At 66.4% G+C, this 225,036-nt stretch carries 213 protein-coding genes and 8 tRNA genes (2 of these 221 running past the window's edge); 113 read left to right on the top strand and 108 right to left on the bottom strand.

The annotated features are described in order from the left end of the window. From HNO88_RS01345 to HNO88_RS01315, 7 genes are all read right to left on the bottom strand, one after another. Positions 1-151, bottom strand: the beginning of a protein-coding gene (locus HNO88_RS01345) for a LytS family sensor histidine kinase (RefSeq protein WP_184241987.1). The gene continues 407 nt to the left of window position 1, outside the view; the window shows 151 of its 558 coding nt (coding positions 1-151); the start codon lies at positions 149-151; the stop codon falls past the left edge of the window. Positions 152-294: 143 nt separating this feature from the next. Then, positions 295-930 carry a YbhB/YbcL family Raf kinase inhibitor-like protein gene (locus HNO88_RS01340; RefSeq protein WP_184241985.1) on the bottom strand — a complete coding sequence of 212 codons (636 nt, stop codon included), beginning with the start codon at positions 928-930 and terminating at the stop codon, positions 295-297. A 23-nt stretch (positions 931-953) separates the two neighbouring features. Continuing rightward, positions 954-1,223, bottom strand: a complete 270-nt coding sequence (locus HNO88_RS01335; RefSeq protein ID WP_184241983.1) for a DUF2171 domain-containing protein — start codon at positions 1,221-1,223, stop codon at positions 954-956. Between the two features lie 108 nt (positions 1,224-1,331). Continuing rightward, on the bottom strand, positions 1,332-1,520 hold the full coding sequence (locus tag HNO88_RS01330) for a hypothetical protein (protein WP_184241981.1): 189 nt from the start codon (positions 1,518-1,520) through the stop codon (positions 1,332-1,334). A 102-nt stretch (positions 1,521-1,622) separates the two neighbouring features. Continuing rightward, positions 1,623-2,498, bottom strand: coding sequence for an NTP transferase domain-containing protein (locus tag HNO88_RS01325; RefSeq protein ID WP_184241979.1), 876 nt, complete (start codon positions 2,496-2,498; stop codon positions 1,623-1,625). Beyond that, positions 2,495-3,598, bottom strand: a complete 1,104-nt coding sequence (locus HNO88_RS01320) for a D-alanine--D-alanine ligase family protein (RefSeq protein ID WP_184241977.1) — start codon at positions 3,596-3,598, stop codon at positions 2,495-2,497. Before HNO88_RS01320 ends, HNO88_RS01325 begins: the two co-directional genes overlap by 4 nt. Before the next feature lie 9 nt (positions 3,599-3,607). Then, positions 3,608-4,810 (bottom strand): sugar-transfer associated ATP-grasp domain-containing protein, encoded by a 1,203-nt coding sequence (locus HNO88_RS01315; protein WP_184241975.1) that lies wholly within the window; start codon positions 4,808-4,810, stop codon positions 3,608-3,610. Between the two features lie 32 nt (positions 4,811-4,842). On the opposite strand from HNO88_RS01315, the gene HNO88_RS01310 reads away from it, so the two are divergent. Further along, positions 4,843-5,985, top strand: coding sequence for a glycosyltransferase (locus HNO88_RS01310; RefSeq protein ID WP_184241973.1), 1,143 nt, complete (start codon positions 4,843-4,845; stop codon positions 5,983-5,985). Here the strand turns inward: HNO88_RS01310 and HNO88_RS01305 are convergent. The 4 genes from HNO88_RS01305 to recJ form a co-directional block, all read right to left on the bottom strand. Beyond that, positions 5,909-7,213 (bottom strand): lipopolysaccharide biosynthesis protein, encoded by a 1,305-nt coding sequence (locus HNO88_RS01305; RefSeq protein ID WP_184241971.1) that lies wholly within the window; start codon positions 7,211-7,213, stop codon positions 5,909-5,911. The genes HNO88_RS01310 and HNO88_RS01305 overlap by 77 nt on opposite strands. Before the next feature lie 219 nt (positions 7,214-7,432). Further along, positions 7,433-7,507 (bottom strand) — tRNA-Glu (locus HNO88_RS01300). A 39-nt stretch (positions 7,508-7,546) separates the two neighbouring features. Beyond that, a tRNA-Glu gene (locus tag HNO88_RS01295) sits at positions 7,547-7,621 on the bottom strand. A 152-nt stretch (positions 7,622-7,773) separates the two neighbouring features. Further along, positions 7,774-9,555, bottom strand: a complete 1,782-nt coding sequence (recJ, locus tag HNO88_RS01290; RefSeq protein ID WP_184241968.1) for a single-stranded-DNA-specific exonuclease RecJ — start codon at positions 9,553-9,555, stop codon at positions 7,774-7,776. Between the two features lie 94 nt (positions 9,556-9,649). On the opposite strand from recJ, the gene HNO88_RS01285 reads away from it, so the two are divergent. Both HNO88_RS01285 and HNO88_RS01280 read left to right on the top strand, forming a co-directional pair. After that, a complete protein-coding gene (locus HNO88_RS01285) occupies positions 9,650-10,123 on the top strand; it encodes a flavodoxin family protein (RefSeq protein WP_246381114.1) in 474 nt (157 codons plus the stop codon). A gap of 56 nt (positions 10,124-10,179) precedes the next feature. Further along, on the top strand, positions 10,180-10,899 hold the full coding sequence (locus tag HNO88_RS01280) for a hypothetical protein (protein ID WP_184241966.1): 720 nt from the start codon (positions 10,180-10,182) through the stop codon (positions 10,897-10,899). A gap of 7 nt (positions 10,900-10,906) precedes the next feature. On the opposite strand, the gene purN is transcribed toward HNO88_RS01280, so the two are convergent. Further along, complete coding sequence (gene purN / locus HNO88_RS01275; protein WP_184241964.1) at positions 10,907-11,863, bottom strand: phosphoribosylglycinamide formyltransferase; 957 nt, start codon at positions 11,861-11,863, stop codon at positions 10,907-10,909. 137 nt (positions 11,864-12,000) lie between these two features. Between purN and HNO88_RS01270 the strand changes: the two genes are divergently transcribed. Beyond that, entirely contained in the window at positions 12,001-13,047 is a 1,047-nt protein-coding gene (locus HNO88_RS01270; protein WP_184241962.1) for an AI-2E family transporter, read from the top strand. Between the two features lie 3 nt (positions 13,048-13,050). Here the strand turns inward: HNO88_RS01270 and purM are convergent, their stop codons facing one another. Continuing rightward, positions 13,051-14,166, bottom strand: a complete 1,116-nt coding sequence (gene purM / locus HNO88_RS01265; protein WP_184241960.1) for a phosphoribosylformylglycinamidine cyclo-ligase — start codon at positions 14,164-14,166, stop codon at positions 13,051-13,053. Positions 14,167-14,237: 71 nt separating this feature from the next. On the opposite strand from purM, the gene HNO88_RS01260 reads away from it, so the two are divergent. From HNO88_RS01260 to HNO88_RS01245, 4 genes are read left to right on the top strand one after another with little or no spacing between them, the layout of a single operon-like run. Next, entirely contained in the window at positions 14,238-15,530 is a 1,293-nt protein-coding gene (locus HNO88_RS01260; protein WP_246381084.1) for a heavy-metal-associated domain-containing protein, read from the top strand. A 13-nt stretch (positions 15,531-15,543) separates the two neighbouring features. Then, complete coding sequence (locus HNO88_RS01255; RefSeq protein WP_184241958.1) at positions 15,544-16,155, top strand: P-loop NTPase family protein; 612 nt, start codon at positions 15,544-15,546, stop codon at positions 16,153-16,155. A 46-nt stretch (positions 16,156-16,201) separates the two neighbouring features. Continuing rightward, on the top strand, positions 16,202-16,903 hold the full coding sequence (gene epsC, locus HNO88_RS01250; RefSeq protein ID WP_184241957.1) for a serine O-acetyltransferase EpsC: 702 nt from the start codon (positions 16,202-16,204) through the stop codon (positions 16,901-16,903). A 7-nt stretch (positions 16,904-16,910) separates the two neighbouring features. Continuing rightward, complete coding sequence (locus tag HNO88_RS01245) at positions 16,911-17,276, top strand: DUF2794 domain-containing protein (protein ID WP_184241955.1); 366 nt, start codon at positions 16,911-16,913, stop codon at positions 17,274-17,276. Positions 17,277-17,280: 4 nt separating this feature from the next. On the opposite strand, the gene HNO88_RS01240 is transcribed toward HNO88_RS01245, so the two are convergent. Then, entirely contained in the window at positions 17,281-18,189 is a 909-nt protein-coding gene (locus tag HNO88_RS01240; RefSeq protein WP_184242387.1) for an SDR family NAD(P)-dependent oxidoreductase, read from the bottom strand. Positions 18,190-18,326: 137 nt separating this feature from the next. Between HNO88_RS01240 and purS the strand changes: the two genes are divergently transcribed. Both purS and purQ read left to right on the top strand, forming a co-directional pair. After that, a complete protein-coding gene (gene purS, locus HNO88_RS01235) occupies positions 18,327-18,563 on the top strand; it encodes a phosphoribosylformylglycinamidine synthase subunit PurS (RefSeq protein ID WP_184241953.1) in 237 nt (78 codons plus the stop codon). Continuing rightward, the gene (gene purQ / locus HNO88_RS01230; protein WP_184241951.1) at positions 18,560-19,240 is read left to right on the top strand and encodes a phosphoribosylformylglycinamidine synthase subunit PurQ; all 681 of its coding nucleotides are present in this window, start codon (positions 18,560-18,562) and stop codon (positions 19,238-19,240) included. Before purS ends, purQ begins: the two co-directional genes overlap by 4 nt. Positions 19,241-19,463: 223 nt before the next feature. Here purQ and glmS read toward each other — a convergent pair whose 3' ends face one another. The 5 genes from glmS to glmU are packed head-to-tail and all read right to left on the bottom strand — an operon-like array spanning position 19,464 to position 24,358. Continuing rightward, the gene (gene glmS / locus HNO88_RS01225; protein WP_184241949.1) at positions 19,464-21,287 is read right to left on the bottom strand and encodes a glutamine--fructose-6-phosphate transaminase (isomerizing); all 1,824 of its coding nucleotides are present in this window, start codon (positions 21,285-21,287) and stop codon (positions 19,464-19,466) included. A 15-nt stretch (positions 21,288-21,302) separates the two neighbouring features. Beyond that, entirely contained in the window at positions 21,303-21,683 is a 381-nt protein-coding gene (locus HNO88_RS01220) for a PIN domain-containing protein (protein ID WP_184241947.1), read from the bottom strand. Beyond that, a complete protein-coding gene (locus HNO88_RS01215; RefSeq protein WP_184241938.1) occupies positions 21,680-22,063 on the bottom strand; it encodes a CopG family transcriptional regulator in 384 nt (127 codons plus the stop codon). Before HNO88_RS01215 ends, HNO88_RS01220 begins: the two co-directional genes overlap by 4 nt. Before the next feature lie 40 nt (positions 22,064-22,103). Further along, on the bottom strand, positions 22,104-22,955 hold the full coding sequence (locus tag HNO88_RS01210) for a TIGR00266 family protein (protein WP_184241936.1): 852 nt from the start codon (positions 22,953-22,955) through the stop codon (positions 22,104-22,106). Positions 22,956-22,969: 14 nt separating this feature from the next. Next, complete coding sequence (gene glmU, locus HNO88_RS01205; RefSeq protein ID WP_184241934.1) at positions 22,970-24,358, bottom strand: bifunctional UDP-N-acetylglucosamine diphosphorylase/glucosamine-1-phosphate N-acetyltransferase GlmU; 1,389 nt, start codon at positions 24,356-24,358, stop codon at positions 22,970-22,972. Between the two features lie 60 nt (positions 24,359-24,418). Here glmU and HNO88_RS01200 point away from each other — a divergent pair, with 60 nt between their 5' ends. Next, positions 24,419-25,090, top strand: coding sequence for an HAD-IA family hydrolase (locus tag HNO88_RS01200; protein WP_184241932.1), 672 nt, complete (start codon positions 24,419-24,421; stop codon positions 25,088-25,090). Positions 25,091-25,173: 83 nt separating this feature from the next. Then, on the top strand, positions 25,174-26,058 hold the full coding sequence (locus HNO88_RS01195; protein ID WP_184241930.1) for an isocitrate lyase/PEP mutase family protein: 885 nt from the start codon (positions 25,174-25,176) through the stop codon (positions 26,056-26,058). Here the strand turns inward: HNO88_RS01195 and HNO88_RS01190 are convergent, their stop codons facing one another. From HNO88_RS01190 to HNO88_RS01145, 10 genes are all read right to left on the bottom strand, one after another. Beyond that, positions 26,059-28,905 (bottom strand): M16 family metallopeptidase, encoded by a 2,847-nt coding sequence (locus HNO88_RS01190; protein WP_184241928.1) that lies wholly within the window; start codon positions 28,903-28,905, stop codon positions 26,059-26,061. A 302-nt stretch (positions 28,906-29,207) separates the two neighbouring features. Continuing rightward, positions 29,208-30,008: a phosphoribosylaminoimidazolesuccinocarboxamide synthase gene (gene purC / locus HNO88_RS01185; protein ID WP_184241926.1), complete on the bottom strand. Its 801-nt coding sequence runs from the start codon at positions 30,006-30,008 to the stop codon at positions 29,208-29,210. Positions 30,009-30,149: 141 nt separating this feature from the next. Then, positions 30,150-32,066 carry a S9 family peptidase gene (locus HNO88_RS01180; protein WP_184241924.1) on the bottom strand — a complete coding sequence of 639 codons (1,917 nt, stop codon included), beginning with the start codon at positions 32,064-32,066 and terminating at the stop codon, positions 30,150-30,152. Positions 32,067-32,520: 454 nt separating this feature from the next. Further along, on the bottom strand, positions 32,521-34,359 hold the full coding sequence (locus tag HNO88_RS01175) for a response regulator (protein WP_184241912.1): 1,839 nt from the start codon (positions 34,357-34,359) through the stop codon (positions 32,521-32,523). Next, positions 34,349-35,215 (bottom strand): CheR family methyltransferase, encoded by an 867-nt coding sequence (locus tag HNO88_RS01170; protein ID WP_184241909.1) that lies wholly within the window; start codon positions 35,213-35,215, stop codon positions 34,349-34,351. Before HNO88_RS01170 ends, HNO88_RS01175 begins: the two co-directional genes overlap by 11 nt. Positions 35,216-35,233: 18 nt before the next feature. Then, positions 35,234-38,344, bottom strand: coding sequence for a response regulator (locus HNO88_RS01165; protein ID WP_184241908.1), 3,111 nt, complete (start codon positions 38,342-38,344; stop codon positions 35,234-35,236). Between the two features lie 115 nt (positions 38,345-38,459). After that, a tRNA-Pro gene (locus HNO88_RS01160) sits at positions 38,460-38,536 on the bottom strand. Between the two features lie 43 nt (positions 38,537-38,579). Next, positions 38,580-38,655, bottom strand: a tRNA-Ile gene (locus tag HNO88_RS01155). Positions 38,656-38,733: 78 nt separating this feature from the next. Continuing rightward, on the bottom strand, positions 38,734-39,738 hold the full coding sequence (locus HNO88_RS01150) for a polysaccharide deacetylase family protein (RefSeq protein WP_184242385.1): 1,005 nt from the start codon (positions 39,736-39,738) through the stop codon (positions 38,734-38,736). 64 nt (positions 39,739-39,802) lie between these two features. Continuing rightward, entirely contained in the window at positions 39,803-41,521 is a 1,719-nt protein-coding gene (locus HNO88_RS01145) for a histidine kinase (protein ID WP_312856970.1), read from the bottom strand. A gap of 183 nt (positions 41,522-41,704) precedes the next feature. Between HNO88_RS01145 and HNO88_RS01140 the strand changes: the two genes are divergently transcribed. Further along, complete coding sequence (locus HNO88_RS01140; protein ID WP_184242381.1) at positions 41,705-42,169, top strand: Lrp/AsnC family transcriptional regulator; 465 nt, start codon at positions 41,705-41,707, stop codon at positions 42,167-42,169. A gap of 69 nt (positions 42,170-42,238) precedes the next feature. Further along, positions 42,239-42,526, top strand: a complete 288-nt coding sequence (locus tag HNO88_RS01135) for a hypothetical protein (RefSeq protein WP_246381081.1) — start codon at positions 42,239-42,241, stop codon at positions 42,524-42,526. A 6-nt stretch (positions 42,527-42,532) separates the two neighbouring features. Here HNO88_RS01135 and aroQ read toward each other — a convergent pair whose 3' ends face one another. The 9 genes from aroQ to rlmN all read right to left on the bottom strand — a co-directional run bounded on the left by aroQ (position 42,533) and on the right by rlmN (position 50,321). Continuing rightward, positions 42,533-42,970, bottom strand: a complete 438-nt coding sequence (gene aroQ, locus HNO88_RS01130) for a type II 3-dehydroquinate dehydratase (RefSeq protein WP_184241906.1) — start codon at positions 42,968-42,970, stop codon at positions 42,533-42,535. 151 nt (positions 42,971-43,121) lie between these two features. Continuing rightward, the gene (locus tag HNO88_RS01125; protein WP_184241904.1) at positions 43,122-43,484 is read right to left on the bottom strand and encodes a 3TM-type holin; all 363 of its coding nucleotides are present in this window, start codon (positions 43,482-43,484) and stop codon (positions 43,122-43,124) included. 262 nt (positions 43,485-43,746) lie between these two features. Further along, positions 43,747-44,289 carry a septal ring lytic transglycosylase RlpA family protein gene (locus HNO88_RS22155; RefSeq protein ID WP_246381079.1) on the bottom strand — a complete coding sequence of 181 codons (543 nt, stop codon included), beginning with the start codon at positions 44,287-44,289 and terminating at the stop codon, positions 43,747-43,749. A 138-nt stretch (positions 44,290-44,427) separates the two neighbouring features. Then, positions 44,428-45,660 carry an argininosuccinate synthase gene (locus HNO88_RS01115; protein WP_184241902.1) on the bottom strand — a complete coding sequence of 411 codons (1,233 nt, stop codon included), beginning with the start codon at positions 45,658-45,660 and terminating at the stop codon, positions 44,428-44,430. A gap of 73 nt (positions 45,661-45,733) precedes the next feature. Further along, entirely contained in the window at positions 45,734-46,258 is a 525-nt protein-coding gene (locus HNO88_RS01110; protein ID WP_184241900.1) for a hypothetical protein, read from the bottom strand. Next, entirely contained in the window at positions 46,255-47,508 is a 1,254-nt protein-coding gene (locus tag HNO88_RS01105) for an SAM-dependent methyltransferase (RefSeq protein WP_184241898.1), read from the bottom strand. The genes HNO88_RS01110 and HNO88_RS01105 overlap by 4 nt, the downstream gene beginning before the upstream one ends. A 110-nt stretch (positions 47,509-47,618) precedes the next feature. Further along, the gene (locus tag HNO88_RS01100; protein WP_184241896.1) at positions 47,619-48,410 is read right to left on the bottom strand and encodes an SDR family oxidoreductase; all 792 of its coding nucleotides are present in this window, start codon (positions 48,408-48,410) and stop codon (positions 47,619-47,621) included. Between the two features lie 149 nt (positions 48,411-48,559). Beyond that, positions 48,560-48,889, bottom strand: a complete 330-nt coding sequence (locus HNO88_RS01095; RefSeq protein ID WP_184241894.1) for a glycine zipper 2TM domain-containing protein — start codon at positions 48,887-48,889, stop codon at positions 48,560-48,562. 145 nt (positions 48,890-49,034) lie between these two features. Beyond that, complete coding sequence (rlmN, locus tag HNO88_RS01090) at positions 49,035-50,321, bottom strand: 23S rRNA (adenine(2503)-C(2))-methyltransferase RlmN (protein ID WP_184241892.1); 1,287 nt, start codon at positions 50,319-50,321, stop codon at positions 49,035-49,037. Between the two features lie 241 nt (positions 50,322-50,562). Between rlmN and HNO88_RS01085 the strand changes: the two genes are divergently transcribed. Then, entirely contained in the window at positions 50,563-51,237 is a 675-nt protein-coding gene (locus HNO88_RS01085; protein WP_184241890.1) for an outer membrane protein, read from the top strand. A 90-nt stretch (positions 51,238-51,327) separates the two neighbouring features. Here HNO88_RS01085 and HNO88_RS01080 read toward each other — a convergent pair whose 3' ends face one another. The 5 genes from HNO88_RS01080 to HNO88_RS01060 form a co-directional block, all read right to left on the bottom strand. After that, entirely contained in the window at positions 51,328-51,840 is a 513-nt protein-coding gene (locus tag HNO88_RS01080; RefSeq protein ID WP_184241888.1) for a hypothetical protein, read from the bottom strand. Positions 51,841-51,900: 60 nt separating this feature from the next. Next, a complete protein-coding gene (locus HNO88_RS01075) occupies positions 51,901-52,884 on the bottom strand; it encodes a TauD/TfdA dioxygenase family protein (protein WP_184241886.1) in 984 nt (327 codons plus the stop codon). Positions 52,885-53,052: 168 nt separating this feature from the next. Further along, entirely contained in the window at positions 53,053-53,268 is a 216-nt protein-coding gene (locus HNO88_RS01070; protein WP_184241884.1) for a hypothetical protein, read from the bottom strand. 69 nt (positions 53,269-53,337) lie between these two features. Then, complete coding sequence (greB, locus tag HNO88_RS01065; protein WP_184241882.1) at positions 53,338-53,823, bottom strand: transcription elongation factor GreB; 486 nt, start codon at positions 53,821-53,823, stop codon at positions 53,338-53,340. 125 nt (positions 53,824-53,948) lie between these two features. Further along, positions 53,949-55,937: a lytic transglycosylase domain-containing protein gene (locus HNO88_RS01060; RefSeq protein WP_184241880.1), complete on the bottom strand. Its 1,989-nt coding sequence runs from the start codon at positions 55,935-55,937 to the stop codon at positions 53,949-53,951. Positions 55,938-56,049: 112 nt separating this feature from the next. On the opposite strand from HNO88_RS01060, the gene dapA reads away from it, so the two are divergent. The 7 genes from dapA to alaS all read left to right on the top strand — a co-directional run bounded on the left by dapA (position 56,050) and on the right by alaS (position 65,613). After that, positions 56,050-56,931: a 4-hydroxy-tetrahydrodipicolinate synthase gene (gene dapA / locus HNO88_RS01055; protein WP_184241878.1), complete on the top strand. Its 882-nt coding sequence runs from the start codon at positions 56,050-56,052 to the stop codon at positions 56,929-56,931. 222 nt (positions 56,932-57,153) lie between these two features. Beyond that, positions 57,154-57,636, top strand: coding sequence for an SsrA-binding protein SmpB (gene smpB, locus HNO88_RS01050; RefSeq protein ID WP_184241876.1), 483 nt, complete (start codon positions 57,154-57,156; stop codon positions 57,634-57,636). Beyond that, positions 57,633-58,223, top strand: a complete 591-nt coding sequence (locus HNO88_RS01045; protein ID WP_184241874.1) for a DUF2062 domain-containing protein — start codon at positions 57,633-57,635, stop codon at positions 58,221-58,223. The genes smpB and HNO88_RS01045 overlap by 4 nt, the downstream gene beginning before the upstream one ends. After that, positions 58,220-60,685 carry a hybrid sensor histidine kinase/response regulator gene (locus tag HNO88_RS01040; RefSeq protein ID WP_184241872.1) on the top strand — a complete coding sequence of 822 codons (2,466 nt, stop codon included), beginning with the start codon at positions 58,220-58,222 and terminating at the stop codon, positions 60,683-60,685. The genes HNO88_RS01045 and HNO88_RS01040 overlap by 4 nt, the downstream gene beginning before the upstream one ends. A gap of 8 nt (positions 60,686-60,693) precedes the next feature. Beyond that, positions 60,694-61,359, top strand: coding sequence for a transglycosylase domain-containing protein (locus HNO88_RS21980; protein ID WP_312856969.1), 666 nt, complete (start codon positions 60,694-60,696; stop codon positions 61,357-61,359). A gap of 109 nt (positions 61,360-61,468) precedes the next feature. After that, positions 61,469-62,542 carry a recombinase RecA gene (recA, locus tag HNO88_RS01030; protein WP_184241870.1) on the top strand — a complete coding sequence of 358 codons (1,074 nt, stop codon included), beginning with the start codon at positions 61,469-61,471 and terminating at the stop codon, positions 62,540-62,542. Between the two features lie 404 nt (positions 62,543-62,946). After that, positions 62,947-65,613: an alanine--tRNA ligase gene (alaS, locus tag HNO88_RS01025; protein ID WP_184241868.1), complete on the top strand. Its 2,667-nt coding sequence runs from the start codon at positions 62,947-62,949 to the stop codon at positions 65,611-65,613. 185 nt (positions 65,614-65,798) lie between these two features. Here the strand turns inward: alaS and HNO88_RS01020 are convergent, their stop codons facing one another. The 5 genes from HNO88_RS01020 to cpdR form a co-directional block, all read right to left on the bottom strand. Further along, on the bottom strand, positions 65,799-65,963 hold the full coding sequence (locus tag HNO88_RS01020) for a hypothetical protein (RefSeq protein WP_184241866.1): 165 nt from the start codon (positions 65,961-65,963) through the stop codon (positions 65,799-65,801). Between the two features lie 188 nt (positions 65,964-66,151). After that, positions 66,152-67,924 carry a cation:proton antiporter domain-containing protein gene (locus tag HNO88_RS01015; protein ID WP_184241864.1) on the bottom strand — a complete coding sequence of 591 codons (1,773 nt, stop codon included), beginning with the start codon at positions 67,922-67,924 and terminating at the stop codon, positions 66,152-66,154. 311 nt (positions 67,925-68,235) lie between these two features. Further along, positions 68,236-69,459 (bottom strand): NADP-dependent isocitrate dehydrogenase, encoded by a 1,224-nt coding sequence (locus HNO88_RS01010; RefSeq protein ID WP_184241862.1) that lies wholly within the window; start codon positions 69,457-69,459, stop codon positions 68,236-68,238. A gap of 373 nt (positions 69,460-69,832) precedes the next feature. Further along, positions 69,833-69,907 (bottom strand) — tRNA-Val (locus HNO88_RS01005). A 98-nt stretch (positions 69,908-70,005) separates the two neighbouring features. Continuing rightward, entirely contained in the window at positions 70,006-70,380 is a 375-nt protein-coding gene (cpdR, locus tag HNO88_RS01000; RefSeq protein ID WP_184241860.1) for a cell cycle two-component system response regulator CpdR, read from the bottom strand. A gap of 182 nt (positions 70,381-70,562) precedes the next feature. On the opposite strand from cpdR, the gene HNO88_RS00995 reads away from it, so the two are divergent. After that, positions 70,563-71,513: an N-formylglutamate amidohydrolase gene (locus tag HNO88_RS00995; RefSeq protein ID WP_184241858.1), complete on the top strand. Its 951-nt coding sequence runs from the start codon at positions 70,563-70,565 to the stop codon at positions 71,511-71,513. A 218-nt stretch (positions 71,514-71,731) separates the two neighbouring features. On the opposite strand, the gene HNO88_RS00990 is transcribed toward HNO88_RS00995, so the two are convergent. Beyond that, the gene (locus tag HNO88_RS00990) at positions 71,732-72,508 is read right to left on the bottom strand and encodes a SapC family protein (RefSeq protein ID WP_184241856.1); all 777 of its coding nucleotides are present in this window, start codon (positions 72,506-72,508) and stop codon (positions 71,732-71,734) included. Between the two features lie 152 nt (positions 72,509-72,660). After that, positions 72,661-74,082 (bottom strand): FAD-binding oxidoreductase, encoded by a 1,422-nt coding sequence (locus tag HNO88_RS00985; protein WP_184241854.1) that lies wholly within the window; start codon positions 74,080-74,082, stop codon positions 72,661-72,663. Positions 74,083-74,238: 156 nt separating this feature from the next. On the opposite strand from HNO88_RS00985, the gene HNO88_RS00980 reads away from it, so the two are divergent. The 3 genes from HNO88_RS00980 (at position 74,239) to HNO88_RS00970 (ending at position 77,591) form a co-directional block, all read left to right on the top strand. After that, positions 74,239-74,808 (top strand): hypothetical protein, encoded by a 570-nt coding sequence (locus HNO88_RS00980; RefSeq protein ID WP_184241852.1) that lies wholly within the window; start codon positions 74,239-74,241, stop codon positions 74,806-74,808. A gap of 158 nt (positions 74,809-74,966) precedes the next feature. After that, the gene (locus HNO88_RS00975) at positions 74,967-76,376 is read left to right on the top strand and encodes a DEAD/DEAH box helicase (RefSeq protein ID WP_184241850.1); all 1,410 of its coding nucleotides are present in this window, start codon (positions 74,967-74,969) and stop codon (positions 76,374-76,376) included. 216 nt (positions 76,377-76,592) lie between these two features. Continuing rightward, a complete protein-coding gene (locus tag HNO88_RS00970) occupies positions 76,593-77,591 on the top strand; it encodes an SDR family oxidoreductase (protein ID WP_184241848.1) in 999 nt (332 codons plus the stop codon). A gap of 182 nt (positions 77,592-77,773) precedes the next feature. On the opposite strand, the gene HNO88_RS00965 is transcribed toward HNO88_RS00970, so the two are convergent. Beyond that, positions 77,774-80,080 (bottom strand): ATP-dependent helicase, encoded by a 2,307-nt coding sequence (locus tag HNO88_RS00965; protein ID WP_312856968.1) that lies wholly within the window; start codon positions 80,078-80,080, stop codon positions 77,774-77,776. 113 nt (positions 80,081-80,193) lie between these two features. Between HNO88_RS00965 and HNO88_RS00960 the strand changes: the two genes are divergently transcribed. After that, entirely contained in the window at positions 80,194-80,922 is a 729-nt protein-coding gene (locus HNO88_RS00960; protein ID WP_184241844.1) for a hypothetical protein, read from the top strand. A 71-nt stretch (positions 80,923-80,993) separates the two neighbouring features. Here HNO88_RS00960 and rsmD read toward each other — a convergent pair whose 3' ends face one another. Together rsmD and HNO88_RS00950 are read right to left on the bottom strand one after the other, a co-directional pair. Next, on the bottom strand, positions 80,994-81,542 hold the full coding sequence (gene rsmD, locus HNO88_RS00955; protein WP_184241842.1) for a 16S rRNA (guanine(966)-N(2))-methyltransferase RsmD: 549 nt from the start codon (positions 81,540-81,542) through the stop codon (positions 80,994-80,996). A gap of 11 nt (positions 81,543-81,553) precedes the next feature. Further along, positions 81,554-82,489 carry a pseudouridine synthase gene (locus tag HNO88_RS00950; RefSeq protein ID WP_184241840.1) on the bottom strand — a complete coding sequence of 312 codons (936 nt, stop codon included), beginning with the start codon at positions 82,487-82,489 and terminating at the stop codon, positions 81,554-81,556. A gap of 111 nt (positions 82,490-82,600) precedes the next feature. Between HNO88_RS00950 and HNO88_RS00945 the strand changes: the two genes are divergently transcribed. Next, positions 82,601-83,920 carry an AmpG family muropeptide MFS transporter gene (locus HNO88_RS00945; protein WP_376768745.1) on the top strand — a complete coding sequence of 440 codons (1,320 nt, stop codon included), beginning with the start codon at positions 82,601-82,603 and terminating at the stop codon, positions 83,918-83,920. 27 nt (positions 83,921-83,947) lie between these two features. Here HNO88_RS00945 and HNO88_RS00940 read toward each other — a convergent pair whose 3' ends face one another. The 5 genes from HNO88_RS00940 to HNO88_RS00920 form a co-directional block, all read right to left on the bottom strand. Then, complete coding sequence (locus tag HNO88_RS00940) at positions 83,948-85,243, bottom strand: bifunctional folylpolyglutamate synthase/dihydrofolate synthase (protein WP_184241838.1); 1,296 nt, start codon at positions 85,241-85,243, stop codon at positions 83,948-83,950. Positions 85,244-85,250: 7 nt separating this feature from the next. After that, positions 85,251-86,036 carry a tryptophan synthase subunit alpha gene (gene trpA / locus HNO88_RS00935; protein WP_184241836.1) on the bottom strand — a complete coding sequence of 262 codons (786 nt, stop codon included), beginning with the start codon at positions 86,034-86,036 and terminating at the stop codon, positions 85,251-85,253. Then, positions 86,033-86,479 (bottom strand): endonuclease domain-containing protein, encoded by a 447-nt coding sequence (locus tag HNO88_RS00930; RefSeq protein WP_184241834.1) that lies wholly within the window; start codon positions 86,477-86,479, stop codon positions 86,033-86,035. The genes trpA and HNO88_RS00930 overlap by 4 nt, the downstream gene beginning before the upstream one ends. A 41-nt stretch (positions 86,480-86,520) precedes the next feature. Beyond that, complete coding sequence (gene trpB / locus HNO88_RS00925) at positions 86,521-87,765, bottom strand: tryptophan synthase subunit beta (protein WP_184241832.1); 1,245 nt, start codon at positions 87,763-87,765, stop codon at positions 86,521-86,523. Positions 87,766-87,834: 69 nt separating this feature from the next. Further along, positions 87,835-88,479 (bottom strand): phosphoribosylanthranilate isomerase, encoded by a 645-nt coding sequence (locus HNO88_RS00920; RefSeq protein ID WP_184241830.1) that lies wholly within the window; start codon positions 88,477-88,479, stop codon positions 87,835-87,837. 68 nt (positions 88,480-88,547) lie between these two features. On the opposite strand from HNO88_RS00920, the gene HNO88_RS00915 reads away from it, so the two are divergent. Beyond that, entirely contained in the window at positions 88,548-88,970 is a 423-nt protein-coding gene (locus tag HNO88_RS00915; protein WP_184241828.1) for a DUF4019 domain-containing protein, read from the top strand. 10 nt (positions 88,971-88,980) lie between these two features. On the opposite strand, the gene HNO88_RS00910 is transcribed toward HNO88_RS00915, so the two are convergent. From HNO88_RS00910 to purB, 4 genes are all read right to left on the bottom strand, one after another. Beyond that, entirely contained in the window at positions 88,981-89,739 is a 759-nt protein-coding gene (locus HNO88_RS00910; protein ID WP_184241826.1) for an SIMPL domain-containing protein, read from the bottom strand. Between the two features lie 326 nt (positions 89,740-90,065). After that, positions 90,066-90,746 carry an orotidine-5'-phosphate decarboxylase gene (pyrF, locus tag HNO88_RS00905; protein WP_184241824.1) on the bottom strand — a complete coding sequence of 227 codons (681 nt, stop codon included), beginning with the start codon at positions 90,744-90,746 and terminating at the stop codon, positions 90,066-90,068. An 18-nt stretch (positions 90,747-90,764) separates the two neighbouring features. Next, positions 90,765-91,124, bottom strand: a complete 360-nt coding sequence (locus tag HNO88_RS00900) for a lipopolysaccharide assembly protein LapA domain-containing protein (RefSeq protein ID WP_184241822.1) — start codon at positions 91,122-91,124, stop codon at positions 90,765-90,767. A gap of 99 nt (positions 91,125-91,223) precedes the next feature. After that, positions 91,224-92,540 (bottom strand): adenylosuccinate lyase, encoded by a 1,317-nt coding sequence (gene purB / locus HNO88_RS00895; RefSeq protein ID WP_184241820.1) that lies wholly within the window; start codon positions 92,538-92,540, stop codon positions 91,224-91,226. A 104-nt stretch (positions 92,541-92,644) separates the two neighbouring features. Between purB and HNO88_RS00890 the strand changes: the two genes are divergently transcribed. Then, the gene (locus tag HNO88_RS00890) at positions 92,645-93,667 is read left to right on the top strand and encodes an alpha/beta fold hydrolase (protein WP_184241818.1); all 1,023 of its coding nucleotides are present in this window, start codon (positions 92,645-92,647) and stop codon (positions 93,665-93,667) included. A 20-nt stretch (positions 93,668-93,687) separates the two neighbouring features. Here the strand turns inward: HNO88_RS00890 and HNO88_RS00885 are convergent, their stop codons facing one another. Further along, the gene (locus tag HNO88_RS00885; protein ID WP_184241816.1) at positions 93,688-94,413 is read right to left on the bottom strand and encodes an NRDE family protein; all 726 of its coding nucleotides are present in this window, start codon (positions 94,411-94,413) and stop codon (positions 93,688-93,690) included. Beyond that, positions 94,413-95,150 (bottom strand): RadC family protein, encoded by a 738-nt coding sequence (gene radC / locus HNO88_RS00880; protein ID WP_184241814.1) that lies wholly within the window; start codon positions 95,148-95,150, stop codon positions 94,413-94,415. Before radC ends, HNO88_RS00885 begins: the two co-directional genes overlap by 1 nt. A 53-nt stretch (positions 95,151-95,203) precedes the next feature. Between radC and HNO88_RS00875 the strand changes: the two genes are divergently transcribed. The 8 genes from HNO88_RS00875 to HNO88_RS00840 all read left to right on the top strand — a co-directional run bounded on the left by HNO88_RS00875 (position 95,204) and on the right by HNO88_RS00840 (position 101,895). After that, positions 95,204-98,395, top strand: a complete 3,192-nt coding sequence (locus HNO88_RS00875) for an intermembrane phospholipid transport protein YdbH family protein (protein ID WP_246381077.1) — start codon at positions 95,204-95,206, stop codon at positions 98,393-98,395. After that, positions 98,392-98,661: a YnbE family lipoprotein gene (locus HNO88_RS00870; RefSeq protein ID WP_184241812.1), complete on the top strand. Its 270-nt coding sequence runs from the start codon at positions 98,392-98,394 to the stop codon at positions 98,659-98,661. Before HNO88_RS00875 ends, HNO88_RS00870 begins: the two co-directional genes overlap by 4 nt. Then, the gene (locus tag HNO88_RS00865) at positions 98,661-99,062 is read left to right on the top strand and encodes a YdbL family probable chaperone protein (protein ID WP_184241810.1); all 402 of its coding nucleotides are present in this window, start codon (positions 98,661-98,663) and stop codon (positions 99,060-99,062) included. Before HNO88_RS00870 ends, HNO88_RS00865 begins: the two co-directional genes overlap by 1 nt. A 203-nt stretch (positions 99,063-99,265) precedes the next feature. Further along, complete coding sequence (locus HNO88_RS00860) at positions 99,266-99,589, top strand: AtpZ/AtpI family protein (RefSeq protein WP_184241808.1); 324 nt, start codon at positions 99,266-99,268, stop codon at positions 99,587-99,589. 74 nt (positions 99,590-99,663) lie between these two features. Continuing rightward, a complete protein-coding gene (locus tag HNO88_RS00855; protein WP_184241806.1) occupies positions 99,664-100,452 on the top strand; it encodes a F0F1 ATP synthase subunit A in 789 nt (262 codons plus the stop codon). 41 nt (positions 100,453-100,493) lie between these two features. Next, entirely contained in the window at positions 100,494-100,718 is a 225-nt protein-coding gene (locus HNO88_RS00850) for a F0F1 ATP synthase subunit C (RefSeq protein ID WP_058735464.1), read from the top strand. 99 nt (positions 100,719-100,817) lie between these two features. Then, the gene (locus HNO88_RS00845) at positions 100,818-101,312 is read left to right on the top strand and encodes a F0F1 ATP synthase subunit B family protein (RefSeq protein ID WP_184241804.1); all 495 of its coding nucleotides are present in this window, start codon (positions 100,818-100,820) and stop codon (positions 101,310-101,312) included. Continuing rightward, the gene (locus HNO88_RS00840; RefSeq protein WP_246381075.1) at positions 101,305-101,895 is read left to right on the top strand and encodes a F0F1 ATP synthase subunit B; all 591 of its coding nucleotides are present in this window, start codon (positions 101,305-101,307) and stop codon (positions 101,893-101,895) included. Before HNO88_RS00845 ends, HNO88_RS00840 begins: the two co-directional genes overlap by 8 nt. Before the next feature lie 917 nt (positions 101,896-102,812). Here the strand turns inward: HNO88_RS00840 and gloB are convergent. The 4 genes from gloB to aroA form a co-directional block, all read right to left on the bottom strand. Further along, positions 102,813-103,571, bottom strand: coding sequence for a hydroxyacylglutathione hydrolase (gene gloB, locus HNO88_RS00835; RefSeq protein WP_184241802.1), 759 nt, complete (start codon positions 103,569-103,571; stop codon positions 102,813-102,815). Positions 103,572-103,807: 236 nt separating this feature from the next. Next, positions 103,808-105,535, bottom strand: coding sequence for a 30S ribosomal protein S1 (gene rpsA, locus HNO88_RS00830; protein ID WP_184241800.1), 1,728 nt, complete (start codon positions 105,533-105,535; stop codon positions 103,808-103,810). Positions 105,536-105,876: 341 nt separating this feature from the next. Continuing rightward, positions 105,877-106,494: a (d)CMP kinase gene (locus HNO88_RS00825; RefSeq protein ID WP_184241798.1), complete on the bottom strand. Its 618-nt coding sequence runs from the start codon at positions 106,492-106,494 to the stop codon at positions 105,877-105,879. Further along, positions 106,491-107,825 carry a 3-phosphoshikimate 1-carboxyvinyltransferase gene (gene aroA, locus HNO88_RS00820; RefSeq protein ID WP_184242367.1) on the bottom strand — a complete coding sequence of 445 codons (1,335 nt, stop codon included), beginning with the start codon at positions 107,823-107,825 and terminating at the stop codon, positions 106,491-106,493. The genes HNO88_RS00825 and aroA overlap by 4 nt, the downstream gene beginning before the upstream one ends. A 221-nt stretch (positions 107,826-108,046) precedes the next feature. On the opposite strand from aroA, the gene HNO88_RS00815 reads away from it, so the two are divergent. The 12 genes from HNO88_RS00815 (at position 108,047) to HNO88_RS00760 (ending at position 116,001) form a co-directional block, all read left to right on the top strand. Continuing rightward, positions 108,047-108,367 (top strand): FYDLN acid domain-containing protein, encoded by a 321-nt coding sequence (locus HNO88_RS00815; protein WP_184241796.1) that lies wholly within the window; start codon positions 108,047-108,049, stop codon positions 108,365-108,367. Between the two features lie 142 nt (positions 108,368-108,509). Next, a tRNA-Ala gene (locus HNO88_RS00810) sits at positions 108,510-108,585 on the top strand. 266 nt (positions 108,586-108,851) lie between these two features. Next, positions 108,852-110,288 carry a signal recognition particle protein gene (gene ffh / locus HNO88_RS00805; protein ID WP_184241794.1) on the top strand — a complete coding sequence of 479 codons (1,437 nt, stop codon included), beginning with the start codon at positions 108,852-108,854 and terminating at the stop codon, positions 110,286-110,288. 30 nt (positions 110,289-110,318) lie between these two features. Then, complete coding sequence (gene rpsP, locus HNO88_RS00800) at positions 110,319-110,789, top strand: 30S ribosomal protein S16 (RefSeq protein ID WP_184241792.1); 471 nt, start codon at positions 110,319-110,321, stop codon at positions 110,787-110,789. A gap of 9 nt (positions 110,790-110,798) precedes the next feature. Beyond that, the gene (rimM, locus tag HNO88_RS00795) at positions 110,799-111,290 is read left to right on the top strand and encodes a ribosome maturation factor RimM (RefSeq protein ID WP_184242365.1); all 492 of its coding nucleotides are present in this window, start codon (positions 110,799-110,801) and stop codon (positions 111,288-111,290) included. Positions 111,291-111,320: 30 nt separating this feature from the next. Beyond that, the gene (locus HNO88_RS00790; RefSeq protein WP_184241790.1) at positions 111,321-111,590 is read left to right on the top strand and encodes a hypothetical protein; all 270 of its coding nucleotides are present in this window, start codon (positions 111,321-111,323) and stop codon (positions 111,588-111,590) included. Continuing rightward, positions 111,587-111,964, top strand: a complete 378-nt coding sequence (locus HNO88_RS00785; RefSeq protein ID WP_184241788.1) for a type II toxin-antitoxin system VapC family toxin — start codon at positions 111,587-111,589, stop codon at positions 111,962-111,964. Before HNO88_RS00790 ends, HNO88_RS00785 begins: the two co-directional genes overlap by 4 nt. Then, positions 111,961-112,707 carry a tRNA (guanosine(37)-N1)-methyltransferase TrmD gene (gene trmD, locus HNO88_RS00780; protein ID WP_184241786.1) on the top strand — a complete coding sequence of 249 codons (747 nt, stop codon included), beginning with the start codon at positions 111,961-111,963 and terminating at the stop codon, positions 112,705-112,707. Before HNO88_RS00785 ends, trmD begins: the two co-directional genes overlap by 4 nt. Beyond that, positions 112,704-113,075, top strand: coding sequence for a 50S ribosomal protein L19 (rplS, locus tag HNO88_RS00775; RefSeq protein ID WP_184241784.1), 372 nt, complete (start codon positions 112,704-112,706; stop codon positions 113,073-113,075). The genes trmD and rplS overlap by 4 nt, the downstream gene beginning before the upstream one ends. A gap of 336 nt (positions 113,076-113,411) precedes the next feature. Then, positions 113,412-113,684, top strand: coding sequence for an HU family DNA-binding protein (locus HNO88_RS00770; RefSeq protein ID WP_184241782.1), 273 nt, complete (start codon positions 113,412-113,414; stop codon positions 113,682-113,684). 299 nt (positions 113,685-113,983) lie between these two features. After that, on the top strand, positions 113,984-114,982 hold the full coding sequence (locus tag HNO88_RS00765; RefSeq protein WP_184241780.1) for a thiamine pyrophosphate-dependent dehydrogenase E1 component subunit alpha: 999 nt from the start codon (positions 113,984-113,986) through the stop codon (positions 114,980-114,982). Then, on the top strand, positions 114,979-116,001 hold the full coding sequence (locus HNO88_RS00760; protein WP_184241778.1) for an alpha-ketoacid dehydrogenase subunit beta: 1,023 nt from the start codon (positions 114,979-114,981) through the stop codon (positions 115,999-116,001). Before HNO88_RS00765 ends, HNO88_RS00760 begins: the two co-directional genes overlap by 4 nt. 268 nt (positions 116,002-116,269) lie before the next feature. Here HNO88_RS00760 and HNO88_RS00755 read toward each other — a convergent pair whose 3' ends face one another. Further along, a complete protein-coding gene (locus HNO88_RS00755; RefSeq protein WP_184241776.1) occupies positions 116,270-117,187 on the bottom strand; it encodes an acyl-CoA dehydrogenase family protein in 918 nt (305 codons plus the stop codon). Continuing rightward, the gene (locus tag HNO88_RS00750) at positions 117,187-118,332 is read right to left on the bottom strand and encodes an acyl-CoA dehydrogenase family protein (RefSeq protein WP_184241774.1); all 1,146 of its coding nucleotides are present in this window, start codon (positions 118,330-118,332) and stop codon (positions 117,187-117,189) included. The genes HNO88_RS00755 and HNO88_RS00750 overlap by 1 nt, the downstream gene beginning before the upstream one ends. Positions 118,333-118,550: 218 nt before the next feature. Here HNO88_RS00750 and HNO88_RS00745 point away from each other — a divergent pair, with 218 nt between their 5' ends. The 3 genes from HNO88_RS00745 (at position 118,551) to HNO88_RS00735 (ending at position 121,336) form a co-directional block, all read left to right on the top strand. Then, positions 118,551-118,865 carry a Rieske (2Fe-2S) protein gene (locus tag HNO88_RS00745; RefSeq protein ID WP_184241772.1) on the top strand — a complete coding sequence of 105 codons (315 nt, stop codon included), beginning with the start codon at positions 118,551-118,553 and terminating at the stop codon, positions 118,863-118,865. Between the two features lie 252 nt (positions 118,866-119,117). After that, positions 119,118-120,323 carry an acyl-CoA dehydrogenase family protein gene (locus tag HNO88_RS00740; protein WP_184241770.1) on the top strand — a complete coding sequence of 402 codons (1,206 nt, stop codon included), beginning with the start codon at positions 119,118-119,120 and terminating at the stop codon, positions 120,321-120,323. Continuing rightward, the gene (locus HNO88_RS00735; RefSeq protein ID WP_184241768.1) at positions 120,320-121,336 is read left to right on the top strand and encodes an acyl-CoA dehydrogenase family protein; all 1,017 of its coding nucleotides are present in this window, start codon (positions 120,320-120,322) and stop codon (positions 121,334-121,336) included. Before HNO88_RS00740 ends, HNO88_RS00735 begins: the two co-directional genes overlap by 4 nt. 74 nt (positions 121,337-121,410) lie before the next feature. On the opposite strand, the gene HNO88_RS00730 is transcribed toward HNO88_RS00735, so the two are convergent. Then, on the bottom strand, positions 121,411-122,199 hold the full coding sequence (locus HNO88_RS00730; RefSeq protein WP_184241766.1) for an SDR family NAD(P)-dependent oxidoreductase: 789 nt from the start codon (positions 122,197-122,199) through the stop codon (positions 121,411-121,413). A gap of 525 nt (positions 122,200-122,724) precedes the next feature. On the opposite strand from HNO88_RS00730, the gene HNO88_RS00725 reads away from it, so the two are divergent. From HNO88_RS00725 to HNO88_RS00715, 3 genes are all read left to right on the top strand, one after another. Beyond that, a complete protein-coding gene (locus tag HNO88_RS00725; protein WP_184241765.1) occupies positions 122,725-123,564 on the top strand; it encodes an SDR family NAD(P)-dependent oxidoreductase in 840 nt (279 codons plus the stop codon). Positions 123,565-123,720: 156 nt separating this feature from the next. Then, entirely contained in the window at positions 123,721-124,749 is a 1,029-nt protein-coding gene (locus HNO88_RS00720) for a glycosyltransferase family 2 protein (RefSeq protein ID WP_184241763.1), read from the top strand. 108 nt (positions 124,750-124,857) lie between these two features. Next, positions 124,858-125,661, top strand: coding sequence for a TauD/TfdA dioxygenase family protein (locus HNO88_RS00715; protein WP_184241761.1), 804 nt, complete (start codon positions 124,858-124,860; stop codon positions 125,659-125,661). A 228-nt stretch (positions 125,662-125,889) separates the two neighbouring features. Here HNO88_RS00715 and HNO88_RS00710 read toward each other — a convergent pair whose 3' ends face one another. From HNO88_RS00710 to HNO88_RS00695, 4 genes are all read right to left on the bottom strand, one after another. Continuing rightward, complete coding sequence (locus HNO88_RS00710; protein ID WP_184241759.1) at positions 125,890-126,939, bottom strand: ABC transporter substrate-binding protein; 1,050 nt, start codon at positions 126,937-126,939, stop codon at positions 125,890-125,892. A 105-nt stretch (positions 126,940-127,044) separates the two neighbouring features. Further along, entirely contained in the window at positions 127,045-127,569 is a 525-nt protein-coding gene (locus tag HNO88_RS00705; protein ID WP_184241757.1) for a nuclear transport factor 2 family protein, read from the bottom strand. A gap of 51 nt (positions 127,570-127,620) precedes the next feature. Further along, the gene (locus tag HNO88_RS00700) at positions 127,621-127,842 is read right to left on the bottom strand and encodes a hypothetical protein (RefSeq protein WP_184241755.1); all 222 of its coding nucleotides are present in this window, start codon (positions 127,840-127,842) and stop codon (positions 127,621-127,623) included. A gap of 82 nt (positions 127,843-127,924) precedes the next feature. Continuing rightward, positions 127,925-128,347, bottom strand: coding sequence for a hypothetical protein (locus HNO88_RS00695; RefSeq protein ID WP_246381073.1), 423 nt, complete (start codon positions 128,345-128,347; stop codon positions 127,925-127,927). A 110-nt stretch (positions 128,348-128,457) separates the two neighbouring features. Here HNO88_RS00695 and efp point away from each other — a divergent pair, with 110 nt between their 5' ends. The 9 genes from efp (at position 128,458) to HNO88_RS00650 (ending at position 137,802) form a co-directional block, all read left to right on the top strand. Next, on the top strand, positions 128,458-129,021 hold the full coding sequence (gene efp / locus HNO88_RS00690) for an elongation factor P (RefSeq protein ID WP_159866806.1): 564 nt from the start codon (positions 128,458-128,460) through the stop codon (positions 129,019-129,021). Next, entirely contained in the window at positions 129,021-129,449 is a 429-nt protein-coding gene (locus HNO88_RS00685; RefSeq protein WP_184241753.1) for a hypothetical protein, read from the top strand. The genes efp and HNO88_RS00685 overlap by 1 nt, the downstream gene beginning before the upstream one ends. Before the next feature lie 42 nt (positions 129,450-129,491). Continuing rightward, positions 129,492-130,310, top strand: coding sequence for an inositol monophosphatase family protein (locus tag HNO88_RS00680; RefSeq protein WP_184241752.1), 819 nt, complete (start codon positions 129,492-129,494; stop codon positions 130,308-130,310). A gap of 75 nt (positions 130,311-130,385) precedes the next feature. Further along, the gene (locus tag HNO88_RS00675) at positions 130,386-130,709 is read left to right on the top strand and encodes a hypothetical protein (protein WP_184241750.1); all 324 of its coding nucleotides are present in this window, start codon (positions 130,386-130,388) and stop codon (positions 130,707-130,709) included. A gap of 53 nt (positions 130,710-130,762) precedes the next feature. Next, positions 130,763-130,846: transfer RNA gene (locus tag HNO88_RS00670), tRNA-Leu, on the top strand. 294 nt (positions 130,847-131,140) lie between these two features. Next, complete coding sequence (locus HNO88_RS00665; RefSeq protein WP_184241748.1) at positions 131,141-132,526, top strand: TIGR03013 family XrtA/PEP-CTERM system glycosyltransferase; 1,386 nt, start codon at positions 131,141-131,143, stop codon at positions 132,524-132,526. After that, complete coding sequence (gene prsK / locus HNO88_RS00660) at positions 132,526-134,643, top strand: XrtA/PEP-CTERM system histidine kinase PrsK (protein WP_184241746.1); 2,118 nt, start codon at positions 132,526-132,528, stop codon at positions 134,641-134,643. The genes HNO88_RS00665 and prsK overlap by 1 nt, the downstream gene beginning before the upstream one ends. Then, positions 134,640-136,016: a PEP-CTERM-box response regulator transcription factor gene (prsR, locus tag HNO88_RS00655; protein WP_184241744.1), complete on the top strand. Its 1,377-nt coding sequence runs from the start codon at positions 134,640-134,642 to the stop codon at positions 136,014-136,016. The genes prsK and prsR overlap by 4 nt, the downstream gene beginning before the upstream one ends. Positions 136,017-136,083: 67 nt before the next feature. After that, the gene (locus tag HNO88_RS00650) at positions 136,084-137,802 is read left to right on the top strand and encodes a tetratricopeptide repeat protein (protein ID WP_184241742.1); all 1,719 of its coding nucleotides are present in this window, start codon (positions 136,084-136,086) and stop codon (positions 137,800-137,802) included. A gap of 12 nt (positions 137,803-137,814) precedes the next feature. On the opposite strand, the gene panB is transcribed toward HNO88_RS00650, so the two are convergent. Next, the gene (gene panB, locus HNO88_RS00645; RefSeq protein WP_184241740.1) at positions 137,815-138,684 is read right to left on the bottom strand and encodes a 3-methyl-2-oxobutanoate hydroxymethyltransferase; all 870 of its coding nucleotides are present in this window, start codon (positions 138,682-138,684) and stop codon (positions 137,815-137,817) included. Positions 138,685-138,812: 128 nt separating this feature from the next. Between panB and HNO88_RS00640 the strand changes: the two genes are divergently transcribed. The 14 genes from HNO88_RS00640 (at position 138,813) to HNO88_RS00575 (ending at position 155,713) form a co-directional block, all read left to right on the top strand. Further along, complete coding sequence (locus HNO88_RS00640) at positions 138,813-140,327, top strand: amino acid permease (RefSeq protein WP_184241738.1); 1,515 nt, start codon at positions 138,813-138,815, stop codon at positions 140,325-140,327. 338 nt (positions 140,328-140,665) lie between these two features. Further along, a complete protein-coding gene (locus HNO88_RS00635) occupies positions 140,666-141,406 on the top strand; it encodes a hypothetical protein (protein WP_246381071.1) in 741 nt (246 codons plus the stop codon). Between the two features lie 169 nt (positions 141,407-141,575). Next, positions 141,576-143,141 carry a DUF6504 family protein gene (locus tag HNO88_RS00630; RefSeq protein ID WP_184241736.1) on the top strand — a complete coding sequence of 522 codons (1,566 nt, stop codon included), beginning with the start codon at positions 141,576-141,578 and terminating at the stop codon, positions 143,139-143,141. A gap of 51 nt (positions 143,142-143,192) precedes the next feature. Further along, on the top strand, positions 143,193-144,563 hold the full coding sequence (gene radA / locus HNO88_RS00625) for a DNA repair protein RadA (protein ID WP_184241734.1): 1,371 nt from the start codon (positions 143,193-143,195) through the stop codon (positions 144,561-144,563). 9 nt (positions 144,564-144,572) lie between these two features. Further along, entirely contained in the window at positions 144,573-145,121 is a 549-nt protein-coding gene (locus HNO88_RS00620; protein WP_184241731.1) for a CvpA family protein, read from the top strand. A gap of 4 nt (positions 145,122-145,125) precedes the next feature. Next, positions 145,126-145,560 (top strand): iron-sulfur cluster assembly scaffold protein, encoded by a 435-nt coding sequence (locus HNO88_RS00615; RefSeq protein WP_184241729.1) that lies wholly within the window; start codon positions 145,126-145,128, stop codon positions 145,558-145,560. A gap of 39 nt (positions 145,561-145,599) precedes the next feature. Continuing rightward, complete coding sequence (locus HNO88_RS00610) at positions 145,600-147,249, top strand: MFS transporter (RefSeq protein ID WP_184242359.1); 1,650 nt, start codon at positions 145,600-145,602, stop codon at positions 147,247-147,249. After that, positions 147,242-148,294, top strand: a complete 1,053-nt coding sequence (gene alr, locus HNO88_RS00605; protein ID WP_184241726.1) for an alanine racemase — start codon at positions 147,242-147,244, stop codon at positions 148,292-148,294. Before HNO88_RS00610 ends, alr begins: the two co-directional genes overlap by 8 nt. A 97-nt stretch (positions 148,295-148,391) precedes the next feature. Next, the gene (phaR, locus tag HNO88_RS00600) at positions 148,392-148,949 is read left to right on the top strand and encodes a polyhydroxyalkanoate synthesis repressor PhaR (RefSeq protein ID WP_184241724.1); all 558 of its coding nucleotides are present in this window, start codon (positions 148,392-148,394) and stop codon (positions 148,947-148,949) included. Positions 148,950-148,979: 30 nt separating this feature from the next. After that, entirely contained in the window at positions 148,980-149,408 is a 429-nt protein-coding gene (locus HNO88_RS00595) for an NUDIX hydrolase (protein WP_184242357.1), read from the top strand. 43 nt (positions 149,409-149,451) lie between these two features. Beyond that, positions 149,452-150,111, top strand: a complete 660-nt coding sequence (locus HNO88_RS00590; protein WP_184241722.1) for a twin-arginine translocation pathway signal protein — start codon at positions 149,452-149,454, stop codon at positions 150,109-150,111. Positions 150,112-150,194: 83 nt separating this feature from the next. Then, positions 150,195-151,742 carry a proline--tRNA ligase gene (proS, locus tag HNO88_RS00585; RefSeq protein ID WP_184241720.1) on the top strand — a complete coding sequence of 516 codons (1,548 nt, stop codon included), beginning with the start codon at positions 150,195-150,197 and terminating at the stop codon, positions 151,740-151,742. A 214-nt stretch (positions 151,743-151,956) separates the two neighbouring features. Then, complete coding sequence (locus tag HNO88_RS00580) at positions 151,957-153,273, top strand: M20/M25/M40 family metallo-hydrolase (RefSeq protein WP_184241718.1); 1,317 nt, start codon at positions 151,957-151,959, stop codon at positions 153,271-153,273. Between the two features lie 46 nt (positions 153,274-153,319). After that, positions 153,320-155,713, top strand: coding sequence for a ribonuclease R family protein (locus HNO88_RS00575; RefSeq protein WP_184241716.1), 2,394 nt, complete (start codon positions 153,320-153,322; stop codon positions 155,711-155,713). A 44-nt stretch (positions 155,714-155,757) separates the two neighbouring features. On the opposite strand, the gene HNO88_RS00570 is transcribed toward HNO88_RS00575, so the two are convergent. After that, positions 155,758-156,210: a universal stress protein gene (locus HNO88_RS00570; protein ID WP_184241714.1), complete on the bottom strand. Its 453-nt coding sequence runs from the start codon at positions 156,208-156,210 to the stop codon at positions 155,758-155,760. Between the two features lie 162 nt (positions 156,211-156,372). Here HNO88_RS00570 and HNO88_RS00565 point away from each other — a divergent pair, with 162 nt between their 5' ends. The 3 genes from HNO88_RS00565 to lpdA are packed head-to-tail and all read left to right on the top strand — an operon-like array spanning position 156,373 to position 159,557. Then, entirely contained in the window at positions 156,373-157,743 is a 1,371-nt protein-coding gene (locus tag HNO88_RS00565; RefSeq protein WP_184241712.1) for a pyruvate dehydrogenase complex dihydrolipoamide acetyltransferase, read from the top strand. A gap of 2 nt (positions 157,744-157,745) precedes the next feature. After that, positions 157,746-158,135 carry an acyl-CoA thioesterase gene (locus HNO88_RS00560; RefSeq protein WP_184241710.1) on the top strand — a complete coding sequence of 130 codons (390 nt, stop codon included), beginning with the start codon at positions 157,746-157,748 and terminating at the stop codon, positions 158,133-158,135. A 6-nt stretch (positions 158,136-158,141) separates the two neighbouring features. Beyond that, on the top strand, positions 158,142-159,557 hold the full coding sequence (gene lpdA / locus HNO88_RS00555) for a dihydrolipoyl dehydrogenase (RefSeq protein ID WP_184241708.1): 1,416 nt from the start codon (positions 158,142-158,144) through the stop codon (positions 159,555-159,557). A gap of 118 nt (positions 159,558-159,675) precedes the next feature. Here the strand turns inward: lpdA and HNO88_RS00550 are convergent, their stop codons facing one another. Next, positions 159,676-159,993 (bottom strand): PilZ domain-containing protein, encoded by a 318-nt coding sequence (locus HNO88_RS00550; RefSeq protein ID WP_184241706.1) that lies wholly within the window; start codon positions 159,991-159,993, stop codon positions 159,676-159,678. Between the two features lie 210 nt (positions 159,994-160,203). Between HNO88_RS00550 and HNO88_RS00545 the strand changes: the two genes are divergently transcribed. From HNO88_RS00545 to HNO88_RS00525, 5 genes are all read left to right on the top strand, one after another. After that, complete coding sequence (locus HNO88_RS00545) at positions 160,204-160,398, top strand: hypothetical protein (RefSeq protein ID WP_184241705.1); 195 nt, start codon at positions 160,204-160,206, stop codon at positions 160,396-160,398. Positions 160,399-160,524: 126 nt separating this feature from the next. Beyond that, entirely contained in the window at positions 160,525-163,689 is a 3,165-nt protein-coding gene (locus tag HNO88_RS00540; protein ID WP_184241703.1) for a helicase-related protein, read from the top strand. A 25-nt stretch (positions 163,690-163,714) separates the two neighbouring features. After that, positions 163,715-164,728, top strand: coding sequence for a YihY/virulence factor BrkB family protein (locus HNO88_RS00535; protein WP_184241701.1), 1,014 nt, complete (start codon positions 163,715-163,717; stop codon positions 164,726-164,728). Between the two features lie 102 nt (positions 164,729-164,830). Then, positions 164,831-165,961: a glycoside hydrolase family 130 protein gene (locus HNO88_RS00530; protein WP_184241699.1), complete on the top strand. Its 1,131-nt coding sequence runs from the start codon at positions 164,831-164,833 to the stop codon at positions 165,959-165,961. 69 nt (positions 165,962-166,030) lie between these two features. Next, a complete protein-coding gene (locus HNO88_RS00525; protein ID WP_184242354.1) occupies positions 166,031-166,570 on the top strand; it encodes a PRC-barrel domain-containing protein in 540 nt (179 codons plus the stop codon). A gap of 48 nt (positions 166,571-166,618) precedes the next feature. On the opposite strand, the gene HNO88_RS00520 is transcribed toward HNO88_RS00525, so the two are convergent. Both HNO88_RS00520 and HNO88_RS00515 read right to left on the bottom strand, forming a co-directional pair. Beyond that, a complete protein-coding gene (locus HNO88_RS00520) occupies positions 166,619-166,948 on the bottom strand; it encodes an SWIB/MDM2 domain-containing protein (protein WP_159866679.1) in 330 nt (109 codons plus the stop codon). Between the two features lie 182 nt (positions 166,949-167,130). Then, positions 167,131-167,220: transfer RNA gene (locus HNO88_RS00515), tRNA-Ser, on the bottom strand. A gap of 140 nt (positions 167,221-167,360) precedes the next feature. Between HNO88_RS00515 and HNO88_RS00510 the strand changes: the two genes are divergently transcribed. From HNO88_RS00510 to mazG, 10 genes are all read left to right on the top strand, one after another. Further along, positions 167,361-168,428, top strand: a complete 1,068-nt coding sequence (locus HNO88_RS00510; RefSeq protein WP_184241697.1) for a lytic murein transglycosylase — start codon at positions 167,361-167,363, stop codon at positions 168,426-168,428. Next, the gene (locus tag HNO88_RS00505) at positions 168,412-169,410 is read left to right on the top strand and encodes an SPOR domain-containing protein (protein ID WP_184241695.1); all 999 of its coding nucleotides are present in this window, start codon (positions 168,412-168,414) and stop codon (positions 169,408-169,410) included. The genes HNO88_RS00510 and HNO88_RS00505 overlap by 17 nt, the downstream gene beginning before the upstream one ends. Positions 169,411-169,475: 65 nt before the next feature. Next, the gene (locus HNO88_RS00500; protein ID WP_221419762.1) at positions 169,476-170,621 is read left to right on the top strand and encodes a D-alanyl-D-alanine carboxypeptidase family protein; all 1,146 of its coding nucleotides are present in this window, start codon (positions 169,476-169,478) and stop codon (positions 170,619-170,621) included. Further along, entirely contained in the window at positions 170,618-171,256 is a 639-nt protein-coding gene (tmk, locus tag HNO88_RS00495) for a dTMP kinase (RefSeq protein ID WP_184241693.1), read from the top strand. The genes HNO88_RS00500 and tmk overlap by 4 nt, the downstream gene beginning before the upstream one ends. Next, positions 171,253-172,230, top strand: a complete 978-nt coding sequence (locus HNO88_RS00490) for a DNA polymerase III delta subunit-related protein (RefSeq protein WP_312856965.1) — start codon at positions 171,253-171,255, stop codon at positions 172,228-172,230. The genes tmk and HNO88_RS00490 overlap by 4 nt, the downstream gene beginning before the upstream one ends. A 26-nt stretch (positions 172,231-172,256) precedes the next feature. Next, a complete protein-coding gene (gene metG, locus HNO88_RS00485) occupies positions 172,257-173,825 on the top strand; it encodes a methionine--tRNA ligase (protein WP_184241691.1) in 1,569 nt (522 codons plus the stop codon). Beyond that, positions 173,825-174,601, top strand: a complete 777-nt coding sequence (locus tag HNO88_RS00480) for a TatD family hydrolase (RefSeq protein ID WP_184241689.1) — start codon at positions 173,825-173,827, stop codon at positions 174,599-174,601. The genes metG and HNO88_RS00480 overlap by 1 nt, the downstream gene beginning before the upstream one ends. Next, positions 174,598-175,377: an MBL fold metallo-hydrolase gene (locus tag HNO88_RS00475; RefSeq protein ID WP_184241687.1), complete on the top strand. Its 780-nt coding sequence runs from the start codon at positions 174,598-174,600 to the stop codon at positions 175,375-175,377. Before HNO88_RS00480 ends, HNO88_RS00475 begins: the two co-directional genes overlap by 4 nt. Then, complete coding sequence (locus HNO88_RS00470; RefSeq protein WP_184241685.1) at positions 175,374-175,556, top strand: hypothetical protein; 183 nt, start codon at positions 175,374-175,376, stop codon at positions 175,554-175,556. The genes HNO88_RS00475 and HNO88_RS00470 overlap by 4 nt, the downstream gene beginning before the upstream one ends. Before the next feature lie 76 nt (positions 175,557-175,632). After that, positions 175,633-176,409, top strand: coding sequence for a nucleoside triphosphate pyrophosphohydrolase (gene mazG, locus HNO88_RS00465; protein WP_184241683.1), 777 nt, complete (start codon positions 175,633-175,635; stop codon positions 176,407-176,409). Here mazG and hflX read toward each other — a convergent pair. The 7 genes from hflX to dusB form a co-directional block, all read right to left on the bottom strand. Beyond that, positions 176,386-177,708, bottom strand: a complete 1,323-nt coding sequence (hflX, locus tag HNO88_RS00460; RefSeq protein ID WP_221419761.1) for a GTPase HflX — start codon at positions 177,706-177,708, stop codon at positions 176,386-176,388. The two genes, mazG and hflX, sit on opposite strands and share 24 nt — an antisense overlap. 44 nt (positions 177,709-177,752) lie before the next feature. After that, entirely contained in the window at positions 177,753-178,307 is a 555-nt protein-coding gene (hfq, locus tag HNO88_RS00455) for an RNA chaperone Hfq (protein ID WP_184241681.1), read from the bottom strand. A gap of 128 nt (positions 178,308-178,435) precedes the next feature. Continuing rightward, positions 178,436-179,830, bottom strand: a complete 1,395-nt coding sequence (ntrX, locus tag HNO88_RS00450; protein WP_184241679.1) for a nitrogen assimilation response regulator NtrX — start codon at positions 179,828-179,830, stop codon at positions 178,436-178,438. Positions 179,831-179,852: 22 nt separating this feature from the next. Continuing rightward, the gene (locus tag HNO88_RS00445; protein WP_184241677.1) at positions 179,853-182,054 is read right to left on the bottom strand and encodes a sensor histidine kinase; all 2,202 of its coding nucleotides are present in this window, start codon (positions 182,052-182,054) and stop codon (positions 179,853-179,855) included. Positions 182,055-182,165: 111 nt separating this feature from the next. Then, positions 182,166-183,578 carry a sigma-54-dependent transcriptional regulator gene (locus HNO88_RS00440; RefSeq protein WP_184241675.1) on the bottom strand — a complete coding sequence of 471 codons (1,413 nt, stop codon included), beginning with the start codon at positions 183,576-183,578 and terminating at the stop codon, positions 182,166-182,168. Beyond that, positions 183,575-184,699 (bottom strand): two-component system sensor histidine kinase NtrB, encoded by a 1,125-nt coding sequence (locus HNO88_RS00435; RefSeq protein ID WP_184241673.1) that lies wholly within the window; start codon positions 184,697-184,699, stop codon positions 183,575-183,577. The genes HNO88_RS00440 and HNO88_RS00435 overlap by 4 nt, the downstream gene beginning before the upstream one ends. Positions 184,700-184,709: 10 nt before the next feature. Continuing rightward, positions 184,710-185,726, bottom strand: coding sequence for a tRNA dihydrouridine synthase DusB (dusB, locus tag HNO88_RS00430; RefSeq protein ID WP_184241671.1), 1,017 nt, complete (start codon positions 185,724-185,726; stop codon positions 184,710-184,712). A gap of 76 nt (positions 185,727-185,802) precedes the next feature. On the opposite strand from dusB, the gene HNO88_RS00425 reads away from it, so the two are divergent. From HNO88_RS00425 to HNO88_RS00415, 3 genes are read left to right on the top strand one after another with little or no spacing between them, the layout of a single operon-like run. Further along, positions 185,803-186,954 (top strand): bifunctional 2-C-methyl-D-erythritol 4-phosphate cytidylyltransferase/2-C-methyl-D-erythritol 2,4-cyclodiphosphate synthase, encoded by a 1,152-nt coding sequence (locus HNO88_RS00425; protein ID WP_184241669.1) that lies wholly within the window; start codon positions 185,803-185,805, stop codon positions 186,952-186,954. Between the two features lie 11 nt (positions 186,955-186,965). Continuing rightward, entirely contained in the window at positions 186,966-187,493 is a 528-nt protein-coding gene (locus HNO88_RS00420) for a hypothetical protein (protein ID WP_184241667.1), read from the top strand. Positions 187,494-187,496: 3 nt separating this feature from the next. Further along, the gene (locus tag HNO88_RS00415) at positions 187,497-188,000 is read left to right on the top strand and encodes a CinA family protein (protein ID WP_184241665.1); all 504 of its coding nucleotides are present in this window, start codon (positions 187,497-187,499) and stop codon (positions 187,998-188,000) included. Here HNO88_RS00415 and HNO88_RS00410 read toward each other — a convergent pair. Next, positions 187,961-188,419, bottom strand: coding sequence for a type II toxin-antitoxin system RatA family toxin (locus HNO88_RS00410; RefSeq protein WP_184241663.1), 459 nt, complete (start codon positions 188,417-188,419; stop codon positions 187,961-187,963). The two genes, HNO88_RS00415 and HNO88_RS00410, sit on opposite strands and share 40 nt — an antisense overlap. Next, a complete protein-coding gene (lipA, locus tag HNO88_RS00405; RefSeq protein ID WP_184241661.1) occupies positions 188,419-189,372 on the bottom strand; it encodes a lipoyl synthase in 954 nt (317 codons plus the stop codon). Before lipA ends, HNO88_RS00410 begins: the two co-directional genes overlap by 1 nt. A 65-nt stretch (positions 189,373-189,437) precedes the next feature. On the opposite strand from lipA, the gene HNO88_RS00400 reads away from it, so the two are divergent. Next, the gene (locus HNO88_RS00400) at positions 189,438-190,100 is read left to right on the top strand and encodes a carbonic anhydrase (protein WP_184241659.1); all 663 of its coding nucleotides are present in this window, start codon (positions 189,438-189,440) and stop codon (positions 190,098-190,100) included. 60 nt (positions 190,101-190,160) lie between these two features. Here the strand turns inward: HNO88_RS00400 and HNO88_RS00395 are convergent, their stop codons facing one another. Then, a complete protein-coding gene (locus HNO88_RS00395) occupies positions 190,161-191,540 on the bottom strand; it encodes a hypothetical protein (RefSeq protein ID WP_184241658.1) in 1,380 nt (459 codons plus the stop codon). A gap of 309 nt (positions 191,541-191,849) precedes the next feature. Between HNO88_RS00395 and gyrA the strand changes: the two genes are divergently transcribed. The 3 genes from gyrA (at position 191,850) to trmFO (ending at position 196,498) form a co-directional block, all read left to right on the top strand. After that, positions 191,850-194,660: a DNA gyrase subunit A gene (gene gyrA / locus HNO88_RS00390; protein WP_184241656.1), complete on the top strand. Its 2,811-nt coding sequence runs from the start codon at positions 191,850-191,852 to the stop codon at positions 194,658-194,660. Beyond that, positions 194,657-195,004, top strand: a complete 348-nt coding sequence (locus HNO88_RS00385) for a DUF952 domain-containing protein (protein WP_312856964.1) — start codon at positions 194,657-194,659, stop codon at positions 195,002-195,004. The genes gyrA and HNO88_RS00385 overlap by 4 nt, the downstream gene beginning before the upstream one ends. A gap of 171 nt (positions 195,005-195,175) precedes the next feature. After that, the gene (trmFO, locus tag HNO88_RS00380; RefSeq protein ID WP_184241654.1) at positions 195,176-196,498 is read left to right on the top strand and encodes a methylenetetrahydrofolate--tRNA-(uracil(54)-C(5))-methyltransferase (FADH(2)-oxidizing) TrmFO; all 1,323 of its coding nucleotides are present in this window, start codon (positions 195,176-195,178) and stop codon (positions 196,496-196,498) included. A 31-nt stretch (positions 196,499-196,529) separates the two neighbouring features. On the opposite strand, the gene HNO88_RS00375 is transcribed toward trmFO, so the two are convergent. The 5 genes from HNO88_RS00375 to HNO88_RS00355 form a co-directional block, all read right to left on the bottom strand. Continuing rightward, positions 196,530-196,991, bottom strand: a complete 462-nt coding sequence (locus HNO88_RS00375) for an EF-hand domain-containing protein (RefSeq protein WP_184241652.1) — start codon at positions 196,989-196,991, stop codon at positions 196,530-196,532. A 36-nt stretch (positions 196,992-197,027) separates the two neighbouring features. After that, positions 197,028-197,696, bottom strand: a complete 669-nt coding sequence (locus tag HNO88_RS00370) for a hypothetical protein (protein ID WP_184241650.1) — start codon at positions 197,694-197,696, stop codon at positions 197,028-197,030. Positions 197,697-197,745: 49 nt separating this feature from the next. After that, positions 197,746-199,212, bottom strand: a complete 1,467-nt coding sequence (locus HNO88_RS00365; protein ID WP_184241648.1) for a pyruvate dehydrogenase complex E1 component subunit beta — start codon at positions 199,210-199,212, stop codon at positions 197,746-197,748. Continuing rightward, positions 199,212-200,249 carry a pyruvate dehydrogenase (acetyl-transferring) E1 component subunit alpha gene (gene pdhA / locus HNO88_RS00360; RefSeq protein WP_184242344.1) on the bottom strand — a complete coding sequence of 346 codons (1,038 nt, stop codon included), beginning with the start codon at positions 200,247-200,249 and terminating at the stop codon, positions 199,212-199,214. Before pdhA ends, HNO88_RS00365 begins: the two co-directional genes overlap by 1 nt. Before the next feature lie 154 nt (positions 200,250-200,403). Beyond that, positions 200,404-200,679, bottom strand: coding sequence for an FtsB family cell division protein (locus HNO88_RS00355; RefSeq protein WP_312856963.1), 276 nt, complete (start codon positions 200,677-200,679; stop codon positions 200,404-200,406). 279 nt (positions 200,680-200,958) lie between these two features. Between HNO88_RS00355 and HNO88_RS00350 the strand changes: the two genes are divergently transcribed. Both HNO88_RS00350 and HNO88_RS00345 read left to right on the top strand, forming a co-directional pair. Then, positions 200,959-202,170, top strand: coding sequence for a toxic anion resistance protein (locus HNO88_RS00350; RefSeq protein ID WP_184241645.1), 1,212 nt, complete (start codon positions 200,959-200,961; stop codon positions 202,168-202,170). Positions 202,171-202,176: 6 nt separating this feature from the next. Then, positions 202,177-202,896, top strand: a complete 720-nt coding sequence (locus HNO88_RS00345; RefSeq protein WP_184241643.1) for a hypothetical protein — start codon at positions 202,177-202,179, stop codon at positions 202,894-202,896. 144 nt (positions 202,897-203,040) lie between these two features. Here the strand turns inward: HNO88_RS00345 and HNO88_RS00340 are convergent, their stop codons facing one another. The 9 genes from HNO88_RS00340 to dnaK form a co-directional block, all read right to left on the bottom strand. After that, on the bottom strand, positions 203,041-203,895 hold the full coding sequence (locus HNO88_RS00340; RefSeq protein ID WP_376768744.1) for a TorF family putative porin: 855 nt from the start codon (positions 203,893-203,895) through the stop codon (positions 203,041-203,043). 257 nt (positions 203,896-204,152) lie between these two features. Next, entirely contained in the window at positions 204,153-205,697 is a 1,545-nt protein-coding gene (locus HNO88_RS00335) for a SulP family inorganic anion transporter (RefSeq protein WP_184241641.1), read from the bottom strand. Beyond that, positions 205,694-206,383 (bottom strand): carbonic anhydrase, encoded by a 690-nt coding sequence (locus tag HNO88_RS00330; RefSeq protein WP_184241640.1) that lies wholly within the window; start codon positions 206,381-206,383, stop codon positions 205,694-205,696. The genes HNO88_RS00335 and HNO88_RS00330 overlap by 4 nt, the downstream gene beginning before the upstream one ends. 156 nt (positions 206,384-206,539) lie before the next feature. Next, positions 206,540-207,865, bottom strand: coding sequence for an ATP-binding protein (locus HNO88_RS00325; protein WP_184241639.1), 1,326 nt, complete (start codon positions 207,863-207,865; stop codon positions 206,540-206,542). Continuing rightward, a complete protein-coding gene (locus HNO88_RS00320; protein WP_184241638.1) occupies positions 207,865-208,599 on the bottom strand; it encodes a response regulator transcription factor in 735 nt (244 codons plus the stop codon). The genes HNO88_RS00325 and HNO88_RS00320 overlap by 1 nt, the downstream gene beginning before the upstream one ends. Before the next feature lie 196 nt (positions 208,600-208,795). Next, on the bottom strand, positions 208,796-209,536 hold the full coding sequence (locus HNO88_RS00315) for an extensin-like domain-containing protein (RefSeq protein WP_184241637.1): 741 nt from the start codon (positions 209,534-209,536) through the stop codon (positions 208,796-208,798). Positions 209,537-209,595: 59 nt separating this feature from the next. After that, on the bottom strand, positions 209,596-213,258 hold the full coding sequence (locus HNO88_RS00310) for an error-prone DNA polymerase (protein WP_184241635.1): 3,663 nt from the start codon (positions 213,256-213,258) through the stop codon (positions 209,596-209,598). A gap of 190 nt (positions 213,259-213,448) precedes the next feature. Further along, positions 213,449-214,576, bottom strand: a complete 1,128-nt coding sequence (dnaJ, locus tag HNO88_RS00305; protein WP_184241633.1) for a molecular chaperone DnaJ — start codon at positions 214,574-214,576, stop codon at positions 213,449-213,451. A gap of 221 nt (positions 214,577-214,797) precedes the next feature. Continuing rightward, the gene (dnaK, locus tag HNO88_RS00300; protein ID WP_184241631.1) at positions 214,798-216,720 is read right to left on the bottom strand and encodes a molecular chaperone DnaK; all 1,923 of its coding nucleotides are present in this window, start codon (positions 216,718-216,720) and stop codon (positions 214,798-214,800) included. Between the two features lie 199 nt (positions 216,721-216,919). On the opposite strand from dnaK, the gene HNO88_RS00295 reads away from it, so the two are divergent. The 3 genes from HNO88_RS00295 (at position 216,920) to HNO88_RS00285 (ending at position 218,698) form a co-directional block, all read left to right on the top strand. Beyond that, positions 216,920-217,447: a copper chaperone PCu(A)C gene (locus HNO88_RS00295; RefSeq protein WP_184241629.1), complete on the top strand. Its 528-nt coding sequence runs from the start codon at positions 216,920-216,922 to the stop codon at positions 217,445-217,447. Positions 217,448-217,530: 83 nt separating this feature from the next. Next, a complete protein-coding gene (locus HNO88_RS00290) occupies positions 217,531-217,941 on the top strand; it encodes a vgr related protein (protein ID WP_246381069.1) in 411 nt (136 codons plus the stop codon). A gap of 109 nt (positions 217,942-218,050) precedes the next feature. After that, positions 218,051-218,698, top strand: coding sequence for a hypothetical protein (locus HNO88_RS00285; protein ID WP_184241627.1), 648 nt, complete (start codon positions 218,051-218,053; stop codon positions 218,696-218,698). Between the two features lie 83 nt (positions 218,699-218,781). Here the strand turns inward: HNO88_RS00285 and HNO88_RS00280 are convergent, their stop codons facing one another. The 3 genes from HNO88_RS00280 to hrcA form a co-directional block, all read right to left on the bottom strand. Further along, positions 218,782-219,042, bottom strand: a complete 261-nt coding sequence (locus HNO88_RS00280) for a YMGG-like glycine zipper-containing protein (protein WP_184241625.1) — start codon at positions 219,040-219,042, stop codon at positions 218,782-218,784. A gap of 283 nt (positions 219,043-219,325) precedes the next feature. Further along, entirely contained in the window at positions 219,326-219,901 is a 576-nt protein-coding gene (grpE, locus tag HNO88_RS00275) for a nucleotide exchange factor GrpE (RefSeq protein ID WP_184241623.1), read from the bottom strand. A gap of 16 nt (positions 219,902-219,917) precedes the next feature. Further along, the gene (gene hrcA, locus HNO88_RS00270; RefSeq protein WP_184241621.1) at positions 219,918-220,973 is read right to left on the bottom strand and encodes a heat-inducible transcriptional repressor HrcA; all 1,056 of its coding nucleotides are present in this window, start codon (positions 220,971-220,973) and stop codon (positions 219,918-219,920) included. Between the two features lie 112 nt (positions 220,974-221,085). Here hrcA and rph point away from each other — a divergent pair, with 112 nt between their 5' ends. From rph to HNO88_RS00250, 4 genes are all read left to right on the top strand, one after another. Continuing rightward, positions 221,086-221,802, top strand: a complete 717-nt coding sequence (gene rph / locus HNO88_RS00265; RefSeq protein WP_184241619.1) for a ribonuclease PH — start codon at positions 221,086-221,088, stop codon at positions 221,800-221,802. A gap of 145 nt (positions 221,803-221,947) precedes the next feature. Continuing rightward, positions 221,948-222,574, top strand: coding sequence for an RdgB/HAM1 family non-canonical purine NTP pyrophosphatase (gene rdgB / locus HNO88_RS00260; protein WP_184241617.1), 627 nt, complete (start codon positions 221,948-221,950; stop codon positions 222,572-222,574). A 158-nt stretch (positions 222,575-222,732) separates the two neighbouring features. Continuing rightward, a complete protein-coding gene (hemW, locus tag HNO88_RS00255; protein WP_184241615.1) occupies positions 222,733-223,884 on the top strand; it encodes a radical SAM family heme chaperone HemW in 1,152 nt (383 codons plus the stop codon). Further along, positions 223,881-224,774 carry a tyrosine recombinase XerC gene (locus HNO88_RS00250; protein WP_184241613.1) on the top strand — a complete coding sequence of 298 codons (894 nt, stop codon included), beginning with the start codon at positions 223,881-223,883 and terminating at the stop codon, positions 224,772-224,774. The genes hemW and HNO88_RS00250 overlap by 4 nt, the downstream gene beginning before the upstream one ends. A gap of 3 nt (positions 224,775-224,777) precedes the next feature. Here the strand turns inward: HNO88_RS00250 and HNO88_RS00245 are convergent, their stop codons facing one another. Beyond that, positions 224,778-225,036, bottom strand: the end of a protein-coding gene (locus HNO88_RS00245) for a DedA family protein (RefSeq protein ID WP_184241611.1). Its footprint extends 347 nt past the window's final position; the window shows 259 of its 606 coding nt (coding positions 348-606); its start codon lies off the right edge, out of view — the gene reads right to left on this strand; the stop codon is at positions 224,778-224,780.

Here is a 225,036-nt window from a genome sequence, read left to right as displayed (position 1 = left end):
GCGAAGTGGCGGAGCTGGCAACCGAGATCGCGGCGAGAACCAGCAGGCGCAGGCTCCAGAAGCCCGCGATCGACCACAGGGTCGCACGACACTCACCGCGCTGCCTCGGAGCAGCGGCTTCGATCATGACCGGGAAGTACAGGCCTGCCATGGATCGTAAATCGACGCAGATCGCCGCAGTGTCGAATGCGCCGGTCGGTTCAGGCTTGGCGTTCGTCGATTTGGGCGGTGTTTACAGACGCACCGCTACGACCGGACGCGTCCGGTCAGGTCTTCCACGCCAGACGCTTCGAGTCAGGCGAGCGCCGGCCCGGTGCCGAACGCGTCCGTTCCGTCCTGCAACGGCGACGTTTCGCCACGCGAGTAGGTGCCCACCAGAAGCCCGGCGGCAAGTACGTTGCCTTGCAGTGCCTCGGCCACACGCGAACGGCCTGGGTTGCTGCCGAGGTCCGGTGTGGAGCGCAGCGCGAAGAGCTGGAATACGTAATCGTGGTTGCCATGCCCGGTCGGCGGATCGGGCGGCAACCAGCCCTCGGCAAGGTAGCTGTTGCGACCGACATCGCGGCCGTCCAGCTCACCGTCGCCATCCTGAGCGATCTCGCCTTCTTCGAGGCGGCGTTCGTCCGACGGCAGGTTCCACACCAGCGCATGAACGAGGGGATTGGGCGCGGGTGCGTCCGGATCCTCGACGAGCAAGGCCAGGCTGGTGGTGCCGGCCGGCACCTCGCCCCAGACCAGTGGGGGCGAGATGCCGATACCGTCTGCCGTGAAGCGCTCGGGCAGCCGAGCGCCATCGGCAAAGGCCGGGCTGGACAAGTCGATGCGCTCCACCCCGCTTGCCACCCCGTCCTGGACGATGGCGAGCTTGGCGTGTCCGGCGCGCACGTTGGTGAGCATAGCGCCGAGCCAGTGAGGTACGTGTTCGAGCATGATCGTCCGTCCGGCCTCGTCGCTTACTGGCCGTCCGCGGTCGAGCTGCCGCCTTCTTCCTCTTCGAAGGTGATCGCGACATCGGCATTGGCCGAGAGGCGGACCTTGTCGCCCTCGATGCCGGCGACCAGACCTTCGGAGATGTAGTGATGGTGGCCGCTGTGCGCGCCGGCGCCGCTGTCCGACTTCGTCAGCTTGATGCGGTTGCCGTCCACCTTGTCGACAGTGCCGACATGCACGCCGTCGGCGCCGATGACTTCCATGTGCTCGGTGATCTGAGAGAGGTCGGCCATTGCTATTCTCCTGCGTCTTGAGGGTCGTTCAGCCAAACGTGCGAACTTGATATAGGATGCCTGCCCTCGCGGTCATTCGGCGCTGCGGGCGGGCGGATCGGCGGCGGATCACTTCGATGTCGTGGCGTCTTGCGAGGGGCTCTGCTGCTCGGGGTCCAGGCCGGTGGCGGGGACATCGGTGTTGTCGCCGTCCTCCATGCCGAACCGGGTGGTGTCGGTGTCGCCGGGCTTGGCGGGGCGAGTGGTCTCGTCGGACTTGGCGCGCTCCTGGTCGGCGTCTGGGTGGGGGTCTGCCATGATCGTCTCCTGGTTATCGGAAGGAGAACGGCCGAAGCGGCCTTGAGTTGTCACGTGACGCGAAGAAGGGGGCGAACGACGGAAGCGGCGGGGCAGGAGGCCTTAGCGAGCGGCGACCAGGGCCAAAGCGGGTTTCGCCGTTGTCGCGGGCGGTTCAGCAGGGGCCATCGATCCGGTTTGCGCTCGTCTGCTCAGGATCTCTTCGGCCACGCCGAGCGTGCGGGCGTTGTCGACGTCGATCGCTACTGCGCCATCTTCGAGCAGCACGGCCTTGATCTCCTGGCGGAAACGCCGGGAAAAGCGGCGGAATGCGGCGTCGAGCGTGCCAATGCCGTAGTGGAAGCGCACGAGGTTGAGGAATCCGAACGCGGCCACGATGCGCAACGGGTGCTTGGCGAACTGGCCGCCGCTGCGGAAAACCTCGGCGATCTCCAGCGACGCAGCCGATTGCAGCCAATACGTGTTGCAGTTGGAATAGCTGTCGTCCGAGAACTTGTAGAATCGGCGCTGCCCTTCGGGATGCGCCGCCAGGACTGCGTCGCGGCGCGTGAAGGCGACCGCCACGTCGGCATCCGCAGCGCCGGCGATGAACTGGCTTGCGGCTTGCGGCGTGAGCAGCACGTTGTCCGCCGTCGTCACCAGCACGGGGAAGCGCGCTGTCTCGGCTGCTGCGAAGACGCTGTCGACCAGGTTGGTCTGCGCAGTGGCCAGCACCAGCTTGCCGCTCGCCTGCATCGCTGCGACCTCGGGTAAGCCATCGAGGACGCGCGCATCGTTGATGGACACGACGATGCGCGCCACTTGCGGTGACGCATCGAGCGCGGCGAGGACGTGCAGGATCATCGCGCGACCGGCGACGGGCACGATGCACTTGTCCTCGACGCCGGCCGCCGCTGCGAGGGCATCGATCTCGCCGTCGCGACGTCCAGCCAGGACCAGAGCGGTGACCGCCAGCGCGCTTTTAGTGCGGCTCGTCATAGCGCTGCCGCCAGCTCGCCGGCGCTTGGCCTGGAGGCGAAGCTGACATGTGTCATTGGTGCGCGGTGAAGCAGGTTATTACGCGCCAGACTCTCGCACAGGATCGTCTCGATCAGCTGCTCGTGGCTCCAGCCGGCAAGCCGGGCGGCCATGCCAATGGTCTTGCGCGACCACAGGTTGCAGTTGAGATTGACCTCGAGAAACTGGAAGCGCCCGGTCTCCAGATCGAGGCGGCACTCGAAGCGGCCATAGTCGAATGGCATGAACTCATCCATCAGGTTGAGCGCGGCGGCGGCGATCTCGGGAACGTGCCGGGCGTCCTCGAACGGGCGGATCGCGAACGACTTGGGACCGGTAACAAGATCGCGCTTCTCGCCATACGTGCGCAGGCCGGACGGGTCCTGCTGCTCCACGATCATGATCGGCAGGATTACGGGACGACCGTTCACCGTGACGATCGACACTTCGATGTCGTGGCCGGTAATGAACCGCTCGACGATCGCGTCGTGCCCTTCCTGGTGGATGGCCTCGACCGCATCGCGCACGCCGGCCCAGGTTTCGGCCGAGCGGACGCCCCAGCTGGCGGACGAGGCATTGGGCTTGATCACGTAACGCCCGGCGCGTGGGCAACGGGCCGGATCGGGCTCGACACCACGGCGGTAGATCGCCCAGTCGGCAGTGGCGATGCCACGTGCGCGGGCGAGCATCTTGGTCAGGTGCTTGTCGTCGGAGACGCCGCGGATGATGGGGCCGGCACCGAGGTAAGGCAGGCCCAGGCGATTGCACAACAGCGGAAGCATCATCTCGGAATTGAGAAAGCCGCCGCGGTTCAGCAGGGGGAAGACGAAGTCGACCTTGGGCCGGTCGAACAGCACGCGATAGTCGTCGGCCACCATGGGCTGGAATCCGATGTCGTGCAGCACCTCGCGGATCTCGGCGTGATACACCGCGTGCGTGCCGTCTTCGCCGTGCGCCCGCCCGTTCGAACAGGCATGCTTGGCGACATAGAGCAGCCGCAGCTGCTCCTTGGCCCATTCGGGCACCTCCAAAGGAGCGGGGATCGAGGGCGAGTGCGCCGCGGCGGCGAAGCTTGCATGCATGCCACTGGTTTACTCGCCGCCCGCGACTCTTTTGTTGCGAGACAAAGGCGCTTTTCTTGCAATCTGCTTTCTCGCCAGTTGCAGCTTCAGCAGTTCGCCGTAGCGCTGTCCGCCAAGCCCGGCGCGGCCTGCGCGCTGGGGCATCAGCACGCCGGGCTTGCCGTTGCCCTCGATCAGCACCGGACCGCCGGGTGCGAACCCCACGTCCCAGCCGACCAGGGCGTAGTCGCGGAACGCACGTGCATGAGCGCTGGCGACCAGCGCCTTGGCAGACGCCCAGTCGGGCACGATGCGACCGACGATCGCGGCGCCGGTCACCGGATGGGCCATGTAGTCGCCGCCACCGTATCCGGCGCAGGCGAGGCCCAGCGCTCCGCTCTCCAGGTCAATCGAGCCGAGCAGGCCGCCGGCCTTCATGTTGTCGACCTGGGCCGCCGGATCGGACGGCATCCGCAGCACGGCGTTCACGACCTCGGGGGCGCCGCGCTCGTTGAGGATCGTGGTCATGCGCGCTGTCGGCAGAGCGTTGAGCGCGAGATCGCGCAAAGCCTCGTGGGTGGCGATCCGCTCCTGCACCAGCCAGGCGCCGCGCCGGCCATCGAGTAGCTTGCGTGCCCAATGCGGGTCGCGAGGATCGGATGGGGTGACGAAGGCGACGCCACGCCCGCCTTCCCCGCGCGCCGGCTTGATCAGGAGCGGCTGGCCGGTCCAGTCATCGATGACGTGGACGCGCCCGTGTTCGAGCCTGGCCAGCACGCGTGGATGCGGGAGGCCGTGCTTGGCGCAGCGGGCATAGAAGCGGATCTTGTCCGCCAGCGCGCACTCCGCACGCCACGCTTGCGGGTTGACGATCTTGTTGAGCGCGGCGTCTTCGAACCGGCGGATATAGCTGTCGAGCGCGTCGCCGTGCTCGATCCGGAACAGCGCAAGGTCGTTGGGATCGGCGAAGTGGCGGCGGGCGATGGTAACGGCGCGTTGCCGCCACTCGTCGTCGAGCCCGAACTTGCGCTGAACGCTGCGCGCCCTGGCCGGTACCCAAGCGAGGAAGGCGGCGCCTACGACCGCGTCGAGCACGGCACGGGCGACGCCGCGGTCTCGCCGGCGCTGCGCATAGTGCTTCGCCAGGAACGCGCCCGAGCGGGGCGCCAGGACGCCCGGATACAGCGCATAGGCCTTCTTGGTCCGGTACCACAGTTCGGTCGGTGACATCATTGCGACATGCTGGCGGGCGAAGGGCCATGCCCATGAAGATTGCCATCTACGTGCAGGACATGCGCGCGAGCGGCGTGGTGCGCACGATGATCGCGCTCGCGCAACGCCTCGCGGCCACGGACGAGGTCGTGCTGCTGGCGGGCCACGCGAGCGGGCTGTTCGGTGCGGCCGATGTCGTCCCTGCGCGCTTCGTGGCCGCGCGTGCGGAGGCGCAAGGCAGACTGCCCCGCCTGACGGTGGTGCCGGACTTGCGCCTGGCCCTGCGCGAGTTGAACCCGGACGTGGTCCTTTCGGGAGGCAACTTCGGCCACTTCAGCATCTGGGCGGCCACCCTGGGGCTGCGTCTGCCGGTGGTCTACGTCTTCAGCAATGCGATGGAGCGACAGGGGCAACCCTGGCGCACCCGCTGGCGGCGCTTCTGGAGCAGCTTGCTGGTTCGCGGCGCGGGAGGAGCCATCCTGGTCGGAGCCAATCTTGTTCGCAGCAAGGTCTTCGCAAGTCATGTGGCGAGTGGGCGTGCGGCGTTCGTGCCCAACGGTATCGACCTGAGCGCCGTTCCGCAGCCGACGGGCGCAGCGCCCGAGCCGATGCGAGGGGCCGAGCCGGTGGTGCTCTCCATCGGTCGGTTGCAGCCGCAGAAAGGCTTCGAGAGCCTGATCGCAGCCATCGCCACGGTGCGGCGCCAGCGCCCCGTCCGCCTTGTGGTGCTGGGCACGGGCTCGACCAGCTATCGGGAAGCGCTCCTCGCGCATGCCGAGGCCTTGGGCGTGCGCGAGCATGTGCTGTTCGCGGGCACGACGGACGACGTCTACCCGTGGCTTAGGGCCGCGCACGTGTTCGCGCTTGCCTCGCGCTGGGAAGGATCGTCGATCGCGCTGCTCGAGGCCATGGCGGCGAATACGCCGGTGGTCGCCAGCGTGACGGCCGGCGATGCCGCCCAAGTCCTGGAGCACGGTCGCCATGGCGTCCTTGTCGATCCGGAGGATGCCGAGGCGTTCGCCGCGGCGCTGCTGCGCCAGATCGACGATCCCGTGCGTCCCGGTGCTCGCGTGCGTGACTATGACCTGCCGCTGATGGTGCGTGCCTATCATGACGTGCTCATACAGGCGCTTGCGAGGGCGAAGGGTGCGCGCGAGCCGACGCGCTCGGCTGCCGGAACACGCCCCAGCCGGTGAGCAGGAGCGCTGCGAGGCTCCCGCCGAAAGTTGCCCACGCGCCGCCGACGACACCGAAGCGCGGCAGCAGCAGCACGAGCAATGCGACCAGCGCTCCCGTCGAGACGAGGCGCAGCCAGAACGCGGCGCTGGTCTGCCCTCGCGCCGTCATCGCCGGTTCGAAGGCGAAGCCCACGAGGTCCAGCCCCGCTGCCCCGACGAGGATCACCACCGGCCAGTAAGCGCCCGAGAACTGGCGCGTGGCGATCAGATGCAGCAAGGGCTCACCCAACAGCGCCGCGATCCCGACCATCGCCGCTGCCGCGATGCCGGCGACCAGCGTCAGTTGCCGCAGCAGCGCGCGATCGGAGCCTGTGCTGCTGGCCTCGACCAGTTCCGAGTACGCCGCGCGCGAGAAGGTCTGGGTGGCTTTGGCCAGCGCCTGGGCCAACTGTGCCGCGACCCGGAAGAGGCCGGCTGCGGCAGGGCCGCTGAAGGCGCCGATCAGGATCAGCGTGAATTGCTTGGCCGTCATCGTCAGCGTCGAGGACAAGTTGGTCATCAGCACGAAGCGCCAGAAGCCCGGCTCCTCGCGCACGAACCGCTTGAGGTCCGCGGGGGCGAGGCTCAGCCGGCGATGCTTCATCGCGGTGCGCCAGGTGACCGCTGCCGTGACGAGCTCGGCCGCGGCCCAGGCCCACAGGAGGCCGGCAACACTCGGCAGCCACAAGGCAGCGGCCAGCGCGCCGAGCGTGCGCACCGCGGGCAGGGCAGCATCGGCCACGGCGGCGTCGCGGAAGCGCTGGTCGAGCCGCAGCACCCCCGTGGGAGTGGAGCGAACCGCGATCAGCATCGCCGCGCAAAAGCCGAAGGCGGGCAATCGCAAATCGTCTGGCAGTCCTACCCACCGCGTGGCCAGCACGATCACACCCAGCGCGATGAGGCAGCCCAGGGCCGCGGCGGCAAAGTCGAGCACGGCGGCGACACCGACCACTCGGGCCAGCGCGCGCTCGTCCTGCGCCGCCAGGGCCTGCGATCCATAGCGCACCACGAACTGCCAGGTCTGGAACCCGACCAGCGCCGAAATCGCCTGGCCGACGGCGACCACCAACGTGAACTTGCCGAAGTCGACCAGCCCAAGGGTGCGCGTGGCGATGGCGAGGTAGGCGATGCTGAGCACGGCCTGGAACCCGCGCCCGGCCATCAGCCACCCTGCGTTGACACCGACCCGGCGGAGAACCGGGCTCAAGCGCCGGTCCTGGATGTTTCGGTGCCCGGGTTCCGGGCGCTCAGCAGTGGCATCACCGTGATCACTCGAAGCGCTTGCGGTGGCGCTGCATGTGCCGGTCGATTGTTACGGTGATGTGGCGAACGCACGTCGTCGGTGATCGCGTGTCCTGCACGGCGGCCGAGCGGGTGTGCTGATGAGGAGAATAGCGTCGCATCAACAACCTTGTTGTCGATGCCATGGTGACCCCTACGAGAATCGAACTCGTGTTTCAGCCGTGAGAGGGCCGCGTCCTAACCGCTAGACGAAGGGGCCATGAAGCCATGTATCTGTTCCCGCAACCGGCGCACGAGATGGTGACCCCTACGGGAATCGAACCCGTGTTTCAGCCGTGAAAGGGCCGCGTCCTAACCGCTAGACGAAGGGGCCATTCCCGTGCTGCGCCGTTTGCAGGCCCGCGCCTTTAGGCAAGGCTCGCAGGGGGGTCAAGCAGGTTTCTCGAGGGTGCGGCGATTATGTGCCTGAGGGGCAATCTCGTGGCGACACCGCAACCCGCCAAGCGACGAGGCGAAGCGCCCGACCTAGTCCGCCCAGGCCGCATCATCCAGCAACAGCTCGGCTTGCGGCCTGGCGCCCCAATCGTCGATCTTGGCCCGACCGGCGAGCCACAACCGCCGCCCTTGCGAGGCGTGCAGCAAGGCTTGTCCCATGTCGCTCTCGGCCGCGCGGAAGGCGATCGCCTTGATCCGACCGCCATCCGGGCCGCTGGCGATGACACGCACGTGATCGTTGCCCACCACGTCCACCTTGACGAGCCGCACGGGGCCGACCGCGACCTTGGGGCCGGGCCAGCCCATGCCGAACGGTCCCGCATGATCGAGCGTCCCGACCAGCTCCGGCGTGAGCCCGCCCGGAGCGAGCGCGAGGTCGAGCAGGACGGAGCGATTCTCGCCCGCCGCGGCGACATCCCGGCCGAGCCGCGCGTCGAGCCAGTCGGCCAAGGCTGTGAGCTTGTCCGGGGCGATCGTCAGCCCCGCCGCCATGGCATGACCGCCGCCGGCGACCAGCAGGCCTTCCTCGCGCGCGGCGATGATCGCTGCGCCAAGGTCGACGCCGCTGATCGAGCGGCCCGAGCCCTTGCCGTATCCGGCATCCTCGTCGAGCGCGATGACGAGCGCGGGCTTGCCGGTCTTCTCCTTCACCCGCCCCGCGACGATGCCGATCACGCCCGGGTGCCAGCCATGTCCGGAGAGCACGAGCACGGCGCGGTTGTGCTGGCTGGCGATCTGCGCCTCGGCCTCTTCCTGCACCGCCTGTTCGATGGCGCGGCGCTCGTCGTTGAGGCGTGAGAGCTGCGCGGCAATGTCGCGCGCTTCGTCCGGATCCTGCGTGGTCAGCAGGCGTACGCCTAGCGTCGATTCGCCGACCCGCCCGCCTGCGTTGATGCGTGGGCCGAGGGCGAAGCCCAGGTCGCTGCAGGTCGGCGCGCGCGACAGCCGGCTGGCGTCGATCAACGCCGACATGCCGATGTTCTCGCGCTTGGCCATGACCTTGAGGCCTTGCGCCACCAGCGCGCGGTTGAGCCCGTGGAGCGCCGCGACATCCGCCACGGTGCCGAGCGCGACAAGGTCGAGCAGCGAGAACAGGTCCGGCTCGCGGCGAACCTCGAACCAGCCGCGGCGGCGCAGCGCCCGCACGGTGGCGACGGCCAGCAGGAAGGCGACGCCGACGGCCGCCAGGTGGCCATGCCCGGCGGCGATCACGCCTTCGTCGAGGCGGTTGGGGTTCACCAGCGCGGCGGCGCGGGGCAGTTCGGCCGAGCACTTGTGGTGGTCGACGACGATCACGTCCACGCCGGCATCATGCGCCATCGCCAGGGCCTCGTGCGCCATCGCCCCGCAGTCGACGGTGACGATCAGGCTGGAGCCTTCGCCGGCGATGCGCACCAGCGCCTCGCCCGAGGGGCCGTAGCCTTCGAGCAGCCGGTCGGGGATGTAGTAGCGCGCATCATGGCCGAGGCCGCGCAACAGCAGGATCAGCAGCGCCGCGCTGGTGGCGCCGTCGACGTCGTAGTCGCCGTAGACGGTCACCGTCTCGCCGGACATCACCGCCTGCGCCAGTCGCTCGGCGGCGGCATCCATGTCGCGGAACTCGGAAGGGTCGGGCAGGAAGGCGCGCAAGGAAGGCGTGCGGTGACGCGCCAGATCATCGCGCTCCACTCCGCGCGAAAGCAGCAGTTGCGTGACGATGTCGTCGAGCCCGGCATTGCCGGCGCTGAGGTCCATGTTGCCGCCGCGCCAGCGCCAGGTCTTGCCCGAAAGCGAGCGGTCGACGCCGAAAACAGGATGGGAGAGGGAGGTCATGTGTGCCGCCTGTCTTAGTGGCTCGGCAGCGGAAAGTCTTGCCCTGTGCCGTCTGCGCGAGGCACTTGTCCCACATGATCTCGCGCACGAAGCCATGCTGACGATCGTGTGGCACAGCCGCACCGGCGGTGCTGCGGCCATGGCGCAGGCGGTTGCCGAGGGTGGCGGCCGCGAAGCGCGGCTGATCGCCGCCGACGATGCGACGCCGGAACTCCTGCGCGGCGCGGGAGGCTACGTCTTCGTCGCGCCGGAGAACCTGGGATCGCTGTCGGGTGCGATGAAGGAGATGTTCGACCGCTGCTATTACCCGCTGCTCGGACGTGTCGAAGGTCGCGCCTATGCCACCGTGATCGCCGCGGGATCTGACGGGCACGGGGCGCAGGCGCAAATCGATCGGATCGTCACCGGTTGGCGCCTGCGCCGCGTGGCCGACCCGATCATCGTGAACTTCGCGGCGCAGACACCCGAGGCGATCCTCGCCCGCAAGGAGGTGCCGCAAGACGCCTTGACCGCCTGCCGCGAACTGGGCGAGGCGATGGCCGAGGGCTTGCGGCTCGGCATCTTCTAGGCTCGACGCGCGCGGGTTGTACGGGCATGCTGCGGCGCGTGGTGGATGGGGCGGACATGATCGACAAGGTACAGCATGCGGGCGCGGGGCTGTCGTTCCTGTTCGAGGCAGGGCAGCGGCCGGATGCTGCCGTGCTGCGCTCTGCACTGACCAGCTGCCAGGCGCAGGCGCAGATCACGCGGGAGGAACCCGGAGCGCTTGAGATCGTGGCGAATGGTCTGGCGTTCGAGTGCCAAGGCCTCGCGCCGTGCGAGGCAAACCCTGTCGGCTCGCCAAGTGCGACATATGGGTTCTCGCCCGAGCCATCGTTCGACGGTCTGGAAGCGGTGCAGCTTCATCCTGGCGCACATCTATCCGGCGGGCTGACGCTGGCTCCGGTGACTCGAGCCTTGCTGGCGCTCTCGGCCGAACTGGCGGTCGCCCTGCCGGTGCGCGCGGTCGTGTGGCATCCAGCGGACGCCGCGATCGAGCCGCAGCGCTTCTCGCGCTCCGTCCTCGCCTGGCTGGCTGGCGGCGCCTTTCCCGCGCTGGGGCTGACGGCGCTGACGCAACTGGGCGAGGGGATCGTCGTCAGCCGCGGGCTGCGCCACTTCGCCGGCCAGGAGGTGACCGTGCGAGCGGGTGCCGAGTCCCTCGCTGTCGCCGCCGGCGCGGTCGATCGCATCGTGCGCCAGGGGGCGCCGTCGTCGATTACGGAGTGGGTGCTGGACGGTCGGCCGTTCCGGGCCGAACCTTCGCGCCATGCAGGTCAGATCCTGGTGTGGCCGGCCGATTAGCGAGGGGCTAGAACTCGTCCGCCGCATCCAGCAAGGGCGTCAGCTTGCGCGGCGCGACCGAACGCCACGATCGGGCGAGCCACTCGCCGATCGAGTCCCAGTCGTTGTCACCCAGGTCGAGCCGAATACCCAGCCAGCCATCGCCGAAGTAGGCAGGGCGAAAGTATCGCTCCCCATCCTGGTCGATCAGCTGCGCCTGCTCGTCCACGCCGCTGATCTTGACCAGCAGGGCGGTGCGGCCATCGCCATGGTGGTCGACCGAGACGTAGGCGAACTTCTTGCCCTTGATCACGCCGAAGCAGGCCAGGCCATGGCTCACCGTCTCCTCGGCTTGCGGCAGGGCCATCGCCCCTTCGCGCACTTGAGACAGAAGCCACTCGGGCGAACTCTCGCGCGTGACGAGGTCGGCGAGGCAGCGGGCGTAGAGCTGGTGCTCGGCGATGAGGACGCGGCCGGCGAGCGTCTCTGGCGTGTCACCGGGCATGATCGCGACGGGCGTCTGGCCCAGGATCGGCCCGCAATCGAGCTCCGCCGTCACCAGGTGAACGGTGACCCCGCCATGGCTGTCGCCCGCTGCGATCGCCCGTTCGTGCGTGTGAAGCCCGGTGTACTTGGGCAGGAGCGAAGGGTGGATGTTGACCATCCGGCCTTCCCAGCCCGCCACGAAGCCCGGCGTCAGGATGCGCATGTAGCCCGCGAGCGCCACCCACCGCGCGCCGCTCGCTCGGATCGCCGCATCCATCGCGGCGTCGTGATCCTCGCGCGCCATGCCCCTGTGCGAGAGCGCGAATGTCGGCACGCCTTCCGCCTCGGCAAGGCGCAGGCCGCCCGCGTCGGGCTTGTTGCTGGCGACGAGCACGAGTTCGAAGGGGCAGTCTGCCGCGCGGCTGGCATAAAGCAGGGCGGCCATGTTGGTCCCGCTGCCCGAGATCAGCACCGCCACTTTTTCACGCGGCGCGCTCATCGATGCGCCACCTGGCGGAACAGCTTGGTAGTTCCGTACGTTTCGCGCGTCATGGCTGGCTCTCCCCGTTTCCTGGCGCACGTCCCGGCTGCATCGCGCTGCCCCTATGCTTTTGCCGCCAGCCGGGCAACCCGGTGATGCAGGCGCCCTTCAAACCGTCGCCTGAAGACCTGACCTACTTGCGCCGACTGGGGTGGACGGTGCTGATCGCCGCCATCCTGATGATGGCCTGGCGCGCGTCGGACCTGCTGCTGCTGGCATTCGGCTCTTTGCTGGGCGCAGTGATGTTCCGCAGCGCTGCGCGATTGATGCAGCGCATCGGCGTGCGTAACTGGAGCGTCGCGATGGGGCTTGGCACCCTGCTGGTGCTCGCGGCGTTCGGCGCCATCGGTTACCTGCTGACCGTGCAGTTCGGCACCGAGTTGGGCGCGATGCTGAGCAATCTGCCGGGCACGCTCGAGTCCATCGAGCGGGGCCTATCCACCACCAAGGTCGGACGCGCGGTCGTCCAGGCGGGAGAAGCCGCAGCCGGCGGCAGCAAGATTGCCGACAGCCTGAGCGACCTGGTCCGTGGCGCGGGCGAGATCCTGCTGAACTTCGTCATCGTCATGGTCGGCGCCATGTTCATCGCCGGCAACCCCAGGCCCTATCGCAATGCCGTCGTCTTGATGACGCCGCCACCCGCCCGTGCGACGATGCAGCGTGCGCTCGACGAGATGTCGCTGGCGCTGCGGCTGTGGCTGAAGGCCAAGCTGATCACGATGACGATCATGGCCGTGGTGATCGGCGGATCGCTGTGGATGGCCGGCCTCGAATCATGGGCGTCGCTGGGCCTGCTCGGCGGCTTGAGCGAGTTCGTACCCTATGTCGGTCCGGCGGTGGCGATGCTGCCCGCCATCGGCCTCGCTGCTTCGGAAGGCGGCGACGTCGTCTGGCACACGGTGGTGGCATTCCTCGCCGTGCGGGTTATCGAAGGCTGGCTGCTGACACCGTTCATCAACCGCTCCGTCGTCAGCATCCCGCCGGCGCTGACTCTCTTCACCATCCTGGGCGTGGGTGCGGTCTTCGGGGTCTATGGCGTGTTCTTCGCCGGTGCGCTGCTGGTCATCGCCTTCGTCGGCGTGCGCGAGTTCTACCTGCGGGACACGCTAGGCGAGGACATCGACGGAGTTCCACGGGATTGAACGTCAGGCGTCGTGCCCGGCGCTCCAGGGCTCGCGGGCGGACCAGGTTTCCGCGCTCCCACTGACCGTGCACCCGCGCTGACCGGCCCGGATCTCGCCGATCCTGAACACCGTCTCGCCGGCCTGCTCCAGATCGGCGGTCACACCGGAGACGTGTTCGGGCGCGACCGACAGAACCATGCCCACGCCGCAGTTGAAGGTGCGCGCCATCTCGGCGGGCTCGATATGACCTTGCGCTTGCAGGAACGCCATCAGCCGCGGCTGCTCCCAGGCATCGGCATCGACATGCGCGCGCAGCCCCTCGGGCAGCACGCGCGGAATGTTCTCCAGCAGGCCACCGCCGGTAATGTGCGCCAGCGCGTGGATCTTGCCGGAGCGGACCAGCGGCAGCAGGCTCTTCACATAGATGCGCGTGGGCGCGATCAGCGCCTCGATCAGCAGGACATCGCTATCGAACAGCGCCGGACGGTCCAGCTTCCAGCCCTTGTCCGCGGCGAGGCGCCGGACGAGCGAGTAGCCGTTCGAGTGCACGCCCGACGAGGCGAGACCCAGCAGCACATCGCCCTCGGCCACCTTGTCGCCGGTCAGCTGCTGCCCGCGCTCCACCGCGCCGACGCAGAAGCCGGCAAGGTCGTAGTCGCCTGCCGCGTACATGCCCGGCATCTCCGCCGTCTCGCCGCCGATGAGCGCGCACCCGGCGATGCGGCAGCCTTCGGCAATACCGGCGACCACGCGCTCGGCAATGCCGTTCTCCAGCTTGCCTGTGGCGAAATAGTCCAGGAAGAACAGCGGCTCGGCGCCCTGAACGATCAGGTCGTTGACGCACATGGCGACCAAGTCGATGCCGATCTGGTCATGCCGATCATGGTCGATCGCCAACTTGACTTTCGTGCCCACACCGTCGTTGGCGGCGACCAGCAGCGGATCGGAATAGCCGGCCGCACGCAAGTCGAAGAAGCCGCCGAAACCGCCAAGTTCGGCGTCCGCGCCGGGGCGGGCGGTCGCCTTGGCCAACGGCGCGATCGCTTTCACCAGCGCGTTGCCGGCGGCGATCGAAACGCCTGCCTGGGCGTAGCTGTAGCGGGTTTCGGGGCTGCTCTGCGCGGGTTCGTCGGACATGGGGAGCGCGCCTAACGCTTTACCGCTTGGATTTCCATCGGCGTTTGGGCAAAAGGCGCGCGGCTTCCACAATGACCACCGCACTTTCCCCCACAAACCTGCGTGCGCGCATTCTCCAGGCCGGGCCACGGGGCCGGGCAGGGCTGGCGATCGGTGCGGCGGCGCTGCTGGGCGTCGTGGCGTTCGGCGCCTCGCGACTGATCGCCCAGGTGGAGGGTGACCGCGGCATCCTGCCGGTGGCCAACTCGGTCGACATCCAGGTCAACGGCATCGTCGTCGACGTCACCGGCAAGACCGGAGCGGAAGCGCGGGTCGAGGGCTGGAAGCAGGCCGAGAAGAAGGCGTGGGAAAAGCTCAACGGCCCGGCCATGCCGATCGAGGCGATCGACGCGATGGTTTCCTCCGTGGTGATCGAACGCGAGCAGATCGGCCCGCATCGCTACGTGGCCCGGCTCGGCGTCATCTTCGATCGCACCAAAGCCGGCCAGTACGTCGGCGGCGGTGAGGGTGGCGGGGTCCACTCGGCACCCATGCTGGTAATCCCGGTGCTCTACTCCGGCGGTGTGCGCCAGGTCTTCGAGGTGCGCGGCGCCTGGCAGAAGGCCTGGGCCGAGTTCCAGGCCTCCGCCAGCCCGGTCGACTACGTGCGGCCTGCGGGCTCGGGCGGCGAATCGCTGATCCTCACCGCTGGGCAGCCTGGCCGACGCAGCCGCCTGTGGTGGCGCAACATCCTCGACCAGTTCAACGCGGCCGACGTGGTCGTGCCTGTTGCCAGGCTGGAGCGGCAGTGGCCCGGCGGACCCGTGCGCGGCACCTTCACCGCGCGCTATGGGCCCGACAGCAAGGTTTTGCAGACCTTCACCATGAGCGTCCGCAACGACGAGGCGGTGCCGCAGATGCTGGCAAAAGCGGTGGAGCGGATCGACGGCATCTACCGCGATGCGCTGATCCGAGGCGAGCTCATGCCCGATCCGACGCTTCTCAGCGGCCGCATCGCCTTCGACAATGCGCTGGCCGAGTTGCGGACGCGGTTGATGGAGCGCGATGTCGACAAGGCACCGCGCCCTGCGCCGACCGCGCCCTCGGCCGCTCCTACGATCACGCCGGAACCCGTCGCGCAGGCCGGAGTGCAGACGGTGACGGTGCAGTTCGCGTCTCCAGATGCCGCGGCGGTGGACGCAGCGCTCTCAGCCGTGCGCGGCGCGCCCGGTGTGCAGAATGCCGCGACCACTAGTCTGGCGATCGGCGGCATTTCGGTGATGCGCGTTGCAGTCTCCGGCGGGCAGGGTGCGCTGGTTTCGGCGCTGCAGGCGCGCGGCTGGAAGGTCGCGGCGAGCGGCAGCGTGCTCAGGATCAGCCGCTAAGGCGCGTCCGGCCATGCGCCAGATCGCTCTGCCATTGACGCTCACCGGAAGCGGCGCACCGCGCATCGTGGTCGGCAACGCCAACGCGTCAGTCGTGGAGGCCTTGCGCGATCCCTCGCGCTGGCCCTTCCGCACCGCCGTGCTCTCGGGCGAGCCACGCTCGGGCAAGTCGCTCCTTGCCCGATGGTTCGGCGAGAGCGGCGGCGGGGACGTACTCGACGATGCGGACCGTATGGCCGAGGCCGAGGTCTTCCACCGCTGGAACCGTGCGCAGGAAAGCGGCCGGCCGCTGCTGGTGGTCACCGCTGCGCCGCCGGGCGAATGGCGGATCGCCTTGCCCGACCTCGCCTCGCGTATGGGCGCTGCCCTGCCGCTGCGCATCGCCGCGCCGGACGAGGCGATGATGGCCGAGCTGCTCGCGATCCACGCCGAGATGCGCGGGCTGGTGCTCGATCCCGCGGCGATCGGCTACCTTGTACCCAGGGCCGAGCGTAGCCATCTGGGCGCCGAGCGGCTGGTCGAAGCGATCGACCGGCTCAGTCTGGAACGCAAGCACGCACCGACGTTATCGATCTGGCGCGATGCGGTGAACGAGACTACAGGGGCCGCCCGTAACGCAACCTGACCCGTGCAGGTTGCGCCGCAATGCGTTTGGTAGGAGAAACGGGGCGATGCTGAAGGATCTGATCCGCTACCTCGACTCCATCGTCGCGCGCGATCCCGCACCGCGTTCGCGTTGGGAGGTGCTGCTGTACCCTGGCGTCTGGGCGCTGTTCTGGCACAAGGTCGCGCACCGCCTGTTCAAGGCGCGGCTGTTCTTCCTGGCGCGCGCGATCAACCACATGTCGCGCATGTTCACCGCGATCGACATCCATCCAGGCGCCACTATCGGCCGCAACTTCTTCATCGACCACGGCTTTTCGGTCATCGGCGAAACCGCGGTGATCGGCGACAACGTGACGATCTACCAGGGCGTGACTCTGGGCGGCACCAATCCCACCAACGGCAAGGCCGGCAAGCGCCACCCAACCCTTGAGGACAACGTGATCCTCGGCTCGGGTGCGCAGATCCTCGGGCCGATCACCGTCGGTCGCCGTGCGCGGATCGGCGCCAGCGCCGTCGTGACGGAAGACGTGCCCGAAGGCGCGACGATGATCGGCGTGAAGGCACGCTCCACTCTGGTCGCCGCCGAAACCTGGGCCAAGGAATTTATGCCCTACGGCACCCCGTGCAAGGAGCCGTGCGAGCCCTCGGGCGTGCAGCGCGTCGAGCTGCTCGAGGCCGAGGTGGCACGCTTGCGTGAACAGGTGGGCTTGCTGCTGGAGCATGCCTCGGCGCAGGAGCAGGCTTCCACGAACATGACGGGTACCTGATCGCGCGATGGCTTCACCTGCAGCCGGACCACCGGGCGCCAACGTCATCGCCTTTCCAGGCAGCCGGGCCGAGCAGGTCGGCTTCGATCGCGCCGAGCTGCAGCGTATCCTCGACCTCTACGGCCGCATGGTCGCGGCAGGGCAGTGGCGCGACTACGCCATGGATTTTGGCCGCGATGCCGCCAACTTTTCTGCCTTTCGCCGCGCGGCCGAGCGTCCTCAGGCGCGCATCGAGAAGCGCCCGGCGTTGCGTGGCAAGCAGGGCATGTGGACGCTGTTCGGCGAGGCAGGCCAGGTCCTGAAGCGCGGTCATGAACTTGCCGGCGTACTGGTCCCCTTGGAGCGTCGTCTGCTCAAGGTGGTCGAGGATTGAGGCCCTAGCTCTCGCGCGCTCGACCCAGCAGCGCGAGCATGTGGTGGGCCTGCTCCAGCCCGTTGTGCACCGGTTGGCCGGGCCCCTGTGCGGCAATCCGCTCCCACGCTGCCGCGACGCCTTCGACCGAGCGCTCTTCCGGCCGCAGAAGCACGCCATCACCCATCGTCACCCAGCCGCCTTGCACCACGCCGGCGCCGGCGCTGACGATCTCGCCGTTGGGCGCGTCCTTGCTGACCAGGAACAACGCCGCCGGGACGACGTGCTCGACACTGAAAGCATCGAAGGCGCTATTGGGAAAGATGTCCTCGGTCATGCGCGTGCCCGCCGCGGGCGCGATGCTGTTGACCCGGATGCCGTACTTGGCGCCTTCCAGCCGCAGCGTGTTGGCAAGGCCCACCACGCCCAGCTTGGCCGCGCCATAGTTGGCCTGGCCGAAGTTGCCGCCCATGCCCGAGGCGGAGGTCGTCATCAGCACCCGGCCGTAGCGCTGCTCGCGCATCACGTTCCACACCGCCTTGGTGGCGAACGCGCTGCCGAGCAGATGGACGCGGATCACGGCTTCGAAGTCGTTCGGCTCCATCTTGGCGAAGGTGCGATCGCGCAGGATGCCGGCGTTGTTGATCAGGACGTGGATGCCGCCCCAGGCCTCCATGACGCGGGCGGCGAGCGCTTCCATCTGCGCGAAGTCGGAAACGTCGCTGCCATCCGCGAGAGCCTCGCCGCCAAGCTCACGAATTTCGTTCGCGACGGACTCGGCCGCATCGGATCGCCCGGTACCATCGCGCGCTGCACCCAGGTCGTTCACCATGACCCTGGCGCCGCGCCGTGCCAGTTCCAGCGCATAGGCACGGCCGAGGCCATTGCCTGCGCCCGTCACGATGGCGACCTGATCGTCGAAGCGAATGTCCATGTCCGCCCGGGATGGCATGCAAGGGTGTGCGGTTCAATTGCAAAGCGCGTGGGCGCAAAGCGGGCGCACGCCTTGCCCCGAATCGCAGCCGGGGGCATAGGCGGGCGCAATCTTGCGCCAATGCGAAAGGCCCGGCGATGAAAGTGCGTGTCCATGTCAGCCTGAAGCCCGGTGTGCTCGATCCGCAGGGGCGGGCGATCCACCACTCGCTGGAGGGACTCGGCTTCTCGGGCGTCAACGACGTGCGCGCCGGTCGTTTGATCGAGCTGGATGTGGACGAAGGCATGTCCGACGACGCGCTCGACGACATGTGCCGCAAGCTTCTCGCCAACATGGTGATCGAGAACTACCGTATCGAGAAGGTCGCCGCATGAGCAGCTTTCGCGGCGCGGTGATCACGTTTCCCGGCTCCAACTGCGACCGGGACATGGCCGATGCGTTGGAGAAAGTCTCGGGAGCCGCATCGCTGCGCGTCTGGCACGGCGATGCCGAATTGCCGGAGCACCTCGACTTCATCGGTGTGCCGGGCGGCTTCTCGTACGGTGATTATCTGCGCTGCGGTGCCATCGCCTCGCGATCGCCGGTGATGCGTGCGGTGATCGAGGCGGCGGATCGCGGCGTGCCGGTGCTGGGCGTGTGCAATGGCTTTCAGGTGTTGACCGAGAGCGGCTTGCTGCCGGGCGCGCTGCTGCGCAACTCCGGCATCCGCTTCGTCTGTCGCGAAGTGCCGCTGGTGGTCGAGAACACGCAGACGCTGTTTACCGCCGGGTACGAAGCCGGTCAGACGGTTCGCCTGCCCGTCGCGCATCACGATGGCAACTTCTACGCCGACGACGAGACGCTCGATCGCCTGGAAGGCGAGGGCCGCGTCGCGTTCCGCTATGCCGAGGACGTGAACGGCTCGGCTCGGTCTATCGCGGGCATCCTGAACCAGGCCGGCAATGTGCTGGGCATGATGCCGCATCCCGAACGCGCCATCGAATCGGCGCATGGCGGCAGCGATGGCCGCGCCTTGTTCGAAAGCGCGATCAAGGGTTTGGTCGGGGCCTGACGGGTTCCTTTTGTCGTCATTCCCGCGAAAGCGGGAATTCATCTCCAGACCCGTCCGCAAACGCTCGGCGAGTGCGTCGCGGTTTTCCCGCAAGTGCCTCCTGTCGACAAGTCATTGCTCGCACCGACGGCTCGGGAGATGGATTCCCGCTTTCGCGGGAATGACGTAGAAGATGGTGCGAAGCTAAGTCCTCAGCGTGGCCTGTGGGCACCAGGCGCCCGCCTCACTCCACCGTCACGCTCTTCGCCAGGTTCCTTGGCTGATCGACGTCCGTGCCCTTCACGCAGGCCACGTGGTACGCCAGCAGCTGCACCGGCACGGCATAGACCAGCGGCGCGATCAGCGGGTGGACCTTGGGCATCTCGATCGTCGCTATGCAGCCTTCCCCCGCTTCGGCGATGCCGTCCGCGTCCGAGATCAGCACCACCTTGCCGCCACGCGCGCGCACTTCCTGCATGTTGCTGACGGTCTTCTCGAACAGCGGCCCCGAAGGCGCCAGGACGATGACCGGAACCGCTTCGTCGATGAGGGCGATGGGGCCATGCTTCATCTCGCCCGATGCATAACCTTCGGCGTGGATGTAGCTGATTTCCTTCAACTTCAACGCGCCCTCGAGCGCGAGCGGATAATCCGGTCCCCGCCCGAGGTAGAGCACGTCGCGCGCCGGTGCGATGAGGTGCGCCATGGCCGCGATCTCTTCGTCATGGTTGAGCGCGGCGTTAAGGCAGGAGGGAACCTCGACCAGATGGCGGACCACCTCGATCTCCTCTGCGCGATCGATGCGCCCGCGCAGCACCGCGAGGTGCGCGGCAAGCGCGGCCAGCACGGCAAGCTGGCAGGTGAACGCCTTGGTGGAGGCCACACCGATCTCCGGCCCGGCATGCGTGGGCAGCAACAGGTCGGCCTCGCGAGCCATCGAGCTGGTCGGCACGTTGACGACCACGGCGATCGTCTGTCCCGCTGCCTTGCAGTGGCGCAGCGCCGCCAGCGTGTCGGCCGTCTCGCCGGACTGGGAGATGAACAGCGCCAGACCGCCCGGCTCCAGCACCGGGTCCCGGTAGCGGAACTCGGAGGCGACATCGATGTCGACCGGCAGCCGCGCGAACTGCTCGAACCAGTATTTGGCGACCATGCCGGCGTAGTAGCTGGTGCCGCACGCGACGATGGTCACGCGGTTGATCGTGGAGAGATCGTAGTCGATCTGCGGCAGCGCCACCGACTGGTCGGCCTGGCGGACGTAGCTGTTGAGCGTCTGCGCCACGACCGTGGGCTGTTCGAAGATCTCCTTCTGCATGAAGTGGCGGTAGTTGCCCTTCTCGATCGCCACGGCGGAAGCGCCCGACGACACGATCTCGCGCTCCACGGCATGGTTCGATGCATCGTAGACTTGCGCGCCATCTCGGGTGATTACCACCCAGTCGCCTTCCTCCAGGTAGCTGATGCGCTGGGTCAGCGGCGCCAGCGCCAGGGCGTCGGAGCCGAGGTAGGTTTCGCCGTCGCCGTAGCCCACGACCAGCGGCGAGCCGAGGCGGGCGCCGATCAGCATGTCAGGAAAGCGTCGGAAGGCGATCGCCAGGGCGAAGGCGCCGCGGAGTTCCGGCAAAGCCTCGCGCACGGCTTGTTGAGGCGAAAGCCCGCCTTCGACCAGTTCGGAGATGAGGTGGGCGACCACTTCGGTGTCGGTCTGGCTCTCGAACCGGCGACCGCGCGCTTCCAGGCTGTCTCGCAGCTGCTTGAAGTTCTCGATAATGCCGTTGTGCACCAGCGCCAGTTCGCCCGTGGCATGCGGGTGTGCATTGGCCGCAGTCGGGGCGCCGTGGGTGGCCCAGCGGGTATGCGCGATGCCGGTCGTCCCGGGGGCCGGGTCGACGACCAGCTCCTTGACGAGGTTGAGCAGCTTGCCCTGCGCGCGTCTGCGCACGAGATCGCCGTCATGCAGCGTGCAGACGCCGGCGCTGTCGTACCCGCGGTACTCCATGCGGCGCAGGCCATCGACCAACCGGTCCGCCACGTCCTCCTTGCCGACGATGCCGATGATTCCGCACATGGTGAGCTGCTTTCGCTAGAGAGTATAAGGTACGCGGATGCCTGGCATCTCTGCCGGGAAATCCTTGGTATTTCGTGTAACGAGGATGCGTCCACGCACTTGCGCGCTGGCGAGGATCACGGCGTCGGGCGTACGTAGGCGCGGCCGCTCGCGGCGCAAGGTGGCGGCGCGCGCGGCGATCTCGGCGTCGAGTTCGTCTATCTGGAAGTTGGCTAGATAGTCCTGCGCTGCATGGACGGCAGGGCCGTCTCCCTTCGACAAAACCTCGATCCAGGCCATGCGGCTAACCCAGGCTCGCGCGCCACCGGCGGTGGCACGCTCCAGCTCAACTATCGCCGGCTCGCGATCGAGAAGGGCATCGATGATGATGTTGGCGTCAAATGCAAAGGAAGTCACGATGGCTTGGGCCGGGGGACGCGCGGTCCGAAGGCTGCTTCGCCCATGACTTTGCGATAGTGCTCGTGCTCGCGGTCATCCTGCTCGTCGAACAAGTCCGGGTATTCGGCTCTTATTTCCTCGTAAGCGTAATCCCAAGGACGTGTGGTTGCTGCGCTTTCGCGTCTCTGCCACTCCACCGCATCGCCGATATCGGTCCGATGCTTCCAAGCGCCGGCACCTTTTCTGATCCAGTCGTTGTCATCGGAAGGCTCCGCCTGCGCCTTGTAGGTCGCCACCGCCTCACGCAGAACGGACGCGCGCGACTTGCCCTGCTCGGACGCGCGGGCATCGAGCCAGCGGATATCCTCGTCGGGCAAGTCGGCCAGAATGCGAGTCATGGGGCAGTGATATCATAACATGATATCACACACAATCGCCTCAGTCGTCGCCACCGATGATCGCGCCGATCCCGCCCAAAGCGCCGAGACCCAGCAGCGAGGTTTCGCCGCGGTTCTGCCCACCCATCGGCATGGCAGCGGCCATCATCCGGCCTGCCAGGCGCGAGAACGGGAGCGACTGGATCCACACCTTACCCGGTCCGCGCAGCCGCGCGAAGAACACGCCTTCGCCGCCGAAGAACATAGACTTGATCGAGCCGGCGCGGATCACGTCGAAGTCGACGTCGGCGGTGAAGGCCGCGACGCAACCGGTGTCGACGTGCAGTTCCTCGCCCGGCGCCAGCTCGCGCTCGATCACGGTGCCGCCCATCTGCACGAAGACCCAGCCGTCTCCGTCGAGGCGCTGCATGATGAAGCCTTCGCCGCCGAACAGGCCGGTCATGATCTTCTGCTGGAAGTGGATGCCGATCGAAACGCCGCGCGCGGCGCACAGGAACGCATCCTTCTGGCAGATCAGTCGGCCGCCGACGCTGTCGAGCCGCAGCGGGACGATCGAGCCGGGGATCGGAGAGGCGAACGCGACCCGGGCCTTGCCGCTGCCCTGGTGCGTGAAGACGGTGGTGAACAGGCTCTCACCCGTGACCAGTCGCTTGCCGGCGCCGAGCAGCTTGCCCATGAAGCCGCCGCCACCCTGATCGGCCGACCCGTCACCGAAGACGGTGGTCATGTCGATGCTGGAGTCCTTCCAGACCATCGCGCCGGCCTCTGCAACCGCGCTCTCGCCCGGATCGAGCTCGATCTCGACGAACTGCAGTTCCTGACCCTTGATCTCGAAGTCGACGTCGTCGCTGACGGCGCTGTTGCGGCTGTGCTGCCATGGGCTGTTCGGCATGGTCTTGCTCCTTGCTACTTACCGGACTTCTCGGCCTTTTTCTTCTTCATCGCGTCGTGGAAGCTGTCGGCCCAGCCGGGCTTCACCAGCTGCTCCGCGCGTACCAGGCGCAGCTCGCCATCGCCCACATCGCGGCTGACGGCGCTGCCGGCGCCGACGATCGCGTCCGCGCCGATCCTGACCGGAGCGATCAGCGCGCTGTTGGAGCCGATGAAGGCGCGTTCGCCGATCACGGTCTTGTGCTTGAAATAGCCGTCATAGTTGCAGGTGATCGTGCCCGCGCCGATGTTGGCGCCGGCACCCACTTCGGCATCGCCCAGGTAGGTGAGGTGGTTGGCCTTGGCGCCTTCGCCCAGCACCGCCTGCTTCATCTCGACGAAGTTGCCGACCCGCGAGCCCTTCTTGAGGACGGCGCCGGGGCGCAGCCGTGCATAGGGTCCGATCGAAACGCCGCTCTCCAGCGTCGCGCCTTCCAGGTGCGAGAATGCGTGGATGACAACATCGTCGGCCACGCGCACCCCCGGGCCGAACACCACGTTGGGTTCGACCGTGACGTCGCGACCGAGCTGCGTGTCCCATGAGAACCACACCGTCTCCGGCGCGATCAGCGTGGCGCCGTCCGCCATGGCTTGGGCGCGGCGCTTGTGCTGCCAGCGCGCCTCCGCCTGCGCGAGTTCGCCGCGCGAGTTGATGCCGGCGACTTCGTCGGAATCGTCGGTGACAGCCACGGCGCAGGTGCGGCCATCCTCGTTCGCGACGTTGACGATGTCGGTCAGGTAGTATTCGCCCTGCGCGTTGTCGTTGCCGACGCGATCGAGCAGCGCGAACAGATCCTGCGAGCGCACTGCCATCAGCCCGGAATTGCAGAGCCGGGTGGCGCGCTGCTCAGGTGTCGCGTCCTTGTGCTCGACCATGCGCTCGATGCGGTCGCCCTGCGCGATTATGCGTCCGTATTGCAGCGCGTCCTCCGGCTCGAAGCCGAGCACGACCACCGGCGGCTGGTCGCCGCCGTGAAGCCGATCGAGCATGGTCCGCATCGTCTGCGCGCGCACGAAGGGAACGTCGCCGTAGAGGATCAACACGTCGCCGGAGAACCCCTCCAGCGCAGTCTTGGCCTGCGCCACGGCGTGACCTGTGCCCAGTTGCGGCTCCTGCAGCGCGATCGTGGCGCGGCCGCCAAGTTCACGCTCCAGCTGCTCGCGCCCGTGGCCGGCGACCACCACCTGGCGTTCGGGCGCGAGCTGCGCGGCGTTCTCCAGCAAGTGCTCCAGCATCGGCCGTCCGGCGATCGGGTGGAGCACCTTGTGCAGGTCGCTCTTCATGCGCGTACCCTTGCCCGCGGCAAGGATGACGATGGCGAGCGGGGTCGGCATCGCGGGCGGGGAGGGTGCGGCTGAAGTCATGTGCCGCACTTGCCAGCAAATGCTTGCCGATTCCACCACAAGCAGCCACTTGCCGGATCGATGACAGACTTCCCTTTCGACATCGTCGGCTTCGACCTCGACGGCACTCTGCTCGACACCTTGGGTGACCTCGCCGCGGCAGTGAACCATGCTCTCGCGCTGGAGGGCCGGACCGACATTCCGGTTGAGCAGGTGCGCGGTCTGGTCGGTGGTGGATCGCGCAAGATGCTGGCCCGCGCGCTTGAGGAGACCGGCGGCGCGGTGGCCGAGGCTCGCTTCGAGGAACTCTCGGCCGCGCTGCTCGATTTCTATGCCGACAACATCGCGGTGCACACGCAGCTCTATCCCGGCGGGGCGGAGATGCTCGACGCACTGGCGTCCCGTGGAGTGAGGCTGGCCCTGGTGACCAACAAGCTCGTGCGGCTCGCGGTGAAACTGCTGGCGCAGCTTGGCCTCACCGACCGGTTCTATACCATCATCGGCGGCGACACCCTCGGTGATGGCCGCGCCAAGCCCCGGCCGGATCTGCTGCTCGAGATGGTGACGCGGGGCCAGGGTGGCCGCGCAGCCTACGTCGGCGACACGACATACGACACGCGGGCGGCTCAGGCGGCCGGGATTCCCTGCGTGGCCGTGCGCTTCGGCTTCAACGACCTGCCTGCCGACCAGCTGGGCGCGGCCGCCGTCATCGACCACTTCGATCAGCTGGTTCCCGCGCTTGAACGCCTCTGAGCACGGCAAGAAACGCCGAGGCGATTGCGCCTCGTGCCGCCTCGTGCGAGCGTCTGCCGGAACGATACTTGGGAGATGGGACGATGCCTGGACAAGGTGAGAAGCTGCGCGCGCTGATCGAGAAGGGCGAGCACTTCGTCGCGGGCGACACGTTCTCCGCGCTGACCGGCCGGATCGTCGAGCATGTCGGATTTCCCGCGGCTTACCTGGGTGGGCACGCCTGCAGCGCCTTCCACTACGCTGTGCCCGACAACGGCGTGTACAGCCAGGTCGAGCAGATCGAACAGGCGAGCCGCATCGCCAACACCATCAGCATCCCCCTTATCGCCGATGCCGACACGCTGGGCGAAACGGTTGCCGACGCCTATCACTACACCCGCCGCTATATCCAGCAGGGCATTGCCGGCTATCACGTCGAGGACGAGCGCAATCCCAAGCACGGTCGACTGGTCAACGGGCTGTGGTCGATCGAGGACCAGCAGGCGCGCATCGATGCGGGCGTGAGGGCTCGGCGCGACAGCGGCCAGGACCTGGTGATCATCGCCCGGTGCGACGAGCTCTATCCCAGCGAGGCCGGTGGCGGTGGGACCGGCAGCATGGAAGAGGCGATCCGCCGTGGGCACGCCTACGTCGAAGCTGGCGCGGACGTGCTGTTCTATCCCCCGAGCCCGGCGCCGGTGGCGGAGCTGGTCAAGGCCTTCGGCTCCACGGTTCCGATCGCGACCATGGGCTTCACAGTGCCAGGCACGGCCTTCAACATGGCGACGGGTGGCTGGGTCGTCGCGGCGGTCAACCACCTGAAGATGGCGCGCGAGCTGATGGAAACCGGCTCGGTCGCCAGCGCGGGAGAAGCCTTTGCCAACTTCTCGGAGAAGTACGAGTTGATCGACCAGCACTTCTACGATGACCTGATCGTCGACTGGGCCGAGAAGACCGGCCGCGAGACCCGCCCCAACCACGCGCGCTGATCAGGCAGGCGGTTCGGTCACTCCGTTGGGCAGGACCAGCACTTCCAGACCCACCGCCGGATCGAGGTAGCGAGCGGCCATGGCTTGCACGTCCTTGACGGTGATGCCCGAGAGCCGTTCCTTCGCGCGCGCATAGCGGTCGAGCCGGTCGGGCTGGCTCTGTGCGCGATCGACGAGGGAGAGCCAGCCATCGTTGGACTTGAGGCCGTTCTGGAACCCCTCCAGCAACGGCTGGCGCGCCCGCTGCAGGACATCGGCATCCACCGGTGTTTCCCGCAGCGCCACCAGCGTCTTGCGGATTGCCGCCCGGGTCGCGGCGATGTCACGCACGTCGATCGAGGCGGCGATGCCGAAGGTGCCATAGCCGCTCCAGGTGCGTGACAGCGAGCTGGCCGCGCTTGGCGAGTAGGCGCGGCCCAGCGCTTCGCGCAAGGTGTCGGTCAGTTCGATCCGCACCACACGCTCGAGCAGTTCGAGCTTCAACGCTTCCACCGGATCGGCATCGTCGCGCGTGGGCCAGGTCAGCCGCAGCAAGGCCTGGTCGGCGGGACCCGAGTGGCGGACGATACGCGGACGGCGATCGGCGGTGAAGGTGCGGGCGGGGCGGTCCCGTCCATCGTGGAAGGCCGGCTCGCGCACGGGCAGGGCGCCGAGCGTCGAGGCGACAAGCGCGATCGTCTGGTCTTCGTCGATGTCGCCGACCACCCCGACCTCGATCGCCCCGTGCGCCAGGCGCTCGCCGACGTCGCGCTTCAGCTTGGCGAAGGTCAGCGCGCGGTAGGCCTTCACGTCCTGCAAGGTGAAGCGCGGGTCGCTGTCGGAGAGAATGCCGCCGAGTTCCGCGCGCAGCGCCGAGTTGGGAGTCGCCCGCAACTGTTCGAAGTAGTTGTTCATGTTGTGGCGGTACTGGACCTCGCCTTCGCCGCGGTAGCCCGGATCGGTGAGGAAGGCGCTCCACAGCTGCAGCTGCAGTTCCAGATCGCGCGGCGTGGTCAGGGCATCGGCATCGAAGCTGTTTTCGCCCGTTCCGAACGAGTCCGCTACGCTGCGCCCGGCCAGGATCGTCTGGAGATCGTCGGCGCTGTGCTTGCCGAGGCCGCCCTCGTCGAGGAACGGCATCATCTCGGTCGCCAGCGGGTTCGCCTTGGTGTCGAGCCTGTCGCCGCCATCGACGGACAGGCTCGCGCGCACGCGGTCCTTCTCGATGGCGGTGCGCTTCAGGTTCAGCATGACGCCGTTCGCGAAACGCACTTCGCGGACGCCGAGCGTCGGTTCGCGAACATCGGACACCACCAGACCGGCCGGGCCGAAGTCGGTGTAGCCGAACCCGGCGAGGTCGGTCGAGCTCTCCTGCGCGACTTCGGCTTTCATCGCCTCTTCCCACGCGGCGCGGATCGCCTTTGCGCCGCCAGCGGGCTCGTAACGGCTGCGGAAGCGGATCAGCGGATCCTCGATCTCGACGGCCTCGCGCTGCATGGCCGCCAGGACCGCTTCGGGGGTGATCTGCGGCACCAGCGTGCGGAAGCGGGCGAGGGCGTCGGCAGGGAGCGAGGGCACCACGCGATCGGTCACCAGCGCGAGCGCGACGCCGGTCAGCGCGGCGTTGGTGCGCGTGTCGGACGAGGCGGCGGCATCCTCCAGCGCGGTGCGGATATTGGCCACTTGCTCGGCGACCTCGGCCTTGCTGAAGCCGTAGATGAGCGCGCGGCGATATTCGCGCGCGGCGGCGATCAGTCCGCGGCGCCACTTGCGATCGACGGTGTCGACGATCAGCCTTGTCGAACGGCCCGCCTCGAACACGTTGCCGGCGCCGAAACCGGCGCCCCGAAACGGCGGATCCTCCTGGCGCGAGAGCCGCAGGAAACGGCGATTGACGATGTCGTAGCCGATTTGCCGCAGCAAGCTCTCGCGGCGCTGCGCGACCGTGTCCGGCTCGTCCAGCCACGGACCGCTGCGCACCATCGTCACTCGCTCGGAGACGGCCGGGTCGATATAGATGGTGGTGCGACCATGGTCCTTGGTACGCACCGGGCCGGCCACCGGTTGCAGCTGCGCCTTGCCGGGCTGCCAATCCGCGAAGTGCGAGCGGATCGTGCGCTCGACCAGGGTGGGATCGAAGTCGCCGACGACGACGAGCGTCACCTTCTGCGGAATGTACTCGCGGCGGTAGAACGCGCGCAGCTGCTCTGCCGTCGCGGCATCCAGCGTCTTTGCGGTGCCGATCGGAAACCGTTCCGCAAAGCGCGAGCGGGGGTAGAGGAATTGCGTGCTCGCGATGGTATCGCGCAACTGCCAGGTGTTGCGATCGCGCATCTCGGCCAGGATCACGCCACGTTCGCGCGCCACGGCGTCCGGCGCGATCGTCAGCTCGCTCGCCGTCTCGCGCATGAGCATGAGCGCGGTGTCGAGCAGGGCGTCGTCGTTGGTGGGCAGGTCGAGCTTGTAGAGCGTACGGTCGAAGCTGGTCGAGGCGTTGGTGTCCGCACCGAATGCGAGACCATGGCGCTCGAGCAGGCGCACCATCTCTCCCTCGGCGACGTGCGTGCTGCCATTGAACGCCATGTGCTCGACGAAATGGGCGTAGCCGCGCTCCTTCTTGCTCTCGTCGAGCGAACCCACGGCCACATCCATACGCACCAGCGCCGTGCCCGCCGGATTGGCATTGCGGCGGATTACGAAGCGCAGGCCGTTGGGCAGCCGGCCGAAGCGGAAGGCGGGGTCCGGGCGGATGTCGCTGCGCTCGAACGCCCACTGCGTCTCGCGCGCAAGCTTGTCGGCGTCTTTCGCCAGAGCGGGGGGGGAGAGCAGGGCGGAAGTGGCGAGGAGGACGGCAAGGCAGGCACGCATCTGGCGTGACCTGCCCGAGTGAGTTCGGGAAAACAAGCACCTGTTAGGGATAAGCGAGTGGGAGAAGGTGGCTGTAGATGCCAGTCTTGGTCGTCCGGCAAGATTGCACGCCAGCCACGAACCAAGAGACAATCGAAGGAACTTCCGTCGCCCCCGCGAAGGCGGGGGCCCCGCTTTTATGCTATTCTACGCAGCACAGCAAAGGCATCCAAGCTAGCGGGGGCCCCGCTTTCGCGAGGACGACGGGGTGGCTGGCCTTGTCGAACTGCCACTGCACCTTGGGCCCGCGCGGACCCCGCCGCTTACTTCGAAGTCGACTTGCCCCCGCGCAGCTTGCCGCGGTGCGCCGTCAGGTCGAACACTTCGCTCGGGCCCGGATCGTCCTGCAGCACGCCCAAGCGCCGCGCGACTTCCTGGTAGGCCTCTTCCTCGCCGCCCAGATCCTGGCGGAAGCGATCCTTGTCGAGCTTCTCGCCGCTGATCATGTCCCACAGGCGGCAGCCATCGGGGCTGATCTCGTCGGCCAGGATCACGCGGCTGTAGTCGCCGTCCCAGATGCGGCCGAACTCGAGCTTGAAGTCGATCAGGCGAATGTTGATCGCCGCGAACATGCCGCAGAGGAAATCGTTGACCCGGATCGCCAGCGCCGAGATGTCCTGCATCTCCTCGTTGGTGGCCCAGCCGAAGCAGGCGATGTGCTCCTCCGCGATCATCGGATCGCCCAGCGCGTCGTCCTTGTAGTAGTATTCCAGCAGCGTGTGCGGCAGCGGCTCACCCTCGGGAATGCCAAGGCGCTTGGAAATCGAGCCGGCGGCGACGTTGCGCACCACGACCTCGATCGGGATGATCTCGACCTGGCGGACCAACTGCTCGCGCATGTTGAGGCGGCGGATGAAGTGGTTGGGCACGCCGATGTGGTTGAGGCGGGTGAACACATACTCGCTGATGCGGTTGTTGATCACGCCCTTGCCCTGGATGGTGCCCTTCTTCTGCGCGTTGAACGCAGTAGCATCGTCCTTAAAATACTGGATCAGGGTGCCGGGCTCTGGGCCTTCATACAGGATCTTGGCCTTGCCTTCGTAGATCTGGCGCCTGCGGGACATGGGCTAATCCTTGCAACCTGACTGCGTAAAATGCGGACCCCGGCGCGCGCAGCGCGCGGATGCGAACTGCTCGGCCGGGGCGACGCCGATGGCATATAGGTCAGCGAAGCTCAATTGGAAAGGCAGCGGGCCCCTGCGCTATCACTCCGCGAGCAGGTACTTCTTCCAGAACATCGTCTCGACCCAGGACTCGTAGTCCCGGTTCTCCTTCTTGCGAAAGCCATGGCCTTCGTTCTTGCCCACCAGGTGCCAGGCGGTGCCGCCGTTGCTGCGTACGGCCGCGACGATCTGGTTGGCCTCGCTTTCGGGCACGCGAGGATCGTTGGCGCCGGTGACGACCAGCAGCGGGATCTTCAGCCGGTTGACGCTGGTGAGCGGCGAGATCTCGGTCAGCTTGGCGCGCTGAGCCGGATCACGCTCGTCGCCATACTCGACGCGCCGCAAGTCGCGACGATAGCTCTGGGTATTTTCCAGGAACGTCACGAAGTTGCTGATGGCGACGATGCAGTCGGCCGCCTTGAAGCGGTCGCCATAGCGGATCGCCGAGGCATAGCACATGTACCCGCCATAAGAGCCGCCGGTCACCGCCATGCGGCTGCGATCGATGCGCGGATCCTTCTGCAGCGTGTCGAGGAAGGCGCCGATGTCCTTGACCGAGTCCTCGCGCTTGTTAGGGCCATTGTCGAGGCTGACGAAGCGTTTGCCGAAGCCGGTGGAGCCGCGCACATTGGGCGCGAACACGGCGACGCCCAGCTCGTTGGTCAGGTAGTTGCCGGCCCCGCGGTAGCCGGGCGTGTACTGGCCTTCCGGGCCACCGTGGATGTCGAAGATCAGCGGGCGCTTGCCGGGAAACTTCTTCGGATTCGGCCGGTAGAGGAAGCCCGACACCGTCTCGCCGTCGAAGCTCTTGACCTCGACCAGTTCGGCTTCGGGATTGAGTTTGGGATCGAGCCCGCCCGTCTCGCTCTCGGTCCAACGAGTCGCCTCCAGCGACACGGGGCCCAGCGTAAAGCTGTCGGCAGGGAACCTGGCCGACGTCATGGTAAAGGCAAGGCGCCCGTCCGGTGCGGCATGAAGGCCGCCGATCACGCCGAGCGGAAGGTTGCGCGCCTGGCGCACGGCGCCGGTCTTGGGATCGAGCAGGCGCAGCTTGGAGCTGCCCTTCTCGTTCACGACATAGGCCACATAGGACCCATCACGCGCGATCTCGAAGCTGTCGACGTCCCACTTGGGTTCGGGGCTCTTGGGCGTGAAGCGGCCGCTCCGCGGGTCGAGGGTGCCGAGGCGCTGGAAGTCCGAGCCTTCATCACTGGTGGCCCAGATCGTGCCGTCGGGTGCATAGGTTGCATTGCCATAGGCGATGCTCTGGCCGTGATCGCCAAGCGCAGTCATCTTGCCCGTGCGCACGTCGAGCAGCCACAGGTTCGACTTTTGGACGGAGACATACTGCTGCACCAGCGCCGTACGGTTGTCGGGCGAGAAGCCATTGATGGCCCAGCCTCCGCCCTTGACCTGCGCGACCATGCGATCGGTCTTGGGATCGAGCGGGTTCATCACGTAGAGGTCGCTGTCGGTGCCGTTGCGGCGGGTGGAGCTGTAACCCACCAGCTTGCCGTCCTGGCTCCAGGCGCCGAACTCGTTGCGGCTCTTGCCGTCCGTCAGCAGCTGCAGCCGGCCCTGGTCGAAGCGGTAGAGCTGGAAGAACTCGTTGCCGCCCACGTCCTTCTGAACGAGCAGTGTGTCGCCGGTCGGGGAGGGCAGGCCCTGCACCGGCTCCGCCTCGAAGGTGATCTGCCGGCGCGACATCAGCGGGCCGGAGACGGTGTGCAGCTGCGCCGTGTTGCCGAAGCGGGTCGAGACGATCAGCGCGCCGGTCTTGGCGTTCCAGCCTTGCGCCACCGCGCTGCGGCTTTCGCCATAAGCACGCATGCTGGCCGGGATGTCATCGGGGACGGGCGGAATGCCATCGGCCACGAGCGCGGCAGGCTTTGGCGCGTCGGCTAGCGCAGGCGCGAGCGGCGTGAGCGCTGCGGCTGCAAGCAGGACCTTCTTCAACATCTTGTGATCTCCCCTGTTAGCGAACGCCGGGTCTGCCGCCTGCACGCTGCGTCAGCCAGAACGCGGTTGGGGGACAACGGTGCCCGGGCGGGGGAACGAAACACGGATTTTGCGCGTCAACGGAGACACTGAATCGGCTTGGCTCGTCGGCAAGCAGCCACGCAGATGGACTAGCTAGTCCCTATGCATCAGCAGTGCTTCAGCGCCGACCGAACAAACGCTTCAGGAAGCTGGGCTCATCCATCGGCTGCACGGGGCCGTAGACGCGGTATCGCGCATGCGCGTCCATCTGAGGACGCGGAGTGGCCGTCGTGTAAGGTCGGCTTGAGCGATAGCGCGAAGAGATCATGTTCTGGTTACTCGATTTTCCCGTCCGGCGACCTGAAAGATCAATGCGGTGAAGCGAGCTTGGTTCCCGGATTAGTACGCAGAACATCGGTTTCGGAGGTGTTCGTCAGCCAATCACATGCAGGCGCTGGTCGGGGTTGACTTGCGCGGCGAGTTGCGCGGCGAGGTCGCAGATCTCCGCGGCGACGAATGGTTTGGTGATGACCGGTCGGTGCTGATGTCCGGCCGGCAGATGCTCTCGCCCATAGCCGCTGACGAATGCGAACGGGATGCCCCGAGCCGCGAGATCGTCGGCAACCGCGTCGATCCGCTCGCCATTGAGATTGCCGTCGAGCAAAGCCAGGTCGGGCGCTTCCTCTCGGATCATCTCCAGAGCCTGCGCGCACGAAGAGGCGGGGCCAAGCGGTAAAGCGCCCGCCTCCTCCAGCTCCGTCATCAGCTCCATCGCCAAAAGAGGCTCATCCTCCACCACCAGAATGGTGAGTCCGGGTGGGAGACAGGCGCCCGGCATGAGCGGAGCGGAGACTGCTGCTGGTGCAGGTTGCGGTGGCGTCTTCGCCGGCGCTCGCATGACGGGGTCGAGTGGCAGCGCCATGCGCCAGCGCACACCTTCCGGCGCGTAGTCGACCGCGATCTCGGCATCCTCGCCCGCCAGGCTGCTCATGACCAACGTGGTTCCGAAACCCTTGCGCGCGGGCTCCGTGACGGCGGGGCCGCCGTGCTCGCTCCAGGCGAAGCTGAGCAGGCCGTTGTCCATCGACCAGGTGATGGCGACGTGTCCGTTCTCGTTGGAAAGCGCGCCGTATTTGTGCGCGTTGGTCGTGAGCTCGTGCAGCACCAGCGCAAAGCGGAGCGACAGTTCGGGCGGCAGGTCGACCCGGGGGCCCTCCAGCCGCAGCCGGTCGATCGACACCGCGCCGATCGCCACCTGGTCGGCGATCAACCCACGCAGGCTGGCATGCTCCCAGGTGGTCGCGCTCAGCAGCGAGTGCGCGCGAGCGAGCGCCTGGATGCGGCCGGTGAAGGCGTCGCGGAACTCGTCGTGATTGCGCGCGTGGCGAAACCCTTGCGCGGCGATCGCCTGGACAGTGGCCAACGTGTTCTTCACGCGGTGGTTGAGCTCGCCGATAAGAAGCCGCTGCGTCTCCTCGGCGCGGTGACGGGCGGTGATGTCGAGGACCTGGATCATCGCGCTGCGCTGGCGAGCCGCGCTGCCGGCCAGGGACGAGCAGTACCATTCCGCCTCACGCAACGTGCCGTCGGCACGGATGAAGCGATGCTCCTGCATCTCGCGCCGATTCTCGCCTGCGAAGAGCGCGCGCATGGCGGTAAGAATGCCGTCGCGATCGTCGGTGGGCAGAAAAGGCGCATTCTCCAGCCGCTGGCCTAGCATCTGCGCCGCGCCGAAGCCGAACAGGCGCTCGGCCCCGGCAGCCCAGGTCACGATCCGCAGATCGGCGTCGAGCTCCACCACCGCGAGCGGAGAGTTGTCGTCGTGCGCGCGCAGTCGACCGAGCGCGGAGGCAAGCTCATCACGCTGGCGGGCAATCTCGCGACGCTGCCGCGCAAGCTCGACGAACACCGCGACCTTGGAATTGAGGATATGGATGTCGAGCGGCTTGAGCAGATAGTCTACCGCGCCCGCTTCGAACCCGCGGAACTTGCGACGCTCGTCGGTGGCGACCGCGGTGAGGAAGATGATCGGCACCGCCCGCGTTCGCTCGGTACCGCGCATGAGTTCGGCCAGCTCGAAGCCGTCCATCTCGGGCATCTGCACGTCGAGCAGGGCCAGCGCGAAATCGTCGCGCAGCAGCAGCTCGAGCGCCTCGAAACCGCTGCCGACGGTCACCAGCTGCACGCCAGGCTGGTCGAGAGCGGCCTCCAGCGCGACGAGGTTCTCCTTCACATCGTCGACTGCCAGGATCTTGATGGCGTCACTCGGCAAGAGCTGGCTCCCGCGAAGGGACGGCGTTGCGGCGGTAGATCTTTTCGCGGGCGGCAAAGTCTGAGAAAAGTTCGGCATGGCGCGAAAAGTGAATCGTTTCCTTCGAGCCCAGGCCGAGGAACCCGCCCTGGGTGAGTGACTGCGCGAACAGCCCCAGGGCGCGGTCCTGCAATGGGCGATCGAAGTAGATCAACACATTGCGGCTGGACACCAGCTGAACCTCGGAGAAAACCGCGTCGCTCGCCAGGTTGTGATCGGCGAAGACCGCCCGCTTGCGCAACGCCGGATCGAACCGCGCCGCTCCGAACGCGGCGGTGTAGTAGTCGGACAGCGAACCGCGTCCGCCCGCCTCACGATAGTTGCGGGAAAAGCCGGGCAGTCGGTCGATCTCGAATATGCCCGCTTCGGCCTTCTCGAGCGCGGCGGTGTTGATGTCGGTGCAGTAGAACAGTGTGCGGTCGCCGAGCCCCTCTTCGCGGAACAGGATGGCGAGCGAGTAGAACTCCTCGCCGTTCGCGCAGCCCGCGATCCAGACCTTGATCGAGGGCCAGGTGCGCAGATGCGGCACAACCTGCTCTCGGATCATGCGAAAATACTCGGGATCGCGGAACAGGTCGCTCACCTGGATGGTCAGGTAGCCGAGCAGGGCATTGAGGCTCGCCGGGTCCCGCAGCACGCGATGCTGGAGTTCGGAAAAGCTGGTGCAGCCAAATTCGCCCTGCGCCCGCTCCAGCCGGCGATGCAGCGATCCGCGCGAATAGTCGCGGAAGTCGTATTGATACCGGCGCCAGATCGCCTCGACCAGAAGATCGAGTTCGATGTCCTCTACCGCCTCCGGCACTCGCACCCCGCTCATGACCTCACGCTCATGACGTCACCGGGGCATCCACACGCGCACGAGGCTCAGCAGCTTGTCGACGTCCAGCGGCTTGGCCAGGTAATCGTTGGCGCCGGCTTCCAGACATTCCTGGTGATCGCGTTCCATGGCCTTGGCGGTGAGCGCGATGATCGGCAGCGCGGACCATTGCTGATCCTTGCGGATCTCGCGCATGCAGGTGAGGCCATCCATTTCCGGCATCATCACATCCATCAGCACGAGGTCGACCGGCCGACCGTCGCCATCGGCCGCGCGCGCCAGTTCCGACAGAGCCTCCAAGCCGTTGCGCGCGATCCGCACCTGCACTCCATGCGGCTCCAGCACGCTGGTGAGCGCGTAGACGTTGCGGATGTCGTCCTCGACCACCAGCACCTGCCGGCCTTCGAGCGCGGCATCGCGCCCGAGCGACTTGGCCAGCAGCTTCTGCTGCTCCGCCGGCAACTCGGACACGACCTGGTGCAGGAACAGCGTGACCTCGTCGAGCAGGCGTTCGGGGCTCTTCGCGCCCTTGACGATGATCGACTTGGAATAGCGGCGCAGGCGCATCTCCTCCTCGGAGGAGAGATCGCGACCGGTGTAGACGATGACCGGCGGGAAGCCGAGGCTCTCGTCACCGGACAGCCGCTCCAGCAGGTCGAGCCCCGGCATGTCGGGCAGGTTGAGGTCGAGCACCATGCAGTCGAAGGTTTCGCTGCTCAGCTTGCTCAGGCACTCGGCACCGGTATGCACCTCGACCGTCTCGACATCGCGCGAGGCAAGCAGGTGGTGGATGCTCTCGGCCTGCTTGGGATCGTCCTCGATCACCAGCACGCGGCGCAGGCGCTGGTCCATCCGCGTCTCGAGACCTTCGAGCATGTCCATCAGCGAGTCGCGGCTCACTGGCTTGAACAGGTAGCCGACCGCGCCGCTCTCGAGCGCGGCGCGATTGTCTTCGTCCGCCGAGACGACGTGTACGGGGATGTGCCGCGTACGGGTGTCACGCTTGATCCGATCGAGAACCGACAGGCCGGTGTGGTCGGGCAAGTGCATGTCGAGGATCACGGCATGCGGCACGTACTGGCGCGCAAGCAGCGCGCCCTCGTCGGCAGTGCCGGCGATCAGGCACTTGAAGCCGAGCTCGTGTGCGAGATCGTAGAGGATGCGCGCGAATGCGGGATCGTCCTCGACCACCAGGATCAGGCGTGAATCGCCCGTCAGCGTCTCACGATCGTCAGGCACCGCGGCCGCCGGACGCTGGCGCGCCGGTGCAGGCGAGGGGGTCGGCGAAGGTGCCGTGCGCCGGATCGCGGCTTCAAGGCCGCCGGGGGTGGCGGTGTGCCCTGGCTGAAACCTGAGCGGCAGTTCGACACTGAAGGCGCTGCCCTTGCCGGGCTCGCTGTCCAGACGGATTTCGCCGCCAAGAAGCTGCGCCAGTTCGCGCGCGATCGAGAGGCCAAGGCCGGTGCCACCGAACTTTCGCGCGATGCCTCCGTCCGCCTGGCGGAACGCCTCGAAAATCGCGCCGTGTTGCTCGGGGTCGATGCCTGGGCCACTGTCGCGCACCGTGAAGCGGATGCGGTCGCTAGCTGCAGAAGCTACCTCGACCGCAACTTCGCCGCGTTCGGTGAACTTGATCGCGTTCGAGAGGAAGTTGCGGAGCACCTGCTCCAGCCGCAGCGAGTCGGTCTCGAACTCGACGGGAACGTCGGCGGCCTTGGCGATGCGGAGGGTCAGGCCTTTCTTTTCCGCGAAAGGCGCGAAGTCCGCCTGCAACTTGCGCGTGATCGAATCGATCGTCACCGCCCGAGGTTCCAGTTCCAGGCGACCGGCTTCGATCTTGGAAATATCGAGCACGTCGTTGATCAGGGTCAGCAGATCGTTGCCGGAGGTCTCGATCGTCTCGGCGAACCGGATCTGCTCCTCGTTGAGCGTGCCAGGGCGATTGTCCGCGAGCAGGCGCGCCATGATCAGCAGCGAATTGAGCGGGGTGCGCAGCTCGTGGCTCATGTTCGCCAGGAACTCCGACTTGTAGCGGCTCGCCTGCTCCAGCTCGCTCGCTTGTGCCTTGAGCGAGGCCTGCGCCCGCGTCAGCTCGTCGCGCTGCGCCTCCAGCGAGATGGTCTGTTCCTCCAGCTGCGCGTTGTTCTGCTCTAGCTCGGCCTGCTGGTCTTCCAGCTGCGCCTGCGACGCCAGCAGGAGCTTGCTCTGCGCTTCCAGTTCGTCGTTGGTGGCCTGCAGTTCCTCGCTTTGTGTCTGCAGCTCCTCGGCCTGCTGCTGCGTCTCGGCAAGCAGTGCCTGAAGCCGCGCGCGGTACTTGGCCGAGCGCAAGGTCACCGCGAGAGCGGAGGACGTCAGCTTCAGGAACTCGACCGCCTCGTCGGCACGGGATTGCTTATGCAGGAAGCCCAGCTCGATCACCGAGTTGACCACCTCGTCGTTCGCCGTGGTTCCGATCACCAGCGTGCGAGGGGAAGCGCTGCCGAGCGCCGTGCCGAAAGCGAGGTAGCCTGTGGGAACATCCTCGACCACGCGGCCCTTGCCGGTGCGGATCGCTTCTCCGAGCAGCCCGTCGTTCTCGCTCAGCTCAGCGGGGATCGCAGCGCCCTCGGGCACGCCGTAGGTGGCCGCACGGCGGAAGATCCCGCTATCGCGCACATAGATCGCTCCGACCGAAGCTCCGAACCGCTCTGCCAGGCAGGCGAGCGTCGCCTGGCCCACCTGCGGCAGCGTAAGATCGCCTGCGGTGGCCTTGGCAAGAGCGACTTCGGCCTCGCGCAGCGAGGCCAGCCGGCGGTTGGCGATCCGATACGTGATGAAGACCATGCCGATGCCTGCGATCGTCAGGTTGGCGATCGCGGCGACGGCGCGGTTGAACATCGAGAGGGTGGGGTCGACGCCTGCAGGAGCATAAGTCAATCCGACGATCGACAGCACGATGCCCGCGAGTGCGACAGCGAGCGGGGTAATGCGGTGCACGGCCAGGAACGCCAGCACTGTCGGGATCAGATACGTGACCCAGATCGCCCGGCCCAACGGCGAATTGACATCGCCGATTAAGGACAGCGCCAGCAGCGCCGGGAGCAGGTAATACAGTATGTAGCGCTTATCGTAGCCTTGCTGGGCCGGCATCGAGCATCTCTTGGGGAAGGGCACGGAACAAAGGACCGCACCTCCCGTTCGCGCGACCCACCTCAACGCGACCGGAACTCAATTCTCGGAGTTTGGTTCCAGTGGTTGCAGAAAATGGTCGGGGAGACAGGATTCGAACCTGCGACATCCTGCTCCCAAAGCAGGCGCGCTACCAGACTGCGCCACTCCCCGACGCGGATGTAATCGTGCACCGACGCTGCGAACGAGCGTACGATGGTGGGCCCGGCAGGATTCGAACCCGCGACCTAGCCGTTATGAGCGGCCAGCTCTAACCGCTGAGCTACAGGCCCGGCCGCCGCCGACGATCCGACCGGATCCGGCGGGCCTTTCGACCTGCCGGACGAGGCCCGTTAGACTGCCCTGGGCGTCTAGGCAAGCTCCACGCGCGACATGATGTCGGCCACGCTGGTCGGCTTGATGGCGCGCTTGGCCAGATGGGCGAACACATCGCGCCACCAGGCGTAGAGTGACTCAAGATCGGCGGCGTTGCGGACGTAGGGCGTGTAGCCCGGGGCGAGCGAGGGGCTGTGGAACGAGAGCACCAGCACCGGCAGGCCATCGTCGACCGCCACGTCGATGCCGCGGATCGCCTCTTCGGAGGTGACACCTTCGGGCGTGAGGGGGATGCGCTCCAGCAGTCCGGCTTTCGACAGCATGCCCCGCGCGGATGGCGCGCGCCACATCTGCGGGTAGATCGTGCCGCCCAGCTGGCGCAGCGGCCCCCAGAAAACCGTCGTCAGCGGCAATTCCATCAATCGTGCGCTGCGATCGATCCAATAAGGACGCAGCGGATGGTCGCGATAGTTGGGGCCGCCGGTCCCACTGTAGTCAAACCGGGCGCGCACCGAGGTATCGATCGTCAGCCCGTTCTCGGCCAGGATCTCGGCGCTGCGTGGACCCAGGCCATAGCGGCCGGCCCGGTAGATCAGGGGTGCCTTGCCGAAGTTGCTTTCGATCGTGTCGCGCAGGATGCGGAACTTCTCGCGCTCCAGTTCGAACGGGAGGTTGCCGGCATAGCTGTTGAACTCGGTCACGTCCTCGTCGAGCGGAGGACTGACCCAGGGGTGGAGCTGCACCCCGACCTCGGCGCGTCCGGCGGCCACGGCCTCGCCGATCGCTTCCACCGCGAGCGGCGAGTTCGCAATGGGATAGTCGATCAGGTAGACGGGAACGACACCATGACTTTCGCAAAAGTCCTGGAATGTCCGCAAGGCCGGAATCGTGTCGAGCGTGTGGCGCTCACGCTGGATCGGCTGGTCCCAGTCGAACTCCTCCTCCGTGTCCACCGTGACGAGGAAGCGCTGTCCGAAATCATCGCCGAAACGGACGAAATCAGGGTGTACAGGTCGGTCGAGAATGTTCGGACCCGGCAACGGGTATCCCCCACGTGCGATCGCATCCAAGCCGCCGAGCCCCCCTGACCGGCGCGAGCGATCGTCAAGCGTGGGTATGGCGTGATGCAGCGGGGGTCAAGCAGGGAAGGGCGAGCTGCAAAGTGCGAGCAACACGTCGTAATGCACCGCCTGCCGCGGCCGCCTCGGCCGCAGCCAGCCGCAGGGTGAAGCCGATTCCGAACATGCCCGAGGACAGTGACCGATTGGCATCGAGAGGCTGCCCACTGGCGGCTGCCACGTCCATGCGCTCGACCATGGCTGGCGGCATGTGGACCGTCAGCACCGCTTGAGCACCAACATAGGTGAGATCGAGGCTGAGCGCTTCGCCAGGAGCGGTCAGGCCGACGAGCCCGGCGAGCAGTCGCCAGACCAGGCGCGCGACTTCCTCGCCATCGATCCCGACCGGCAGCGATGGCGCGCTCTCGGGCAGGACGAAGCCGCCGCCGCGTGGGCCGGTCCAGGCCTGCAGCCTGGCCACGGTCTCTTCGACGATCACGGCGAGGTCGCAGTTGCCGCTGGCGGGAACCTGGCTGCCGTTCTCCAGCTTCACCAGCCGGTCGAGTTCGTCGAAGCCTGCGAGGATCTGCGCAGTATCGCCGGCGATCGATGCCGCGAGCGCGCGATACTCGTGCGGCGCGGGACCATAGAGTTGCTGCTGGATGATCTCGGCCGCGATCTGGATGGCGTTCGCCGGTGTGCGCAGTTCGTGCAGCACCTGGCGCATGCTGTCGCCCTCGGTGTCCTGCGGCGTCGGCTGCGAGGGCGCTGGGAATCGGCGCAGGCGCCCCGCATAGCCGATGAACCGGCCGTCCGCCGGTGCGAACTGCGGCAAGGCATCGATGCGCCATTCACCGGCAAGATCGGGGGCCCCGGGCAGGGCGACGACAAACTTGCGCAAGGGCTGGCGCAGCCGCAGCGCCTGGCCTAGCGCGGCGGGGTCAGCGCCGAGGCCCGCCAGCAGGGTCCCGACGAGCGAAGACCCAAGGACGCCTTCCGCCCAGTCTATCCGTCCCGCCGGATCGGTTGCGAAGTCCACGGCTCGAACAGTCGCCCGAGCGAGGCCGAGGCCTTCGGACGACGTCTCATCGAAGTCGCTCGTAACCTCGGACCCGGCGCGCGCCTTGCGGAATTCCTCGATGCGGCGAACGATCGCGCCGATCCCTGCTCCTCCGGCTGCCTCTTGCACAGGCGCGCGCGCCAGCCCACCTCCGCCTTCCAGCACCACCAGTTCGGGGCGTCCGCTTCGCTCGGGCACGGCCGAGCCGCGCGCACCGGGCAAGCCGCGGTCGCCGATGCCCAACCTGTCGAGGAGTGCGGTGATTGCAGGGCTGAAGCCCTGCCGGTGCCGCAGGATGCCTCTCGCCTGCACCGGCAGCGCGGGGATGAGTTCCAACCAATCGGCATCGGATAAGTCGGCAGCAGCGATGGCGGCGATGGCGACGGCTGGTTTCGCTGATGCCAGGTGCTCGACGAGTTCCGGATTGGCGATACGCATCATCGGCTCGCGCAGGATCGCGACGCGCTCGTCTTCGGGGATCCGCCCGGAAAGCTGGTCGAGGCGCACGAACGCGGCGTCGAGCGCCTCGCTGTGCTCCATGCGCTGCTCGTCGCGCGCGAGCAGGTCGAGCAATTGGCGCCACTGGATGCGCGCCATCGCCGGCCCCTGAACGGGCATCTGCAGCACGGTAGCCAGGCGATCGTCGAAGTGCATCAAGTCCTTGCGGCGCTCACGGGATCCGATGCGCGCGCGGCGGCGCTTCACGGAAGAACCCGTAGGGGGCCTCTCACTAGCAAACCCCGGCTCGGCGGAAAGCGCCGCGGCTGGAGCGTTGCAAAGCGGGACAATTGCGCTAGGGAACAATAATATTTCGTCAGCGCTTGGCACGTCTTCGGATTGTTGCCTGCTGATCCTCTTCGTTGCTAACGAGGCACGCCAAGCATGCCCATGATCAATCTCGACGACATCGACCGCCGCCTCCTCGCCGAGCTCCAGGATGAGGGCCGGATCACCAATGTCGAGCTCGCACACCGCGTCGGTCTGACGGCGCCGCCGTGCTTGCGCCGCGTGCGCAGCCTTGAGGAGGCGGGCGTCATCCAAGGGTATCACGCCGACCTCGACGCCTCCAAGCTAGGGTTCACGATCACGGTCTTCGCGCTCGTCAGCTTGAAGAGCCAGGCCGAGGAAGCGTTGCGCGCGTTCGAAGACCATATGCGCGATTTGCCCGAAGTGCGCGAGTGCCACATGCTCAACGGCGAGATCGATTTCATCATCAAGATCGTCAGCCGCGACCTGCAGAGTTTCCAGGAATTCCTGACATCGAAGCTGACGCCGGCGCCTAACGTGGACAGCGTCAAGACTTCACTGACCATCCGCACGGCCAAGAGCCTGCCGGGCGTGCCATTGGAGTAGCGCGCGGCCTTGCAGGTCGGATGCGAACCGCGCACACTCGGCGTGTTCTCGAGTGACGGAGTACGTGACATGAATGTGATGAGCCGTGCAAGCGGGCCGGGGCTGCGGCGATGGGTGATGTGGTCTGCCATCGCGCTCCTCTTGATCCTGCCTGCTCTTGCCATGCGGTTCACGCGCGAGGTTAACTGGACTGCATCCGATTTCGCGGCTGCAGCGATCCTGCTGGGTGGCGCCGGGCTGATCTATGAGCTTGCGGCGAGCCGGATCGTGCATCGCACGCATCGCATCGGCGTGGCGATGGTGGTGGGCTTCATCGTGCTGCTCGTGTGGGCGCAGGGCGCGGTCGGTATATTCTAGAGGCGACTAGAGCCGCGCTGCCGCTTCCAGAGCGAGCAGGTAGCTATCGGCGCCGAAGCCGGCGATCGTGCCCTTGGCAGCCGGTGCGATCCACGAGGTGTGGCGAAAGGCCTCGCGTGCGTGCGGGTTGGACAAGTGCACTTCGATGACCGGCACGTCGATCGCGCGGATTGCGTCGAGCAGCGCCACCGAAGTGTGCGTATAGGCGCCGGCATTGAGGATCACCGCTTGGGCGCCCCGCGATTGCGCCTCGTGCAGCCAATCGACCAGGGCACCTTCGTGATTGGACTGGCGGCTTTCGACCGTGACGCCAAGTGCCTCGCCCCGCTCGGTCAGGGCCGCGCCGATGTCGTCCAGCGTCGCCGAGCCGTAGATCCCCGGCTCCCGTTGGCCGAGCAGATTGAGGTTGGGTCCGTTAAGGACCAGAACCAGCTTTTGCGACATGCAACGACCTCTCCGAACGATTGCGCCGTGCATAGCCGACAGGGGCGACTGTGCAAGGGAGGGCAAGGAGGGGACTCCGGGTCAGATGCCAGGCCTGCGCAGTGCGCCGGTCCTCAAGTTTCGCGCGCCGGTGGCACGGATCGACGCAGCGTCAGCGATCCAAGCCCTTGGTCTTGCCCCATTGTCGTAGCGTCGCATAGCCGAGGTATCCGGTCCCGAAGAGCGCGTAGAGCGGCTCCGGCAGAGCAGCGAGGTAGCGCGTCATGCCGTCCGCGATCTGACGGGCCGTGGCCGGGCTGATGCCGGCAACGATGCCGATGGGGATGGAGCAGAGGATCATGGCGTACATGACGTAGAGAAACGTCGGGCGGGCTCGTGCAGTGTAGATCGACGACGGGCGGCCAGATTCTTGCCATGGCGGTTGCCGCCGATCGTTGTCCGCAGAATCGGCGGGAGTGGACCCGGCGAGGCCTTGTGCCGGATCGCGGTGCAGCAGGTGTTGCATACAAGACATAAGCGGGTCCTTCGATCGGCTTGCTCTCGACCGACTAACCTAAGTGGTTCGTGTAGGAAAGTTTTTTGGGGCTCGCAATCGGCCAGAACAACGCGGAATCGCGCACTCATTCTACCGACAAGAATGCACCGTTTATCGCAGCTCTGGAACGGTCTTCACGCGGCCACGTTGGTGATGTGAAGGCCGGCGCGGTATCCCCCACCCCCACCCGCTGCGTCGGCCTTCCCTCAGGGCGGCCTTGGCGCGCTGCGGCTGACGCGAGTTAGTTGGCTACGGCAAGGTCCACCAAGCCACGGCCGGCGGCGCGTATACCGATCTGGCGAGCTGCGGCTTCCGACAAGTCGATCAGGCGATTGCCATGAAATGGGCCGCGATCGTTGATGCGCACGATCACCGAATCGCCGGTGCGAGAATTCGTAACGCGCACCTTGCTGCCAAGGGGCAGGGTGCGATGTGCGGCGGTCAGGTCCGCCGGGTTGAAACGCTCGCCGCTTGCGGTGCGATTTCCAGCAAGTTCGCGTCCGTAATAGCTGGCCATGCCAGAGGCGAGCTTCTGGTAGGTCGGCTCCGCGGCCGGTTGCGCCGCAGTAAGCGGAGGCTGATCCACCAAAGTTCCAGGCGCCGCGATTGCGGCGAAGGGCACAGCAGCCGGAGCGATCAGCCCGGCGGGTTGATCCGCTAGCGCCGGCGCGGCCGCCCCTGCGGCCAACATTATGCCGACGAATGGCAATGCCAGTGCGGCGTTGAGAGCCGCCTTGGGCGCAAGCTTCGCACGCGCCGAAAGCGGCTTCCTGTTGGCTGTCATTGGTCCTCCCACTCCATCCCGCAGATGCGAGACGGTGGGTACAGGCACAATCTTGAGAAGGGCACCCCCTCAGGGTCGGGTCACCCCGTACTGTGAACGGCTTGTCCCGCTTGGGTAAGTTCCTGTTAGCAACTCACCTCAGCCTCGGTCGCGCTGGGCAAGCAGACGCAGGCGCAGCGCGTTGAGCTTGATGAAGCCTGCCGCGTCCTTCTGGTCGTAGGCGCCGGCATCGTCCTCGAAGGTGACGTGACGCTCGGAATAGAGGCTGTCGGGCGACTTGCGGCCGACCACAGAAGCCATGCCCTTGTACAGCTTCAGCCGCACCGTGCCGTTCACCCGCGATTGCGAGTGGTCGATCGCCGCCTGCAGCATCTCGCGCTCGGGCGCGAACCAGAAGCCGTTGTAGATGAGCTCGGCATACTTGGGCATGAGCTCGTCCTTGAGGTGCGCGGCGCCGCGATCGAGCGTGATCTGTTCGATGCCGCGATGCGCGCGCGCATAGATCTCGCCGCCCGGCGTCTCGTACATGCCGCGGCTCTTCATGCCCACGAAGCGGTTCTCGACTAGGTCGAGGCGGCCGATGCCATGCTTGCGGCCGAGTTCGTTCAGCGCCGTGAGGAGTGACGCCGGGCTCATCGCCTCGCCGTTGAGCGCCACGCCGTCGCCGCGCTCGAAGTCGATGGTGATGTATTCGGGCGTATCCGGTGCCTGCTCGGGATCGACGGTGCGCGAGTAGACGTAGTCCGGCGTTTCCTCCCACGGATCCTCCAGCACCTTGCCCTCCGAGGAGGTGTGCAGCAGGTTCGCGTCGGTCGAGAACGGGCTTTCGCCACGCTTGTCCTTGGGAACGGGCACCTGGTGCTGTTCGGCCCAGGCGATCAGCGCCGTGCGGCTCGTCAGGTCCCATTCGCGCCAGGGTGCGATGACCTTGATGCTGGGATCGAGCGCGTAGGCCGACAGCTCGAACCGGACCTGGTCGTTGCCCTTGCCGGTGGCGCCATGGGCGATGGCATCGGCGCCGGTTTCGTGTGCGATCTCGATCAGGCGCTTGGAGATGAGCGGGCGCGCGATCGATGTGCCGAGCAGATAGTCGCCCTCGTAGCGGGCATTGGCGCGCATCATCGGGAAAACGAAATCTCGCACGAATTCCTCGCGCAGATCGTCGATGAAGACGTTCTCGTCCGGGATGCCGAGCAGCTTGGCCTTCGCGCGCGCCGGCTCCAGTTCCTCGCCCTGGCCGAGATCCGCGGTGAAGGTCACCACCTCGCAGCCATAAGTCACCTGCAGCCACTTGAGGATGACGCTGGTGTCGAGCCCCCCGGAATAGGCCAGCACGACCTTCTTGGGGACGACCTTCTGGATCTCGGACATCTTAGGGAACTGCTCCGCACAGGGAAATACGCGAGCGCCGGTATCAGCGCTCGTCCCCGCACGCAACGACGCACTACTTGGCGCTGCGATCGACCTGCGGGTTCAGCGTGGCGAGGTGATCGAGATAGGCGCGAGGCTTGCGCATGATCTTGGGCGGGAAGTCCGCCTGCAACCCGCTCATCTGCGCCACGACGCCGACGAACGTGACGCAATTGCGCTCGTCGATGTCCCACAGATGCCCGGGATCATGCCACCACAGCTGCACTTCCTGGACGATCCGATGGTAGGCGGCATCCGTGACCGGAACGCGGAAGTGATAATGGGCGCGGCGGATGTAGTCCGGCTTTTCGATCAGCATGGTCTGGGGGACCGGGCGGAAGAACCCGGCCGGGTTCCAGGTCAGGGCGGAGAAGCCATAGTTCTCGTCCACCGCTCGCCCGTCCGCATCGAGCGTGCCCTTGAGCGTCACGAAGGCATGGACGGAGCGCCCGGTCAGCACCGAGCCCGGCACGCTGTAGAATGAGACGATCACGCGGGCCTGCGCGCTGCCGGCGGCCAGTGCCGCGAAAGCCGCGAGCAGGGCGGCCAGCAGCCTCACTGGCGCGAGCCGAGCAGGCCGCGTTCCGCGTCTGCCAGGTAGTCCCTGGTCAAGGGTAAGGCGTGGCGCGAGCGGACATACTGGATCTGGTAGTTGCACATGCCGCCGCTCTCGAACGCCGCCGTCGCGCCCGCGAGATAGAAGATCCACATGCGATAGAACCGCTCGTCGTACATGGTGACGATCGCCTCGCGGTTCGCGACGCAGCGTGCGTACCACGCGCGCAAGGTGCGGGCGTAGTGCAGGCGCAGCGTCTCTATGTCGGTCGCGATCAGGCGCACCTTCTCGCTGGCCGCCACGGTCTCGCTGAGCGCCGGGATGTAGCCGCCAGGGAAGATGTACTTGCGCGTGAAGGCATCGGTGGAGCCGGGCGAGCCCATGCGCCCGATCGTGTGCAGCAGCATTACCCCATCGTCCGCGAGCATGTTGGCGCAGGCGCGGAAGTAGGTTTCAAACTGCGGCTGGCCGACATGCTCGAACATGCCGACCGAGACGATCCGATCGTAGCGCTCCCCACGCTTGGCGAGGTCGCGATAATCGACCAGCTCGAAGGTGATGCGCTCGGCGACTCCGGCCGCTTCCGCGCGCTCGCGGGCAAGCGCGAGTTGCTCCTCGCTCAGGGTGATGCCGTGGACGCGCACCTCGGCATGGCTGGCAAGATAGATCGCCATGCCGCCCCAGCCGCAGCCGATGTCGAGCACGCGCTGACCCGGTGCCAGTGCCAGCTTGGCGGCAATGTGCGCCAGCTTGGCTTCCTGCGCCTGCTCCAGCGTCATGTCCTCGCTCGGCCAATAGGCGCACGAGTACTGCATGTGATCGGTATCGAGGAACAGGCGGTACAGCGCGTTGCCGACATCGTAGTGGTGCGCGACATTGGCCTTGGACCGCCTCGCCTTGTTGAAGCTTTCCAAGTGGTGGGCCAGGCGGTTGCGGATTCGGCGCGCAAGTTTCGGCGGGCGCAGACTGCCGCCGCGATCCCAGGGCCCATTGCCGCGGATCAGCGCGAGAAGGTCCATGATGTCGCCGCGCTCGACCAGCAGCTGGCCGTCCATGAACGCCTCTGCCGCGCCAAGCCGCGGATCGAGCAGGATACGCCGTTCACCCGCCGCCTCGGTGAAGCGGATCGCGACATCGGGAAAGCCAGGCTGCGGCGTGCCAAAGCGAGTGGTCGATCCGTCAGGACGCAGCACTTCGAGCGTGCCCTTGCGCACCACGCGGCCGAGAAAGCGATCAAGCAACCGTTTGGCCAAGATCCTACTTCGCTCCAGCCATGCGGATCGTACGGCAGGGGGGACGGACTATATCGGGGGAGGAAGCCATGGAGCGCATACCTAGCTTCACCACCCGACGAGACAAGGGGCTATGCTGCACTCGCGCCGGAAGCGGCCTCTGCCTCGCGCGCCAGGAACAGCACGTCGCGGGGTTGGGCGAGCAGGTGCTGACCCGAATCGATGAAGAGCGTCTCGCCGCTGGCGAGCCAGCCTTCGGACAGGAATAACGCGGCTTGCGCGATCTCGTCGGCGCCGGTCTTGCGCTCAAGCAGGTTCATGCGGTGCGAGCGTTCGATCTCCGATTCGTGCTGGTCGTGACTGGCGAGGATGGCGCCGGGGGCCAGGCCGTAGATCCGATCGCGCGAGTCAGTGCGCGCCATCGACAGCATCGGGATCGTCGCGGCGAGCGCATGCTTGCTCATCGTGTAGGAGAAGAAGTCCGGATTGGGATTCTCGATCTTCTGGTCGGTGACCGCAATCACCCGTCGACCGGCACGCGCCCTGGCATCTCGGAGGAAGGCCTGTGCCAACAGGGCCGGCGTCGCCGCATTGACCTGCATGGCATGGCCGAACACCGTAGGCTGAAGCGCGTCGACATCGTCCAGTTCGAAGACGCTCGCGCAGTTCACCAGCACGCGCCAATCGGCGAGACGCGTGGCGAGGTGAGCGATCATGGACGTTGCCGCGGTGAGGTCGCGCAAGTCGGCGCCGACGATTTCAGCCGAGTCGAGGGTGGCGGCGAGCGCCTCCGCTTCTGCGCGGGAGGTGCCGTAGTGGATCACCACATGCCAGCCCGCCGCACCAAAGGCAGTTGCAATGGCCGCTCCGATGCGGCGCGCACCGCCGGTGATCAGGACAGCGGGACGTTCGACTATCGACATCGAATGCCTTGCATACGTTCACCTCTACCGCGCTGATCAGGGTTCGAGCACAGGGACGCACAGGAGGAAAGCGACGTTGCGAACCATCGCACATGCGAAAGGCGCGCCGTTCGAGAACGACGCGCCTTTGCAGGGGAACTCAGGTCGGCTTAGCGGCAGCGCGGACGCGAGTTGTTGCGGTCCACTTCGCGGCCGAGCAAGGCGCCGGCGCCAGCGCCGAGGACGGTGCCCAACGTCTTGTCGCGACCACCGTCGATGGTGCGGCCCAGGAGGGCGCCACCAACGCCGCCGATCAGCAGGCCGGTGGTGCCGTTCGACTTGCGGCAGCGGTAACGACCGTCATTGCCGCGCCAGTAGCGCACGCCGTTGTCGGTCTGATAGTAACGGCGGTCGTCACGGCGGCGTGCTTCGGCGGGTTCGCTGGTCATGACCGGAACGGTGACAGCCGCGAGAAGAGCGGTGAGAACGAGTTTACGCATGGTGGTTGCCCTCAGTAATTGCGCTTGGTGATGGGGTAACGCCATACTTCGTTCATTGATCCACAACGTCAGATGAACGACCCCGCACCCCGGCCCTTGCGCGTTCAAGCGAGCCTTTCACGCGGTGAGCTGAGATACCCGACGATCAATCCGCCAGCGCGGCCTGCTTTTCCTCATAGAGACGATCGAGTTCGGCTCGGCTCTTCTTCTCCGCCGCCGTCTTCAGCTGGCCGCAGGCCGCGTCGATGTCGCGACCGCGCGGCGTGCGCACGGGCGCCGAGATTCCCGCTTCGAACACGATGTCGGAAAAGCGGCGGATGCGCTCAGGCGTGGAGCATTCGTACGGAGCGCCGGGCCATGGATTGAACGGGATGAGATTGACCTTGGCCGGCAGCTTGTAGTGCTTGATCAGGCGGACCAGTTCGCGCGCGTCATCGTCGCTGTCATTCTTGTCCTTCAGCATCACGTATTCGAAAGTGATCCGCCGTGCATTGCTGGCGCCGGGGTAATCGGCGCAGGCCTGCAGCAGTTCCTCGATGCCGTACTTGCGGTTGATCGGCACGATCTCGTCGCGCACATCCTTGGTCACGGCATGAAGCGAAACCGCCAGGTTGACGCCGATTTCCTCGCCGCATTGCGCCATCTTCGGCACCACGCCCGAAGTCGAAAGCGTGATCCGGCGCTTGGACAAGGCAAGCCCGTCGCCGTCCATCACCAGCTTGAGCGCATCGCGAACGTTGTCGAAATTGTAGAGCGGCTCGCCCATGCCCATCATCACGATATTGGTGAGCAGCCGCCCGTCGGAGGTGTAAGAGCCTTCGTCCTCGTCGTCGTCGAGACCGGTCCTTGTGCCGAGCGCCGCCGCATCGCCACCCTTCGGCCACTCGCCCAGCGAGTCGCGCGCAAGCATGACCTGGCCGACGATCTCGCCCACCGTCAGATTGCGCACCAGCCGCATCGTGCCGGTATGACAGAAGCGGCAGTTCAGAGTGCAGCCGACCTGGCTCGAAACGCACAGCGTGCCGCGGTCCGCGTCGGGGATGAACACCATCTCGAAGTCGTGGCCATCGGGGGTGCGCAGCAACCATTTGCGGGTGCCGTCGGTCGAGTGCTGAGCCTCGACGATCTCCGGCCGGCCGATCACGAACCGCTCGGCCAGCCAGGGGCGCATGGTCTTGGCGATATCGGTCATCTCGGCAAAGTCGGTCACGCCGCGATGGTAGAGCCAATGGAAGACCTGCTTGGCACGCAGCTTCGCCTGCTTGGCATCCAGGCCAGCCGTGGCGAACAACTCGGCAATCCGCTTCTTGGGCAAGCCGATCAGGTCGGTACGCCCATCCGCGCGCGGCGTGACGCCCTCGACCAGATCGGGACGCGGCAGCGGGACCGGATCGATGTGACCCGGGATTGTCATGAGTTGAGTATCGGCCATGGTTGAGCGCCATATAGGGCATCGGGCCCCGAGTTGAAAGTCGCGCGCCGATGCGCGCCTGCGGAACCTGCGATGCGCGATCCGGTTGCCGCCCGCAATCGCAGCATCAACTCGCTTCGTCTATGGTGTGTTGCGCAAAAACATCAGCCTTTTCGTTGTCTTAGGTTCATGAAACTCCGCTGCAGCGCAGTGCATTCTCCAGGTCCGGCGGCAACAAACCGAACGGACTATGGAGTTGATTATGAAAAAAGTACTCGTCAGCCTGGCGACCGCCAGCGCATCGCTCGCCCTTGGCGTCTCCGCTCCTGCCATGGCGCAGAGCACGGACACCTCCTTCACCGGACCCTATGTCGAGGCGATTGCCGGCTATGACATCAACAAGGCCGGCAGCAGCATCGACGACCGGGTGAGCGCCACGGCGCGCGATAAGGCCGACGGTTTCCTGTACGGCGTGGGCGCGGGCTACGACTACGACTTCGGCAAGGTGGTGCTGGGCGCGCAGGGCGAGTTCACCGACAGCACGGCCAAGACCCGCTTCGACAACGGCGATCCGGAGAACTTCGGCCTCGGCAACGTGAACGCCAAGCGGGACCTCTACGTCGGTGCCCGCGCCGGCTTCAAGGCTGCGCCGAGCACGCTGCTTTATGTCAAGGGCGGCTACACCAATGCCCGCTTCGGTGTTCTTGGCACTGACGGCACCAACTCGTCGCGCATCAACCTCGACGCGGACGGCTGGCGCCTGGGTGCGGGCGTGGAGCAGAAGTTCGGAACCAACACCTTCGCCAAGCTCGAGTACCGCTATTCGAACTACTCGAAGGCCGAAGCCGATTTCCGCGACGACGTGCCGGACAGCGATCGCTTCAACGTCGACCTCGACCGACACCAGGTCGTGGCCGCCGTCGGCTACCGCTTCTGAGCTGACTCTGGCGAACAAGGGAGGGCGGGGCCGAGGCTCCGCCCTTTCTGTTGCAGAACCAGCGTGACCGAGTTCCGGTTCGACCGCGCCTCAATCCAGCCGAGCGCAGCCAATCGAGGCTGCATCCATGGCCGATGCCGCGCCCGCAAGCGCCCAGCTGTTCCCGAAGCTGCGTCCTTGAGCGTCGCGCGCACTTACCCGCATCGTCGATGCCGAGCGCATGGCAGCCACGATCGCGGCATTGTCGCCATTGTTCACCGCCCAGGCATCCCCGCCGCCGCCAATCAGTTGGAAGCGCCGGTCGCCTACCGTCAGCACGATCGGTCGACCCGGAGCGAGCCTGCGCGAAACGCGGAAGTGGACCTGGTTGCGCACACCGCGACGCGGCCAGGTGCCGATGGCGGCATAAGGCTGATAGTCGCGCCGCATGGCGCTGGGCTCTGCCATGGCGATCGCATAGCATCGCGGCGAGACGGGATCGCGGAAGGCACCCCAGCTTGCGTAGAGTCCCAGGCTGTCACGTGCAGCGAGGGGAGTCGCGCCGGCAGTCACGACCAGCAGCGTGACGATCAGGCGGGGCAGGGCGGTCGAACGGTGGGGCATGCGGTGCTCACTCGCAGAAGGCGATGATCGCCGGCAAGCCCCATCCTCGCTCCGCGGCGATCAGGCGACCTCGCGGTAGACTTCGCCGATCTTCTTGCCGTCCTCGAAGTAGCCCAGGCCATAGTCGCCCTTGATCGTGGTGCGCAGCGTCTGGCGCTCGTAGCGGGCGCTGCAGCCTTCCACCGCGTGGAGCATGCGATGGTTGTCCCAGATCACCATGTCGGTTGGCAACCAGTCGTGCCAGTAGGCGGTGGTGCCTTCGCCTAGGCGGTTCATCTCGTGCGCGACTTCGTTCAGCAGCGCGTCGCCTTCGGCATCTTCATGGTGCGCCAGTGCCACAGCCATCCACGGGCCGAAGTGGAGCACCTTCTCGCCGGTCTCACGCTCCCAGACCGCCGGGTGCATGGCGCGCGGGAAGATCGCGACTTCCTTGAGCAGGGCGATATTGCCGCTGTTTTCCGTCAGGGGCTTGAAGTTGACGCCGTACTTCATCTTCGAAAGGCGGGTGTCGAGCGTGTAGATCACGTTCTTGCCCTCCAGCTTGTCGCGCAGGGCCTGGGGGAACTGGCGGTAGAGCTCGACGCCGTCCATGAAGCCGGTGCGGCCGCCGGTCGGCGCGTTGATCGGCGCGCGAAGGACGCCGGCATAATTCAGCTCGTCGTTGTAGCAGTGGTCGAAGTGCCAGGGCGAGTACCGCGCCAGGACTTCGCCCTTGTACTCGACCAGACCTTCGCCCGCCTCCGGGTTCTCCGGATCGGGCCTGTAGTGCATGTCGATCACGCCTTGGGCTTCCTCGCCGGTCTCCTTGTCGCGCGGCGTGGTCTTGGTCGGGTGATCCTTGAGCGGGCCGAACACCTTGCTCACCGCCACCTGCATGCGGGCAGAGGGCTCCATGTCCTTGAACACGATCAAGCCCCGCTCGGCGAAAGTGTCGCGCAAGGACTGGCGCGTTGTCTCGTCCTCAATGTTGGACCAGTCCAGGCCCGTGACGAGGGCACCGAAGCTGAGGTCGTCACGCAAGTTGCGGATGGTGATGTCTGACATGAATGCGCTCTCCCGATGCCGGCGCATCCTCGGCCTGCGTGGCCGAAGTGCGGTTATGTTGGCGTGCCTCCGGAATATGCTTGAGCGCGGTTCGTCCGCCAAGTTGATTCTGAGCGGGCGATTAGCGCACGCTTTCGAGAACCGCTCCTGCAACGAGGAGCGGAAATCTCAGGCGGCGGTGTCCTTGTTCTCGGTTCGCTCGATCACCTTGCGCAGGCGCTGCGCGGTGGCCAGGGCCTTGGCCTGTTCATCGTCGGAGCAGTCGGCCTCGACGATTTCCTCCAGGCGTTCGGCAGCCTTGCCCAGCATGCTCTTGAGCGCTTCGGTTTCCGCCCGCGCGTTGCCGAGCGAATGGCGCAGATCCTGCTCTGTCTTGTCGGTCATGTATCTTTTCCCCGCGTACCCGACACGCATCATAGGCTTGGAAGAGGTCGGAGCCAAGTGCTCCTTGGTTCAGAGATCAGGATAATTGATCTTCAGCACTTCCCACTCCTTCTCTCCGGCGGGCAGGCGCACGGTTCGCAAGTCACCCACCTGAGCGCCCCGCAAAGCCCTTGCGAGCGGTGCGCTCCAGCCGATCAGGCCGGCGGCGGCATCCTGCTCGTCGTCGCCCACGATCGTCATGGTAAGGTGCACGTCGTCCTCGTCGGCGAGCACGACCGTGGCACCGAAGAAGACCTTGCCACGCTCGTCCTGGCGCGCCGGATCGACCACGCGCAAGGCCTTCATTCGCCGTGCGAGATAAGCGAGTTCCCGGTCGATCTCGCGCATGCGCTTGCGACCGTAGAGATAGTCGCCGTTCTCGGATCGATCGCCGTTGCCTGCCGCCCAGCTGACGATCTCGACGATCTCGGGTCGCTCCTTGCCAAGCAGGTGATCGTAGCGGGCGCGCAAGGCGGCCATGCCTGCGGGCGAAATGGGTGGGCCGTTATTCTGCATGATACCTGATCAGCGATGGTGCTCCGTTCGTGTCGAGCAAAGGCCGAGACGCGCTTGCCCCGGGCTCTCCGCGTATCGACTTCGCTCGGCACAATAGGAGAGGGGAGGTCCGTACCGGGCCGGGGCTAGCCCGGAGTTCGCTTGCCCAGCAGATTGCTCAGCGGCGTACTGCCGCGGTAATAGCCGCGCTCCGGGTGCATGCTCTGGTAGACCACGGCATTCTCCAGCACGCGCTGGATGTAGTTCTTGGTCTCGTAGATCGGAATGCGCTCGATCCAGTCGATCCAGTCGACGCTGCCGGTGCGCGGGTCGCCATTGGCACGCAGCCATTTGTTCACGTTTCCGGCTCCGGCGTTGTAGGCGCCCACCGCCAGCGGCGTCGCCCCGCCGAAATAGTCCATCATCCGTCCGAAATAGCCGTCGCCGAGTCGGACGTTGTAGGTTGGGTCGGAGATCAGCGACTCGACGCTGTAACCCAGTCCCATCTTGCCCGCCTGCTCGCGCGCGGTTCCCGGCATCAGCTGCATCAGCCCGCGAGCGCCCGCGTGGCTGACGGCGTTCTGCGCGAACTGGCTTTCCTGCCGGGTGAGGGCATGCGCCATGACCCAGTTGCCGCCGGGCGGAACCGGCATTTCGGGAAACGAAATCCGTCCGAAGCTGGTGTAGCCGTCCGCATGTGCCGATTGGCCGAGGATCACGCCCAGGTCGCGCCGGCCGATTTCGCGCGCGAGATCGGCGACGAGCACGTGGTCGGCCTCGGACTGCGCCTGGTCCGAGATTTCGCGGTAGAACTGCACGCCGGTGCGCCAGTCGCCATCGCGAGCGACGTCGCGGACCGCGCGGGTGATTGGCTTGGCCTGGAACGTCGCGCGTTCGGCGCTGGTCGGGCGGGCCTGCGGCATGACGTCGAGGTTGGGCATCGGACGGCCGAGCCGCTCGAGCGAAAGCTGCCCGTAAAACGCCTCCGGGTAGCGCGCCGCCATTTCGAAGTAGCGATTGGCTCCGGCCGTGTCGCCGCCTTGCGCCAGGGCGCGGCCCGCCCAATAGAAGCCCTTGGAACGCGTGCCCGGCGTTTGCGCGGCCGCACCATAGCGGTAGAACAGCGGCGCGGCGCGGCGGGGGTCGCGCAGCTCCCACAGTGCCTTGGTGCCGCCCAGCCAGACAAGCGTCGTGTAATCGTCACGCACCCGGAACGAGAGCTTGGAGATATCCGTGCCGGGCGCGAAGGCATCGTCGATCGACGACGCGATGCGCACCGCCGGATCGGCACCCGCGCCCTTGGCGGCGGTCAGCAGCTCACGCACCCACTTCTCGGGCTCAGGCACCGGTTGGGCAAGCGGCGCGCGAGTGGCCAGCAGGCTGATCGCGGCGGGCAGGTTGCCACTATTGCGGGCCTGTACCGACCGATTGTAGATATAGCCCGGATCGCGCAGCAGCTCGGCGCCGATCGGCATCCCGAGCGAGCCTGGGGCCGCGCCTTGCAGCAGCGAGAGGCGCTCCATGTAGGCACCGCGCCGCGCGGCCGAGACGAACGAGACCTGCCGCTCTGCCTGCGACGTCTCACTCTGCCAGAGCAGCGCATTCATGCGCGCGTCGTGGTCGTCGGTGGTGAAGCGATCGCGGTAGAACGAGAGCAGCGTCGCTTCGTCGTTCGCGTTCAGCGAGCCCGCACGCCAGGCGATCGACGCACGCTGGCTGGCATCCGCGCGGCGGGCGTACGTCAGCGCCGTCGCATAGCGACCGGCCGCCTGGCTGCTCAGCGGTGGAAAGCGGTCGAAGAACGCGATCAGCCGCGAAGAATCGGGCGATTCGTTGGCCAGCGCCTTTTCGGCATAACCCCGCAGCTTCTCCTCCTGCGGATAGCCGGGATAGGTCATCAGGAACGAGGAATAGGCGTCGAAACCCATCCGATCGCTGGAGGTCAGCAACTTCCAGCGATCGATCGATTGATGCGTCGCCATGTCGTGGACCTGCATCTGCGCGGCCCGCGCGCGGTCCCACTCGGCTCCTCCGGTTCCTGTGCCCATGCTCGTGTTCTGAGCCGAGACAGGGTTTGCGAAGCAGAAGGCCGATGTCAGCAGTAGACAGGCGGAGGCGCGCAGCATGCTGGACATTTTCGGGAAAGGCTCCTTATCAGGCCCTGAATGATCAAGTCTCATGGTGGCCGCCTGCTGTTGCTGGCAGGCGTGTGCGCCCCCCTGATGACCAACAGCAAAGGCGAAGTCCATGTTCTCGGGTTCGATTCCGGCACTCGTCACCCCATTTCGCGATGGCGCGTTCGATGAGGGTGCGTTCCGCAAGCTGGTCGAATGGCAGATCGAGAACGGATCGTCGGCGCTGGTGCCGTGCGGCACGACGGGCGAGAACTCCACGCTCTCCAACGCCGAGCACCACCGCGTGATCGAAGTTTGCGTGGAGCAGGCCGCCGGCCGGGTGCCGGTGATCGCGGGGTGCGGCAGCAACGATACCAGCAACGCACTTCTCCACATGAATTTCTCGAAGAAGTCCGGCGCCGCCGCCGCTCTGGTCGTCGCACCCTATTATAACCGGCCGAGCCAGGAGGGGCTGCTCGCTCACTTCTCCTACCTTGCAGAGCACAACGACCTGCCGATCGTGCTCTACAACGTGCCCGGCCGCACGGTGACCGACCTGCAGCCCGAGACGGTCTGCGAACTGGCGCGTCGATTCCCCAACACCTTCGTCGGCATCAAGGATGCCAGCGGCGACCTCAGCCGCGTGACCGACCATCGCATGGGCATCGGCAAGCAGTTCGCCCAGCTGTCGGGCGACGATGAGCTGGCCTTGCCATTCAATGCCGCGGGCGGGGTCGGATGCATCTCCGTCACTGCCAATGTCGCGCCCAGGCTCTGCGCCGATTTCCAGGCCGCCTGCGCCGCCAACGACCTGGAGCGCGCGCGCGACCTTAACGACAAGCTCTACCCGCTCCACTACGCCATGTTCGAGGACAGCTCGCCGGGCCCGTGCAAGTACGCGCTGGCGCAAGTGCACGACTGGATCGAGAACGAGCTGCGCCTGCCGCTGGTCCCGTGCAGCGACAAGGCCCGCGCCGCAGTCGATGCAGCGCTGGAGCATGCCGGGCTGCTGTAAGGTAACGTCGTCCCGGGCTCGACCCGGGACCGATTTCGCCGACGCTGCATCTGGCCGCCAAAGGCGCCGTGCCTCGCCAATCACCTGCGACAAGACGAAGCCGACCCTGGGTCATGCCTGGTCGGCTTGAGCCCGGCAGGCCACGCTTCACCCCGAAGTCTATTTTCGCGCCGCGACCGTTCATGATTTATTTTGCCGCGGCGTGCACCTACATGCCCCCTCATGGCCCGCCCTCAGCACAAAGAATTCGAAAAGACGAAGATCGTGGCGGAGAACCGCCGCGCCCGCTTCGAGTACTTCATCGACGACGTCTACGAGGCCGGCATCATGCTTACCGGCACCGAGGTCAAATCGCTGCGCTTCGGTGAGGGGTCGATCGCGGAGGCCTATGCCGAGGTCGCCAAGGGAGAGGTCTGGCTGGTGAACTCCAACGTGCCCGAGTTCAGCCACGGCAACCGCTTTAACCATGTTCCCAAGCGGCCCCGCAAGCTGCTGCTGAAGGAGCGCGAGATCGCAAAGCTGCACGGCGCGGTCGAGCGCAAGGGCATGACGCTTGTTCCATTGTCGATCTATTTCAACGGTAGAGGCCGCGCAAAGGTGGAACTCGCGCTTGCGCGCGGCAAGAATGCGGCCGACAAACGCAATACGATCAAGGAGCGCGACTGGAAGCGCGAGCAGAGCAGGATCATGCGAGACCACGGATGAGCACGCTGTTTTCCCGTCTCGCGAAGTGGTTTCACGGCCAGATGCCCACGCATGAGCAGCTGGCGGCCAACCGCTACACTGCTCACTTCGCGCGTCGGCAGGAACTGTTTCGCTTCACCCGCAGGTCGGTGCCGCGCGGAGTTGCTGCGGGGATCTTCGTCGGCATCTTCGCGATGATCCCGGGCCTCCAGATCATCGGCGCGGCACTGATGTGCGTGCCCGTGCGCGGCAACATTCCGCTCGCCGCAGCGATGACCTTCCTGTCGAACCCGGCGACGACGCCGTTCATCCTCGCCGCCTCGATCTGGATCGGCAACCACCTGGGATTTCACGCCGACCTGTCGACCTTCTACTCGCTTTACGAGAGCGGGGCGGGGATCAAGTCGTGGCTCTACTGGCTCTTGTCGGATGCGGCGCCTTCGCTCGTGATCGGATTGTTCGTGATCTCGGTCGTCGGCGCGGTGATCGGCTACGTCGCGTCGATCTGGTTCTGGCGCGCCTGGATCGGCCGCAAGCATCGTGCGCGGCAACTGCGGCCGAGCCGGACGGCAATAGCCGCGCCGGTCCGCACCGAGGCCGGGGTATGAGCGAAGCCGGGGCCCCGGCGCGCGGGCCTGGTGAACTCCTCATCGTCGCTCTCGCGCTGGTCGCCAGCGTCGGCATTGTCTGGTTTGCGACCGGGGACGCCATCGCGGTGGGTGTCTACGCCGCAGGCGTGCTTGCGCTAGGCGCTGTCGCCTTGGCGCTGGTCCGCCGTCGTCCGGCCGAAGTCGAGCAGGAGTTCGCCAGCCCCGACTGGTCGGTCACGGTCGCCGCGATCGAGCGCGCCGATGCCGCCATCGCCGTCACGGATCGTGCCGGCCGGCTGGTCTGCGCCAACTCGCGCTTCGAAGCCTGGTTCGGTGCGGGCAGCGCTCCGCCGGATCTGCCGCTCGACGATGCTTCGCGCGAAGCCCTCGCCGAAGCCGTCCGGCTCGCGTGGCGCGATGGCGAGGCGCAGCTCGCGCTTGCCAGCGAAGGGTTGAGCGGGGCGGCGATCGGTGCACGACGTTGGCAGGCGCAGGCCCATCGGGCGGGTCGCGGCGAAGACTTCATCGTCTGGCGATTCACGCCGCAAATCCAGGGCGACCCGGTTTCGGAACTGGTCGGCCATCTCGACGGCAAGTTCGGGCGCGCGCTTGCCGGGGCCGGCATCGTCGCGGCACTCGTCGATCCCGATGGACAGATCCGCGCTGTCAGCGCCGGCTTCGCCGAGCGTGCCACGGGTGACGCGACTGCCGAGGTCATCGGGCAGGACTTCGTTCTCCTGCTGCGCGAGGAGGAGGGGGCGCGCATCGCCTGGGCGCGCGACACGCAGCAGTCCAGCCCGATCACGCTCTACCACGTACCCGTCGTCGACCCCGACTTGCCTGGCCAGCCCGATCCTCTGACGACGCCCTCGCTGATGCTCGTCGTGGACGCCGGGCTGGGAATCGGTGCGAGCGAGGGCGGTGGCGCGGCCGTGCCGCACCTGGAGGCGCTGCTGGGACAGCTGCCGCTCGGCCTTGCCATGGCCGACCGCGATGGCCGGCTGCTCTTCGCCAACGCTGCCTTCATGCGCGCCGCCGGACGCGAGGCGCAGACGCCGCCGACCTACCCCACCGACATCGTCGTGAAGGAAGACAAGCGCGCGCTGTCCGAAGCCATCCGCCGCTTCGCGCAAGGGCCGGCCGCCGCCGGCGACATCGCCGTGCGCCTGACGACGCAGCCGGACGATCCGGTTTCGCTGAGCCTTGCCGGCGTGCGCGGGCTGGGCGACGCTGCAGTGCTGCTGGGCCTCACCGATTCCTCCGAAGAGACCCGCCTCAAGCGCCAGGTCGCGCAGGCCACCAAGATGCAGGCCGTGGGCCAGCTCGCGGGCGGTGTCGCGCACGATTTCAACAACGTGCTGACGGCGATCCTGGGCACCTGCGACCTCATGCTGATGCGCCATACGCCCGGCGATTCCGACTATGACGACATCCAGCAGATCCGCGCCAATTCCAACCGCGCCGCATCGCTTACCCGCCAGCTGCTCGCCTTCTCGCGCCAGCAGACGCTACGCCCCGAAGTGCTCCAGTTGCCCGATGTCGTCGCCGACATTTCGCAGATGCTGCGTCGGCTGATCGGCGAGAAGATCCAGTTCGTCGTCACTCACGATCGCGATCTGGGCCCGGTGCGCGCCGACCCGACACAGCTCGAGCAGGTGATCGTCAACTTGGCCGTCAATGCGCGCGACGCGATGCAATCGGCGTCCGGCAACCGCGATGGCTCGGGCCGCCTCACGCTCGCGACGCGACGCGTCACCGCCGCAGACGTGCGCGCGATGCGCAGCGAGATCATCCCCGTCGGCGAGTACACCGCGCTCGTCGTCGAGGACACCGGCAGCGGCATCCCGCCCGAGCACCTGGGCAAGATTTTCGAGCCGTTCTTCACTACGAAGGAGCAAGGCAAGGGCACCGGTCTTGGCCTTTCCACCGTCTACGGCATCGTCAAGCAGTCCGGTGGATTCATCTTCGCTGACAGTGAGGTGGGCCGTGGCACCCGCTTCACCGTTTACCTGCCGGTCGACCATGCGAGCCCCGGCAGTGCCCGCACGCTTCCCAAGCCGAGCGATGCGCCCAAGCAATGGGCAGGCGGCGGCCGCATTCTTCTGGTCGAGGACGAGGATCCCGTGCGCGTGGTCGCCGAACGCGCGCTCACCCGGCAGGGCTACGAAGTCACATCGGCGCGCGACGGCGAAGAGGGTCTGGAGCTGGTGCAACAAGGGGGGCGCTTCGATCTCGTCGTCAGCGATGTGGTGATGCCGACGATGGATGGCCCCGCGATGGCCCGTCACATCCGCGAGATTGCGCCCCAGTTGCCGGTCCTGTTCATGTCGGGCTATGCCGAGGAGCAGCTGCGCAAGGAGATCGGCATCGCCAATGCCTGGTTCATGCCCAAGCCGTTCTCGGTGCAGCAGCTTTCCGAGAAGGTCGGCGATGTGCTGGCGCAGACCGCGCGGCCGTCCGCGGCGCCCGCCACCGCGTGAAGTCAAACGTGCTCAGGAACACGGTCTTCGTGGCCGTGCTGGCGCTGATCGGCGTCTCCGCCGGCTTGCTTGCATACTATGGCCTGGGTCACGCCGACGCCATCGACGATTCGCCTCATCTGATCCGCCTGGCCGACAGGCTGATCGCGCGCGACCAGTCGGGCGATGGACTCGGTCCCGATCGTCAGGCCATGCTGCTTGGGGTGGTGGACCCGGGCTTCGCCGCGCATCAGGGTGCCGACATGGACACGCCAGGCGGTGGCATGACCTCGATCACGTACGCACTGGCCAAGCGCCTCGACTTCGATGGGTTCCATCCGGGAGTCGCATGGATCCGCCACCGCGCTTACGCTCGGGGCTTGGAAGAGCGCCTGTCGAAGCGGCAAATTCTCGCCCTCTGGCTCGAAACTGTGGAAATGGGCCGAGCACGCGATGGCTGGATGAAGGGCTTCTTCATGGCGAGCCGGGTGATCTACGATCGTCCACCAGCCAAGCTCACGGACAGGCAGTTTCTGCGCCTCGTCGCGGTCGTCATCGCGCCGACCAGGTTCACTCTCGATGCGCCCGATCCCGCGCTGGACGAGCGTGTCGCGCGGATCGAGCGCCTGCTCGCCGGGACATGCGCGCGCACGGCAGGCAGCGATGTCTGGCTGCAAGGCTGCGCCTCCACCTAAAAATTCCGCCGCATGTGTGTTCCCCTCTTGTTCACGTAGAACAAACCGCATACATTGCGGCGCGTGACGTTGACCTTTCCGGTCAGCCCGGTAGCGAAGGGAAAGAGACATGGCTGCTCAGCTCAAGCTGATCCAGGAAGGCAAGGAAAAGGACGCAATGGACCGTCAAAAGGCCCTCGAAGCCGCAATGGCGCAAATCGATCGCGCATTCGGCAAGGGCAGCGCGATGAAGCTCGGCTCGAAGGAGGCGATGCAGGTGGAGGCGATCTCCACCGGCTCGCTCGGGCTCGATATCGCGCTGGGCGTCGGCGGCTTGCCGCGCGGCCGCGTGATCGAGATCTACGGGCCGGAAAGCTCCGGCAAGACCACCTTGGCGCTGCACTGCATTGCCGAGGCGCAGAAGACCGGTGGCACTGCCGCCTTCATCGACGCCGAACACGCGCTCGATCCGGTCTATGCCAAGAAGCTGGGCGTCAACATCGACGAACTGATCGTCTCGCAGCCGGATACCGGTGAACAGGCGCTGGAGATCGTCGACACGCTGGTGCGCTCCAATGCCATCGACGTGCTGGTGATCGATTCGGTGGCCGCGCTGGTCCCGCGGGCCGAGATCGAGGGTGAGATGGGCGACAGCCACGTTGGCCTTCAGGCTCGCCTGATGAGCCAGTCGCTGCGCAAGCTGACGGGATCGATCAGCCGCTCGCGCTGCATGGTGATCTTCATCAACCAGCTGCGCATGAAGATCGGCGTCATGTACGGCAACCCGGAAACCACCACCGGCGGCAACGCGCTCAAGTTCTACGCTTCGGTCCGCCTGGACATCCGTCGCACCGGCGCGATCAAGGACCGTGACGAGGTGACCGGCAACGCCACCCGCGTGAAGGTGGTCAAGAACAAGGTCGCCCCGCCGTTCAAGCAGGTTGAATTCGACATCATGTACGGTGAGGGCATTTCAAAGATCGGCGAGATCCTCGACCTTGGCGTCAAGGCCGGCCTGGTCGAGAAGTCGGGTGCCTGGTTCAGCTATGATTCGATCCGCATCGGTCAGGGGCGTGAAAACTCGAAGAACTACCTTCGCTCCAATCCTGAGGTTTGCGACAAGCTGGAAAAGGCCATTCGCGATCATACCGCAGGTCTGTCCGAAGTGATGATGGCCGGCCCTTCGGAAGAGGACGACGTCTAAGGCTCCGTCGTCCCGGGCTTGACCCGGGAGCGGTTGCGTCATGAAGCGCCTCCTCGTTCTGTCAGGTTCGTGCGCGGACGCAATGAAGAACAAGGAACAGGATTCTTAGGCAGAGGCGCAGAGGCGCAGTGAGCAAATGAGGAGGCAACTCTTGCGGCGAAGCCGCCGTGTGCTCGTCGTTCGCCGCAAGCTGGATAGATGGGTGAGGAGGGCTTGGCGGCCAAGAGCAAGGTCCTCCCTTCTTTCTTTCCGCGCCTCCGCGGCTCCGCGCGAGAAAATTCTTCATGCTGTTCCAGCCTGCGATTTTACGCCCCTCCGCGTACCCCCCGGTCCACCTGCTAACGATCACTTTGATCGCGCCTTCCCGCTTGCCGCACCCCGAGGTGCAGTTTATCGGCGAACCCATGCGCTCCACGAACGAAATCCGCCGGTCTTTCCTCGAATACTTCGGCTCGCAAGGCCACGATGTGGTGCAGTCCGCGCCCCTGGTGCCGTACAACGACCCGACGCTGATGTTCGTCAACGCCGGGATGGTGCCGTTCAAGAACGTCTTCACCGGGCTTGAGAGCCGCGATACACCCCGCGCGACCTCCTCGCAGAAGTGCGTACGTGCGGGTGGCAAGCACAACGACCTCGACAACGTCGGCTACACCGCGCGCCACCACACGTTCTTCGAGATGCTGGGCAACTTCTCGTTCGGCGATTACTTCAAGGAGCAGGCGATCACCCATGCCTGGACCTTGCTGACCAAGGTGTGGGGACTACCGCCTGAGAAGCTCCTGGCCACCGTCTATCATACCGATGACGAGGCGTTCGAGCTGTGGAAGAAGATCGCCGGTCTGCCCGAGGACCGTATCATCCGCATCGCCACGAAGGACAACTTCTGGGCGATGGGCGACGATGGCCCATGCGGGCCATGCTCCGAGATCTTCTACGACCATGGCGCGCACATCCCCGGAGGGCCTCCCGGCTCACCCGACGAAGACGGCGATCGCTTCATCGAGATCTGGAACCTGGTGTTCATGCAGTTCGAGCAGGTCGGGGGCGAGATCGTCGGCAACCTGCCGCGTCCTTCGATCGACACCGGCATGGGCCTGGAGCGCGTGTCCGCCGTGCTCCAGGGCGTGCACGACAACTACGATACCGACACCTTCAAGGCGCTGATCGCCGCGTCGGAAAGCTTGACCAGCGTGCCGGCTGAAGGTGCGCAGCGCGCCAGCCATCGCGTGATCGCCGATCACTTGCGTTCCACCGGCTTCCTGCTGGCCGATGGCGTGCTGCCATCGAACGAGGGCCGCGGCTATGTGTTGCGGCGGATCATGCGGCGCGCCATGCGCCATGCGCACCTGCTCGGCGCCACGGACCCGCTGATGCATCGCCTCGTGCCGGCGCTCGTCGCCGAGATGGGCCAGGCCTATCCCGAGCTCGGCCGCGCGCAGCCGCTCATCGAGGAAACGTTGCAGCGCGAGGAGATCCAGTTCCGCCGCACGCTGTCGAACGGTCTGCGCCTGCTCGACGAAGCGACCGCTGAAATCGCCGATGGCGGCGAACTCCCCGGCGAGACCGCATTCCGCCTCTACGACACGTATGGGTTTCCTTACGACTTGACCGAAGATGCGCTGCGGTCCCGCGCTATTACCGTGGACCGCGCTGGCTTCGACGAAGCGATGGCGCGCCAGAAGGCCGCTGCGCGAGCGGCTTGGAAAGGCTCGGGCCAGGCGGCGGACAGCGACGTGTGGTTCGACTTCGCCGAGCGCGAAGGCGCGACGGAATTTACCGGCTACAATGCCGAAAGCGCCGAAGGGCGCGTCGTGGCGCTGGTGCGCGACGGCAAGGAGGTCCGCTTCGCCGAGGCTGGCGACGCAGTCATCGTCCTGACCAACCAGACGCCGTTCTATGGCGAAAGCGGCGGTCAGGTTGGGGACGCGGGGCTGATCACCGGCGCCCCCGGCAGTTCATCGGGCGAGCTGCGCATCGCTGTCGAAGACACCGCGAAGCCGCTCGGCCGCCTGCATGCCATGCACGGGCGCGTCGAGGCGGGAACGGTTACGGTCGGCGACACCGTTCTCCAGACGGTCGACGTCGAGCGGCGCGAAGCGATTCGGGCCAATCACTCCGCCACGCACTTGCTTCACGCCGCCTTGCGGGGGCGCCTTGGCGATCATGTGACGCAAAAGGGGTCGCTGGTAGCGCAGGATCGCCTGCGCTTCGACTTCTCGCATCCCAAGCCGCTCAGCGCTGAGGACATCGCGGCGATCGAGGCCGAGGTGAACGCGGAGATCCGTCACAACGAGCCGGTAACCACCCGCTTGATGAGCCCGGACGAGGCGATCGAGGCGGGCGCGATGGCACTCTTCGGCGAGAAGTATGGCGACGAGGTTCGCGTACTTTCGATGGGCCGCCTCAGCGGCAGCCGCAACTACTCGGTGGAGCTGTGTGGTGGCACCCACGTCGACGCCACGGGTGACATCGGCGTGTTCCGCATCGTGTCGGAGAGCGCCGTCTCATCCGGCGTGCGGCGCATCGAGGCGCTCACCGGAGAGGGCGCGCGACGCTGGCTGGTGGGTCGAGAGGACGCGCTGAAGAACGCGGCGGCCTTGCTGCGCACCACGCCCGAGGACGTCGAAGCTCGCGTCGCGGCGCTGTTGGAAGAGCGCCGCAAGTTGGAGCGCGAACTCGCCGAAGCCAAGCGGGCGATCGCGCTGGCCGGCAGCGGCCCTGCATCTTCGGCACCGGCCGACGAGGACTTGGGCGGCGTCAAGTTCTACGGACAAGTGCTGGAAGGCCTCGATCCAAAGGAGTTGCGGGGCTTGCTGGACCAGGCCAAGCAGCGCCTCGGCTCGGGCATCGCCGCGATCGTCGCCGTGAACGAAGGCAAGGCCAGTATCGCTGCGGCCGTCACCGACGACCTTGTAGAACGCATCAGCGCCGTCGCATTGGTTCGCGCCGGTGTCGAGGCACTTGGTGGAAAGGGTGGCGGGGGGCGTCCCGACATGGCGCAAGGTGGTGGACCGGACGGCAGCAAGGGCCAAGAGGCGCTCGCCGCCGTACGCAAGGTCATTGCGGGCTAGGTTCGATCGACCTTGAGGCCGACGGCCACAGCCTCACGGACCAGCGGCGCGCAGTGAGGCTCAGGCAAAGAGGGGCGACGGGACGCGGTCGCTTGCATCCCGGCGGGGCGCTGCTTGGCAGCGTCTTGATTGTAAGCCGTCAGCTATGTTGCGGGCTGACCCAGCAGAGGGTCGCGTCCTCGTCCCTACCGGCCTCGGCTTGTGCCCCGCGTCTCCGGTTCGGATCCTTGTGAGAGGTTGCGCTCGCGTCCATCGTTTCCGCTGTTCTTGTCGCCCTTGATCGCGCCTTCGTCCGGCTGATCATCCTGGGTCAGCGGGCTCTTGTCGGGTGTATTGCTGGGGTGACTCATCTGCATTCTCCTTCCTGGTATCAACGAGTTGACACCCAGGAACGTACCCCCACTCACCGCAGCGGCGCGTCGGTCGATCGGTTCGGCAGCGTGCTGCGGCTGTCGGGCTGCGGATACGCCGCTTGCATCGCGGATGCCGAGAGTCGCGCCGCCGAGCAGCTACTCGCGATCGCTGCAATGTTCCGATCTCAGGCGGGTCGTTCTCGTAGACTGGAGCTACGCAAGCTCGGCTTTTCGGTGAGGCCACCTTCTTCCATGAGCTTGATGCGCAGTTCGTCGCGCTTTTCGTGGATCGAGGCGATGACCGGTCCCATCGGCACGCCAAGGTCGACGAGCACGGCCTCGGACAACTGGAGCGAGCTTTCCAGCGTTTCGGGCACCGCCTGGCTGGCACCGGCGCGGTAGAGCTCCGCGGCATGGGTGGTGTCGCGCGCGCGGACGATGATCGGCAGGTCGGGGTACTCGCCGCGCAGCTTGCGTACGAGGCGTTGAGTGGAGACGGGCTCGTCCATGGTAAGGATCACCGCCGTTGCGTTGTTCGCGCCAAGCCGGTCCAGCGCGCTGCCGCGGGCGGCATCGCCGAACGTGACCACATAGCCCTGATGCTTGCCTTCGGTTACCAGATCGGTGTCGCTGTCGACCGCGACGTAGGGCTTGTCGTGCGCCTTGAGCATGTCGGCGACAAGGCGCCCGACACGGCCGAACCCGACGATGATTGCCCGTGGCTCCTGCTCGTCGGGAAGGCTGGTGGCGGGCAGGGCACCGTCGAGCTGCCGCCCCATCGATCGGCCGAACAGCGCCAGGAGCGGCGTGATCGTCAGGCCCAACGCCGTGACGATCTGCCAGAATTGCTCTGTCGCGGGGGTGATCAGCTGCGCCGCGGTGGCGGCCGTGAGCACGATCAGCGTGGTTTCCGATGGGCTCGACATCAGGATGCCGGTTTCCATGGCGGTTCCTCGCCGAGCGCCCATGACGCGCAGCAGCAGGCCGGTGACGAGCGCCTTCAGCGCGATTACGCCAACCGTGGCGACAAGGATGGCGACCAGGTTTTGGGCTACCACCGCGAAGTCGATGCTCATGCCCACGGTGATCAGGAACACGCCGAGCGCGAGACCCTTGAACGGTTCGGTAATGTGCTCGACCTCGACATGGTACTCGGTCTCGGCAATCAGCAGGCCGGCGATGAGGGCGCCCACGATTGGTGACAGGCCCGCCGCCGCAGTCGCGAGCGAGGCGAGGATCACCACCAGCAGCGAGGCGGCCAGGAACAGTTCCGGGCTCTTCGTGCGGGCGGCCTGCGCGAACAGCGGCGGCAGCATGAAGCGGCCGCCGATGAGCAGCGCGGCCACCACTGCAATGCCCAGGGCGATCGTGCCCGCGATCGCACCGAAGCCGGATTCGGCGTTCGGGCCGATGGCACCGAGCAGGAAGATGATCGGGACCAGGGCAATGTCCTCGAACAGGAGCATGGCCAAAGCCGCGCGCCCGACCGGGGTGGCCGTGCTGGTGATCTTGAGCACCAGCGCAGTGGAGGACAAAGTCAGCGCCAGGCCAAGCGCAAGGGCACCGCCCAGGCTGTGGCCAACGAGGGCGAGTACGGCGGTAATCGCAGCGCCGATCCCCAGCAGTTCGAGCGAGCCGAGGCCGAAGACCTGCCGGCGCATCTGCCACAAGCGGCCGAACGAGAGCTCGAGCCCGATCGAGAACAGCAGCAGGATGATCCCGAACTCGGCGAAAAGGTCGAGGCCCTCGGGGTCGGATATGGTGAAGTGATAGAGCCAGGGATGGCTCGGCACCAGGCGGCCGAGGCCGGTCGGTCCGACGAGCAGGCCAACGAGGATGAAGCCGATCACCGGCGTGATGCGGAACCGGGCAAAGATAGGGATGACGGCACCGGCGGCGCCGAGGATTACGAGGGCATCGGAGACGAGCGGGGAGTAGAGTTCACCATTGGCAGCCATCGGAGCACTATGGGCGGCATGACCGCCGATGTCACGGTTGCGCCCGAGCTTTTCTCTAGCCACGGCACTGGAAAGCAGCCGATCGCTCGATAGTGGATGGCAGGGGCACGGCGTGCAGGTCGCTGATGTGTGGTCCGACGCTTGGAACATGGGCCATGCTGTCGTTCAACATCGGCATGGTCGGTGCGATGGCGCGGCGCCGCATGCGGTGTGCGACGTCCTTGCGAGGCCGCAGCTTTTCTAACAAAGGTCAGGCCAGGCTCCGGCACGGCCGCACGCCATCGCGCGGCCGTGCCGGTTACATCAGGCGATCACGCCCAGGTGGACATCTCGGTTTCGAGGTTCTTCACGATCTCCTCGAAGAACTGCTCGGTCGTCATCCAGCTCTGATCGGGGCCGATCAGCAGCGCGAGGTCCTTGGTCATCTTGCCGCTCTCGACCGTCTCGATGCAGATGCGCTCGATCGTCTCGGCGAACTTGACCACCTGCGGAGTGTCGTCGAACTTGCCGCGATAGCTGAGGCCTTGCGTCCACGCGAAGATCGAAGCGATCGGGTTGGTGGAGGTCGCCTTGCCCTGCTGGTGCTGGCGGTAGTGGCGCGTCACGGTGCCGTGAGCCGCCTCAGCCTCGACCGTCTTGCCGTCGGGCGAGAGGAGGACCGAGGTCATCAGGCCCAGCGAGCCGAAGCCCTGCGCCACGGTGTCGGACTGCACGTCGCCGTCGTAGTTCTTGCAGGCCCACACGAACTTGCCCGACCACTTGAGCGCGGAGGCGACCATGTCGTCGATCAGGCGGTGCTCGTAGATGATGCCCTTGGCCTTGAACTGCTCGGCGAAGCCTTCGGCGTCGAACACTTCCTGGAACAGGTCCTTGAAGCGACCGTCGTAGGCCTTGAGGATCGTGTTCTTGGTGGACAGGTACACCGGCCAGCCCAGGTTGAGGCCGTAGTTGAACGAAGCACGCGCGAAGTCGCGGATCGAATCGTCCAGGTTGTACATCGCCATGGCGACGCCGGCGCCGGGGAACTTGAACACTTCCAGGTCGATGTTCTGGCCGTCGTCGCCTTCGAACACCAGGCGCAGCTTGCCCGGGCCGGGGATCAGGGTGTCGGTGGCGCGGTACTGGTCGCCGAAAGCGTGACGGCCGACGACAATCGGGTCAGTCCAGCCGGGCACCAGGCGGGGCACGTTGGAGATCACGATCGGCTCGCGGAAGACGACGCCGCCCAGGATGTTGCGGATCGTGCCGTTGGGCGACTTCCACATCTTCTTGAGGCTGAATTCCTCGACGCGCTGTTCGTCGGGGGTGATAGTCGCGCACTTGACGGCGACGCCATACTGCTTGGTGGCGTTGGCGCAATCGATCGTCACCTGGTCGTCGGTGGCGTCGCGGTTCTCGATCGACAGGTCATAGTACTTCAGGTCGATGTCGAGATAGGGAAGGATAAGGCGCTCGCGGATCCACTGCCAAATGATGCGCGTCATCTCGTCGCCGTCCATCTCGACGACTGGGTTCTTGACCTTGATCTTTTGCATTCGAAAACGCTCCTGGGGTGGCAATTTCGCGGTTTCTTAGGCAGCGTAAACCCGCATAGCAAGGCAAGTATCGGCGTGACCGGGCCGGTGCGCGTTTCATTGCGGCGCCGTAAGCGATCGCGAGGAAAGCCGGTGACGCACCGAGACGTCACGATCCACTTGGTCGGAGGGCATGCTTGAGCGGTCGGTCAATCGATCCCATGCGCGGGACGCGACAGGTCGATGGGCGCAAGGCTCAGCGGCAAGGGCGAAGAGAGGATTTACCTGCCTCGTCACCGCGACCCGCGTGAAGCAATCGAGACGCTCAGAAGCCCGTGCGCAGCGGCAAGCATGAAAAAGCCCGCTAAGCCAAGAGGCTAGCGGGCTCTTCAGATGGTGGGCGTAGCAAGGATTGAACTTGCGACCCCTACGATGTCAACATAGTGCTCTACCACTGAGCTATACGCCCGAACACCATCTGCGTTCCGGCGGCCCGGATCGCTCTGATCCCGCCGGAGGAGGGCCCTTTAACCGCGGGTCCGATGCGATGCAAGCCCCCTTGGTCGTTCAAATTCGCGCATGTTCGGCAAGGCCGAAGACGCGCTGCACCTCCAGCACCAGGTCGCGCAAGTGGAACGGCTTGGACAGGACGCGCGCTTGCGGAGCCTCGCGGCTGGCGCGCAGGGTGACGGCGGCGAAACCGGTGATGAACATGACCTTGGTCTGCGGCGAGACCTCGTTGCAGCGCTGCGCCAGCTCGATCCCGTCCATCTCGGGCATGACGATGTCGGAGAGGAGAAGGTCGAACACCTCGCTTTCGAGCAGGACCAGCGCCTCGGTGCCGCGGTCGACCGATACCACGTCGTATCCGGCATTCTGCAATGCGCGCGCCAGGTAGGTGCGCATGGCTTGATCGTCTTCGGCAAGCAGGATGCGGATCATCGCGGGGTCCCGGTAAAAACAAGCTGCAACCGCCATCGGCCGCGCCTTCGCATATAGGCGCGCAGGGGTTAAAATTCTTGTCAGACCAAATACGTGATCCGCTTTGCCACGACCGTTGCATTCAGCAGTTTACCCACGCAGCGCTTTGACACGCGAGGCCGAACAGGACAGCAATGACGGGCATGGGTGACGAAGCCGAGAACGAGTCGCAGCTGGCTATTGGCGGTCGGATCCCTGGAGCACCCGGCATCGCCGCGTTTCGGACCTGGGGCGATGAGCCTTCCTCGCTGCCGGTCGTCATTTCCGTTCCCCACGCCGGACGCGCCTACCCGCGCGCGCTGCTGCGCGACATGCGCCACCCTGAATCGTCCGCGCTCAAGCTGGAGGATCGGTATGTCGATCGTCTGGCGCGGGTCGTGGCGCAGGATACCGGCGCGGCGCTGCTGATCGCGCAGGCGCCGCGGGCTATGATCGACCTCAACCGCGCGCCCGAGGATGTCGATTGGGAAATGTTCGGCCGCGCGGCCCGTTCGGAACCTCGCCCTGATCCTGCGAATCGCCGAGCGCGGACCGGGCTCGGTCTGATCCCGCGGCGCCTGCCCGGTATCGGCGAGCTCTGGCGGCGGCGTCATGAGGAGGCCGAACTTGCCGAGCGTATCACGCAGATTCACGCACCCTACCATGCGCGGCTCTCGGCGATGCTGAAGACGCACCAGGAACGCTGGGGTGCGGTGCTGCTGCTGGACTTGCACTCCATGCCCCCGCTCGTGGCACGTGTGGGGCAGCCCGCAGCCGAGTTCGTGATCGGCGACCGGTTCGGCACGACGTGTCACGGTAGCCTTGTCGGCGCGGCCTTCTCGCATCTGGCGCAAGCCGATCGTCCGGCGGCGCATAACCGGCCCTATGCGGGCGGCTATGTGCTGGAGCGTCATGCCGACGTGCGATCGGGTATCCACGCGATGCAGGTAGAGGTCGACCGAAGCGCCTACCTCGATACGCGCATGGCCGAGCCGGGGGCCGGCTTCGATGACGTGGCGAAGGTTCTGACCGGTATGGTCCGGCGTCTGGCGCAGAGCGTTCTCGAACTGGCGGCAGCTTCGGGCGAGCAGAGCTGGCCGCTCGCCGCCGAATAGAAGCTTTCAGACGGCACATAAAAAACCACCCCGCGCAGATGCGCGAGGTGGCCAAGGTTCAGGGAGGAGGTGCACAAAGTGCACCAACTTCGCCAAGCCATGAGGGCAGCGTTGGCGAAGCACTTGCAACATAGTCCGCAGTGCCGCCGGTTGCAACCCCGTGCGCGCACTGATGCGGATCATGCTGATTCGATAAGGTTTTGCCTGACTTTCGCCGATCAGGCTGCCTGGGGCAGCGGCGGACCCTTGCCCTGCGCGACCTGGCGGCTGAAGATGTCACGAACCAGGTCGAGCGAGAACAGGTGCGCGTAGATCAGACCGAGCAGGCCGTTCTGGTTCCAGGTGCGCAGGATGTCGCCGCGCAACTCGCGCAGCTTGTTCTCATCCACCATGCGGAAGCCGCGATAGTTGAAGGGCTGGCCCCCGCCGACGTCGATGTTCAGCTCGCCGTCCATAAGGAGGTTGTGCTTCTCGAGCTCGGCCATGAAGCTGGCGGTCTTCTGTCCGGCGATCTCGAACTGCTCGCAGAACTGCAGCGTGTTCTTGCATGCTTCGCTGGGCTGGTTGCCGTCGAACAGCGGCTGGCCTTCCTCGCCCTCGAACTCACCGACCAGGTCGCTGGTCGGGTCGACGCAGAGCGAGAGTTCTTCCGAATCGGGCTGCACGCGCGCGAGCAGGAAGGGGTAGCGGCGCACGTAGGCGGGCATGTAGATCGGCGTGTTGACCGAGCCGTCCTCGTCCACGAAGGCGTTCACGCCCTCGTTCATGCCCATCAGGGCGATGGGGAACGAACCTTCGCCGGCCGAGAACACGATCGGGAAGTTGCGCTGTGCAAGGGGGAACTCCTCCACCGTGAGCGGCACGGTGTTCACGTCCTTGAGCCACGTCGCCTTGTCGGTCGCGCGGCTCTTCCAGCTGGCGTGCTCCTGCGAGCTGAGCAGGACGAGATCGTTGTAGAACAAGGGTAGGGCAACACTTTGCGGCGCGCTGGCCATGGTGGTTCTCCGCATGCGGCGTGCGTGGGCGGCGCGCCTTCGTATAAAGTGCCGGCTCCTTTACGGACTGCCCCGATGGCGCGCAAGCCAGGGGCAGCGCGCGTCCAGGCACGGCTTTGTGGATGCAGGCGATCTGCGCCGGAGTCGTGGCCCTAAAGCAACTTGCCGGGGTTCAGGATGCCGAGCGGGTCGAGTGCCTGCTTGACCCTGCGCATCATGTCCAGCGCGACGGGATCGCCCAGCCGCGCCAGGTCGTCGCGCTTGAGCTGGCCGATGCCGTGCTCGGCCGAGATCGACCCGCCCCATTCGCCGACGAGATCGTAGACCTGTCGGCTGATCGCCTTGCCGTCACCCTGTTGCCATGTCGCGCCGTCGCTGCCCTGCGGCGCGATGACGTGGAAGTGCACGTTTCCATCGCCCAGGTGTCCGAAGGCGATCGCCTCGGTGCCGGGCCACTGCGCTTCCAGGTGCGGCACGGCGGCGTCGATGAAGTCCGGCATCTTGTCGACCGGGACCGAGATGTCGTGCTGCACCGCCGGCCCCCGTGCGCGCTCGGCCGGAGCGATCGAATCGCGAATCAGCCAGAACGCCTCGGCCTGGCTCTCGTTCGCGGCGATCACCGCGTCGTCGAGAAGGTCCCGCTCGAAGGCCTGCTCCAGCATGTTCTCGCAAAGATCGCGCAGCCGCTCGGCCCCCGAGCGATCCGCGACGACTTCGATCAGCACGTGCCAAGGATGAGCACCAGCCAGGGGCGGACGGACCGAAGGCATATGGTCGATCACCGCCTCGAGCGAGGCCTGCGGCAAGATCTCGAAGCCCTCCAGCGCGTCGCCGGCAGCGTCCTCGCAATGAAGGAGCAAGGTGCGTGCGGCTTGCACGCTCGACACGCCGGCCCAGATCACCACCCGCTCGGCCACGGCCGCCACCAGCTTGAGCGTCGCGGCTGTGACGATCCCCAGCGTGCCTTCCGATCCGATCAGCAGCTGTTTCAGGTCGAAGCCGCGATTGTCCTTCTTGAGCGGAGTCAGCATGGAGAAGACCTGCCCGTCCGCCAGCACCGCTTCCAGCCCCATGACAAGCGCGCGCATGGAACCATGGCGCAACACCTGCGTGCCGCCCGCATTGGTCGAGATCAGGCCGCCGACCGTCGCCGAACCCTTGCCGCCCAACGTCAGCGGGAAGCGCAGGCCTTCCGCCTCCGCTGCTTCGTGCAAGGTCTGGAGGATGACCCCGGCGCCGCACGTCACTTTGCGCCCGTTCACATCGATCGCGCCGATCGTGTTCATGCGCCGCAGCGAGAGCAGCACGGCCTGCCCGCTTTCGTCCGGAGTGGCGCCGCCCGCCATGCCGCTGTTGCCGCCCTGTGGGACGATCGGAACCCGATGCTGCGCGCAAAGCCGCACCAGGTCCGCCAGTTCCCGCGTCGTCGCCGGGCTCGCCATGGCCAGCGCCTTGCCTTGGAAACGCCCGCGCCAGTCGGTCAGCCAAGGCTCGATCAGGTCGAGATCCTGCGTCAGGCCGCGAGCTCCGAGGCTGGATTGCGCCGCCTCCAGGAATGCTTGTTGTTCGCTCATGAGTCCATCTATGGCACACCTTGCGCCGCCATGCCTATTCGGCGCGTACGGGGCGGATCGGTCCAGCTTGCGAAATGCTCGAGTTAAGCACGGGTTCAAGCTCTTGCCCTCAAGCGATGGACCTGCTTTCAAGAGCTTAGGGGACCGACCGAACTGATGAATCCGACCGCCGCCTTGCTTGCGCCACTGCTGCTGCTGATCTCGGCCGTGAGTGGTGACGAGGAGCAGGGCGATGCCGCGTCGGATCAGACCGCCCATGTATTCCCTGAGCCGGAGTTGCCGCGGGCCGCGCCCGAGTGGCCGATCGGCGTCATCCGCTCGTTCGTCCCCGACAGCGCGTGGCAGGTCCATATCGAGCAGCGCATGACGATCCGCGTCTCCCCGCGCGCCAATCTGCCACAGCCACGCGACCCTGCCGCTGCCCTGCCCAGACGGGTTCAGCGCCAGCGCTTGTCCGAACGCAAGATCGGCAAGTGCCTGCCGATCGCCGGGATCGCAGGCGTAGAGCCCAATGGGCCCGACAGCGTGATCCTGTTCATGCGCGATCGGAGGCTGATCAACGCGCAGCTGGAACGCAGCTGCCTGTCGCGCGCGTTCTACTCCGGCTTCTACCTCTCGCGCAGCCCCGACGGGATGGTCTGCGTCGATCGGGACACGCTGCTGTCGCGCAGCGGCTCTGCCTGCAAGCTGTCGCGTATCCGCGAGCTCGTCGAGGATGACGATTGAGGCTGATTTCTGCGGGTTGACGCATGGGAAAACTTGACTTTTGCGCGGCATCGCGCATAGGGCGCGTCAAGCCTGCGCCCGATCTTGCATGGGGACGGTCACCATCGACCCCACTGGCTCGCGCGCACCCGATCTTTTTTCCGGACACCATTAAGCCTATGAACTTTGCCGATCTCGGCCTGTCAGACGAATTGCTGAAAGCGGTCGTGGACTCCGGCTACACCACGCCGACTCCGATCCAGGAGCAGGCGATCCCGCAGGTCCACATGATGCGCGATATCATCGCCATCGCCCAGACCGGCACCGGCAAGACCGCCAGCTTCGTGCTGCCGATGATCGACATTCTCGCCAACGGCCGGCGCCGCGCGCTGATGCCGCGCTCGCTGATCCTGGAACCGACCCGCGAACTCGCCGCGCAGGTGGCGGAGAACTTCGAGAAGTACGGCAAGAACCACAACCTGAAGATGGCGCTGCTGATCGGCGGCGTCCAGATGGGCGACCAGGTCAAGGCGCTGACCGAAGGCGTCGACGTGCTGATCGCCACGCCCGGCCGCCTGATGGACTTGTTCGAGCGCGGCAAGATCCTGCTGACCGGCTGCTCGATGCTGGTGATTGACGAGGCGGACCGCATGCTCGACATGGGGTTCATTCCCGATATCGAGAACATCTGCACCAAGCTGCCGACGGCGCGCCAGACGCTGCTGTTCTCGGCAACGATGCCGCCGCCGATCAAGAAGCTGGCCGACCGCTTCCTGACCAATCCCAAGTACATCGAAGTGGCACGGCCTGCCTCGGCCAACGTCAACATCGCGCAGTTCAAGGTCGCGGTGCCGGCGCGCAAGAAGCGCGACGTGCTGCGCCAGCTGCTCAAGTCCGAGGACGTGCAGACCGGCATCATCTTCTGCAACCGCAAGACGACGGTTCGCGAAATCAACAAGAGCCTGAACAGCTACGGCTTTTCCAGCGGCGAGATCCATGGCGACATGGACCAGTCCGCCCGCATCGCCGAACTGCAGCGCTTCAAGGACGGCAAGATCAACATCCTGGTCGCCTCCGATGTCGCCGCCCGCGGGCTCGACGTGAAGGGCGTGAGCCACGTGTTCAACTTCGACACGCCATGGCATCCCGATGACTACGTGCACCGCATCGGTCGCACCGGACGCGCGGGAGCGCTGGGGCGTGCCTTCACCTTCGTGGCGCCCGAGGATGCCGAGGCGATCCAGAACGTCGAGAAGCTGACCGGCGGCGAGATCCCCGTCTACGACGCGCAAGTGGGCGAGGATGTTGCCGTCGCCGAAGCCAAGCCGCCGCGCGAGAAGCGCGAGCGCGGCGGGCGTGCCGAACGTCCGTCCCGCGAAGAGCGCGTGGCCGAAGAGAAGCCCAAGGCCGAGTCAAAAAAGGTCGAGACCAGGCACGCCGAGCCTCGCGCCGAGCGAGCCCCTCGTCGCGAAGTCCGGGCCGAAGAGCCCCGCCGCGAGCGCAGTCAGCATCGCAGCGAGCAGGACGGCCCGGACGAGGGCTGGAACGGCCCGGTGCCAGGCTTCCTGAGCGTCTCGGCACTGGCCTGAGCGTATCTGCAACGATCCGCGTTGCCGCCATGGCGCGCGCAGTTGCCTGACTCTCCAATCACTTGAGGCGCTGGGTCGGCGGGGCATCGCTTCGTTTCGCCTCCTTTCGCGTCCGTCCTGGCGTGATCGCGGCCGCGCTTCACCATTGGGCAAGCGACCCAGCCGCGCCGTCTTCGTTGCCTTCACGCATGGTTTTGAAACAGGTGGAGCGACACGATGGCGGATGAAGGTACATCCCGGCGCATGGTTCTGGGCGGCGCAGGCGCAATGGGACTGGCGATGGTGGCGGCGCCCGTGGCGGGCCAGCAGCAAGGTGGCGCGGCTGGCCCGCCGGCGGGTTTGAAGGACCCGCGCACCAAGTACACGAAGCAGCCTTTCCCCGAGCAGCGCCAGCCTTGGCCGGCTCTGGCGAGCAAGATGACGCCCCGCCCGGATCACGGCGAGAGCAGCTATCGCGGCTCGGGCCGGCTGGCAGGCCGCAAGGCGTTGCTGACCGGCGCGGACAGCGGCATCGGCCGCGCCGCCGCGATCGCCTTTGCGCGCGAGGGTGCGGACGTGGCGATCAACTACTATCCGACCGAGGAGCCGGACGCCAAGGAAGTGGTCGACCTGATCCGCCAGGCCGGGCGCAAGGCGGTTGCGATCCCGGCCGACATCCGCACCGAAGCGGCGTGCAGGAAGCTCGTCGCGCAAGCCGCGGAAGGGCTGGGCGGTCTCGACATCCTCGTCAACAATGCGGCCTATCAGCAGAGCAAGGCGGATATCAGCGAGATCTCCGACGAGCAGATGGTCCGCACGTTCGAGACCAACATCTTCGCCATGTTCCGCATCAGCAAGGCGGCGATCCCGCTGATGCCGGCCGGATCGGTGATCATCAACACCGGTTCGGTGAACTCGTACGATCCGGGAGAGGAGCTGCTCGACTACGCCAGCACCAAGGGCGCGATCCTGATCTTCACGAAGGGGCTGGCCAAGCAGCTCGCCAAGAAGGGCATTCGCGTCAACATGGTGGCGCCCGGGCCGATCTGGACGCCGCTGCAGGTCGCCGGCGGTCAGTTGCCGGGCCAGATGGGTGAGTTCGGCCAGGACACGCCGCTGGGCCGGGCTGGGCAGCCCGCGGAACTCGCATCGCTCTATGTCATGCTGGCGTCCGACGACGCGAGCTTCAGCACGGGCACCTCGGTCGGCGCGCACGGTGGCAAGGGAAGTCCGTAAGCTGCGGGCAGGCCTTCATTTCCCTCCCCGGTCGGGGAGAGGTCGCGCAGCTTACCGCGAAGGCGGTTGGCGAAGCTGGGAGAGGGGGCGGCTCGCACAAACCCCTCTCCAACTTAGGCTAACCAGCAAGCTGGTAAGCCACCGTATCCTCTCCCCGTGCGGGGAGAGGGCATCAAATGCTCTCAAACACTCTCCGCCGGTTTGACGAAGCTGTCGATCACGCGCTTGCGGCCGGCTTGCTCGAAGTCGATCTCCAGCTTGTTGCCTTCCTGTGCCGCGATGGTGCCATAGCCGAACTTGTCATGGAACACGCGCGCGCCGATCGTCAGGTCGGTCCGCGGCTTGGCGGCGAAGCTGGCGGCCGAGCGGGTACTTTCGGCCACGCGGCGCGGCGTCGTCTCGAACTGCTGCTGCGCTGCACGCTGCCAGCCGGGACCGCGCGTCGCCGTGCGCGAGGGCTGCGTCTGCGCCACGTGCGCGAAGGGATCGGAATGCTCCGACCACTGCGCCCGCCACAGCGAAGCGCCGCCGCTCATGGTGGTTTCCTGCGACACGTGCTCGGCCGGAAGCTCGCCGATGAAGCGGGAGGGGATCGAGCTCGACCACTGGCCATAGATCCGCCGGTTGGCCGCATGCAGGATCGTGCAGCGCCGCCGCGCGCGGGTGATCGCGACATAGGCGAGGCGGCGTTCTTCCTCCAGGCTGGCCAGCCCACCTTCGTCGAGCGAGCGCTGCGACGGGAACACGCCCTCTTCCCAGCCGGGGAGGAACACGTGGTCGAACTCCAGCCCCTTGGCGCCGTGCATGGTCATGATGGTGACCTTCTCGTTCTCGTCGGCGGCCTCATTGTCCATGACGAGGCTGACGTGCTCGAGGAAGTCGCCGAGCGTGTCGTACTCCTCCATCGCGCGGGCGAGTTCGGCCAGGTTCTCCAGCCGTCCGGCGGCCTCGGCGGTCTTCTCGGCCTGGAGCGCGTCGGTGTAGCCGCTTTCGTCCATGACGGTACGCAGCAAGTCGGCGGGGTTGTCGCTGCCCGCCATGTCCCGCCAGCGGCCGAAATCGCGCATCAGCGCCACGAAGGTGTTGCGCGCGCGCGCGGGCAGTTCGTCGCTGTCGGCGATCTCGAGCGCCGCTGCCGCGAGCGGGATCCCGCGTCGGCGCGCCAGCACATGCAGCTTCTCCAGTGCCTTGGCACCGAGCCCGCGCTTTGGAGCGTTGTAGATACGCTCGAACGCCAGGTCGTCGGCCGGCTGGGCGATCACCCGCAGATAGGCGAGCGCGTCCCGGATCTCGGCGCGCTCGTAGAAACGAAAGCCACCGACGATGCGGTAGTTGAGGCCGATCTGGATGAAGCGGTCTTCGAACTCGCGGGTCTGGTACTGCGCGCGCACCAGGATCGCCACTTGCGCAAGGCTGAGCCCCTCACGCTCCAGTCGCTCGATCTCCTCGCCCACGCGGCGCGCTTCCTCGGGGCCGTCCCAGACGCCGATGACGCGCACCGGATCGCCGGGATGACGCTCGGTCCACAGCGTCTTGCCCAAGCGCTGGCTGTTCTCGTTGATGAGGCCAGACGCAGCGGCCAGGATCTGCGGTGTGGAGCGATAGTTCTGCTCCAGGCGGATCACCTTGGCGCCGGCGAAATCCTTCTCGAAGCGCAGGATGTTGGCCACTTCGGCGCCGCGCCATGAGTAGATCGACTGGTCGTCGTCACCCACCACGCAGATGTTCTGCCGCCCTTGCGCGATCAGGCGCAGCCACAGGTACTGGACCTGGTTGGTGTCCTGATACTCGTCCACCATGACGTACTTGAAGCGCTGGCGATACTGGTCGAGCACCTCGCGATGGTCACGCAGGATGTTGACCATGTGCAACAGCAAGTCACCGAAATCGCAGGCATTCAGCGCCTTGAGGCGGTCCTGGTAGAGGCGATAGAAGTGCTGGCCCTTGCCGTTGGCGTATGCCTCGCTCTCGCCCGCATCGATCTGGTCGGGGTTGAGGCCGCGGTTCTTCCAGCGATCGAGGCACCCGGCGAGTTGCCGTGCGGGAAACCGCTTCTCGTCCACGCCTTCCGATTGGATCAGCTGCTTCAGAAGCCGCAGCTGATCGTCGGTATCGATGATCGTGTAGTTCGATTGCAGCCCCACCAGCTCGGCGTGGCGGCGCAGCATCTTGGCGGCGATCGAATGAAAGGTGCCGAGCCAGGGCATGCCCTCCACCGCCGGGCCGATCAGGTGCCCGACCCGCTCACGCATCTCGCGCGCGGCCTTGTTGGTGAAGGTGACGCACAGGATCTCGGACGGCCAGGCGAGCCGCGCCCGGATGAGGTGGGCCAGGCGTGCCGTCAGCGCGGCGGTCTTCCCCGTGCCGGCGCCTGCGAGCATCAGCACCGGTCCCTCCGTGGTCAGCACCGCTTCGCGCTGCGGCGGATTGAGGCCGTCTATCAGCGGGTCCTGAGGAGCTTGGGCGAGAGGAGTGGAAGGGCCGGTCACCCGTGAACAGCTAGGGAACGGACTGCCTCGGCGCAAGGCTGCTTCGACGCGGGTGGGGAACATTCGGCGTGGCCATGCGTCGCTTGGGACATAACCGATGTTAGGAGAGTTCCATGCGCAAGATCCTTCTGGCCGGCGCCGCCGCGCTCGCGCTGACCGCAGCCCCATCCGTATCGTTCGCCCAGGATGCCAGCACCACGAGCGTGCAGCCGCCCGCGGACAGCACCTCGCCCGAACCGGCAGCGCCCATGTCCGACACCACGACGCCCGCGCCGGTCCCCGATGGCACGACAACTGTCACGACGACCGAGACCAAGTCAGCACCCGTGGGCAGCCCGGACGTCTCGCAGAAGGGCAAGCCGCAGACCATGCAGGCCATGACCGTCCAGCAGAAGACGACTTACGCCACCTGGCCGGCGCAGCGCCAGAGCGACTATCAGGCCTGGCCGGTCGACTACCAGACCTACTACTGGACGCTGACGCCCGAGCAACAGGAAGGCTATTGGGCCCTGACCAACGACCAGCGCGGGCAGATCTACAAGATGACGCCCGAGCAGCGCGCCACTGCGTGGAAGTCGATCCAGGAGCAGATGGCCGGCCAGACGCCGAGCACGCCTGCGGGCCAGGCCAACCCTCCGGGACAGGGCATTCCGACCGCCGGCGTCCCGAACCCGCAGAGCGCCAATCAGGCCGCGCAGCCGGCGATGCCCGCGGACCAAGGCTATCAAGGCGGCCCTTACAAGGGCGCTCTGACGCCGCCGCCGGCCGATGCGATGAGCAAGAGCTATCCGGTCTGCAGCCGAACGGTCACCGACGGCTGCCGCAACCGCGGCGGCAAGTAATCGGCCTTACGGACAGATGCCTCCTCCCTGCTCTATCGGGGAGCGGGGAGGAGGTCCCGCCGGCACCAAGCCTACGCGGCCGGCCGCAGCAAGTGCAGGCGCGCCTTTCCAACGTCTCGCGTCGCGTCGACCTCGTAGCCCTTGAGGCTCACGTCCTCCTTGCGGCTCGTCTCTAGGCTGATCCACGCCGACGGCGCGATCCAACCGAGCCGCGTCAGTTTGTCGACTGCGACCTGACCTGCTCCGGTTTCGTAAGGCGGATCTAGCAGCACAAGATCGAGAGGCTCGCGCCGCAGCGGGCCCATCGCCATGACCGAAGTCGCGCGCACGTCGCATTGTTCCTGCGCCCGCAAGTTCGTGATGTTGCGCCTCAGCGCGCGGATGGCTCCGGGGTCCTGCTCGACGAACATGCAGTGCGCCGCGCCGCGCGACAGCGCTTCCAGCCCGAGCGCGCCCGAACCGGCAAACAGGTCCGCGACCCGAAGGTCCTCGAACGAGCCCAGCCTACTCGTCAGCATCGAGAACAGGGTTTCGCGCGTACGATCCGATGTCGGCCGCGTGGCCTCACCCTCGGGCGCGACAAGCGGGCGGCCACGCCATTCTCCGGCGATGATGCGCATCAGGTGCCGCCCTAACTGGCCTGAGCCGGCTGACGAGCGCCGAGCGACTTTCGGAAGTTCTCGACCTGCTTGGCCGGGATCTCGACCGCCGCGCCCTTGGGCAGGTCATCGAGCGCGAACGGGCCGTAGCCGACGCGGATCAGCCGGCTGACTTCCAGTCCCAGGTGTTCGAGCACGCGTCGGATCTCGCGGTTCTTGCCTTCGGTAATGGACATCTGGATCCACTGGTTGCGCCCGGCGCTGCGCTCCATGTTGGCGTCGATGCGGCCATAGCGCATGCCTTCGATCTCGATGCCTTCGATCAGTTCCTCCAGCTGCGCCTGGGTGACGACGCCGAAGGCGCGCGCGCGATAGGTGCGCGGGATCTTCGTCGCGGGCAGCTCCAGCAGGCGCTTGAACTCGCCATCGTTGGTGAGCAGCAGCAGGCCCTCGGTGTTGAAGTCGAGCCGACCGACCGGCATCAGCCGTCCCGACCCAGCCGGCAGCGCATTGCGCAAGGCGGTGTAGATCGTCGGGCGCCCGGCCGGATCGCTCTCCGCCGTGATCAGTCCGGCGGGCTTGTGGAACGCGAAGAGCCGTGTCGGCTCGGCCGCCTTGACCGGATTGCCGTCGACGCTGACGCCGCGAAGGTTCTTGAGCAGGACCGCGGGCGTGGTGACGACTTCGTCGCCGATCTTCACCCGGCCCTCGACGATCATGCGCTCCACCTCACGCCGGCTGGCGACACCCGCGCGGGCGAGCAGCTTGGCGATGCGCTCGCCTTCCTGCCCGTCCTGCCGCAGCGGGTTGGATGGCTTGGGCGCGACATTGGGGTTGGCAGCCGACGGCCGCTTGAACTTGGGCGCGGGCGGGCGAGCGAACGGCCCGCGCGAGGCGGGTGCCTCGCCACGAGGAGGGCCGCGTCGGTCGCCGGGACGACCACCGGACTTTCTGGGAGGTAGGGACATGTCTCGCGCATAGCTGTTGATCGTGCGATCATCCAGCCTTCCCATCGGCTGTCCGCCCGCTATTCATACGTGCTTTGGCGAGGGGCGAGCGGCGTGGCCGATGCGATTGAAGTGGAGACCGCTATACCGGCACGAAAGCGAGGCTCGATTGCGCCCTACTTCGAGAAGGAGTCGCTAGCGGCCTTCGCGCTCGGCGTTTCCTCAGGTTTCCCCTTCGCGATGATCGGCGCGACGCTGACAACGCGCCTGGCGCAAGACAATATCCAGAAGTCCACCATAACGGCCTTCACGCTGGCGTTCCTCGTGTACAATCTTAAATTCCTCTGGGCCTGGATCATCGACGGGGTTCGCCTGCCGGTGATCGGCGGTCTCGGGCAGCGCGTGTCCTGGATGCTCGTGACGGGGCTGCTGGTAATTGCGGCGACGATCAACCTCGCGCTTGCCGATCCCGCATCGGACCTGGCGGGGGTCGTACTCGCCGCCGTTCTCGTGGGCGCTGCGGGCGCCAGCTTCGACATCGTGATCGACGCCTATCGGATTGAGACGCTGAAGCCCTATCAGCTCGGAACCGGTTCGGGGATGAGCCAGTATGGCTGGCGCGTCGGCTCGGCAGGGGCAGGCGCGCTCGCGCTGGTGCTGGCGGATCGCCACGGCTGGAGCACGGCCTACATGGCCTGCGCCACCTTCGCCATGCCGGCGATAGCCACCGCGCTCCTGCTCGGCGAGCCGAAACGCCGCGAAGTCGTGCTGGAGCGACGGGGCTTACGAGAAGTATGGGCGTCGATCGTCGGACCGTTCGTGGAATTCTTCAACCGGTCCGGTGCGATGTTGGTGCTGGCCTTCATTCTGGTCCACAAGATCGGCGACACCCTGGCGAACCTGACCTTCCGCCTGTTGTTCGATGATCTCGGCTTCAGCAATGACGAGATAGCTATCTACGATGTCGGGCTCGGATTCTGGGCCTATCTGATCGGCGTTTTCATCGGTGGCATCGCCTATACCAAGCTGGGCTTGAAGCGGTCGGTCCTGATCGCGCTGGTCCTCATGGCGGTATCGAACCTGAGCTTCGCGGCCTTGGCTGCTGCCGGGCACTCCAACCTCGGAATGGCCGGTGCGATCGGGTTCGAGAACGTGGCCAGCGGCTATGGCGGCGTCGTCGTCGTCGCGTACTTCTCGGCGCTGTGCGACTTGCGGTTCACCGCCTCGCAGTATGCCTTGATCTCGGCGGGAGCGAGCATCGTTGGACGCTTTCTGACCGGGACCACCGCAGGATCGCTGATCGAGGCGTTCGGCTACGTGAACTTCTACCTGCTCACCACGATCGTGGCGGTTCCGGGCATCGTCCTGTTCTGGTGGATGATGCGCACCGGCCTGGTGGACGCGGCGATGGGCACGGCTGGTGAAGTCGGCGAGGGCGATGCGCGCAGTTGAGCACGCCTCAGGCGCTAGGAAAGGTTCTCAGCCGGGTGCCTGTTCGTTCGCGCGCAGCACGTCGCCTGCGAGGTAAAGCGAGCCGGCGATCAGCGCCGGCAAACCGTCGTCCGGTAGCGCTGCCAGGGCCTCGCCTACGCTCGCTGCGTCCCGTGCGCCGGGCGCGAAGGCTGGGGCAGGGTGGCAATCCTGGCCCGGCACCGCGACCGCCTGGATGCTTGCCAGCCAGGGCGTGAGGGGCGCCACAATCGCCTCCGGGTTCTTGTTGGCGAGCATGCCGACGATCAGGTGCAGGCGGTGGCCGGCGAAGTGTCGGCCGATGGCAAGGCCGGCATCCACGTTGTGTCCGCCGTCCAGCCAGACCTCGCGCACAGGACCTTGCGCGGTGAGAGGGCCTCTTGCCAGGAGCTGCAGTCGCGCCGGCCACTCCGCTGCATCGATCCCGCGCGCCATCGCCTCGGGCGAAACCCTCACGCGATCCTGATGGCGCAACATGGCGACGGCGAGCGCGGCGTTGTCCGCCTGGTGCGCACCCTCTAGACGCGGTGCGGGGAGGGTGAGGGCACCGTGCCGATCGCTGTACTCGATGACGTCGACGAACGTAATGTCCCAGTCCTGCCCGCGCATGTGGAGCGGGGCACCGGCGGCGAGCGCCGCGCGCTCGATCTCCAGCGTCGGACCTTCGGGATAGGCAAGCGTGCATGTGGGCGAGCCAGGTCGGATGATGCCCGCCTTTTCGAATGCGATGCGCGCCAGCGGGTGGTGGGGCGTGCCTTCCTCGGGACGCAGCAGGAACGCCTCGTGGTCGATGCCCAGCGTCGCGATGCCCACTGCGGCGGGATGCGGCAGGACGTTGGTGGCATCGAAGCGCCCGCCCAGGCCCGTCTCGATCACGCAGGCATCCGCCGGCTCGCGCGCGAAGGCGAGGAACATGGCTGCGGTGGTGACCTCGAAGAAGCTCGGCCCCAGGTCTTCGGCCGTGTCGAGCACCTCGCACAGCAGTTGCGCCAGCAATTCGTCGGAGATCAGCTCACCACCGAGCCGAATGCGTTCGTTGTAGCGCACTAGGTGGGGCTTGGTCGCGGTGTGGACGCGCAGTCCCTCGGCTTCCAGCATCGCGCGCAGGTAGGCGCAGGTCGATCCCTTGCCGTTGGTGCCGGCAACATGGAAGGCAGGCGGGATGCGCGTCTGCGGATCGTCCAGCCGGTCGAGCAGGGTGGTGATCGTCTCCAGCCCGAAGCGCCCTTGGGGCAACGACAGCGCGGCAAGGCGATCCAGTTGCTCCTGCACCTCAGGCGAATCGGAAGAGGCGAAGTCCCGCACGCAGCGCTCAGGCGATCTCGCGAGCCTTGTGGACGGCTTCGGCAAGCGATGCGGTGTAGCGGCGGATCACCTCCGGCGCATCGGGACCGTGCTGCTTGACGAGATCGACCAGCGCCGAGCCGACGACCACGCCATCGGCCACGCGCGCGATCTGGCGCGCCTGCTCGGGCGTGCGCACGCCGAAGCCCACTGCCACCGGGATGCTGCTCGCCGCCTTGATGCGGGCGACCGCCTCGTCGATCGAGGCCTGCGCTGCCGCCTGCGTGCCGGTGATCCCGGCGACGGAGACGTAGTAGAGGAAGCCCGAGGAGCCATCGAGCACGGCCGGCAGGCGTGCGGTGTCGGTGGTCGGGGTTGCCAGCCGGATCAGCGACACGCCCTGGTCGCGCAGCGCAGGCCCCAGATCGGCGTCCTCCTCGGGCGGGATGTCGACGCAGATCACGCCATCGACGCCGGCCTTGCCGCACTCCGCCGCGAACCACTCGGGGCCGCGGATCGTCATCGGGTTGGAGTAGCCCATCAGCACGAGGGGAACGTGCGGATGGCGCGCGCGGAACTCGGTGGCCAGGCGAAAGATATCGGCCGTGCGCGTGCCCGCCGCGAGGCTGCGGATGTTGGCCTGCTGGATCGCCGGCCCGTCCGCCATGGGATCGGTGAACGGCATGCCCAATTCGATCACGTCCGCCCCACCGGCGACCAGTGCGTCGAGGTTGGCGGCGGTGTCGCCATCGCCCCCGGTGATGAAGCAGACGAGGGCAGGGCCCTTGGCGAAGGCAGCGGCGAAGCGGGTCATGCGCGCATCCCCCTCGCCCCAACCCTCTCCCCTGAAGGGGAGAGGGAGCATGCCGAAGCCCTCTCCCCTTCAGGGGAGAGGGTTGGGAGAGGGGAACGCGCCATCTCGTCGATTACGTTCGACAGTTGGATCAAGACACCATCCATGTTCGTCATGACATCCAGGTTGGTGAACCGGACCACGCGGTAGCCCCGTTCGTTCAAGAAACTCGTCCTCGCGGCATCGCGCGCATCGTCGGCGTCGTGTGTGTCCCCATCGATCTCCACCACTAGCGCCGGATCGTTCGCGGCGAAATCGGCGATGTAAGTGCCGATCACTTTCTGCCGGCGGAACTTTATACCGCGAAAACGTTCGGCGCGAAGCTGGAGCCACATGCGCAGTTCCGGCTCGGTCTGGCGTCTGCGCATGTCTTGCGCGTAGCCGGTGAGACGGTGATCGCGCATTCCCCTCTCCCAACCCTCTCCCCTGAAGGGGAGAGGGCTACCTACATCTCGAACCCCAGATGCTCCGCGACGGTGAAGATGTCCTTGTCGCCACGCCCCGAGACGTTGACCACGAGGAGTTGATCTTCGCTCATCGTTGCGGTCACGTTTGGCAGGGCGGCCAGGGCGTGGGCGCTTTCGAGAGCCGGGATGATGCCCTCCAGCTTGCAGCACAGCTGAAACGCCTCCAGCGCCTGCGTGTCGGTGATCGGCACGTACTTCACCCGGCCGCTCTCGTGCAGCCAGGAGTGCTCGGGGCCGAGGCCGGGATAGTCGAGGCCGGCGCTGATCGAGTGGGCCTCGGTGATCTGGCCGTCCTCGTCCTGCAGCAGGTAAGTGCGGTTGCCGTGGAGGATGCCGGGCTTGCCACCGCTCAGGCTGGCGGCGTGCTGGCCGCTGTCGATGCCATGGCCGGCCGCCTCGATCCCGATCATGCCCACGTCCGGATCGTCGAGGAACGGGTGGAACATGCCGATCGCGTTCGATCCGCCGCCGACGGCCGCCAGCAGCATGTCAGGCAGGCGCCCCTCGGCCTTGAGCATCTGGGCCCGCGTCTCGGTGCCGATCACGCTCTGAAAGTCGCGCACCAGCTCGGGATAGGGGTGCGGGCCGGCAGCGGTGCCGATGATGTAGAAGGTATCGTGCACGTTGGCGACCCAGTCGCGCAGCGCGTCGTTCATCGCGTCCTTCAGCGTCTCGGCGCCACTGGTGACCGGGCGGACTTCGGCGCCGAGCAGCTTCATGCGGAACACGTTGGGCTTCTGCCGCTCGACGTCCTTGGCGCCCATGAAGATGGTGCAGGGCAGGCCGAAGCGTGCGGCGACCGTGGCGGTGGCGACCCCATGCTGGCCCGCGCCGGTTTCGGCTATGATGCGGGTCTTGCCCATGCGCATGGCCAGCAGGATCTGGCCGACGCAATTGTTGATCTTATGCGCGCCGGTGTGGTTCAGCTCCTCGCGCTTGAAGTAGATCTTCGGCCCCTTCCCCTCGGGAGCCAGGGCACGGTAGTGCTCGGTGATGCGCGGGGCATAATAGAGCGGGCTGGGCCGGCCGACGAAATGCTCCAGCAGATCATCGAATTCGGCCCGGAACGCCGGGTCGGCCTTGGCCGCGCGGTATTCCTTCTCCAGGTCGAGGATCAGCGGCATCAGCGTTTCGGCGACATAGCGTCCGCCGAACTTGCCGAAGTGGCCCTGCTCGTCGGGCTGGTTGCGGAAGCTGTTCGCGATGGGAGTTTGTACGGTCATGGCAGCATAGCGCCTAAGCCAATGCGCGATGGCTGTCCACGGCCCTCAAGTGCGCGCCGGGGAGCATGATTAGCGGACGGCGTGTACCGCTGAGCAGAAGGCGGCGATCAACTGCTCGTCCTTGACCCCTGGCGCGCTCTCGACGCCTGAGGAGGTGTCGACCAGCGGCGTGCCGGTGAGCCGGATCGCCTCGGCAACGTTGGTTGGGGTCAACCCGCCGGCGAGACCCCAGGCGAGCGGTCCCTTCCAGCCGGCGACCAACGACCAATCGAAGCTCAGCCCCATGCCGCCGGGCAGGGTTCCGGCCGGAGTCTTGGCGTCGAACAGCACGAGGTCGACGGCACCGGCATAGCAGGCCGCCCGCGCGACATCCTCGGCCGTAGTAACCGAAAGCGCCTTCCATACGGGCAGGCCGAAGCGAGCGCGCAGTTGCGCGGCGCGCTGCGGAGACTCGGAACCGTGAAGCTGCAGAGCCGTCAGGCCGGCGGCATCGACTGCCTCTCCGAGCAGGGCATCGTCGGCATCGACGAACAGGCCGACCTTGCCGATGCGCCCTTCCGCCCGCGCACCGAGCAGAGCGGCATCGGCCGGCGCGACGGAGCGCGGGCTGCGCGCGAAGAACACGAACCCGACGTGATCGGCGCGCGCGCGCATGGCCGCGTCGAGCGTGGCGGGGGTGCTGATGCCGCAGATCTTGATCGCTGCACTAGCCATGTTCAAACACGCGCCTCATCCTTTTTGAAATCGCCGTCATGGATCGGCCCTGCGAGAGAGGACCTGCGATGAACCGGATTGCGCGCTATCTAGTGCCCGTGGCTGGCGTGGCAATGCTTGCCGGCTGCGGGGTGAAGCAGGGCTTCGAAGATGCCTCGGCCGACGTCGCCCGCTTTCACCAGGCGCTCGACCGCGGGGACGTCCAGCGCCTGTGGGACGAGGCCGATCCTCAGTTTCGCAAGGCGACCCCGCGCGCGCAGTTCGATCGCCTGGTCGCGGCGATCCGCACCAAGCTCGGCAAGGTCAAGGCGAGCAAGCAGGTTGGCTGGAATGCCAATGCGAGCACCTCGGGCACGTTCCTGACCGTGACCGCGCAAACCACCTTCGAACGGGGCACAGGCACCGAAGAGTTCGTCTTTGCCAAGCACGCAGGCCAGCGCCCCCGGCTGGCCGGCTACGACATCCAGTCTCAGGACATGATGCTCGACTGAGCACGCCTGCTTATTGTGCGAGTTCGAACTGCACCGTCACGTTGACGTTGCTCTCCAGCTCGCCGGCCATGATCGGCGCAGGGGGCGGCGGGGGAGCGGCCTGTACATCCATCATCGCCGAGCGGCGGAACATCACCGGCTGGGGCGCATAACCGCCGCTTTCGCTGATCGAGAGGATACCGACGACGCGCAAGCCTGCTGCCTGTGCGTAGAGCTGCGCCCGCTCGCGCGCGGTCTTGATCGCGGCGTTGCGCGCCTGGTCGAGCGCGCCTTGCGGTTTGGCGAGCATGAAGTTGGGGCCATTCACCTGGTTCGCGCCCGAGGCGACAAGCGCGTCGATCACCTTGCCATAGTCATCCAGCTTGCGCTGCTTGACCGATACCTGGTTGCTGACCTGGTAGCCGATGATCTTCTGTCCCTGGTCCTCGACGCTGCCGTCGGGCAGGCGGCGTGGCGGTGCGTAGACCGGGTTGAGGCTGAGATTGCTGGTCTGGATATCCCGCTCGGCGACGCCCGCGCGCTTCAGCGAGGCGATGACCTGTGTCATCTTGCGCGAGTTCTCCGCCAGCGCGGCGCTCGCCGTGTCGCCTTGCGTGGTCACGCCTGCGTTGAACAGCGCCAGGTCGGGCTCTTGCGTCGAAGTCCCTTCGGCGCTGACGGTCAGGAGCGTGTGGCCCGGCGCCAGGGTAGGCGCCACGGCGACTTGCGCCAGCGCGGGCGTCGCGAATACCGCCAGTGCGGCTGCGGCGGCGTACGTGAACTGCTTCATCGAAGGTGTCCTTCATCCTCTCGGCATGCCGAACGATCTGGATGAAGCGAGGTTGCGCAGGGATGAACTGAGTAACAAGGATGAGGTGGGTTGATGTCGGTGGGAGCGAGCAGCGCAATCACGCATGATGGAAGCGGACCACAACGCCCCCACTCTCGTCATCCCCGCGAAGGCGGGGATCCATCTCCTGAGGTTTCGTAACAGAAACCAGCGGGAGATGGATTCCCGCCTTCGCGGGAATGACGTTTTAAGCCTACGCGGGAATGCCGATGGTCAGGTGGGTCGCAGACTAAGACTTGTCGGTGGTCGCGCGTCCAGGCCGTTCGTCAAAGCGTAGCTTCGATCGCGATGGCGGCCGCCAGCGGGTCTTCCGCCCGGCTGATCGGGCGGCCGACGACCAGCACCGACGCGCCGGCATCGCGTGCCTCTCGCGGTGTGACGGTGCGCTTCTGGTCGCCGCTGGCCTTGCCGTTCGAGGGCCGCAGGCCGGGCACGACGAAGAAGCCGTCCTTCCACTGCTTGCGCACGCCGGCGACCTCGTGGCCCGAGCAGACGATCCCGTCGAGCCCCGCCGAGTGGGCGAGGTCCGCCAGGCGCAGCGCCTGGTCGTGCGGGTTGCCGCCGACACCGGTCGCGGCCAGGTCGCTCTCGTCGAGGCTGGTCAGCACTGTCACCGCTACCACCTTGCAGCGCTCACCCGCCGCGGCCTTGGCATCCTCCATCATCGCGCGTCCGCCCGCGGCGTGGACCGTGACGATCGCGGGCTCCAGCACGTGGATCGCCTGCATCGCCGAGGCGACCGTGTTGGGGATGTCATGCAGCTTGAGATCCAGGAAGATCGGCAAGCCGACCTTGTGCATCTCCAGCACGCCGTGATGGCCGTGCGCGCAGAAGAACTCGAGCCCCAGCTTGATCCCGCCGATGTGCCCCGCGACCTTGCGAGCAAGCGCCTCTGCAGCATCGAGGCGCGGAAGGTCGAGGGCGAGATAGACGGGATTGTGGTTCATCGAGGTCTTTCGGCAGGCTCAGGGACGTGGCGCGAGAGGATCGGTGTGGGGCAGCGGTTCGTCGACGATTGCGGGGACGGGCTCATGGGTGACCGCAGGGGCGGTGCTCACCGGAGTCGCGTTCGTCGCTGCCGTGTTTTCCAGCGCGTGGATGCGGCGTTGCAGGCGCCAGCGTCCAGCGCGGTGCACCAGCCACATCGGCAGCGCGCCGGCCAGGAAGAACACCAGCGCGATAATGCCGACCGGCCATTCGAAGTGAAGGTAGTTGCCGCCTTCGACCGGCCAGATGTTCACCGGCACCCGCGTCCAGTTCATGGCGATGAACGCCACCAGGACGGCGGTCAGGACGACCCAGAATATCGTGCGGATGATCTGCATGCGTTGGCTCCCCTCCCGCGCGTGGCGGTGATGCTAGGACGTATTGGTGCGGGAGGAAAGCCTGAGCCTGCGTATTGATCCTTGCCCCTTGGTAGGTGCTTACTTGGTGTCGAACACGCGGGCGAAGATGCGGTCCACTTCCTTGAAGTGATAGTCGAGGTTGAACTTGTCCTCGATCGTCGCGGCGGGCAGCGCGGTGGCAACTTCCGGATCGGCCTTGAGCAGCTCCAGCAGCGAGAGCTGGCCGTCCGATTCCCACACCTTCATCGCGTTGCGCTGAACCAGGCGATAGCTCTCGTCTCGGCTGAGGCCGGCTTGCGTCAGCGCCAGCAGCACCCGCTGCGAATGGACGAGGCCGCCCATGCGATCGAGGTTCTTCTGCATCCGCTCGGGATAGATCAGCAGCTTGTCAATCACGCCGGTGAGCCGCGCCAGCGCGAAGTCCAGCGTGATCGTCGCGTCTGGGCCGATGAACCGCTCGACCGAGGAGTGCGAGATGTCCCGCTCGTGCCACAGCGCGACGTTCTCCATGGCGGGGAGGGCATAGGAGCGGATCATGCGCGCCTGGCCGGTGAGGTTCTCGGTCAGCACCGGGTTGCGCTTGTGCGGCATGGCGCTCGAGCCCTTCTGGCCGGGCGAGAAGTACTCCTCCGCCTCCAGCACTTCGGTGCGCTGCAGGTGGCGGACCTCGATGGCGAGGCGCTCGATCGAGCTGGCGATCACCGCGAGCACGGCGAAGAACATAGCGTGGCGGTCACGCGGAATGACCTGGGTGGAGATCGGCTCGATCGCCAGACCCATCTTGTCGGCGACATATTCCTCTACCGACGGGTCGACGTTGGCGAAGGTGCCGACCGCGCCCGAGATGGCGCAGGTCGCGATCTCTTCGCGCGCGGCGACCAGGCGCTTGCGGCAGCGGGCGAACTCGGCATAGGCCTGCGCCAGCTTGAGGCCGAAGGTGACCGGCTCGGCGTGGATGCCGTGGCTGCGGCCGATCGTCGGCGTGTACTTGTGCTCTTCGGCCCGGCGCTTGATCGCGGCGAGCAGCTGGTCGAGGTCGTCGAGCAGGATGTCGCTGGCGCGCGCCAGCTGCACGTTGAGCGTGGTGTCGAGCACGTCCGAGCTGGTCATGCCCTGATGCATGAACCGCGCTTCGGGCCCGACCTGCTGCGCCACCCAGTCCAGGAAGGCGATGACGTCATGCTTGGTGACCGCCTCGATGGCGTCGATCGCGGCGACGTCGATCTTGGGTTTGGTCGCCCACCAGTCCCACAGGGCCTGGCCCGCGCTGGCCGGCACCACGCCAAGCTCACCCATCTTGACTGCGGCATGCGCCTCGATCTCGAACCAGATGCGGTAGCGCGCCTCGGGCTCCCAGATCGCAGTCATTGCGGGGCGGGCGTAACGGGGAACCATGGCGAACTCCTGTGGCAGTCGACGCTGGCCCGCTAGGGGGAGGGCGGCACAATGGCAAGCACGCGGGGAGCCTTTTGCGCCGTTGCACGCTAGGCGAAAGGCCGATGAACAGGAGCCGTGCCGTGTACCGCCTGCCGCTGATTGCCGCTGCCCTCTGCCTCCCGATCCATCTCGCGGGCGCGCAAGCCGTCAAACCGCTGGGCACGGACCTGGAGGCTTTCGCTTATCCCTGGCCGGTCGAGCGCATGCCGGTCACCGTCGGCGCGGAGCAGGGGAGCATGGCCTACATGGACGTCGCGCCGACCGGCCACGCGAACGGCCGCACGGTGCTGTTGCTGCACGGCAAAAATTTCTGCGGCGCCACGTGGGAATCGACCACGCGCGCGCTCGCCGACGGCGGATACCGGGTGCTGGTTCCGGACCAGCTGGGCTTCTGCAAATCCTCCAAGCCGCGATCCGCGCAATACAGCTTCGCGATGATGGCGCAGTTCACGCGCGCGGTGATGCAGCGCGAGGGCGTGGAGCGCGCGACGATCGTCGGGCACTCGACCGGCGGCATGCTGGCGATGCACTTCGCGCTCATGTTTCCTGAGGCGGCCGACCGGCTGGTGCTGGTCAACCCGCTGGGGCTGAACGACCAGATGGCAGAGGGCGTGCCGTATACGCCGCTGGACAAGCTGATCGCCGCCGAGCGGGGCAAGGGCTTCGCGCAGATGAAGGCCTATCAACTCAAGACCTACTACCACGGCACATGGCGTCCCGAGTACGACCGGTGGATCACGATGCTCGCCGGCCAGTACGCCACCGACGACGCAGACGCGGTCGAAATCGCGCAGGCGAAGACCTCCGAGATGATCCTGACCCAGCCGGTGTCGCAGCATCTTGCCCGGCTGACGTTGCCGGTGACGCTGATGATCGGCATGCGCGACACGACGTCCTTCGGGAGGGAGCAGGCACCCGAATCGGTCAAGGCGAAGCTGCGCACCGTGCCGCAAGTCGCTCGGCAAGCGGCGGCGAAGATGCCCGATGCGACGCTCGTAACCTTTCCCGATTACGGCCACTCGCCGCAAGTGGAAGCGCCGCGCGTTTTCGAAGCCGGATTGCTGCCAGTTTTAGCCGCGCCCTGATCCGATCTCGGTCGCATCCGCTATCCCGGCCAGCGGAACTCCAGGCGCGTTTCGCCAGAGGCTTGGCCCTGCGCGTCGAACCGCCGCTCGACGATCGTGCCGGCGCCTGCGACATCCACGGCGATGACGGTGGAACAGCGCGTGCCGTAAGTCTCGTCGCGGATGAACACGGGCGCGAAGCGGGGCTCCGGGCCTTCGCTGGCCCGTGCGAGGGCTGGGTCTGGCGTCTCGGCACGCAGCGCATCCAGCAGCGGTTCGCAATCGCCGATATCGGCTTGCAGCCAATCGGCCAGTGCTGCTTCGAGTTGCAGCGTCTTGGGCCAGCGGTCGTGAAAGCCGCCGTTGGACAAGCCGTGGATCCCCGGCGCGAGCGGCACGAAGCGCACTTCGGGGTAGTTCGTCAGGAACCCGGCCTGGTCGCCATCCGAGTGGATCACGTTGAAGGTGTTCATCTGCGCCAGCTGCTCGGGCGTGCGGCCTTGCAGCAGGTCGACGACCATCTGACCGCGCGAGGGGCGGTTCGGCTGCGGTCCCTCAGGCTGGCGGAAGTTGGTGACGAGCGCAAAGCGCCCCGCCTCGTGCACGCCGAGCCAGGTCCCGCCGCCGGTGAGGTCCTTGCCGGCGATGATACCGTCACCCCAGCGCGCCAGCGGCGCGGCAGGCCGGGCGTGGAACTCGTCGCGATTGCCGGCGACGACCAGCCGCCAGCGCGGATGCGCGTTCCATGCGACGGCGGCGACGCACATCAGATCAGCCCCTTGGCCTTGAGCGAGACATGCCCCTCGCGACCGATCACGACGTGATCGTGGACAGTCACGCCGAGCAGGCGCCCGGCCTCGGCGATGCGGTTGGTGATCTCGATGTCGGCGCGGCTGGGCTGGGCGTTGCCGCTGGGATGGTTGTGGACCAGGATCAGCGCGGTGGCGCCCAGGTCCAGCGCGCGGCGGATCACCTCGCGCGGGTGGATCGCCGCCTCGTCGATCGAGCCATCGCCCACGTGCTCGTCCAGGATCAGCATGTTGCGCGCATTGAGATAGAGCACGCGCACCCGCTCGCGGGTGAGGTGGGCCATATCGATCGTCAGGTAGTCGATCAGTGTCTGCCACGATCCGATGACCGGCGCCTCGCGCACCTTCTGACGGGCGAGCCGGCGCGCGGCGAGCACCACGATCTTGAGCGCGGCCGCAGTCGCCTCGCCCATGCCCGGATGCGCGGCGAGGGTGCGCGCGTCCGTCGTCAGCACGGCGGCGAGCGAACCGAAGCGATCGATCAGCGTGCGCGCGAGCGGCTTCATGTCGCGGCGCGGCACGGCCTGCATCAGCAGCAGTTCGATGACTTCGTGATCGCCCAGCGCCTCGTCGTCGCCCGCGAGCAGGCGCTGGCGCAGGCGGCTGCGATGGCCGGATGGGTCATCGCCCGCCTTGAGCCCGGGCTTGGTGGCGGGCGCCGCGTCGGCGCCGAACAGGCTGGGATCGTCGGCCATCGTCGGGGGAATTCATTGCCTTTCAAGGTTCGCCAGCGCAAGTGATGCTACCGATGGTGCAGCATGACGAACAGCCCGTAGACGATAGCGCCACGCGCCCGGCCCGTCGCGGCTGGCGCATCGCGGCGATCGCGCTGACCGTCGTCCTCGTGCTTGCCCTCGCCTACGTGTGGGTCACGCGCAAGTCGATCGCGGACAACTACATCGCCGCCGAACTTAAGCGGATGGACCTGCCCGCCACATACGAGGTCGCCGCCATCGGCCCGGACGAGCAGGTGATCCGCAATCTGGTCGTCGGACCCAGGGATCGACCCGATCTCACCGTGGCCGAAGTGCGCGTCCGCACGCGGCTGCGATTCGGATTTCCCGGCATCGGCCGGATCACGCTCGTGCGCCCAAGGCTGTACGGCGCGGTGCATGGCGGCAAGCCGAGCTTCGGCAGCCTCGACAAAGTGCTGTTCACCGGCAGCAAGGAGCCGTTTCGCCTTCCCGACCTCGACATCGGCATCAAGGACGGCCGCGCGCTGATCCGCAGCGACTTCGGCGCGGTCGGGATCAAGGTCGCGGGCAAGGGCAAGCTGCGCGGCGGCTTCGACGGCGAAGTGGCCGCCATCGCGCCCCGGCTGGACGTGCAGGGGTGCCGGCTTGCGGACGCGAGTATCTATGGGCGGCTGACCGTCGCGTCCGAGCGGCCGCGCTTCGTCGGACCGGTCCGGCTGGCGGAGGTTTCGTGCGCGGCGCAAGGCGCCATGCTGAAGCAGGCGGCGCTTGCTGCCGATGTGACGTTCGACCGTCGGCTGGATGGCGGCGATGGCAAGCTGCGTCTCGCCACCGGCAGCGGAGCCATGCCGCAGGGCACGCTCGACGCACTCGGCGGGACGGCCACGTTCAGCTACAGAGCCCGCGCGCTCAACGCCCGATTCGATGTCGAGGTCCGCCGCCTCGCCGCGGCCCATGCCCGAGCCGAGCGTCTGGCGGTGAGCGGCCGGCTTCGCTCGGCACAAGGGTTCGCGAACGTCCAGGTAGAGGCCGATGCAGAAGGCAACGGGCTGGCTGGTGGTCCGGCGCTGGATCGTGCGCTCGCACAAGCGCAGGCGAGCGGCGAGGGCACGCTGATCGCACCGCTGCTTGGCCAGATGCGAAGCGCGTTTGCGCGCGAGAGCCGGTCCAGCACGCTGGACGGGGCCTTCATGGCGCGTCGCGGTCCGGAGGGCATCTCGGTCGTCGTGCCGCGTGCCGCCCTGCATGGAAGTAGCGGCCAGTCGTTGCTGGCGGTCTCGCGCGTGCAGGTGCTCGCGCGTGCACAGGGCCTGCCCATGATCAGCGGCAACTTCGTCACCGGCGGAGCGGGCGTGCCGCGAATCGGTGGACGCATGGAGCGTGCGAACGACGGCAGCCTGGTCCTGCGCGCCCAGATGCCCGAGTACCGCGCGGGCGACGCCAGCCTTGCCATGCCGCGCATGGCCGTGGTGCAGGCGCGCTCGGGCGCGATCGGCTTCACCGGTGAACTGCTTGCAAGCGGCGGGCTGCCGGGCGGCCGCGCGCGCAATATGCTTCTGCCCGTCGATGGCCGCTGGGATGACGGCACGATAGAGCTGTGGCTTGCCTGCACCGAGATACGCTTCGACGAGCTCGCGGTCGCCTCGCTCACGCTCGACCGCCGCCGCCTGACCGTATGCCCCCCAAGGAGCCGTCCGCTCCTGCGCTTTGCCGGCGGCAGGCTGAGCGTTGCCGGCGGCCTTGCGCAGCTCGACCTTGCCGGCCGACTCGGATCGACGCCGATCCGTCTCGCCAGCGGGCCCGTCGGCTTCGCCTACCCCGGCATCATCACCGCGCGCGGCGTCGACGTGCTGCTCGGCCCGCCGGCGACAGCCTCCAGGTTCCGCATCGCCAACCTGAGCGCGCGCGCCGGCCGCGATCTTGCCGGCTCGTTCGACGGCTCCGATGTCTCGCTCTACGCCGTCCCGCTCGACTTGCATGAGGTGCGCGGAACCTGGCGCTATGCCGGCGGCGTGCTGTCGCTGGGCCAGGGATCGTTCCGCCTGGAGGACCGCGAGCCGGTCGACCGCTTCCAGCCGGTCGTCGCGCGCGACGCCACACTGACGCTGCGCGACAACGTGATCGATGCCGTCGCCCTGATGCGCGAACCGGCGACAGATCGCGCCGTGGTGCTCGCCACCATCCGCCACGATCTCTCGCGCGGCAGCGGCCATGCCGACCTTGCGGTGCAAGACATCACTTTCGACGACAAGCTGCAGCCCGAGACGCTGACCCGCCTCGCGCTCGGCGTCATCGCCAACACGCGCGGCACCGTGCGCGGAAACGGCCGGATCGACTGGAACGAAGCCGGCGTCACCAGCACCGGCAGCTTCACCACCGACAAGCTCGACTTCGCCGCTGCATTCGGCCCGGTGCAGGGCGTCGCCGGGACGATCCGCTTCACCGACCTGCTCGGCCTCGTCACCGCGCCCGACCAGCAGCTGCGCGTCGCCTCGATCAACCCCGGGATCGAGGTTAACGACGGGGCGATCACTTATGCCCTGCAGCCCGGCATGGTCATCGCGGTGAACGGCGGCACCTGGCCCTTCGTCGGCGGCACCTTGCGCCTGCTGCCGACGCGCATGGCGATCGGCACCGACGCCGTGCAGAACTACACGCTGCAGGTGACCGGCGCCGACGCCGCCTTGTTCGTGCAACGGCTCGAACTCGCCAACCTCAACGCCACCGGCATCTTCGACGGCACTTTGCCGCTGGTGTTTGACCAGAACGGAGGGCGCATCGAAGGCGGCTTGCTGAAGTCGCGACCGCCGGGCGGCAACGTGTCGTATGTCGGCGAGCTGACTTACAAGGACCTCTCGACCATGGCGAACTTCGCCTTCGATACGCTGCGCTCGCTGAACTATCGGCAGATGAGCGTCGGCATGAACGGTGCGCTGGAAGGCGAGATCCTGACGCGGCTCAGCTTTTCCGGCGTGTCGCAAGGGGAGGGCGCGTCGAAGAACTTCCTCACGCGGCGCATCGCCAAGCTGCCGATCCAGTTCAACGTGAACCTGCGCGCGCCGTTCTTCCAGCTCGTGACGTCGTTCAAGTCGCTCTACGATCCCGCTTTCGTCCGGGACCCCCGCACGCTCGGGTTGATCGATGCCAGTGGCAAGCCGATCACGAGCCCGGTGCTGCCGACCGTCAAATCAGTTGATCCCGCAAAAAACACCGTTCAGCCTTCCGCAAGCGAGACCATGCCATGACGTCCTCACGATTGACCGCCTTTGTCCCGCCTGCGACAAGCTTCGATGAGCAGGCGAGCGAAGCAGCGGTGTACTCGGGCCGGCGGGCACTCACCGCGCTGGCGATGGCGATGGCAGCAGCGACCGGGCTTTGCGGGTGCATCTCGGTAAATGCACCCGACAAGCCGATCGTGATCGAGCTGAACATCAACATCAAGCAGGAGGTGATCTATCGCCTCGCCGAAGACGTTAAGCAGAACATCGAAGCCAACCCGGACATTTTCTGATGACCAAGACTGCACGCATCCTGATCCGCTCCTGGTCTCTGGCCGCGCCTGCCGCCGCACTGGCGCTTGCCGGCTTGTCCGTTCCGGCGTGGGCTGACCGCGACCCCGCCTATGCAGCGGCGCGGTCATCGGGCCAGGTCGGTGAGAAGACCGACGGTTACCTCGGCGTGATCGGCGGCGGCGGCGACGTGCGGGCCCTGGCGGACAAGATCAACATCCAGCGCCGCGCCAACTACACCGAGCGCGCCGCCTCGCAGAACGCCACGGTCGAGGAATACGCTTTCACCCAGGGTTGCATGCTGATCCAGCGCACGGCACCCGGCGAGAAGTACCAGGCGCCCGACGGCAGCTGGCAGACTCGCGGCGCCGGTGCTCCGCAGCGCGATCCGCGCTGTCCCTGAGCCAAGGCCGGCGGGCGCTTCGGCGATCGGCCGAAGCAGCCGCCAACAAGCGCCCTGACGATGAAACACCGGCGGTGGGCATAAGCCCGCGCAACACAACCACACCGGTTGACACGAAATTACCCCCACCCTAAGGCGCCGGTGCCTACGGCGGGCAGGCCGTCGGATATGTCGCAAGTTCCTGCTTGAAAATGGGGGCGGACATGAACGACGAACCTGACGCACGAGACCCTTTGGGCGAGGATGCGCGTCTCGACGCGCTCGACGAGCGGCTCCGCGCCGCACGCGAGCAGGAAGAGCAGCGCACCAAGCCGGTGGCGGGCGGGGAAGCGGATGCGAACTATCGCGCCGGCAACCGCGTCCTTGCCGACTTGCTGGGGGGTATCGTGGGCGGCGCGTTTCTGGGGTGGGTTGTCCAGCAATTCTTTCCCGCCACGCGCCCCTGGGGTCTGTTGGTGATGTTGTTCCTCGGAATCTTCGTCGCCTTCAGGAACATCATCCGGATGTCCAACCGGCGCCCTGACTGATCCTGCGGCTTCACGCCTTGGGGACCATGAAGGGGCGCTGGTCGCGCATGTAGAGACAGGTAAAGAGGGCAGACGTGGCAGCCGAGGCGGGCAAAGTCGATCCGATGCACCAGTTCACCATCGAGCCGTTGTTCGGCACCGAGGGTTGGCAGCTGGCGGGTTACCACATTCCTTTCACCAACTCCGCGCTGTGGATGGCGCTGGCGTCGCTGCTGATGCTGGTGTTCGTCGCCGGCGGCATGAAGCGCCAGCTCGTACCCGGCCGCTGGCAGATGGCGGTGGAAAGCTTCACCGGCTTCATCGACGGGCTGCTCGCAGCCAACGTCGGTCCCGCCGGCAAGAAGTACGTGCCCTACATGTTCACGCTGTTCATGTTCATCCTGTTCGCGAACTTCTTGGGCCTGCTGCCGCTCGGTGTCGTCGGCCTCCACGCCTTCACCTTCACCAGCCACTTCTCGGCCACCGGCGTGCTCGCGGTCGTGACCTTCGCGATCGTCATCATCGTAGGTTTCGCCAAGCACGGCTTCCACTTCTTCTCGCTGTTCGTGCCCCACGGTACTCCGCTGGTCATGATCCCGCTGATCTTCTGCGTGGAGCTGATCTCGTTCCTGGTGCGCCCGTTCAGCCTTGGCCTGCGACTGTTCGTCGCCATGATGGCCGGCCACGTGCTGCTGGAGGTGCTCTCCAGCTTCGTGATCAGCACCGGCAACGCCAACATCGGCCTGTTCGCCATCGCCGGCCTGCCCAGCTTCGTCCTGATGGTCGGCATCTGCGCGCTCGAGCTGCTCGTCGCCGGCATCCAGGCCTACGTCTTCGCGCTTCTCACCTGCGTCTACCTGAACGACGCCGAGAACCTGCACTGAGTTTTTTCTTCGACCACTGATTTACCAAGGGAGTTTTCAAAATGGACGCAGATGCTGCAAAGCTGCTCGGAGCCGGTCTCGCTGCAATCGGTTGCGGTCTCGCCTCGATCGGCGTGGGCTCGGTCTTCGCCAAGTTCCTCGAAGGCGCGCTGCGCAACCCCGGTGCTGCCGACGCGCAGCAGGGCCGCCTCTTCATCGGCTTCGCCGGTGCCGAGCTTCTGGGCCTGCTCTCGTTCGTCGTTGCCGCGCTGCTGATCTTCGCCTGATCGCACGCCACCGTTGAGGTCGGAGCGTCCCTGCGGCGCTTCCGGCCATCACGGTTCTTGCGACACCACAAGACGCAGATCAGGGAACAGGGCTGACGAATGCCACAGATCGCACAGCTGGGCGAGTTCTACGCCAGTCAGATCTTCTGGCTGGTCGTGTTCTTCGGCCTTGCCTTTTTCATCGTCGGGCGCGGCATGGTGCCCAAGGTGATGGACACCGTCGCGCATCGCGACAAACAGATCTCGGACGATTTCGCCGCTGCCGAACAGGCTCGCCGCGAAGCCGACGTCCAGGAAGAGGCCTGGCGTGCGCGTGAAAACGCCCGCCGTGCCGAAGCGCAAGGCGTGATCGCCGAGGCGCGCTCGAAGGCGGCGCTCGCCACCGAAGGGCGCCTGGCAGAGACCCAGCGCGGTCTCGACGCCAAGATCGCCGCTGCCGAGGCCCGCATCGCCGAGGCACTCGCCGCGGCCAGCGCAGAGATCGAGAACGTTGCCACCGACGCCGCGCGCGACGTCGTGGCGCGGGTCGCCGGCATCGCCGTGGACGACGGCGCGGCCCGCGTGGCCGTGAAGGAGAAGCTCGCTCATGGCTGAGGCACCGCTCTCCGAAGCTCAGGACGTTTCCGGCCTGCCCGGCGACGCTCCCGAAACCGGCGCTCACGCGCAGACCCATGCCGGCACCGAGCATGCCGAGCCCTTGCTTCTCGGCGTGGCTCCACCCGTCGCGGTGGTCAGCGCTTCCATGATCGTCCTGATCCTGATTGCCTTGTGGAAGGGCGTGCCCAAGCTGGTCACGTCCGGCCTCGACGCCAAGATCGCCGATATCAAGAGCCAGCTCGAACAAGCCAAGTCGCTGCGTGCCGAGGCTGAGGCGCTCCGCAAGGAGTATGCCGACAAGATCGCCAACGCCGAGAAGGACGCGGCATCGGTTATCGAGCATGCGCGCCATGAAGCCGAGGCGATCATCGCCAAGGCCGAGGCGGACACCACCGAGGTGATCGCCCGTCGCGAGAAGATGGCGCAGGACAAGATCGGTGCCGCCGAGCGGTCGGCCGTGGCGGACCTGCGCAGCAAGGCGGCCCTCGCGGCGGCCGAGGCGGCGAAGGGGCTGATCCGCAGCAACTACTCTGCCGACGCCGACCGTGCTTTGGTGGACCAGTCGATCGGCGCGATCTGATCGCATCGGCACACGGCTGACTAAACGGACCCCCGCCATCGTGCGGGGGTTTTCGTTTGCGCGCTGTCCGTGTGCGCAACGCTTTGCTGAGGAGGAGTGAGGTTGCCCAGCCGATCATGCTCACAAGTTCCTTGACAGAGATAACCCATTAGGTTATGCGTTGCAGCACTGGAGCCAGCTGAAAGCTCGGCTCCGGTACACGGCGGGTGCGGGTGAGCGAGGCCTCGTTCGACCAACCCCGCACCATGCGGCCGGCGCCTAGAGACGGGCGCCTGCACCCCAGATGCGAAGCAATATCCCGCCTGGAGGCGATACACAGCTCTTCCAGCCCGGAGCCGGCACAGTTCCCGCGAGCCTTGCCCGCCGGCGCTTCGCACGAACAAGGCCGAGTTGGCGGCACGCTTGCGTGTTCCTCCGCCAGCCGTTCGCAAACCGGAACCCGAGCCAAGCCTGTCGCGCCAGGCCGCGCCGGCCGCACGTCCGTCGTGAGGTTTTCCTTCTTGGCGTAAGTCCGCGTTCGCCGGCGGAGGTCGAGTTGTGCCTAACTCCTTCTCTGAGGAGGAGGGGGAGCAGATCCTCCCCTGCAAGGGGAGGGGGACCGCTCACGCAGTGAGTGGTGGAGGGGTGTAACCCTCTCGGTCGAGCACTCCACCAGCGGAGACACCCCTCCGTCACGCCTTTCAGGCGCGCCACCTCCCCTTGCAGGGGAGGATCTGTACTCCCCTGCAAGGGGAGGGGGGCCGCTCGCGCAGCGAGGGGTGGTGGGACTCGCGTCCTCGCGCAAACTCTGCAGGAACCCGCCGGCAGCCTCGCGCCATGCCGAGACTCCCCTCCACCACGCTTCGCGTGGTCCCCCTCCCCGGGCCGGGGAGGACAGCCTCGATACGCTCCATGCTGCCGGCTCATGGCGATGAACGTCAGAAGCTGTCCTTCGCACTCCTCAGCGCGGCAAAGGTCGTGATCGTGTCGCCGCCGCCCCAGCGCGCCTGGAGCGCGGGATCATCGGCGCGCAGGAAGGGGTTGGTCGCGAGCTCACGCTCCAGCTTGGTCGGCACGGTGGGCTGGTCCTTGTCGCGGCGGGCGGCGATCTCGTCCGCATACACAGCGAGTTCGCGGTTGTCCGGATCGGCGTGGAGGGCAAAGCGGGCATTCGAGGCGGTGTATTCGTGCGCGCAGTAGAGCAGCGTCTCGGGCGGCAGGGCCTTCAGGCGCGAGAGACTGGCCCAGAACTGCGGCGCAGTGCCCTCGAACATGCGCCCGCAGCCCAGCGCGAACAGCGCGTCGCCGACAAAGGCGAGGCTCGCCTCGGGCACGTGATAGGCGATGTGCCCATGGGTGTGCCCCCCCACGTCGATCACGTGCGCGGTGAAGTCGCCCAGGCGTACCGTGTCGTCTTGCGTCACCGTACGGTCGATCGCCTCGATCCTGGGCGCGTCGATTTCCGGAGCGACGACGGTGCAGCCGGTGGCCGCCTTGATCGCGGCGTTCCCGCCGGCATGGTCGGGATGCCAATGCGTGTTCCAGATCTGCGTGATCTGCCAGCCCCGGCTCGCCGCCTCGCGCAAGTAGGCTTCGGCATCGGGCGTGTCGATGCAGGCGGTCTCCTGGCTCGCGCTGTCGTGCAGCAGGAAGCCATAGTTGTCGGACAGGCAGGGGAACTGGTGGACTTCGAGCATGGGGTCTCTCCTCGCCAGCCTATGTAGCGAGGGAGGGCCGATGCAAAAAGCCCGCCGCGGCGTGAACCGGGCGGGCTTGTTGTCTTGGTCTTCGGGTATGCTGTTTAGGGTTCTCACCCCAGTAGCCTGTCCCCGCGCAGGCGCGGGGATCGGACAGGTTCTTCGACCCGCCAGCCTTCGCCCCAGTGGCGCCCAGGCTACCGTCCGCTGCGCGAACGTCGCCTAGGCTGCTGGGCTCAGGAGCGACCCTTGAGCGCTTCGCCCAGGATGTCGCCGAGCGACGCACCCGAGTCGGACGAACCGTACTGCTCGACCGCTTCCTTCTCTTCGGCGAGCTGGCGCGCCTTGACCGAGAAGTTGGGCTTCTTCGAACGATCGAAGCCGATGACCATGGCATCGAGCTTCTGGCCGACCTGGAAGCGATCCGGACGCTGCTCGTCGCGGTCGCGGCCCAGGTCCGAGCGCTTGATGAAGCCGGTGGCGCCATCTTCGCCGGCCTGCACTTCGAGGCCGCCATCGCGGACTTCGAGCACGGTCACGGTGGTGACTTCGCCGCGACGCAGACCGCCCACGGCACCGCCGCCGGCTGCGGCTGCACCGCCGCCTGCTGCCGGAGCGCCACGCTCGAGCTGCTTCATGCCAAGGCTGATGCGCTCCTTCTCGATATCGACATCCAGAACGACGGCCGAAACCTGCTCGCCCTTGCGGTGCAGAGCCAGCGCGTCCTCGCCCGAGATGCCCCACGCGATGTCGGACATGTGGACCATGCCGTCGACGTCGCCGTCCAGGCCGATGAACAGGCCGAACTCGGTGGCGTTCTTGACTTCACCCTCGACGGTCGAGCCGACCGGGTGGTTGGCCGCGAAGTCTTCCCACGGATTGCCGATGGCCTGCTTGAGGCCGAGGCTGATGCGGCGCTTCTCGGAATCGACCTCGAGCACGACCACGTCGACTTCCTGCGAGGTCGAGACGATCTTGCCGGGGTGGACGTTCTTCTTGGTCCAGGACATTTCCGAAACGTGGACCAGGCCCTCGATCCCGGCTTCCAGCTCCACGAAGGCGCCGTATTCGGTGATGTTGGTGACCACGCCGCGCAGCTTTGCGCCGACCGGGTACTTGACGGTCGCGCCTTCCCACGGATCGCTTTCCAGCTGCTTCATGCCGAGGCTGATGCGCTGGGTTTCCGAGTTGATGCGGATGATTTGCACCTTCACGGTGTCACCGATGTTGATGACTTCGCTCGGGTGGTTGACGCGCTTGTAGCTCATGTCGGTGACATGGAGCAGGCCGTCGATACCGCCGAGGTCGACGAACGCGCCGTAGTCGGTGATGTTCTTGACCACGCCTTCGATCACCTGACCCTCGGTCAGCTTGTCGATCAGCTCGCTGCGCTGCTCGGCGCGGGTCTCTTCGAGGACGGCGCGGCGCGACACGACGATGTTGCCACGGCGGCGATCCATCTTGAGGATCTGGAACGGCTGCGGGATGTCCATGAGCGGACCGACGTCACGCACCGGGCGGATGTCGACTTGCGAGCCGGGCAGGAACGCCACGGCGCCGTCGAGGTCGACGGTGAAGCCGCCCTTGACGCGGCCGAAGATCACGCCGTCGACGCGCTTGCCTTCGCCGAACTCGCTCTCGAGCTTGTCCCAGGCGGCTTCGCGGCGGGCGCGATCGCGCGACAGCATCGCTTCGCCGTCGGCATTCTCGACGCGGTCCACGTAGACTTCGACTTCGTCGCCGACCTTCAGGCCGTGCTCGCTGCCTTCACCGCGCGCGAACTCGCGCAGCGGCACGCGGCCTTCGCTCTTGAGACCGACGTCGATGACGGCCTTGTCGTTCTCGATCGCGGTGATGGTGCCCTTGACGACGCGGCCTTCGAAGCCTTCTTCGCCGGCGCCGCCGAGCTGCTCGTCGAGCATTTTCGCGAAATCATCGCGAGTGGGATTTGCCATAGTGGCCATAAGTGCGTTGTCTCTCTCGAGTTTGGTATTCCGGCCAGGCGGTTGTTTCCGCCGGTCTTTCCTCCGCCCTCGCACCATTGCGGGAAGCGGGCCAAAAAGGGCCGAACTGCCGCGGCGGCCGGATACCGGTCGCGGCGCCTGGCAAGGTTTGTCGCCCTGCTAGACCGGCGGCCCTTATGCCTGTGGGGTGCCAAAAGCAAGGAGAATGGGGGAGGGCGGGGGCAGGAGGCGTGGCCGGTCAGCTTCGACCCGGGTCAGGCCCGGGTCCGGTTGCGTCAGCTCGCGAACTATCCTTGAGGCACAGCATCGCGAGGTTCGTCACTCGCGAAACCGGACCCGGGTCAAGCCCGGGTCGACGCCAGACTGATCGCGGCCGCTATGGCCTCTTCCCTGCCGAGCTCCGAGGTATCCAGCACCCGCGCATCGGCTGCCGCTACCAGCGGCGCATCCTTGCGCTGCGTGTCCCTTGCATCGCGCGCGGCCAGGTCGGCGGCGATCTCGTCCAGCGACACCTCGCGTCCTTGCCCCTGCATTTCGAGGAACCGCCGGCGCGCGCGCGCCGCGACGCTGGCGGTGACGAACAGCTTCACGTCGGCGTCGGGTGCGATGACGGTGCCGATGTCACGCCCGTCGAGCACGGCGCCCGCGGGTTGCAAGGCGAAGCTGCGCTGGCGCTCGAACAGGGCCTGCCGCACCGCCGGATGGATCGAGACGCGGCTCGCCAATCCGCCGCTCGCTTCCGAGCGCAGCTCGGGGTCGCTCAGCAACGTGTCTGGAAAGCTGGTCGCGGCTAGCGCGTCGCCACCATCGTCGGGGTTGCCGCCGTCCAGGAAGCATTGGCGGCCCACGGCGCGGTAGAGCAGGCCGGTGTCGAGATGCGGCAGGCCGAAGTGCGCCGACAGGGCCTTGGCGATCGTGCCCTTGCCCGAGGCGGTCGGTCCGTCGACGGCGATGATCATGCGGAGGTCCCTTCGGCGGCGGCGCCGTCGAGCAGGGCCTCGAATGTCGGGAAACTGGTCGCGATCGGGCGAGTGTCGTCGATCTCGATGCCGCTCCGGCTGACGAGGCCGGCAACGGCCATGCTCATGGCGATGCGATGGTCGAGGTGGGTGGTTATGGGATGGTTCGCCCCGCCACGCAGGCGCTCGCCACCGGTTCCGTCGATCACCAGTCCGTCCTCGCGCTCCTCGACGCGGGCGCCCGAAGCGGCCAGCGCGGTGGCCATCACCGCCAGGCGATCGGATTCCTTCACACGCAATTCGTCGAGGCCGCTGGTCGTGGTGCGGCCCTCGGCCATCGCGGCGGCGACGAACAGGATCGGGAACTCGTCGATCATGCTGGGTGCCACGCCTGGGTCGACTTCGATGCCGCGCAAGGGCGAGTGGCGCACGCGCAGATCGGCGACCGGCTCGCCGCCGACGTCGCGGCGCGCGACTTCCTCGATGCTGCCGCCCATCTGGCGCAGCACATCGAAGAGCGCGGCGCGGGTGGGATTGAGGCCGACGTTCTCGATCGTCAGGTCGGAGCCCTCCACGAGCAGCGCGGCGACGACGAAGAACGCGGCCGACGAAGGATCGCCGGGCACTTCGATGACCTGGGGGCGAAGTTCGGCCTCGCCGCGTACGGTGATGACGCGGGTGCCGTCCGGTTCAAGCTCGACGTTCAGCTCGGCGCCGAAGCCGCGCAGCATCCGCTCGGAGTGGTCGCGGGTCGGCACCGGCTCGACCACGGTGGTCTCGCCCGGCGTGTTGAGGCCTGCGAGCAGCACCGCGCTCTTTACTTGCGCCGAGGCGACCGGCAGGCGGTAGCGGATCGGCACGGCAGGCGAGGCGCCCCGCAGGATCAGCGGCAGGCGACCGCCCACGGTCGCGGTCACGTCCGCACCCATGAGCGAGAGCGGTTCGATCACCCGGCCCATCGGCCGCCTGGACAGGCTGCCGTCGCCTACGAAAGTCGCCTGGATCGGGTGGCTGGCGATCAGGCCCATCAGCAGCCGCGTCGATGTGCCGGAATTGCCCATGTCGAGCGCCTGCCCGGGTTGCAGCAGCGCGCCCACGCCGACGCCATGGACCAGCCACTCGCCGCTTCCGGTGCGCTCGACCTGCGCGCCCATCGCCCTCATCGCGGCAGCCGTCGCCAGCACGTCCTCGCCTTCGAGCAGGCCGCTGATGCGGCTCTCGCCCACCGCCAGCGAGGTCAGCATGATCGCCCGGTGGCTGATCGACTTGTCGCCCGGCACCCGCACACGCCCGCGCAAGGGGCCGTTCGGCAGGAAGCGGCGCGGGCGCATGGCATCGGCGGAATGGGCGGTCACGTGTCGCTCTTTCATGGCAGGTCTTGGCGGGTCTGGGAGGCCGGGTAAGCGCGCGGGCTTTTGACAGGGGGCACCGGCTATGGCAAGGCGCGCGCCCTGATGCGGTCAGCGCTGCTTGATTTCGCAGCGGGGCCAACCCATCAAGGTCAAGATTTTCAGCGTGGGTCGTTCAGGCACGCGCCAGACGAGGAATATTCATGGTCAACCCGGAATGGGGCGCCAAGCACGGCTGCCCGAAGTGCGGCACGCGGTTCTACGACCTTGGCAAGGACGATCCGGTCACCTGCATCGAATGCGGCAACCAGTGGAATCCTGAGCCCGTGCTCAAGTCCAAGCAGCCGGTGCAGTTCGAGGAGATCCAGAAGAAGGAAGTCGTCGAGGAGGCGGATTCCGATCTGGCCGACGAGGATCTCGACATCGACGAGGATGGCGATTCGCCGGACAACGACGTCGACCTGGGCGGCGACGACGATCTCGGCATCGGCGGCGCCGAGAGTGAGGACGAGCACGACACGTGAGGATCTCGGGGGTGTCCGCGGAAGTTGACCACCCCTGATTTTTCCCCTTGCCAACCTTTGGAGGCGCCCTTAGAGGGGCGGCCTCCCGAGGCTGGCACTCGGGGCGGATCGGCCTCCCAGGGCTGGTCCAGGCGAATGGAACGGGGCCGTAGCTCAGCTGGGAGAGCGCTACAATGGCATTGTAGAGGTCAGGGGTTCGATCCCCCTCGGCTCCACCATTCTTCGGTATGGCGATATTTGGTCCATGCCGGGCTGCGAACGGTAGCCTCCTGCGCTTCCGGTGCTCACGACCATGAAGGTCGCTCCGCTCCGGTTCTCGGACGCCACCATTCTCGCTCCGGCCTGAACCAAATCTCACCATACCTTTGCGGCTCTTTCGGGCTGTGGAGGGGTGACTATTTAGACGCTGGCTGACGAGGTTTCGTCCGCCGGCGTTTTTGGCGTTTTGCTGGGTTTCGGCTCACGGCAACTGGAGTGGACAGACATGTTCGACAGTCTTTCGGATCGCCTCGGTGGTGTGTTCGACAAGCTGCGCGGGCGCGGTGCGCTCAAGGAGCAGGACGTTCGCGATGCCATGCGCGAGGTGCGCATCGCGCTGCTCGAGGCGGATGTCGCGCTGCCCGTGGTGCGCCGCTTCGTCGATCAGGTCACCGAGAAGGCCGTCGGCCAGGACGTGCTGCGCTCGGTCACGCCGGGCCAGCAGGTCATCAAGATCGTCAACGATGCGCTGATCGAGACGCTGGGCGGTGATACCACGCCCGAGCTCGACCTCAACGCGACCCCGCCGATCGTCATCATGATGGTCGGCCTCCAAGGCTCGGGCAAGACTACCAGCACCGCCAAGATCGCCAAGCTGCTCAAGGAGAAGCACGGCAAGAAGGCGATGATGGCCTCGCTCGACGTCAACCGTCCGGCGGCGCAGGAGCAGCTGAAGGTGCTCGGCGAACAGGTCGGCGTCGCCACCCTGCCGATCATCGCCGGCCAGCAGCCAACCGAGATCGCCACCCGTGCGCTGCAGTCGGCCAAGCTGCAGGCGGTCGACGTGCTGCTGCTCGATACTGCCGGCCGCCTCCACGTCGACCAGCAGCTGATGGACGAGATGAAGGCGGTTTCCGCCATCTCGACCCCGCGCGAAGTGCTGCTGGTGGTCGACTCGCTGACCGGTCAGGACGCGGTCAACGTCGCGCAATCGTTCGCAGGACAGGTCGATCTCACTGGCGTCGTGCTCACCCGCATGGACGGCGATGCGCGCGGCGGTGCGGCGTTGTCGATGCGCGCGGTCACCGGCAAGCCGATCAAGTTCGCCGGCACCGGCGAGAAGCTCGACGCCATCGAGGTGTTCCAGCCGGCGCGCGTCGCCAACCGCATCCTGGGCATGGGCGACATCGTCAGCCTGGTCGAGAAAGCGGCCGAGACGGTCAAGCTGGAGGACGCCGAGGCGCTCGCCAAGCGCATGGAGCAGGGTAAGTTCGACATGAACGACCTGCGCATGCAGCTGAAGCAGATGCAGTCGATGGGCGGCCTGGGCGCGCTCGCCGGCATGATGCCGGGCATGAAGAAGGCCAAGGCGGCAATGGCGGCCTCGGGCATGGACGAGCGCGTGCTGCTGCGCATGGACGCGATCATCGGCTCGATGACGGTCAAGGAACGGGTCAACCCGGCGCTGCTCAATGCCAAGCGCAAGATCCGCGTCGCCAAGGGCTCTGGCACGCAAGTCCAGGACGTGAACAAGCTGCTCAAGATGCACCAGGAAATGGGCAAGGCGATGAAGCAGATCAAGAAGATGGGCGGGCTCAAGGGCTTGGCCGCGATGTTCGGCAAGGGTGGACTCGAAGGCGCCATGCCGGGCCTCGGCAACGCCTTGGGCGGAATGGGCGGCGGCGTCGGCAGCCTGCCCGACATGAGCAAATTCAAGAAGTAAGCATTAGAATCCAGAAGGAAGGTTGAAGCAATGTCCGTAGCAATCCGTCTCTCGCGCGGTGGCGCCAAGAAGCGTCCCTATTACCGCATCGTCGTCACGAACTCGCGCTCGCCTCGCGATGGTAAGTACCTGGAGCAGCTGGGTACCTACAACCCGGTGCTCGCCAAGGACGACGAGAAGCGCGTGACCCTGGTCGAGGACCGTGTGCGCTACTGGCTTGGCGTCGGCGCGCAGCCGACCGACCGCGTCGCCCGCCTGCTCGACAAGGCCGGCATCAAGGAGCGTGCGGCCACGACCAACCCGAACAAGGCCGAGCCCGGCAAGAAGGCCAAGGAGCGCGCCGAGGACAAGGCGGCCAAGCTCGCCGAAGCCGAGGAAGCCAAGGCTGCCGCCGCCGCTGCCGCGCAGGCTCCGTCCGCTGAAGCTCCGGCTGAAGGCGCCGAGAACCCCGGCACCGAAGAGCCGCAGGTCGAGAGTGCCGAGACCCCGGCCGAGGGTTGATCCTTGGCTCTGCCGCCTGACCGTCCCGTCACCCTCGCTGCCGTCTCCGGCGCGCACGGCGTGACGGGCGAGGTGCGTCTCAAGCTGTTCGGAGAAGGCGTGGATGCGCTCAAGCGCTACCGCGCCTTCAACGGCGGCGCGCTGACACTCTCCAAGGTCAAGGACGACGGCAAAGGCGGTGCCATCGCCCGCTTCGCCGAAGTGGCTGACCGCACCGCGGCCGAGAAGCTGCGTGGCACGGCGCTTACCGTGCCACGCTCGGCTATGGCGGCGCTGGACGAGGGCGAATACTACCACGCCGACCTGATCGGGCTGCCGGCTGTATCCTCCTCGGGTGATGCCTTAGGCACATGCGTAGCGGTCGAGAACTACGGCGCGGGCGATGTGCTTGAGATCGAGCGCCCCGATGGCAAGCGTTTCATGGTGCCGATGAATGCGCAAGCGGTATTGGAATGGAGCGATCTCACCGGGCTCGTAATTGACGCTGCATACGCCGACTAGTATATACCAGGCGTATATACGGAGGCGTTCATGGGTCAGGAATTCACGGCGAAAAGCTTCAAGTCGGGAAATTCTGTCGCGATCCGCATCCCGGCGGGCCTCGGTGTCGAGCCTGATCGTGAGTGGTCGGCCGAATGGGTAGATGGCGATCTACATCTGAAAGCCAAGGATAAGCCGAAGCCCAAAATCGACGTCAGCGGATTCGCCGGGAAGGCTCCCGGGATCAGGCTCGCACCGCGCGAGGACTTCGAGGGGCGGCCAAGCACCATTGCAGCGCACGAGGCAGCAGACCTGGAGTGATCCGCTACCTCATCGATGCGAACTCTGCCGTCTATGCCATGGACGTCGGCAATGACCGTCTTGTCGGGCGCATGGCCGAGTGCGACGCGGGCGAATTGGCGATCTCGGCCATCAGCTATGCGGAGGTGGCTTACGGCACGTACGGCGGCAAACCGCCGCCGGATGAGGTCTTAGAGGCATTCGTGCAGCAGATACCGCTCGTTCCATTCGATGAAGCTGCCGCGCGAGAGTATGCACGCCTGCCCTTCAAGAGGGCTCGTTTCGACAGGCTCCTGGCGGCGCATGCTCTCAGCATCGGCGCTACCGTTGTGACCAACAACGAAGCCGACTTTGCGGACGTTCCCGGGTTGGCAGTCGAGAATTGGACAGCATGACCTTTGCCGCCACTGTCCTCACCCTCTATCCCGAGATGTTTCCGGGGCCGCTCGGCGTGTCGCTGGCGGGCAAGGCATTGGCCGAGGGAAAGTGGTCGTGTACGCCGGTGCATATCCGCGAGTTCGCGACCGACAAGCATCGCACCGTGGACGATACGCCGGCCGGTGGCGGCTCCGGCATGGTGCTCAAGGCCGATGTCTTGGCCGCTGCGATCGATCATGCACGTTTGCTCAGTCCTGATGCGCCGGTCATCGCGATGACGCCGCGGGGGGCACCGATCACGCAAGCGCGCGTTCGCGAACTGGCGCTAGGCCCTGGCGTCACCGTGCTGTGCGGCCGCTTCGAGGGCTTCGACGAGCGCATCTTCGCTGGCCGCCAGGTCGAGGAGATCTCGGTCGGCGACATCATCCTGTCGGGCGGCGAACCGGCGGCGCTGATGGTGCTGGATGCTTGCATTCGGCTGCTTCCCGGCGTAATGGGCGCGCCTTCCAGCGGGGCCGAGGAGTCGTTCGAGGACGGCTTGCTCGAATACCCGCATTACACCCGACCGGTCGAATGGGAGGGGCGCACGATCCCGCAAGTGCTGCGATCGGGGGATCATGCGAAGATCGCGGCCTGGCGAAAGCAACAGGCCGAGATCGACACACGGTCACGCAGGCCGGATCTTTGGGAGCGTCACACCGGCGTTCGGGTCCAGTCTGCCTCTGGCGCGCAGCGAACAGACGAAGGACCAGGCAAGTGAACCTGATTCAGCAGATCGAGGCCGAGGAAATTGCCAAGGCCGCCAAGGAAATCCCGACATTCCGTCCTGGCGACACCGTCAAGGTCGGCGTGAAGGTCGTCGAAGGCACCCGTACTCGTGTCCAGAACTTCGAAGGCGTGTGCATCGCGCGTTCGAACCGCGGCATGGGTTCGAACTTCACCGTCCGCAAGATGAGCTTCGGCGAAGGCGTGGAGCGCGTTTTCCCGCTCTACTCGCCGAACATCGATGCGATCACCGTCGTCCGCAAGGGCGTGGTGCGTCGTGCCAAGCTGTACTACCTGCGCGGCCGCACCGGCAAGCGCGCTCGCATCGCCGAGCGTCGCGACGTTCGGAACGAGGAAGCCTGAGGCACCCTCAAGTCGGCGTGTTTGGACTGACAAGGGAAGGGGCGGGTACTCGCGTGCCGGCCCCTTTCGATTGAGTCGCAGTCCAGGTTCCAATATCCAGCGATGTTGCCAGGTCGGCGCGGGGCGTTCCCGTGTCGCGATGGCCTGTCGCTGCAATGCACAATCGTCGTCTATTGCGAAACGGTCCGGCAAAACGCGCCAAACCGCTATAACGGCGAGCCATTTGCCTTTGACACCGGTCCGGAAAGACGCTCAATTCCCGACCCATTCGCAAGACGAATCCACGTTTCTCACCACCACGAGCGGTTTCCACTGAAAGGCTAGGGGGTTCCCACTATGAACAAGAACGATCTCATCAGCGCTGTCGCCACCAGCAGCGGCCTGTCGCGCAACGACGCGGTCAAGGCCGTCGAAGGCGTCTTCGACGCGATCTCGGACGCGCTCAAGAAGGGCGACGAAGTGCGCCTGGTCGGTTTCGGCACGTTCTCGGTCGCCAAGCGCAAGGCGTCGACCGGTCGCAACCCGCGCACCGGCGAAGCGATGGAGATCAAGGCTTCCAGCCAGCCCAAGTTCAAGGCCGGCAAGGGCCTGAAGGACTCGGTCAACTGATCACCTTCACGTGAGCGCAGGTGCGGGCACTCGCTCGCGCCTCGATCAGGACAGCGCGCCGCATCTGCCTCGGGCAGGTGCGGCGTTCTCGTTTGCAAGGGTCAGAGCAGCTTCACGCCGATCCTGCCGCGGCGCGTGACCACGGACCGCATTATCGTCTCGTGCTGCTCGCGATTGCCGACAACCGCACCGGCGATGGCTTGGCGGCGGCTGTGCTTGCCCTTGCTGCATCATCCGCTAAGGCTAATGAACACATCTGTTCACCACCGATCAAGTGACGGAGGCCATCGAGAGGGACCATGAGCCAGACGCTGACCAACAGGGCATCGCCCGATGCCGCCACGCAGCTCGACATCTACCGGCGCATGATCCGGATCGAGCGCAACGACGATGCCACGCGGACCCAGATCCGCCGCGGCCGGATCACCGCGCCGTACTACTCGGCACGCGGGCAGGAGTGCATCCCCTCCGCCATCTCGACCTTGTTGAACGATGACGACAAGATCTGCACGATCTATCGCGGCATCCACGACATGGTCGCAAAGAACATGCCGCTGCGCCCCCTCTGGGCCGAGATCTGCGGGCGCGTGGACGGCACCTGCAAGGGCAAGGGCGGCCCGATGCACCTCACCCATCCCGAAACGGGCGTGATGGTGACCACGGGTATCGTCGGTTCGTCGATGCCGATCGCCAACGGCTTTGGTTGGGCGGCGCTGCTGGACGGCACCAAGCAGGTGACGGTCGCCTATTTCGGCGACGGCGCCAGCAACATCGGTGCGTTCCACGAGGCGCTGAACCTCGCCTCCGTGTGGAAGCTGCCGGTCATCTTCGTGTGCCAGAATAACGGCTTCGCCGAGCACACCCGGTATGAGAACGCGACGTCGGTCGACCAGATCTCGAAGCGCGCGATCGGTTATGGCATGCCGGGCTACACCGTCGACGGCAACGACCCGCTCGACGTCTACGCCCATGCCCATGCCGCGATCGAGCGCGCGCGCGCCGGCGAGGGCCCGACTCTGCTGGAGTGCAAGACCTTTCGCTTCATGGGCCATGTCTTCGGCGACGCCGACGGCTACATGACCAAGGAAGAGAAGGAGGCCGCCATCGCGGTCGATCCGCTGCCGCGCTACCGCCAGAAGCTGATCGACGATGGCATCGCTACCGCGGAGCAGCTCGATGCCCTGACCGCCGAGGCCGAGGCCGAGGTCGCCGACGCCATCGAGTTCGCGATGGCCTGTGAGTACCCGTCCGACGACGAACTGCGTCGCGACGTCTTCGCCGAGGAGATTCCGGCATGAGCACCGACACTCTGGAAGCACCCGCCGTGGAAACGGTGAAGATGAACGGCCTGCAGGCGATCAACGCCGCGCTGATGGAGGCGATGGAAGCCGATCCCAAGGTCCTGGTGCTCGGCGAGGACATCGCCGACCGCGAGGGTGGCGGCGTCGTCGGCGTGACCCGTGGGCTGTCGACCAAGTTCGGCGATTTGCGCGTGCGCTCCACCCCGATTGCCGAGCAGGCGATCATGGGTGCGGCGATCGGTGCGGCGATGGCCGGCTACAAGCCGGTGGCCGAGATCATGCTGATGAACTTCACGACCGTGGCCATGGACATGATCGTGAACCACGCCGCGAAACTGCGCTTCATGTCGGGCGGCCAGAGCCAGGTGCCGCTGGTGATCCGCACCCTGACCGGCGCAGGCAACCAGACCGCCGGCCAGCATGCCGACTTCTACGAGGCATGGTTCTGCCACACCGCCGGCATCAAGGTGGTGATCCCCTGGACTCCGGCGGACTTCAAGGGCCTCTACCTCTCCGCGATCCAGGACCCCGATCCGGTGATCATCGTCGAGAGCGGCAAGACCCTCTTCGTGCCGATGGATACGCCGGTGAACCAGGGGCCGATCCCGATCGGCAAGGCCAACGTGGTCATGCCCGGTACCGACCTGACCATCGTCTCCTACGGGCAGATGATGTTCACGGTGATGCAGGCCGTCGAGGAACTCGGCAAGGCTGGCGTCTCCGTCGAAGTCGTCGACTTGCGCACGATTTCGCCGTGGGACAAGGAAGCCGTCCTGGCCTCGACCGAGAAGACCGGGCGTCTGCTGGTGGTCCACGAGGCCGGCCGCAACTTCGGCCCGGGCGCGGAGATCGCCGCGACCGTTCAGGAGCGCCTGTTCGGCAAGCTCAAGGCTCCCGTTGGTCGCCTCGGCGCACCGTACTGCTCGGTGCCGTTCGCCAAGAAGCTGGAAGACGCGTTCCTGGTGCAGCCGCCCGAGATCGTCGCCGAGGCGCAGCGCCTGGTGGCGATGGGCTGAGGTCCTAGGCTGGTAAGAGCAGGGGGGCCGCGAAAGCGGTTCCCCTTTGCTTTGTCCGGCCCAGCGACGTGCGGCTGCGGGGGGGAGACGTCAGCACCTGACTCACTCCGTCATCGCCGCGAACGGGGGAATCCTTCTCGTGAGATCGCGTCAAAGGGACCATCTGGAGATGGATTCCCGACTTCGCGGGAATGACGATGAAGGGTTGTTGCTGAACTGACCTTTGGAGTCGGCTGCAACGCACCCAAGGGCTAGCCCTCCTCCCAGCTTACCCCCAAAGCGCATCCGCCGCCGCGAGTGCATTGGCGCCACGTCCACCAAGCTCCGCCGTCAGCAGCTTGAGGCGATACGTCCACAAGTGCAGCGGGTGCTCGAGCGTCATCCCCATGCCGCCCAGAAACTGGTGATAGTCGTAGGTCACCCGCTTGGCAGCTTCCTGCGCGTGGAGCGCTGCCATCGCCGCATCGGCCTGGCTTCCGCTCGCGGCGGCTCGGATGGCCAGCCAGTAGACGCCGTTGGTGACCACCTGATCCTCGGCCAAGCGGTGCCGTATCGCCTGGAACGTGGCCAGGTGTCGACCGAACTGCTTGCGCTCCGAGACATAGGTGACCACGCTCTGCAGCGCTGCGCCGAGCAGGCCGGCAGCCTCTGCGGCGAGCGCGACGCGCCATGCGCGGGTGATCTCGGCAGGATCGACGTCATGCGTGGTCAGGGTGTCGGGCAGTCCCGTAAGGAAAGCGACGGGATAGGCGTAGAGCGTATCCTCTTGCGGCGCGCCGATCAGGTCCGCGCTGACCGTGAAGCTGCGCACGCCCGAGGGGCCAACGACCACCACCGTCGCACCATCTGCAAGGAAGCGCACCGGCTTGCGAAGCTGGCCTTCCTCCACCAGACACAAGGGGCGGGGCAGTTCGGGATCGATCAAACGGCGCACAAGCGCCGAAGCGGCCGCCTCCACCGCGAAGGGCAGGCGGGCGAGCTTCTCGACCACCAGCGCCGCGGTCGCGGGTCCAAGTTCCTCCTCGGCCATGACGTCGAGGAAGCCGTTCTCGACCAGTGCCGCGTCCAACTCGCCGCTGGTCAGCGCCAGCGAGTGGTCGTGCATCGGCACCGAGGCGTAAGGCTTGGTCAGACCGTCCAGAAACCCGAGGATCTGGCTCTGGTCTTCGCTGAGCGACAGTTGCATCAGCGCGGCTCCCTGGGCAATTCGAGCACGTCGCTCGCAATGATGTTGAGCTGGATCTCGGCCGCGCCCGAAGCGATGCCGGCGACAATCCCGCGCTGGTGGTGCATCTTGAGGTATGGCGAGGCGCCGGCCAGGGCCTCGGGCACGAATTCGACCACGAACTCGCACACGGCCCGCTCGCACATCACGGTCGCGAACCGGGCCGAGCTCGACTCCGGCCCGACGCCGAGCCCATCCACGCGCTTCTGGACGATGGCGTAGTTCGCGGTCGCCGCCGCCTCGCACAGCGTGGCGCAACGGGCGGCCTCGATCCGGACGTACTCACGCGCGAAGTCCCCGGCGTCCTTCAGCATCGCAACCGCCCTGTCGAGCGCGGCGCGGGCCAGCGTGAAGCGCGGGATGCCCAGACGCTCGTTGCGCAGCGAATAAGCGATGATCTCCCAGGCCTGGCCCTCATCACCGAAGCGCGCGCCTTCGGGCACGGTGACGTCGTCGAAGAACACCTCGTGGATGTCGCCCTCGCCGATCAGCGAGGGGATCTGCCTGACGGTGATGCCCGGCGTGTCCATCGGCACCAGCAGGATGGTGATGCCCTTCTTGCGATCGTCGCTGGTGCGGGTGAGCAGGAAGCAGGTGTCGGCAAGTCCGGCGTAGGACGTCCAGATCTTCTGACCATTGATGACGTAGTTGCCGTCCGTCAGTGTCGCGCGGGTGCGCAGCGAGGCAAGGTCCGATCCGGCGTCAGGCTCGGAGAAGCCCTGGCACCACAGCGACTTGCCTTCGGTGATCGGCTGGAGGTAGCGGGCCTGCTGTTCCTGCGTACCGTACTTGACCAGCGTCGGACCGATCCAGTTGACGTTCATGTACTGGCCGCCGCGCGGTTCGCCGGCGATCCACATTTCTTCGGCCAGGATCTGCTGCTCCCAGGGGCCAAGCCCTTCACCGCCCATCTCCACCGGCCAGTGCGGGAACAGCAGGCCCACGTCGGCAAGCTTCTTGCAGAAATCGCGCGCGAAGGCCGTCAGCGCCGGCGAGGCGGGGCCATGCTCGGAGAACTTCTCCCAGTCGTCGGGCAGGTTGGCGGCGAGGAAATCGCGCAAGGTCTGCCGGAAGGCATCCTGCTCCTCGGACCATTCGAAGTTCATTTCCGTCCCCGCTAGTGAACAGCTGTGTTGAACAGCTCACCCGATGCGTTAGCCAGACTAACCCTGCTGGACAAGCGCCCAGGGGGCCGCAATGCCGGCGTCGAGGCTTGCCTGAGAAGGCATCGCGCGTGCGTCGCGCAGGCACGCGGAGCCGGGAGCACTGGTCTAGACCGGACGATTGCGCCATGAGCAGGGTAGAAGAGAGACAAGAACAGACGATGACCGAGAAGACATTCGTTGCCGTTGCCAAGCTCGACGACGTGCCGGCCGGCACCAAGAAGGTGGTCGAAGCGGGCGGCAACCAGATATTGCTGTGCAACACCGCCGATCGGATGTTCGCGGTCCGCAACTTGTGCAGCCACGCCTATGAGGCGCTGGATTGCGGGCGCATGCGCAACGGCTGGATTTCCTGCCCGGTCCATGGTGCGCGCTTCGATCTGGAGACGGGCATGCCGATGAACCCGCCCGCCTCGATGCCGATCGACACCTTCGAGGTGCGGGTGGTCGGTGATACCATCGAGGTGGCGGTTTGAGCGGGCTTTGACTACGCTCCGTCGCCCCCGCGTAGGCGGGGGCCCCGCTTCCTTCCGTGGCACGCCAGCCTGAAGAACAAGCGGGATCCCTGCCTTCGCGGGGATGACGGGTGGGTTGGCGGTAAGGGGGCGGGTTGGCGGTAGCTGGGAAGGCTTGAATTCTCGCAGACCAGCCCAACTTCACGCCCGTGCGATGCAACTGCACCCGCGCAGGTCTGGACGAGTGTTCAGCGGCTGTGCAAGAAGCCGCGCATGACTGACCCAGCCTCGCCAGACGGCCATCTCGAAGCCTTGCGCGCGCAAGTCCGCGCCTGGATGGAAGCGAACGCTCCGCGCAACTGGCGCGAGGCGAGCCAGACCCAGGAAGACTTCGTGCGCACCCAGCGCGACTGGTTCGCCAAGCTGGTCGAAGGCGGCTACGCCATCCCGCACTGGCCCGCCGAGTACCCGGGCGGCGGCCGCACCCTGGCCGAGCAGAAGGTCATCTACGAGGAACTGGCCCGCGTCGACGCGCCTCGGCTGCTGCTTTCGTTCGTGTCGACCTACCACGCCTTCGCCACCCTGCACGAATGCGCCTCGCCCGAGCAGAAGGCGAAGTACATGCCCCGCATCCTGGAGGGCGAGACCTGGTGCCAGGGCTTTTCCGAGCCAGGCGCCGGCTCGGACCTGGCCGCGCTCAAATGCAAGGCGGTGCGCGAGACCCGCGACGGCAAGGAGGTCTACGTCGTCAACGGCCAGAAGGTCTGGTCGACGATGGCGCAGTTTGCCGACATGTGCCTGCTGCTGGTGCGCACCTCCAGCGAGGGCGCCAAGCAGGCCGGCATCACCTACCTGCTGATGGACATGAAGACGCCCGGCGTCACCGTCAGCCCGATCCACCAGATCCAGGGCGACGAAGAGTTCGCCGAGATCTTCCTCGACAATGTGGTGATCCCGGTCGAGCAGCGCGTGGGTGAGGAAGGCAATGGTTGGGCCTATGCCCAGGCGACGCTCTCGTCCGAGCGCGGCCTGACGCTGATGGAACTGGCCTACCGCATGCGCGGCGCGCTCTCACGCGTGATCGAGCTGATCCGCGACAATGGGCTGGAGAACGACGCCGGCGTGCTGCGCGACTTCGGGTCGCTGGTCACGCAGGTGGACGCCACCTGCGCCATTGCCGACCGCTTCCTCGACAACCGCATCAAAGGAGTCGAGCAGGCCGGCGACGCCTCGATCGTCAAGAACAGCTACAGCCGGGCATTGCGAGCCTACTCGCTGCTGGGTGTGCGGCTGGGCGGCATGGCCGAGCAATACGTCAAGCCGATCACCTTCGGCGATCTCAACACCGGCAACTGGATGGCCGACTTCATGAACTCCTACGCCTGGACGATCGCCGGCGGCAGCGAGGAAGTGCAGCGCAACATCATCGCCGAGCGCATGCTCGACATGCCGCGCGAGCCCAAGGGGTGGAAGCTGTGATTGAACTTAGTGAATTGCAGGACGCCGCCACCAAGGCGTTCCCGGCCGACAAGCTGATCCCCGACCGTGACGCCGCCTGGGCGCTCGCGGCCGAGATGGGATGGCTGATGATCCGCCTTCCGGAGGAACTGGGTGGCCTCGGGCTCGGCCGCGAAGCGTCGACGACCATCCACTTCGAGATGGGCCGGGTGCTTTCGTCCGCCCCCTTGATTCCCGCTCAGCTGGGCCTGCACGCGATCCTCGAAGCCGAGGGGCTCGCGGACCGCGAGGATTGGCTGGAGCGGATCTCCGGGGGCGAGTACGTGCCGCTGCACATGCTGCCGACCAAGCTGGAGACGGCAGCGGACGGTGCGATCTCCGGCACCGTGTCCGGCGTGTTTGAGGGGGATATGGCCGCGGCGGTGATCGCCTACCTTCCGGGGGGCTACACCCTGGTGCCGGCCGACGCGCCTGGTGTGAGCCTGGTCGAACGCCCGATCTGGGACAAAAGCCGGCGCGTGTTCGACCTCATGCTCGATGGTTTCCGGCCCGATCCGTCGCTGGTGCTGGCGGACACTGTGGGATCGCGCGCGATCCACGACGCCATCTCGCCCGAGGCGCACCTTGCCGTCGCGGCCGATTGCCTGGGAGGCGCCAACGCCGCGCTCGACATGAGCGTCGAGTACATGAAGATGCGCAAGCAGTTCGACCGTCCGATCGCGATGTTCCAGGCGCTGAAGCACCGCGCGGCCGACTGCAATATCCGCATCGTACCGGCCGAGGCGCTGCTCTGGAGCCGCGCTGCGGCCGAGCCTGCAGCGGTGACCCCGGCGCAGATGGGCGGGGTCAAGACTTACGCCGCCGAGGCTTATCAATGGGTCACGGAAGAGGCGATCCAATTCCACGGCGGCATCGGGCTGACCGAGGAGCACCAGGTGCACTTGTTCATGAAGCGTGCGATGCTGAACCTGCAGCTATGCGGCTCTCCGGACTGGTGGAACGAGCGCGTGGGCCGCTCGGCACTGGCGGCCTAGCCGATCCTTTCCGCCAGCGCGCGCGCGGGCAGGGGGCTGGCCGCGCAAGCCGTCCTGCCGTGATCGGACAAGGTTCATTCGACGTCGATCATGCCCTTCTGTCCGGGGCCGCCGCTGACGGCGAGCGTCTCCCCGGTGATATAGCTGGCCGCATCGCTGGCGAGGAACACCACGGCTTGCGCCACTTCCTCTGCCGTGCCCGGTCGCTTGAGGGCGAAGGCGGTTGCCGCCGCACCCAGCGCGTCGAAGCCGGTCTTGGCCCAGCTGGCTTGCGCGAGTTCGGTGGCGGTCATGCCTGGAGCGACGGCGTTGACCCGCACGTTCGCGCCGCCCCACTCCATCGCAGCCACGCGCGTGAACATCTGCAAGCCCGCCTTCGCGGCCGAATAGGCGCCGCACCCCGCCGTGCCGGTGATGCCGGCCTGCGAGGAAATGTTGACGATCGCACCATGGCCGCTCGCCTTGAGGTGCGGGATCGCCGCTTGCGAACAGTAGAAGGCCGCGTTGAGGTTCAGCGCCACGTCCTTGTCCCACGTGGCCGGCGGCAGGCTGGAGTAGCCGCCATAGCTCGACTTGCCGGCGTTGTTGATCAGGATATCGAGCCGGCCGAAGGCCCCGACCACGGCGTCCACCATCTTGCGAGCGGCCTCTGCATCGGTCACGTCGACCGGGAAGGCGAGCACTCTGCGCGCTGTCGCCGCGGCCATCTCGTGTGCCGCGGCTTCGAGCCGGTCCGCTCGTCTTGAAGCGATCGCGATGTCCGCGCCGCGCTGGGCCAGCAACGTGGCGATCGCCTTGCCGATCCCGGTTCCACCCCCGGTGACCAGGGCCACGCGCCCGCTCAGATCGAAACCTTCCAGCATCAGCATCTCCTTCGAAATTCGCGCCTCTGCACGCGCCGGCGAAGCTCCTCCGCACGCTGCTCAGGCGACACCACCGACACGTCGGCATAAAGGGGGGGCCCGTTCGGCAAACAGGAGGCGCCTCGACCTGGATGTGGACAGCAGTCGCAGCCGTACCTCCCGCCGTCGATCGTGCCACCAGTGCAGCCGGCGATGTCCAGCCGACATGACGTGCCTGGATCTTCCAGCGCGAGCACCGCGCGGAATTTGCCGTCTGGACTGATCCTGGCGACGTGGCCGTTGGTGCTCGGATATGCCGGTAAACGTCGCCACGATATTCGGGCGAGTCCGACCGCCAGGTGTTGGCAAAGCCTGCGACAGCCTCTTCAAGGTTATACAGATAGACGGGCAGTGGCTGGATGGCAGGCGGATCGCTGCGGGCGCTCATTGCGGGTGTCCTCTTGTTCGCCTGACGGCTAGCAGGACCCGTTCTGATTAGACAGTATCCACTATCTAAACAGCACAGCCATAATGGGAGAGCAAGACATGAGCGGAGCGGAGCAGGCCTCGACGGGTGGCCAACGGAGCAGCGGTGACCTTCTCGACCTGGGTGGCCAGGTGGCACTCGTCACCGGGGCCGGCCAGAACGCCGGGCGGGCGACGGCGCTGGAACTGGCGCGGCACAATGCGGGCGGCGTGGCGGTGAACGACTTCGTGGCCGAGCGCGCGGAAGCCGTTGCCGCCGAAATCGAGGCGATGGGCGTGCCCGCGATCGCCGTGCCCTTCGACGTCGGCGATCTTGACGCGATCAAGGCGGCCGACGCCGCGATCAAGGCAAAGCTCGGGCCGGCCACGATCCTGGTCAACAATGCCGGCATGGCGGGACCTGGCGGATCGCTGCGGCCGTCGCTGAACTTCTGGGAGGAGGATCCTTCCAACTGGGAGCGGTACCTGCGCACCAATCTCTACGGCGTGTACAACTGCTGTTACGCATTCATCCCCAATATGGTCGAGGCACGTCGCGGGCGCATCGTCACCATCGTCTCGGATTCGGGGCGCACTGGCGAGCCGAAGCTGGCGGTCTACGCCTCGGCCAAGGCAGGCGCGCAAGGCTTCGTGCGCTCGATCGCCAAGGAGCTCGGGCGCTACAACGTCACCTGCAACGCGATTTCGCTATCCTCGCTGATGCCGGACATGCCCGAGGAGAAGTTGGCCGAAGTCATGGCCAGCGATCACGCCAAGGCGCAGCTGTCGCGATACACGATCCGGCGCTATGGCAAGTCGGCCGATGTGGCGGCGCTGGTCACGTTCCTGTGCTCGCAGGCATCCGAGTGGATCACGGGGCAGACTTATCCGCTGAACGGCGGCTACGCGCCCTCGATGTAGCGTCGCCCGGACACCACCGTTTCCGAAGCATCTGCGCCCCCGCTGCGGTCGGACGTCTGTATCAGGGCGGCAGGCAACCGGCTTGGTGGAGGCGTGGGCATTGCGGACAAGACGGTCGCTTTCGCATAAGGGCGCGGCTGGGGCCGGGCGTCGGGCATGAGCGCGCCTCCGACCGTCTCGGTGGTGATCCCGGCGTACAATGCGGCGCATTGCGTGGCGCGCGCGATCCACTCGGTGCAGGCGCAAACGTTGCAGAGCTTCGAGATCGTCGTGGTCGACGATGCCTCGCAGGATGAAACCCGTGCCGTCGTGCGCCGGCTTGCCGCGGCGGACGGCCGTATCCGGCTGCTGGAGCTGGAGCGAAACGGCGGCCCCTCCGCCGCGCGCAATGCCGGGTTGGCGGCGGCAACCGGAACCTGGACCGCGCTGCTCGATGCCGACGATGCCTTTCGTCCCGAGCGGCTCGCCACATTGTGCACGCTGGCCACGCAGCACGATCTCGATGCGATCGGCGACGATATCGTGCTGTTCGACGACGTGGCCGGGATGGAAGTGGGGGAAGGTGGCTACGTGCGCGCCAGCGGCGTCCATCGGATCTCGCTGGCGGAGTATCTGCGCACCACGACCTATCGTGTCGGCATGGCGGAGGCGTTGTGGCGCGAGGACCGACCGATCTCGCTGCTCAAGCTCGTCATGCGCACGGCGTTTTTGCGCAGCACAGGGCTGACCTACTCGGCGCGGTATCGATACTGCGAGGACTTCCTGTTCTACTACGACCTGCTGCGCTGCGGTGCTCGCCTCGGGTTGCTGGATCGGGCGATGTATCTCTACACAGAGCCATTGGGATCGATCTCGCGGCGCAACTCGCCCCATTCGCGCACGGTGGCTGATCGGCAGTCGGTTATCGATGCGGTGGACGAGTTGCTGGAGCGGGACAGCGCCCTGGCTCCGGTCGAGCGCAGGCTGCTGCTGCAACGGCGGCGCTCCACCGGGATGGCGATGCGGTACTCCGCCTTCCGCCGCGAAACCGCGCACTGCGGCAAGGCCGAGCTGATCACCCGCGTCCTGCGCGAGCCAGCCCTATGGTGCCGCTTCGCGCGCGAGCTGCGACATGGGCTCGCTTCGCGCGTGCGGCACAATCGGCTTTATCGGCGCAAAAGCGCGGAGGTCCCGGCAAGAGCTTGACGCACGCGGCACGGGAGGCTGCCCCATCGTCGTGCCGATGCCTTCCGGATTCGATTGCCGCGCCCTTCGCCGCTGTTTAGCCTCTCCGAATAAACACGGGAGAGAGCGATGGCCGCGACCCTGCCTCACCGGCTGCTGCAGCCGTTCGGTGTTGAGATCGAGCGCGACTTGTCGCAGCCGCTCGATGCTTGCGAAGCGGGGCACCTTGTCGAGCTCTTCCGCGAACACGGCTTGATCCTGGCGCGTGGGCAGGTCCTCTCGATGGGGCGGCAACGCGAGCTCTGCAGACTTCTCGGGCCGATCCTCGAGCGGGAAGGGGAGACCGGGACGCTATCGAACCTGGCCGGTGGGCCGAGCGCCGTGGAACTCGCCTGGCATGCCGACGCCGCCTACACCGAGCACCCGTTCGACGCGCTTTCGCTCCACGCTATCGACGTGGTGGACAAGGCATCCTCGACGCTTTTCGTCAGCGCCGAGCAAGGCTGGCTGCGGCTTCCATCACGCTTGCAGGACAGCCTTCGCGCGGGCGAGCAGGAGATGGTTTCACCGCACTACTCGCAACTGTCGGGCCGCGCCTGCGACCGCGACAACACCGAAGCACTGAAACGCAGCCTGCGCCCGACCGTTGTCACCAACCCGCATAACGGCCGTGCATGCCTGTGGGTGAGCGAACTCCAGACGGCACGATTGTGCGCTGCCGGCGTGGCCGGCGGGCGATCGGTCCTGCACGAGGTTTTCGACGTGCTTTACGAGCCCAGGCACCAGTTCGAGCATCGCTGGCGTAATGGCGACCTGATCATTTGGGACAACATCGCGCTCCAGCACATGCGCGGCAACCTGGCGCAGGTGGGCACTCGGATTCTGCAGCGAGTCATCGTTGGTACGAAAGGTGCTGCACCGCACCTCGGGTGATCGCATGGTGGAAGGCGCCTGCGAGCGTGTGACCGTCCCGACGATGGGCCAGCAGGGCAAGCTTCGAGCTGCGCGTCTAAGCATCCCGAGCGAAGCGATCCCTCCAGTCCATGTGGAGCGAAGTCGAGGACGCAAACCTCGCTGCGCCGTCTTGGGAGATCGCTCGTACGGACCGGTGAAGGTTCGGTTCGGCCGACAAAGGCCGACGTCCAGCCAACCGATTGCACTTTAGCGGGCAACCTCCACGCTCTTGCCGCCAAGCCATTGCCGCAGGACCAGATAGCGGCCGTGCAGGGCGCCACGATCCTGGATGCCGAATCCCAGCAAGGTTCCTTCTTCACCCTCCGCCGCGGGCAACCATTTTACCTGTTCGAGGCCGACACGCAGGCCCTCCCGGCTGAAGTCTCGCGCGCGGGCGATCCCTTCCGCGACGAGGCGGCCGAGGTCGTGGCCCCGGGCAGCGGCAAGCGCCTGGTGCGGCGGCAATGCCTGCTCCTTCAGCAGCGCCTGCAAGGTCCTGTTGGCGTCGGAGTGCATGTCGACATAGGTCCACCCGTCGCACACTTGCGCGAAGTCGCCATGATAGCCACGCAGCCCGGCGGTGTTCATGATCCGGGTTCCCGTCCAACCCGCCCGGGTAAGCGCCGAGGCGACCGGCGGTGCCGAAACTCCGAGGCCAAGGTAGACGAAGGTATCGGGCTCGCCCCCCAGCGCGCGTGCGACCTGATCGTCGGCGGTGTTCGCCAACGGCGAGATCTCTACGCGTGCTACCAGCTCGAGATCGAGGATGGCCGCTTCGTCCTCCAGGTATTTCAGGTGCCGCGTGCCGATCGGCGAGCTGTCGTAGACGACCGCTAACCGTCGCGCTCCACTTTCGGCCAAGTGCCGCGCAATCACTAGCGATTCGTCCTCGTGGCTGCCGACCTGCAGCTGGAACATGTAGCGGCTGCGCGCGCGCTCGGCCCCGGCCCAGTTGATGGTCGGCACCCGCGCGCGCTCGGCCAAGGGGGCGGCGACCAGCGCGTTGTCGCCGATCGCCGGGCCGACGATCAGCACCACGTCCTGCTCGACCAGTTCCTGGAACGCCGTTTCGATCGCTTCGGCCGTGCCGGATGGCAGCCCGAGGCCATAAGCGTGCACGAACTCGACCGATGCAGCTATGCGGCCGCTCGCATGCAAGCGCTCGACCTCGCGTTCGAGCCAATCGGTCAGGTCGCCCGGCCCGGGACCGAGATCCGCCATGTCGTTGACCACACCCACGCGAACCGCTGACGGCATTCGGATCTCCAGGGCAGGCCACCCGCATCATCGCTGCCGCCGGGCTTGGAAATGATCGACTGCCGCGAAAGCTGCACAGACCTTCGGGCACTACATCAATATATGTTAAGCCGAGCGCTCCCCCCGCGCGAACAAAGGCTGATCAAGCTCCGCATAGCTTGGATCCGCCGACCCCAGCCCCAACAATCCCGCGCCTTCGAAGGGCCGCCGGATCTTGAGATCGTACGTGACCACACGCTTGGCAAAGCGCCAGCGACCGTCTTCGCACCGTCGATAGTTGTCGATGTATCGCACCGCCATGAAGTCCTCCTGGCGGGTGCCGTCGCTTCCGGGGATCACGTGATAGGCAAGCGCGTAGACTTCCCCGTTGCCGCTATCCCCGTCCACGCTGACGAGGTGGTTGCATACGTGATGCCCGCTGTAGGGCATGTAGGGCAGCGACTTCTCGATGAAGTTGCAATAAGCGTCGGCCGGCCCATCGAAGCTGTCGCCGTGCGTGTCGGTCGCGTCCGCCGTGTAGAGGTCGCGCAACAGCGCCACGTCCTGCCGGTCGACCGCGCGCGAATAGAGCAGCACGAGTTCGCGGATAGCATCCTTGTCGAGCAGCGTCTGCAGAGCGCTTGCATCCATTCCCGTGCTCATCGTCTCTACTCCCCCGTAACATGCCCGCTCATGGCGGATCTAAAGCAGCGCCGCGTCGTCGAAGGGGTCGATCTGCCCGGCGATGAAGCTTGCTCGCGGCGAGGCGCCCGGCAGCCGCCCGGACGGCTCCTTGGAGGCGGCGATTGGCTTGCTCACGAACGTCGGGCGTTGGCGACGCGTAAGGCCATCTTCGTTGACGAGGCCGATGTTCGCCGTCGCCCCGGTGATCACCGCAGCTTTGCCATTCGATCCCAACTGCATCGCGAGCGCATCTCCTGCCCGGAAGCTTAGGACCAATTGCCCGTGCTGCAATCCGCCGGAGCGATCATCGCCTCCGGGCGGCTCAGCTGTTGCCGGGCGTGCCCAGGATGCAGCGCAGTTCGCCATCCTGGCCGTTCGGTTCGATGCGGCGCAGGAAGCCGTCGGACACGCGATGCAATTTCAGCCCCTTCAGCTTGCCGCCGGTCATCTGCACGACATCGCCGGTGAGCAGATAGCTGCCGCGTCTGCCGGCGGCCCGGTAGCTCGATCCGCGCACGACCGTGAAGTCGAACTCGGTGGCCTGTATGCGCGTGGGACCGCTGGCATCGCCAGGAAGCTCGCACGAATACTTACCCGGATCGAGTGTGCCGATGAGGCCCCCTGGGACGGGCGGCACCTTCCTGGCGGCCAGCACAGGCGAAGCCAGGGTTATCCCGAGCGCCGCCACGCACAGTACGGAAACAAAGGCCGCGGAACGGCGGGCAGCGGGAAGGGCGCGTCGCATGGCTGCTATCGCTAGCACCCGCGCGAGGGAATTGCCACAGCCGCGCGCAAGCGCTAAGGGCCCCGTTCTCCACCGAACAGCATCGCTCTTTCCACCGTAAGGCTCATCCCATGAAGATCAGCGGCGTCGACATTCGCCCCGGCAACATCCTCGAGTACGAGAAGGGTATCTGGAAGGTCGCCAAGACCCAGCACACCCAGCCCGGCAAGGGCGGCGCCTTCATGCAGGTTGAGATGAAGAACCTCATCGACGGCCGCAAGACCAACGTCCGCTTCCGCAGCGCCGACACAGTGGAGAAGGTGCGTCTCGATACCAAGGACTTCCAGTTCCTCTATGCCGAGGGCGAGGACCTGGTGTTCATGGACACGGAGAACTACGACCAGATCAATCTCCCCGCCGACCTTCTGGGCGACGCCGCGGCGTTCCTGCAGGACGGCATGCAGGTTCTGCTCGAACTGTGGGAGGAACGTCCCATCTCGGTCCAATTGCCCGAGCAGGTCGAGGCCACCATCGTCGAGGCCGACGCCGTGGTCAAAGGGCAGACCGCTTCGTCGAGCTACAAGCCGGCCGTTCTCGACAATGGCGTGCGCGTGATGGTGCCCCCTCATATCGAGAGCGGTACGCGGATCGTGGTCGACGTGTACGAGAAGGCCTACGTTCGAAAGGCTGACTAATGCGCATTCCCACGATCATCGCTGCCGCCACTGCTTTGACCGCAGTTCCGGCGATAGCGGCTCCTGCGGCCAAGGCTCCGGCCAAGCCGGCGGCCGCGGCTTCGGGCCAGCAGGCCGAGGTGCAGCAGCATGCGGTGCTCTATCTCAAGGTGCTGATCAGCGGCCTGCAATCCGACAAGGTCGACGCTCCGGCAAAGTCGGCGCTGGTCGGCTGCATCTACAACGCCTCGCTCGGCAAGATTACCGAGTCGGTCGACAAGCTGATCGCCGAAAACACCGACAAGGTCAGCCGCGACAACCCCAGCCAGGTGCTCAGCGCCATCCTGGCCGTCTGCGGCTACACCGGGTCGGGCAACGCGGCCGCTGCCGGGACACCCGCTCCCGGCGCCCCCGCTCCAAAACCAAGCACAGCCCCCAGCGGCAGATAAGGCCAGCGGCTCGCAAGCCGCGGCGATAGAATAAGGAATAACATGGCCCTCTCCGGTCTCATCCGCGTCATGGAAAAGGCGGCCCGCAAGGCCGGTCAGCGCTTGCGTCGCGACTTCGGCGAAGTCGAGCATCTGCAGGCCTCGCGGAAGGGCCCGGCCGATTTCGTGTCCAAAGCGGACCTCGCGGCCGAGCGCACGATCTGGGACGAACTGCGTGCGGCGCGTCCCGACTGGGGCTTCGTGATGGAGGAAGGCGGGGTGATCGAGGGCGATCCCGACAAGCCGCGCTTCATAGTCGATCCGCTCGACGGCACCAGCAACTTCCTGCACGGCATCCCGCATTTCGCCGTGTCCATCGCCGCGCAAGAGCCCAAGCTCGACGGATCGGGTTGGGGTGAGGTGACTGCCGGCGTCGTCTATCAGCCGATCACCGACGAGACATTCTGGGCCGAGAAGGCGCGCGGCGCGTGGTTGCACGATCGCCGTCTGCGCGTTTCGGCACGCCGTCACCTGGATGAAGCGCTGATCGCCACGGGTATTCCCTTCGCCGGGCATGGCGACACGCAGCAGTGGATGAAGATCTACGCCGCGATCGGTCCGCAAGTTGCGGGTATCCGCCGCTTCGGCTCGGCCGCGCTCGATCTCGCCTGGGTTGCCGCCGGACGCTACGAAGGGTTTTGGGAGCAGGGCCTCAAGCCTTGGGACAGCGCTGCGGGCTGCCTGCTGGTGCGCGAAGCTGGCGGCTTCGTGTCCGATTTCCGGGGTCGCTCGGCTCCCATCTGCGACGTGGAAGTGCTCGCCGGCAACGATGTGCTGCATTCGCGCCTGCACAAGCTGCTGGCCGGTGCGCTGAAGGACTGAACTCTCTCACTCGATGGCATAAACTCCGGAACGGACTGAAACCTCAGCGCCCTTGCGTCGTTCGGCAGGGGCATGATGTCCCGTTCCTTCCTGATCTTCAGCTTGTTGTGCAGTGCAGTGCTGCTTGTCGCGGCTCAATCTGCCTTTGCCCGTCCCGACCCTCGCATGGGTGCGGTCAGCAGGTTCGACCTGGCGCAGACGCTGCGCAGCCATCCGGACCAGCGGCGCTTTCGCCTGGGCCAATCGGATCGCACGCCGCGCTTTCGCGACGAGAAGATCAAGCCACACTGGGTCTACAGCCCGGTCGAGGGTGGCCCCGCAGTGGAGGTCGGCGCCTTGGGTGGCGGTCGCAAGGGCACGCCCAAGCTTGCGCACGTCCGTGTGGGCTGGAACTTCTAAGCACGCTTGAACCCGCGCACGCTCCCCGCTAAGCGACGGGTCGCGATAGGCTTGCCCCTGTGGCGGAATGGTAGACGCGATCGACTCAAAATCGATTGTCGCAAGACGTGCCCGTTCGAGTCGGGCCAGGGGCACCACACCGGCGAGGGCGAGGCGCGATGGCCAAGGCGCACGTCGTCCCGGACCTGATCCGGGACCGGTTGCGCCAGTGATGACACGGTCCGCAATGGCGCTCTGTGATAGCTCGCTCGCATGCGAAAACCGGTCCCGGATCAAGTCCGGGACGACCGGGTTCTGTAAGCTCTTTCTGACACTCTCACGTAAATCGCAGCTTCGCGCGCGAAATCGTTGTCAGCGTAACCGACATTTTACGCCTTTCACTTAAGTAAGCGTCCTGTCCTATCCCGGACCGGGAAGATCGACGCGTACCGATGATCCGTCTGTTCAAACACTACATCCCGCATGCGGTGATCCTGCTGTGGCTGGTCGACCTGACGATGCTCGTGGCGGCGAACGAGATGTCGTGGCGCCTGCGCGCCGGGCAGATCGGGATCGAGATCGGCTCGATGACGGATCGGGCCTGGGCGCACTTCGGCTTCGCGGCCATGGTGGTCACGGCAATGATCGCAGTGGGCGTCTACGGCGCGGACGCGCTGCGCTCCATGCGGTTTGCCGCCGCGCGGCTGCTGGTGGCCATTTCGCTGGGGGTCATCGCGCTCTCGTTTCTAGACTTCCTCATCGGCGGGCAGACCTTCTGGCGCTCCACGCTCGCCTACTCGATGGCTATTGCCTTCTGCCTCCTGATCGCCGACCGACTGATCCTGGGTGGGTTCCTGGGAACTTCGGCCTTTCGTCGCCGCGTGCTGGTGCTCGGCGCCGGCAATCGCGCGCAGCGCTTGCGGCAGCTGGGCGACCGTCCTGAGAGTGGCTTCGCCATCGTCGGCTACGTCGGCATGAGCGAGGCGGCCCCTGTGATCGAAGAGGCAATCCCGCGCGCCGCGATTCACAATCTGACGCGATACGTGGAGAACCTCGGCGTCAGCGAAGTGGTGCTGGCGCTGGAGGAGCGCCGCAACGCGCTGCCGCTGAAGGACCTGCTGCGGATCAAGACCGCGGGCGTGCACGTCAACGAGTTCTCCAGCTTCCTGGAACGTGAGACGGGTCGCGTAGACCTCGGCACCGTCAACCCGAGCTGGCTGATCTTCTCCGATGGCTTCTCGTCGGGCCGCATGATTTCCAGCGCAGCCAAGCGCGTGTTCGATATCGGCGCCAGCGCGTTGCTGCTGGTGATCACCGCGCCGGTGATCCTGGTCTTCGCCATCCTGGTCAAGCTCGACAGCAAGGGGCCTGCCTTCTACCGCCAGAAGCGGGTCGGCCTGTTCGGGCAGAGCTTCGACGTCATCAAGCTGCGCTCGATGCGCACCGATGCCGAAGCCGCCGGTGCGCAGTGGGCCAGCAAGGATGATCCGCGCGTCACCCGCATCGGCAACTTCATCCGCAAGGTTCGCATCGACGAACTGCCTCAGACCTGGACCGTCCTGAAGGGCGAGATGAGCTTCGTCGGCCCACGCCCCGAGCGCCCCGAGTTCGTCGCCGATCTGGAAGAGCACCTGCCGTACTATGCCGAGCGTCACATGGTGAAGCCGGGGATCACCGGCTGGGCGCAGATCAACTATCCCTACGGCGCCTCGATCGAGGATTCGCGCAACAAGCTCGAATACGATCTCTATTACGCCAAGAACTATACCCCCTTCCTCGACCTGCTGATCCTGCTGCAGACGCTGCGCGTGGTGCTGTGGAGCGAAGGCGCGCGCTGATGTTTGAGCTCAGTCCGGGCGGACCGGCCGACATCTGGAGCGTGGTCGCGCTCGTGCTGCACGGGACTGCGGCGATCGCAGCGGCGACCCTGGCCATCTGGCTGCGCCCGCGTGCGGCGCGGCTCGGCACGGCCGGGCAGGCGACGGTTGCGGCACTGCTGGCGACGGCGCTGTGGTCGCTCGCCGAGGGGCTGGAACTGCGCGGCACGCTGCCGATCACCGTGTTGCAGGTGGCGCGCGACCTTGCGTGGTTGCTGGTGATCTATCGCCTGTTTGCCGATGACGGTCGGCACAGCAGCCTCGCGCCGATCCGCCCGGTGCTCCTGGCGCTCGTCTTCGTCGAGCTGGCATTGCTGAGTATCGACGTGCTGGTGGGTGAGGTGCGGATCGATGCAGAGGTCGCCGCCATCGCGCACGGGCTGGGCGTCATGCTTCACCTGCTGGTCACCGTCGGCGCGCTGGTGCTGGTCCACAATCTCTACGGCGGCGCCGCCCGCGAGGCGCGACTGTCCTTGCGCTGGCCTGCGGCGGCTTTGGCGGTGCTCTGGGTGTTCGAGCTGAACCTCTACACCGTCGCCTATCTCGCGCAGGGCTGGCCGCGTGAGATGGCGGCGTTGCGGGGGTTGGCGACGATGGGCCTGGTCAGCCTGCTCGCGATCGCCGCCACCCACGGCCGCGAGGCGCTGCGGCTGCGGCCTTCGCGCGCGGTGACGTTCCAGACCTTCTCGCTGCTGCTGATCGGGGTCTACCTGGTCGGCATGGTGTTGATTGCGCAGTGGCTGTCCTATGTCGGCGGCGACTTCGCGCGGCTGATCGAGCTTTGCTTCCTCACCGTCGCGAGTGCGGTCGCACTGCTGGCGCTGCCGTCGCGCCGGATGCGCAGCTGGCTCAAGGTCGTGATGACCAAGCACTTGTTCCAGCATCGCTACGACTATCGCGAAGAGTGGCTGCGCTTTACCCGCACCATCGGCACAACCGGCCCTGATGCGGCGCCCTTGGGCGAGCGCGTGGTGAAGGCCTTGGCGGACGTGACGGGCAGTCCTGCCGGGCTGCTGCTGGTCAGCGACGACAATGGCGAACCCTCGCTCGCCGCTCGCTGGAACTGGCAAGGGATCGACGGGCCCGCGGCTCTCGCCCCCGACTTCGCCGGCTTTCTGGAACGCGAGAACTTCATCGCCGAGCTCGACGACATGCGCCAGCAGCGTGGGGTGCGAGCTGAGGTGCCCCGGGCTCCGGCCTGGCTGCTCGACGATCCGCGTGCCTGGGCGCTGGTGCCGCTGATCCACTACGATCGGCTGGTGGCCGTCGTGGTGCTCGCGCGGCCGCTGCTCAAGCGTAAGCTCGATTGGGAGGACTTCGACCTGCTGCGCGTCATCGGCCAGCAGCTCGCCAGCTACCTGGCCGAGAACGCGAGCCAGGAGGCGCTGGCCGAGGCGGGCCGCTTCGACGACTTCAACCGCCGCATCGCCTTCGTCATGCATGACATCAAGAACCTGGCGAGCCAGTTCAGCCTGCTTGCCCGCAACGCCGAGCTTCATGCCGAGAAGAAGGCCTTTCGCGACGACATGCTGGTGACGCTGCGCAGCTCGTCCGAGAAGTTGAACGCGCTCATCGCGCGCCTCTCGCGCTATGGCACCGGTGGCATCGACCGGATCGAGGAGATCGCCCTCGACGAGGTCGCCAGGACCGTGATGGCGCGTTTCGCCGGCAACCCGCAAGTGCGCCTCGCCGAATGTGAGCGGCTGCATGCGTTGGCGAGCCGCCACTCGCTCGAGCAGGTCCTGACCCATCTGCTGCAGAACGCGCTAGACGCCAGTCCGCCCAGGAGCCCGGTGTTCCTGTCGCTGGTGGCACAGGACGGTCAGGCGCGGATCGAGGTGGTCGATTCAGGTTCCGGCATGTCGCCCGAGTTCGTCCGCAACCGCCTGTTCAAGCCTTTCGTCTCGACCAAGAGTGGCGGCTTCGGCATCGGCGCCTTCGAGGCGCGCGAACTGGTGCGCGCGATGCGCGGCCGGCTGGACGTTGACTCGCGCGAGGGCATCGGCTCGCGCTTCATCGTGCGTCTGCCGCTGAAGGTCAGCAGCGCGGACGCGACACGGGCCTCGGAGGTGGCATGAGCAACGACAAGACTTCATCGCTGCCCAAGCTGCTGATCGTCGAGGACGACGCCGGGCTGCAGGCGCAGCTCAAATGGTCTTACGAGGACTTCGAGGTTTTGATCGCGGGCGATCGTGCTTCGGCTCTGGCATTGCTGCGTTCCGAAGCTCCCGACGTGGTCACGCTCGACCTTGGCCTGCCGCCCGATCCCGATGGGGTGACCGAGGGCTTTGCCGTGCTCGACGAGATCATGGCGCTCAAGCCCGACACCAAGGTCATCGTCGCGTCCGGACACGGCGCGCGAGAGAGTGCGCTGCAGGCGATCGCGCGCGGGGCCTACGACTTCTATCAGAAGCCCGTCGACATCGATGCGCTGGGTCTCATCGTGCGCCGCGCCTTGCAGCTTCACCGCCTGGAGGACGAGAACCGCCGCCTTGCCGCCAGGGTGGAGAAGGGCGACAAGGTGCTCGGCCGCATGATCACGGCCGCGCCCGAAATGCTGAAGGTGGCTCGCACCATCGAGCGGGTAGCCAACACCAAGGTATCGGTCATGCTGCTGGGGGCGAGCGGCACCGGCAAGGAACTTCTGGCGCGCGGGTTGCACGAGGCGAGCGATCGGGCTGGCGGCACGTTCGTCGCCATCAACTGCGCCGCGATCCCCGAGAACCTCCTCGAAAGCGAGCTATTCGGTCACGAGAAGGGTGCCTTCACCGGCGCGATCAAGACCACCCAGGGCAAGATCGAGCAAGCCGCGGGCGGCACGCTGTTCCTGGACGAAGTGGGTGACATCCCGTTCCAGCTGCAGGTCAAGCTGCTGCGCTTCCTGCAGGAGCGGGTGATCGAGCGGGTCGGCTCGCGGACCTCGATAGCGGTGGACACGCGGGTGGTCTGCGCCACGCACCAGGACCTGGAGGCGATGATCGCGCAAGGCCGCTTCCGTGAGGATCTATACTATCGCCTCGCCGAGATCGTCGTGCGCATTCCCACACTGGCCGAGCGGCCCGGCGATGCGACGCTGCTGGCCAAGACCTTCCTCACGCGCTTCGCCAAGGAGATGAACCCCAGCGTGCGCGGCTTTGCCGCCGACGCGTTGGCGGCGATCGATGGGTGGGCATGGCCGGGCAACGTGCGCGAGCTGGAAAACCGCGTGAAGCGCGCCGTCATCATGGCCGACGGCAAGCTGGTCCATGCCGCCGACCTCGACCTGGCGCAGCCGGACGAGCAGGCGCTCAACGCCTTGAACCTCAAGACGGCACGCGAGGCGGCCGACCGCAAGGTGATCCGCCATGCCCTGGCGCGCAGCGAGGGCAATATCTCCAGCACCGCGAAGATGCTCGGGATCAGCCGTCCGACGCTTTATGATCTGCTCAAGCAGTACGATCTCCACGGCTAGGCCGCGCCACCGGGTCCGCAGGAGCCGCTGGCTGGTCGCGTGCATCGCAGCGGTCGGGCTCTGGCTGATGCCGCTTGCCAGCCACGCCGAGGGGGAGCCGCGCGCGGCGCTGATCTCGGCAGCTCGGCAGGCACTGGTGCGCAACGATGCCATCGACGCCGAGATGAAACTGCGGCGCGCATTGGCTCGCGGCGCCTCGCGTGAGCAGGTCGCGGCGTACCTGGGGAATGCCTACTTCCGCCAGGGCGACCGCGCGAGAGCGCGCAAGTGGTTGGCGCCGGGCGTATTCTCGCGCGAAACCGCCAGCGAGGGCTTCCGGGTGCTCGCACAGCTGGAGATTGCGGAGAATAACCTCGCCGCGGCAGACAGGGCCTACGATCGGGCGCTGGACGTGACGCCGCGCGATGCCGACTTGTGGGTCGAGATCGGCCGCCTGCGATACCGCGCCGGTGAGCACATCGCGGCGATCCAGGCCGCGGACCACGCGATCGCGCTGAACTCGCGCAACGTGCGTGCGCTTGAGTTCCGTGGCCAGTTGGTGCGGGATCGCTACGGCCTGCTTGCCGGGCTTCCGTGGTTCGAAGCGGCACTGGCACAGGCTCCGAAGGACCTGTCGGTGCTGGGTGAGTACGCGGCGAGCCTGGGTGAACTGGGTCGTGGCAGCGAGATGCTGGCCGTCACCCGGCGCATGCTGCAGGTCAATGCCGGCAACCCGCGGGCCTATTACCTGCAAGCGGTGCTCGCCGCGCGGGCGGGACGCTATGAGCTGGCGCGCGGATTGCTGGCGCGCACCCGAGGCAAGCTCGATGGCCAGCCCTCGACGCTGTTGCTCGAAGCCGTGCTGGAACTGGCGGCGGGCAACGAACAGACCGCCTCGGAGCTGTGCGAGCAAGTGCTGGAGCGTCAGCCGCAGAACCAGCGCGCAGGGCCCTTGCTCGCACGCGCGCTTTTCGAGGGCGGGCAGTACCGCTACCTTACGATCCGCTTTCGCGACGAGATCGGGCGCGAGGATGCCTCGCCTTACGTGCTGACCCTGGCCGCGCGCAGCCATGAGATCCTCGGCGAGCGCGACACCGCCGGCGCATTGCTCGACCGGGCCGCGATGCCGGAGCGGGCAGGCGTGCGCGTGGTCGGCCAGGGGAGCGCCATCGGCGCGCTGATGGCGCAAGGCCGCTCGCAGGATGCCGCCACCGCTGCCGAGCGCGCGCTGGGCGCAAGGCCGGGTTCGTACGACAACCAGTCGCAGGCCGGCGACGTGCAGCTGGCGCTGGGCAATGCCGCCGCCGCCCAGCAGCATTACGCCGCCGCGTCGCAAGTCCGCCTGCCCGAGAACCTGCTGCTTCGCCGGTTCGAGGCCTATGCCGCCGCGAACGACGTGCGCGGCGCGGCCGAGATGGTCCACGGCTACCTGCTCCAGAACCCCGGCAGCCGCGCCGCCTTGCGGCTGCAGGCAGGCCTTGCCGCACGCGGCGGTGATGCCGGGAGAGCTGCGGACATACTCGACTACTTGCGACGCACGGGGTCGGGACAGGACGTGCAGTTGCTCACCGATCTGAGCCTCGTCCAGTTGGCTGGCGGCGCGTCCGATGCTGCCGCCGATGCCGCTAGCCAGGCCTATCGCCTGCAGCGTGCCAGCCCGGTCGCGGCGCAGGCATTGGCCTTGAGCTACGCCACGCTCTCGATCCGCCGTGCTCAGGCGATGGCTCTTTTGGACAAGGCCCGGCACATGCTCGGCGACAACCCGCTGCTGGCCCAAGCGCGCGGAAGGTTGAATCGCCAGGGCTGATCCCTGCGCGTGTCACTTCGGTTGGTAAGTCTGCTCCGCTCCCGGAAAGCTGCGCGCGCGTACTTCCTCGGCGTACTTCGCCGCCGTGTCGTCGATCATGCCGGCGATGTCCGCGTAGCGCTTCACGAACCGCGGCACCCGCTCGAACATGCCGAGCATGTCCTCGGTGACTAGCACCTGTCCATCGCACTTTGCCGAAGCGCCGATGCCGATGGTCGGGATCGCCAGCGCCTCGGTCAGCGCGATCGCGATCGGTTCGATCACGCCTTCGATCACCACCGCGAAGGCGCCCGCCTGCGCCACGGCCTCACCGTCCGCGACGATCTTGGCATGCTCGGCTTCGCTGCGACCGCGCGCGGCATATCCGCCCAGCGCGTTCACTGCCTGCGGGGTGAGGCCGATATGCGCCATCACCGGGATGCCGCGCTGGGTGAGGAAGGCGATCGTTTCCGCCATCGCCTGCCCGCCCTCGAGCTTCACCCCGGCCGCCCCCGTCTCCGCCATGATCCGGCTCGCGGATGCGAACGCCGCTTGCGGGCTTGCCTCGTAGGAGCCGAAGGGCATGTCGACGATCACCACCGAATGGTAGCTTCCGCGCACCACCGCGGCGCCGTGTGCGATCATCATATCGAGCGTGACGGGCAGGGTGGAGGGCAGGCCGTAGATCACCTGGCCAAGCGAGTCCCCCACCAGCAGGAGGTCGCAATGCGGGTCCAGCAACTGCGCCTGGCGCGCGGTGTAGGCCGTCAGCATCACCAGCGGTTCGGCCGTGACACCATCCTTCTTGCGCCGCTGGATCGCGGGCACCGTCAGCCGCTTCATCGGCGCAGGAGTGGGGTTCGCGCGACTGGTCGCGGTGTCGAGTTGAAAGGTGGTGGACATGGCCCGCCTTCTAGCGCGGTCACCGAAATGACGCAAAGCCGGGGACGCACGCGCGATTGCCCTTGCCAAGCGACCGCTTGCCGCTAGCGTTTGCCATATCCATGCGCTTATTTTCCGGGGGTTACCGCATGTTCGGTCGCGTAAAGTCGTTAGATGCCATTCTGGCGACGGCTGAAAAGAAATCTCTCCATCGCTCGCTGGGCGCTTTCCAGCTCACCATGCTGGGTATCGGCGCGGTGATCGGCACCGGCATCTTCGTGCTGACGGCCGAGGCCGCGCAGAAAGCCGGACCCGGTATGATGCTCTCGTTCGTGATCGCCGGCTTCGTCTGCGCGGTAGCGGCACTGTGCTACGCCGAGATGGCGGCGATGGTGCCGGTATCCGGCTCGGCTTACACCTACAGCTACGCGGTGATGGGCGAACTAGTCGCCTGGATGGTGGGCTGGGCGCTGATCCTGGAATATGCGATCGCGGCGGGCGCGGTTTCGGTCGGCTGGTCGGGCTATTTCATCGGCTGGCTGAACTCGAGTTTCGACCTCAACGTGCCCTACACACTGGTGCGCGGTCCCTTCGACGGCGGGGTCATCAACCTGCCGGCCATGCTGATCGCGGCCGCCGTGACGGCGTTGCTGATCAAGGGCACCAAGGAGAGCGCCACCGTCAACGCCGTGCTGGTCGGCGTGAAGATCCTGGCGCTGACGCTGTTCGTCATACTGGCGATCCCCGTCATCAAGTCGGGCCAGTTCACGCCGTTCGCACCGCTCGGCTTTGCCGGCATTTCCGGCGCAGCGGCTTCGATCTTCTTCGCCTATGTCGGCTTCGATGCGGTCTCGACCGCTGCGGAGGAAACCAAGAACCCGCAGCGCAACATGCCGATCGGCCTGATCGGCAGCCTCGCGATCTGCACGATCTTCTACATGCTGGTCGCAGCGGGCGTGATCGGCACGGTGGGTGCGCAGCCGATCTACGGACCGGGTGGCGAGGCGCTGTCGCCGGGAACTCCGGCGCTGTCGCAGGCCTGCACCGCGATCCAGGAGAACGCCGTCGTCTGCTCCAAGGAGGCGCTGGCCTGGACGCTCAAGCAGATCGGCTATCCGTTCGTCGGCTGGCTGGTGGGCGCGGCAGCGATCATCGCCTTGCCGTCCGTGATCCTCATGATGATGTTCGGACAGACCCGCATCTTCTTCGTCATGAGCCGTGACGGCCTGCTGCCCGAGTTCTTCTCGAAGGTGCATCCCAGGTTCCACACGCCGCACATCATCACGCTGATCACCGGCTTGTTCGTGACGCTGTTCGCCGCTTTCTTCCCGGTCGGCCTGCTGGCGGACGTCTCCAACTCCGGCACGCTCTTCGCATTCGCCGCAGTGTCGATCGCGGTCATGGTGCTGCGCAAGACGGACGCGGGCCGCCACCGGCCGTTCCGCACCCCGGCGATCATGATCACCGCGCCGCTGTCGATCGCAGGTTGCGTTTACTTGTTCTTCAGCCTTTCGGCGGTCACGATCCAGCTGTTCTTCGGCTGGGCCTTGATCGGGCTGGTGGTGTACTACCTTTACAGCCGCAACCGCAGCCATGTCGGTCGCGGGCTGATGGAAGTGCACGAGAGTGATGCCGACATCCCGCCGGCTCCTGGCACGACCTGACCATCCTGGAGGCCCTTGCGGATGTGAGGGCCTCCACGGAGGCTGCGCCGTAACGTCTTCGGCGCGACCACCAAACATACCGATTGGCCGCGTTTGCACGAGCGCGCGAAAGCCATGTGTTCCGTGCGGTCCACTTGGGAGTGCTGCAACGTCTTTGGCGATCTGCGGCCGGTATGTTGCGCCAGGCTGCGTGGATCGGCCCGGAGAAGAGCGGCTTGCACCGGTTCTTATACCTTTAAGATCCTCAGCCTTTCCCCCGACCTGTCCACAGGGTGCCCTTGCACTCGCCTCATGATAAGAACATAAAGAGAACACATCTACACACCGGAAACGAATCGATGCCCATCACCAATGTCGCGGATCGGCCCGAACTGATCTCCGGAGCCGACGTCCTCAGCCCCTCGCGTGCCAACGAGTGGCAGCCTGGTGTCTCTGCGATCGGGCCGATCCATACCGAGATCTTTGCGCGAGCCGACGATGCCGCGGGCGCTGCGGTTTCGCTCGCCTTTGCCATGGATCATTTGCAAGCGGCCACTCCCGATCCTTTGGCGGACACGCCCGATGAGCGGCCGTGGCTGTGGGTACAGGACCGCGAGGCATTGCGGCGCACCGGGCGGCCTTATCGTGCGGGATTGCCGCGCCGGCTCCGTCACCGGCTCGTCCATGTCGCGGCGCGCACCACCGAAGATGCGCTGTTCGCGCTGGAGGAGGGGCTGCGCTGTCGGGAACTCGCCTTCGTCATCGGCGAGATCACCGGCAATCCGCGCGCGCTCGACATGACCGCCTCGCGCCGCCTGGGCCTCGCGGCCGAGCGGCATGGCGTGCCGTTCTGGCTGGTCCGCCTCGATTTCAGGCGGGACTTGTCCTCCGCGCGCCAGCGTTGGGACGTACGCGCCGCCCCTTCGCCGCCTCCGCGCTGGAACCCCGAGGCGCCGGGAGTGCCGAGCTGGCAAGCCGAGCTCTTTCGCGCCCGCCGCCACCCGCCCGGCCGCTGGACGCTGCGCGACGACGGCGCGCTGGCGGCGGAGCGGGGAGTGAGCTTGGACACGCTTGACTTGCAGCACACCCTGCCATGCTGACTCGATCCTCCCCTCTAAGGGGAGGGGGACCGCTCGCGCAGCGAGTGGTGGAGGGGTGTAATCCTTTGCCGTCGAGCGCTACGCCAGCGGAGACACCCCTCCGTCAGTCCTGCGGACTGCCACTTCCCCTTGCAGGGGAGGATCGAGGAGGCTTGCTGGTTTGAGCTTCATGCCCACACCGCCCTCCTCCCGCCGCGTGCTGGCGATCTGGTGCGCCCGGCTCTCCATCGATCGCTGGCGCCTCGCACACGGTTTGGCAGAGGGCGAGGGCGCCGATGCCGCACCGCTGGCGCTGATCAGCGAAACCGCGCATGGCCCCCGCATCACCGCCGCCAACGCAGCCGGCCTTGCGGCCGGCGCACAGGCGGGGATGATGCTGGCGGACGCGCGGACCCTGTGTCCGCAACTGGCGGTCGCACCTGCCGACCCTGCCGGCGATCTCGCCTTCATCGAGGCGCTCGCCGTGTGGGCGCAACGCTGGGGCCCGTGGAGCGCCATCGACCGGCCGGACGGCGTGATCGTCGACGTGACCGGCGTGGCGCACTTGTTCGGCGGCGAGGCGCACCTGCTCGCCGATGCGCAGGCGATCTTCGCAAGGCGGCGCCTGTCGGTGCGGCTCGCCATCGCACCCACTGCCGGTGCAGCCTGGGCGCTGGCGCATCATGGTCCGCCTCGTGCCCTGCTGCACCCCGAGGACGATCCGGCGCAACGCCTGGCCGAGCTTCCGATCGCCGCGCTGCGGCTGGATGACGACACCATCACCCTGCTCAGGCGCCTGGGCCTCAAGCGCCTCGGCGACTTGCACGGCATCCATCGCGATGCGCTGGTGCGTCGCTTCCGCAATCGTCGCTCTGCCGCCGCCAACCCGCTGATCCGCATGGACCAGTTGCTCGGCCGCGTGCCCGAGCCGATGCTGCCGGTGCTCGCGATCGAGGCGCCGCTGGTCCAGCGCCGGCTGATGGAGCCGATCCGCCACCGCGAGCTGCTGGAGCGCGTCGTCGCCGATCTCGCCGCCGACATGGTGCGCCTTCTCGAAGCGAAGTCGCTGGGCGCCCGGCGGCTGGAACTGGGCATGTGGAAGGTCGATGGCGAAGTCGTCGGGCGCCGGCTGGAGGTCGCCGCGCCCACTCGCGATGCCGCCCATATCGCCGGCCTGTTCGGCCGCAAGCTGGAGGATGTCGACGCCGGCTTCGGGATCGAACTGGTCCGCCTGCGCGCCTCCTGGACCGAGCCGCTGGCGCTCGCGCAGCGCGACTTCGAGGCCGCCGCCGAGAACCACGGCACCAGCCTTGCCGCCTGCATCGATCGCCTGACGGTCCGCCTGGGTGCCGATGCGGTGCGCCGTCCGGTCCCGCGCGCCAGCCACCTCCCCGAACGCGCGCAGACCTGGGAAGAGCCGCTCGGACCCGAAAAGACGGCGCAGACCGAGTTCGAGTTCCATGCCCGCCCGCTCAAGCTGCTCGACCGGCCCGAGCCGATCGGCGTGATCTACCAGACGCCCGATGGCCTGCCGCGCACGTTCCGCTGGCGCGACGCCTCGCACGAAGTGGTGCGGGTGGAAGGGCCCGAGCGCATTGCCCCCGAGTGGTGGCGCGAACGCTCGACCACGCGCCTGCGAGATTACTACCGTATCGAGGATCAGGAGGGCCGGCGCTACTGGGTCTATCGCAACGGCCTTGCCGGCGATGGGCGCGGCGGCATGCCCGAATGGTTCCTGCAGGGTATGTGGGGGTAGGCAGCCATTCGGCGAATTGCGTTCTGCAAACGTTCCCGCTAAGCCGGCCCCATGGCCAAGCCCAAACGTAAATATGTCTGCCAGGCCTGCGGCAGCGTCACCAACCGCTGGCAGGGGCAGTGCGCCGACTGCGGCGAGTGGAACACGCTGGCGGAGGAGGCGCCGCAGACGGTGTTCTCGGCCAAGCACGACTTGTCCTCGGGCGGGCGGCAGATCCGCTTCGAACCATTGGACGCGCCCGGTGAGAAGCTGGTGCGCCGCACCAGCGGCCTCGGCGAATTCGACCGCGCGCTCGGCGGAGGACTGGTTCCCGGCTCGGCCATACTGATGGGCGGCGATCCCGGGATCGGCAAGTCGACCCTGCTGCTCCAGGCTGCGGCCAACGTCGCCAACTCGGGCGCGCTCGCGGTCTATGTCAGCGGCGAGGAGGCGGCCGGCCAGGTGCGGCTGCGGGCCGAGCGGCTCGGGCTTTCCAACGCCCCGCTCAACCTCGCGGCGGCGACGTCGGTGCGGGACATCCTGACAACGCTGGGCACCATGGACCCGCCCGCGCTGCTGGTGATCGATTCGATCCAGACCATGCACTCCGACCAGATCGAGGGTGCGCCAGGCACCGTCAGCCAGGTGCGCGGCTGCGCGTTCGAGCTGATCCGCTATGCCAAGGAGAACGGTGTCACGCTGGTCCTCGTGGGCCATGTCACCAAGGATGGCTCGATCGCCGGCCCGCGCGTGCTGGAGCACATGGTCGACGTGGTAATGAGCTTCGAGGGTGAGCGCAGCCACCAGTACCGCATCCTGCGCTCCATCAAGAACCGCTTCGGACCCGTCGACGAGATCGGCGTCTTTGCCATGGAAGGGGCCGGGCTGGCCGAAGTGGGCAACCCCTCGCTGCTGTTCCTCTCCGGCCGCGAGGAGCCGATGGCCGGCAGCGCGGTGTTCCCGGCGATGGAAGGCACGCGGCCCGTGCTGGTCGAGATCCAGGCGCTGATCGTCCGCCTGCAGAGCGGAGCGACCCCACGCCGCGCCGTGGTGGGTTGGGATTCCGGCCGCCTCGCCATGCTGCTCGCCGTGCTGGAGGCGCGCTGCGGGCTCAACTTCTCCAGCGCCGAAGTCTACCTCAACGTTGCCGGAGGCTACCGGCTTGCCGATCCCGCCGCCGATCTTGCGGTCGCTGCGGCACTCGTCTCTGCTCTGGGCGACAAGCCATTGCCCAAGGATGCGGTCTGGTTCGGCGAAGTCTCCCTGGCCGGCGAGATCCGCCCGGTCGCCCATGCCGGCATTCGCCAGCGCGAGGCGGCCAAGCTCGGCTTCGGACGCGGCTTTGGTCCGGCGAGCGCGGCTACCAGTACGGAGAAGGGGCTGCGCTACGATGGATTGACGCTGCTGCCGAACCTCGTTGACCGAGTTCTGTCCGCTTCCTAGATGCCGGGGATGACCGGTTTCGATATCGCAGTCCTGCTGATCGTGGGCTTGGGCGCCGTCACCGGCTTCCTGCGCGGGTTCGTGCATGAGATCCTCGCGCTGGCCGCCTGGATCGCCGCGGTCTTCGCGATCCGGCTGCTGCACACGCCGCTCAGCGCATGGCTGACCCCGCACATCGGCACGTCCTCCGGCGCCGCTGTCCTTGCCTTCGGCTTGCTGCTCATCGTGCCCTATGCCGTGATGAAGATGATCGCGAAATGGGCCGGCCAGAAGAGCCGCGGCTCGGTGCTGGGGCCGATCGACCGTGTGCTCGGCTTCGGGTTCGGCGGCGTCAAGGGCGTGATTATCGTCGTGCTGGGCTTCTCCGTGCTGGTGCTTGGCTACGACACCGTCTGGGGCGTGGGCGGCCGTCCGACGTGGATCACCCAGGCGCGGACCTATCCCTTCATCGACGCGGCGAGCAAGTCGCTGGTGGAGATCATCGGCGAGCGTCGCCGCGCGGCCGCCGCTGCCGCCACACCGACTTCGACCCCGTCAGTCGACAGCGACAGCGAGTAGATTCATGGCCTCCGCCGCTGTTCTTTACTCCCCCGAGGTGCTCGCACTGGCGACCGGTCTTGCCGCCTATCGCCTGGACGACGCGCTCGTCCTGCGCACCGAGGCGCGCTCGCGCAGCTGCGGCAGTGCCTTGACGCTCGGACTGGCGCTCGACGCGGACGGCAACGTCGCTCGCGTGGGCCTGCGCAGCCAGGCATGCGCGATCGGCCAGGCCTCGGCGGCCATCTTCGCCCAAGCCGCACAGGGTCGCAGCACGCGCGAACTCACCCGGACAGCCGATGCGATGTCGCGCTGGATCGCCGGGGAAGAGGCCATGCCCGATTGGCCCGGCCTCGCCACCATCGCCGTCGCACGTGATTATCCCGGCCGACATGGTGCCCTGATGCTGCCGTGGACGGCTGTCCTGCAACTGCTTCCCTCGGCCGGGGACGCAAGCTAAGGCCTTACGCAAAGGCAACATGCGGGGGACGTGAACACGATGGTCGATGCAGCCGCAGCCGGCGCGGAGACGCGAGCGCATGGCGATCCCAGCGCCTCCGACATCCGCCTGGTGATCGCCGCCTCGTCGGCGGGCACGATCTTCGAGTGGTACGACTTCTTCATCTACGGAACCCTGGCCTCGATCATCGGCAAGGCGTTCTTCCCGGCGGATAACGAGACGCTGCAGCTGCTGCTCGTCTGGGCAGGCTTCGCCGTCGGCTTCGGCTTCCGGCCCCTCGGCGCCATCCTGTTCGGCTATTGGGGCGACAAGCTGGGGCGCAAGTACACCTTCCTGGTCACCGTCACCCTGATGGGCATCGCCACGGCCGGCGTCGGATTGATCCCGTCGGCCGCCAGCATCGGCATGGCGGCTCCGCTGATCATCATCTTCCTGCGCATCCTGCAGGGGCTGGCGCTCGGGGGCGAATACGGTGGTGCGGCGATCTACGTCGCCGAGCATGCGCCGCCCGACAAGCGTGGCTACTACACCGGCTACATCCAGGCGAGCGTCGTCGGCGGTTTCGTGCTGAGCGTCATCGTCGTGCTCGCCTGCCGCTTCCTGATTCCGCCGGACGTCTTCGCCGACTGGGGCTGGCGCCTGCCGTTCATCCTCAGCCTCGCGCTGCTCGCGGTCTCGCTCTACATGCGCCTGAAGCTCAACGAGAGCCCGGTGTTCAAGGCGATGAGCGCAGCCGGGGAAATCGCCGGCAATCCCTTCGTCGAAAGCTTCACCTATCCCGGCAACAAGAAGCGCATCGTCGTCGCGCTGTTCGGCGTCACTGGCGGCCTCACGACGATCTGGTACACCGCGTTCTTCTCCAGCCTCTCGTTCCTGAAAGGCCCGATGCGGGTGGACGAGACCACCGCCGAGATCGTGGTCGGCATCGCCGGCCTGATCTCGATGGGGTTCTTCGTGCTGTTCGGGAAGCTGTCCGACCGGATCGGGCGCAAGAAGCCGATCATCTGGGGCGACATCCTCACCTTGCTGCTGCTGTTCCCGCTGTTCTGGGGCCTGGGCCACTATGCCAATCCCGGCCTGGCCGAAGCTGCTCGCCGCGCGCCCGTGACCGTATCGGGCCGCGACTGCGCCTACGATCCCTTCGCCTCGGAGCAACCGACGAACTGCGGCAAGCTGCTGTCCGAACTCACCACGCTCGGCGTCAGCTATAAGCTCAAGTCCGGCAACGACCTGCAACTCGCCATAGGTCCGCGCACCTACAAGCCGGATGCGGCGGACGCGCTTTCGTGGACCGACAAGGCTGCGCGCACGGCTACGTTGAAGGCCTGGCTGGAAGGCGCCGGCTACGACTTCGCCAAGCAGAACCCGCCGCTCGGCAGCTTGCTGATGATCGGTGGACTGCTGCTGGCGCTCGGTGCCTTGTCGGGGCTGACGTACGCCTCGGTGGCCGCGCTGCTGACCGAGATGTTCCCGCCGCGCATTCGCTACAGCTCGATGTCGATCCCCTACCACATCGGCGCGGGCTATCTCGGCGGCTTCCTGCCGCTGATCGCCAGCTACATCATCGCCAAGACCGGCGACGCTTACTCGGGCCTGTGGTACACCTGGGCCGTCGTGCTGGTGGCTCTGGTCGTGGGCTGGTGGGGCCTCAAGGGTGGACCGCCGCGAGAATTCGAAGACGATGCCTGACACTTCCTTGGCGGCGCCCCCTGCGGCGCTGCGCCTGGCGATCGACTGCGCGGCGCTGCGTGGCAATTGGCAGGCGCTCGATCGGCTTTCCGGCGTCGCGCGCGCCGGCGCGGCAGTGAAGGCCGATGCCTACGGCGTGGGTGCGGCCGTTGCCGTTCCCGAACTGCTCGCCGCGGGCTGCCGCGACTTCTTCGTGGCCCATCCGGGTGAGGCCGGCGAAATTGCCGCATTGGTCGATCCAGCATGTGTCAGCGTGCTGCATGGTCCGTTGCGCGATGAGGATGCCGCCTGGCTTCGCACGCTCGGCGTCAAGCCGGTGATCAACTCGCTCGCCCAGGCACGCCGCTGGATCGCGGCAGGCGGTGGCCGCTGCGATCTGATGGTCGACACCGGCATCAACCGGCTCGGCCTGCCCGTGGCGGAGCTCGGCGACGAGGCCGTGCGAGCGCTCAAGATCGATGTCCTGCTGTCGCACCTCGCCTCGGCGGAGGAAGCCTCGCCGCTGAACGCGCTTCAGTTGGCGCGTTGGCAAGAGGCTTGCGCGCAAGTTCCGCACGCGCGCGCCAGCCTTGCCAACAGCGCCGGCATCGCACTCGGCCCCGATTACCATGGCGCGCTCACACGCCCGGGGCTCGCCTTGTACGGGGGCATTCCCTGCGAATCCCTGGCGGGGGCGATCCGGCCCGTGGTCCAGCCACAAGCGGCGATCATGCAAGTGCGCACGATCGCGGCGGGCGACAGCGTCGGCTACAACGCGACCTTCACCGCGCGACACGCGATGCGGGTGGGCACGATCGCGCTGGGCTATGCGGACGGGTATCTGCGCTGCTGGTCCGGCACGGGCGTGATGGAGGGCGGGGGCCGGCAAATGCCCGTGCTCGGCCGCGTGAGCATGGACATGACCGTCATCGATCTCACCGCGGCGCCGGAGCTGGGCGAGGGGGATTGGGTCACTGCGCAGTATCACTTACCCGACGCTGCAGTTGCGTCGGGACTATCCCAATATGAGTTGCTGACACTGCTGGGACGACGCTTCGGCCGCTGATTTCTCCGCTTTTTGCACGCGTGCTGCGCAGCAAAGTTGTTGCGCTGCAGCGTTTCGGTGGTAGCTTCGCACGACAGAGAAAAAACGGGGTAGTGTGATGGCTGACACGGCGAGCGACGACGATACCGTAATCATCAAGAAGTACGCCAACCGGCGGCTCTATAACACTCGCTCGTCGAGCTACATCACGCTCGATCACCTCGCGACCATGACGCGGGAAGGCATCAACTACAAAGTGCTGGATGCGAAGTCCGGGAACGACATCACGCATACGATCCTCACCCAGATCATCATGGAAGAGGAATCCAACGGCGAGCAGATGCTGCCGGTGAACTTCCTGCGCGAACTGATCGGCATGTACGGCAATTCGATGCAGTCGCTGATCCCGCATTATCTCGAAGCGTCGATGGACAACTTCCGGGCCAATCAGGCCAAGCTGCACAAGGCGTTCGAGGACAGCCTGGGCAACAACCCGCTGGCCAAGCTGGCCGAGCAGAACATGGCCATGTTCAAGGCAGCCGCTGCGGCCTTCATGCCAGGCGCCGAAAAGCCGGAACCACCACCAGCCGCACCGGCTGCGGGTGCCGACGATCTTGCCGCCTTGCGCGACCAGATGGCCGAGATCCAGAAGCGCCTCGACTCGTTGGGCAAGTAACTGGTGCAAGGCGGGGCACCTGCGGCCGAAGTGACCCGCGTTGCCCGCCCGGCGGCACGGATCGTGCTGCTGGACGATCGTGGCCGGGTGCTCCTGTTCCGCTTCGATCCGGCCGACCGTCCGCCGTTCTGGTGCACGCCGGGTGGTGCACTGGAACCCGGCGAGAGCTTCGAGGATGCTGCGCGGCGCGAGTTGCGCGAAGAGACCGGGCTCATCGCCGAGCCGGGTGAGCAAGTCGCGCGCAAGTCGGCCGAGTTTCTGACGCTGGAAGGCGTGCCCGTGATCGCGGACGAACGCTATTTCCGCGTTGTCCTGCCGCGGGGCGTGGTGATCGATACCGGCGGCCATACTGAGCTCGAGCGGCGTGTCATGCGCAGCTGGAGGTGGTTCGATCGCGCTGAACTGGAGGCGCTGGACGAGCCCTGGTACCCGGAGGATCTGCCGGACCTGCTCGGATGAGAGCGCCTGCATATTCACCTCGATTCAGATGAAGGACCCGGTCATGACTCGACGACTTGCAGGCACGTGGCTGTCATCCGCCATGCTCATGATCTCGGCTCCCACGGCACACGCGCAGGCGCCTGCGACCACGAGAACACCACAGACGTCGGCGCCCGCGACCGGCGATACTGCCCGCCATCGTTCGCCGCTGGTCGCGCCTGACTTCAAGGTGCCGGTTCTTGCCAGGGGGCCAGGGTTCAAGCTCGTTCCGCTGGGTCCCGACCTGGTCCAGGTGGACTACGACGCCTACATGTCGTCGATCGAGCATCTGCAGAAGACCTTTTCGCGCAGCACTAATTGGCCGACCGCAGGCATCACGTCGGCAGATGCGATGAAGGACATGCAGGGCGAGGCAGGCAGGTTCCGCAGCCGCACGTCCTTCGCCTATGGCGTGCTCACGCCCGACGCCAAGCGCGAGCGTGGAAGCGTCTACGTCTCGCCCAGCCCCGTACCAGGCTACGATGCCATGGTGAGGTTGTGGGTGACCAAGGACGAGTTCGACCGCGGCTTCGACGCCGAGCTCTACAAGTGGGTGGTCGCTTGGGTGCGCCAGGACTGGCCCTTCGCCAAGGTAGCATACCCCGGCCGGTCGATCGACTGGGCAACCTGGGACGCGCTTGTCGCTCAAGGCAAAGCCCGGAAGACGGCGCAAGCGCATTGACGTGCCGCCGGTGAGTGCCGGCAAGCCACGATCCGGACACACCGGACTTTGCCGCACCCGCAACACCGGCTAACAGCGCGCGCATGAATCAGCCCGCTCAGATCCGTCACGCCCTGTCGACCAAGCGCCAGGACGACTTTGCCCAGTGGTACCAGGAGGTGATCTCCGAAGCCGAGATGGCCGAGGAGTCCGGCGTGCGCGGGTGCATGGTGATCAAACCGTGGGGCTACGGCATCTGGGAGCGCATCCAGCGCCGCATGGACGACCGCATCAAGGCAGCGGGCGTGCAGAACTGCTACTTCCCTCTGTTCATCCCGCTCTCCTACTTCGCCAAGGAAGCCGACCACGTCGAAGGTTTCGCCAAGGAGATGGCGGTGGTCACGCACCATCGCCTCATCGCCGGCGAGAACGGCGGGCTGGTGCCCGATCCCACCGCCAAGTTGGAAGAGCCGCTGATCGTGCGGCCAACCTCCGAGACGGTGATCGGCGCCGCCATGGCGCGCTGGGTGCAGTCCTGGCGCGACTTGCCGCTGATGACCAACCAGTGGGCCAACGTGGTGCGCTGGGAAATGCGCACGCGGATGTTCCTGCGCACCAGCGAGTTCCTCTGGCAGGAGGGCCACACCGCTCACGCGGACCGCGACGATGCCATGGAAGAGACGCTCCGCGCGCTCGAGATGTATCGCGATTTCGCCGAGACCGAGCTGGCGATGCCGGTGGTCGCGGGCGAGAAGCCGGAGAACGAGCGCTTTCCCGGCGCCGTCGCGACGTATTCGATCGAGGCGATGATGCAGGATGGCAAGGCGCTGCAGGCTGGCACCTCGCACTATCTCGGCACCGGCTTCGCGCAGGCTGCGGGCATCCAGTACCAGGACAAGGAAGGTGCCCAGCAGTACGCCCACACGACCAGCTGGGGCACCTCCACGCGCATGATCGGCGGGCTGATCATGACCCATGGCGACGATGACGGTCTGCGCGTGCCGCCGATTGTCGCGCCGCACCAGATCGTGGTCCTGCCCATGCTCCGCGACAATGCCGAGGACGAGGCGCTCCTCGCTTATTGCGCGGAGTTGACCAAGTCGCTCACCGGCCTGTCCGCATTCGGCGAGCCGGTGCGCGTCCTGCTCGACAAGCGGCCGGGTAAGGCCACGCAGAAGCGCTGGGCCTGGGTCAAGAAGGGCGTGCCGCTGGTGCTGGAAATCGGCGGGCGCGACGCCGCCAACGGCCAGGTCTCGGTGCTGCGCCGCGACCGCCTGTGGAACGAGGCGGCCAAGGCCAACTTCCAGGCGCTGTCCAAGGACGAGTTTGTGTCGCGTGCGGTGGCCGATCTCGAGGCGGTGCAGACTGCACTCTTCGCCGAAGCCAAGGACCGCCGTGACGCGCAGATCGCGCAAGTCGACAGCTTCGATGCGCTGGCGGCGTTCTTCTCCGAGGACAAGCGCTACCCGGGCTGGGCCGAGGTGGTCTGGTCGCGGCCGACCGGCGCGGAGCTGGAGAGCGTCGTGCAGCGGCTGAAGGCGCTCAAGCTGACGATCCGCAACACACCGCTGGGCGGCGAGCCGGTGAGCGGGGTGTGCGTGTTCACCGGTGCGCCGGCGGTTGAGCGGATCTACGTGGCGCGCTCGTACTAAGATCCCGCTATATGGCATCGTCGCCCCGGACTTGATCCGGGGCCCCGCTTGTTCTTCGTACTATCGAGCGAGGCCAGGAAGGAAGCGGGATCCCGGATCAAGTCCGGGATGACGGGGGTGGGTCCACTGTGTGGGACGCGGGCTTCTGTTTCGTATCGAACGACATAAGCTTTATCGTCTTGTAATAGCCTGCGCCCGGCGCAAACCTGCAGGCATGCACAAGCTCCTGATTCCTTTCGCAACTACTGCAATCCTCACCACCCCGGCGATCGCGCAGGAAGCGCCGGTCTCCCAAGCCCGCCAACGCGCCGACATCGAGAAGCTGGTCGGCTTCGGCACGCGCCACACGCTCTCATCCCAGACCGACCCCAAGCGCGGCATCGGCGCAGCGCTGAACTGGGCGGAAGGCGAGTTCCGCCGCTCGGCCAAGGCGTGCGGTGGCTGCCTCACAATCGCGCGGCCCGAAACCATGGTCAGCGGCACACGCATTCCCACGCCGGTGCGGCTGGTCGACGTGATCGCCATTCAGCGCGGCTCCGACCGGCCAGACGAGGTGGTGATCGTGCAAGGCCACATCGACAGCCGCGTCAGCGACGTCATGGACGCCACCAACGATGCGCCCGGCGCCAACGACAATGCTTCGGGTACCGCGCTGGTGCTGGAGGCGGCGCGGGTGCTCTCCCAGCGCAAGTTCCCGACGACCATCGTCTACGCCGTGCTTTCGGGCGAGGAGCAGGGGCTCTACGGCGGCAAGCTGCTCGCCGACTATGCCGCCAAGCAGGGCTGGAAGGTCAAGGCGGTGCTCAACAACGACATCGTCGGCGGCACCCACGGCTCGGATGGGCTGGTCGACGATAGCCACGTGCGCGTGTTCTCCGAAGGCCCGCGCGCCGATGCGACGGACAAGACCCGCGCCGAAGCACGGCGCTTCGGGGGTGAGAACGACAGCCCGAGCCGTAATCTGTCGCGCTTTGTCGCGGGACTGGCGCAGCCGGGCCTGGAGGTGCGGCAGGTCTGGCGTTCGGACCGCATGGGCCGGGGCGGAGACCACTTGCCGTACCTGGAGAAGGGCTATCCGGCGATCCGCTTCTCGGTGGCGATCGAGGACTACGATCACCAGCACCAGGACTTGCGGACAGAGAACGGCACCAAGTTTGGCGACACTATCGACGAGATGGACTTCCCCTACCTCGCGAAAGTGACGCGCCTCAATATCACGGCTTTGGCGGCGATCGCTTCCGCGCCGATGCCGCCTGCGCCGCAAGTGGCGGCCGCGCTCTCCACCAGCTCGGACATAACGTGGCAGGCGGTGCCCGGCGCGCGCAGCTACAACGTCTGGCAGCGGCGCACCGATGCGACCGAGTGGGAGGCCAAGCCGGTGCGCGCGAACGTGTCCGACACCAAGGTCAGCCTGACCGGTGTGCGTGGGGACGACTGGTTGTTCGGCGTCAGCTCCGTGGGTGAGAACGGCGCGCAGAGCCCGATCGCGGCAGCGGTGCCGGGCGGCGCCTTCGTGCCGCTTGCGCAATAATGGCGCCGCCATTGCCGCGGGCCCTCGCGCCGCCTAGATGCTGGGGATGCCAGCAAAGCGCGCCCCCGGCCTTCCGTCCCGTCAGCAGATCCTCGAGTTCATCCAGGAGTCGAGTGAACCCGCGGGCAAGCGCGAGATCAGCCGCGCCTTCGGGTTGCAGGGGCAGGAGAAGATCCAGCTCAAGGCACTGCTCAAGGACATGGCCGAAGAGGGCCTGATCGACGGCAAGCGGACTGCCTATCACCGCATGGGCGGCGTACCCAAGGTCACCGTCCTGCGCGTCATCGATATCGACGATGGCGAAGCGGTTGCCGTACCCGACAGCTGGCAGCCCGACGATGCGACGCCTCCGCCGCGTATCCGCCTGATCGAGAAGGGGGCCGGTGGCGCCAGGGGCGGGCAGCGCCCACCCGCGCTCAAGAAGGGCGATCGCGTGCTCGCGCGGACCGAGGAGAGCAACGGTCACTTGCGCGGCTATCCCATGAAGAAGATCGCGACGCGCGAGGAGCAGGTGCTCGGCGTCGTGGAGATCGACGCGGCCGGCAAGGGCTGGCTGGCGCCGGTCGACAAGCGGATCCGCAATGCGATGCCGATCTCGGATTTGGGCGGCGCGGAGAAGGGCGAACTCGTCCTCGCCGAGCCGGCCGGCCGCTCGCCGCGTTCGGGGCTGAAGGTCACGCAAGTCCTGGGCGAGCCGCTGGCACCGCGAGCCTTCAGTCTGATCGCGATCCACAAGCACGGCATTCCCAACGTGTTCTCGCAAGAGATGCTGGACGAGGCCGAGCGCGCCGCGAAGCTGCCGCTCAGCCCCGATCACCGCGAAGACCTGCGGCACCTGCCGATCGTCGCCATCGATCCCAGCGACGCGCGCGATCACGACGATGCGATCTGGGCCGAGCCGGACGGCGAAGGCGGCTTCCACGCGCTGGTCGCGATCGCCGACGTGTCGTTCTACGTGCGACCGGGCAGCGAAACCGATCGCGAGGCAAGGAAGCGCGGCAACTCGGTCTACTTTCCTGACCGGGTCGTGCCGATGCTCCCCGAGGTGCTGAGCGCCGACGTGTGCTCGCTCCGCTCTGGTGAGGACCGCGCGGCGATGGCTTGCCACATGCGCATCGACGGCCGTGGCAGGGTGACCGAGTGGCGGTTCACCCGCGCCCTTGTACGGATTGCCGAGGTGATCGCCTATGAGGAAGCGCAGCGGCGGATCGATGCTGCTACTCTGTCCGATGATGTCCAAGATCCCGTTCGTGTCGAGCGTAGTCGAGACACGTCAGCGCCGGATCAGCGTGTCTCGACTTCGCTCGACACGAACGGAGATCGGCCAGAGCAAGTGTCGTTGGAGGTCCTCCAGAACCTCTGGTCCGCGTGGAAGGCGCTCGCCACCGCGCGGGCCGATCGCGATCCGCTCGAGCTCGAATTGCCCGAGCGCCGCGTCATGCTCGACCAGCAGGGCCGCATTGCCGAGATTGCCGTGCGCGAACGGCTCGACGCGCATCGCGTGGTCGAGGACTTCATGATCGCCGCCAACGTCGCGGCCGCCAAGGCGCTGGAGGCAAAGGTCGCGCCCGTGGTCTACCGCGTCCACGAGGCGCCCAGCCGCGAGAAGCTGATCGCGCTCAAGGACTACCTCGCCACCTTCGATCGCAAGCTGGCGCTCGGCCAGGTGATCACGCCGGGGCTGTTCAACCGCATGCTCAAGGACGTGGCGGACGAGAGCGAAAAGGCGCTGGTGATGGAGGCGGTACTGCGCAGCCAGACGCAGGCCTACTATGGTCCGCGCAATGCCGGGCACTTCGGCTTGTCGCTTGGATCGTACGCGCACTTTACCTCGCCGATTCGCCGCTATGCCGACTTGCTGGTGCACCGCGCCCTGGTCGATGCGTATCAACTGGAGCAGCCGGCGCCGAGCAACGGCTTGCCGAAGACGTCGGGGCTGTCGGAGCGCGACCGGGACGATCTCAGCCGCGTCAGCGACGCCATCAGCAAGTCCGAACGCCGCGCGATGGAAGCCGAACGCGAGACGATCGACCGCTACGTCGCCGCCTGGCTTTCGAGCCGGGTGGGCGAGACCTTCCCGACGCGGATCACCGGCGTGCAGAAGTTCGGCTTCTTCGCGACGATCATCGGCCTTGGCGGAGACGGCCTGGTCCCTGTCTCGACCCTTGGCGACGAGCGCTTCCATTACGACGAGCGCGCGCAAGTTCTGGTCGGCGAGCACAGCGGCACCAAGTACGCCAGCGGCGATCGCCTGCCGCTCAAGCTCGCGGAGGCCAACCCGCTGACCGGTGCGCTGAAGTTCGAACTGGTGGAGGGCGGCTCCAATGGAGTCGAGCCTCGCGGCAGGCCGCTGCCGTCCAAGCCACCGCGCGGCAAACATCTCGTCGGCAAGCGTGGTCGGCCTTCGAACATCCGCCATCAAGGCAAGAAGAAGCGGTAATGCGTCGCGTCGACCCGGATCAAGCCCGGGTCGAAGGGGAGCGGCTAGCTCAGTCTATCGATTTCGCCTTCGTCCAGGTGCCCCGGAATGACGAAGACGGGGCAGGGCATGCGCGTGCCCAGGCTGGTGAAGTGCGAGACCAGCGGCCCCGGTCCGCCGTCCTTCGCCGTCGCCAGCACCAGCGCAGACACCTCCGGATGCTCCGCCAGGTACTCGCGCACGACCTTGGTGTCCTCACCCATGCGCACGGCGATGGCGGGCATCTTGCCCCCTTGCGAGAGCAGGTTTCCGGCCGCCGCGGTCACCAAGGTCTCGGCGCGCGAGCGGGCCTCTTCCTCGATAGTGGCCTGCACGCCGGCGAAGGCGTTGAAGGGCTGGGGCGGCACCAGCGCGAGCAGGTGGACGGCGCCGTCGGTCTGCGCGGCGCGCCGGGCGGCATAGCGCAAGGCGACCAGGGCCTCCTCTGACTCGTCGACGATGACGAGGTAGACGCGCATCCAACTCTCCTCCCTTGTTGACCATGCGTATCGTATTGTTTCGCACGGTGCGCAAGCGAGCCGTTTCGGGCCTCACGGGCTAAAGGCGGCTTGCCCCTCGGCGCCATTTTGTCCAAGGACGGCACAGCCAGAATGCGTCGCCAAGAGGAAGCTCCCGCGCCCATGCCGATCGAGATCAAGATGCCCGCCCTGTCGCCCACGATGGAGGAGGGCAAGCTGGCCAAGTGGCTCGTCAAGGAAGGCGACACGGTCGCCTCGGGCGACATCATGGCCGAGATCGAGACCGACAAGGCGACCATGGAGTTCGAGGCGGTCGACGAGGGTACGATCGGCAAGATCCTGATCCCCGAAGGCAGCGAAGGCGTGAAGGTCGGCACCGTTATCGCCACCCTCTCAGGTGAGGACGACGACGAGGACGCGTCGCAAGCCGCTCCCGAAGCCGAGACGCCGAAGGCAGAGGCCGAAGCCGAAGCGCCGAAGGCAGAGGCGGCCCCTGCCAAGCCGGCCGAGCCCGCTGCCGCAGTCGCTTCGTCTCCTGCTCCGGCGCCGGCGCCCAAGCCTGCTCCCACCGCATCATCGCCATCCAAGGAGGGACGTATCGCCGCTTCCCCGCTCGCCCGCCGGCTCGCTGCCGATAAGGGTGTCGACATCGAGGCTCTGACCGGTTCGGGCCCGCACGGCCGCGTGATCAAGGCCGATGTAGAGGCCGCGCAGCCAGGCTCGGCCCAGCCCAAGGCGGCGGCTCCGGTAGCCGCGCCGGCTGCGGCGAACGACACTGCCGCACCGGCGCCTGCATCCGTCGAGATGGCGGACGACACGCGGGCCCTGCTCGACGCGCGCATCCCGCACACGGTCGAGAAGCTCTCGGGCATGCGCAAGACCATCGCTCGCCGGCTCGCTCAGTCGATGCAGCAAGCGCCGCACATCTATCTCACCGTCGACGTCCGCCTCGACAAGCTGATGGCGATGCGCGCGGAGTTGAACGCAGCGTTGGAAAAGCAGGGCGTCAAGGTTTCGGTCAACGACATGCTGATCAAGGCGCTCGGCAAGGCACTGATCGACGTGCCCGAGTGCAACGTGACCTTCGCCGGCAACGAGATGATCAAGTATTCGCGCGCCGACGTGTCGGTGGCCGTCTCGATCCCCGGCGGCCTCATCACGCCGATCGTCTCGGATGCCAATGGCCGTTCGTTCTCCGAGATCTCCAGGGCCATGAAGGACCTCGGCAAGCGGGCTCAGGAAGGCAAGCTGAAGCCGGAGGAGTACCAGGGCGGCACCGCCTCGATCTCCAACATGGGCATGATGGGCATCAAGCACTTCACCGCCGTGATCAACCCGCCGCAGTCGACCATCCTGGCGATCGGCGCGGGCGAGAAGCGCCCCTGGGTCATGCCCGACGGCCAGCTCGGTGTCGCCACGATCATGACCGCCACCGGCAGCTTCGACCACCGCGCGGTGGACGGCGCCAGCGGTGCGCAGCTGATGACGGCGTTCCGCGAGTACGTCGAGAACCCGCTGGGCATGGTTGCCTGAGGATGGCAGCGGTCAAGCGCGATCCCGTCATCCGCGTGACCGCCATGCCGGCCGACACCAACGCTTATGGCGATATCTTCGGCGGCTGGCTGCTCAGTCTGATGGACTCAGGTGCCGGGCTGCTGGCGGCGCGCCACTCGCGGGGGCGGGCAGTGACGATCGCGCTGGACGGCATGAAGTTCCACCTCCCCGTTAAGGTAGGTGACGAAGTCTCGGTCTATGCCGAGATGAAGCGCGTCGGCCGCAGTTCGATGAGCATCGGCATCGAAGCCTGGCGGCGGCACCGCACCGAGGACGAGGAAGTCAAGGTAACCGAAGCGACGTTCACCTTCGTCGCCATCGACGATGCGGGCCGTCCTCGCCCGATAGATCAAGAATCCGAGCAGGAGTAGATTTCAGTGGCAGACACCTACGACGTCATCGTTCTCGGCTCCGGCCCCGGCGGCTATGTCGCAGCGATCCGCGCGGCGCAGCTGGGCCTCAAGACCGCGATCGTCGAGCGCGAGAAGCTGGGCGGCATCTGCCTCAATTGGGGCTGCATCCCGACCAAGGCCCTGCTGCGCTCGGCCGAGGTGTTCCACCAGATGAAGAACGCCAAGGCCTATGGTCTGGCCGCCGAGAACATCACCGCCGACCTCGATGCCGTGGTGAAGCGTTCGCGCGGCGTGGCCGATCAGCTCAACAAGGGCGTGACCGGGCTGATGAAGAAGAACAAGATCACCGTGCACATGGGCACCGGCAAGCTGGTCGCGCCCGGTAAGCTCGAAGTGACCGGTGACAAGGGCACCGAGACGCTCGAAGCCAAGCACATCGTGATCGCGACCGGCGCTCGTGCCCGCGAACTGCCCAAGGCCAAGTCCGACGGTGAGCGGATCTGGACCTATCGCCACGCCATGACGCCCAAGGAGCTGCCGACCAAGCTGCTCGTGATCGGCTCGGGTGCGATCGGCATCGAGTTCGCCAGCTTCTACAACGACATGGGCAGCGAAGTGACGGTCGTCGAGATGGCCGATCGCATCGTTCCCGTCGAGGACGCGGACGTTTCGACCTTCCTCGAGAAGCAACTGACCAAGCAGGGCATCAAGATCCTGAGCAAGGCCAGCGTCGGCGCGATCGACAAGGGCGCGGAGAGCGTCAAGGTCGCGATCAAGGACAAGGCCGGCAAGGAAGAGACGACCGAGTTCAGCCACGTCATCGTCGCCGTCGGCATCGTACCGAACCTGGAGAACATCGGCCTAGAGGACCTGAACATCGAGCCGGACAAGCGCTTCCACATCAAGGTCGATCCGCTCGGCCGTACCAACGTCAAGGGCGTATGGGCCATCGGCGACTGCGTCGAAGGTCCTTGGCTGGCGCACAAGGCGAGCCACGAGGGCGTCACCGCAGCCGAGGCGATCGCGCAGGAGCTGGGCAACACCGAGGTTCACCCGCATCCGCTCGACCGCAGCAATATCCCGGGCTGCACCTACTGCCACCCGCAGATCGCGTCGGTCGGCCTGACCGAGGCCAAGGCTAAGGAAGCCGGCTACGAGCTGAAGGTCGGCAGCTTCCCGTTCATCGGCAACGGCAAGGCGATCGCGCTGGGCGAAGCGGAAGGCTTCATCAAGACGGTCTTCGACGCCAAGACCGGCGAACTGCTGGGCGCGCACATGATCGGCGCGGAAGTCACCGAGCTGATCCAGGGCTATGTCGTGGGCAAGACGCTGGAGACCACCGAGGCCGAGCTGATCGGGACGGTGTTCCCGCATCCGACCTTGTCGGAGATGATGCACGAGTCTGTGCTCGCCGCCTACGGCCGCGTCATTCACATGTGATCGCGGCCCGCCGTGAACGCGGCGGCCGACTTCACTTCGTCATCGCGAACATAGCGAAGCAATCCAGGGCGGACCTGGATTGCTTCGTGCGACCATCGGTCCTCACGCTGACGATGGTTCAGTCGGCGTTGCGCACGATGTGCTCGAACACTGCGACATGCAGCGGCTCGGCGAACTCGCAGCCGACCGCGCCCTCGCGCATCCAGCGGATGTCCGCGCTCAGCATTTGCATGCCGGGAATGCGGATGCGCAACGGCAGTTCGGCTCGTGCGCCGGGCAGGCGCGCGATCCGGAAGCCCCCTGGCGAAAGGTCCTCCAGCCGCGCGCGTGTCCAGGGCCGTGAGCCCTGGCGAACCTCGCAGATCAGGGTCACTCCCGCGCGCGGTGCCGAACGGCCGGCCAGCGCGCCAGGTTGATCGATCGGTTCGTGCTTCATTGCGTGTGACTCATCCCGGGACCTTGCGCCCGAAGGCTTTACGAAGCGGTTATCAGCCGTTCGCTTTGGCCTTGTCCGCGCACCGACGGCGGTGCAAACTCGGGTGTTGATTGTCTCCGTGACATGGCCGGAATATGACAATGAATCGAGCCGCCTTGCCCCGGCCGTTGGCCCTCGGCAGGGGCGGCGCGAACGCGAACGAGGCAACGCATGAACCGATCGGTACGCAAAGGACTGTTCCGGACCGAGGTACCCGGCATTGGCGAGTGCGCGCGCGTCGACATGCGCGCGGGCGACGCTGCGCCTTACCTTGACCGCGAGATGTACGTGATCCTCGGTTTCGAGCCGGCGTTCGAGAGCCTCCCTCGCAAGGAGCGGCCCGAAAGGCGGCGACTGCCCGCGTAGTTCGAGGATTCGGCATCGAACAGGACGCCGGACTCCTTCAGCCACCCCAGAATATCGCCACTGAGTTTCTAGCCACATCCGTTTGATTTCATGGAACAAGCAGCCGCCGTCCGGGGTTCGGCTGCCATGAACCAAATGACGCGCCTGGCGCCCGCCGACAGCAACGACTCACAACGCGAGGCGGAAGGCGTCGGAGAGATCGTCGCCTTCCTGTTCGAGAAGCTGGCCTCGGGGTCTTGCATCTTCATGGCCCGCGACGAGCCGCGCGCTCGTCATGTGGCGCAGGCGCTGCAAGCAGGTGCGGGCGACCACCGGGTGGTGTTCTGTCCGGGCAGCGATGCACTGCCGGGTGACAAGTCTCCACCCACTCCCGCGAACGCCGGGCAGCGGACCAGCGCCTTGCGCAGCTTGCGACTTGCCGCTGAGGGCGAGGTGCATGTCGCGCTCATCACCACGGGCGAGAGTTGCGCACGCCTCTATCCGCCGCCGTCCGCCTACGACACCGCACCTCCCGTCCTGACCTGCGGCGACGAGCTGAACTTCACCGAGCTTGGCGCCATGCTCGAGGGCATCGGATATTTTGCCGACGAGCGCGTCGACGAGCCGGGCGAGTTCGCCGTTCGCGGCAACGTCATCGATATCTACCCGGCAGATGCCGGCGGTCCCTGCCGCATCGAGGTCGCGGATGGCGCGATCGTATCGATCCGGGCGTACGATGCGATCACGCAGCTGACTCTGGACAGCTGCGAGAGCCTGGAGATCGGTCGTGCCCGCGAACCCGATATCGAGGGCGGAGTGGCTCTGCTCGATCACTTGCCGGGAGCGCCGCTTCTGGTCGAGCACGGCGCCGACAAGCGACGAGTGACGTTCCTGGATCTTGCCGCCGATGCCGCCGAACGTGGCGACCGATCGTCGCTGCGCGGCGTGTGCATGCCGGAGCGCTGGGACAAGAGCGTGGCGAGCCGCTCGGTGAAGTCACTTGGAGCCGAATTCGGCGAGCCGCCTGCACGCTATGCCGAAGCGGGCAACCCTTTGCAGGCTTTCTCGCGAGAGGCCAAGGCAGCGCTGTCCGACAGCAAGATCGTGCTGCTCGGGACACGACGGGATCTGCGGTTCCTGGTGCCTCGTGTCGCCCGCACCCTGAAGTCCAAGGCACGCGAGGTGCAATCCTGGGCAGAGGTCGACGCGGCGGCCGTGGGATCGCTGCTCGTCCTGGCGATGCCCGTGCCCCGCGGATTTCGGCTGGGCGACATCATGGCCGTCGCGGCCGCGGATCTGCTGGGCAGCCGCGCGCAACGTGAGGAGAGCGAGGGTCTTCATGCCGAGCTCGATCCGTTCCAGCTGGGCGAATTGCGCCGTGGCGACGTCGTCGTCCACCAGGACCATGGCCTCAGCGTGGTGGAGGGACTCGAAGCCGCACCCGATGGCGGCGATGCGCTTGTCCTGCGTTTTGCCGGGGAAGCGCGGCGCCTGGTGCCGGCGAGCGAAGCGAACCGCATCTGGCGCTATGGCAGCGACGAGGATGCCGTGACGCTCGACAAGCTTGACGGCTCCAGCTGGGAGAAGCGCCGGGGTGAAGTGGAGATCGCTCTGGAGGAGACCGCGCGCGAACTCGCCAAGCTGGCCGCCGAGCGTCGCGAGCGAGAGGCTGCCGTGCTGGAGCCTGATCCGGCGCGCTACGAGCGGTTCGTCGACGGATTCCCCTTCACCGAGACTGCCGACCAGGCCCGAGCCATCAACGCGGTGCGCGACGATCTGGCATCCGGGCGGCCGATGGACCGGCTGGTCGTCGGCGACGTCGGCTATGGCAAGACCGAAGTCGCCCTGCGCGCGGCTGCCATCGTGGTGCTTGCTGGCAAGCAGGTGGCGCTCGCGGTTCCGACGACAGTTCTGGCGCGCCAGCATCTCGAAAGCTTCACCAAGCGCTTCAAGGGCATGGGTATCAAGGTCGCCGGGCTCTCGCGCCTTTCCAGCGCCGCCGAGAAGAAGGCAGTCAAGCAGGGCCTGGCCGATGGCAGTGTCTCGATCGTGATCGGCACCGGCGCCATTGCCGGCAAGGGCGTCGCCTATGCCGATCTCGGGCTGGTGATCGTGGACGAGGAGCAGCGCTTTGGCGCCGCCGACAAGGCGAAGCTGGCGGGGCTCGGCGCGGACCAAATCCTGACGCTGAGCGCGACGCCGATCCCACGCACACTGCAAAGTGCGCTGGTCGGCCTGCAACAGCTATCGATCATCGCGACGCCGCCGGCGCGCCGCCAACCGATCCGCTCGACGGTCGCGTCCTTCGACGATGCGCAAGTGCGGCTTGCGCTTCTGCGCGAGCGTAGTCGAGGCGGGCAGAGCTTCGTGGTGGTGCCGCGGATAGAGGATCTCGCCGGCCTCGCCGAGCGCCTGGCCCGGCTCGTGCCCGAGATGACGGTGCTGCAGGCGCACGGCAAGCTGCCGGCGGCAGACCTCGACGAAACCATGGTGCGCTTCGCCGCAGGCGATGGTGACGTGCTGCTGGCCACCAACATCATCGAAGCCGGCCTCGACGTGCCCCGCGCCAACACCATGATCGTCTGGCGCGCCGACCGGTTCGGCCTGTCGCAGCTACACCAGCTGCGCGGGCGGGTAGGGCGGGGCAGCCGCCGCGGGCACATCCTGCTGCTTACCGACCCACAGGCGCAGATCCCGCCGCGCACGCTGGCGCGGCTCAACACACTGTCCGCCTTCGACCGCCTGGGCGCCGGATTCGCCATCAGCGCCCGCGATCTGGACATGCGCGGTGCCGGCGATCTACTCGGCGAGGAGCAGGCCGGCCATGCCAAGCTGATCGGCGTAGAACTCTACCAGCACCTTCTGGAGCTGGCGATCGCACGGGCGCACGGCGATGCGGTCGACGACTGGTCGCCGGTCCTGAACGTTGGGCTGAGCGGGACCTTGCCTGAGAGCTGGATACCCGACCTCGACTTGCGGATCACGCTTCACGCTCGCCTGTCGCGCATTGGCGACGTGTCGGGGCTGGAGCAGTTCGAACAGGAACTGGTCGATCGTTTCGGCGAACTGCCGGCCGAGGCAGCGGCTTTGATGGCCATCGCCCGTCTGCGGGTACTCGCCCGCTCCGTCGGGATCGAGCGCCTGGATGCCGGCCCCGCAGCCATCGCACTGACGCCACGCAGGGGGCACAAGCCGAGGTTCAAGGAGGCCGGACTGATCCGGTCCGATGAGCGCTACCTGTGCAAGGACGACTTCACGGATCCCCAAGCCCGTCTGGCGCGCGCCGAAGAAATCCTGTCCTCCCTTGCCTGAGCCTTCCGGAACAAGGAGCCACAGCATGATTGCATCCGCGCTGCTCGATGGCCGCGAAGACGCGCGCCATGCTGCGGCGGCGCCCTGGTCGATGTCGCTGGCCGGATGGAAAGATGTGCTTGTCCGGACAGCCAAGGAGACATCGTCTGACAACGTCGGCTTGGTCGCTGCCGGTGTCTCGTTCTACGGCTTCCTGGCGCTGTTGCCGCTGCTGGGCGCGATCGTCCTCAGTTACGGCATCCTCGCCGACCCGCAGACCGTGCTGGATAACATGACAGCCATGACCAAGGTCATGCCACGCGAGATCGCACAGCTGGTGGGCGAGCAATTGATGTACGTCGTGCAGACGTCCGGCAGCAAGAAGGGGTTGGGCGTGGTGATCGCGCTTGCCCTGGCCCTGTTCAGTGCCCGCAACGGCGCCTCGGCGATCGTTACGGCGCTGAACATCGCGTACGAGGAAGAAGAGGCGCGGGGCTTCATCAAGGTCAACCTGCTGGCGCTGGCGATCACGGCCGCGGCGGTGGTGGTCGCCGTGCTCGCGCTGTTTGCCGTCGCGTTGATGACCCGCGTCGAGACCTTGCTGCCGACATCGCCTCTGGTGTCGTTCGCCTTGCAAGTGGTGTCGTACATCGTGCTGGTGGCGGTGGCAGCCGGCGCTGCGGCGTTGCTCTACCGCTTCGGCCCCTCGCGTGAGCGGGCGCGATGGACGTGGCTGTCCGCCGGATCGCTGGTGTTCGCCCTTGCCTGGGTGGGGCTGACGGTCGGCTTCGGTGCTTACGTGGCGAACTTTGGCAACTACAGCGCCACTTATGGATCGCTGGCGACCGTGGTGATCCTGCTCACCTGGCTCTACCTGTCGAGCTACCTGTTGGTGTTCGGCGCGGAACTGAATTCGGAGCTGGAGCACCAGACGCGCCGCGACACGACCGGCGGACCGGAGCTTCCGCTCGGCGAGCGCGGCGCCTGGTCGGCCGATCATGTCGCGAGCGGCACCGATACGAAGGCGAACCGCAACCCCGACGCGGGGGACACGGCTTGACGAGGCAGGCATCATCGCGGCGCGGAACGTCCAATCGGCCCACCGGTTCTAACCATGCCGTGCCCGGTTGCGGCCCCATCTTCAGCCAAGGACCTCGTGACCATGCGCCATGACGTCGACAAACTCGTTCTCGTACCCGACGACATCGACCTTTCAAGGTCGCCGCTCGCCGGACATCTGGACGCCGAGACTTACGTCTTGGGCGCCTTCAACCCGGGCCTGACGCGACTGCCCAATGGCAACCTGCTGATGATGGTTCGCGTCGCCGAAGCCTTGCGCAAGCCGGTGTTCGACAACCACGTCCACGCGATCCGCTGGGACGAAGCCGAGGGCGGCCGCTATGTCCTCGATGGCTGGCCGCTCGACTTTGCCGACACCGCCGATCCCCGCAAGTTCATGCTGCGCGGCGGGGGGTGGAAGATCATGGCCCTGACCTCCTTGTCATGGCTGCTGCCGGTCGAGCTCTCGCCAGACGGGCTCGATGTCGTCGCCAAGCACTATGACAAGGCGATCGCGCCCACCGGCAGCCTGCAGTGCTACGGTATCGAGGATGCGCGCATCAGCCGGGTGGGCGATGCCTACCTCATGACCACGTGTTCGGTCAGCCCGGAGCGGCATTCGACGACGCTCTACAGCTCGGACGATGCGTTGAACTGGACGTTCGAGGGAATCGTGCTCGATCACCAGAACAAGGACATGCTGATCTTCGAAGGCCTGATCGATGGGCACTACTGGGCGCAGACCCGGCCGTTAGGCGACCTGTACTTCGCCTACCCGCCCGGCAGCGAATGGCGGCCTGGGCCTTCGATCAATCTGGCCTACTCACCGGATGCACGGTTCTGGAAGCCCTGTGACAAGCCCGGCATCCGGCCGCACGCAGGCACTGTCGCCACCGCGCGCATGGGTGGTGGCGCGCCGCCCATCCTGACCGGCGAGGGCTGGCTGACGCTTTGGCACGGGGTCGAGCCGCACGAGATCGTCGGCATCTATCGTACCTACTGGTCGATCCTCGACCGCGACGACCCCAGCGTCGTGGTGCGCACCGAACACGCGCCGCTGCTGGAAGCCAATCCCGATCTTACCGCCCCCATCGATCACCAGATGTATGTGCGCGACGTCGTCTTCACCACCGGCATCGCCGACGGCGGCGACCACTACATCGTCGCGTCCGGCGAGGCCGACCTGGCCTGCCGCATTACCCACATTCCCAAGTCCAGCTTCACGCAGGACTGACCGCCATGTCTCGAAACTAAGGAGCCGTCCGTGGAAGAAATCGCCGGTTGGGTTGCCCCGGTAGCCACCATGATCGCCGCGATGATGACGGCCGCAAACCTTGGCGCACGGCTGACCGGGTGGGGCTTCGTGGTCTTTACCGCCGGCTCGATCGCCTGGACGACGGTAGGATTCACCTCCGGGCAGACCAACCTCGTGGCATCGAACGCCTTCCTGACACTCGTCAATCTGGTCGGCATCTGGCGCTGGCTGGGCAAGCAGGCCGTCTATGAGGACGGCGCGAAAGCGGCGCAGGAAGAGAGCCGGAATTCATCGTCATCGACGCTATTCACGGCTACGGGCATCAACGGCATGAGCGTGGTGGATGAGGCGGGCAAGCAGATCGGTCATGCCGTGGAAGCGTTGATCGAATGCGCGACCAGCGCCGTGAGCTATGTGGTGGTGGCCTCTGGTGGTGTTGCCGGTGTCGACGAGCAACTGCGCGCCGTTCCGCGTCGGCAGCTCGATTTCAACTGCGATCAAATGTCATTGCGGATCGATCGCGACGCGTTCGAGGCCTTGCCGGTCCTTGCTGCGGGGCACTGGCCCGCGCAGGCGAGAAGCAGCTGAGGCGAACTCCCGCATCCACCGCGCGAGCGGCGATGCGGGAGAGCAGGGTCAGGCCTTCAGATGCTTGGCAAGGTGCTTGTTCATCTCGAACATGGTGGCCTTCTTGCCGCCGAAGATCTTCTCCAGCTTGTCGTCCGCCAGGATCTCGCGCTTGTCCTTCGGGTTCTGCAGATCGTTCTTCTTGATGTAATCCCAGACCTTCTTCACGACTTCGCTGCGCGGCAGCTTGTCGGAACCGACGATCTCGGCGAGTTCGGGCGAGGGTTGCACAGGCGCGGTGATGCCGCCGCGGGCACCGCCGGCCGGCTTGCCCGTCTTCTTGACCTTGGCCGCGGCGGCCTTGGTTTCCTTTTCGCCTCGCTCTTCACGTGTCGTCATGTGGCGTTCCTCTGCTTTGAAATCGTTTCTGTAGAAGCCGTATTTCGGGTCTAAATTCGGCAACGCCGCAGAAGTTGCCGAGCAACGCCACCGAGCACACCAACAGAGCGAAGCATTCGGGCAAATGCAACAGCCCGTCGCGCAGATGTGAACCGCTCCGTGCAATCGCCAAGGGGCAGGGGTGGCGGACAGGGTGGGATTCGAACCCACGGTGAGCTTGCACCCACGCCGGTTTTCAAGACCGGAGCAATCGACCACTCTGCCACCTGTCCCGCACGCAGCCGCATAGCCGAATGATCGCGGCGTGCAAGTCGGCTGTGTCGGGCCCAAGCGGGGACGAGTGCAGGCGAAGCGACGGCACGAGCATCGCGGCCATTCCCAAGACTACGCGATTGTGCGAGATCGCTGGATGATGAGACGACGCTTCCCGCTTCGCCTGTTGCGCCAGGGCCTGACGTGCTCGCTGCTGGCCGCAATCCCCTTGCCGGCCGTAGAGGCCCAGTACACCGGTGCGCCGTATTCCAACTCAGGCTACAGCGGTTCCGCAAGCTTCGAGGGCTATCTCGACTCCGTCCGCTCTCGAGCGGCGCGCGAAGGGGTGAGCCAGGCGACGATCGGGCGCATGCTGTCCGGCCTCACGCCCAATCCGCGTGTCATCCAGCTCGATGGTGGCCAACCCTCGCGCAGCAGCACGCCACCGGCGACAGCGCCCTATATCGCCACCCACGTCGATGCGGCGCGCATCGGGCGAGGTCGCGAGCGCTACGCCCGCGACGCGGGCATGCTGCCGGCGATCGAGCGGCGCTATGGCGTTCCCGCCTCCATCATGCTGGCGATCTGGGGGCACGAGACGAACTACGGCAGCTACACCGGCGACTTCGATCTTGCGCGCTCGCTGGCCACGCTAGCGTGGGAAGGGCGCCGGCGCGCTTTGTTCGAAGGCGAGCTGATCGCCGTGCTCAAGATGGTCGATCGTGGGGTGCCGCCGTACCGTTTGAAGGGAAGCTGGGCGGGGGCTTTCGGCAACCCGCAGTTTCTCCCCAGCGTCTACCTCAGGCTGGCCGCGGACGGCGACGGCGACGGCGATGCCGACATCTGGAGCAGCGATGCGGATACGCTTGCCTCGATCGCCAACTACTTCCGCGATGCCGGCTGGCGCCCCGGCCAGCCCTGGGGCGTGCGCGCAAGCGTCTCGCCCGGTTTCTCGGCAAGCGGATCGACCGCGCGCCTCGCGGCGCCGAGTTGCGACCGGGTCCACGCCCGGCACTCGCGCTGGCTGACCGTGGCGGAGTGGCGGCGGCTTGGCGTCACGCCGCAGCGCTCGATCGGAGAGGATGTGCTGGCCACGTTCTTCCAGCCTGATGGCCCGGGAACGCCTGCTTACCTGTTAACCGGTAATTATCGTGTGATCCTGCAGTACAATTGCTCGAACTACTACGCATTGTCCGTGGGATTGCTAGCCGATGAGATTGCCCGTTAACCACGCCATTCCGCTCGCGGCGCTGCTGTTTTTCGGCGGGACAGAGGGTGTGTGCGCCCAGCCCGCCACACCGAGCGGTCCCGCTGCGGACTACCCGGTCATAGTCGGCGAACCCTTCACCATCGGCAGCACCACCTGGACGCCGACCGATCAGCTCAACTACGATGCCGTCGGGGTCGCTACGGTCGGCGGCGAGGGCCTGGCGGGCATTTCCGGCGCGCACAAGACGCTGCCTCTTCCCAGCTATGCCGAGGTGACCTCGCTCGACAGCGGGCGGACGATCCTCGTTCGCCTGGTGGCGCGTGGCCCGATGGTCAACGACGTGCTGTTGTCGCTCTCTCCAGCGGCCGCCACGCAGCTTGGCCTGCCGGCTGGCGGACGCAGCGCCGTTCGTGTGCGCCGCGTCAACCCGCCCGAAGTGGAGCGCGCCGCGCTGCGGACGGGCGGCACCGCTCCTCTTCGCATGGAGACACCGGATTCGCTGCTGAAAGTCTTGCGGCGCAAACTTGCGGAGCAGTCGCCGCTGGCGCCGCCTCCCTCCGTTCCGCCCAAGATGCCGACGAGCTTGGCCGTTGCCGAGCCGGCGAAGTCCACTCCTTCGCCCAAGTCCACTCCTGCACCAAAGTCCGCTCCTGCACTAAAGTCCGCTCCTGCACCCAAGGCATCGCCGAGCCCGGCAGCCTCTACCGTTCTGGCCCAGTCGGCCATGCCTTCACCGAAGGCGGCATCGAGGCCCGAGACGCCAGCGCCAGCCCCGACGAAGGCAGCCACGCGGGGATCTCACGTCGTCCAAGTGGCGGCATTCTCTACCAAAGAGCGCGCCCGCAAGGTTGCAGGCCAGCTGGGCGGGGAGGTCAGCGCGTCCGGCCGCCTCTGGCGCGTCCGCCTCGGACCATTTTCAGGCAGTGGAGAAGCCGCGCCAGCGCTGGAGAAGGCCAGAGCCGCGGGCTATAGGGATGCACGAATCCAGCGCGCGGACTGAGGTCGCCTGAGCCGCGTCGCGCTGGACGCACCGCAAATGGAGCGGTGACCAGGAGTTCGCGGGTCTTGAAGCGGGTATTGACGTTCCTTCTCGCGTTGGCCGTTCCGGCCGGCGCTTCCGCCGCCAATCCGCCCGTGCCGCCCGAAGTCGCTGCCGTGCCCGTCAGCATGCTGGTCGACCTCGGCTCCGGCGAGGTTCTGGTGTCCCGCCGCGCGGACGTCAGCTTCCTGCCCGCTTCCGTGACCAAGGTGATGTCCGCCTATGTCGCGTTCGAGGAGATCGGTGCGGGCCGCCTCTCCCTCGAACGCCAGTTCGTCGTTCCCCCGGAAATCTCGCGCGACTGGTTCGCCAAGGGCACGACGATGTACCTCAAGCCCAACCAGGTCGTCAGCACGGACGGACTGCTGCATGGCATCATGACGGCTTCGGCGAACGATGCGGCGATGGTGCTGGCGCACGGCTATGCGGGCACGGTCGACACCTGGTCGCTGATGATGAACGATGCCGCGCGGCGATTGGGCATGACGCACAGCCACTACAACACGCCCAACGGCTGGATGGACGATGGTCAGACTTTCGTCAGCGCGCGGGATCTGGTCCGACTGGCCGACGCGATGACGATGCGTTACCCGCGGCTCTACAGGCATTTCTCCGGGCAGAAGACGTACCGCTACCAGGACGTGTCGATGCGCAGCCATGACCCGACGGTGGGCGTGATCCCCGGCGCCGACGGCATCAAGACAGGTTACACGCGCGAGGCCGGCTACAACTTCCTCGGCTCGGCAGTGCGCAATGGCCGCCGCCTGGTGATGGTGCTTGCCGGCGCACGCACGCATTTCGACCGGGACAAGGCGGCCAAGGCGCTGCTGGAGTGGGGCTTCCGGCAGTGGCGGGCCTTCCCCTTGTTCCCGCAAGGCGCGACGGTGGCGCATGCGCGGGTGCAGGATGGTTCCTCGACTTCCGTTCCGCTGGTCGCCAATCGCGCGCTCTATGCCACGGTGCCCGTAGCTTCGCCGTCGCACGTGCGCGTGAAGCTGCACTACCGCGGGCCGTTGGTGGCACCCATTGCCAAGGGTGCCCAAGTGGCGGACCTGGAGGTGCAGGTGGATGGCGTCGAAGCCTCACGCATCCCGCTTTATGCGGCGCAGGAAGTCCCGGTAGCGGGTGTGCTCGCGCGCATGCGCAATGGCCTGATGAACTTGCTCGCATGATCACCGGCCGGTTCATCGCGTTCGAGGGCGGAGAAGGGGCGGGCAAGTCGACCCAGGCCCGGCTGCTCGCGGACGCGCTCTCGCAGCGCGGAGTGGAGGCGGTGCTGACCCGTGAGCCCGGCGGCACGCCCGGCGCCGAAGCGATCCGCGCCCTGCTGCTTGATGCCGGCGTTGCCCACGATGGCCAGGGCTGGAACCCGCGTGCCGAGGCCCTGCTGTTCGCAGCGGCCCGTTCCGACCACGTGGAACGCCTGATCCGGCCTGCCCTTGCCGCCGGTAAGTGGGTGATCTGCGACCGCTTTGTCGACTCGAGCCGAGCCTACCAGGGCGGAGGCGGAGGACTGGACGAGGCTGCAATCCGCACGCTCCATGACATCGGGAGCGGAGGGCTGTTGCCCGATCTCACGGTGCTCGTCACCGTCTCTCCCGCAGCTGCCGAGCAGCGTCTGCGCTTGCGCGATCAAGGACGCAGCGATGCGATCGGCTCACGCCCGACCGCCTACCATATGCGCGTCGCCGATGCCTTCGTACGCTTCGCAGCGCAGGAGCCCGAGCGCTTTGCGGTGATCGACGGCGACGGTGACGCACATGCCGTCCACAAGCGGGTTCTGGACGCGATCGAGCCGCTGTTGTGAGCGCGCAGGCCTTCATCGGCCAGGAAGCCGCCTGGCGCGAGTGGATGGATGCCGTCGCTTCGGAGCGGATGCATCATGGCTGGCTCCTCGCCGGGGCCAAGGGGCTGGGCAAAGGCAAGTTCGCTCTTGCCGCCGCGGCCGAACTCGTGCGCGAGCAAGGCGCCGCCTTGCCGGATCCTGCCACGCACCCCGACATCCACGTGCTCACCCATCTGCCCGCCAACGACGATGAAGCCAAGAAGAAGGCGGAAGGCAAGCCGTACCAGACCAAGCGCAACATCACCGTGGACCAGATCCGCGGCATGATCCGCCGCTTGTCGACCAAGCCGACGATGGGGAGCCGCCGGGCCGTCGTCATCGATCCGGCCGACGACATGGAGAAGGGTGCCGTCAACGCGCTGCTCAAGGTGCTGGAGGAGCCGCCCGCTGGCACGTATTTCCTCCTGGTCACGCACCAGCCCGGGCGCCTGCTGCCGACCATCCGTTCGCGCTGTCGCGTCCTGCGTTTCGCATCGCTATCGGCCAAGGACCTCGATGCGGTGATCCGCCGTGACGTGCCGGATGCCGATGCCGCCTTGCGCGATGCGGCGATCGGCGCCGCCCATGGCTCACCGGGCGTGGCACTCAGCTTCGCCGAGCATGGCCTGACCGAGGTCCATGCCTTGATGCGCAACATCCTGGCGAACGGCGATCCCGAGTTCCGCTTGCGCGGCGCTCTTGCCGAGGCGCTCGGCGCACGCCCACCGCGCGATCGGCAGTTCGCCATCCTGGAACTCGCCCGCGCCGCGCTCGCGGCAGAGCTTCCGCAAGCCCCTTCCGCGCGGCAGGCGGCCCTGATCGAGGCGCACGTCTCGCTGACCCGGCTTGCGGCACAAGCCCCGACCTACAATTTCGATGCCGGGTTGCTCATATTGGAGATTGGCGGGTTGCTGGCCTCGGCTGCGATGCCTAGAGATGCGGCTCGCCCGAACTGACACGCCAGAGAAAGCCGCGACGCCGCATGGCCGAGCCTTATTACATCACCACCGCCATCAGCTATCCCAACGGGCGGCCGCACATCGGCCATGCCTACGAGGCGATCGCCGCCGACGTTATCGCCCGCCATCGCAAGGCGGAGGGCTTCGACGTGCGGTTCCAGACCGGAACCGACGAGCACGGCCTGAAGATGGCGCAAAAGGCACGCGAGCTGGGTACGACACCAGCCGATCTCGCAACCGAGATGTCCGGATACTTCAAGGACATGTGCGATGCCTTGAACATCGACTATGATGTGTTCATCCGCACCACCGAACCGCGCCACCATGCCGCCACGCAGGAATTGTGGCGCCGCATGGAGGCGTCCGGCGACCTCTACCTCGATCGCTACGAAGGCTGGTACTCGGTTCGCGACGAAGCCTATTACGACGAGAGCGAGCTGGTCGCGGGCGAGGGTGGTGAAAAGCTGTCGCCTCAAGGAACTCCCGTCGAATGGACGGTAGAGGAAAGCTGGTTCTTCCGGCTCTCGCGCTACCAGGAGCCGTTGCTGGAGCTCTATCGCACCAGCGAGTTCATCCGCCCCGAAAGCCGCCACAATGAAGTCATGCGCTTCGTCGAGGGCGGGCTGCGAGACTTGTCGGTGTCGCGCACCAGCTTCGACTGGGGCGTGCCGGTGCCGGGCAGCGACGGGCACGTCATGTACGTCTGGGTCGATGCGCTGACCAACTACCTGACCGGACTGGGTTTCCCGGAAGAGGGCGGGGATGTCGCCAAATGGTGGCCAGCCGACCTGCACCTCATCGGCAAGGACATCGTCCGTTTCCACACGGTCTATTGGCCCGCCTTCCTCATGAGCGCTGGCTTGCCCTTGCCCAAGCAGGTCTTCGGTCACGGCTTCCTGCTCAATCGCGGGCAGAAGGAAAGCAAGTCGCTCGGCAACGTAACCGATCCATTGGCGTTGGCGGAGCAGTTCGGCGTCGATACGCTACGCTACTTCCTGCTGCGCGAAGTGGCATTCGGCCAGGACGGCAGTTATTCGCCCGAGGCGATCGTCACGCGCGCGAATGCCGAACTGGCAAACAGCTTCGGCAATCTCGCACAGCGCACGTTGTCCATGATCTTCAAGAACATGGGCGGCGAACTGCGTGCCGGTCACGAACTTACGGACGCCGATGTGGCGCTGGGCGATGCGGTGGCGCTGGGCGTTGCCGGGCTGCGCCGCGCCTTCCTCGATCTGGATTTCAGCGACGGGCTGGAGGTCTGGATGCGCGCGGTTTTCGCATGCAACCAGTACGTCGACGAGCAGGCACCCTGGACCTTGCGCAAGACCGATCCCGCACGGATGGAGGCAGTGCTGATGACCTTGCTGCGCTGCGTGCGCAGCCTGGCGATCGCGGTGCGGCCTGTCGTGCCGCAAGCTATCGATACGCTCCTCGACCAGATGGGCGTGGCGCCCGACGCGCGCGACTATGGCGCCTCGTCCGATAGCACCTGGCTCGACGGTCTGGTGCAGAAGGGCTTTCGCATCGCGCAGCCGGTCGGCGTGTTCCCGCGGCTCGACCTGCCAGAGGTGAGCGAGGCGGTGAACGCCTGATGCTGATCGATAGCCACTGCCACCTTGAGTACAAGGGTCTGGTCGAGGATCGTGAGGGCGTCCTTGCCCGAGCGCGGGCGGCCGGGGTCGGAGGTTTTCTCAACATCTCGACCCGCCAGAGCGAGTGGCAAGCCGTGGTCGATACAGCCGCGCGAGAGCCCGATGTCTGGGCCAGCGTCGGGATCCATCCGCACGAGTCCGACGCGCATGCTGACCTGGGCGAAGCGGCCTTGCTCGCCGCTGCGGAGCATCCCAAGGTAATCGGGATCGGCGAGACGGGGCTCGATTACTACTACGACAAGTCGGACCGTCAGGTTCAGCAGGCGCTGTTTCGCACGCATATTCGCGTGGCGCGACAGACGGGTCTTCCGATCATCATCCATACACGCGATGCGGAGGAGGACACCGCCCGCATCATAGAGGACGAGATGGAGCAGGGCGCATTTCCGGCGCTGATCCACTGCTTCACCGCGTCGGCCGAGTTCGGCCGGCGAATGCTCGCTCAAGGGCTGACCATCTCCTTGTCCGGGATCGTGACCTTCAAGAATGCCAAGGACTTGCAGGCGGTTGCTGCCGAGCTTCCTGAAGATCGTATGCTGGTAGAAACCGATGCGCCGTTCCTGGCACCGGTTCCTCATCGGGGCCGCACCTGCGAGCCGGCGTTCACTGCCGACACCGCCCGGGTCGTGGCGCAGCTGCGCGGCGTCGATGTCGAGAGCCTGTCCGCGACGACGACGCGCAACTTCTTCAAGCTGTTCACCAAGGCCGCCGCGTGAAGGTCACGCTTCTCGGCAGCGGCACTTCGACCGGCGTTCCGCGCCTGGGCGGGGACGAAGGGATCGATTGGGGCCTGTGCGATCCCGCCGAGCCGCGCAACAGGCGCTCGCGAGTCTCGATCGTAGTGGAGAGCGAGGCGGGCAAACGATTGCTCGTCGACACCTCGCCGGACTTGCGCAGCCAGTTGATCGCGCAAAACATCACGCGCCTGGATGCCATATTCTGGACGCACGACCATGCCGATCACTGCCATGGCATCGATGACCTGCGGCCGCTCCGCTACGGACGTGGCGGCCCGATCCCAGGCTACGCGGCATCCGAAACCGTGCGGCGGCTGCGCCAGCGGTTCGGGTATGTCTTCGCCGGCCAGTTCGGCTATCCGACTATCGTGTCGCTCGATGACCTGCAGTCGTTGCGCATCTGCGAGGGCTTTCGTGTAACGACATGCCAGATGCCGCATGGTCCGGCGCAATCGACAGCCTATCGTTTCGACTGCGATGGCAAGTCGATCGGCTATGCAACTGATTTCAGCGAAATAACGGGCGAAATGATCGATCTATTGTATGGCTGTGACGTGCTCGTGGTCGATTGCCTGCGCCGTGAGCCGCACCCGACGCATGCGCATCTCGGCATGGCCATGGAACTGGTCGATGCCGCGAAGGTCGCGCGCGCGGTGCTGACCCATCTGGACAAGAGCATGGACTACGTGACGCTCAGTGCCGAGATGCCGCAGCATGTACAGGTGGGCTATGATGGCCTGGAAGTCGTTGCATGAGCGGCGGGACGATCGCCAGTCTGGTCGCGATCGGCATGGCGTTGGTTCTCGCATGGCGCGGATTGTCGGCACGCGCGATGCCGCGAGCACAGATCTGGAAGATGGCGCTGGCATGGCTGGCGATCATCGTTGTGCTGGTGCTCGTCATTCAGTGGCTTGGCTTGGAGGTCGGTCGATGATCGACCACAACCAGCAAGACCAAAGCATCAAATTTAACATAATACATATTATCAATCCGGGTGCAATTAGGTGACGATGAGATCGATCGACCGTCTCCTCTCGATCATGGCGCGGCTGCGCGATCGCGATCATGGTTGCGAATGGGATCGTGAGCAGACGTACGAGACCATCGCGCCGTACACGATCGAAGAGGCCTACGAGGTCGCCGACGCGATCGCGCGATCGGACCTTGGCGACTTGCGCGAGGAGCTCGGCGATTTGCTCCTCCAGGTGGTGTTTCATGCAAGGATCGCCGAGGAAGCCGGTCACTTCGACTTTGCCGATGTCGCGTCCTCGATCAGCGACAAGCTCGAGACACGCCACCCGCACATCTTCGGAACCGACGCCTCAGCCACGTCGCAGTCTCAGCGTTGGGAGGCGCTCAAGCAAGCCGAGCGCAGTGCCAAAGGCGCGACCAGTGCACTCGATGGTGTGGCGCTTGCCCTGCCGTCGTTGATGCGCGCGGAGAAGCTGCAGAAGCGCGCCGCACGGACTGGCTTCGACTGGCCCAACGAGGAAGGTCCGAAAGCCAAGATCCTGGAAGAACTGGACGAACTCGCCGACGCAGAGACAGAGCACGAGCGGGTCATCGAAGCCGGCGACTTGTTGTTCTCGGTCGTGAATTATCTGCGTGCGCAAGGCATCCCGCCCGAGGACGCCTTGCGCGCCGCGAATGCCAAGTTCGAGCGCAGGTTCCGTTCCATGGAGACCCTCTCGCAAGGTGACGGCCACGATTTCGCAGCGCTCACCCTCGACGAGCAGGAGCGTTACTGGCAGGCCGTCAAGGCCTCAGAGCGCGGTGAAACGCCCTAGCTCTCGCTCGCTGAGCCGCACTTGCACTCGCAGCCGCGGCCCCTCCTCGCCGCCATCATCCACGGCCTCGGAGACGACTTCGCCACGTGCATGGAGGAAGGCCAGCCGTTCGCCGTCCTCGGCGGGCACGACGAAGGTGTAGAGCTTTGCATCGGCTGTCAGTCGGTGCCCGACGATCGCCAACAGCTCCTCGCACCCGTCGCCCGTCAGCGCCGAGATCGGGATGACGTCCTCGTCACCGCGCTCGTCGACAAACTGCCGCAGCTCCTGTGCGTTGTCGGGCGAAAGCAGGTCCCACTTGTTCCAGACCTCCAGGATCGGGATGGGCGCATCCTCCCCCTCCTCCGCGACCACGCCAAGGTCGCTCAGGACATCGAGGACCTGGCGCTTCTGCGCTTCGGTTTCGGCATTGGCGATATCGCGCACGTGGAGAATGACGTCGGCCGCCGTAACTTCCTCCAGCGTCGCACGGAACGCGGCGATAAGCTGGGTCGGCAGATCGGAAATGAAGCCCACGGTGTCGGACAGGATCGCCTTTTCAACGGCCGGCAGGCGGATCGCCCGCATGGTCGGATCGAGAGTGGCGAACAGCAAGTCCTCGGCAATGACGCCTGCACCGGTGAGCCGGTTGAACAGCGTCGACTTGCCCGCGTTGGTATAGCCGACCAGTGCCACCACCGGCCAGGGCGCCTTCTCCCGCCGATCGCGATGCAGACCGCGCGTGCGGCGCACTTGCTCCAACTCGCGCCGAATGCGGGCCATGCGATCGCGGATCAGCCGGCGGTCCGCCTCGATCTGGGTTTCGCCGGGACCTCCGAGGAAGCCGAAGCCGCCACGCTGGCGTTCGAGGTGAGTCCAGCTGCGGACCAGTCGGCCCGCCTGATAGTCGAGGTGTGCGAGCTCTACCTGTAGCCGACCCTCGGCAGTTGCCGCACGTTCGCCGAATATCTCGAGGATCAGCCCGGTCCGATCGATGACCTTGCGCTTGAGCTTCTCTTCCAGGTTGCGCTGCTGGATGGCCGTCAGCGAGCCATCGACGATCACCAGCTCCGCTTCCGATTGCTCGCATGCGGTGCCGATGTTCTGGATCTGCCCTTCACCAAACAGCGTCGCGGCGCGCGGTTCGCGGATCGGGATGGTGAACGCATCGGCGATCTCCAGCCCGATGGCGAGTGCGAGGCCCTTGCCCTCTTCCAGACGCGCGTCGGCGTCCTGGTCGCGGTTGGCCCGCATCTGCGGGTAGACGACCAAGGCCCGCGCGCCGCGCGTCACCTCTCCCTTGAGTTCTTCTTCGTTCAAATGTTCTTGCGAGTGGGATGCGAGGGGCCTTGTGCCCCTCGCGATCAGTCCTCGTCCTCTTCGTGTGACTGGAGATCGACCGGCGTCACCGGTTGGATCGTGGAAACCGCGTGCTTGTAAGCAAGCTGCACATAGCCTTCGCGTTCCAGGAGCATGCAGAAAAGATCATACGCAGCGATGCGGCCCTGGAGCATTACGCCGTTCACCAGGAACATCGTTACCTGCACGCCCGCGCTGCGCACGCTCGACAGGAACACGTCCTGAAGCAGGCGCACCTTCTTGCTGCCGTCCGCCGAGCCGCCGAACTGGCGCGCGTCGACCGGCATGCTGGGCATTATGGTCGAGATCGCGTGCTTGTAGACGAGCTGCGACTGGCCATCGCGGCGCAGCAGGATCGAAAAGTTGTCGAACCAGGTGACGATACCCTGCAGCTTTACACCCTTGACGAGGAACATCGTCACCGGCGTCTTGTTCTTGCGCAGCAGATTGAGGAACTGATCCTGCAGGTTCTGGCCCTTGGCGCCCGCCGGCGCGGGTGCGGGTTCCGGTGCCACCTCGACGGCAGGCTTGGGACGAGCCGAGAGAGTACGACCGCTCATGTTGAGTCTCCTGTTGTTGGCGACCGCCGAAGCGAGCCGCAATCTGGCCCCTTGGAGGGCCGATATTCGAGACTCAGTTTAGTGTTTTGCTGCACCGCAGTAAACGCCAAAAATGGAGCGCCTGCCGCTCAGCCCTCCTCGCCATCCAGCTCGCCGTCGCGCCGCTCCGACATGCCGAGGAGCTTCAGCTTGCGGTGCAGCGCCGATCTTTCCATGCCGATGAAGGACGCCGTGCGCGAGATATTGCCGGAGAAGCGGCGGATCTGAACGCGCAGGTATTCGCGCTCGAAGCTCTCGCGCGCCTCGCGCAAAGGAGCGCTCATCATCACCGACACGCGCGAGTCCCCTTCCCCACGGCTGTTGAAGATCTCGGGCGGGAGCATGTCGGCCTCGATCCGCCCGAGCCGGTCACGCGGGGTCATGATGACAGTGCGTTCGACCACGTTGCGCAGCTGGCGGACGTTCCCCGGCCACTCGTAGGCCTGCAGCGCCGCCATGGCATCGACGCCGACTTCGGGGGCTTCCACGCCCTGGTCGCTCGCGAAGCGGGTGAAGAAGTGGTCGACCAGCGGCGGTATGTCCTCGCGGCGGTCGCGCAGGGCCGGTACGATCACGGGGACCACGTTCAGGCGATAGAACAAATCCTCGCGGAAGCGACGCTCGGCGATTTCTTTCTCCAGGTCGCGCGAACTGGACGAGACCACGCGGACGTCAACGCGGATCTGCCGGGTGCCGCCGACGCGGACGAAGGCCTGGTCGGTCAGGACGCGCAGGATGCGGGCCTGGGTCGAGAGCGGCATGTCGGCGATCTCGTCGAAGTAGAGCGTGCCGCCGTCCGCCATTTCCAGCAGGCCCGGCCGCAGCAGGCTGCCGTCCAGCTCCTCGCCGAACAATTCCTGCTCGAACCGCTCAGGCGTGATGCGGGCGGAGTTCACGCAGACGAAGGCGCTGCCGGCGCGTGGGCTCCACGAGTGGAGCAGACGCGCCGCGACTTCCTTGCCGACGCCGGCGGGACCGGTGATCAGCAAGCGACTGCCGGTGTTCGCCACGCGCTTGAGGGTCGCACGAACCTGGTTGATCGCGCTGCTGTTGCCGGTGAACTCTTCCGCGTTGGAAAAGTCATGGCGCAGTTGCGCATTCTCGCGGCGCAGGCGCTCGGTTTCGGTTGCGCGCGTGACCAGGTGGATGAGCTTCTCGGCCTCGAACGGCTTTTCGATGAAGTCGACCGCGCCGCGGCTGATCGCCGCAACGGCAGTGTCGATGTTGCCGTGGCCGGAAAAGATGATCACCGGCAATTCCGGCTCGCGTGCCTTGATGGCGTCGAGCACCTCCAGCCCGTCCATGGCGCTGCCGTGAAGCCAGACGTCGAGCAGCACCAGCGACGGGCGGCGCGTGTCGAGCGCAGACAGCGCGCTCTCGCTGTCACCCGCGGTGCGGCATTCGAAACCCTCGTCGCTGAGGACGCCTGCCACCAGCTCGCGGATGTCGCGTTCGTCGTCTACAATCAGGATCTCGATAGGCATCGCGTTCACATCATCCTGCTGTTCATTCGGCCGCTTCGGGATTGCGGCCCTGCTCGATTGAGCCCGGCGCGAGCGGATCGACGGCGAACCGCATCGTTACTGTGGTTCCTCCGCCTTGCGCGGGCGTGAACGTCATCTCGCCACCATGCTCCTCGACGATCTTGTTGACGATCGCCAAGCCAAGGCCCGTGCCCTTTTCGCGCGTGGTGACATAAGGTTCGATGATCCGGTCGCGGTCTTGCGGCAGGCCGATGCCGTTATCGGTTATTCGCACCAGGATGGCGCCATTGAGCACCTCCAGGCGCACATCGATGCGCCCTTCATAGCTGGCCGCCTCGTGACTGGCGGCGACGTCCTTCGCCTTGGCATCGATCGCTTCGACCGCGTTCTTGAGGACGTTGGTCATCGCCTGGCCGAACTGGTGACGGTCGCAATCGATCATCGGCACATCGCCCACAGACTCGTAGTCGAAGGCGATGTCGGTGCGCGCGACCTCCTGCAGGAACAGTGCCTGGCGGGTGAGCGCGGCAGGATCCTCCGGGCGGAAGATCGGCTTGGGAAGGCGTGCGAAGGACGAGAATTCGTCCACCATCTTGCGCAGATCGCCCACCTGCCGGATGATCGTGCGTGTCAGGTCCTCGAACAGCTCGGGATCCTCGCTGATCTGCTTGCGATAGCGGCGGCTGAGGCGCTCGGTGGCGAGCTGGATCGGGGTCAGCGGGTTCTTGATCTCGTGGGCAATCCGCCGGGCAACGTCCGACCAAGCGGCCTGACGCTGGTCGAGCAGCTGGCGCGTGATGTCCTCGAACGTGATCACGTAGCCGGTCGCATCGCGCGCGATCTTCACCGCAAGGGTCAGGAGCTCGCTGCCCTTGTTGTACTGCACCACACCCCCCGGCTTGCCGCTTGAGACGAGCGCGGCCATCTGCGGAGCGATCTCGGACAGGGGCACGCCAAGCGGGCCTGGGACCGCACGGTCGAGCAGGAGCTTTTGCGCGGTGCTGTTCATCAGCAGCACGGCCCCCTGGGCATCGACGGAGATGATGCCGGACGTGACAGATTCCAGCACGGCCTCGATGAAGGCGCGGCGCTCCTGCAGCTGCATGTTGGCGCCGAGCAGGGCCTGCGTCTGCTTCTCGATCTGCGCGGTCATGCGATTGAAGGCGCGATTGAGCAGGCCCATCTCGTCCGCGCCGGTCCGTCCCTCCACCCGAAGCGCGAAGTTGCCGCTGCCGACCCGGCGCGCGGCGTCGACAAGCTCGTACAGGGGCTTGACCTGCCGATCCGCGAACCGAAGGGCGAGCCATACCGAAAGCCCGACGAGCGCCAAGGCGGCGATGAACAGGGCGATGTTGAACCGCAGCTGGTAAAGCCGCGCCCGGCTCGTCAGCATTTCGTAGCCGCGCACGATGTTCTCGGCACGCTGCCCCTGACTGAAGGCCAGCAAGTCCGAACTGCGCGACGTGTAGAGGTAGACGCCCGAGGCGCGGTCGATGGGGGTCAGCGCGACGATGCGGTTGGCGTTGGCCTCGACCACGAACGGTTCACCGGCATCGATCCGGCGGATCATCCCGGGCTTTACGACCGCCGTCTCGTTGTCTCCGGTCGGATTGACGATTGCGGGCGTAAGCAGTTGACCGTTCGGGCCTTTCTGCAGGATCGCGGACTCGTCGAGGCGACGGTTGCGGACCTGGAAGGCCAGGAACTCGGGAAACTCCGCCGATCCGATCGATTCCTGGCTGAGATAGCCGCGCAAATCGCTCGCCATGGCCAGCGACTCCTGGCTGACGTCGCGTTGCGCTTGCTCGTAGTAGCCGCGCGCCAGCTTGTTCGCGTTCTCCAACAGACCGCGCGAATTGTCGGAAAACCAGAACTCGACGCCCGATTGGAACAGATACGACGCGAAAATCACGACCAGCAGCGTCGGCACCGCGGCGATGACCGAGAAGATGAACACCAGCCGCACGTGCATGCGCCCGTTGCCGCCGATCGTCTGCGCCGCGCGCCGCAGCGCCATCCAGCGGCCGAGCAGGACCAGGATCGCCAGGGCCGGTACGAGCGTGCCGACCAGCAGAGTCGCGGTCATGTTGGACGACAGGAACTCGCCGTTGTTGGCATTGCGGAACAGCGCCACGAACGTCACGGACGTCATGATCAGGAAGGCCACAACCGACACCACCGTGACGATCCCGAAGAAGTTGGCCTTGCGCGCCGCAAGCTGCATCCGCCGCCACCATCGTGGCCACGTGCGTCTGGGTTGGTGGGCGTCGCTCATCGTTGCATTACCACAACAGCCCTGTGGCATTTGCGCAAGGCAATTTCCACGAACGGTTGATCAGATCCTACGAGCGAAGTGTTCCGGGTCGAGGCCGAGATCGCCCAGCCGCTTGCGCAAGGTGTTCCGGTTGATGCCCAACGCCTGCGCAGCGCGCAGCTGATTCCCTCCGGTTTCCCTCAGGATGGTGGCAAACAGGGGGCGCTCGAACGCGGCCAGGGCGGTCTCGTAGATGGCGCCGGAGGCCGGTTGCGCTGCTGCGAGCCAGTGGCGCACCGCCGCATCCAGATCGGCGCCCTGCTCTCCAGCCGCCGCATCGCCTGGCTGGTCGATCGGCAACAGTGGTGCGAGCGCATCGGCATCGATCATCTCCTCGCGCGCCAGCAGCGCGAGTCGGAAGATGAAGTTCTTCAACTCACGCACGTTGCCACGCCACGATTGCCGGCTCAGCAAGGCACCGGCTTGCGCCGTCAGCTGCCGGCGCGGCAGGCCCTCGGCGGCCGCCAGTTGCAGGAAGTGCCGGGCGAGCGCCTCGATGTCGTCCCGCCGCTCGCGCAAGGGCGGCATGTTGATGGGGACGACGTTGAGCCGGTAGTACAGGTCCTCGCGGAACAGCCCTGCGGCGATCAGCGGCTCCAGGTCCTTGTTGGTGGCGGCTACGATGCGCGTGTCCAGCCGCACCTCGTCGCGACCACCGACCCGCCGGATCGTGCCAGATTGCAGCGCGCGCAGCAGCCGCGTCTGCGCCTGCATCGGCATGTCGCCGATCTCGTCCAGGAACAGAGTGCCGCCCGCAGCTTGCTCGAACTTGCCGATGTTGCGCGCGACGGCGCCCGTGAACGCGCCCTTCTCGTGCCCGAACAGCTCGCTTTCGATCAGCTCGGCCGGGATCGCCGCGGTGTTGACCGCGACGAACGGCCCCGTGCGGCGATGACCCAACTGGTGGATGGCCTCGGCCACAAGCTCCTTGCCGGTGCCCGACTCGCCCAGGATGAGGACGGTCAGGTCGTTGCGCAGCACCCGCGTGATCATCCGATAGACGGACTGCATCGCCGCGCTGCGGCCCACCAGCGGCAGCCCCTCGCCCGCAGGCTCCTCCGCCTCCGCAGCGGACGCATTCGCGCCGACGGCCTGGCGCACGGTCCGGGCAAGCTCGTCGATGTCGAACGGCTTGGGGAAATACTCGAAAGCGCCGGTGTCGGTCGCACGCACCGCGGTATCTAGCGTGTTCTGCGCCGAGAGGATGACGATCGGCATCTTGGCGAAGCGGCTGTGAACCGTGGCCAAGGTGTCGATGCCATCCCCGTCCGGCAGCATGACATCCGTCACCAGGGCAGCGAAGCTTCGCTCCGACAGCAGCCGGTCACGTTCGGCGATGGTTTCGCAATGCGTGACGCCGAAGCCTTCCGCTTCGAGCGCCGCTGTGATGACCAGCGCGATCGACGCATCGTCCTCGACCAGCAGGACGCTCATGCGCCGACCTTCTTGCGCTGCGTGCTGCGCACCTTGATCTCACGGGCGAGCGGCAGGTGGACGCGGAAGTGAGTCCAGCCCGTGCTCTCATCGCGTTCGTGACTGATGCGGCCGTTCATGTCGCGCACCAGCTTGCGGACCAGCGGCAAGCCAAGCCCCTGCCCCGACTTCTTGGTCGTGACGAATGGCTCGAAGATGTGCTCGCGCATGGAGGGCGGCACGCCGGGCCCGTTGTCGCTGACCCGCAATTCAATCGGCAAGCGCACCGATCTGCCGGAATCGGTCGCGTGAAGCTGCAAGCCGCTGGCGAAGCGCGTCCGGATGACCACTCGGGCTTCGTTGCCGGCGCAAGCCTCTCGGGCGTTCGAAAGCAGGTTGATCATGACCTGGACGAGCGCATCGGGGCTGCCCAGGACGGCCGGCAACGAGGGGTCGAATTCCTCTTCGATGCGCGGGCCCTTGTCGGCGAGGCTACCCGCCAGCAGCACGTCGATCGCCCGGCGGGCGGCTTCGTGCAAGTTGCACGGCTCCACCTCCGGAGCGGTCTTGCGGCTGAGGCGCTGCATGCGATCGATCAGCGTCGCGATGCGATCGACCTCGGACGTGATCAGCTCGGTCAGCGCGCGCCCGCGCTCGTCGACGTTCCGGGCGAGCAGCTGTGCGGCGCCGCGGATGCCGGCAAGCGGGTTCTTGATCTCGTGCGCCATGATCTCGGGCCCGCGTAGCGCCGCGTTGTCAGGCCCGCCCGAGTCCGCACCGAAGGCGTCGGTCGGCGTGTTGTCGTGGATCGTCAGCAGCTGCCAGCCGGGCCAGTCGAGCACCGGGGCGGCATTGATGTCTATGCGCCGGGTGCCGCGATCCTTGATGGCGATGACGATCTCGCGCGCCGAGACCGGCGTCTCGACATCGTCGATACGCTCCAGCAGTCGCGGGTCGGCCAGGGTGAGGATGGTATCGAGCCGGCGCCCCGCGAGCCGGCGCAGGCTTTGGCCTAGGAACTGTTCGGCCGCCGGATTGGCCGAGGCGATCGTCTGTCCCGGTTCAAGCAGCAGAACCGCATGCGGCAGGCTCGCCAGCTGGCGATGCGCTTCCGGCAGAGCCGCGCGTGTGCCTTGGCTCATGCTCCGGATCTCACGCGGCCTTGCGCTCGCGCCAGGGCGCGTAGAACTCGGCGAGGGTCTGCAGAACCACTTCGGGATCGTCGATGAAGTTGATCCGGTTGCGCATCTCGGCCGAGCCGGGCAGGCCCTTGGTGTACCAACCCAAGTGCTTGCGCGCCATCTTGACCCCGGTGTCGGTGCCATAGAGCGAGAGCATGTCGCGGTAATGTTCGCAGATAAGCTCGAACTGCGCACCCACGCTCGGGCTCGCCATCTGCCCGCCGGTGCGCCACCAGTGCATGACTTGTCCCAGCACCCACGGCTTGCCGTAGGCTCCGCGCCCGATCATCACGCCGTCGGCACCCGATTGGGACAGCGCAGTCGCCGCATCCTCGATCCCGAGGATGTCCCCGTTGACGAGCACCGGAAGCGTAACCGCGTCCTTCACGCGCCGCACAAATGCCCAGTCGGCCTGCCCCTTGTACATCTGGTTGCGCGTGCGGCCGTGGACCGTGATCATCTTCGCGCCGAGATCCTCGGCGATGCGCGCGAGTTCGGGCGCATTCAGGCTGTCGCGGCACCAGCCCATCCGCATCTTGACGGTGACCGGCACGTCAACCGCCTTCACGCAGGCCTCGATCAGTGCGGCCGCGAGCTTGAGGTCTCGCATCAGCGCCGAGCCTGCATCGCCGCTCGTGACCTTGCGGACCGGGCAACCCATGTTGATGTCGATGATCGCGGCACCACGATCGGCAGAGAGCTTGGCCGCCTCCGCCATCTGCGCCGGCTCGCATCCGACGAGCTGCATCGAAACCGGTTCTTCCGACAAGTCCCACGCGGCCTTCTGCACCGACTGGCGGGTCTCGCGGATGGCGGCGGGGCTGGCGATCATCTCGGTTACGTTCAGGCCCGAGCCGAAGCGCCGCACGAGCTTGCGGAACGGCAGGTCGGTGACCCCCGTCATCGGCGCCAGGACCACCGGGCATGCGATCTCGACCGGTCCGACGTGGATCGGCTTGAGGGCGGGAGGGACGGGTAGCTCGGTCATTGTGCAATGCTGCCTAAAAAACAGGCAGCGCATAGTGGATTGCCCCAGGACCGGCAAGTGATTACCGGCACTCGCCATGCCTTTGGACAGCCCTCTCCCGACCGCTGCGGCGATCGTCGTCGCCGCCGGCCAGGGGCTTCGCGCCGGGCAGCCGGTCCCCAAGCAGTTCGCAATCTGGCGCGGCAAGCCGGTCGTGCGCCATTCGGTCGATGCGTTGCTGGCCGCTGGCGTGAGCCCCGTGATCGTGGTGATCCCCCCAGGCGGCGAAGCGCTGGCCGGCAGAGCTCTCGAGGGCATCGTGGGCGACGTGCGCGTGATTGCCGGCGGTGTTCACCGCCAGGACTCTGTCCGCGCTGGGCTGGAATCGTTGGAGGCCGATGGCCCGGCAACCGTCCTGATCCATGATGCGGCTCGCCCCGGATTGTCGAGCAGGATCATCGAGCGCCTGCGCGCGGCGCTTGCCGACCATCCAGGGGCGATACCCGTGCTGCCGGTGGTCGACAGCCTAGCGCATGCGGAAGGTGTGCTGATGGGGGCACCTGCCCGGCGTGAGGCACTGCGCCGGGTCCAGACGCCACAAGCCTTCCGCTATGCCGAAATCCTCGCCGCGCATCGCAACCGGGACGGCGACACCGTTGCTGGCGACGACGCGCAGGTCGCTCAGGCGGCCGGTCTGTCGATCGCACTCGTCGAAGGGGACGAAGCCTTGCACAAGCTGACTTTCGCAACCGACTTCGAGGCGGATGCGCCGCCTGTGCGGGTCGGCTCCGGCTACGATGTCCATCGGTTGGAAGACGGCGAGGAGCTATGGCTGTGCGGCGTGCGCATCGACCACCACCAGGGGCTTGCCGGGCACAGCGATGCCGACGTGGCTATCCATGCGCTGGTCGATGCGCTGCTCGGCGCGCTGGGCGAAGGCGACATCGGCCAGCACTTTCCACCGTCCGATCCGCAGTGGCGGGGGGCATCATCCGACCGGTTCCTGGCGCACGCCACCAACCTCGTCGCGCAAGCGGGCTATCGCCTCGGCAACGCGGACGTCACGATCATCTGCGAGGCGCCGAAGATCGGACCGCATCGCGATGCCATGCGCGAGCGGCTGGCGGAGATCCTCGGCGTTGACAAGCGCGGCGTGAGCGTCAAGGCAACCACCACCGAGAAGCTCGGCTTCACCGGGCGCGGCGAGGGTATAGCGGCACAGGCCGTGGTGAGCCTCGTCAGGAACTGAAAGTCATAACCATGCGTAATCTCGCGATTTTCGGTGCTGCTGCACTGGCGGCCCTGCCCGGCATGGCCCACGCGGCAGCGCCGTGCCTGACGCCAGCCGAAGCATCCTCGCTCGCCGCCTACGCCCTGCCCGCCGCGATCACCGGCACGACCAAGCGCTGCACGCCGACGCTGGCGCCCGGCGCCTTCCTGCGCAAGGGCGGCGCCGAGCTGGCCGGCCGCTATGCCGCGCGCAAGGCCCAGAACTGGCCTTTGGCCAAGGCGGCGTTCTTCAAGATCGGTGGCGGCAGCAAGGACCAGAGCAGCGACTTGCTCAAGCAGTTGCCCGATCCGTCTCTCCAGCAGATGCTCGATGCCATCATCGAGGGCATGGTCGCGCAGGAGATCCCGACCGAGAAATGCGGCGAGATCGACCGGATCGTCGGTCTGCTCGCGCCGTTGCCGGCGCAGAACACGGCAGACCTGATCGCGGTGGTCGTTGGCCTCGCCGGCAAGTCGGGCAAGGCGAAGTCCGACAAGTTCGCGATCTGCAAGGCCTGACGCATGAGCTCTGCCATCCTGTCGGACGCGGTGCTTGCGCTGGCCGAGCGCGTCGTGGCTGAGAACATCGCGGCCAAGCGCAAGGTCGCCATCGCGGAAAGCTGCACCGGCGGGCTCGTCTGCGCGGCGATCACCGAGATCGCCGGCTCGTCAGCCGTGCTGGATCGTGGCTTCGTGACTTACTCCAACGAGGCCAAGCAGCAGCTGCTGGGTGTTTCGGACGATATCCTGGATGCCTTCGGCGCGGTTTCCCCCGCGACCGCCTGGGCGATGGCGCAAGGCGCGCTGCGCAACAGCGAAGCCGATGTGGCGGTGGCGATCAGCGGCATTGCCGGGCCTGGCGGCGGGAGCGAGATGAAGCCGGTGGGCACGGTCGTGTTCGCCTGCGCGCACCGAGACCAGCCGGAGGAAAGCATCAACGCCGAGCAGAAACTGCTCGATGGCAAGGACCGCGCCGAGATCCGGCTTCAGGCGACGCTGGTGGCGCTGGAATTGCTGCTGCCGTAGAGCGCCGCGGCGCGTTCCTCGAAAGCCGAAACCATCTTGCGGAACGCCCGGTCGAAGTACTGGCCGGCGATCTTCTCGAACAGCGGATTGCGGAAGGCGAAGTCCACCGCGAAGTCGATCTCGCATCCGCCCTCGACATTGCGGAAGGTCCAGCTGTTGTCGAGATCGCGCAACGGACCATCGACATACTGCACGCGGATCTGATCCGGGCGATGCTTCTCGACGCGGGAGGTGAACTTCTCCTTCAATGCCTTGAAGCCGACCAGCATGTCCGCGACCATCTCCGTCTCGCTGTCCGAGCGGATGCGCGTGGCGATGACCCAGGGCAGGAACTCGGGATATCGGTCGACATCGGCCACCAGGTCGAACATCTGCTCGGCCGTGTAGGGCATGCCCCGGGTCTCGCGAATGCCCGGCATCAGCGAGCGCCCGCCGCAGCTGCCTTGGCCAGCTGAGCCTCACGCGCGGCGCGCATTTCGGCGAAGTCCTTGCCGGCATGATAGCTCGAGCGCGTCAGCGGCGAGGATGCGACCTGCAGGAAGCCCTTGGCCCGGGCGATGGCGCCGTAAGCCGCGAAGGCCTGCGGGGTGACGAACTCCATCACTTCGGTGTGCTTCGGGGTGGGACGCAGATACTGGCCCATGGTCAGGAAATCGATGTCCGCGCAGCGCATGTCGTCCATGACCTGATGCACTTCGAGCCGTTGTTCGCCCAGGCCCAGCATGACGCCGGACTTGGTGAAGATGGACGGATCGTGGCGCTTCACTTCCTCCAGCAACCGCAACGACGCGTAGTAGCGCGCGCCGGGTCGGATGGTCGGGTAGAGCCGGGGCACCGTCTCCAGGTTGTGGTTGTAGACGTCTGGGCGGGCGGCGACGATCGCCTCTACCGCGCGCCGCATCTTGCCGCGGAAGTCCGGCGTCAGGATCTCGATGGTGGTCTGCGGTGTGTTGGCGCGCAGTTGCTGGATGACCTTCACGAACTGCGAGGCGCCGCCGTCCGGCAAGTCGTCGCGGTCGACCGAGGTGATCACGATGTGCTCCAGGCCGAGCTTGGCCGCAGCCTCGGCCACGTGTGCCGGCTCGTCGGCATCGACGCGGCCGGGCATGCCGGTCTTGACGTTGCAGAAAGCGCAGGCGCGCGTGCAGGTGTCGCCCAGGATCATCACGGTCGCGTGCTTCTTGGTCCAGCACTCCCCGATGTTCGGGCAGGCCGCTTCCTCGCACACCGTGTTCAGCTTGAGATCGCGCATCAACTGGCGCGTCTCCCCATAACCTTTCGACGTCGGCGCTTTGACGCGGATCCAGTCGGGCTTGCGCGCGCGTGGAAGGCTGTCGGAAGGCGGCACCGGCGTCGAGGAAAGGTCGTTCATGACCGCCCAGATAGTCGCATGCGACGGCCCTTGCCAGTGGCAATGTCCAGAGTCATGAGTGCAGCATGACCGACACGCACCCAGACTCGCCCGCCCCGCTCGACCGTCTCATCGATGGCTACCGCCGCTTCCGCACGACAGGCTGGGCGCCGAACAGAGAGCGCTGGGCGACGCTGAACGAAGGCCAACAGCCCGAGGTCATGGTCATCGCCTGCTCGGACAGCCGGGTCGATCCCTCGCAGATCTTCGATGTCGATCCCGGAGATATCTTCGTGGTGCGCAACGTCGCCGCCCTGGTGCCGCCGTTCGAGACCAGTCCCGGTCATCACGGTGTCTCCGCTGCGCTCGAATTCGCGGTGCAGGTGCTGAAGGTGAAGGAAGTCGTCGTGATGGGCCATGGCCTGTGCGGCGGCTGCAAGGCCTCGCTCACGCAGTCGCTGCGCGGTACCGAGCCTGGCCACGGCGGATTCATCGCCGACTGGATCTCGCTGCTCGACGATGCGCGAGAGACCGTGGCGCACGAGCACGGGACCGAGGGACGCGACGCCGAGCGTGCCATGGAACTGGCGGCAGTGCGCGTCAGCCTGGATAACCTGATGACCTTCCCCTGCGTGCGCAGCAAGGTGGCGAACGGCAGCCTCAAGCTGCGCGGGGCCTTCTTCGCGATTTCGGACGGCCTGCTCCACGTTCTCGACGAGAGCACCGGCGAGTTCGCTCCGGCGGTTTGAGCCAAAGAAAAGGGCGCCGGTCACCCGGCGCCCTCTCATGTCATCGGCTGATCTGCCCGGTCAGGCGCCGGGCGCCGCCGCCGTCGGAGCTGCCGGGTTAGCCTTGCCCTTGACGTAGGCGGTCCACAGTTTCGCGACCGGGGCACGTGTGGGGCTGGTCACCTGAGCGAACGTGCTCTGAGCCTCGGCGTACTTGCCCTGGTCCGCCTGCGCGATGCCGAGGCGGGTCAGCACGCGCTCCTTCTCGGTAGCGGGAGCCTTGGACAATGCCAGCTTGTACAGCTCTTCGGCCTTGGCGGGCTGGTCGTAGCTGAGATAGGCGTCGGCGGCACCGTTGGTCGACGCGAAGGTCCCGGAGGCACGGGCATCCTTCTCGTACGAGGCGAGCGAGTTGCGATCGGCCGTGACGCGACCCTGCGCGGTAGTGCGATACTCGGCCACGTCACCAGCAGTCAGGACGCCCGAGGACACGCCGCGATCGATGATCTTCAGCGTCTCGCCAGGCAGGCGGCGGGGATCGGCGTCCTGAACATAGGACAGGTAATCGCCCTTGGAGCTCAGCGAATTGGTGCGTGCCATCAGGCGCATCAGATCGAGATTTTCCTGCGCGCCCAGGCGGTTGACAGCCCGGGTCACCTGAAAGGCCGACTTCCAGCTTTCCGGCGTCGGGTAGTACTCGACGAGCTGCGCCGACAGATCGGTGGCCGGGCCGGCCTGCTTGGCATCGTAAGCCGCCTGCAGCGCGGTGCGGATCGCGCCGTCGCTGGGCTTGGTGCCGGCGGCCTTGGCCTTGGCGATCTCACCCTGCGCCAGCTGCAGCGCGGCGCCCGAGTTGTTGGTGCGCTTGTAGGCATCGGCCAGGATCTTGTCGATCATGCCCTGCTGGTCGCGGTACCCGCCGTCGTACGAGGGCTTGAGATACTGGATCGCGCCGGCATAGTCTCCGGTCTGGTACGCGGTGACGCCGGCCAGGTACTGCAGCTGGCCCACACTGTCGGGCTGCGCGGCACCGCTGTTGATCATGGCGACCAGGCCCTTGTGCTGCATGGCGGGATCGCTCTTCAGCACGCCGATGTTGCGGGTCAGCTCACCCAGCTTGATCTTGTCCAGCGGCGTCGAGGCGACGGCGGCGGCGGCGGCGAGCTTCGCATCGGCACCACCCAGGGCGGCATCGACTTCGGCAGCCGCCGCGGTCTTGGCCGCCGGATCCTTGGCGGCAGCGGCCTTGTCGCTGGCGGCCTTGACTGCGGGCGTCGTGTTGGCTGCGCCGACAGCCTTGTCGAGCTCGGCAGCCGCAGCGCTGAACTCCTTCGAGAACGATCCGCCAGCCGCCTTTTCCTTCTTGGCGGCGAACGCCGGTGCCGGAGCAAACGACGCAGCGACCCCGCTGGACAGCGCGACGGCAAGGGCAACACGAGAAATCAGAAACTTGCGAGCCATTCAGGCCAACTCCTCTCAAGATCCGCAAGCCGCGCCGAGGGTTCGGTCACGAGCCAGCGCCAGAAAAACCATGCGGTCATGACGGCGAATAAACGCCTTGGCAACCGTTCGCCCCACCTGGGGCACGGCCGGTGAACGCGGATTGAATGCGATTTGTTGCAAGATGACGCTGCGACAATGGCATGCACGAAGTGTGGAAAATAGCCGCAGACGCGAGCGGCAAGCCGCCCCACGGCTGGCATTCCCCCTCAGCTTGTCCTAGGGCGAGAGTTCGCACATCCCCGCCAACAGTGAAACGATAAGTAGCGCGTGAGCGACGACACCGAGATTTTGGACCCGCAGGGCCCTTCGGGCGAATACACCCGCGTCGACATCGTCGACGAAATGAAGAACAGCTACCTCGATTACGCCATGAGCGTGATCGTGGCACGCGCCCTGCCCGATGTGCGCGACGGCCTGAAGCCGGTGCACCGGCGCATCCTGTTCGCCAGCCAGGAAGGCGGCTTCGTCGCCGGGCGGCCTTATCGCAAGTCCGCCAAGATCGTCGGCGACGTGATGGGCAACTATCACCCCCACGGCGACAGCTCGATCTACGACGCGCTGGCGCGCATGACGCAGGACTGGTCCATGCGCGTGCCGCTGGTCGACGGCCAGGGCAACTTCGGCTCGATGGACCCCGATCCGCCGGCCTCGATGCGGTATACCGAGGCGCGTCTGGCCCGCGTCGCCAACTTCCTGCTGGACGACCTCGACAAGGACACGGTCAACTTTCAGGACAACTACGACGGCTCGCGGCGCGAACCGCAGGTCCTTCCTGCCCGGTTCCCGAACCTGCTGGTCAACGGGGCCGGCGGCATCGCGGTCGGCATGGCGACCAACATTCCGCCGCACAACCTGGGCGAAGTGCTCGACGGCTGTCTCGCCTATATCGAGAACCCGGCGATCAGCGCGGAGGAACTGCTCGAGATCATCCCCGGCCCGGACTTTCCGACCGCGCCGTTGATCCTGGGCAAGGCCGGGGCCCGAGCCGCCTATCTCACCGGACGCGGCTCGATCATCATGCGCTGCCGCTACGAGATCGAGGACGGTCGCGGCGCCAGCCGTGGTGCCCGCTCGATCGTGCTGACCTCGATCCCCTTCCAGGTCGGCAAGTCGGGCCTGGTGGAGAAGATCGCCGACGCCGCCAAGGAAAAGCGGATCGAGGGCATCGCCGACATTCGCGATGAATCCAATCGGCTTGGCGTGCGCGTGGTCATCGACCTCAAGCGCGATGCGACGCCCGAAGTGGTGCTCAATCAGTTGTGGCGCCACACACCGGCGCAATCGAGCTTCCCGGCCAACATGCTGGCGATCCGCGGCGGCCGGCCCGAGACGCTCAGCCTACGCGACATCATCCAGGCCTTCATCCAGTTTCGCGAAGAGGTCATCACCCGCCGCACCAAGTTCGAGCTGAACAAGGCGCGAGACCGGGCGCACATCTTGCTCGGCCTGGTGGTCGCGGTTTCGAACCTCGACGAGGTGGTACGGATCATTCGCGGGTCGCCCAACCCGGCCGAGGCGCGCGCCAAGTTGATGGCGCGCGAGTGGCCGATCGGCGACATCGCGCCCTACATTCGTCTGGTCGAGGCGATCGAGCCGAGCGCCGAGGAAAGCGGCGGCACGTATCGCCTGTCCGAAGTCCAGGTCCGCGCCATCCTTGACTTGCGCCTGCACCGCCTGACGGCGCTCGGCCGCGACGAGATTGGTGACGAGCTCAAGGAACTCGCCGTCAAGATCGCCGAGTACCTGGCGATCCTGGCCGACCGGGTGAAACTCTATGCGGTCATGCGCGAGGAGCTGGAAGCGGTACGCCCGTTCGCGACTCCGCGCCTGTCCGAGATCGTCGCCGCCGCCGACGGGATCGACGACGAGGACCTCATCGAGCGCGACGACATGGTCGTCACCGTCACCATGGACGGCTACATCAAGCGCACCCCGCTCTCGACCTTCCGCGCGCAGAACCGCGGCGGCAAGGGCCGTGCCGGCATGGCGACCAAGGACGAGGACGTCGTCTCCGAGATGTTCGTCACCTCGACGCACAATCCGGTGCTGTTCTTCTCGACCAGCGGCAAGGTCTATCGCCTCAAGGTCTGGAAGCTGCCGGAAGGCGGGCCGACCACGCGCGGTCGCCCGATCGTCAACCTGCTGCCGGCGCTCGACAAGGACGAGACGATCGCCACCGTCCTGCCGCTGCCTGAAGACGAAGGCACCTGGGGCGCGCTCCATGTCGTGTTTGCCACCGCCAAGGGCAACGTGCGCCGCAACGCGATGGACGCATTCGCCAATATCCCGAGCAACGGCAAGTTCGCCATGCGGTTCGAAGACGACAGCAACGACCGCCTGATCGGCGTGGCGCTGCTGACGGCCGACGACGACGTGCTCCTCGCCACCCGCCAGGGCAAGGCGATCCGCTTTGCCGGTGACGACGTTCGCGAATTCCAGAGCCGTACTTCGACCGGCGTGCGCGGCATGACCCTGAAGGCCGACGATGAGATCGTATCGCTCTCGATCCTGCACCGGATGGGAACCACGGCCGATGAGCGCGAGAGCTACTTGCGCTTCGCCCCGTGGAAGGCGGAACGCGAAGGCGAGCCCGACCTGCCTGCCGACCGCTTCGCCGAGCTCTCGCTGGGCGAGCAGTTCATCCTCACCGTGTGCGCCAATGGCTACGGCAAGCTCTCGTCCGCGTATGAGTACCGGCGGACGGGCCGCGGCGGCCAGGGCATCACCAATATCGACAACATCGCGCGTAATGGTCCGGTGGTTGCGAGCTTCGCTGCGACCAAGGCCGACCAGCTGATGCTGGTGACCGACCAGGCCAAGCTCATCCGCATCGGGCTCGCCTCGCTGCGCGTGATCGGCCGCAACAGCGCGGGTGTGAAGCTGTTCGATGTCGGTTCGGGCGAGCACGTCGTCAGTGCCGTGCGCATCGACGACAACCCGGAACCCGAGAACGAGGCCGAAGAGGCGATCGTCGAGGAAATGGTCGCGCGCAACGCCAACGAGGTCGATATCCCGACCGAAGTCGACCGCGACGATCTCGATCCCAACGACGACGATGCCGATGGGAGCGAGGCGTGAGCGCGCTCGTCGCCTACAAGGTGCTGACGGCCGAGCAGATGGCGCAACTGGAGGCCGAGGGCACGTTCGCGGGCGCTCCGGTCGATCTGGCGGACGGCTATATCCACCTGTCGACCGCCGACCAGCTCGACGAGACCGTGGACAAGCACTTTGCCGGCCAGTCGGACTTGCACCTGGCTGCGGTCGATCTGGAGCCACTGGGCGATGCGGTGAAGTGGGAGCCATCACGCGGTGGCGCCCTGTTCCCGCACATCTACGCCGCGCTGCCGCTGTCCGCCGTGGTCGCGTACGGCGCGCTGGAGCGGGGCGACGATGGCAAGGTGCGATTACCGGTCACGGGCTGATCCGGCCAGCGTCTTCCCGGACTTGATCCGGGACCGGTTTCGTCAGATCGCGCGCTGTCGGTGAAGCGCTTACACGCGAACGGGCGTCATGGCGAAACCGGTCCCGGGTCGAACCCGGGACGACGTGAGACGCCACTGTCCTACCTTGGCGAAAACATCTAGGCGCGGTGTATGACCCATCAAGTTCACATCGTCGGCGGCGGCCTGGCCGGCAGCGAAGCTGCCTGGCAACTCGCCCGCCGGGGCGTCCACGTCCGCCTCTCGGAAATGCGTGGAACCGGCGAGCGTTCGCCGGCACACCAGACCGATGCCCTCGCCGAGCTGGTGTGCTCCAATTCCTTCCGCTCCGACGATGACGAGAAGAACGCCGTCGGCTTGCTGCACCACGAGATGCGCCAGCTGGATTCGCTGATCATGACCGCTGCGGCAAAGGCGCAAGTGCCGGCCGGATCCGCGCTGGCCGTCGATCGCGATGTCTTCTCCGCCGAAGTCGAGGCCGCTCTTGCCGCCCAACCCACGCTGGAGATCGTGCGCGAGCGGATCGACACTCTGCCGCAAACCGGCCTCACCATCGTCGCCACCGGCCCACTCACCGCAGCATCGCTTGCCGAGAGCATCGGCGCGGCGACCGGCGCCGACAGCCTCGCCTTTTTCGACGCCATCGCGCCGATCGTCTACCACGACAGCATCGACATGGACGTGTGCTGGATGGCGTCGCGCTGGGATAAGGGCGAAACCAAGGACTACATCAACTGCCCGATGGACAAGGAGCAGTACCTGGCCTTCCATGCCGGCCTGCTCGCGGGCGAGAAGACGGCGTTCAAGGAGTGGGAGGCGGACACGCCCTACTTCAACGGTTGCATGCCGATCGAGGTGATGGCCGAGCGCGGCGTCGAAACCTTGCGGTTCGGTCCCATGAAGCCGGTCGGCCTGGACAATCCGCGCACCGGTCGCTGGCCCTACGCCGTCGTCCAGCTGCGGCAGGACAACAAGCTCGGCACGATCTGGAACATGGTCGGCTTCCAGACCAAGCTGAAGCATGCCGAGCAAGTCCGATTGTTCCGGACTATCCCGGGCTTGGAGAATGCCGAATTCGCGCGCCTTGGCGGGCTACATCGCAACACCTTCCTCAACTCGCCCGTGCTGCTGGACCGTGAGTTCCGGCTCAAGACCGCGCCGCATGTTCGCTTCGCCGGGCAGATCACCGGCTGCGAAGGCTATGTCGAGAGCGCGGCCGTGGGTCTGCTCGCCGGGCTGATGACCGCTGCCGAGATCACTGCACAGACCTGGTCCTCCCCCCCGCGCACGACCGCTCTGGGCGCTCTGCACGCGCACATTACCGGCGATGCCGAGGCGGAGAGCTACCAGCCGATGAACGTCAACTTCGGCCTGTTCCCGCCGCTGCACGAGGTCAAGAAGAAGCAGCGCAAGGAGGCCTACACGGCTCGCGCAAAGGCCGACTTGGGCGAATGGATGGCATCGACCCGGGCTTGAACCGGGTCAACTACGGTCATCGGCGTGCCGCTCAGCACCCGCACTTCGGCTTCGGGCGCACCGGAGGCGCCGTGGTGCGGAATTCCTGCGGCGTCAGCGCAAGGTCGCGGTCGGCATCGGCCTGACTGAACTTGTCGACGGTGGCTGCGGCCCATTCCTCGAACGTCAGCAGGTTGTTGCCGTCCTTGTCGAGCTTGCGGAACGCCGCCGTGCGCGTCGACAGGAGCTCCGTACGCGTGACGCGGCCGTCGCTGTTGCGATCATAGCGCGAGAAGCGCCGCTGCTCGTTCGTCAGCTCGATCGACTCGGGCGGAGCAGGCCCGCGCAAGCCCGCGACCTCGGCACTGGGCAGAGCGTCCGGCGCATCCTTGCCCGGAGCCGCCGGTATGGGTGGCGGCGCTCCGCGCTCGACTTCGGCGCGGCCCTGCAGCCAGAACAATCCGGCAGCGACGAACAGCAGCGCGGCGACCGCGCCCAGAACGATGCGATTCAATGACTTGCCCCCCTGTTTCCGGCAAGTAGCAGGCCGTCAGAGCCCCAGCAATCCCAGCTTGAGCGCCTCCAGCATGGCGGCAGGCGAGGCAGCGCCGTCCTCCGAGCCCGTCAGCCGACGCCGACGCGTCAGGCCTGCGAGCACCCGCAAAGGCCGTAAAGAGCGGCCGACGCGCGGCAGCTTGCCCGGCATCTCCGCGGCGAGCTGGATAGCGATGGTGCGCTCTTCCTCACGCCCCAGGCGCATGGCCAGGTCCTCGATCCCCCAGATGCGCCCGAGCTGCGCGGCTGCGTCCGCATCCCCGATCCGTCCGAGCACGCGCGCCAGCGCCGCCGCCGCAGCGCCTCGTCCCTCGGCAAAGGCGCGCATGGCATCTGCACCCAACGGCGACGGTGCGGTCAGCGCCTCCCAGGCATCCACCAGTCCGGTCGCCTCGGCATGAGTTGGTCCCCAGCTGCGCAAGGTGGCCAGGATCGGCTCGCCTTGCGGCCAACTTGCGGGATCGTGGCCGATCGATTCCCGCCACCAGGCGAGCCGCAACTGCGCCAGCATGGGCTCGCTGGACCGCCGGATCAGCGTCGCCAGGCGTGCGTCCAGCGCCAGCAGCGCAAGCGTCTGTTCGCGCGCACCGGCGGGCGCGTAGACCAGCGCGAGCCTGGCCACGGCCGGCAGCGTGGCGACAAGAGGATCGTCCTGGTCCATCATGGTTGGCGGGCGCGCGCCGGCCGGCAAAGCGAGCCGGCCGTGCCAAGCCTCAGCGGTAGCAGACTTTCTTCACCGCCTCGACCACGCGCGGAACGTCGATCAGCGCGGCCTTTTCCAGGTTGGCGGCATAGGGTAGCGGCACGTCCTCGTTGTTCACGCGCAGCACCGGGGCGTCGAGGTCGTCGAAGCCGTCCTCCATGCAGATGGCGATGATTTCCGATGCGATGGAGCAGACCGGGAAGCCCTCTTCGGCGACGACGAGGCGGTTGGTCTTCTTCAGGCTGGCGAGCACCGCCTCCTTGTCCAGCGGACGCAGCGTGCGAAGATCGATCACTTCGGCCTCGATCCCTTCGGCCGCCAGCTGCTCTGCCGCCTCCAGCGAAACGCCGACACCGATCGAATAGGTCACGATGGTGACGTCCTTGCCCTCGCGCACGACGCGCGCCTTGCCGATCGGCAGGACGTGATCGTCCATCTCGGGCAGTTCGAAGGAGCGACCGTAGACCAGCTCGTTTTCCAGGAACACCACCGGGTCTTCCGAACGGATCGCCGCCTTCAGCAGGCCCTTGGCGTCCGACGCGTCGTACGGCGCGATGACGACGAGGCCCGGCACCGATGCGTACCACGGTCCGTAGTTCTGAGAATGCTGCGCGCCGACGCGAGCGGCAGCGCCGTTGGGGCCACGGAACACGACCGGACACCGCATCTGCCCGCCCGACATGTAGTTGGTCTTGGCGGCCGAGTTGATGATGTGGTCGATCGCCTGCATGGCGAAGTTGAAGGTCATGAACTCGACGATCGGGCGCAGGCCGCCCATCGCCGCGCCGGTGCCGATGCCGGCAAAGCCGTACTCGGTGATCGGCGTGTCGATCACGCGCTTGGGCCCGAACTCGTCCAGCAGACCTTGCGTGACCTTGTAGGCGCCCTGGTATTCGGCGACTTCCTCGCCCATGACGAAGACGCGCTCGTCGCGGCGCATCTCCTCGGCCATGGCATCGCGCAGCGCCTCGCGGACGGTGGCCGACTTCATGTTGGTGCCGTGCGGGATCTCGGCGGAGGTGGCCGGCTTCACTTCGCTGGCGAGTTGGGTCGTCCCGGTTTCCAGCTTGCTGTCGCCGCCCTTTTCGGCGGGGGCGCCGGCGTCCGACTCGTCGGCCTTCAACTGCTGCTCGGGCTTCTCGACCTTCGGTGCCTTATCCTTCGTCTTCGCAGCCGGAGCGGGCTGTTCGTCCGGACCTTCGGCAGCCGGCGCGGAAGCGGCCTCTGCCTCGTCGCCCTCGCCCGCCATCACCGCGATCACGGTGCCGACCTTCACGCCTTCGGTGCCCTCGGGCACCATGATCTTGCCGACCGTGCCCTCGTCGACCGCCTCGAACTCCATGGTCGCCTTGTCGGTCTCGATCTCTGCAAGGATGTCGCCAGAGGAGACTTCGTCGCCTTCCTTGACCAGCCACTTGGCGAGTTTGCCCTCTTCCATCGTGGGGGAGAGCGCGGGCATCTTGATCTCGACGCCCATCAGTACGTCTCCACCAGCACGTCGGTGTAGAGCTCGGACGCCTCGGGCTCGGGCGAGCTTTCCGCGAAGTCAGCCGCCTGGCCCACCGCCGTACGCACGCGCTTGTCGATTTCCTTCAGACTGGCTTCGGACACACCCATTTCCATCAATTCGGTTTTCGCATGCTCGATCGGGTCTCGCTTCTCGCGCACGCCCTGCACTTCCTCGCGCGTGCGGTACTTGGCGGGATCGGACATAGAGTGCCCGCGATAGCGGTAGGTGTTGAGCTCCATCAGCACCGGACCGTTGCCGCCCCGCACGTGCTCGATCGCGATCTCGGCGGCCTTGCGCACCTCGAGCACATCCATGCCGTCGACCTGCATGCCGGGAATGCGGAACGCCGTGCCGCGGCGATAGAAATGCGTCTCGGCCGAGGAGCGCTGCACCGCGGTGCCCATCGCGTACTGGTTGTTCTCGATCACGAAGATGATCGGCAGCTTCCACAGCGAGGCCATGTTGAAGCTTTCGTAGACCTGCCCCTGGTTGGCCGCGCCGTCTCCGAAATAGGCGAGGCAGACGCCGCCATCCTCGCGGTACTTGTGCGCGAATGCGAGGCCGGAGCCCAGCGGCACTTGCGCACCGACGATGCCGTGGCCGCCGTAGAAGCGGTGCTCGACGCTGAACATGTGCATCGAGCCACCCTTGCCCTTCGAGATGCCGGAGTGGCGCCCCGTCAGCTCGGCCATGATGACCTTGGGATCGATGCCGTAGGCCAGCATGTGCCCATGGTCGCGATAGCCGGTGATGACCGAGTCCAGTCCGCCCTTCAGCGCCGATTGCAGGCCGACGGCAACCGCTTCCTGGCCGATGTAGAGGTGGCAGAACCCACCGATCAGGCCGAGCCCGTAGAGCTGGCCCGCCTTCTCCTCGAAGCGGCGGATCAGCAGCATCTGCTCATAAAAGTGCAGCAGTTCTTCCTTGCTCGCCTTGTACCGGCGATCGGCGGCATGCGCCTCGGCCAGGCTGCGCAGCGCGAAATCCTCGTCCTGCTCTGTCATATCGTTGGGCGGCGACGGCTCAGCGTTCGGCAATGATCTATCCTGAGTGGCTGCGAGTCTGGTCGCTCATATAGGATCGTGTGGGCGATAGAGAAACCCGGCCAAACGCAATTGCGCCACTGTGCAACATTATGTCTGATGCAATGGGTGCTCGTCAGGGCTGCTTGGGCAGCAGCATGACCATCTCGTCGGGATGCGCGACGTTGAGATTGCTGCGCAGCAACTCGCCGGCAAGGTCGGGATCGGCGTGGCGCGGATCGAGGAGTTTCACGCGGTTGCGCATGTGATCGCGCTGTGCCGTGAGCTGCTCGATCTTCTTCTGTTGTTGTGTGAGAAGATGCTCGTTCTCGCTCCAGGCGAGGAAGCCGCTCGGCCCGGCGACGACAAAGCCGGCCATGAGCAGGAGCGCACCGAGTGCAGCCGCCTGCACGGCACGATCCTTGACAAACTTGGGTTCACGTCGCCCGGTTCTCATACGGCGAAACAAAGCCACAAAATTCCCGTCGGATCAACAGAATACAAGGGCGTCCTGCCCGGTCTGTCGCAACTCGCGACGAGCGGGATAGTTGCCTGAGAAACGCGCGCCTCGACAAACGTCGCTTCTGCTTCGATCCGCGACGCGCGAGTGCCGTCGGCGCCGCTTGTGATTTGCCGCACCGGCTCTAGATTCGCACCGACACACAACGTCTGATCGGAGTGCAGGCAGACCATGGCAACTGAAACGGCAGTGGCGGACGAACTGAAGCTCACGCCGCCCGACCCGGTGCCCGCAGTCACGCCCGAGCGGGCGGCCGGTCTCGTGCCGGTGGGCGAGGAGCAGAAGACCAAGCTGCAGCTTCGCGTCACCGACTATGTCGATGCGCTGGTGGCGCAGGATGCGAACTCGCCCGAATTCGGCCAGCGCGTGGACGAGATCACCAACATGGGCCGCCGCGAGATCGCGGCGGCTGCGGGGCAGTCCAATCGCTTCCTGGACCGGCCGGTGCGCGCGATGGACGGCACCAGCGGCGTCGGTGCGGACCTTGCCGAACTGCGCCGCACGGTCGAAGATCTCGATCCCTCGCGCAAGGGCAACCTGCTCGCCCCACGCAAGCTGTTCGGCGTGATCCCGTTCGGGTCCAAGCTGAAGACCTACTTCGACAGCTACCAGAGCGCGCAGAGCCACATCAGCGCGATCCTGGCGCGCCTGCAGGGCGGCAAGGACGAACTGCTGATGGACAATGCCGCCATCGACGTGGAGCGGCAGAACCTGTGGAAGGCGCTCGGCAAGCTGGAGCAGATGATCTTCATGTCCAAGGCGCTCGACGCGGAACTGGAGCAGCGCGCCGCCGACCTCGACCACAGCGACCCGGCCAAGGCCAAGGCGATCCGCGAGACGGCGCTGTTCTACGTGCGCCAGCGCACCCAGGACCTGCTGACGCAGATGGCCGTCTCGGTGCAAGGCTACCTGGCGCTCGACCTGGTCAAAAAGAACAACGTCGAACTGATCAAGGGCGTCGATCGCGCCTCCACCACGACCGTGGGCGCGTTGCGGACGGCGGTGACGGTAGCGCAGGCAATGACCAGCCAGAAGCTGGTCCTCGATCAGATCACCGCGCTGAACACGACGACGGCCAACATCATCGATGCCACCGGCCAGATGCTGAAGGACAACACCGCGCGCATCCACGAGCAGGCGGCGGGCGCTACGATCCCGCTGGAGACGCTCAGCCGCGCGTTCCAGAACATCTACGATACGATGGATTCGATCGACACCTTCAAGGTGAAGGCGCTCGACAGCATGAAGCAGACGGTGACTGCGCTGGAAGGCGAGGTGGGCAAGTCCAAAGCCTACATCGCCCGTGCACAAGGACAGGCCGATGGCGCGCCGCACGTTCGCAGCGGCACGGGCGAAAAGGGACTGCTGGAGGCGCTGGACTAAGCGACGATGGCAAACGCCAACCTGCCTGCAACCCGCCGTCCCGTTCCGCTTGCGCTTCTGAAGGAGGCGCGGCGCCAGCGTGCCTTTCGGCTGCGCCGCGCGCGCCAGAAGCGGTGGCAATGGCGCATGCGGCGCCTGCGGCGGGCCGTCGCAGCCGTGGTGGCGATCGCCGTGGCGACCATCGCGGCGGGGCTGATCCTCCCGGGTGGATTACCCGACAACTTCTTCCTGCTGGCGATGCTGACAGCGTTCGTGGCGTTTTGCCTGCTGGCGATCTATCCGGCCAGTCCCAAGCCGCGTGTGGAGGACCTGGAGCAAGCCGACCTCGGCGAACTGGCCGCCACGACCGAGCTGTGGCTGGAGAGCCGGCGTAACGCCCTGCCCCCGCCTGCGCTCGATGCCGTGGATATGATCGGCGTTCGGCTGGAACAACTCGCACCGCAGCTTGAGACGCTCGACCCTATGGCGCCTGCCTCGCGCGAGGTGCGCAAGCTGCTGACCGAGCATCTGCCGGGTCTGGTGAACAGCTATACCCGCATTCCGTCCTCGCTGCGCGGGCAGGAACACGCCGGCTCGACGCCCGCTGCGCAAGTGACCGAAGGTCTGCATGTGATCGCCAAGGAGATCGAGGCGATGTCGCTCGACCTCTCGCGCAACGATCTGGATGCGCTGGCGGTGCGCGGACGGTTCCTGGAAACCAAGTACATCGCCGCGCCGAAGGGATGACGATGATCCGGGCTCGACCCGGGTCCGGTTTCGGCAGCGAAGACCCTCGCTAGTCACCGCGACAATTTCGTAGATGCTTCCCGATTGGCTCCGGGCGGACCCGAAAAAGGCGGGGCCGGCAGCGAATGCCGGCCCCCCATTTGATCAGAACGCGGCGGTGAGCGATCCGATGATGGTCGATCCGGCGATCGAGCCGGTGCCGTCCTGGCCGCGCGAGAAGCTGGGCTGCAGATAGGCGGACTCGCCCTTGCCGATGTCGGTGTCGATGTAGGCGACGCCGAGCGTCAGCGGAGTGCCGGGGATGACATAGTCGGCGCCGATCAGCCAATCCCAGTACTCGCCGGTGGGCGCGACGGAGGTTGCGAACGGCCCGAGGCCCTTGTTGCCCTTCGAGTAGCCGATGTGCGCCTTCACGGTCAGGCCGGTGTCGGGGATCCCGGCGGCGGCATCGCCCCAGAGGTAGAGGTTGTAGTTCTTGTCGCCCGGATCGGTGTAGACGCCGTTTGCCGCGTCGAGGCCGGTGGCGTACCAGGCGCCGAGCGCTTCCTGCTTGGGCGCATAGGCAACGCCAGCGGTGAGCGAAAGCGGGCCGGTGGTGCCCGACAGCTTGGCGTAAGGCTCGATGAAGTCGGTGTTGTCGAAGCCGCCCGGATACATGTACCAGGTCGCGCCGACGTCGATCGTCGCACCCTCGCCGATCGGAGCCTTGAAGCCGGCGATCAGGTCGAGCTCCATGTTGGCGCCGCCGAAGGTACCCCAGCCCGACAGGTTCGAACCCCAGGTGCCGACGTAGAAACCGCTCTCATGGCTGACGGTGATGCCGCCCTGGACAGCAAGTTCCCTGTCGCTCTGCGAAACGCCGCGGAAGCGGTACTCGCTGACGATGCCGACGCTGCCGGTTACCGTGACAGGCTTGGCCGGTTCTTCCTGGGCTGAAGCGGGAGTGGCGGTCGCGAGGATCGCGGCGGCAAAGCCGGCCGCAGTGGCCAGAAGACGCATTTTCATAGTGGAACACCCTCATGTTTCGTTCGGCGTTCCGTCCTGCGCTACAGCGCCGAGCCATGGCTACGTGGCCGGCTCGTTTCGCTGCAGTGCAGTATTTCTATAGCGTCGCAAGTCACAGATCAATTGCAATACGCGGCAAATGGCTCGTGTTCTTCGCATCTGCGAAGAGTGTTGCAAAAATATCAGGCGGGCCGCTGTGGACCCGCCCTGAGTTCAAGCCGCGGTGTGAGGGTGTACGCCGGCCAAGTTACTCAAGATGCGACCGGAAGTGGTCGAAGGACATCGGCCGGGCCCGTGATCCGGTCATTATGGCCAATGTGGCGACGACGGTTGATCCATTCGGTCAAGGTTTCCGCCGTGGTGTGATCCATGGCCTTGACCCTGTCCAGGTCCAGGTGGACGGAGCGATCCGCCGGCTGGTTTTCCAGGACCGCATTGAGCCTGGTCAAACCGAGGAACGTCGCGGCTCCCGCCAGTTCGACACGGTACGCACCGTTGTCTTCGTGCTCGTGCACCTTCAAGCGGATGTCGCGGATGTGCGGCAGGACTTCGACCAGCGAAAGAGCGAGGCCGACCAGCACGCCGGTCAACAGGTCTGTGGTCACCACCAGCACGAACGTCACCGTCCAGATTACCGCCGGCAAAGGACCGTGCGCCTTGAACAGGTGCTGCACGTGCTTGAGGCTGACCAGCCGCCAGCCGGTCACGACCAGCACGCCGCCCAGGGCCGCCATCGGGACTTCCCGCAGGAGCCAGGGCAACAGCGCGACGAAGCCGAGGATCCACACACCGTGCAGCACGGCGGAAAGTCGGGTCCGTGCACCGGCCTGCACGTTGGCCGAGCTGCGGACGATCACGCCGGTCATCGGCAGGGCACCGAAGGCACCGCACAGGAAGTTGCCGATGCCCTGCGCCCGCAGTTCCTTGTTGTAGTTGGTGCGCACGCCGTCGTGCATGCGATCCACTGCCGCCGCCGAAAGAAGCGTCTCGGCACTGGCGATGAACGCGATGGCCACGGCGGCGACCAGCAGCGCGGGGTTGGCGAGTGGCGCGAGCCACGCGGAGCTCGTCGGCAAAGCGAAGGCAGCAGCGAGCGAGGCGGGGACCTCGATCCGCGCCACGCCCAGCCCCATCGACCAGGCAACGGCGGTCGCCGCCAGCACGCCCAGGAGCGCGCCGGGAACGAGCGACAGCGACTTGGGCCGCAGCTTCTCCCAGCCGAGCATGACCACGATCGTCAGCACGCCCAGGCCAAGCGCCAGTTCGGTTGCGGCCACATCGGCGAAGTTGAGCCCGAGCACGCGCTCGGGCATCGCCGCCATGTTCTGCAAGCCGCTAGACATGGGCTTCTTGTCGAACAGGATGTGGAACTGGCCGATCACGATCAGCGCGCCGATGCCGGCGAGCATGCCGTGGACCACCGCCGGGCTGATGGCGCGGAACAACCCGCCCATCTTGAGCCATCCCGCCACGAGCTGCAGCACACCGGCGAGCAGCAGCACGGGGCCCAGCGCTTCGATGCCATGCTCGCGCACGAACTCGAAGACGATGACGGCAAGGCCGGCGGCCGGGCCGCTGACCTGAAGCGGAGACCCAGCAAGCAGACCGACGACGATGCCGCCGATGATGCCCGTCACCAGGCCGCGCTCGGGCGGCACGCCCGAGGCGATCGCGATGCCCATGCACAGCGGCATTGCCACCAGGAACACGACGATCGAGGCCGTGAAGTCCCGCGTCAGGTGGGCGAAGGGCCCGGTGCGCTCCTCGGCCGTGCCGCTGGTATGGGCGGGTGTCATTCCGCGGCCTCAGCCATCACATAGCCGGAGCGCGCACGTGCCGGGATGGCGACCGGCAGCTCGCGGTCCTCGCGAAGCGGCACGAACTCGCCCGTCTCGCCATCGAGCGCGAGCACCTGGCCCGCATGGATGTCGACGAACCAGCCATGCAGCGCCAGCTCACCCCGCGCCATCGCAGCCGCGACCGAAGGGTGCGTGCGCAGATGATTGAGCTGTGCGTTTACGTTCTCCAGGCTGACCGCGCGCACGCGCTCACCTTCCTTGAGATTGGGCTGGCAGGTGCTCACCACGTTCTCGGCCGCGCTGCCATGCTTCAGCCAGGCAGCGACGTTGGGCATCGCATCCAGACCGACCGGATTGCTGAGCGCCTTCATCGCGCCGCAGTCCGAGTGACCGCAGACGATGATGTCGCGGATGCCAAGCGCCACCACCGCGTACTCGACAGTCGACGTAACGCCGCCGTTCTGAGTGGCATAAGGCGGAACCATGTTGCCGGCGTTGCGGCAGACGAACAGGTCGCCGGGGCCCGCCTGCATGATCTGCTCGGGGACAATGCGCGAGTCCGCGCAGGAAATCATCAGCGCCTTGGGCTCCTGCCCATGGGTGGTGAGCTTCTTGAACAGTTCGCTGCTGGCGGGGAAAGTGGTCTTCTCGAAGCTGAAGACGCGGCCGATCAACTCGTTCACGTGCGATACCCTTCTTTGTGGATTCTCGCGCAACCCGCATGGATCGCGTCATGCACCACGAGGTACGGCGCTATGGTGTCCGTCTCCACGCGCTAACGTGACGAAGTTTTGCTGCGGTGCGGCGGCGAGCGCGCGAACGGCACACCCGATCGAGGCCTATGCGGATGGGAGCGGCAGCCTTATCGTTGCTCGCAGGCCTCCTTCGGGGCGGTTGCGCAGCTCGAGGGTTCCGTTTTCCGCCCTGACGGACTTGCGCACGATGGCAAGACCCAGACCCATGCCGGCGGTGTCTCGCGTTCGTGCCGTGTCGAGCCGAACGAAGGGCTGCAGCGCCTCTGCCACGCGGTCCTCCGGAATGCCCGGCCCGTCGTCCTCGATCACGATCTCGGCTTCGTCACCCCCTCGACGAACCTGGACGTGCACGTTGCCGCCATAGTGCAGCGCGTTCTCGATGAGGTTGGAGAGTGCCCGTCTGATCGCGACCGGTCGGGCGACGATCTCCAGGCTCGGCAGCCCGGAATAGCGTGCCAAGCCGCCATGATCGGACGCGGCATCGACCAGCGTCTCGGCCATGACGGCAAGGTCGATGCGCTCGGCCTGGATCGATCGACCGTCGCTCTCGACGTAGGCCTGGATCGATTCCAGCAGCATGCGCATCTCGTCGATGTCGTGGTTCAGCCCGTCCCGCACCTCGGGATCGATGCTTTCGTCATCGAGGCGCAGCCGCATCCGCGAGAGTGGCGTCTTGAGATCATGGCCGATCGCCAGCATCGTCTGGGTGCGATCGGCGAGCGAGTGGTGGATGCGCTCCTGCATTTCGTTGAGCGCGCGGATGAGGCTGCGCAACTCGTCCGGACCGCGCTCGGGCACGGGATTGGGCGGCCCGGCGCCAAGCTGGCGCGTCGCGACGATCAGGCTGCGCAGGGGCTTGAGCGTTGCGCGCAGCAGCACCCAGCCAAGCGCGATCAGCAGCAGCGTCGGCAGCACGAGGCTGATCACCCGGCCCAGCGTCAGCTTCCAGGCGGCATTGGCGTGCGTGTGGAAACGCAGGACACTGCGGTCGGCCAGGCGGATCGAGCCGCCGATGTTGCCGCGGCCCGGCAGGCCTTCGAGGTGCAGTTCGATGTCGCCCAGTGCCAGCTCCGGCTCGATCTCCACCACCTGGGCGCGCAAGTTGGCCAGGCCCAGCGAGCCGCGTTCACGTGCCTCGGGCGGCACCAGCGACATCCGGAACCGGCCGGTGCTGAGCGTTCCAGCCACATGGACCCGTTCGGACCTGGGCGTGCGCTCCAGCGTGCGGGTCGCCAGGACGACGTTCTCGGCAATGCGCTCGGCATCGTCGCGTCGAAGTTCGAAGGCGTTCACCCGCTCGAACAGGAACGAGCTGGCAGCGAAATCGACGATGAGGACCAGGATCAGGACCGCCAGCAGGCGCTCCGGCAAGCCGAGCCGCCGGATCAAAGCGACGATCCTGCCCCCCATCAGCCGCGCTTCACATCCGCCTTGAACATGTACCCGACGCCGCGAACCGTGACGATCGGTGGCTCGCAGCCGCCGGCCTGCAGCTTGCGGCGCAGGCGGCTGACGAGCACGTCGATGCTGCGATCCGAACTGTCCCCGATACGCGCACGCGAAAGCTCCATCAGGCGTTCGCGGCCGAGCACCCGCTGCGGATAACCCAGGAAGGTGATCAGCAGGTCGAACTCGGCGCCCGTCAGGTCGACGATGGCGCCGCTGGCGGATCGCAGCTCGCGCCGCGCGAGCGAAACCTGCCAACCATCGAACGTGATGGTGTCGGGCGCGCGACCTTCCTGCAGGCCCTCACCCGCGCCGCCGTCCAGCGAGTTGTTGCCACGGCGCAGGACCGCGCTGACCCGGGCCGCCAGCTCGCGCGTGCTGAACGGCTTGACCAGGTAGTCGTCGGCACCCAGCTCCAGACCCAGGACGCGATCCTCCTCGCTGCTGCGCGCGCTGACGAAGATGATCGGCATATCGCTCTCGCGCCGAAGACGGCGGAACAAGTCCAGGCCGCTGGTACCCGGCAGCATGATGTCCATCACGATCAGGTCGACGCTGGTCTCACGCAGGGTGATCCACATCTCGGCGCCGGTGGCGGCGGTGAGGACGTGGAAGCCGCTTTGCCGCAAGGCACGCGCAGTAAGGGTTCGCAAGGCGCCGTCGTCTTCGACGAGGAGGATGGTCTGCGGAGAAGTCATCGCGTGTGAATAAGCCTTTGGCGCTGCGGAGGGTTCTAGCCACACCCTGCCCAGGTTCCAAGCAGATTGGCTGGGTCGTGCGGCCCAAGAGCCCGCCCCTTCATTGTAAGGAGCGCCAAACCTGCGTAGCCGATGTGTCGGCAACCCTACATCGGCGTGACGAAACATTGCCCGGCGTGACTTTCTTAACAAGAGTTTAGCGGCAGACCCCGCCGGCGAACGACCTTCGCGCCTGGTCGAGGTGCAGGTGATCGGCATGCGCGGCGTTGTAATCGGGCGAAAGCACGGTGCCGAACTCAAGGCATGCGGCATCGCGTGCCTGGTGGAGGAAATCGGCGGCATCATCATCGCCCACCCAATCCGGCCGCACGACGATGCGGCGGCCGTCGTCCAGCACGAAAGCGGCGATGTCGATCGCGTTGCCGGTGGCATGCTCGCTCCAGTTGCCGTTGCTGCCGCCACCGATGCGACGGCAGTTGCTGGTGCCATAGTGTTCCAGGGCGACCACTCGAGTGCGCAGGATGCGTTCGGCGGCAGGCTGGACACCGTGGCGGAGCCAGCGCGCGAGCCCGGCGTCGACTGCGCACGTCGCCTGTGCGCCCGTCGGGCGCAGCGCGAGGCCGGGCGTGGCACCGCCCGGTGCGGCATTGGTGGCCGCAAGCACCTGGCGGTCCTCCCGGCGGCACGATCCCTCTCCGACCGGATCGAGCTGCGTGAAGGCGATGCCGCTTCGGCGCAGGAAGGCGCGGCACTCCGAGGGATCGCTGCGCAGGCTGGCGATCTTGCCGTCGGTCATCCATCCGCCCGGCGCATCGGCAAGGCGCAACGGCGCCCAGGGATCATAGGACGGATGCTCACGCAGCCAGGCGCGACCGCCGGCAACCGCCGCGATCAGCACCAGTCCGGCGAGCAGCCAGCGATCGAGGGCAAAGCGCATGCGCGATCAATCCGCGATGGGGAGTTTGGCTGCGGCGAATGGCCGATGGGGCGACACGCTCAGTGGAAGTCGCGTGACTTGGGGATGACCCGCACGTCGCGCGGGTGCCCTTGGTGGAACCCGCACTCGCGACTGCCGGGACCGGGCGGCGTCCACTGGTCGTATTCGATCGGCTTGAAGGGGTCATCCTTGCCCGTGCGCAGATCCTCGCGAGGGCCCCACTTGCTCGGCAGCGGATTGTTGCAGTGGTCGGCGCGCGCGATCGTGGCGGGCAGCAGATCCTCGGACAGGCGGTGCAATTCGTGCGTGGCATCGGTCATGTGCGCGGCGATGACGTGAATCACCTCGTCGTCGTACTCGACCCGGCCACGCACTTCCATCAGCCGCGCACCCATGACGACGCGGCGCTGCTTTTCCTTGAGGTCGGGCCAGACCACCAGATTCACCACGCCGGTCTCGTCCTCCAGAGTGATGAAGCACACGCCCTTGGCGCTGCCCGGCCGCTGGCGGATCAGCACCACGCCCGCGACCTGCACCATCGAGCGGAACTTGCGGCTGCGCAGATCGCAGGCCCGTACGAAGCCGCGATCGGCCAGGTTCGCGCGCAGGAACGCCATGGGATGTGCCTTCAGGCTGAGGCGCTGGGTCTGGTAATCGGCGACCACCTCCTCGCTCAACGGCATGCGCGGCAGTTTGGTGAGCGCCTTCTCGGCCCCCTCGTCCCGCGCCGCCGCAGCGGCGAACAGCGGCAGGTCGGGCGCCGCGATCAGGCTGCGCGACTCCCACAAGGCCTGCCGCCGCGAAAGTCCCAGCGAACCGAATGCATCGGCCGCGGCCAGCCGCTCGATCAGCGCCGGCGACACCCCTGCCCGCTCGCGCAAATCGGTGACATCGCGGAACGGACCGCCTTCCGCGCGCGCGGTGACGATCCGCGCCGCGGCGGCCTCGGGAAACCCGTCGATCTGGCGCAGCCCCAATCGCAGTGCGATGTGCTTGTCGAGGCGCCCCTTGTCCTCCCCGGCACGGGGAGGGGGACCGCGACGCGCAGCGGCGTGGTGGAGGGGACTCTCGACAAGGCACGGCGACTGCGGCGACTTCCCACCACCATGCTGCGCATTGTCCCCTTCCCCGTGCCGGGGAGGACCGAAATCCTCCAGCGTACAGTCCCAATCGCTGCCGTTCACGTCCGACGGCAGCACCGCGACCCCATGCTCCTTAACGTCGCGCACGATCTGCGCCGGCGCATAGAAGCCCATCGGCTGCGAGTTCAGCAGCGCGCACCCGAAGGCCGCCGGAAAGTGGCACTTCAGCCAACTGGAGACATAGACCAGATGCGCGAAGCTGGCGGCATGGCTCTCGGGAAACCCATACTCGCCAAAGCCCTTGATCTGGTTGAAGCAACGCTCTGAAAAGTCGGGATCGTAGCCACGCTCGATCATCCTGCCGACCATCCGCTCCTGCAGCACGTCCACCATGCCGCGTGACCGGAACGTCGCCATCGCCTTCCTGAGCTGGTTCGCCTCCTTGTTCGAGAACTTGGCCGCATCCAGGGCGATCTTCATCGCCTGTTCCTGGAAGATGGGTACGCCCAGCGTGCGCCCGATGATTGACGTCAATTCATCCGGAGGTCCATGCTCGGGAGATGGTGCGGGAATCTGGACCACCTCCCCGCCACGTCGCCGTTTCAGGTAGGGATGGACCATGTCGCCCTGGATCGGCCCAGGCCGCACGATAGCCACCTGGATCACAAGGTCGTAGAACTCACGCGGGCGCAATCTGGGCAGCATGTTCATCTGCGCCCGGCTTTCCACCTGGAAGACGCCCAATGAATCTCCCTTCTGCAGCATCGCATAGACTTCCGGGTCCTCGCGCGGCACCGTGGCGAGTGTCAGGCTGCGGTCGTGGTGGTCCTCCAGCAAGTCGAGGCACTTGCGGATGCAGGTCAGCATGCCGAGCGCCAGCACGTCGACCTTGAGGATGCCAAGCTCGTCGATATCGTCCTTGTCCCATTCGATGAACGTACGTTCGGGCATGGCCCCGTTGCCGATCGGCACTGTCTCCGTCAGAGGACCCTGGGTGAGGATGAAGCCACCCACATGTTGACTAAGATGGCGAGGCATTCCAATAAGTTGTTCGGTCAGCGCGAGAACGCGTCTAAGATGCGGATCGCCAGCGTCCATTCCCGTTTCCTGTACGTGCTTCTGGCCGATCTCCGTGCCCCAGCCGCCCCAGACCGTCCGGGCCAAAGCTGCCGTCACGTCCTGAGTCAGGCCCATGGCCTTGCCCACTTCGCGGATGGCCATGCGGGGGCGGTAGTGGATTACCGTGGCACACAAACCTGCCCGCTCGCGCGAGTAGCGCTTGTAAACGTACTGAATCACTTCTTCGCGCCGTTCATGCTCGAAGTCGATGTCGATATCAGGCGGTTCGCTGCGCTCCTCTGAGATAAAGCGATCGAACAACAAGGCGTGTTCGGCAGGGTTCACCGACGTGATTCCCAGGCAGTAGCACACCGCGGAGTTCGCTGCCGATCCCCTGCCCTGGCACAAGATCGGCGGCTCCTGGCTGCGGGCGAAATCGACGATGTCCTTGATCGTCAGGAAATACCTTGCCAGCTCCTTGCTGCCGATCAGTGCCAGTTCCCTGACCAACGTCTCTTCCACATGCTGCGGCATGCCCTTGGGAAAACGGTCCTTGGCGCCAAGCCAGGTCAGCTGTTCCAGGTATGCTTGATGATCCAGGCCGGTGGGGCAGATCTCTTCAGGATACTCGTATCTCAGATCCTCGAGACTGAACTCACAGTCATCCGCCAGCGTCCGTGCGGCGGCGATGGCATGCGGCCAGCGTGCGAACAGATGCGCCATCTCTTCCGGCGACTTGAGGTGCCGCTCGGCATTGGGTTCAAGCAGCCAGCCCGCCTGGGCCACGGTAGTCTTGTGGCGGATCGCCGTCATCACGTCCTGCAGGGGGCGGCGCGTAGGCTCGTGATAGAGCACGTCGTTGGTGGCAAGGATGGTCAGTGCGTTTCGGCCGGCCAACGCATCCAGCGCATCGATCCGGGCCACATCGTCTCCGCTGTAAATGTAGGAGGCGGCAACATGGCGCATACTCGGCAGCTGTGCGGTCAAGTGTGGAACGAGGTCCAGCCAGGCAGCCTTGAACGGGGTCAGAGTTCTATCTTCAACCTCTTCAAGGATGGAAAGAGCAACGACGTTGCTGGGAATGGCGATCTCGTACTCCGATTTCAGATCGCGCGGAGGGACCAGGATCAGGTGCACGCCTTCGGCATGATCGGCGAGCATCTGCAGCGATATCTCGCATATGCCCTTGTCCTGCCACTCGCCCGAGAGCGTGCCCATGCGCCCTGCCGAAATCAAGCGACAGAGGCGGCCATATGCGGCGCGATCCCGTGAGTAGGCCAGGAACACCAACCCTTCGACGGTCTCGATCCGACAGCCGATCACGGGTCGCAGCTTCACGTTCTTGCACTGGCTATGGACGCGCACCACGCCGGCCATGGAGTTGACGTCCGCGATGCCGATGGCATCGTAGCCCAGCTGCCAGGCACGCTCGACCAGTTGCGCCGCATCCGACGCGCCGCGCAGGAACGAGAAGCAGCTGGCGATGCCCAGTTCCACGAATGGCGCAGGCTCGGGCGGTTCGACGGTATCGGGATCGATGTCGATCCGGCGGCGATCCGGGGTGAGTGGGGCTTCGGGCATGAGAGGTCAACGGAACTGCGGGGATGATCGTTCCTGATATGTTCTATTGATCCTGCTGGATAGTGGGAGAGCTGCAGGTTTCCCACAGCATGGGTTTAACTACGAGTTTGCCGGCCAGGGTCGTCCCCATATGCTCCGCTAACGCTCGTCACTGCCGCAACCGGTCCCGGGTCAAGCCCGGGACGGCGCGTTACTCCGCCAGACCGGCCCAGACGCTCTTGATGCGTTCGAAGAAGCCCTTCGATCCCGGGCATTCGTCGCCGGTTTCGGTTTCCTGCAGTTCGCGCAGGAGTTCCTTCTGGCGCGCTGAGAGCTTGGTCGGTGTTTCGACCGAGATCTCGATCACCATGTCGCCGCGGCCGCGACCCTGCAGCACCGGCATGCCGGCGCCGCGCTTGCGCAGCTGCTTGCCCGATTGGATGCCGGCGGGGATATCCACGGCGAGGCGTTCGCCGTCGATACCCGGAATCTCGATATCACCACCCAGCGCCGCCGTGGTGAAGGTGATCGGCACCCGGGTGACCAGCGTCGTGCCCTCGCGCTCGAACACGGCGTGCCGCTTGACGTGGAGGAAGATGTAAAGGTCGCCAGGAGGGGCGCCGAACGGCCCAGCCTCGCCCTTGCCTGAAAGGCGGATGCGGGTGCCGGAATCCACGCCCGGCGGGATGTCGACTTCCAGCGTCTGCGGCTTGTCGACCCGGCCCTCGCCCCGGCAGACACGGCAGGGCTTCTCGATCACTTCGCCGCGGCCATGGCAGGTCGGGCAAGTGCGCTCGACCACGAAGAAGCCCTGCTGCGCGCGGACCTTGCCGTGGCCGCCGCACATGGTGCACCGGCGCGCGCCGGTGCCGGGCTCCGCGCCAGAGCCATGGCACGGCTCGCACGCGGCCGAGACTTCGATCTCGATCTCGGTCTTCTTGCCGTGGAATGCCTCTTCGAGGCTGATCTCCATGTCGTAGCGCAAGTCGGCGCCGCGACGCGCCTGCTGGCGTCCGCCGCCTCCGAAGGCCTGGCCGAAGATCGATTCGAAAATGTCGCCGATGTCGCCGAAGTCAGCACCACCCTGCCCGCCGCCGGGGCCACCGTTCTGGAACGCGGCATGGCCATAGCGGTCGTAAGCCGCGCGCTTCTGCGGGTCCTTGAGGCAGTCGTAAGCGACGCTGATCATCTTGAAGCGGGTTTCCGCTTCCTTGTCGCCCGGGTTCTTGTCCGGATGCCACTTCATGGCGAGCCGCCGGTACGCGGACTTGAGCGTCTTGTCGTCTGCCGTCCGCTCGCATTCGAGCAGTTCGTAGAAATCGATTTCAGTTGCTGACACGTCGCTTCACCCAACCGTGCCGCTGCCGTTCGAGGCCGCCGCACTCCACTCGTCATTGCGAGGAGGCGAAGCCGACGAAGCAACCCATCGCGGCATGGCGCGGCCCTGGATTGCTTCGCTTCGCTCGCAATGACGATCCATTTGCCTAGCTCACCCCACCGAAACGCCAACCGCCGCCGGCGCGCGATGCACCAGCGGCGGCCAGGGTTTTCATCAGGTTATCAGCCCTTGTTCTCGTCGACTTCCGAGAACTCGGCGTCGACCACGTCATCGTCGCCGCTGGCACGCGCTGCCGCTGCGTCGGCATCCGGCGAGGCAGCAGAGGCCTGCTCCTTCTCGTAGATCGCCTGGCCCAGCTTCATCGCCACTTCGGTCAGCGCCTGCGACTTGGCCGTGATCTCGGCGGTATCGCCGCTCTCGATCGCGGTCTTGGTCGCAGCGATCGCGGCCTCGATCTCGGACTTCAGCGATGCGTCGATCTTGTCGCCATGCTCGGCCAGCTGCTGCTCGGTCGCATGGACGAGGCTGTCGGCGTTGTTCTTCGCCTCGGCCCCTTCGCGGCGCTTCTTGTCTTCTTCGGCGAACTTCTCGGCATCGCGGACCATCTGGTCGATGTCGCTGTCCGAGAGACCGCCCGAGGCCTGGATGCGGATCTGCTGCTCCTTGCCGGTGCCCTTGTCCTTGGCGCTGACATTCACGATGCCGTTGGCGTCGATGTCGAAGGTCACTTCGATTTGCGGCACGCCGCGACGCGCCGGCGGAATGCCGACCAGGTCGAACTGGCCGAGGATCTTGTTGTCCGCCGCCATCTCGCGCTCGCCCTGGAACACGCGGATCGTCACCGCCTGCTGGTTGTCCTCGGCGGTCGAGTAGACCTGGCTCTTCTTGGTCGGGATCGTCGTGTTGCGGTCGATCATCTTGGTCATGATGCCGCCCAGCGTCTCGATACCCAGCGACAGCGGGGTCACGTCGAGCAGCAGCACGTCCTTGACGTCGCCCTGGAGGACGCCGGCCTGGATCGCGGCACCCATCGCGACGACCTCATCGGGGTTCACGCCGGTGTGCGGGTCCTTGCCGAAGAAGTCCTTCACGGCATCGCGCACCTTGGGCATGCGGGTCATGCCGCCGACGAGCACGACGTCGTCGATCTCCTTGGCCGAGATGCCGGCATCGGCCAGCGCCTTGCGGCAAGGATCGAGCGTGCGCTGGATCAGATCGGCGACCATCTTCTCGAGGTCGGCGCGGGTGACAGTTTCGACCAGGTGCAACGGCGTGGTGGCGCCGCCTTCCATGCGCGCGGTGATGAAGGGCAGGTTGACCTCGGTCGTCGCCGTCGAGGACAGCTCGATCTTGGCCTTCTCGGCCGCTTCCTTCAGGCGCTGCAGAGCCAGCTTGTCGGTGCGGAGATCCATGTTCTCCTTGGCCTTGAACTTGTCGGCCAGCCACTCGACCAGCTTGGTGTCGAAGTCCTCACCACCCAGGAACGTGTCGCCGTTGGTGCTCTTCACCTCGAACACGCCGTCGCCGATCTCCAGGATCGAGACGTCGAAGGTGCCGCCGCCAAGGTCGTAGACCGCGATGGTCTTGCCGTCCTGCTTGTCGAGGCCATAGGCCAGCGCGGCCGCGGTCGGCTCGTTGATGATGCGCAACACTTCAAGACCCGCGATCTGGCCGGCGTCCTTGGTCGCCTGGCGCTGCGCGTCGTTGAAGTACGCGGGCACGGTTATCACCGCCTGCGTGACCGTCTCACCCAGGTAGCTCTCGGCGGTTTCCTTCATCTTCTGCAGGATGAAGGCGCTGATCTGCGACGGGCTGTAGTCCTCGCCCCCAGCGCTGACCCAGGCGTCGCCGTTCTTGCCGCGCGTGATGGTGTATGGGACCAGCTCGGTGTCCTTCTTGGTCACCGGGTCGTCGAAGCGGCGGCCGATCAGGCGCTTCACCGCGAAAATCGTGTTGTCGCCGTTCGTGACCGCCTGGCGCTTCGCCGGCTGGCCGATCAGGCGCTCGCCGTCCTTGGTGAAGGCGACGATCGAAGGCGTGGTACGCGCGCCTTCCGAATTCTCGATGACCTTGGGCTTGCCGCCGTCCATGACCGCGATGCAGCTGTTGGTCGTGCCAAGGTCGATACCGATTACTTTAGCCATTATCCCCATTCCTCACGTCAATTGAAGACACCGCGCGGATCGCCTCCCCCTGCGGAGCAAGGCGGCTTGGCGGCTCGGTGACGTCCCCATGAAGGGCGTGTCGTCGGCGGGCGATATAGGACGGGTTTTGCTTGGCACAAGAGCGGTGTGCAGGCATGAGACGGCGCGAATTGCACTGCCAGAATGAGAGCCATCGGCCATGAGAATGCATCGTACCGCCCTGCTGTCGGCGCTGCTGCTCGCTGCGGCGATAACGGGGTGCAAGGGAGGCGAGGCACCGGCTCCCGAAACGAGCACCGGCGCGAACGAGAGCGTCGACGCGCTTGGTCCCGATGCCAAGCCGGGCGTCACGGCAGGCGCCGCGCGCCTCGTGCTGCCGGTCATCGCTGGGCGGCCCGGCGTCGTCTACTTCCGGGTGGCGAACAATACGTCTGCCAAGATCACGCTCGCGGGCGTACACGTGCAAGGTGCCGGCAAGGCGGAGATGCACCGCACCTCCGGCGGCAAGATGACGCCGGTCGAGCAAGTGCCGATCGATGCAGGCGCATCCATCGCTTTCGTGCCGGGCGGCTTGCACATCATGGCATTCGACATCGAGCCAAGCCTGAAGGCCGGAGATCGAAGCGAGCTCACGCTGACTTTCTCCGACGGGGACAAGATATCGGTGCCGCTCAAGGTCGAGGCGATGGGCGCAAACTCGGGCGGCATGGCGGGGATGAGCCACTGACGCCCACGCTCGCTTCGCCCTGTGCCTGCCCGCCTGGCGGCGATCGCCCGCTGACGGAAGGCGAGCGTGCGCTGGTCGCGGGCATGTTCGGCAAGGCGATCGACTGCGACCCGGTGCGCGTGACGCGCCGGCGCTGGTTCCCGTTCCAGCCGGTGGACACGCTGATGGCGCCATGCGGGCACGTCCACTTCCACCCGCGATCCCAGCTCTATGTCGATGATTTCGCGGTCGCCGGACCGCAGGCGCAGGCGCTATTCCTGCATGAGATGACCCATGTCTGGCAGACGCAGCATCGTGGACGCTGGTACCTGCCGCTCATGCGCCATCCACTCTGCCGCTACGACTACACCTTGCGACCGGGGTGGCGACTGGAACGCTACGGCCTGGAGCAGCAGGCGGAAATCGTGCGCCATGTGTTCCTGCTGGAACGTGGGATGCATGTGCCGGGCGCGCCGCCGCTGGAGAGCTACCGCGGCGTGCTGCCGTTTCGGTGAGCGACACGCGAAGGTTCGGCTACATTTTTAAGTCTGCAGCAACCATCTCCTGTTGGAAACTCTAAAGGTCGGCGCGGTACTATTTCCTGGGCAACAGGAAACCAAACTCATGCGAAAGTTCATAGCCGCCGCGCTGCTTGCATCCGTGAGCACCGGGACGGTTCAAGCACAGTCGACCTATGTCTGGTCGGCGCCTCCGTCCGCGGCAGACGGCCGGGTGTTCAAGTATTACCTGCCAATGGGCACGCCGATCATGCTGCGCACCCGCACGCAAGTGAATACCAGGGAAGCCAACCTTGGCGATCGGGTCTACCTGGAAGTTGCGGAGCCCATCACGTTCCAAGGGCAGACGGTCATCCCCGCAGGCGCGCCGGTGGTCGGTGAGGTTGCCTCGCTCCAGCGCAACGGGCATTTTGGGCGCAAGGGCAAGGTCGCCGTTCGTCTTATCGAAGTCCAGACGCCGAGCGGGCCGGTCCGCCTTTCCGGTGACGCCTACGATGAAGGCACCTCCGGCACCGTCGTATCCTTCGGTACGATCATGCTTGTGTCGACGCTTGGCTTCCTGATCCACGGCACCAGTGGCAACATCGCCGCGAATTCAACCGTGAAAGCCCATCTGGCCGAGAACATGAATTTCCGTTGGCAAGATCCGCAGGCGCGTCAGGCCTCTGCCGCGATCGAGGCATCGCCGGACCAGACCCCGGCGCGTGCTGCATCGCTCGATAGGCGCGAGGTCGCTTCGCAGCCCTCTGGCTGATCGCAGCCCCGTATCGCTAACGCATGAAGGGCGCGGAATGCATCGGCATCCGCGCCCTTCTTCGTACTGATTCTAGGTCGGCCTCAGCAATCGCGGTCGTAGTAGCGGCGACCGTCGCGGTCGTAGCGGTAGCAGCCGCCGTTGCGGTCCTTTTCGACCTGCGACCCGGCGACCGCACCCGCGGCGGCACCGATCGCAGCGCCTGCGCCGACGTCGCCGGCAAGAGCGCCTACGCCCGCGCCGATCGCGCCGCCGGCAAGGGCGCCTTCGCCGCCGTAGTTCGAAGCGCAACCGCCAAGCGCCAGTGCGCCGGCAGCCATGACGGGGAGGATGAACTTACGCATGACTTGTCTCCGTGACCCAACAATGTTCTGTGCTGGGCTAACGGGGAGCGGGCAGGGTTGTTCCTGGATTGAAGGCGGACGGTCGCAAGTAACGGGTGATTGAGCGGCGGAGCAACCAACGCGCAACAATGCAGCCGGTCATTGTCGCCCCGGACCGGATCCGAAAGCGATACCTTCGCGTCGCGAGCCGTCCCGAAGGCATCCCGGCGGTAGGCTCATCGCTGGCAAAAAACGGTCCCGGGTCGAACCCGGGACGACGTGTCCCTGCAACGTCCTTGGTGGATCAATCCGGCTTCTTGGCCACGGCGACCATCGCCGGCCGCAGCAGACGATCCTTGATCATGTAGCCGGCCTGCAGTTCTTGCAGCACGGTGCCGGGCTCTGCATCGCCGGAAGGCAGCTCGATCATCGCCTGATGCTGGTTGGGATCGAGCGGCAGGCCCACCGCGGCGATGCGGCTGATACCGTGCGAGGCAAAGACCTTCTCGATCTCGCGCCCGGTCGCCTCGATGCCCGCCACCAGGTTCTTCATCTTCTCGTCCTCGCGCAGTTCGGCAGGGATCGCCGAGAGCGCACGGGTGAGATTGTCCGAGACGGAGAGGATATCGCGCGCAAAGCCGGTCGCGGCATAGGCGCGGGTGTCGGCGATGTCCTTTTCCAGGCGGCGGCGCACGTTCTGCGTCTCTGCCTTGGCGTAGAGCACGTCCTGCTTGGCGACTTCCAGATCCTCGCGCAGACGCGCAAGCTCTTCGGCTCCGCGATCGACGGTTTCCGCGTTCTTCTCCAGCAGCTCCTCAGGAACGCCCTTAAGTTCTTCGGCCACGGCCTTGTCTTCAGGCTGCGTGTTCTGATCGATCATGTCGTGTAGGTTCCAGCTATCCGATGAGTTTGCTCAGGCTCTGGCCCAGGCTCTGAGCGGTGAAGTCCACCATGGGGACGACGCGCGCATAGTTCAACCGAGTGGGGCCGATTACCCCCACCACGCCGACCACCCTGCCCTCGCGATCGCGATAGGGCGAGGCGATCACGGAAGACCCGCTCAGCGCGAACAAGCGGTTCTCCGATCCGATGAAGATGCGCGCCGATCGGGCATCGCGCGCCATGTCGAGCAAGTCGGCCACCGACTGCTTGTTCTCCAGGTCGTCCAGCAGCGAGCGAACCCGCTCCAGATCCGAAAGCGCCGTTTCGTCGAGCAGGTTGGCCTGGCCACGCACGATCAGCACGCGCCGGCGCGCCGCATCCTCGCTCCACACGGCGAGCCCGCGCTGCACCAGGTCCTGGCTCGCGGCATCGAGCGCGCTGCGACCCGAGGCGATGTCGGCTTTCATCGCCACCGCCGCTTCGCTCAGCGTACGTCCGGCGAGATGCGCGGTGAGATAGTTGGAAGCTTCCTCAAGCGCGCTCGGCGGGATCGGAGCGGACAGCTCGATGATGCGGTTCTCGACCGAACCGTCGGCGCCCACGAGCACGGCGAGCACCCGGCGCTCGGCGATGGACAGCAGCGAGATCTGCCGCAGCCGCGCCTCGCGTTGCGGCACCATGACGACGCCGGCGCCGGCGCAAAGATCGGACAGGATCGCACTGGTTGCCTCCAGCGCGGCCTCGATCGGACCGGGTCCGGCGATGCGGCTCTCGATCGCGGCGCGCTCCTCGCGGGTCGGTTCCGCGACTTGCATCATGCCATCCACGAACAGGCGCAGGCCCGACTCCGTCGGCATCCGACCGGCACTGGTATGCGGCGCCGCCAGCAAGCCCAAGGTCTCGAGATCCGCCAGCACCGATCGAATCGACGCCGGCGAGAGATTCACCCCGCCCCCGCCCGCCAGCGTGCGCGAGCCGACGGGCTGCCCCGTCTCCAGGTAGCCTTCCACCACCAGGCGGAAGATGTCCCTGGCGCGCGCAGTCAGTTCGATGATCGGCGGTGTGGTCACGACATCCTATCTAACCATCGGCCCTGGCGCCTCAAGCCCCTCTTGCGGCCATAACCCCAAAGCGCCTAGGGCGCGCGCAGATCTTTCAGATATCTTCCAGAGGACACCTCCCATGCGACCATCCGGCCGTGCGCCTGACGAAATGCGCGCCATCGACATCCAGACCGGCTTCACCAAGCACGCGGAAGGATCGGCGCTGATCTCGTTTGGCGATACCCGCGTGCTGGTCACCGCCAGCGTCGAGGAGAAGGTTCCGCCGTTCCTGCGCGGCAAGGGCGAAGGCTGGGTCACTGCCGAGTACTCGATGCTGCCCCGCGCCACCCACACGCGCGGCAGCCGCGAGGCCGCGAAGGGTAAGCAGTCGGGTCGCACGCAGGAAATCCAGCGGCTTATCGGTCGTTCCTTGCGCGCCGTGGTAGACATGAAGAAGCTGGGCGAGCGCCAGATCGTTCTCGACTGCGACGTAATCCAGGCCGATGGCGGCACCCGCACCGCCTCGATCTCGGGCGCCTGGGTGGCGCTGCGCGTCGCCGTCGACAAGCTGATGGCCGAAGGCAAGATCAAGGAGGACCCGATCACGGCCCAGGTCGCCGCGGTATCCTGCGGCATTCACGAGGGCACGCCGGTGCTCGACCTCGACTATATCGAGGACAGCAATGCGCACTCCGACGCCAACTTCGTGCTGATCGAGGGCGGCCTCATCGCCGAGGCGCAGGCGACGGCCGAAGGCGCGGCTTACGACGAGGAAGCGCTGCTGCGCCTGCTGCGCCTGGCCCGCATCGGCTGCGAGAACATCTTCGCCGCGCAGGCCAAGGCCGTGGGGCGGTAAGAACACACTCAATCCCGAAACTCGTCATCCCCGCGCAGGCGGGGGCCCCGCTTGTTCTTTGACCTTGGATTGAAGAAAGCCGGATCCCCGCATGCGCGGGGATGACGAAACTTTTCGCGGGGATGACGAAATTGGGAGAACGCGCATGACCCGCAAACTCGATGGCAGCCGCCTCGTCATCGCCACGCACAATGCAGGCAAGCTCAAGGAGATCGGCGCCCTGCTCGCTCCTCACGGCATCGAGTGCGTCTCGGCCGGCGCGCTCGGCCTTCCCGAGCCGGATGAGACCGGCACCACCTTCGTCGAGAACGCACTACTCAAGGCGCATGCCGCAGCGAAGGCCGCGCAGATGCCGGCGCTCGCCGACGACAGCGGCCTGTCGGTCCTGGCACTCGGCGGCCGGCCGGGCGTCTACACCGCCGATTGGGCCGAGCGGCAATGGTTCGAGGGCGATCCGGGCCGCGACTGGTACATGGCCATGGGCAAGGTCGAGGGTCTGCTCGCGCAGATCGGCCCCGAGGCGGATCGTTCGTGCTGGTTCTCGTGCGTGCTGGCGATCGCCTGGCCGGATGGCGACGAGGCGGTCTACGAAGGTCGGGTGGACGGCACGTACTCGTGGCCTCCGCGCGGAACGATGGGCTTCGGTTACGATCCGGTGTTCGTGCCGCGTGGGTTCGACATGACCTTCGCCGAACTGCCGCCTGAAGAGAAGCACCGCATGAGCCACCGCGCCGATGCCTTCGCCAAGCTGGTCGCAGACCAGTTCGCGTGAGCCGTCGACCCGGACTTTATCCGGGTCCGGTTCCGACACTTCCCGATCTCTCGTTGAGAGCACGGTAAGCTGCGCGCCGCAGCCAGCTCCGGACATGACGCAGCCTGCTCCGGATCAAGTCCGGGACGACATCGAGAAAAGCTGCTAGGCACGCGCTCATGGCCCGCGCCCTCTATATCCACTGGCCGTTCTGCCTGGCGAAATGCCCCTACTGCGACTTCAACAGCCATGTGCGCGACCGCGTCGATCATGCGGATTGGGAGCGAGCGCTCCTCGCCGACATGCGCCGCGAAGCGGAGCTTGCCTCGGGCGAGACGTTGACCTCGATCTTCTTCGGTGGCGGCACGCCCTCGCTGATGCCTCCCGCGCTGGTCGCGCGCTTGCTGGAGGAAGCCGAGCGGCTTTGGGGGTTCGATCCCACCATAGAGATCACGCTGGAAGGCAACCCGTCCTCGGTCGAGGCGGCGAACTATGCCGTGCTGGCGCGTGCCGGGATCAATCGGGCCTCGCTCGGATTGCAGGCGCTGGACAATCAGACGCTGCGTTTTCTCGGCCGGCTGCACAATGCGGACGAGGGACTTGCGGCGCTGGAGGTCGCGCAGCAGCACTTCGGGCGCGTGACCTTCGACCTCATCTACGCCCGACCTGGCCAGACGCTCGCGCAGTGGCAGGCGGAGCTCACGCGTGCGCTCGGCTTCGGCACCGGTCATCTCTCGCTCTACCAGCTGACGATCGAACCCGGCACCCGGTTCGAGACCATGGTGCGCAAGGGCGACTTCACGCCACTGGACGAGGATGGCGCCGCCGACATGTTCGAGCTTACGCGCCAGGTGACTGCCGCTGCCGGCTTGCCCGCCTACGAGATCAGCAACCACGCACGGCCTGGCGAGGAGAGCCGCCACAACCTCACCTATTGGCGCTACCAGGATTATTGCGGCATCGGCCCCGGCGCGCATGGGCGCAGGGGCGGCGTTGCCACCGTGCGCCACCGCAAGCCGGAGAACTGGCTCGCCGCCGTGGCGCGACAGGGTGACGGGATTGCCGAGAGCCGCACCCTCGGCCGCCGGGAGCAAGCGGCCGAGGCCATGCTGATGGGCTTGCGACTGGCGGAAGGCGTGGACCTCGCTCAACTGAGCGCAAGGCTTCAGGTGCCCACCAGCGAACTGTGCGACGCGAGGAAGCTGGCGTTCTATCAGGACCAGGGGCTCGCCTGGCAGCGTGGTTCGCGCATTGGCGTCAGCGATGCGGGCATGCCGTTGCTCGACGCCTTGCTGGCGGAACTGGTGCCAGCAAGCCTGGTCGAGGCGTGACACGCGCCGATATCCTCGAGGCCTGGGGCGAATACCTTGCCAAGAGCCGCCGCCGCTCGCCGCACACGGTGCGCGCCTACGTCGCGACGGCCGCGCGGTTGATCGGGCAGGACGAAACGGACTGGGGCCACCTGTCCCGGCTCACGGCTGGCGACTTGCGCCGCCATCTTGCCGGTCGCCGGGAGGACGGCCTGACCAACACTTCGGCCGCGCGGGAGCTGTCCGCGCTCAAGGCCTTCCTGATCTTCGCACGGGAACAGGCCGGCCTCGCGGACATGGCGCTTCCGCGCATTCGCGGCCCGCGGGTGAAGAAGGGCCTGCCCCGTCCCGTCACCCCCGACGAGGCGATCAACCTTGCCGTTACGGTCGAGGAGGACGCCGCCGAGCCCTGGATCGGCGCGCGCGATCGCGCGGTGCTGCTGCTGCTATACGGCGCCGGAATGCGCATCGCCGAGGCGCTGTCGCTCACCGGCGCGGCGCTGCCGCTGGGTGAGACGCTGCTCGTCACCGGCAAGGGCGGCAAGCAGCGCGTCGTGCCGCTGCTGCCGATCGTGCGCGAGGGTATCGGCGATTACCTGGCCAAGTCCCCCTGGCCCTGCGGCCGCACCGACCCGCTGTTCCGCGGCGTCAAGGGCGGGCCATTATCGCAAGGCATGGTGCAGCGGGCGATGGCACGCGCGCGGGTCGGCTTGGGCCTGCCGCCCACCGCGACACCGCACGCGCTGCGACACAGCTTCGCGACGCACCTGCTGGGCGCCGGAGCCGACTTGCGCAGTTTGCAGGAGCTGCTGGGCCACGCCAGCCTGGGGTCGACGCAGATCTACACGCAGGTGGACGCAGCGACGCTGCTGGACGTCTACCGGAATGCTCACCCGCGCGAACTCACGTAGAGTTCAGCGCTTGGCGCGCGGCTTCCAGGTCACGACGCGATACATGTAGTACACGGCCGTTAGCGCCGCGACCGCGATGGTCGCCCAGCCCAGCCACTGCTCCGCTTCGGCGAAGGCGCGACCGGCCCAGCGGCCGAGCACGATCAGCAACGCATTCCAGATCGCCGCGCCAGCCGCGGTGTAGGCGAGGAACTGCCAATGCTTCATGTGCGCGAGGCCCGCCGGGATCGATACGACGGAGCGGAACATCGGCATGAACCGC

This window comes from Novosphingobium chloroacetimidivorans, assembly GCF_014204535.1.
Taxonomy (GTDB): domain Bacteria; phylum Pseudomonadota; class Alphaproteobacteria; order Sphingomonadales; family Sphingomonadaceae; genus Novosphingobium; species Novosphingobium chloroacetimidivorans.
Note: the sequence above shows the minus strand (reverse complement) of the source record. Positions and strands in the feature narration are given on the sequence as shown.

Coding starts and splice junctions, on each gene's coding strand:
- HNO88_RS01340 (WP_184241985.1), bottom strand. CDS start 930: ATGCTCGAACACGTACCTCACTGGCTCGGCGCTATGCTCACCAACGTG.
- HNO88_RS01335 (WP_184241983.1), bottom strand. CDS start 1,223: ATGGCCGACCTCTCTCAGATCACCGAGCACATGGAAGTCATCGGCGCC.
- HNO88_RS01330 (WP_184241981.1), bottom strand. CDS start 1,520: ATGGCAGACCCCCACCCAGACGCCGACCAGGAGCGCGCCAAGTCCGAC.
- HNO88_RS01325 (WP_184241979.1), bottom strand. CDS start 2,498: ATGACGAGCCGCACTAAAAGCGCGCTGGCGGTCACCGCTCTGGTCCTG.
- HNO88_RS01320 (WP_184241977.1), bottom strand. CDS start 3,598: ATGCATGCAAGCTTCGCCGCCGCGGCGCACTCGCCCTCGATCCCCGCT.
- HNO88_RS01315 (WP_184241975.1), bottom strand. CDS start 4,810: ATGATGTCACCGACCGAACTGTGGTACCGGACCAAGAAGGCCTATGCG.
- HNO88_RS01310 (WP_184241973.1), top strand. CDS start 4,843: ATGAAGATTGCCATCTACGTGCAGGACATGCGCGCGAGCGGCGTGGTG.
- recJ (WP_184241968.1), bottom strand. CDS start 9,555: ATGACCTCCCTCTCCCATCCTGTTTTCGGCGTCGACCGCTCGCTTTCG.
- HNO88_RS01285 (WP_246381114.1), top strand. CDS start 9,650: ATGCTGACGATCGTGTGGCACAGCCGCACCGGCGGTGCTGCGGCCATG.
- HNO88_RS01280 (WP_184241966.1), top strand. CDS start 10,180: ATGATCGACAAGGTACAGCATGCGGGCGCGGGGCTGTCGTTCCTGTTC.
- purN (WP_184241964.1), bottom strand. CDS start 11,863: ATGAGCGCGCCGCGTGAAAAAGTGGCGGTGCTGATCTCGGGCAGCGGG.
- HNO88_RS01270 (WP_184241962.1), top strand. CDS start 12,001: ATGCAGGCGCCCTTCAAACCGTCGCCTGAAGACCTGACCTACTTGCGC.
- purM (WP_184241960.1), bottom strand. CDS start 14,166: ATGTCCGACGAACCCGCGCAGAGCAGCCCCGAAACCCGCTACAGCTAC.
- HNO88_RS01260 (WP_246381084.1), top strand. CDS start 14,238: ATGACCACCGCACTTTCCCCCACAAACCTGCGTGCGCGCATTCTCCAG.
- HNO88_RS01255 (WP_184241958.1), top strand. CDS start 15,544: ATGCGCCAGATCGCTCTGCCATTGACGCTCACCGGAAGCGGCGCACCG.
- epsC (WP_184241957.1), top strand. CDS start 16,202: ATGCTGAAGGATCTGATCCGCTACCTCGACTCCATCGTCGCGCGCGAT.
- HNO88_RS01245 (WP_184241955.1), top strand. CDS start 16,911: ATGGCTTCACCTGCAGCCGGACCACCGGGCGCCAACGTCATCGCCTTT.
- HNO88_RS01240 (WP_184242387.1), bottom strand. CDS start 18,189: ATGGACATTCGCTTCGACGATCAGGTCGCCATCGTGACGGGCGCAGGC.
- purS (WP_184241953.1), top strand. CDS start 18,327: ATGAAAGTGCGTGTCCATGTCAGCCTGAAGCCCGGTGTGCTCGATCCG.
- purQ (WP_184241951.1), top strand. CDS start 18,560: ATGAGCAGCTTTCGCGGCGCGGTGATCACGTTTCCCGGCTCCAACTGC.
- glmS (WP_184241949.1), bottom strand. CDS start 21,287: ATGTGCGGAATCATCGGCATCGTCGGCAAGGAGGACGTGGCGGACCGG.
- HNO88_RS01215 (WP_184241938.1), bottom strand. CDS start 22,063: ATGACTCGCATTCTGGCCGACTTGCCCGACGAGGATATCCGCTGGCTC.
- HNO88_RS01210 (WP_184241936.1), bottom strand. CDS start 22,955: ATGCCGAACAGCCCATGGCAGCACAGCCGCAACAGCGCCGTCAGCGAC.
- glmU (WP_184241934.1), bottom strand. CDS start 24,358: ATGACTTCAGCCGCACCCTCCCCGCCCGCGATGCCGACCCCGCTCGCC.
- HNO88_RS01200 (WP_184241932.1), top strand. CDS start 24,419: ATGACAGACTTCCCTTTCGACATCGTCGGCTTCGACCTCGACGGCACT.
- HNO88_RS01195 (WP_184241930.1), top strand. CDS start 25,174: ATGCCTGGACAAGGTGAGAAGCTGCGCGCGCTGATCGAGAAGGGCGAG.
- HNO88_RS01190 (WP_184241928.1), bottom strand. CDS start 28,905: ATGCGTGCCTGCCTTGCCGTCCTCCTCGCCACTTCCGCCCTGCTCTCC.
- purC (WP_184241926.1), bottom strand. CDS start 30,008: ATGTCCCGCAGGCGCCAGATCTACGAAGGCAAGGCCAAGATCCTGTAT.
- HNO88_RS01180 (WP_184241924.1), bottom strand. CDS start 32,066: ATGTTGAAGAAGGTCCTGCTTGCAGCCGCAGCGCTCACGCCGCTCGCG.
- HNO88_RS01170 (WP_184241909.1), bottom strand. CDS start 35,215: ATGAGCGGGGTGCGAGTGCCGGAGGCGGTAGAGGACATCGAACTCGAT.
- HNO88_RS01165 (WP_184241908.1), bottom strand. CDS start 38,344: ATGCCGGCCCAGCAAGGCTACGATAAGCGCTACATACTGTATTACCTG.
- HNO88_RS01140 (WP_184242381.1), top strand. CDS start 41,705: ATGATCAATCTCGACGACATCGACCGCCGCCTCCTCGCCGAGCTCCAG.
- HNO88_RS01135 (WP_246381081.1), top strand. CDS start 42,239: ATGAATGTGATGAGCCGTGCAAGCGGGCCGGGGCTGCGGCGATGGGTG.
- aroQ (WP_184241906.1), bottom strand. CDS start 42,970: ATGTCGCAAAAGCTGGTTCTGGTCCTTAACGGACCCAACCTCAATCTG.
- HNO88_RS01125 (WP_184241904.1), bottom strand. CDS start 43,484: ATGTCTTGTATGCAACACCTGCTGCACCGCGATCCGGCACAAGGCCTC.
- HNO88_RS22155 (WP_246381079.1), bottom strand. CDS start 44,289: ATGACAGCCAACAGGAAGCCGCTTTCGGCGCGTGCGAAGCTTGCGCCC.
- HNO88_RS01115 (WP_184241902.1), bottom strand. CDS start 45,660: ATGTCCGAGATCCAGAAGGTCGTCCCCAAGAAGGTCGTGCTGGCCTAT.
- HNO88_RS01100 (WP_184241896.1), bottom strand. CDS start 48,410: ATGTCGATAGTCGAACGTCCCGCTGTCCTGATCACCGGCGGTGCGCGC.
- HNO88_RS01095 (WP_184241894.1), bottom strand. CDS start 48,889: ATGCGTAAACTCGTTCTCACCGCTCTTCTCGCGGCTGTCACCGTTCCG.
- rlmN (WP_184241892.1), bottom strand. CDS start 50,321: ATGGCCGATACTCAACTCATGACAATCCCGGGTCACATCGATCCGGTC.
- HNO88_RS01085 (WP_184241890.1), top strand. CDS start 50,563: ATGAAAAAAGTACTCGTCAGCCTGGCGACCGCCAGCGCATCGCTCGCC.
- HNO88_RS01080 (WP_184241888.1), bottom strand. CDS start 51,840: ATGCCCCACCGTTCGACCGCCCTGCCCCGCCTGATCGTCACGCTGCTG.
- HNO88_RS01075 (WP_184241886.1), bottom strand. CDS start 52,884: ATGTCAGACATCACCATCCGCAACTTGCGTGACGACCTCAGCTTCGGT.
- HNO88_RS01070 (WP_184241884.1), bottom strand. CDS start 53,268: ATGACCGACAAGACAGAGCAGGATCTGCGCCATTCGCTCGGCAACGCG.
- greB (WP_184241882.1), bottom strand. CDS start 53,823: ATGCAGAATAACGGCCCACCCATTTCGCCCGCAGGCATGGCCGCCTTG.
- HNO88_RS01060 (WP_184241880.1), bottom strand. CDS start 55,937: ATGTCCAGCATGCTGCGCGCCTCCGCCTGTCTACTGCTGACATCGGCC.
- dapA (WP_184241878.1), top strand. CDS start 56,050: ATGTTCTCGGGTTCGATTCCGGCACTCGTCACCCCATTTCGCGATGGC.
- smpB (WP_184241876.1), top strand. CDS start 57,154: ATGGCCCGCCCTCAGCACAAAGAATTCGAAAAGACGAAGATCGTGGCG.
- HNO88_RS01045 (WP_184241874.1), top strand. CDS start 57,633: ATGAGCACGCTGTTTTCCCGTCTCGCGAAGTGGTTTCACGGCCAGATG.
- HNO88_RS01040 (WP_184241872.1), top strand. CDS start 58,220: ATGAGCGAAGCCGGGGCCCCGGCGCGCGGGCCTGGTGAACTCCTCATC.
- recA (WP_184241870.1), top strand. CDS start 61,469: ATGGCTGCTCAGCTCAAGCTGATCCAGGAAGGCAAGGAAAAGGACGCA.
- alaS (WP_184241868.1), top strand. CDS start 62,947: ATGCGCTCCACGAACGAAATCCGCCGGTCTTTCCTCGAATACTTCGGC.
- HNO88_RS01020 (WP_184241866.1), bottom strand. CDS start 65,963: ATGAGTCACCCCAGCAATACACCCGACAAGAGCCCGCTGACCCAGGAT.
- HNO88_RS01015 (WP_184241864.1), bottom strand. CDS start 67,924: ATGGCTGCCAATGGTGAACTCTACTCCCCGCTCGTCTCCGATGCCCTC.
- HNO88_RS01010 (WP_184241862.1), bottom strand. CDS start 69,459: ATGCAAAAGATCAAGGTCAAGAACCCAGTCGTCGAGATGGACGGCGAC.
- cpdR (WP_184241860.1), bottom strand. CDS start 70,380: ATGATCCGCATCCTGCTTGCCGAAGACGATCAAGCCATGCGCACCTAC.
- HNO88_RS00995 (WP_184241858.1), top strand. CDS start 70,563: ATGGGTGACGAAGCCGAGAACGAGTCGCAGCTGGCTATTGGCGGTCGG.
- HNO88_RS00990 (WP_184241856.1), bottom strand. CDS start 72,508: ATGGCCAGCGCGCCGCAAAGTGTTGCCCTACCCTTGTTCTACAACGAT.
- HNO88_RS00985 (WP_184241854.1), bottom strand. CDS start 74,082: ATGAGCGAACAACAAGCATTCCTGGAGGCGGCGCAATCCAGCCTCGGA.
- HNO88_RS00980 (WP_184241852.1), top strand. CDS start 74,239: ATGAATCCGACCGCCGCCTTGCTTGCGCCACTGCTGCTGCTGATCTCG.
- HNO88_RS00975 (WP_184241850.1), top strand. CDS start 74,967: ATGAACTTTGCCGATCTCGGCCTGTCAGACGAATTGCTGAAAGCGGTC.
- HNO88_RS00970 (WP_184241848.1), top strand. CDS start 76,593: ATGGCGGATGAAGGTACATCCCGGCGCATGGTTCTGGGCGGCGCAGGC.
- HNO88_RS00960 (WP_184241844.1), top strand. CDS start 80,194: ATGCGCAAGATCCTTCTGGCCGGCGCCGCCGCGCTCGCGCTGACCGCA.
- rsmD (WP_184241842.1), bottom strand. CDS start 81,542: ATGCGCATCATCGCCGGAGAATGGCGTGGCCGCCCGCTTGTCGCGCCC.
- HNO88_RS00950 (WP_184241840.1), bottom strand. CDS start 82,489: ATGTCCCTACCTCCCAGAAAGTCCGGTGGTCGTCCCGGCGACCGACGC.
- trpA (WP_184241836.1), bottom strand. CDS start 86,036: ATGACCCGCTTCGCCGCTGCCTTCGCCAAGGGCCCTGCCCTCGTCTGC.
- HNO88_RS00930 (WP_184241834.1), bottom strand. CDS start 86,479: ATGCGCGATCACCGTCTCACCGGCTACGCGCAAGACATGCGCAGACGC.
- trpB (WP_184241832.1), bottom strand. CDS start 87,765: ATGACCGTACAAACTCCCATCGCGAACAGCTTCCGCAACCAGCCCGAC.
- HNO88_RS00920 (WP_184241830.1), bottom strand. CDS start 88,479: ATGGCTAGTGCAGCGATCAAGATCTGCGGCATCAGCACCCCCGCCACG.
- HNO88_RS00915 (WP_184241828.1), top strand. CDS start 88,548: ATGAACCGGATTGCGCGCTATCTAGTGCCCGTGGCTGGCGTGGCAATG.
- HNO88_RS00910 (WP_184241826.1), bottom strand. CDS start 89,739: ATGAAGCAGTTCACGTACGCCGCCGCAGCCGCACTGGCGGTATTCGCG.
- pyrF (WP_184241824.1), bottom strand. CDS start 90,746: ATGAACCACAATCCCGTCTATCTCGCCCTCGACCTTCCGCGCCTCGAT.
- HNO88_RS00900 (WP_184241822.1), bottom strand. CDS start 91,124: ATGCAGATCATCCGCACGATATTCTGGGTCGTCCTGACCGCCGTCCTG.
- purB (WP_184241820.1), bottom strand. CDS start 92,540: ATGGTTCCCCGTTACGCCCGCCCCGCAATGACTGCGATCTGGGAGCCC.
- HNO88_RS00890 (WP_184241818.1), top strand. CDS start 92,645: ATGAACAGGAGCCGTGCCGTGTACCGCCTGCCGCTGATTGCCGCTGCC.
- HNO88_RS00885 (WP_184241816.1), bottom strand. CDS start 94,413: ATGTGCGTCGCCGCCGTCGCATGGAACGCGCATCCGCGCTGGCGGCTG.
- radC (WP_184241814.1), bottom strand. CDS start 95,150: ATGGCCGACGATCCCAGCCTGTTCGGCGCCGACGCGGCGCCCGCCACC.
- HNO88_RS00875 (WP_246381077.1), top strand. CDS start 95,204: ATGGTGCAGCATGACGAACAGCCCGTAGACGATAGCGCCACGCGCCCG.
- HNO88_RS00870 (WP_184241812.1), top strand. CDS start 98,392: ATGACGTCCTCACGATTGACCGCCTTTGTCCCGCCTGCGACAAGCTTC.
- HNO88_RS00865 (WP_184241810.1), top strand. CDS start 98,661: ATGACCAAGACTGCACGCATCCTGATCCGCTCCTGGTCTCTGGCCGCG.
- HNO88_RS00860 (WP_184241808.1), top strand. CDS start 99,266: ATGAACGACGAACCTGACGCACGAGACCCTTTGGGCGAGGATGCGCGT.
- HNO88_RS00850 (WP_058735464.1), top strand. CDS start 100,494: ATGGACGCAGATGCTGCAAAGCTGCTCGGAGCCGGTCTCGCTGCAATC.
- HNO88_RS00845 (WP_184241804.1), top strand. CDS start 100,818: ATGCCACAGATCGCACAGCTGGGCGAGTTCTACGCCAGTCAGATCTTC.
- HNO88_RS00840 (WP_246381075.1), top strand. CDS start 101,305: ATGGCTGAGGCACCGCTCTCCGAAGCTCAGGACGTTTCCGGCCTGCCC.
- gloB (WP_184241802.1), bottom strand. CDS start 103,571: ATGCTCGAAGTCCACCAGTTCCCCTGCCTGTCCGACAACTATGGCTTC.
- rpsA (WP_184241800.1), bottom strand. CDS start 105,535: ATGGCCACTATGGCAAATCCCACTCGCGATGATTTCGCGAAAATGCTC.
- HNO88_RS00825 (WP_184241798.1), bottom strand. CDS start 106,494: ATGATCATCGCCGTCGACGGACCGACCGCCTCGGGCAAGGGCACGATC.
- aroA (WP_184242367.1), bottom strand. CDS start 107,825: ATGCGCCCGCGCCGCTTCCTGCCGAACGGCCCCTTGCGCGGGCGTGTG.
- HNO88_RS00815 (WP_184241796.1), top strand. CDS start 108,047: ATGGTCAACCCGGAATGGGGCGCCAAGCACGGCTGCCCGAAGTGCGGC.
- ffh (WP_184241794.1), top strand. CDS start 108,852: ATGTTCGACAGTCTTTCGGATCGCCTCGGTGGTGTGTTCGACAAGCTG.
- rpsP (WP_184241792.1), top strand. CDS start 110,319: ATGTCCGTAGCAATCCGTCTCTCGCGCGGTGGCGCCAAGAAGCGTCCC.
- HNO88_RS00790 (WP_184241790.1), top strand. CDS start 111,321: ATGGGTCAGGAATTCACGGCGAAAAGCTTCAAGTCGGGAAATTCTGTC.
- trmD (WP_184241786.1), top strand. CDS start 111,961: ATGACCTTTGCCGCCACTGTCCTCACCCTCTATCCCGAGATGTTTCCG.
- HNO88_RS00770 (WP_184241782.1), top strand. CDS start 113,412: ATGAACAAGAACGATCTCATCAGCGCTGTCGCCACCAGCAGCGGCCTG.
- HNO88_RS00765 (WP_184241780.1), top strand. CDS start 113,984: ATGAGCCAGACGCTGACCAACAGGGCATCGCCCGATGCCGCCACGCAG.
- HNO88_RS00760 (WP_184241778.1), top strand. CDS start 114,979: ATGAGCACCGACACTCTGGAAGCACCCGCCGTGGAAACGGTGAAGATG.
- HNO88_RS00755 (WP_184241776.1), bottom strand. CDS start 117,187: ATGCAACTGTCGCTCAGCGAAGACCAGAGCCAGATCCTCGGGTTTCTG.
- HNO88_RS00750 (WP_184241774.1), bottom strand. CDS start 118,332: ATGAACTTCGAATGGTCCGAGGAGCAGGATGCCTTCCGGCAGACCTTG.
- HNO88_RS00745 (WP_184241772.1), top strand. CDS start 118,551: ATGACCGAGAAGACATTCGTTGCCGTTGCCAAGCTCGACGACGTGCCG.
- HNO88_RS00740 (WP_184241770.1), top strand. CDS start 119,118: ATGACTGACCCAGCCTCGCCAGACGGCCATCTCGAAGCCTTGCGCGCG.
- HNO88_RS00730 (WP_184241766.1), bottom strand. CDS start 122,199: ATGCTGGAAGGTTTCGATCTGAGCGGGCGCGTGGCCCTGGTCACCGGG.
- HNO88_RS00725 (WP_184241765.1), top strand. CDS start 122,725: ATGAGCGGAGCGGAGCAGGCCTCGACGGGTGGCCAACGGAGCAGCGGT.
- HNO88_RS00720 (WP_184241763.1), top strand. CDS start 123,721: ATGAGCGCGCCTCCGACCGTCTCGGTGGTGATCCCGGCGTACAATGCG.
- HNO88_RS00715 (WP_184241761.1), top strand. CDS start 124,858: ATGGCCGCGACCCTGCCTCACCGGCTGCTGCAGCCGTTCGGTGTTGAG.
- HNO88_RS00710 (WP_184241759.1), bottom strand. CDS start 126,939: ATGCCGTCAGCGGTTCGCGTGGGTGTGGTCAACGACATGGCGGATCTC.
- HNO88_RS00705 (WP_184241757.1), bottom strand. CDS start 127,569: ATGGATGCAAGCGCTCTGCAGACGCTGCTCGACAAGGATGCTATCCGC.
- HNO88_RS00700 (WP_184241755.1), bottom strand. CDS start 127,842: ATGCAGTTGGGATCGAATGGCAAAGCTGCGGTGATCACCGGGGCGACG.
- HNO88_RS00695 (WP_246381073.1), bottom strand. CDS start 128,347: ATGCGACGCGCCCTTCCCGCTGCCCGCCGTTCCGCGGCCTTTGTTTCC.
- efp (WP_159866806.1), top strand. CDS start 128,458: ATGAAGATCAGCGGCGTCGACATTCGCCCCGGCAACATCCTCGAGTAC.
- HNO88_RS00685 (WP_184241753.1), top strand. CDS start 129,021: ATGCGCATTCCCACGATCATCGCTGCCGCCACTGCTTTGACCGCAGTT.
- HNO88_RS00680 (WP_184241752.1), top strand. CDS start 129,492: ATGGCCCTCTCCGGTCTCATCCGCGTCATGGAAAAGGCGGCCCGCAAG.
- HNO88_RS00675 (WP_184241750.1), top strand. CDS start 130,386: ATGTCCCGTTCCTTCCTGATCTTCAGCTTGTTGTGCAGTGCAGTGCTG.
- HNO88_RS00665 (WP_184241748.1), top strand. CDS start 131,141: ATGATCCGTCTGTTCAAACACTACATCCCGCATGCGGTGATCCTGCTG.
- prsK (WP_184241746.1), top strand. CDS start 132,526: ATGTTTGAGCTCAGTCCGGGCGGACCGGCCGACATCTGGAGCGTGGTC.
- prsR (WP_184241744.1), top strand. CDS start 134,640: ATGAGCAACGACAAGACTTCATCGCTGCCCAAGCTGCTGATCGTCGAG.
- HNO88_RS00650 (WP_184241742.1), top strand. CDS start 136,084: ATGCCGCTTGCCAGCCACGCCGAGGGGGAGCCGCGCGCGGCGCTGATC.
- panB (WP_184241740.1), bottom strand. CDS start 138,684: ATGTCCACCACCTTTCAACTCGACACCGCGACCAGTCGCGCGAACCCC.
- HNO88_RS00640 (WP_184241738.1), top strand. CDS start 138,813: ATGTTCGGTCGCGTAAAGTCGTTAGATGCCATTCTGGCGACGGCTGAA.
- HNO88_RS00635 (WP_246381071.1), top strand. CDS start 140,666: ATGCCCATCACCAATGTCGCGGATCGGCCCGAACTGATCTCCGGAGCC.
- HNO88_RS00630 (WP_184241736.1), top strand. CDS start 141,576: ATGCCCACACCGCCCTCCTCCCGCCGCGTGCTGGCGATCTGGTGCGCC.
- radA (WP_184241734.1), top strand. CDS start 143,193: ATGGCCAAGCCCAAACGTAAATATGTCTGCCAGGCCTGCGGCAGCGTC.
- HNO88_RS00620 (WP_184241731.1), top strand. CDS start 144,573: ATGACCGGTTTCGATATCGCAGTCCTGCTGATCGTGGGCTTGGGCGCC.
- HNO88_RS00615 (WP_184241729.1), top strand. CDS start 145,126: ATGGCCTCCGCCGCTGTTCTTTACTCCCCCGAGGTGCTCGCACTGGCG.
- HNO88_RS00610 (WP_184242359.1), top strand. CDS start 145,600: ATGGTCGATGCAGCCGCAGCCGGCGCGGAGACGCGAGCGCATGGCGAT.
- alr (WP_184241726.1), top strand. CDS start 147,242: ATGCCTGACACTTCCTTGGCGGCGCCCCCTGCGGCGCTGCGCCTGGCG.
- phaR (WP_184241724.1), top strand. CDS start 148,392: ATGGCTGACACGGCGAGCGACGACGATACCGTAATCATCAAGAAGTAC.
- HNO88_RS00590 (WP_184241722.1), top strand. CDS start 149,452: ATGACTCGACGACTTGCAGGCACGTGGCTGTCATCCGCCATGCTCATG.
- proS (WP_184241720.1), top strand. CDS start 150,195: ATGAATCAGCCCGCTCAGATCCGTCACGCCCTGTCGACCAAGCGCCAG.
- HNO88_RS00580 (WP_184241718.1), top strand. CDS start 151,957: ATGCACAAGCTCCTGATTCCTTTCGCAACTACTGCAATCCTCACCACC.
- HNO88_RS00575 (WP_184241716.1), top strand. CDS start 153,320: ATGCCAGCAAAGCGCGCCCCCGGCCTTCCGTCCCGTCAGCAGATCCTC.
- HNO88_RS00570 (WP_184241714.1), bottom strand. CDS start 156,210: ATGCGCGTCTACCTCGTCATCGTCGACGAGTCAGAGGAGGCCCTGGTC.
- HNO88_RS00565 (WP_184241712.1), top strand. CDS start 156,373: ATGCCGATCGAGATCAAGATGCCCGCCCTGTCGCCCACGATGGAGGAG.
- HNO88_RS00560 (WP_184241710.1), top strand. CDS start 157,746: ATGGCAGCGGTCAAGCGCGATCCCGTCATCCGCGTGACCGCCATGCCG.
- HNO88_RS00550 (WP_184241706.1), bottom strand. CDS start 159,993: ATGAAGCACGAACCGATCGATCAACCTGGCGCGCTGGCCGGCCGTTCG.
- HNO88_RS00545 (WP_184241705.1), top strand. CDS start 160,204: ATGAACCGATCGGTACGCAAAGGACTGTTCCGGACCGAGGTACCCGGC.
- HNO88_RS00540 (WP_184241703.1), top strand. CDS start 160,525: ATGAACCAAATGACGCGCCTGGCGCCCGCCGACAGCAACGACTCACAA.
- HNO88_RS00535 (WP_184241701.1), top strand. CDS start 163,715: ATGATTGCATCCGCGCTGCTCGATGGCCGCGAAGACGCGCGCCATGCT.
- HNO88_RS00530 (WP_184241699.1), top strand. CDS start 164,831: ATGCGCCATGACGTCGACAAACTCGTTCTCGTACCCGACGACATCGAC.
- HNO88_RS00525 (WP_184242354.1), top strand. CDS start 166,031: ATGATCGCCGCGATGATGACGGCCGCAAACCTTGGCGCACGGCTGACC.
- HNO88_RS00520 (WP_159866679.1), bottom strand. CDS start 166,948: ATGACGACACGTGAAGAGCGAGGCGAAAAGGAAACCAAGGCCGCCGCG.
- HNO88_RS00510 (WP_184241697.1), top strand. CDS start 167,361: ATGAGACGACGCTTCCCGCTTCGCCTGTTGCGCCAGGGCCTGACGTGC.
- HNO88_RS00505 (WP_184241695.1), top strand. CDS start 168,412: ATGAGATTGCCCGTTAACCACGCCATTCCGCTCGCGGCGCTGCTGTTT.
- tmk (WP_184241693.1), top strand. CDS start 170,618: ATGATCACCGGCCGGTTCATCGCGTTCGAGGGCGGAGAAGGGGCGGGC.
- metG (WP_184241691.1), top strand. CDS start 172,257: ATGGCCGAGCCTTATTACATCACCACCGCCATCAGCTATCCCAACGGG.
- HNO88_RS00480 (WP_184241689.1), top strand. CDS start 173,825: ATGCTGATCGATAGCCACTGCCACCTTGAGTACAAGGGTCTGGTCGAG.
- HNO88_RS00470 (WP_184241685.1), top strand. CDS start 175,374: ATGAGCGGCGGGACGATCGCCAGTCTGGTCGCGATCGGCATGGCGTTG.
- mazG (WP_184241683.1), top strand. CDS start 175,633: ATGAGATCGATCGACCGTCTCCTCTCGATCATGGCGCGGCTGCGCGAT.
- hfq (WP_184241681.1), bottom strand. CDS start 178,307: ATGAGCGGTCGTACTCTCTCGGCTCGTCCCAAGCCTGCCGTCGAGGTG.
- ntrX (WP_184241679.1), bottom strand. CDS start 179,830: ATGCCTATCGAGATCCTGATTGTAGACGACGAACGCGACATCCGCGAG.
- HNO88_RS00445 (WP_184241677.1), bottom strand. CDS start 182,054: ATGCAGCTTGCGGCGCGCAAGGCCAACTTCTTCGGGATCGTCACGGTG.
- HNO88_RS00440 (WP_184241675.1), bottom strand. CDS start 183,578: ATGAGCGTCCTGCTGGTCGAGGACGATGCGTCGATCGCGCTGGTCATC.
- HNO88_RS00435 (WP_184241673.1), bottom strand. CDS start 184,699: ATGAGCCAAGGCACACGCGCGGCTCTGCCGGAAGCGCATCGCCAGCTG.
- dusB (WP_184241671.1), bottom strand. CDS start 185,726: ATGACCGAGCTACCCGTCCCTCCCGCCCTCAAGCCGATCCACGTCGGA.
- HNO88_RS00425 (WP_184241669.1), top strand. CDS start 185,803: ATGCCTTTGGACAGCCCTCTCCCGACCGCTGCGGCGATCGTCGTCGCC.
- HNO88_RS00420 (WP_184241667.1), top strand. CDS start 186,966: ATGCGTAATCTCGCGATTTTCGGTGCTGCTGCACTGGCGGCCCTGCCC.
- HNO88_RS00415 (WP_184241665.1), top strand. CDS start 187,497: ATGAGCTCTGCCATCCTGTCGGACGCGGTGCTTGCGCTGGCCGAGCGC.
- HNO88_RS00410 (WP_184241663.1), bottom strand. CDS start 188,419: ATGCCGGGCATTCGCGAGACCCGGGGCATGCCCTACACGGCCGAGCAG.
- lipA (WP_184241661.1), bottom strand. CDS start 189,372: ATGAACGACCTTTCCTCGACGCCGGTGCCGCCTTCCGACAGCCTTCCA.
- HNO88_RS00400 (WP_184241659.1), top strand. CDS start 189,438: ATGACCGACACGCACCCAGACTCGCCCGCCCCGCTCGACCGTCTCATC.
- HNO88_RS00395 (WP_184241658.1), bottom strand. CDS start 191,540: ATGGCTCGCAAGTTTCTGATTTCTCGTGTTGCCCTTGCCGTCGCGCTG.
- trmFO (WP_184241654.1), top strand. CDS start 195,176: ATGACCCATCAAGTTCACATCGTCGGCGGCGGCCTGGCCGGCAGCGAA.
- HNO88_RS00370 (WP_184241650.1), bottom strand. CDS start 197,696: ATGATGGACCAGGACGATCCTCTTGTCGCCACGCTGCCGGCCGTGGCC.
- HNO88_RS00365 (WP_184241648.1), bottom strand. CDS start 199,212: ATGGGCGTCGAGATCAAGATGCCCGCGCTCTCCCCCACGATGGAAGAG.
- pdhA (WP_184242344.1), bottom strand. CDS start 200,249: ATGACAGAGCAGGACGAGGATTTCGCGCTGCGCAGCCTGGCCGAGGCG.
- HNO88_RS00350 (WP_184241645.1), top strand. CDS start 200,959: ATGGCAACTGAAACGGCAGTGGCGGACGAACTGAAGCTCACGCCGCCC.
- HNO88_RS00345 (WP_184241643.1), top strand. CDS start 202,177: ATGGCAAACGCCAACCTGCCTGCAACCCGCCGTCCCGTTCCGCTTGCG.
- HNO88_RS00340 (WP_376768744.1), bottom strand. CDS start 203,895: ATGCGTCTTCTGGCCACTGCGGCCGGCTTTGCCGCCGCGATCCTCGCG.
- HNO88_RS00335 (WP_184241641.1), bottom strand. CDS start 205,697: ATGACACCCGCCCATACCAGCGGCACGGCCGAGGAGCGCACCGGGCCC.
- HNO88_RS00325 (WP_184241639.1), bottom strand. CDS start 207,865: ATGGGGGGCAGGATCGTCGCTTTGATCCGGCGGCTCGGCTTGCCGGAG.
- HNO88_RS00320 (WP_184241638.1), bottom strand. CDS start 208,599: ATGACTTCTCCGCAGACCATCCTCCTCGTCGAAGACGACGGCGCCTTG.
- HNO88_RS00315 (WP_184241637.1), bottom strand. CDS start 209,536: ATGCGCTTTGCCCTCGATCGCTGGCTGCTCGCCGGACTGGTGCTGATC.
- HNO88_RS00310 (WP_184241635.1), bottom strand. CDS start 213,258: ATGCCCGAAGCCCCACTCACCCCGGATCGCCGCCGGATCGACATCGAT.
- dnaK (WP_184241631.1), bottom strand. CDS start 216,720: ATGGCTAAAGTAATCGGTATCGACCTTGGCACGACCAACAGCTGCATC.
- HNO88_RS00295 (WP_184241629.1), top strand. CDS start 216,920: ATGAGAATGCATCGTACCGCCCTGCTGTCGGCGCTGCTGCTCGCTGCG.
- HNO88_RS00290 (WP_246381069.1), top strand. CDS start 217,531: ATGTTCGGCAAGGCGATCGACTGCGACCCGGTGCGCGTGACGCGCCGG.
- HNO88_RS00285 (WP_184241627.1), top strand. CDS start 218,051: ATGCGAAAGTTCATAGCCGCCGCGCTGCTTGCATCCGTGAGCACCGGG.
- HNO88_RS00280 (WP_184241625.1), bottom strand. CDS start 219,042: ATGCGTAAGTTCATCCTCCCCGTCATGGCTGCCGGCGCACTGGCGCTT.
- grpE (WP_184241623.1), bottom strand. CDS start 219,901: ATGATCGATCAGAACACGCAGCCTGAAGACAAGGCCGTGGCCGAAGAA.
- rph (WP_184241619.1), top strand. CDS start 221,086: ATGCGACCATCCGGCCGTGCGCCTGACGAAATGCGCGCCATCGACATC.
- rdgB (WP_184241617.1), top strand. CDS start 221,948: ATGACCCGCAAACTCGATGGCAGCCGCCTCGTCATCGCCACGCACAAT.
- hemW (WP_184241615.1), top strand. CDS start 222,733: ATGGCCCGCGCCCTCTATATCCACTGGCCGTTCTGCCTGGCGAAATGC.